The sequence below is a fragment of the Lactobacillus sp. ESL0700 genome, from assembly GCF_029392095.1.
Lineage (GTDB): Bacteria > Bacillota > Bacilli > Lactobacillales > Lactobacillaceae > Lactobacillus.
Window position 1 is genome coordinate 1,778,701 of the sequence record NZ_CP113930.1, and the last position, 204,311, is coordinate 1,983,011.

At 38.1% G+C, this 204,311-nt stretch carries 176 protein-coding genes, 1 tRNA gene, 1 pseudogene, 2 CRISPR repeat arrays, 1 riboswitch and 2 other annotated features (1 of these 183 running past the window's edge); of the genes and pseudogenes, 60 read left to right on the forward strand and 118 right to left on the reverse strand.

Features of this window, described 5'->3' with window-relative positions; all coding sequences use genetic code 11:
• A protein-coding gene (locus OZX63_RS08515) for a PAS domain-containing protein (protein ID WP_277143187.1) crosses the window boundary here: on the reverse strand, positions 1-678 show its 5' portion. 78 nt of this gene lie to the left of the window's left edge; the window shows 678 of its 756 coding nt (coding positions 1-678); it begins with the start codon at positions 676-678; the stop codon falls past the left edge of the window.
• Positions 679-1,191: 513 nt separating this feature from the next.
• Here OZX63_RS08515 and OZX63_RS08520 point away from each other — a divergent pair.
• Positions 1,192-2,106 (forward strand): prolyl aminopeptidase, encoded by a 915-nt coding sequence (locus OZX63_RS08520; RefSeq protein ID WP_277143189.1) that lies wholly within the window; start codon positions 1,192-1,194, stop codon positions 2,104-2,106.
• Between the two features lie 41 nt (positions 2,107-2,147).
• On the opposite strand, the gene OZX63_RS08525 is transcribed toward OZX63_RS08520, so the two are convergent.
• A complete protein-coding gene (locus OZX63_RS08525) occupies positions 2,148-2,813 on the reverse strand; it encodes a type 1 glutamine amidotransferase (protein WP_277143191.1) in 666 nt (221 codons plus the stop codon).
• Positions 2,814-2,999: 186 nt separating this feature from the next.
• Between OZX63_RS08525 and OZX63_RS08530 the strand changes: the two genes are divergently transcribed.
• From OZX63_RS08530 to OZX63_RS08540, 3 genes are all read left to right on the forward strand, one after another.
• Positions 3,000-3,848 carry a hypothetical protein gene (locus tag OZX63_RS08530; RefSeq protein ID WP_277143193.1) on the forward strand — a complete coding sequence of 283 codons (849 nt, stop codon included), beginning with the start codon at positions 3,000-3,002 and terminating at the stop codon, positions 3,846-3,848.
• A gap of 212 nt (positions 3,849-4,060) precedes the next feature.
• A complete protein-coding gene (locus OZX63_RS08535) occupies positions 4,061-4,483 on the forward strand; it encodes a hypothetical protein (RefSeq protein WP_277143195.1) in 423 nt (140 codons plus the stop codon).
• Positions 4,484-4,601: 118 nt separating this feature from the next.
• Positions 4,602-6,629, forward strand: a complete 2,028-nt coding sequence (locus OZX63_RS08540) for a KUP/HAK/KT family potassium transporter (protein WP_277143197.1) — start codon at positions 4,602-4,604, stop codon at positions 6,627-6,629.
• 98 nt (positions 6,630-6,727) lie between these two features.
• Here the strand turns inward: OZX63_RS08540 and OZX63_RS08545 are convergent, their stop codons facing one another.
• From OZX63_RS08545 to OZX63_RS08575, 7 genes are all read right to left on the reverse strand, one after another.
• Positions 6,728-8,677 (reverse strand): M13 family metallopeptidase, encoded by a 1,950-nt coding sequence (locus tag OZX63_RS08545; protein WP_277143199.1) that lies wholly within the window; start codon positions 8,675-8,677, stop codon positions 6,728-6,730.
• Between the two features lie 89 nt (positions 8,678-8,766).
• Positions 8,767-9,987: an MFS transporter gene (locus tag OZX63_RS08550; protein WP_277143201.1), complete on the reverse strand. Its 1,221-nt coding sequence runs from the start codon at positions 9,985-9,987 to the stop codon at positions 8,767-8,769.
• Between the two features lie 108 nt (positions 9,988-10,095).
• On the reverse strand, positions 10,096-11,370 hold the full coding sequence (locus OZX63_RS08555; RefSeq protein WP_277143203.1) for a carboxylate--amine ligase: 1,275 nt from the start codon (positions 11,368-11,370) through the stop codon (positions 10,096-10,098).
• 13 nt (positions 11,371-11,383) lie between these two features.
• Positions 11,384-13,333, reverse strand: a complete 1,950-nt coding sequence (gene asnB / locus OZX63_RS08560) for an asparagine synthase (glutamine-hydrolyzing) (RefSeq protein ID WP_277143205.1) — start codon at positions 13,331-13,333, stop codon at positions 11,384-11,386.
• A 108-nt stretch (positions 13,334-13,441) separates the two neighbouring features.
• Positions 13,442-14,839: a metallophosphoesterase gene (locus tag OZX63_RS08565; RefSeq protein WP_277143208.1), complete on the reverse strand. Its 1,398-nt coding sequence runs from the start codon at positions 14,837-14,839 to the stop codon at positions 13,442-13,444.
• A 52-nt stretch (positions 14,840-14,891) separates the two neighbouring features.
• Entirely contained in the window at positions 14,892-15,377 is a 486-nt protein-coding gene (locus OZX63_RS08570) for a hypothetical protein (RefSeq protein WP_277143210.1), read from the reverse strand.
• A 351-nt stretch (positions 15,378-15,728) separates the two neighbouring features.
• Positions 15,729-16,775, reverse strand: coding sequence for an aldose epimerase family protein (locus tag OZX63_RS08575; protein WP_277143212.1), 1,047 nt, complete (start codon positions 16,773-16,775; stop codon positions 15,729-15,731).
• Positions 16,776-16,944: 169 nt separating this feature from the next.
• Here OZX63_RS08575 and OZX63_RS08580 point away from each other — a divergent pair, with 169 nt between their 5' ends.
• Positions 16,945-17,511, forward strand: coding sequence for a DNA-3-methyladenine glycosylase I (locus OZX63_RS08580; RefSeq protein WP_277143215.1), 567 nt, complete (start codon positions 16,945-16,947; stop codon positions 17,509-17,511).
• 504 nt (positions 17,512-18,015) lie between these two features.
• On the opposite strand, the gene OZX63_RS08585 is transcribed toward OZX63_RS08580, so the two are convergent.
• The 14 genes from OZX63_RS08585 to OZX63_RS08650 form a co-directional block, all read right to left on the reverse strand.
• Positions 18,016-18,789, reverse strand: coding sequence for a DUF4097 family beta strand repeat-containing protein (locus tag OZX63_RS08585; protein ID WP_277143216.1), 774 nt, complete (start codon positions 18,787-18,789; stop codon positions 18,016-18,018).
• Between the two features lie 314 nt (positions 18,790-19,103).
• Positions 19,104-19,259, reverse strand: coding sequence for a hypothetical protein (locus OZX63_RS08590; RefSeq protein WP_277143218.1), 156 nt, complete (start codon positions 19,257-19,259; stop codon positions 19,104-19,106).
• Positions 19,260-19,573: 314 nt separating this feature from the next.
• Entirely contained in the window at positions 19,574-19,729 is a 156-nt protein-coding gene (locus tag OZX63_RS08595) for a hypothetical protein (RefSeq protein ID WP_277143220.1), read from the reverse strand.
• A gap of 315 nt (positions 19,730-20,044) precedes the next feature.
• A complete protein-coding gene (locus OZX63_RS08600) occupies positions 20,045-20,200 on the reverse strand; it encodes a hypothetical protein (protein ID WP_277143222.1) in 156 nt (51 codons plus the stop codon).
• A 317-nt stretch (positions 20,201-20,517) separates the two neighbouring features.
• Positions 20,518-20,673, reverse strand: coding sequence for a hypothetical protein (locus OZX63_RS08605; protein ID WP_277143224.1), 156 nt, complete (start codon positions 20,671-20,673; stop codon positions 20,518-20,520).
• Positions 20,674-20,900: 227 nt separating this feature from the next.
• Positions 20,901-21,713: a phosphonate ABC transporter, permease protein PhnE gene (gene phnE / locus OZX63_RS08610; protein WP_277143226.1), complete on the reverse strand. Its 813-nt coding sequence runs from the start codon at positions 21,711-21,713 to the stop codon at positions 20,901-20,903.
• Positions 21,713-22,516: a phosphonate ABC transporter, permease protein PhnE gene (phnE, locus tag OZX63_RS08615; protein ID WP_277143228.1), complete on the reverse strand. Its 804-nt coding sequence runs from the start codon at positions 22,514-22,516 to the stop codon at positions 21,713-21,715. Before phnE (OZX63_RS08615) ends, phnE (OZX63_RS08610) begins: the two co-directional genes overlap by 1 nt.
• A complete protein-coding gene (gene phnC / locus OZX63_RS08620) occupies positions 22,509-23,282 on the reverse strand; it encodes a phosphonate ABC transporter ATP-binding protein (protein WP_277143230.1) in 774 nt (257 codons plus the stop codon). The genes phnE (OZX63_RS08615) and phnC overlap by 8 nt, the downstream gene beginning before the upstream one ends.
• Before the next feature lie 21 nt (positions 23,283-23,303).
• The gene (locus OZX63_RS08625) at positions 23,304-24,230 is read right to left on the reverse strand and encodes a phosphate/phosphite/phosphonate ABC transporter substrate-binding protein (protein WP_277143232.1); all 927 of its coding nucleotides are present in this window, start codon (positions 24,228-24,230) and stop codon (positions 23,304-23,306) included.
• A 16-nt stretch (positions 24,231-24,246) separates the two neighbouring features.
• On the reverse strand, positions 24,247-24,405 hold the full coding sequence (locus OZX63_RS08630; RefSeq protein ID WP_277143234.1) for a hypothetical protein: 159 nt from the start codon (positions 24,403-24,405) through the stop codon (positions 24,247-24,249).
• A 144-nt stretch (positions 24,406-24,549) separates the two neighbouring features.
• Positions 24,550-25,470: a phosphate/phosphite/phosphonate ABC transporter substrate-binding protein gene (locus OZX63_RS08635; RefSeq protein WP_277143236.1), complete on the reverse strand. Its 921-nt coding sequence runs from the start codon at positions 25,468-25,470 to the stop codon at positions 24,550-24,552.
• A 218-nt stretch (positions 25,471-25,688) separates the two neighbouring features.
• Positions 25,689-26,624, reverse strand: a complete 936-nt coding sequence (locus tag OZX63_RS08640) for a phosphate/phosphite/phosphonate ABC transporter substrate-binding protein (RefSeq protein WP_277143238.1) — start codon at positions 26,622-26,624, stop codon at positions 25,689-25,691.
• A 256-nt stretch (positions 26,625-26,880) separates the two neighbouring features.
• Positions 26,881-27,807, reverse strand: coding sequence for a phosphate/phosphite/phosphonate ABC transporter substrate-binding protein (locus OZX63_RS08645; RefSeq protein ID WP_277143240.1), 927 nt, complete (start codon positions 27,805-27,807; stop codon positions 26,881-26,883).
• Between the two features lie 273 nt (positions 27,808-28,080).
• The gene (locus tag OZX63_RS08650; protein WP_277132214.1) at positions 28,081-28,560 is read right to left on the reverse strand and encodes a universal stress protein; all 480 of its coding nucleotides are present in this window, start codon (positions 28,558-28,560) and stop codon (positions 28,081-28,083) included.
• Between the two features lie 143 nt (positions 28,561-28,703).
• Here OZX63_RS08650 and OZX63_RS08655 point away from each other — a divergent pair, with 143 nt between their 5' ends.
• Both OZX63_RS08655 and OZX63_RS08660 read left to right on the forward strand, forming a co-directional pair.
• On the forward strand, positions 28,704-29,504 hold the full coding sequence (locus OZX63_RS08655) for a tyrosine-protein phosphatase (protein ID WP_277143243.1): 801 nt from the start codon (positions 28,704-28,706) through the stop codon (positions 29,502-29,504).
• Positions 29,505-29,523: 19 nt separating this feature from the next.
• Entirely contained in the window at positions 29,524-30,000 is a 477-nt protein-coding gene (locus OZX63_RS08660; RefSeq protein WP_277143245.1) for a nucleoside 2-deoxyribosyltransferase, read from the forward strand.
• Between the two features lie 59 nt (positions 30,001-30,059).
• Here the strand turns inward: OZX63_RS08660 and nagA are convergent, their stop codons facing one another.
• Positions 30,060-31,214, reverse strand: coding sequence for an N-acetylglucosamine-6-phosphate deacetylase (gene nagA / locus OZX63_RS08665; RefSeq protein ID WP_277143246.1), 1,155 nt, complete (start codon positions 31,212-31,214; stop codon positions 30,060-30,062).
• Between the two features lie 154 nt (positions 31,215-31,368).
• On the opposite strand from nagA, the gene OZX63_RS08670 reads away from it, so the two are divergent.
• Together OZX63_RS08670 and OZX63_RS08675 are read left to right on the forward strand one after the other, a co-directional pair.
• A complete protein-coding gene (locus OZX63_RS08670) occupies positions 31,369-34,359 on the forward strand; it encodes a TIM-barrel domain-containing protein (RefSeq protein ID WP_277143248.1) in 2,991 nt (996 codons plus the stop codon).
• Positions 34,360-34,464: 105 nt separating this feature from the next.
• A complete protein-coding gene (locus tag OZX63_RS08675; protein ID WP_277143250.1) occupies positions 34,465-35,619 on the forward strand; it encodes a CPBP family intramembrane glutamic endopeptidase in 1,155 nt (384 codons plus the stop codon).
• Positions 35,620-35,627: 8 nt separating this feature from the next.
• On the opposite strand, the gene OZX63_RS08680 is transcribed toward OZX63_RS08675, so the two are convergent.
• Positions 35,628-36,473 (reverse strand): hypothetical protein, encoded by an 846-nt coding sequence (locus tag OZX63_RS08680; RefSeq protein WP_277143252.1) that lies wholly within the window; start codon positions 36,471-36,473, stop codon positions 35,628-35,630.
• A gap of 101 nt (positions 36,474-36,574) precedes the next feature.
• On the opposite strand from OZX63_RS08680, the gene OZX63_RS08685 reads away from it, so the two are divergent.
• The 3 genes from OZX63_RS08685 (at position 36,575) to OZX63_RS08700 (ending at position 41,367) form a co-directional block, all read left to right on the forward strand.
• Complete coding sequence (locus tag OZX63_RS08685; RefSeq protein ID WP_277143254.1) at positions 36,575-37,834, forward strand: MFS transporter; 1,260 nt, start codon at positions 36,575-36,577, stop codon at positions 37,832-37,834.
• 682 nt (positions 37,835-38,516) lie between these two features.
• Positions 38,517-38,750 carry a helix-turn-helix transcriptional regulator gene (locus OZX63_RS08695; protein ID WP_277143256.1) on the forward strand — a complete coding sequence of 78 codons (234 nt, stop codon included), beginning with the start codon at positions 38,517-38,519 and terminating at the stop codon, positions 38,748-38,750.
• A 607-nt stretch (positions 38,751-39,357) separates the two neighbouring features.
• Complete coding sequence (locus tag OZX63_RS08700; RefSeq protein ID WP_277143258.1) at positions 39,358-41,367, forward strand: DNA topoisomerase; 2,010 nt, start codon at positions 39,358-39,360, stop codon at positions 41,365-41,367.
• Positions 41,368-41,375: 8 nt separating this feature from the next.
• Here the strand turns inward: OZX63_RS08700 and OZX63_RS08705 are convergent, their stop codons facing one another.
• Positions 41,376-42,218, reverse strand: a complete 843-nt coding sequence (locus OZX63_RS08705; protein WP_277143260.1) for an Rgg/GadR/MutR family transcriptional regulator — start codon at positions 42,216-42,218, stop codon at positions 41,376-41,378.
• Between the two features lie 129 nt (positions 42,219-42,347).
• Between OZX63_RS08705 and OZX63_RS08710 the strand changes: the two genes are divergently transcribed.
• Entirely contained in the window at positions 42,348-43,604 is a 1,257-nt protein-coding gene (locus OZX63_RS08710) for an MFS transporter (protein WP_277143261.1), read from the forward strand.
• Between the two features lie 45 nt (positions 43,605-43,649).
• Here the strand turns inward: OZX63_RS08710 and OZX63_RS08715 are convergent, their stop codons facing one another.
• Together OZX63_RS08715 and OZX63_RS08720 are read right to left on the reverse strand one after the other, a co-directional pair.
• The gene (locus tag OZX63_RS08715) at positions 43,650-43,934 is read right to left on the reverse strand and encodes a hypothetical protein (protein WP_277143263.1); all 285 of its coding nucleotides are present in this window, start codon (positions 43,932-43,934) and stop codon (positions 43,650-43,652) included.
• Between the two features lie 34 nt (positions 43,935-43,968).
• Entirely contained in the window at positions 43,969-44,901 is a 933-nt protein-coding gene (locus tag OZX63_RS08720; protein ID WP_277143265.1) for a cytochrome C5, read from the reverse strand.
• 126 nt (positions 44,902-45,027) lie between these two features.
• Here OZX63_RS08720 and OZX63_RS08725 point away from each other — a divergent pair, with 126 nt between their 5' ends.
• A complete protein-coding gene (locus OZX63_RS08725; protein ID WP_277143267.1) occupies positions 45,028-46,272 on the forward strand; it encodes an MFS transporter in 1,245 nt (414 codons plus the stop codon).
• An 82-nt stretch (positions 46,273-46,354) separates the two neighbouring features.
• On the opposite strand, the gene OZX63_RS08730 is transcribed toward OZX63_RS08725, so the two are convergent.
• The 4 genes from OZX63_RS08730 to OZX63_RS08745 all read right to left on the reverse strand — a co-directional run bounded on the left by OZX63_RS08730 (position 46,355) and on the right by OZX63_RS08745 (position 51,672).
• Positions 46,355-47,185 carry a histidine phosphatase family protein gene (locus OZX63_RS08730; protein ID WP_277143269.1) on the reverse strand — a complete coding sequence of 277 codons (831 nt, stop codon included), beginning with the start codon at positions 47,183-47,185 and terminating at the stop codon, positions 46,355-46,357.
• Positions 47,186-47,198: 13 nt separating this feature from the next.
• Complete coding sequence (locus OZX63_RS08735) at positions 47,199-48,644, reverse strand: 6-phospho-beta-glucosidase (RefSeq protein ID WP_277143271.1); 1,446 nt, start codon at positions 48,642-48,644, stop codon at positions 47,199-47,201.
• A 24-nt stretch (positions 48,645-48,668) separates the two neighbouring features.
• Entirely contained in the window at positions 48,669-50,651 is a 1,983-nt protein-coding gene (locus tag OZX63_RS08740; protein ID WP_277143273.1) for a beta-glucoside-specific PTS transporter subunit IIABC, read from the reverse strand.
• Between the two features lie 130 nt (positions 50,652-50,781).
• A complete protein-coding gene (locus OZX63_RS08745) occupies positions 50,782-51,672 on the reverse strand; it encodes a PRD domain-containing protein (protein ID WP_277143274.1) in 891 nt (296 codons plus the stop codon).
• Positions 51,673-51,937: 265 nt separating this feature from the next.
• Here OZX63_RS08745 and OZX63_RS08750 point away from each other — a divergent pair, with 265 nt between their 5' ends.
• Positions 51,938-53,011: a P1 family peptidase gene (locus OZX63_RS08750; RefSeq protein WP_277143277.1), complete on the forward strand. Its 1,074-nt coding sequence runs from the start codon at positions 51,938-51,940 to the stop codon at positions 53,009-53,011.
• Positions 53,012-53,168: 157 nt separating this feature from the next.
• Positions 53,169-54,785, forward strand: a complete 1,617-nt coding sequence (locus tag OZX63_RS08755) for an alpha-glucosidase (RefSeq protein ID WP_277143279.1) — start codon at positions 53,169-53,171, stop codon at positions 54,783-54,785.
• Positions 54,786-55,005: 220 nt separating this feature from the next.
• On the opposite strand, the gene OZX63_RS08760 is transcribed toward OZX63_RS08755, so the two are convergent.
• The 12 genes from OZX63_RS08760 to glpK form a co-directional block, all read right to left on the reverse strand.
• Positions 55,006-55,506 carry an O-acetyl-ADP-ribose deacetylase gene (locus OZX63_RS08760; RefSeq protein WP_277143280.1) on the reverse strand — a complete coding sequence of 167 codons (501 nt, stop codon included), beginning with the start codon at positions 55,504-55,506 and terminating at the stop codon, positions 55,006-55,008.
• Positions 55,507-55,602: 96 nt separating this feature from the next.
• Positions 55,603-56,460 carry a sugar ABC transporter permease gene (locus OZX63_RS08765; RefSeq protein ID WP_277143282.1) on the reverse strand — a complete coding sequence of 286 codons (858 nt, stop codon included), beginning with the start codon at positions 56,458-56,460 and terminating at the stop codon, positions 55,603-55,605.
• Between the two features lie 2 nt (positions 56,461-56,462).
• Positions 56,463-57,821 (reverse strand): sugar ABC transporter permease, encoded by a 1,359-nt coding sequence (locus tag OZX63_RS08770; RefSeq protein ID WP_277143284.1) that lies wholly within the window; start codon positions 57,819-57,821, stop codon positions 56,463-56,465.
• A gap of 67 nt (positions 57,822-57,888) precedes the next feature.
• Positions 57,889-59,109, reverse strand: a complete 1,221-nt coding sequence (locus OZX63_RS08775) for an extracellular solute-binding protein (RefSeq protein WP_277143286.1) — start codon at positions 59,107-59,109, stop codon at positions 57,889-57,891.
• 71 nt (positions 59,110-59,180) lie between these two features.
• Complete coding sequence (gene ugpC, locus OZX63_RS08780; protein ID WP_277143288.1) at positions 59,181-60,287, reverse strand: sn-glycerol-3-phosphate ABC transporter ATP-binding protein UgpC; 1,107 nt, start codon at positions 60,285-60,287, stop codon at positions 59,181-59,183.
• 4 nt (positions 60,288-60,291) lie between these two features.
• The gene (pgmB, locus tag OZX63_RS08785; protein WP_277143290.1) at positions 60,292-60,969 is read right to left on the reverse strand and encodes a beta-phosphoglucomutase; all 678 of its coding nucleotides are present in this window, start codon (positions 60,967-60,969) and stop codon (positions 60,292-60,294) included.
• Positions 60,954-63,227, reverse strand: coding sequence for a glycoside hydrolase family 65 protein (locus tag OZX63_RS08790; RefSeq protein ID WP_277143293.1), 2,274 nt, complete (start codon positions 63,225-63,227; stop codon positions 60,954-60,956). The genes pgmB and OZX63_RS08790 overlap by 16 nt, the downstream gene beginning before the upstream one ends.
• Before the next feature lie 152 nt (positions 63,228-63,379).
• Positions 63,380-65,101, reverse strand: a complete 1,722-nt coding sequence (locus OZX63_RS08795; protein ID WP_277143295.1) for a glycoside hydrolase family 13 protein — start codon at positions 65,099-65,101, stop codon at positions 63,380-63,382.
• A complete protein-coding gene (locus tag OZX63_RS08800) occupies positions 65,076-66,767 on the reverse strand; it encodes an alpha-glucosidase (protein ID WP_277143297.1) in 1,692 nt (563 codons plus the stop codon). The genes OZX63_RS08795 and OZX63_RS08800 overlap by 26 nt, the downstream gene beginning before the upstream one ends.
• A 120-nt stretch (positions 66,768-66,887) precedes the next feature.
• On the reverse strand, positions 66,888-67,838 hold the full coding sequence (locus OZX63_RS08805) for a LacI family DNA-binding transcriptional regulator (RefSeq protein ID WP_277143299.1): 951 nt from the start codon (positions 67,836-67,838) through the stop codon (positions 66,888-66,890).
• A gap of 9 nt (positions 67,839-67,847) precedes the next feature.
• Complete coding sequence (locus OZX63_RS08810; protein WP_277143301.1) at positions 67,848-68,621, reverse strand: tyrosine-protein phosphatase; 774 nt, start codon at positions 68,619-68,621, stop codon at positions 67,848-67,850.
• Positions 68,622-68,654: 33 nt separating this feature from the next.
• On the reverse strand, positions 68,655-70,157 hold the full coding sequence (gene glpK, locus OZX63_RS08815; RefSeq protein WP_277143303.1) for a glycerol kinase GlpK: 1,503 nt from the start codon (positions 70,155-70,157) through the stop codon (positions 68,655-68,657).
• Between the two features lie 135 nt (positions 70,158-70,292).
• Here glpK and thiD (OZX63_RS08820) point away from each other — a divergent pair, with 135 nt between their 5' ends.
• Both thiD (OZX63_RS08820) and OZX63_RS08825 read left to right on the forward strand, forming a co-directional pair.
• Positions 70,293-71,108: a bifunctional hydroxymethylpyrimidine kinase/phosphomethylpyrimidine kinase gene (thiD, locus tag OZX63_RS08820; protein ID WP_277145118.1), complete on the forward strand. Its 816-nt coding sequence runs from the start codon at positions 70,293-70,295 to the stop codon at positions 71,106-71,108.
• 585 nt (positions 71,109-71,693) lie between these two features.
• Positions 71,694-72,359 carry a cobalamin biosynthesis protein CobQ gene (locus tag OZX63_RS08825; protein WP_277143305.1) on the forward strand — a complete coding sequence of 222 codons (666 nt, stop codon included), beginning with the start codon at positions 71,694-71,696 and terminating at the stop codon, positions 72,357-72,359.
• 63 nt (positions 72,360-72,422) lie between these two features.
• Here OZX63_RS08825 and OZX63_RS08830 read toward each other — a convergent pair whose 3' ends face one another.
• The 3 genes from OZX63_RS08830 to cas7e (OZX63_RS08840) form a co-directional block, all read right to left on the reverse strand.
• Positions 72,423-74,183: a thiamine pyrophosphate-binding protein gene (locus OZX63_RS08830; protein ID WP_277143307.1), complete on the reverse strand. Its 1,761-nt coding sequence runs from the start codon at positions 74,181-74,183 to the stop codon at positions 72,423-72,425.
• 168 nt (positions 74,184-74,351) lie between these two features.
• Positions 74,352-74,975, reverse strand: a complete 624-nt coding sequence (gene cas6e / locus OZX63_RS08835) for a type I-E CRISPR-associated protein Cas6/Cse3/CasE (RefSeq protein ID WP_277143309.1) — start codon at positions 74,973-74,975, stop codon at positions 74,352-74,354.
• Positions 74,976-75,022: 47 nt separating this feature from the next.
• Positions 75,023-76,123, reverse strand: a complete 1,101-nt coding sequence (gene cas7e / locus OZX63_RS08840) for a type I-E CRISPR-associated protein Cas7/Cse4/CasC (RefSeq protein WP_277143311.1) — start codon at positions 76,121-76,123, stop codon at positions 75,023-75,025.
• Between the two features lie 1,179 nt (positions 76,124-77,302).
• Here cas7e (OZX63_RS08840) and OZX63_RS08845 point away from each other — a divergent pair.
• Positions 77,303-77,398, forward strand: a complete 96-nt coding sequence (locus tag OZX63_RS08845) for a putative holin-like toxin (protein WP_277163668.1) — start codon at positions 77,303-77,305, stop codon at positions 77,396-77,398.
• Between the two features lie 357 nt (positions 77,399-77,755).
• Here OZX63_RS08845 and OZX63_RS08850 read toward each other — a convergent pair whose 3' ends face one another.
• The 10 genes from OZX63_RS08850 to cas3 all read right to left on the reverse strand — a co-directional run bounded on the left by OZX63_RS08850 (position 77,756) and on the right by cas3 (position 89,205).
• Entirely contained in the window at positions 77,756-78,157 is a 402-nt protein-coding gene (locus OZX63_RS08850; protein ID WP_277143313.1) for a HicB family protein, read from the reverse strand.
• A gap of 212 nt (positions 78,158-78,369) precedes the next feature.
• Entirely contained in the window at positions 78,370-78,660 is a 291-nt protein-coding gene (locus tag OZX63_RS08855; RefSeq protein WP_277143315.1) for a hypothetical protein, read from the reverse strand.
• 146 nt (positions 78,661-78,806) lie between these two features.
• A CRISPR array of direct repeats spans positions 78,807-79,811; the repeat unit is 28 nt; unit sequence GGATCACCCCCACGCATGTGGGGAATAC.
• A gap of 29 nt (positions 79,812-79,840) precedes the next feature.
• Positions 79,841-80,737 (reverse strand): type I-E CRISPR-associated endoribonuclease Cas2e, encoded by an 897-nt coding sequence (gene cas2e, locus OZX63_RS08860; protein ID WP_277143317.1) that lies wholly within the window; start codon positions 80,735-80,737, stop codon positions 79,841-79,843.
• A complete protein-coding gene (cas1e, locus tag OZX63_RS08865) occupies positions 80,737-81,684 on the reverse strand; it encodes a type I-E CRISPR-associated endonuclease Cas1e (protein WP_277143319.1) in 948 nt (315 codons plus the stop codon). Before cas1e ends, cas2e begins: the two co-directional genes overlap by 1 nt.
• Positions 81,684-82,322, reverse strand: coding sequence for a type I-E CRISPR-associated protein Cas6/Cse3/CasE (gene cas6e / locus OZX63_RS08870; RefSeq protein ID WP_277143321.1), 639 nt, complete (start codon positions 82,320-82,322; stop codon positions 81,684-81,686). The genes cas1e and cas6e (OZX63_RS08870) overlap by 1 nt, the downstream gene beginning before the upstream one ends.
• A gap of 12 nt (positions 82,323-82,334) precedes the next feature.
• Positions 82,335-83,036 (reverse strand): type I-E CRISPR-associated protein Cas5/CasD, encoded by a 702-nt coding sequence (cas5e, locus tag OZX63_RS08875; protein WP_277143323.1) that lies wholly within the window; start codon positions 83,034-83,036, stop codon positions 82,335-82,337.
• Entirely contained in the window at positions 83,017-84,117 is a 1,101-nt protein-coding gene (gene cas7e, locus OZX63_RS08880; RefSeq protein WP_277143325.1) for a type I-E CRISPR-associated protein Cas7/Cse4/CasC, read from the reverse strand. The genes cas5e and cas7e (OZX63_RS08880) overlap by 20 nt, the downstream gene beginning before the upstream one ends.
• Positions 84,110-84,736, reverse strand: a complete 627-nt coding sequence (casB, locus tag OZX63_RS08885; protein WP_277143327.1) for a type I-E CRISPR-associated protein Cse2/CasB — start codon at positions 84,734-84,736, stop codon at positions 84,110-84,112. Before casB ends, cas7e (OZX63_RS08880) begins: the two co-directional genes overlap by 8 nt.
• A gap of 7 nt (positions 84,737-84,743) precedes the next feature.
• Positions 84,744-86,444, reverse strand: coding sequence for a type I-E CRISPR-associated protein Cse1/CasA (locus tag OZX63_RS08890; RefSeq protein WP_277143329.1), 1,701 nt, complete (start codon positions 86,442-86,444; stop codon positions 84,744-84,746).
• Positions 86,437-89,205, reverse strand: coding sequence for a CRISPR-associated helicase Cas3' (cas3, locus tag OZX63_RS08895; protein ID WP_277143331.1), 2,769 nt, complete (start codon positions 89,203-89,205; stop codon positions 86,437-86,439). The genes OZX63_RS08890 and cas3 overlap by 8 nt, the downstream gene beginning before the upstream one ends.
• A gap of 230 nt (positions 89,206-89,435) precedes the next feature.
• Here cas3 and OZX63_RS08900 point away from each other — a divergent pair, with 230 nt between their 5' ends.
• On the forward strand, positions 89,436-89,678 hold the full coding sequence (locus OZX63_RS08900) for a hypothetical protein (RefSeq protein ID WP_277143332.1): 243 nt from the start codon (positions 89,436-89,438) through the stop codon (positions 89,676-89,678).
• A gap of 34 nt (positions 89,679-89,712) precedes the next feature.
• A complete protein-coding gene (locus OZX63_RS08905) occupies positions 89,713-89,988 on the forward strand; it encodes a hypothetical protein (protein ID WP_277143334.1) in 276 nt (91 codons plus the stop codon).
• A 229-nt stretch (positions 89,989-90,217) separates the two neighbouring features.
• Positions 90,218-91,527: a CRISPR direct-repeat array (repeat unit 28 nt; unit sequence GGATCACCCTCACGTCTGTGGGGAATAC).
• 117 nt (positions 91,528-91,644) lie between these two features.
• Here the strand turns inward: OZX63_RS08905 and OZX63_RS08910 are convergent.
• The 3 genes from OZX63_RS08910 to OZX63_RS08920 all read right to left on the reverse strand — a co-directional run bounded on the left by OZX63_RS08910 (position 91,645) and on the right by OZX63_RS08920 (position 94,221).
• The gene (locus tag OZX63_RS08910; protein ID WP_277143336.1) at positions 91,645-92,556 is read right to left on the reverse strand and encodes an EamA family transporter; all 912 of its coding nucleotides are present in this window, start codon (positions 92,554-92,556) and stop codon (positions 91,645-91,647) included.
• Between the two features lie 98 nt (positions 92,557-92,654).
• Entirely contained in the window at positions 92,655-93,317 is a 663-nt protein-coding gene (tenA, locus tag OZX63_RS08915; protein ID WP_277143338.1) for a thiaminase II, read from the reverse strand.
• A 10-nt stretch (positions 93,318-93,327) separates the two neighbouring features.
• Positions 93,328-94,221 (reverse strand): LysR family transcriptional regulator, encoded by an 894-nt coding sequence (locus OZX63_RS08920; protein ID WP_277143340.1) that lies wholly within the window; start codon positions 94,219-94,221, stop codon positions 93,328-93,330.
• Positions 94,222-94,363: 142 nt separating this feature from the next.
• Here OZX63_RS08920 and OZX63_RS08925 point away from each other — a divergent pair, with 142 nt between their 5' ends.
• From OZX63_RS08925 to thiE, 5 genes are all read left to right on the forward strand, one after another.
• Positions 94,364-95,989, forward strand: coding sequence for a malolactic enzyme (locus OZX63_RS08925; protein WP_277143342.1), 1,626 nt, complete (start codon positions 94,364-94,366; stop codon positions 95,987-95,989).
• 26 nt (positions 95,990-96,015) lie between these two features.
• Entirely contained in the window at positions 96,016-96,981 is a 966-nt protein-coding gene (locus OZX63_RS08930) for an AEC family transporter (RefSeq protein WP_277143344.1), read from the forward strand.
• 114 nt (positions 96,982-97,095) lie between these two features.
• Positions 97,096-97,197, forward strand: a riboswitch (TPP riboswitch).
• Positions 97,198-97,284: 87 nt separating this feature from the next.
• Positions 97,285-98,073 (forward strand): hydroxyethylthiazole kinase, encoded by a 789-nt coding sequence (thiM, locus tag OZX63_RS08935; protein ID WP_277143346.1) that lies wholly within the window; start codon positions 97,285-97,287, stop codon positions 98,071-98,073.
• An 11-nt stretch (positions 98,074-98,084) separates the two neighbouring features.
• Complete coding sequence (thiD, locus tag OZX63_RS08940) at positions 98,085-98,888, forward strand: bifunctional hydroxymethylpyrimidine kinase/phosphomethylpyrimidine kinase (protein ID WP_277143348.1); 804 nt, start codon at positions 98,085-98,087, stop codon at positions 98,886-98,888.
• A gap of 13 nt (positions 98,889-98,901) precedes the next feature.
• A complete protein-coding gene (gene thiE / locus OZX63_RS08945; RefSeq protein ID WP_277143350.1) occupies positions 98,902-99,558 on the forward strand; it encodes a thiamine phosphate synthase in 657 nt (218 codons plus the stop codon).
• 82 nt (positions 99,559-99,640) lie between these two features.
• On the opposite strand, the gene OZX63_RS08950 is transcribed toward thiE, so the two are convergent.
• From OZX63_RS08950 to OZX63_RS08975, 6 genes are all read right to left on the reverse strand, one after another.
• The gene (locus OZX63_RS08950; RefSeq protein WP_277143352.1) at positions 99,641-100,063 is read right to left on the reverse strand and encodes a hypothetical protein; all 423 of its coding nucleotides are present in this window, start codon (positions 100,061-100,063) and stop codon (positions 99,641-99,643) included.
• Complete coding sequence (locus OZX63_RS08955; RefSeq protein WP_277132299.1) at positions 100,063-100,272, reverse strand: helix-turn-helix transcriptional regulator; 210 nt, start codon at positions 100,270-100,272, stop codon at positions 100,063-100,065. Before OZX63_RS08955 ends, OZX63_RS08950 begins: the two co-directional genes overlap by 1 nt.
• A gap of 135 nt (positions 100,273-100,407) precedes the next feature.
• The gene (locus tag OZX63_RS08960; RefSeq protein ID WP_277143354.1) at positions 100,408-101,169 is read right to left on the reverse strand and encodes a LiaF domain-containing protein; all 762 of its coding nucleotides are present in this window, start codon (positions 101,167-101,169) and stop codon (positions 100,408-100,410) included.
• Positions 101,169-101,624, reverse strand: coding sequence for a LytTR family DNA-binding domain-containing protein (locus OZX63_RS08965; protein ID WP_277143356.1), 456 nt, complete (start codon positions 101,622-101,624; stop codon positions 101,169-101,171). Before OZX63_RS08965 ends, OZX63_RS08960 begins: the two co-directional genes overlap by 1 nt.
• A 148-nt stretch (positions 101,625-101,772) precedes the next feature.
• Complete coding sequence (purB, locus tag OZX63_RS08970) at positions 101,773-103,068, reverse strand: adenylosuccinate lyase (RefSeq protein ID WP_277143358.1); 1,296 nt, start codon at positions 103,066-103,068, stop codon at positions 101,773-101,775.
• Positions 103,069-103,071: 3 nt separating this feature from the next.
• A complete protein-coding gene (locus OZX63_RS08975) occupies positions 103,072-104,361 on the reverse strand; it encodes an adenylosuccinate synthase (protein WP_277132303.1) in 1,290 nt (429 codons plus the stop codon).
• Positions 104,362-104,556: 195 nt separating this feature from the next.
• On the opposite strand from OZX63_RS08975, the gene OZX63_RS08980 reads away from it, so the two are divergent.
• The 3 genes from OZX63_RS08980 to OZX63_RS08990 all read left to right on the forward strand — a co-directional run bounded on the left by OZX63_RS08980 (position 104,557) and on the right by OZX63_RS08990 (position 106,259).
• On the forward strand, positions 104,557-105,549 hold the full coding sequence (locus OZX63_RS08980; RefSeq protein ID WP_277143360.1) for a GMP reductase: 993 nt from the start codon (positions 104,557-104,559) through the stop codon (positions 105,547-105,549).
• Between the two features lie 157 nt (positions 105,550-105,706).
• Positions 105,707-105,780: transfer RNA gene (locus tag OZX63_RS08985), tRNA-Arg, on the forward strand.
• A gap of 125 nt (positions 105,781-105,905) precedes the next feature.
• Entirely contained in the window at positions 105,906-106,259 is a 354-nt protein-coding gene (locus tag OZX63_RS08990) for a type II toxin-antitoxin system HicB family antitoxin (RefSeq protein ID WP_277143362.1), read from the forward strand.
• Between the two features lie 132 nt (positions 106,260-106,391).
• Here the strand turns inward: OZX63_RS08990 and OZX63_RS08995 are convergent, their stop codons facing one another.
• Both OZX63_RS08995 and OZX63_RS09000 read right to left on the reverse strand, forming a co-directional pair.
• Complete coding sequence (locus OZX63_RS08995) at positions 106,392-107,018, reverse strand: histidine phosphatase family protein (RefSeq protein ID WP_277143364.1); 627 nt, start codon at positions 107,016-107,018, stop codon at positions 106,392-106,394.
• Positions 107,019-107,037: 19 nt separating this feature from the next.
• Entirely contained in the window at positions 107,038-108,012 is a 975-nt protein-coding gene (locus OZX63_RS09000) for an ElyC/SanA/YdcF family protein (RefSeq protein WP_277143366.1), read from the reverse strand.
• 95 nt (positions 108,013-108,107) lie between these two features.
• Here OZX63_RS09000 and OZX63_RS09005 point away from each other — a divergent pair, with 95 nt between their 5' ends.
• A complete protein-coding gene (locus tag OZX63_RS09005) occupies positions 108,108-109,040 on the forward strand; it encodes a LacI family DNA-binding transcriptional regulator (protein ID WP_277143368.1) in 933 nt (310 codons plus the stop codon).
• Positions 109,041-109,498: 458 nt separating this feature from the next.
• Positions 109,499-109,594, forward strand: a complete 96-nt coding sequence (locus OZX63_RS09010) for a putative holin-like toxin (protein ID WP_277163669.1) — start codon at positions 109,499-109,501, stop codon at positions 109,592-109,594.
• 395 nt (positions 109,595-109,989) lie between these two features.
• On the opposite strand, the gene OZX63_RS09015 is transcribed toward OZX63_RS09010, so the two are convergent.
• Positions 109,990-110,271, reverse strand: coding sequence for a bacteriocin immunity protein (locus OZX63_RS09015; protein ID WP_277143370.1), 282 nt, complete (start codon positions 110,269-110,271; stop codon positions 109,990-109,992).
• Between the two features lie 136 nt (positions 110,272-110,407).
• Between OZX63_RS09015 and OZX63_RS09020 the strand changes: the two genes are divergently transcribed.
• On the forward strand, positions 110,408-111,952 hold the full coding sequence (locus OZX63_RS09020; protein WP_277163670.1) for a BspA family leucine-rich repeat surface protein: 1,545 nt from the start codon (positions 110,408-110,410) through the stop codon (positions 111,950-111,952).
• A 108-nt stretch (positions 111,953-112,060) separates the two neighbouring features.
• Here the strand turns inward: OZX63_RS09020 and OZX63_RS09025 are convergent, their stop codons facing one another.
• The 15 genes from OZX63_RS09025 to OZX63_RS09095 form a co-directional block, all read right to left on the reverse strand.
• Positions 112,061-113,455 (reverse strand): APC family permease, encoded by a 1,395-nt coding sequence (locus OZX63_RS09025; protein ID WP_277143373.1) that lies wholly within the window; start codon positions 113,453-113,455, stop codon positions 112,061-112,063.
• Between the two features lie 114 nt (positions 113,456-113,569).
• Positions 113,570-114,964 carry an APC family permease gene (locus OZX63_RS09030; protein WP_277143375.1) on the reverse strand — a complete coding sequence of 465 codons (1,395 nt, stop codon included), beginning with the start codon at positions 114,962-114,964 and terminating at the stop codon, positions 113,570-113,572.
• A 203-nt stretch (positions 114,965-115,167) separates the two neighbouring features.
• Positions 115,168-116,124: a beta-galactosidase small subunit gene (locus OZX63_RS09035; protein ID WP_277143377.1), complete on the reverse strand. Its 957-nt coding sequence runs from the start codon at positions 116,122-116,124 to the stop codon at positions 115,168-115,170.
• The gene (locus tag OZX63_RS09040) at positions 116,111-117,982 is read right to left on the reverse strand and encodes a glycoside hydrolase family 2 TIM barrel-domain containing protein (RefSeq protein ID WP_277143379.1); all 1,872 of its coding nucleotides are present in this window, start codon (positions 117,980-117,982) and stop codon (positions 116,111-116,113) included. Before OZX63_RS09040 ends, OZX63_RS09035 begins: the two co-directional genes overlap by 14 nt.
• 86 nt (positions 117,983-118,068) lie before the next feature.
• The gene (locus tag OZX63_RS09045) at positions 118,069-121,194 is read right to left on the reverse strand and encodes an alpha-mannosidase (RefSeq protein WP_277143382.1); all 3,126 of its coding nucleotides are present in this window, start codon (positions 121,192-121,194) and stop codon (positions 118,069-118,071) included.
• A gap of 27 nt (positions 121,195-121,221) precedes the next feature.
• Positions 121,222-122,742 (reverse strand): MFS transporter, encoded by a 1,521-nt coding sequence (locus tag OZX63_RS09050; protein ID WP_277143384.1) that lies wholly within the window; start codon positions 122,740-122,742, stop codon positions 121,222-121,224.
• Positions 122,743-122,762: 20 nt separating this feature from the next.
• Entirely contained in the window at positions 122,763-125,390 is a 2,628-nt protein-coding gene (locus OZX63_RS09055; RefSeq protein WP_277143386.1) for a family 78 glycoside hydrolase catalytic domain, read from the reverse strand.
• Between the two features lie 17 nt (positions 125,391-125,407).
• On the reverse strand, positions 125,408-126,820 hold the full coding sequence (gene uxaC / locus OZX63_RS09060) for a glucuronate isomerase (protein ID WP_277143388.1): 1,413 nt from the start codon (positions 126,818-126,820) through the stop codon (positions 125,408-125,410).
• Between the two features lie 276 nt (positions 126,821-127,096).
• The gene (locus tag OZX63_RS09065) at positions 127,097-128,332 is read right to left on the reverse strand and encodes a condensation domain-containing protein (RefSeq protein ID WP_277143390.1); all 1,236 of its coding nucleotides are present in this window, start codon (positions 128,330-128,332) and stop codon (positions 127,097-127,099) included.
• A gap of 21 nt (positions 128,333-128,353) precedes the next feature.
• The gene (locus OZX63_RS09070; RefSeq protein WP_277143392.1) at positions 128,354-129,754 is read right to left on the reverse strand and encodes a glycoside hydrolase family 28 protein; all 1,401 of its coding nucleotides are present in this window, start codon (positions 129,752-129,754) and stop codon (positions 128,354-128,356) included.
• 23 nt (positions 129,755-129,777) lie between these two features.
• Positions 129,778-130,815 carry a LacI family DNA-binding transcriptional regulator gene (locus OZX63_RS09075; RefSeq protein WP_277143394.1) on the reverse strand — a complete coding sequence of 346 codons (1,038 nt, stop codon included), beginning with the start codon at positions 130,813-130,815 and terminating at the stop codon, positions 129,778-129,780.
• 183 nt (positions 130,816-130,998) lie between these two features.
• Positions 130,999-132,411: a glucuronate isomerase gene (uxaC, locus tag OZX63_RS09080; RefSeq protein ID WP_277143396.1), complete on the reverse strand. Its 1,413-nt coding sequence runs from the start codon at positions 132,409-132,411 to the stop codon at positions 130,999-131,001.
• Between the two features lie 35 nt (positions 132,412-132,446).
• Positions 132,447-134,042 carry a tagaturonate epimerase family protein gene (locus tag OZX63_RS09085; RefSeq protein ID WP_277143397.1) on the reverse strand — a complete coding sequence of 532 codons (1,596 nt, stop codon included), beginning with the start codon at positions 134,040-134,042 and terminating at the stop codon, positions 132,447-132,449.
• A 44-nt stretch (positions 134,043-134,086) separates the two neighbouring features.
• On the reverse strand, positions 134,087-135,535 hold the full coding sequence (locus OZX63_RS09090) for a glycoside-pentoside-hexuronide (GPH):cation symporter (RefSeq protein ID WP_277143399.1): 1,449 nt from the start codon (positions 135,533-135,535) through the stop codon (positions 134,087-134,089).
• Positions 135,536-135,901: 366 nt separating this feature from the next.
• Positions 135,902-136,570 carry a GntR family transcriptional regulator gene (locus OZX63_RS09095; RefSeq protein WP_277143401.1) on the reverse strand — a complete coding sequence of 223 codons (669 nt, stop codon included), beginning with the start codon at positions 136,568-136,570 and terminating at the stop codon, positions 135,902-135,904.
• Between the two features lie 193 nt (positions 136,571-136,763).
• Between OZX63_RS09095 and OZX63_RS09100 the strand changes: the two genes are divergently transcribed.
• Both OZX63_RS09100 and uxuA read left to right on the forward strand, forming a co-directional pair.
• Positions 136,764-138,401 (forward strand): mannitol dehydrogenase family protein, encoded by a 1,638-nt coding sequence (locus OZX63_RS09100; RefSeq protein WP_277143402.1) that lies wholly within the window; start codon positions 136,764-136,766, stop codon positions 138,399-138,401.
• A gap of 22 nt (positions 138,402-138,423) precedes the next feature.
• Positions 138,424-139,500, forward strand: coding sequence for a mannonate dehydratase (gene uxuA / locus OZX63_RS09105; protein WP_277143404.1), 1,077 nt, complete (start codon positions 138,424-138,426; stop codon positions 139,498-139,500).
• A gap of 179 nt (positions 139,501-139,679) precedes the next feature.
• Here uxuA and OZX63_RS09110 read toward each other — a convergent pair whose 3' ends face one another.
• Both OZX63_RS09110 and OZX63_RS09115 read right to left on the reverse strand, forming a co-directional pair.
• A complete protein-coding gene (locus OZX63_RS09110) occupies positions 139,680-141,164 on the reverse strand; it encodes an FAD-dependent oxidoreductase (protein ID WP_277143407.1) in 1,485 nt (494 codons plus the stop codon).
• Between the two features lie 17 nt (positions 141,165-141,181).
• A complete protein-coding gene (locus tag OZX63_RS09115) occupies positions 141,182-142,462 on the reverse strand; it encodes an SLC13 family permease (protein ID WP_277143409.1) in 1,281 nt (426 codons plus the stop codon).
• Between the two features lie 183 nt (positions 142,463-142,645).
• On the opposite strand from OZX63_RS09115, the gene OZX63_RS09120 reads away from it, so the two are divergent.
• Positions 142,646-143,563, forward strand: coding sequence for a LysR family transcriptional regulator (locus OZX63_RS09120; RefSeq protein WP_277143410.1), 918 nt, complete (start codon positions 142,646-142,648; stop codon positions 143,561-143,563).
• 139 nt (positions 143,564-143,702) lie between these two features.
• Here OZX63_RS09120 and OZX63_RS09125 read toward each other — a convergent pair whose 3' ends face one another.
• The 6 genes from OZX63_RS09125 to OZX63_RS09150 form a co-directional block, all read right to left on the reverse strand.
• On the reverse strand, positions 143,703-144,521 hold the full coding sequence (locus OZX63_RS09125; protein ID WP_277143411.1) for a MurR/RpiR family transcriptional regulator: 819 nt from the start codon (positions 144,519-144,521) through the stop codon (positions 143,703-143,705).
• A 39-nt stretch (positions 144,522-144,560) separates the two neighbouring features.
• Complete coding sequence (locus OZX63_RS09130) at positions 144,561-145,739, reverse strand: glucose PTS transporter subunit IIA (protein ID WP_348535265.1); 1,179 nt, start codon at positions 145,737-145,739, stop codon at positions 144,561-144,563.
• Positions 145,736-146,452 carry a PTS transporter subunit EIIC gene (locus OZX63_RS09135; protein ID WP_277143413.1) on the reverse strand — a complete coding sequence of 239 codons (717 nt, stop codon included), beginning with the start codon at positions 146,450-146,452 and terminating at the stop codon, positions 145,736-145,738. The genes OZX63_RS09130 and OZX63_RS09135 overlap by 4 nt, the downstream gene beginning before the upstream one ends.
• 17 nt (positions 146,453-146,469) lie before the next feature.
• Positions 146,470-147,681: an enolase C-terminal domain-like protein gene (locus OZX63_RS09140; RefSeq protein ID WP_277143414.1), complete on the reverse strand. Its 1,212-nt coding sequence runs from the start codon at positions 147,679-147,681 to the stop codon at positions 146,470-146,472.
• A gap of 185 nt (positions 147,682-147,866) precedes the next feature.
• Entirely contained in the window at positions 147,867-148,892 is a 1,026-nt protein-coding gene (locus OZX63_RS09145; RefSeq protein ID WP_277143416.1) for a sugar kinase, read from the reverse strand.
• A gap of 9 nt (positions 148,893-148,901) precedes the next feature.
• A complete protein-coding gene (locus OZX63_RS09150) occupies positions 148,902-149,549 on the reverse strand; it encodes a bifunctional 4-hydroxy-2-oxoglutarate aldolase/2-dehydro-3-deoxy-phosphogluconate aldolase (protein WP_277143417.1) in 648 nt (215 codons plus the stop codon).
• A 152-nt stretch (positions 149,550-149,701) separates the two neighbouring features.
• Here OZX63_RS09150 and OZX63_RS09155 point away from each other — a divergent pair, with 152 nt between their 5' ends.
• A complete protein-coding gene (locus OZX63_RS09155) occupies positions 149,702-150,682 on the forward strand; it encodes a LacI family DNA-binding transcriptional regulator (protein ID WP_277143419.1) in 981 nt (326 codons plus the stop codon).
• 18 nt (positions 150,683-150,700) lie between these two features.
• On the opposite strand, the gene OZX63_RS09160 is transcribed toward OZX63_RS09155, so the two are convergent.
• The 6 genes from OZX63_RS09160 to OZX63_RS09185 form a co-directional block, all read right to left on the reverse strand.
• The gene (locus OZX63_RS09160) at positions 150,701-151,447 is read right to left on the reverse strand and encodes a DUF4097 family beta strand repeat-containing protein (RefSeq protein ID WP_277143420.1); all 747 of its coding nucleotides are present in this window, start codon (positions 151,445-151,447) and stop codon (positions 150,701-150,703) included.
• 221 nt (positions 151,448-151,668) lie between these two features.
• Positions 151,669-152,694, reverse strand: coding sequence for a branched-chain amino acid aminotransferase (locus OZX63_RS09165; protein ID WP_277145120.1), 1,026 nt, complete (start codon positions 152,692-152,694; stop codon positions 151,669-151,671).
• A gap of 181 nt (positions 152,695-152,875) precedes the next feature.
• Complete coding sequence (locus OZX63_RS09170; protein WP_277143422.1) at positions 152,876-154,984, reverse strand: ATP-dependent Clp protease ATP-binding subunit; 2,109 nt, start codon at positions 154,982-154,984, stop codon at positions 152,876-152,878.
• A 190-nt stretch (positions 154,985-155,174) separates the two neighbouring features.
• Positions 155,175-157,715 carry an ATP-binding cassette domain-containing protein gene (locus OZX63_RS09175; protein ID WP_277143424.1) on the reverse strand — a complete coding sequence of 847 codons (2,541 nt, stop codon included), beginning with the start codon at positions 157,713-157,715 and terminating at the stop codon, positions 155,175-155,177.
• Between the two features lie 14 nt (positions 157,716-157,729).
• Positions 157,730-158,578 carry an alpha/beta hydrolase gene (locus tag OZX63_RS09180; protein WP_277143426.1) on the reverse strand — a complete coding sequence of 283 codons (849 nt, stop codon included), beginning with the start codon at positions 158,576-158,578 and terminating at the stop codon, positions 157,730-157,732.
• Positions 158,565-159,878: a PTS sugar transporter subunit IIC gene (locus tag OZX63_RS09185; RefSeq protein ID WP_277143428.1), complete on the reverse strand. Its 1,314-nt coding sequence runs from the start codon at positions 159,876-159,878 to the stop codon at positions 158,565-158,567. Before OZX63_RS09185 ends, OZX63_RS09180 begins: the two co-directional genes overlap by 14 nt.
• A 139-nt stretch (positions 159,879-160,017) precedes the next feature.
• Here OZX63_RS09185 and OZX63_RS09190 point away from each other — a divergent pair, with 139 nt between their 5' ends.
• The gene (locus OZX63_RS09190) at positions 160,018-160,260 is read left to right on the forward strand and encodes a hypothetical protein (protein ID WP_277143430.1); all 243 of its coding nucleotides are present in this window, start codon (positions 160,018-160,020) and stop codon (positions 160,258-160,260) included.
• A 44-nt stretch (positions 160,261-160,304) separates the two neighbouring features.
• Here OZX63_RS09190 and OZX63_RS09195 read toward each other — a convergent pair whose 3' ends face one another.
• From OZX63_RS09195 to OZX63_RS09230, 8 genes are all read right to left on the reverse strand, one after another.
• Entirely contained in the window at positions 160,305-161,060 is a 756-nt protein-coding gene (locus tag OZX63_RS09195; protein WP_277143432.1) for a DUF975 family protein, read from the reverse strand.
• Positions 161,061-161,303: 243 nt separating this feature from the next.
• Complete coding sequence (locus OZX63_RS09200) at positions 161,304-162,278, reverse strand: serine hydrolase domain-containing protein (RefSeq protein WP_277143434.1); 975 nt, start codon at positions 162,276-162,278, stop codon at positions 161,304-161,306.
• Positions 162,278-163,585, reverse strand: coding sequence for a D-alanyl-lipoteichoic acid biosynthesis protein DltD (gene dltD / locus OZX63_RS09205; protein WP_277143436.1), 1,308 nt, complete (start codon positions 163,583-163,585; stop codon positions 162,278-162,280). Before dltD ends, OZX63_RS09200 begins: the two co-directional genes overlap by 1 nt.
• Positions 163,578-163,817 carry a D-alanine--poly(phosphoribitol) ligase subunit DltC gene (dltC, locus tag OZX63_RS09210; protein WP_277143438.1) on the reverse strand — a complete coding sequence of 80 codons (240 nt, stop codon included), beginning with the start codon at positions 163,815-163,817 and terminating at the stop codon, positions 163,578-163,580. The genes dltD and dltC overlap by 8 nt, the downstream gene beginning before the upstream one ends.
• Before the next feature lie 39 nt (positions 163,818-163,856).
• Positions 163,857-165,089: a D-alanyl-lipoteichoic acid biosynthesis protein DltB gene (gene dltB / locus OZX63_RS09215; RefSeq protein WP_277143440.1), complete on the reverse strand. Its 1,233-nt coding sequence runs from the start codon at positions 165,087-165,089 to the stop codon at positions 163,857-163,859.
• The gene (gene dltA / locus OZX63_RS09220) at positions 165,089-166,603 is read right to left on the reverse strand and encodes a D-alanine--poly(phosphoribitol) ligase subunit DltA (protein WP_277143443.1); all 1,515 of its coding nucleotides are present in this window, start codon (positions 166,601-166,603) and stop codon (positions 165,089-165,091) included. Before dltA ends, dltB begins: the two co-directional genes overlap by 1 nt.
• A gap of 15 nt (positions 166,604-166,618) precedes the next feature.
• Positions 166,619-166,771 carry a teichoic acid D-Ala incorporation-associated protein DltX gene (locus OZX63_RS09225; protein ID WP_277132355.1) on the reverse strand — a complete coding sequence of 51 codons (153 nt, stop codon included), beginning with the start codon at positions 166,769-166,771 and terminating at the stop codon, positions 166,619-166,621.
• Positions 166,772-166,886: 115 nt separating this feature from the next.
• On the reverse strand, positions 166,887-167,210 hold the full coding sequence (locus tag OZX63_RS09230) for a hypothetical protein (protein WP_277143445.1): 324 nt from the start codon (positions 167,208-167,210) through the stop codon (positions 166,887-166,889).
• Between the two features lie 547 nt (positions 167,211-167,757).
• On the opposite strand from OZX63_RS09230, the gene cbpB reads away from it, so the two are divergent.
• The 4 genes from cbpB (at position 167,758) to OZX63_RS09250 (ending at position 172,370) form a co-directional block, all read left to right on the forward strand.
• A complete protein-coding gene (gene cbpB / locus OZX63_RS09235) occupies positions 167,758-168,240 on the forward strand; it encodes a cyclic-di-AMP-binding protein CbpB (RefSeq protein WP_277145121.1) in 483 nt (160 codons plus the stop codon).
• 251 nt (positions 168,241-168,491) lie between these two features.
• Positions 168,492-169,058 (forward strand): hypothetical protein, encoded by a 567-nt coding sequence (locus tag OZX63_RS09240; RefSeq protein WP_277143447.1) that lies wholly within the window; start codon positions 168,492-168,494, stop codon positions 169,056-169,058.
• 154 nt (positions 169,059-169,212) lie between these two features.
• Positions 169,213-171,081: a heavy metal translocating P-type ATPase gene (locus tag OZX63_RS09245; protein ID WP_277143450.1), complete on the forward strand. Its 1,869-nt coding sequence runs from the start codon at positions 169,213-169,215 to the stop codon at positions 171,079-171,081.
• 40 nt (positions 171,082-171,121) lie between these two features.
• Positions 171,122-171,181: a sequence feature (sodium ion sensor (DUF1646 type); this cis-regulatory element may regulate processes involved in with the transportation of sodium ions), on the forward strand.
• Between the two features lie 40 nt (positions 171,182-171,221).
• Entirely contained in the window at positions 171,222-172,370 is a 1,149-nt protein-coding gene (locus OZX63_RS09250; RefSeq protein ID WP_277143453.1) for a cation:proton antiporter, read from the forward strand.
• Here OZX63_RS09250 and OZX63_RS09255 read toward each other — a convergent pair.
• Positions 172,326-173,042 carry a type II CAAX endopeptidase family protein gene (locus OZX63_RS09255; protein WP_277143456.1) on the reverse strand — a complete coding sequence of 239 codons (717 nt, stop codon included), beginning with the start codon at positions 173,040-173,042 and terminating at the stop codon, positions 172,326-172,328. The genes OZX63_RS09250 and OZX63_RS09255 overlap by 45 nt on opposite strands.
• Positions 173,043-173,128: 86 nt before the next feature.
• On the opposite strand from OZX63_RS09255, the gene OZX63_RS09260 reads away from it, so the two are divergent.
• The 11 genes and pseudogenes from OZX63_RS09260 (at position 173,129) to OZX63_RS09310 (ending at position 182,227) form a co-directional block, all read left to right on the forward strand.
• Positions 173,129-174,211, forward strand: a complete 1,083-nt coding sequence (locus OZX63_RS09260; RefSeq protein ID WP_277143459.1) for an ElyC/SanA/YdcF family protein — start codon at positions 173,129-173,131, stop codon at positions 174,209-174,211.
• A gap of 135 nt (positions 174,212-174,346) precedes the next feature.
• A complete protein-coding gene (locus tag OZX63_RS09265; RefSeq protein WP_277143462.1) occupies positions 174,347-176,683 on the forward strand; it encodes an ABC transporter ATP-binding protein/permease in 2,337 nt (778 codons plus the stop codon).
• 82 nt (positions 176,684-176,765) lie between these two features.
• Complete coding sequence (locus OZX63_RS09270; protein ID WP_277143464.1) at positions 176,766-177,038, forward strand: DUF2087 domain-containing protein; 273 nt, start codon at positions 176,766-176,768, stop codon at positions 177,036-177,038.
• Positions 177,039-177,121: 83 nt separating this feature from the next.
• Positions 177,122-177,835, forward strand: a complete 714-nt coding sequence (locus OZX63_RS09275; protein WP_277143466.1) for a glucosamine-6-phosphate deaminase — start codon at positions 177,122-177,124, stop codon at positions 177,833-177,835.
• A gap of 143 nt (positions 177,836-177,978) precedes the next feature.
• Positions 177,979-178,533, forward strand: a complete 555-nt coding sequence (gene amaP, locus OZX63_RS09280) for an alkaline shock response membrane anchor protein AmaP (RefSeq protein WP_277143468.1) — start codon at positions 177,979-177,981, stop codon at positions 178,531-178,533.
• Between the two features lie 11 nt (positions 178,534-178,544).
• Entirely contained in the window at positions 178,545-178,724 is a 180-nt protein-coding gene (locus tag OZX63_RS09285) for a DUF2273 domain-containing protein (protein WP_277143470.1), read from the forward strand.
• A gap of 20 nt (positions 178,725-178,744) precedes the next feature.
• The gene (locus OZX63_RS09290) at positions 178,745-179,230 is read left to right on the forward strand and encodes an Asp23/Gls24 family envelope stress response protein (RefSeq protein ID WP_277143472.1); all 486 of its coding nucleotides are present in this window, start codon (positions 178,745-178,747) and stop codon (positions 179,228-179,230) included.
• A gap of 153 nt (positions 179,231-179,383) precedes the next feature.
• A pseudogene (locus OZX63_RS09295) lies at positions 179,384-179,605 on the forward strand (helix-turn-helix transcriptional regulator); the annotation flags it as partial.
• 423 nt (positions 179,606-180,028) lie between these two features.
• Positions 180,029-181,228 carry a CPBP family intramembrane glutamic endopeptidase gene (locus tag OZX63_RS09300; RefSeq protein WP_277143474.1) on the forward strand — a complete coding sequence of 400 codons (1,200 nt, stop codon included), beginning with the start codon at positions 180,029-180,031 and terminating at the stop codon, positions 181,226-181,228.
• Between the two features lie 12 nt (positions 181,229-181,240).
• Positions 181,241-181,912: a helix-turn-helix transcriptional regulator gene (locus OZX63_RS09305; RefSeq protein ID WP_277143476.1), complete on the forward strand. Its 672-nt coding sequence runs from the start codon at positions 181,241-181,243 to the stop codon at positions 181,910-181,912.
• 75 nt (positions 181,913-181,987) lie between these two features.
• On the forward strand, positions 181,988-182,227 hold the full coding sequence (locus tag OZX63_RS09310; RefSeq protein WP_277143480.1) for a hypothetical protein: 240 nt from the start codon (positions 181,988-181,990) through the stop codon (positions 182,225-182,227).
• Positions 182,228-182,284: 57 nt separating this feature from the next.
• On the opposite strand, the gene OZX63_RS09315 is transcribed toward OZX63_RS09310, so the two are convergent.
• The gene (locus OZX63_RS09315) at positions 182,285-182,809 is read right to left on the reverse strand and encodes an adenylylsulfate kinase (protein WP_277143482.1); all 525 of its coding nucleotides are present in this window, start codon (positions 182,807-182,809) and stop codon (positions 182,285-182,287) included.
• Between the two features lie 147 nt (positions 182,810-182,956).
• Between OZX63_RS09315 and OZX63_RS09320 the strand changes: the two genes are divergently transcribed.
• The 6 genes from OZX63_RS09320 to OZX63_RS09345 all read left to right on the forward strand — a co-directional run bounded on the left by OZX63_RS09320 (position 182,957) and on the right by OZX63_RS09345 (position 187,869).
• Positions 182,957-183,616: a hypothetical protein gene (locus tag OZX63_RS09320; protein ID WP_277143484.1), complete on the forward strand. Its 660-nt coding sequence runs from the start codon at positions 182,957-182,959 to the stop codon at positions 183,614-183,616.
• Positions 183,617-183,866: 250 nt separating this feature from the next.
• Positions 183,867-184,517, forward strand: a complete 651-nt coding sequence (locus OZX63_RS09325; RefSeq protein ID WP_277145122.1) for a deoxynucleoside kinase — start codon at positions 183,867-183,869, stop codon at positions 184,515-184,517.
• A 12-nt stretch (positions 184,518-184,529) separates the two neighbouring features.
• The gene (locus OZX63_RS09330) at positions 184,530-185,216 is read left to right on the forward strand and encodes a deoxynucleoside kinase (RefSeq protein WP_277143486.1); all 687 of its coding nucleotides are present in this window, start codon (positions 184,530-184,532) and stop codon (positions 185,214-185,216) included.
• Between the two features lie 56 nt (positions 185,217-185,272).
• Positions 185,273-185,503 (forward strand) — a binding site (T-box leader).
• Between the two features lie 207 nt (positions 185,504-185,710).
• Positions 185,711-186,352: an amino acid ABC transporter permease gene (locus OZX63_RS09335; RefSeq protein ID WP_277143488.1), complete on the forward strand. Its 642-nt coding sequence runs from the start codon at positions 185,711-185,713 to the stop codon at positions 186,350-186,352.
• Between the two features lie 14 nt (positions 186,353-186,366).
• On the forward strand, positions 186,367-187,020 hold the full coding sequence (locus OZX63_RS09340; protein WP_277143489.1) for an amino acid ABC transporter ATP-binding protein: 654 nt from the start codon (positions 186,367-186,369) through the stop codon (positions 187,018-187,020).
• Positions 187,021-187,869, forward strand: a complete 849-nt coding sequence (locus OZX63_RS09345; protein WP_277143491.1) for an amino acid ABC transporter substrate-binding protein — start codon at positions 187,021-187,023, stop codon at positions 187,867-187,869.
• On the opposite strand, the gene OZX63_RS09350 is transcribed toward OZX63_RS09345, so the two are convergent.
• The gene (locus tag OZX63_RS09350) at positions 187,866-188,663 is read right to left on the reverse strand and encodes a Cof-type HAD-IIB family hydrolase (RefSeq protein ID WP_277145123.1); all 798 of its coding nucleotides are present in this window, start codon (positions 188,661-188,663) and stop codon (positions 187,866-187,868) included. The genes OZX63_RS09345 and OZX63_RS09350 overlap by 4 nt on opposite strands.
• Before the next feature lie 212 nt (positions 188,664-188,875).
• Between OZX63_RS09350 and OZX63_RS09355 the strand changes: the two genes are divergently transcribed.
• Positions 188,876-190,183 (forward strand): NCS2 family permease, encoded by a 1,308-nt coding sequence (locus tag OZX63_RS09355; RefSeq protein WP_277143494.1) that lies wholly within the window; start codon positions 188,876-188,878, stop codon positions 190,181-190,183.
• 156 nt (positions 190,184-190,339) lie between these two features.
• Positions 190,340-191,650: an NCS2 family permease gene (locus OZX63_RS09360; protein ID WP_277132384.1), complete on the forward strand. Its 1,311-nt coding sequence runs from the start codon at positions 190,340-190,342 to the stop codon at positions 191,648-191,650.
• 52 nt (positions 191,651-191,702) lie between these two features.
• Here OZX63_RS09360 and OZX63_RS09365 read toward each other — a convergent pair whose 3' ends face one another.
• The 9 genes from OZX63_RS09365 to rpmH form a co-directional block, all read right to left on the reverse strand.
• The gene (locus tag OZX63_RS09365; RefSeq protein ID WP_277143496.1) at positions 191,703-193,250 is read right to left on the reverse strand and encodes a ClC family H(+)/Cl(-) exchange transporter; all 1,548 of its coding nucleotides are present in this window, start codon (positions 193,248-193,250) and stop codon (positions 191,703-191,705) included.
• 94 nt (positions 193,251-193,344) lie between these two features.
• The gene (gene gndA, locus OZX63_RS09370) at positions 193,345-194,730 is read right to left on the reverse strand and encodes an NADP-dependent phosphogluconate dehydrogenase (RefSeq protein WP_277143498.1); all 1,386 of its coding nucleotides are present in this window, start codon (positions 194,728-194,730) and stop codon (positions 193,345-193,347) included.
• Positions 194,731-194,846: 116 nt separating this feature from the next.
• Positions 194,847-196,625, reverse strand: a complete 1,779-nt coding sequence (spxB, locus tag OZX63_RS09375) for a pyruvate oxidase (protein WP_277143500.1) — start codon at positions 196,623-196,625, stop codon at positions 194,847-194,849.
• A 319-nt stretch (positions 196,626-196,944) separates the two neighbouring features.
• A complete protein-coding gene (gene spxB / locus OZX63_RS09380; RefSeq protein WP_277132388.1) occupies positions 196,945-198,753 on the reverse strand; it encodes a pyruvate oxidase in 1,809 nt (602 codons plus the stop codon).
• Positions 198,754-198,999: 246 nt separating this feature from the next.
• Positions 199,000-200,898: a tRNA uridine-5-carboxymethylaminomethyl(34) synthesis enzyme MnmG gene (gene mnmG, locus OZX63_RS09385; protein WP_277143502.1), complete on the reverse strand. Its 1,899-nt coding sequence runs from the start codon at positions 200,896-200,898 to the stop codon at positions 199,000-199,002.
• Positions 200,899-200,912: 14 nt separating this feature from the next.
• Positions 200,913-202,298 (reverse strand): tRNA uridine-5-carboxymethylaminomethyl(34) synthesis GTPase MnmE, encoded by a 1,386-nt coding sequence (mnmE, locus tag OZX63_RS09390; RefSeq protein ID WP_277143504.1) that lies wholly within the window; start codon positions 202,296-202,298, stop codon positions 200,913-200,915.
• A 116-nt stretch (positions 202,299-202,414) separates the two neighbouring features.
• A complete protein-coding gene (gene yidC, locus OZX63_RS09395) occupies positions 202,415-203,284 on the reverse strand; it encodes a membrane protein insertase YidC (protein WP_277143506.1) in 870 nt (289 codons plus the stop codon).
• Between the two features lies 1 nt (position 203,285).
• Positions 203,286-203,654, reverse strand: coding sequence for a ribonuclease P protein component (gene rnpA, locus OZX63_RS09400; RefSeq protein WP_277132391.1), 369 nt, complete (start codon positions 203,652-203,654; stop codon positions 203,286-203,288).
• Positions 203,655-203,705: 51 nt separating this feature from the next.
• Positions 203,706-203,846, reverse strand: coding sequence for a 50S ribosomal protein L34 (gene rpmH / locus OZX63_RS09405; protein WP_003549412.1), 141 nt, complete (start codon positions 203,844-203,846; stop codon positions 203,706-203,708).
• Positions 203,847-204,311 lie beyond the last annotated feature (465 nt).

A 204,311-nucleotide genomic window follows, 5' to 3' on the forward strand; every position in this document is an offset into this window, starting at 1 on the left:
TGCCTTAGTAGAAGCACCGGTTTTGGCATCTGGATCGGAATTGCGTCTGAAGGTTGCACCAGTTGTTGCATCTTCATCGATTACCAGCTTTTGACCAGTAGTTTCGCAGAAGTATTTTACCAATGGATACAAGTCTTGAACCCATTCATAAATGCCGGCATAGTTGCCTTCATCATCAACTACCCGCTTGTAGTAATGAAGCACCATTTCCTTCAAGTTACCAGTAGGAACTGGCATGTAAACATCATCGTGGCCAGCTTGTCTTGTGCGCAGTGCATGAACAACTTTCTTGGTCTCCTGAATGACATCGGCAACATGCGGGTGAACATCATTCATTGTGTTACCAACTTGTTCTGGAACACGCTTAGCCTTCATCTTGGCATTCGGGTCAACTGGACGGTTGTACCACAAGAATTGGTTATTCTCATCGACAAATGACAATTCACCAATCGTGTCGCGCAACATCCAGTTAATTTGATTAACTGTTAACAAACCACTGTCAAGTTTAACGTAATCGTCGCCTTCAGCAGCATGGACCTTCTTAGCAGCTTGATCTAGCCAGTCGGGATCTTCCTTATTAATTCCCGTAACTGTATAGCGGCTCTTGCCTGTAGCATCAAAGTCTTCTTGCATATATTCGTCAGGATTCATGTCCTTCAGCCATTGTGGTTCTGCCATTTGTATTCTCCTTGTTCAATAAATAACTTACTAATAGTACAATTGTATTATAAAAGCGCTTAATTTGCACTAGCTATCAAAAAAATATTTTTTATCGCGTTGACAATATAAAAAAGCAGTTAAACCATGATGGCTTAACTGCTTCACTAAATGTCAAATCCGTGCTATTATTACCTTGATGGTAAAGATAGTAATAGTGAGACGAAGCTATTAGATTAGACTTCGGCACTGCGTCTCAAGGTACATGCCAGTGTACCCCATAGCCAGTGCCAAACACCAAAAGGTTTGTCAAAATAAGACTTCCTTTCATTGTAAACCAGGGGTACATGATTTCTCATGTACCTTTTTTATTATATCAGAAGTAAGCGATATCTTTTAACTAAAATTGCTACTAAGCTAGTGATCTTCGCAATCTCAATAAACAAAAAAATATTTTTTATCGCGTTTGTAATTTTTCTTTCATATAGATATGAGCTAAAATGAGAGTGTAATCATTACATTAAAGGAGAAAATATGAAAACTGGTACTAAAATTATCACTTTAGACAACGGTTACCATTTATGGACCAACACCCAAGGCCACGGCGACATTCACCTTTTGGCTTTGCACGGCGGTCCTGGAGGCAACCACGAATATTGGGAAGATACTGCTGAACAATTGAAGAAGCAAGGCTTGGACGTTCAAGTAACAATGTACGACCAACTTGGGTCCCTTTATTCTGACCAACCTGATTATTCTGACCCCGAAATTGCTAAAAAGTATTTGACTTACGAATACTTCTTAGATGAAGTTGACGAAGTTCGGGCTAAGTTAGGTCTAGACAACATTTATTTAATCGGTCAAAGTTGGGGCGGTCTCTTGGTCCAAGAATATGCCGTTAAATATGGCCAACACTTGAAGGGAGCCATCATTTCTTCAATGGTTGACGAAATTGACGAATATGTTGCGTCCGTTAACCGTCGCCGGCAAGAAGTCCTTCCACAAACTGAGATTGACTTCATGCACGAATGTGAAGCCAATAACGATTACGACAACGACCGCTACCAAGCTGACGTTAACATCTTAAACATCAACTTTGTCGACCGTAAGCAACCATCTAAGCTGTATCATCTAAAAGACATTGGCGGCACTGCTGTTTACAATGCTTTCCAAGGTGATAACGAGTTCGTAATCACTGGTAAGTTGAAGGATTGGCACTTTAGGGATCAACTCAAGAACATTAAGGTACCAACGCTGTTGACTTTTGGCGAGAACGAAACAATGCCAATTGCCACCGCAAAGACAATGCAAAAGGAAATCCCTAACTCACGTCTTGTTACAACGCCAGATGGCGGTCACCACCACATGGTTGACAACCCTGCCGTTTACTACAAGCACTTGGCTGATTTCATCAAGCAAGTTGAAGCTGGCACTTTCAAAGGTGAATAAAATAAAAGAGCAACTCGAATACGAGCTGCTCTTTTTGTTTACTATTCGGTAATGTAATCTAATAATTTGAACATGACTTTTTTGTTCTCCTGCGGAACCGATTGGCGTAAAATGTCGTCTGCCGATTGCTTTAAGATTGACCCTTCAATATAAGGAAAATCATTAACGACCATCTCGCGAACATTATTAGCCTTGGGCTCAAAGTGAAACTGCAGACCAAGCACACGGTGACCGATGACAAAGCCCTGATTTTGGTGGTATTTACTTGAAAATAATAATTGGCTACCTTGCGGTAATTCAAACATTTCTTCGTGCCAGTGCAAGGCAAGTAATTCAGTTGGTAAATCAGGAATTGCAGTTGTTTCCAAATTAACAGGGGCCCAGCCCACTTCTTTAACTGCCGCTTTTTTAATAGTTGCACCCAGTGTTTTAGCAATTTGTTGAGCGCCAAAGCAGGCACCAAAAATCGGCTTATCTTGCGCGAGCAGTGTTTTAATTAACTGTCGCTCTTGCTTAATCCACGGCAAGTCATCGTTGGGACTCATTGGTCCGCCCAGAATAATCAACATCTCTGTCTCGTCTGCGGTTGGCAAATAACCAAACTGATAGGGATGATACGTATAAACTTCATGATGGCGACTCTCAGCCCAGTCGATGATTGAACCCGGTCCCTCATTAGGTGTATGTTGCAAAATATTAACGCGCATAATATGGCCTTCTTTCAAAATGCTTTACTAATTTAAATCATACATTAATCTTACACTTTTTGTATTTAAATAAATTGAATAATCAAATTAGAGAGTTATTTTTTATTTAAGAAAGCACCAAAAGTAGTCAAATATGCCCTAAGCAATTATAATTAGAGTAAGTTAATAAGGAGGATTTTTCCTATTATGAAAAAAACTACGATTTGGACAATTGTGGCAGTTGTCATTATTGTACTTGGCGGGGGCACCATTTATGGCACCCAAAAGGCCAGCAGTAATCAGGTCAACGCCGCATATACTGAAGCGATGGACAATGGTAAGGACGCGGTAATGGACAAGGACTACGTCCGTGCCAGCAGCAATTTTGCTAAAGCCAGCAAACTCAAGAATACTGCGGCAGCTAAGGCATATAAAGAGCAAGCTGACAAGATGCTGACTGCCATTTCCGCCACTAAAGACGGCGAATATACTAACGCGTTGAACAATGTCAATAGCGTAATTAATGCAAATAACGGCTATGCACTACTTGTTAAGCAAGGGCAAAAGCTGCAGGCAACAATTAAAGATGTTAAAGACAATTATGAGCACGAATTGAAGCCGCTCTTTGACCAAGCTAAAAAGGCCGAGCAAGACAAGCAATACCAGCAGGCTGTTGACCATTACCAAAAAATTCTTGACCTGCCTTACATTGAAGACAAATATTATGCTAAATATAAGGAACAAGCTCAAAAAGGCATTGCCAACAACAAAGACGCCGCTAAAGAAAAAGGCACTAGTGTAACTACTGCCAAAAAACCTGCTGGTGACACTGGCAATGCTGGTAAAACAGGTGAAGGTGCAATGGGCGACCATAAGGTTAATGGTAAGACCGTTGGTGCCAGCCAAATTTCACAATTACGCAAAAAATTACAAAGTTTGGGCTTTGACTCAATGTCATGGAGTCCGCAGGACTTAATCGACATGTACAGAAGTACTGGGCACACTAGCCCAAGCCAAATTACCAAGCAAGATGTACAAAAATACTTAAAGCCATAGCTTTTAAGATAACTAATTCTCGGCTCGTCCTTATTAATAAGGACGAGCTTTATCTTGCAGGTCTAATTTAATAGTAAAAACATGATATAATTTAATAGATAATATCAACTATATTTAACGTAAATTACCGCAATAGTTGCTTTTACCGCTTAAACTCGGTAAAATGACTATTGACTTTCACGTTTCCTATTTTTATTAAAGGAGTGTCCGCATTGACTGAACAAGAAAATAACACTAAAGATACTGAACAAGAAAATGATGAACTTAAAGTTGTCATGCCAGATGCCGATTGGTCTACCATGACACAAGAAGAATTTGCTGAGCAGCCTGACTACTTGCAAGTCTTCACCGACTTCTACATTTCTCAATTCAATCAACGTGATTTGGAAATTATGGACAGATATGACACCAACGCAAACATGGTTGACATTAACCACTACTTGCTTGATAACATCAAATTTTCACGTAAAGAATTAATCAGACACGCTTTACAATATCACGCAGCCAACTTCCAAAGTTTGATTGACGAAATTGCCAAGAAGGACGAAGTTGACCCAAGTAAAATGACAACTTATATTGACTGGGACAATTGGTATGAAGACCGTCGCAGTAAAATCGAAAATTCTTTGTCATAATTTACTTGTACTACCAACAAAAAAAGAACAAAATAGATACTTAAAGAGAATGCCTTGTTGGACATTCTTTTTTACTTAAAAGTAAATATTATTTTAGTCTATGGGAGTATTCATAACTATGGATCAAAAGAAAAAGCGCATTTCAGCCGCTGGAATGCTGATTACAATTGGGATTGTTTACGGTGATATTGGGACGAGTCCTCTTTACGTAATGAAATCAATCCTAACCGGTAATGGCGGACTAGCAAGTGCTAATCGCGAATTAATTTTGGGTTCAATCTCGTTGATTTTCTGGACGGTTACTTTACTAACCACTGTTAAATACGTAATCGTGGCACTTAACGCAACTAACCGCGGCGAAGGTGGTATCTTCGCCCTTTACGCGCTAGTACGCAAGCGTGCCAAGTGGCTGGTCATTCCTGCCCTAGTTGGTGGCGCGGCGCTTTTGGCAGATGGGACACTAACGCCAGCCGTAACAGTTACCACCTCAATTGAGGGGTTAAAAAACATGCGGTTTGGCTCTAGCATCCCCGTCCCCAGCCAAACAATGGTCATCATCATTACCATCGTAATTTTGCTGCTGCTATTTTCAATTCAGATGCTCGGCACCAGCAGTATTGGTAAGGCGTTTGGCCCCATTATGCTTGTCTGGTTCACCTTCTTAGGTGCAATCGGTGTGCTAAACATGGCGCACGACTGGTCGATTTTAGCAGCTCTTAATCCATTTTGGGCAATTAAAATTTTGTTCAGTCCTGCCAACAAGGTCGGTATTTTTATCCTTGGGTCAATCTTCCTTGCAACTACTGGTGCTGAAGCCCTATATTCAGATGTTGGGCACGTTGGTAAGGGCAACATTCGTGGCTCTTGGCCGTACGTCTTCATTTGTTTATCACTTAATTACTTGGGACAAGGCGTATGGATTTTACAAAATCCTAATTACCAAACTCACGGAACCGAATTAAACCCCTTCTTTGAAGCTGTGCCAGCCAATTTACGACTATTTGCTATTATTTTGGCAACTATTGCCGCTATCATTGCTTCGCAGGCCTTGATAACTGGGTCCTTTACCCTAGTTTCTGAAGCCAGCGGGTTAAAATTCCTGCCGCGAATGAATATTGACTATCCAACTACTGAACACGGACAGATTTATATTCCATCAGTGAACAAAATGCTCTGTGTGGCAACCATTGCCATTGTTATGTTCTTCCAGACTTCTGAACACATGGAAGCTGCCTACGGTCTGTCAATCACGGTGACAATGCTAATGACTACATTGTTGTTATTTGAATACTTAGGCACTAAAAAACGGCCGCTGATTTTACGATTGAGCTTTTTGTTAGTCTTCGGCTTTATCGAAAGCATGTTTTTGATTTCCAGTTTAACCAAATTCATGCGCGGTGGTTATGTAACTGTCTTAATCGCCGGCTTCATCGGCGTTGTCATGTTCATCTGGTACTTCGGTAACAAGGTGCGCGACAAGCACGAAGGTGCCAACACCTATGTGCGGCTTGACGAATTTACCGATATGTTAACTGACTTGAGCCATGACGATGACTTCCCGGTCTACGCCACTAACCTAGTTTATATGGCAAAAGTTAAATATAATAAATTTATCAAGCGCGAAATTTTGTACTCAATTCTGGATAAGCGTCCTAAGCGAGCACATGCTTACTGGTTCGTTTCCGTTAACATTACTAATGAGCCGTTCACGGCTAAGTACGCCGTTAATACTTACGATACTAAGAATGTGATTAACGTCCAGTTGTTCCTCGGCTTTAAAAAGCAGACTAGCGTTAACGTTTACTTGCGGCAAATCGTCCATGATTTAATCAAAGATGGAACGATTGAAGCCCAACCACAAGAATACACTACAATGCCCGGACGCGAAGTTGGTGACTTCTCCTTCGTTATTGTTAACGACGTCGTCAGTCCACTAACTAAACTTAAGGGCTTTGAAAAATGGATTGTCCAAGCTCGGGTTTGGCTACAAAACTTGTCATCTAACCCGGCAACATGGTTCGGCCTTGAATACACAGACACTGTTGTCGAACGTGTACCGTTGATCTTAGGTAAACCTGAACGTAACTTGCATATTAAGCGAGTAGCAGCACGCGATTATTCTAATTTAAAGAACGAAGAAAATTAAAAATAGACATCAAAAGAGCGTTCGGATTATAATCCGAACGCTCTTTATTTAGGAGTTGTGCAGCAGTACTACTCCTTTTTTATTGCGTAAATTCACAATTACCAAATATGAACTCGCTTGTCTGGATCAAGCCACATCCCATCAGTAGGCTTGACGTCAAAGACATCATAGAAGTCATCTTGACATTGAATTTGGACATTTGCCCGCTCAGGACCCGGCGCATGAACATCAACAGCAGTTTGCGTCTTGATTGATTCAGTCAATTGCTTGTTAGCCCAAATTCGAGCAAAGTTTTCAAACAGTTTTCTTAAATCATCGCCCTCATTCTTAGCGGCTTCAACTGCAGCAGTCAAACCACCTTGATCGGCAATATTTTCGGAAACAATCTGCTTACCGTTCAATTTAACTGGACCGTATTCAATCCCGTCAAAAATGTCAATTTCATCTTGTGTCCGCTTCTTGAATTCGGCGTAATCTGCATCAGTCCACCAATTGGTCATGTTACCAAACTCGTCAAATTGCGCACCGTTGTTGTCAAAGGCATGAGAAACCTCGTGGGCAATTACTGAACCAATCCCGCCAAAGTTAGTTGCGCGGTCCTGCTTCAAATCATAAAATGGTGCCTGCAAAATGGCAGCTGGGAATGTCAAATCGTTTCTTTGTGGGTCATAACATGCATTGACCAAGTTACCTGGCATTGCCCAGATTGTCCGGTCAACTTCCTTGTGCAATTGTTCAATGTTGTACTTTTGTTCTTCAACAGCAAAGGCGCGACCATTTGAATACAGACTGCCACCTTGGCTAGCTGGGATAACTTGCAAACGATTGTAAATCTCTTCAATCTTATCTGGATAACCAATCTTTAATTCCAAAGCTTCCAGCTTAACAATTGCCTTCTTCTTAGTTGCTTCTGACAGCCAAGTATTATTTTGCAAACGTTCCTCATAAACATCTAGCATCCGGTGAATCATGTCTTCAACGTCTTTTTTAGCATCAGCGCCAAAGTAAGTCTGACCATAGTAAACGCCGACAACTTCACTAAAAGCACCGTTAGCAATGTGGTATGCCTGCTTTTCACCTGATTGCAATTCTGGCTGACCTGACAAAGCTTGACTAAACGGAAAGGCAGCTTCCCGAAATTCTTGCGATAAGTCTGAGGCTGCATCATTGATAAAGTTAACAATCATCCAACCCTTGATCTCATCAAAGTTAGCTTCATTGATGATTTCGTTAATGTGGTCAAGGTAGCGTGGTTCCTCAACGATAATTCGATCAGGTTCCTCGCCAATGACTTCCTTTAAGTAGTATGCAATCTTAAAGTCTTTGAATTTAGCTTCAAAGTCTGCAATCTTCATTGGGTTGTAACAAGCTGGATAATCAGCCCATTCTTCAGCTGACTTAACTACTTTAGCAAGCTTAGCATCAAACTTAATTGCATCTGCAGCATACTTTTCAGCTTCAGCAGTTGCAATTCCTGCCATTTCCAATAGCTTAACTGACTGCTTTTGCAAGATTGCCAATAACTTGGCAGCATCCGGAGTCTCATAGGTTGTTGTATCTGGTAAGAAAGTTCCTGGTCCAGCAAAGTTCAGCACATTAACCTTGGTGTTCTTCATATCTGGTTCAACACTCAAGCCGAATGGAATTGAAGCAAAAGTAGCTAGGTCTGGAGCGTTTAAATTATAATCAGAAAAGTCTCTGATGCCAGTTAACAGCTCTAAGTCTGGCTTAATTGGCGCAGCACCATCCTCGTTACGCTTGGTAAAGTCCTTAGCCAATTTATATAATTCGACAGCCTTAGCCATGTTCGGTACATCAGGAATATCCTTTTTACCCGCCGCAAAGTCCGCAAAGTCAGCCATTAAGTGCTTCTCAACGTTAACATCAATGCCATCAAACGATGCCATCCGCGAACGATCAGATGGAATTTCAGTTTTTTCTAACCATTCAGAGTTAACAGCTAAATACATATTGTCCTGTGGTCTAGTGCCCACTTTAGGCTCAATAATATTACCGCTGCCGCCTCGAACCGCAATAAGTTTTTTCATTAAAATCCTCCTCTAGTATTAGATTAAAATAAGTTAAATTAATCATATCATTTTCATTAAATGACTATTATTAAAAAATATTTACAAAATTACTTGTACAGTGTTAGATGCTTGCGCATTTTGGCATGCAGTGGGATTAGCAAAACTACCATTAAGAAAATTCCGATAGCCGCAACAATAAAAAACGGAATATAACCGGAACGGTCAATAATTAAGCCGCCAAACAGTGGGCCAAATGCCTGCCCAATCCCGCGAGCCATATTGATTAATCCCTGATACTTGCCCTTGCTCGATAATGGCGATAAATCATTAATGTAAGCTGGTACAGCCGGAAAAGCTGTGGCTTCGCCAAAAGTCAAAATTAACATTGACAAGGCAAAGTGAGCAAAATCGCGAGCAAAAATTAGTGTCACAAAGGAAATGGCAAACATCAAGGTGCCAAAGATAATCTGGTGAAACAGGTTTTTAAACAAGTGCGGATAGCGCGCTAAGATTACTTGGATAATCACGATTACCGCGCCATTCAGTGTCCAGAGCAAACTGTACATATGGAATGGAATGCCTAACGAAACCATATAAACGGACAGGTTGGACTCCCAGTTCATATACATTAACCAAGTCACAGCTAGTGATGTTAAAAAGCCAACGGTGAGCATCATATTGTATTTCGGCATCGGTTGTGCCTTTGGCTGCTCACCAGTTGCCACCGTTTTCGCCTGGCGCTTCTTATGAAAGTTAATAATTGGCCGGTAATTAATTGCGGCGTTGATTGCAGCAATCGCAAACAAGCTAGCAGCTAAAATAAACAGGAATTCAATTGAGAAGTCATACAGATAACCAACTAATAATGTACCTGTAACTGTCCCCACATTTTGAGCAAAATAAATCAAATTAAAAACGTAGCGTCCCGGATATTTACGCAGGCTAGTCGCAATCGAATTAATCATCGTACCATTCCAGCCGCTAATCAATCCCGTTAACGTTAGCCAAATCCAGTAAGCTGGCCAGCCATGGAAAAAGGCCATCAAGAATAAGATAATTGCATCAAGAGCTAGTCCCGTCACAATTAAGGGATAAGGATTATAGCGGTCATAAAAGCGACCAGCCACAAGCGATCCCAAAACGTTGCTTGCACAATTACAAAATAAGACAACCCCAATCATTGAGAGGCTGATGTGCAATTGCTTGTTTAAATAGACAGACGTCAATGGCCAAACAAAGCTTGACCCAATCCACGTGGCCAATTCACCTAGCAGCAACCAACGTAATTTAATTTCTGTTTCATTATTAGATCCATGTGTAAGTTTCATTTATTCAGTCCTTCCTATTTAAGTTCCAATTACCAGTGTAGCAAGAAGTACCAAAAAAGAACACCCCTTAGCAAAGTGGTGTTCCAAAAAGTTTACTTATAATAATTTTTATTTTTGTGGTTTCTTCTCAAAGAATTGACCCTTGTTTACCTGATAAAACTTTTTATAACGGTCATAATAATTATGGAACATGTACTTCATTAACAGCCAACGTTTAAAATTACGGTCCTTATCATAAAAGACAGTGGTGCCATAGCGACCCTCATGAATTAATTCTTCGGCAGCCTCTTTAGCTTCATTGTCATAAGCATATTCCTTAAAAATCTTGACGGGAACACCCAGCCACAGAACATGCTTGGACTTTAACTTATTACCGTAAACCGTCGACTTTTCCTTCAAATCATCATTAACGTAATCGTCAACATACCACTTAGCCAAGTTATAGCCATTCAAAGTCACATAAAAACTCGACCGGCCCTGACGCAGATTAATTTCAAAGAATTTGTATTGGCCATCACGCTCATCATACTTAATGTCAAAGTTAGCCATCCCAGTATAATTGAGTTTTTCCAAGAAAGCTTCAACTTGCTCGTATAACTTTTCATTATATTCCGGCAAAATCGCCATGTAATTACCAATCGACTGCGGCGTTGGGTCTTCTAACAAAGGATGCCCCATGCACATCATCTTAACGTGGTGATCCTTATCAACATAAGCATTTAGCACCCGCATGTTAGAGTCATCGCCGGGAATGAAGTCCTGCAGAATTAGGTCGGCTTCATAGCCATTACCATAGATTTTACCAACAATATCTGTTAATTCAGCTTCATCATGAATCGTGAAGGCTTTTTTGCGACCTTCAAAGTGAACATCGAGCCAAGAAACAGGATCTTCCGGCTTTAATTCAACTGGATAGTCAAACGGTAGTTGCAAATAATCTTCAGCTTGAAAGGCAGCCTTAGTAATAATCTTGGTCTTAGGATATGGCAAACCATATTCTTCAGCAATTTGATAGAAGCCTTCCTTAGAAATCAGCTTTTCGAGCAAGTCATAATCAATATACGGAACAACAAATACATCTTGCAATTCATCCTTATGTTTAGCAAGCAGTTCTGCATAACCGTCGCCACAGGCAATCAAAATCACTGGCTCCTGATGGTCTTGATAAATCTTCATTTGCTCACGCATCACGGTCATAAAAGTGGGATCTTCACTAAAGCCCTGGTGTAACTCAACTTCGATTATTTTTGAATAACGCGTTGCTGCAAGCTGACTATCAGCCAGCGCCTTAACCTTAATACCATAAGCTTGATTAAACGAGCGTGCCATACCATAGACATTAATATCGCTACCCAATAAAATTGGCGTAAAATCTTGATTCATTATCTTGCTCCTATTAAACTAGCTTGCCTTGTTCAATCAAGCTAGCTACTTCCGGCTGCACGTGTTGGTACTTGGCAACGGTGCCCTCATAATCAACAAAGAATAATTTGTACCAAACAAGGAAGGTATAGATTGTCCAAATTTGACGGCGGTGAGAACCATCGCCATTGAAGTTTTCATCAAGTAATTGCAAAATTTTGTCTTGCTCAAAAATATCGCTGACAAAGTCTTCGCTAAACATTTCTCGTACTTGCTTGTCAAAGCGCGGCTCTTGGAGCCATTCTTTAATTGGCGTTGGGAAGCCTAATTTTGGCCTTTTAGCCCATTCATCCGGCAAGACTCTTTCCGAAGCCTTACGCAGAGCATACTTAGTGTCATGCTTATTAACCAAATATTCGGTTGGAATCGCGTTTGCGCGCTCAGCAATCTTGCGGTCAAGATATGGTACCCGTAATTCCAATGAGTGGGCCATTGAGATCTTGTCTGCCTTTTGCTCAATATCATTCAGCATAAAGTGGTGCAAGTCAATGTATTGCATTTGACGAACATTATCAAGGTCCTTGACCTTCTTAAAGTCGGACTGGTAAATACTGTTAACTGTCAACTTATTGCGGTATGACGGCTTCAAAATACCGTTAGCATCTTCGGAAGTGAAGATTGTCGGGTAATCCATGTCATAAATAACGGATTGACCAACGTAAAATTCACTTGGTTCGGCCAAATTAGTGTACAAGTGTACTTTACCTGGGAAGTTTGGCATCTTCTTAATTGTGTGTGCCAACTTAACCTTGGTCTTCTTCGGCAATTTAGTTAATTGTGATGTAAAGACCTTAATAATGTTGTTGTGCGTGTGCATCCCGTAATTGACATAGCCGGCAAACAACTCATCGGCACCTTCACCTGATAAAGCAACTGTTACGTGTTTGCGCGCCATTTTACACAAATACCAGAGTGGGATAATTGATGGGTTCGCATCCGGCTCATCCATGTGGTACTGCATCTCGGGGAAGTCATGCATTGCCTCATCCGACTTTACTTTATCGGAGAAGAACTTCCACCCCTTAATGTCAGCCAAGGCCTTTGCCTTCGATGCTTCATCATAAGTTGCATCATCAAATGAAATCGAAAAGACATCGTCGGGATCCAAGATACTGGTAATGTAACTAGAATCTACACCTTCTGACAAGAAAGCACCAACTGGCACATCAGCGATTCTGTATAAGTCAACCGTTTCTTTAAGATCATCATCAATCTTTTTAACGGTTTCTTCAAAGCTCAAATTGTTAGCCTTGTATTCGGCATCCCAATATTGATGGGTCTTCATCTTGCCGTCTTTGTATTCAAACCAGTGACCTGCTGGGAAACGGTGAACTCCCTTGAAGAAAGTTTCTTCGAGATCATTATATTGATTCATCAAATATGGCTTAACTGCTTCCGTGTTTAACCGGCGTTTAAAGCCTGGGAAAGCAAAGAAACTCTTCAGTTCTGAACCCATGAGCAAATGCCCATTTTCGTCACTATAATAGAGCGGCTTAATGCCGAAAAAGTCCCGTGCACCATACATTGTCTGGGTATTGTCATCCCAGATAATGAAGGCGAACATTCCGCGCACGCGCTTAAGTAGGCCATCCATTCCCCACTCTTCAAAACCGTGCAGTAAGACTTCTGTATCAGTTTCAGTGGTGAAGGTGTGTCCAGCATCAATCAGTTCTTTTCTTAATGGTTGGAAATTGTAAATTTCCCCGTTAAAAATAATTGCCCGCGTATTATCTTCATTAAAAATTGGCTGACTACCACCGCGTAAATCAATAATTGATAATCTTCTAAAGCCCAGTGCAACCTTGTCATTGGTATACATGCCGTCAGAATCTGGACCTCTGTGTTTAATCGTTGCCATCATTTTACCAATGGCTTTTTGTTTGTCATTTATTTCTGGATCATAAAATGCGACAATTCCGCACATAGTTTATCTTCCCTTAATTAGTTTTCTTAATCTATTAAATTCTTTATTTTAACTGTTTTATTATATGCTAAAAGCCGGACGATTACCAAGATGTCCGGCTTAATTTTACTAAATATAAAAGATTCTGCGTTTAGATGCCGCACCATAACCAAATACTTGGATAGCATGGCGGTACAAGTCAATATTTACAATATAACCAGCAAACTCAGTATGGTGGTCAATCTGGCGATTCCAATTCTTGTTGTACTTGGTCGTCAGCACGTGGTTAGGCCCCATCAAAGCCGAGCAGTTAAACAAAATATACTGAATGCCGTTGATGCGATATTGGTCTTCACGGTGGCGGTGACCACAAAAGTAGGCAATAATTCGTGCATTCTTAATATTGGTAAAGTCAAAATCATTTGCCAAGCGAAATTCAGGTGGTATTCCGCGACTAGAATGCATCTGCCCTTTTTCACATTGGTTAAACGCAACAAGAAGCTCATGCAGCGAGCGACCATTGTACTTTAAGGCATTAGATCCCTTACGGTTAATCGGGTTGGCATGACTCATCAAAACTATTTTTTTATTTGATGATTGCTCTAAAATTTCAATAATTTCTTCAATTTGGTCTTCTCTGACCGCTAGCGTGATTTTAGTATCGTACTTCTTTTGTCCCTGGGCATCGAGCTCATACGGAACATCCGAGGTATTAACGGAAATAAAGCGCAAGTCGTCAACATCGTAGTAACAAACGCCATGCTGGTACGAAATAAAATGAATGTCCTGTTGGGCATACATTTTAGGCCACATAATGCTTTCAAATTCATTTTCGGGGAATGATGCCTTTAAATCATGATGCTCATCATACTTATCGTTTTCGTCATGATTGCCCTTGATCATAATTGACGGAACTTTCTTAGACATAAAGGAATCACGCAGCTTAATCAGCTCACTCTCGCTTAAAAAGCCTGTGTCTGAACCATCAATCCAATCACCTAAATGGACTTTAAGGTCAAGCATACCAGAATCGTCAAGATAAGAAAATTCATTGACGTGGGTTAACCCATTCCAACCATAAAAATCACTGCTATTGCGGTCCTTATAGTGAGTATCAGTAATCACACTAACATTAACGGAGTTTTCACCCTGACGCACGTGATCATGAACGCGATTAATAAATTCGTCAAGATACTGCTCTGTCACATAACGCCGACCAGTCTTACGGTTGGCAAACGCACGGTAGCGACCTAGCTCTTGGTTAAACTCGCGCACATATTCCGGCGCCAGTTTTTCCGTACTCTCTAAGCTGAGTGCCTGATGTAAAACGCCGTTTTCATCCTTATAAACGGTCAAATTATACGGCTGACCTTCCGGCGTCCCTTGCTCACCATCAACAAGATATTCGCCAACCGTCATATACTCTTGCATTGGGTCGAGCTCTGTACTCTTATTCTTAAAAGCGGCCCGCTTTTTAATACCAATTAAACGATCAAATAATCCTTCTGCATGCCTAAACACATTCATGATTTTGGCCCCTAACAAAAAAAGCTGAACCAATAATAGTCCAGCTTAAAAATTATGCATTTTCTGCTAAAGCATGTGCTGCCAAGCCAATTGACAAGACTGCATCCTTTGACAATACCCCTTGTAAGTCCTTAAAGGCGATTGCTTGAACCGCACTAATTACCTTAAGGCTATATGCAACAACATGATAATCAACTGTACTGTTATAAAAATCATCCTCATAAGGATCTTCATGATTATAAGTCAGATTAATTTCATCTTTATCCACAAAACCATCCACATGATTAGTTAAAACCCGATCATGTAAGTCTGTTAGCTTCTCTGACAATTTAATCAAGGTCAACTTATGATCACTTTCAGTCTCGTAATATTGCTCTTGCGTCATATCAAAGTAGTCTTCAACTGGCTTGTTTAAAATGTGCAAGCTATCAACTGCACGGTAAACAGCATCTGCATCAAACGCTATTTCCTTATTCAAAATTTTTTCTTGGTTCGCGGCCAAGTCATCGGCCAAAGTCATTGTCTCTAACTTATCCATGGTATCCTCCTAAAGTTCAACTTATATTATACCAAAAATAGTTATTAAACTAGCCCCTTTATCACTTCTCAACGATAAATTCTTTAATTTTATTTCAAACTGGTAAATATTTATTAAGCAGCAATTTTGGTTAAAAAATTTATCATGGTAAGAAGCCTGCTTTTGCTTGTTTTGACAAATATAAATTCTAATTTTAGCAATCAACAGTTTATCACATTGCAATAATTTTTTAGCAATATTTTTAACTTATTTTGACTTGGCCAAAAGCACCCTCAAAATTTCAATACTTTGGCTTCAGCTGGCAGCTTGCATTGTTCTTATTAACAGCCTACGTGTTGTGCATAAATAGCGCTATTTTTCATAACTCAAATGATACTTAATTGTGTATGACTTCTCCTCGCCCTTTTTCAATTCGATTACGGAAAAGTCTTGCGCACTCCCAGCTTTAGACAAAGTTTCTGGCTCAAGTGCAATTCCCTCATATGGTTGGCCCACGCCATTAGTTCTAATCAAGTTCATCTCATCTTTAGTAAACGAATTAGCAGTAAACATTACCAATCCGTTTCTATCGGATTCAATACCCACGCTAGTGTTAGTTTCTGGGTCTACTAGCTTGGCAATCAGATTGTCAGCGTCTGGCTGAACTGCAAAAATGTCATCAAAACCTTTTTCAGCGGTATCGCTCATCCCTGCAATTGCTTTACCTAGACTTGTCGGTTGCTGAAAATCAAACGGAGTATGTTGAACTGGAATTTGCTTACCTGTTGGAATCTTATTATTGTCTAACTCTTGAATTTGCGCCGCATTTACCTTTAGTACCTGCTTGGCAATCGTATCATCAGTACCTAAATTGAAGTAAACATGCTGCGTTGGGTTAAAGACAGTGTCGGCTGTGCTCGTGGCAGTATACTTGATGCCAACAACATCATCAGATGACAGGGTGTAAACAATCTTAACCTGCAATTCCCCTGGGTAACCATCATCTTTTTGCAAATGACTCATTTCAATTGCATTACCTTCGGCAGTTGAAATAATTTTCCCCTGCCAAATCTGACTATTAAAGCCAGTTGGTCCACCATGCAAGGTCGTTGTCCCCTCATTTTGCGGTAATTGCGTTGTCTGACCATCAAGGACAATCTGCCCATTCATAATTCGCCCAGCTGTGCGACCAATCGCCATGCAAACATAAAATGGGTTAGCAAGATAGTCTTGACTGTGATAATAATTTAAAACTATATTGTGGGCGCCGTTTTTACCAGGTACCGTGATTTCATAAATTGTTGAACCAAGAGTTAGCAGTGATACTGTCACTCCATTAGCATTTGTCAAACTCAACTTTTGAATTTTGTGACCCTGATATTCGTCAAATTCACTAATTGTTCCATGTACGTTTTTCATTTTTTATCCTCCTAAAGTTTACTTACTGTATTCGCTTACATTAATATATTACTTTTATTACCTAATAGCAAATTAATTATTAGTACCATAAAATCTGCATTATTATTTCCACCATTTTTTGCGTACTTAATATTAAGCAAGTAAAATAAAGTTCAAAGGAGCTATTAATATGGAAGAACATTTACGCTGTCCATGGGGCGACAGTCAAGACAATTTAATGCAGCAATATCACGACCATGAGTGGGGTAAACTCAATCTAGACGAGCAATATCTCTATGAAATGCTGGTTTTGGAACTGTTTCAATCTGGACTTAACTGGTCTGTTGTCTTGCACAAACGGGAAAATTTTCGGCATGCCTTTAAAAATTTTGTTCCTGAAGAAGTTGCCCAAATGACCGACGAGGACATCGCAACTCTGATGCAAGATAAGTCTATTATTCGTAACCGCCAGAAAATCACCGCTGCCATTAAAAATGCCAAGGCAATTCTGATTATCGAAGCAAAATATGGCAGCTTTGGCCGCTATTTACAGGAGTTTATCAAGACGCCGCTAATCCACCACCCACAAGCAATGACCGATGTACCAACAACTAACGACGTTGCTAAGCAACTGGCCAAACAATTAAAAAAGGACGGCTTTTCCTTTGTTGGACCTGTTGTAATTTATTCTTACTTACAAGGTATTGGCCTGATTAATGACCATTTAGAAACCTGTCCGTTTAAATATCACGGGTAAAATCGACATTCCAGTTATAGATAAATACCTGTTACCTTAAAATAGTTAATATTACATATTATATGGAGCTAAATTATGTATAGCACTGTCATATACTTATTGTTAATCATCTCAATATCAACTTGGACATATCACAAACACATATCTGATAATAAATTTAATTACCTCGAAATAATCAGCAATATTTTATTAACTATCGCAATTATTATTCAACTTATATTTTTAATATTTTTCAAAAAGTCATTTTTGATAAGCAATAACATTAGCAAGGTTATTTTGGCTATAATTTTACTAATATCAGCATGCATTTTTAAGGCTGTTAACAGTAAAGGTAAATACCACAAGTTTTTAAAAGAGTTGTCTAGTCAATTCCTTATCCTCGCAATCATGCTTTTTATTGATGGCAATGTAGTCCCTTTATTAAATTAGACCAATTATAAAAAGACGCGGCTTACCCGTGTCTTTTCTTGTTTCTAACGATGAATATTTTTGAAAAAAGTAATCTTACTGGGCAATAACAATTTTTCCAGTAATCACATTTAAAGTCCAAACTGGGACACCAGGAAGATTTTGTACTAGACTGTTGTTTAGTTTCTGCCCTTGATATTTGAGCAGGCCAGTAGTAACGGCCGCATTATAACTGGCGTTAGTGACATTATTGATAAAAATACCGCCATTCATCACGTTAAGTGAACTGTCACCAGTTAACGTGCTGTCTGTAATCTCGGCACTACCTGCTTTCAGTTGAGCTGTCAAAGCTTGTCGACAATTTTTAATGGCTAAATTACCCGACCATAAATTAACATTAAAGTTTGCGAGTGTAGCATTAGCTGCTCTGACGATACCCGCTTTTAAGGCCACAGTGGCATTTGGAATAGTTAGATTGTTAATGTCAATTGTACCTGCTTGTCCAGTAACGACAAGTTTGGTTAAGTCAGACTTCCCTGGAACAGTAAGGTAAATTTTAGGAGAATAATAAATCTTTTTTGTTTTAACCTTCTTTTCGGTAATTAACAATTTGTCTTTACTATTTTGAACAGAAATTGGATTCTTTTTCGTATATTTAATCTCAGCTTGAAACTTTTTTCCTGTTTTTATATGAAGACTAGCTGCTTTTAGTTTGGCATTAACTTGATTAAAGTGATTAACAGCAACTTTTTTAGTGTGCACATTAACATGGCTGCTAGCTTCAACCGGCGTTGCCTGATTTGAAGCAAGAAGCGGACTAGCTATTCCTAATGCTAAAATAGTCACGCATAATTTAGTGATTTTTTTCATGAATAAACCTCTTTTACTATTAAAACAAGTTTATCTTAGAACAAATCAAAACAGATGCCAGATAGTATTTTGGTAAAGTTTAGCTAACCTAAATATTAATCTTACTAAGTTAATAGTAAGAAATAGTGAATTTTTCTTGCTTTATAATTTTCTATTTTCATGTTAAACTATTTATGTAATAAAAAAGGAGCTGTGCTCTAACACAACCCCTTGACGTAGTTCCACTAAAAGTGGTTTACTACCTGAAAAATTATTTGTTGACAAGCAACCGTCCTTTTCCTAGATAGATCGAGACGGTTTTCGTTTGCCCAAAATTATTTGAGCAAACTTCTTAGCAGTTCAACTACTAGTGGCAATAGATTTATTATCACTACCGCTACTAGCTGGTACTGCTTCATTTTAGCGAGCTTAAATGCTAATTCTACTAAACTAATAGCAAGAAGTAACATTAGTACCAAAATGATTTCCAACTACCTGCCCTCCTTTCTTACAATAGATTGGAGTATGAATCCACTCATGCTCATAGGCATCAGTCCTTTCACTCACAGGTAGTAAACCGTCTTTTAACTTTTCTACGTCTTGGATATTATAGCAAACTGATTGTTCGGTTGTCTTTATAATTTTACACTTTCGTGTTAAACTAATTCTGTAATGAAAAAGGAGCTGTGCTGTAACACAACTCCTTGACGTAGATCACTTAAAAGCGATTTACTACCAGAAATTTAAAATTTTTCAAAACCGTCAAGTTCCAGTAGAAAATCTGACGGTATTTGTTTGCTCAAAATTAATTGAGCAAACTTCTTAGCAGTTCAACTACTAGTGGCAGTAGATTTATTATCACTACCGCTACTAGTTGGTACTGCTTCATTTTAGCGAGCTTAAATGCTAATTCTACTAAACTAATAGCAAAAATTAGTACCAGAGCCAAAATGATTTCCAACTACCTGCCCTCCTTTCTTTTAATCGATTGGAGTATGAATCCACTCATGCTCATAGGCATCAGTCCTTTCATGCACAGGTAGTAAACCGTCTTTTAACTTTTTCTACGTCTTGAATATTATAACAAACTGGTTTATCGCTTGTCTTTATAATTTTGCACTTTCGTGTTAAACTAATTTTGTAACAAAAAGGAGCTGTGCTGTAACACAACTCCTTGACGTAGTTCCACTAAAAGTGGTTTACTACCTGAAAAATCAGTTTTTTTGACAAACCGTCTTTTCCTAGATAGAGCAAGACGGTATTTGTTTGCTCAAAATTATTTGAGCAAACTTCTTAGCAGTTCAACTACTAGTGGCAGTAGATTTATTATCACTACCGCTAACAATTGATACTGCCTCATTTTAGCAAGCTTAAATGCTAATTCTACTAAACTAATAGCAAAAATTAGTACCAGAGCCAAAATGATTTCCAACTACCTGCCCTCCTTTCTTTTAATCGATTGGAGTATGAATCCACTCATGCTCATAGGCATCAGTCCTTTCATGCACAGGTAGTAAACCGTCTTTTAACTTTTTCTACGTCTTGAATATTATAGCAAAACGATTTATCGCTTGTCTTTATAATTTTCTATTTTCGTGTTAAACTATTTTTGTAATAAAAAAGGAGCTGTGCGCCAACACAACTCCTTGACATAGATCATTTAGAAGTGATTTACTACCAGAATAAAATCAGATTACATTAACCGTCTTTTTTTCTTAGCAGATCGAGACGGTTTTGTTTTGCCCAAAATTATTTGAGCAAACTTCTTAGCAGTTCAACTACTAGTGGCAATAGATTTATTATCACTACCGCTAGTAGCTGGTACTGCCTCATTTTAGCAAGCTTAAATGCTAATCCTACTAAACTAATAGCAAGAACTAACATTAGCGCTAAAATAATTTCCAACTACCTGTCCTCCTTTCTTTTAATCGATTGGAGTATGAATCCACTCATGCTCATAGGCATCAGTCCTTTCACTCACAGGTAGTAAACCGTCTTTTAACTTTTCTACGTCCTAAATATTATACAAAAAAGATTCTAACAAAGGTACTACTTTTCAAAGAATTATCATTTATACAAAACAACAAAAAGCAGTGAATATATTTATTCACTGCTCTTTTAGTATCTTTTTATTAAACTAGCTTCTTGCGAATCATCCCAGAAATCCAGTCAATCACAATTACCATGATAATAATTCCAAGTAAGATAATCCCAACGCGGTTCCATTGCCGATATTGCAATGCAATAATTAACGGATAACCGATACCACCGGCACCAACCAAACCAAGGATTGAAGCCGACCGAATTGAAACATCAAACCGATACAAAGTGTTTGAAATCAAAGCTGGCATCAAGTTAGGCAAAGTTGAAAACATCGTAATATTAGTTTTCGAACCACCAACAGCCGTTACAGCTTCGTTAGGACCATCGTCTAAGTTCTCAATTGCTTCTGAGAACAATTTAGCAAGCATCCCAACTGAGTGAAATCCTAACGCCAAAACACCGGCGGCAGAGCCTGGGCCAACTGCCTTAATGAACATCAAGGCCAAGACAATTTCAGGGAATGACCGAATGATTGCCAAGACAATCTTTCCAGTCCGTGAAATGTACCACTTTTTATATTTGGTGTGAGCTGCCCAAAAAGCAAACGGCAATGAAATAATTGCAGAAATAAACGTACCTAAGAAGGCAATACATACAGTTTGCCATAACTGCGATACTAAGTCTTCACCGCTGCCGTTATAGACATACGACCAATCTGGATGGAAAATCCCGTTGAAAATCGCACCGGCAATCTGACCAGCGGTTGCTTTAATACCGCCAAAGTCCATTCCCGTACATGACCAAGCAATAAGAACGATAGTAATGATGGCTAAACCCCAATGCAAAATTCGCTTTTGCATATCAACTGGGCGAGGAGGTAATTTTTTCATATTAGTATCCATTATTTCATCAACGCCTCCCGTGATTTAGACGAAACATAGTCGATTAAAACTACGACCACAATGATAACTAAGATAATCGTCCCCGTCTTAGCATAATCGAAGACTTGCAAAGTCTGTTGCAGGTAAAGTCCGATACCACCGGCACCGATATACCCCAAGACAGTTGAAGCCCGGACGTTAATTTCAAATGCATACAGGCAATAAGAAATAAAGTAAGTAATGACTTGTGGTAAAACAGCAAAAACAATGATTTGCAGTTTATTAGCACCCACAGCAGTCAGAGCCTCGATTGGACCCGGATCAATTGTTTCGATTGCTTCATAAAAGAGCTTAACAACAATCCCAAAAGTACAAATAGCTAAGGCCAAGATACCAGCAACAGGACCAATTCCGACAATCGCAACAAAGATTGCCCCTAATAATAGGTCTGGCACTGTTCTGACAATATTCATAATTACCCGCAAAATACCGGTAACGGCCTTGTTCTTAACAATATTACGCGCAATTAATAGCGAATAGATGAAGGCTAAAATAGAACCAATTACCGTTCCCAAGATTGCCATCTTAATTGTTTCAAGCAATAATGGCATAATCGGCCCAAGGTATGCCCAATCTGGATGCAACATTTGCAAAAAGATGTCAGTAAATTGACTAAAGTTTGCAAACAAAGCCCCAAGGTCAGTATGAGTAACATCTGTTGAAATAAATAATCCAGCAATAAAGACAATCAACCAAATCAAGTTCCAAAACTTAAACTTTTTCTTGGGTAAAGTCATGAGTGCTTCCTTATCAGTGTTACTCATCTTGTTCACCACCGTTGTAGATCTTGGTAAAGGTTGACTCCGGCGTTTCGCTCATCTTACCATCATAGATAATTTCACCAGCACGAACACCAATAACTCGCTTACCAAATTCTTTGGCTAATTCCACACTGTGCAGGTTAATTACAACTGTCATACCATGCTTTTCGTTTAGCATCTTGAGGTCTTGCATTACCCGACGTGAAGTCTGCGGGTCAAGTGAGGCGGTTGGCTCATCAGCCAAAATAATGTCTGGATTTTGAGTCAAAACTCGCGCAATCGCTACCCGCTGCTGCTGGCCACCTGATAGTTCATCAGCCCGTGAATAAACCTTATCAGCGAGGTCAACTTGTTGCAAAGCATCGTAAGCACGTTGCTTATCTTCTTTAGTAAATAGATTAAGTGTGCTCTTCCAAGTAGGATAATAGCCTACGCGCCCTGTTAAAACATTGCGCAAAACACTAGAACGCTTAACCAAATTAAAACTCTGGAAAATCATCCCAATATTGCGCCGCAGAGTCCGCAGCTCTTTGCCTCTAGCCTTGGTAATTGACTCACCATTGATTAAAATATCACCATCAGTAATGTCAATCAGGCGGTTAATGGAGCGCAAAAGTGTCGACTTCCCAGCACCAGATAGACCAACAATAACGACAAATTCGCCCTTATTGATAGTTAAATTGACATCCTTTAAACCAACAACGTCTTTGCCATAAATTTTTTTAACGTTTTTTAATTCAATAACTGGCTTAACTGAAGAATCTGCCATTATATACTTCCTTTATATATCTTACTTTTTAGTTGACTCAATAATCTTTTCATATTTACGGACGACGGCAAAGTCACTGTCTTTGGCAGGAACGTAACCTTCGTGAGTGTAAATACTTTCGATAATCTTCTTACCCTTCTTAGATTTACCAATATCAATGAAAGCATTAGCTAACTTTTTACGGAATGCCTTTGGCATGCTTGGAACTACAGAAATCGTGTCATTAGGAATATTTTTAGTAAAGTAAATTGGCACAACTTGGCTCATAATCTTTGGGTTGTCTTTTTGAACGATTGTCCGTGCATCTTCAAAGACAAAGGCAGCATCAGTATCATCGTTTAAAACGTTTAGGACTGCTTGGTCTTGACCAGTAACAGTAACTAACTTACAACTCTTAGGTACGTCTAAGCCCTTTTCCTTTAATTCAGCAATTGGGAAAACGTATCCTGCTGAAGAAGTTGGACTTTGGATTGAAATTGACTTACCCTTTAAATCTTTCCAACTCTTAATCTTTGAGTCTTTTCTAACTAAAATTTCTGCCCGGTAAAAGTCAACAAGATCCTTAGTTGGTTTTCCGCCCGGTTGCTTAACACCATATCTTTGGGCTTGCAATAAAACATCAGCAGCACCTTGCTTGTGTGCCAAAATATAACCATTTGGTGGCAAAAAGCCAACATCAACCTTCTTAGACTTCATGGCTTCAACAACCGTGTTATAGTCTGTTGACATTGAAACATGAACCGGAATGCCTAAACGGTCAGAAAGCATCTTTTCTAACGGCTTAGCCCGAGCTTGCAGCTTAGTCGCAGCTTGACTGGGGACAAATTGAACGTTCAAAGACTTCGGGGTGGAACTTTCTTGACTCTTACTCTTACCTGAGCAAGCAGTCGCCATCAACGCTACTAAAAAAACGGCAGCACCAGCTAGCACTTTCTTAAATTTCTTCATTATGTCCTCCTAGACATCAAAAAAGACTTAATGTAACAGCACAAACGGGAATTATATTAAGTCTTTCAATAACTTTTTTGGTTAAAAAACGAACAATGCGACTATTTACAAGGAAGCAAAAAGTCTTAACTGCAAAAACACCAATGAACGCTACGCGTCGTTCATCTTTTTGCATGACTTTCACTCCCCTTTCAACCGTATTGCATTCATTCTATTAAATGATAGCAGAAATTGGTTGTTTAGAAAAGAAAATTATTTTAAAAAACTATTTTTAACCTAAAAAGTACTAGCTAATTCCTCAATGAATGGATTATTTTTACTACTTAGTTGACGCTATAACCTTATTATATTGCCGGATAATGTCGTAATCACTATCTTTAGCTGGGGCATAACCCTCATGATTGTAGACACTTTCGATAATCTTTTTACCTTCCTTAGACTTGCTAATTGCAATAAATGCCTTAGATAACTTCTCTTGGAATGACTTAGGTAAACTTGGAATAACCGAAATTGTGTCGTTAGGAATCCGCTTAGTAAAGTAAATTGGCACTACCTTACTCATAATCTGCGGTTCGTCTTTTAGCACATCATTACGTGCATCTTCAAAAACAAAGGCAGCATCTGTATCGCCATTTAGAACATCAAGAACAGCTTGATCTGACCCAGTAACAGTAACTAATTTACATTTCTTAGTAACATCTAATCCCTTTTGCTTTAATTCAGCTACAGGAAAGACATAACCAGAGTCAGAAGTTGGATTTTGAACTGAAATTGATTTTCCTTTTAGATCTTTCCAACTCTTAATTGCAGAATTTTTCTTAACAACAATCTCACCGCGATAAGACTTAACTAACTGCTTAGTCTGCTTACCATTCGGCTGCTTAATACCGTAACGTTCTGCCTGAAGTAACAGGTTAGCGGCCTTTTGTTTATGCGCCATGATATAAGCATCAGATGGTAAAAAGCCAACTTGCACTTTTTTAGACTTCATGGCTTCAACCAAACCATTATAGTCAGTTGACATTGAAACATGAACGGGAATTCCTAATTGCTTCGATAGCAGCTTTTCCATTGGTTTTGCGCGCGCTTCTAGTTTATTAGCAGCAACACTTGGAACAAATTGCACGTTAATTGATTTAGGTTCCTCGCTTTTGCTCGTACTCTTATTTGAGCAGGCTGTTAACCCCACTGCCAAGACCATTAATACTAAACCCATCAACACTTGCTTCAGTTTCTTCATCAGTACCTCCCAAAAATACAAAAGGGCATAGTATGACTCAGTCATAATATGCCCTTGAATATTGTTAATAAAACGCAGCGATCACGGCGCCTAAATAAAATCATGATCGTTATGTAAGAATAATAACACAAATATTCGGATTATTGCAAGAGATTAGATAACTTTTTATTAACAAAAAAAGCCAAGTATAATTAATCTTACTTGACTTTAATTAATAACTATTTTTGCATATCTTTAACGATCTTTTCGTACTTACGCACTGTATCAAAGTCGCTATCTTTAGCGGGAACATAGCCTTCGTGAGCATAAACCTTTTCGATTAAAGCGTGCCCCTTCTTTGTCTTACTAATCTCAATAAATGCATTGGCAAGTTTCTTGCGAAACTTCTTTGACATGTTTGGAACCACTGACACAGTATCGTTCGGAATTCTGGCCTTAGTAAAGTAAATCGGCACAACTTGGCTCATGATCTTGGGATAGTCCTTTAAGACCTTGTTACGCGCATCTTCAAAGACAAATGCCGCATCTGTATCACCGTTTAACACATTCAAAACAGCTTGGTCATGACCAGTAACAGTGACTAGCTTGCAGCTCTTAGGAACGTCTAAACCTTTTTCCTTTAATTCAGCAATTGGATAAATATAACCCGAAGTTGAAGTCGGACTTTGAATCGAAATTGACTTACCCTTTAAATCTTTCCAGCTTTTAATCTTCGAATCCTTCTTAGCAACAATTTCCGCTCTAAATGACTTAGTCAGAGTTTTAGCCCAGCGGCCACCAGGTTGCTTAATATCAAAGCGTTCAGATTGAAGCAATACATCAGCTGCTCCCTGCTTATGAGCAACTACATAACCATCTGGTGGTAAAAAGCCAACATCGACCTTCTTAGACTTCATTGCCTCCATTAAAGCATTGTCACTGGTTGACACTAACACGTGAACTGGAATGCCCAGTTTGGCCGACAGCAATTTTTCCAGTGGTTTAGCGCGACCTTCCAGCTTGTTGGCTGCAATACTTGGTACAAATTCAACCGTTAATGATTTGGGCGTATAGTCCTTGCTATTAGCCCCTGTACTCTTATTCGAACAAGCCGTCGCTACCACTGCAACTAGCATTACGGCTATACCCAACAACACCCGTTTTAATTTCTTCATCTTGCCCTCCACGGCTAAAACTAACTGAATATAAAAGGGCATAATGTGTCCATCTCACATCATGCCCTTGTTAATATTCTTGAATAAAAGCGAACAGTCATCATCTACTGTGTTCGTTATATGAAAGCATAGCACAGAAAAACGCGTTCTGCCAAGAAAATTTTGATAATATTTTTATGAGAATGTCATTAAATTATCGGCTGATTATATTGAATAAAAAAGCACCCAGAGTTGTGGGTGCCTTAATCGTAAACTTTTACTTCTTAAGTGATTGTGCAATCTTATTGTATTTACGAACAATATTGTAGTCACTGTCTTTAGCTGAGTGATAGCCATATTGGTCATACATCTTTTGAATCAACTTTTGTCCGTCTTTAGTCTTACTAATGTCCATAAAGGCTTTAGCTAACTTCTTCCGAAATGCTTGTGGAATATCAGGGCGGACTGAAATCGTATCGTTAGGAATTGGTGTTGTAAAGTAAATTGGCACTACCTTTTCCTTGATATTTGGTACATCATGCAGCACCTTGTTTCTTGCATCTTCAAACACAAAGGCAGCATCAGTATCGCCACTTAAAACATTTAACACGGCAGCATCATGACCGTTAACGGTTACTAACTTACACTCTCTAGTAACGTCTAAGCCCTTTTGCTTCAATTCTGCAACTGGGGTAATGTAGCCCAATGTTGAAGTTGGACTTTGAATCGAAATTGACTTACCCTTTAAATCTTTCCATGATTTAATGTTGGACTTTTTACGGACAACAATCTCAGCACGCAAAGTGTGAACCAGCTTCTTGGTCCAAGTACCACCTGGCTCTTTAATCCCGTAACGTTCTGATTGCAAAATAACGTCGGCAGCTTTTTGTTGGTGAGCTTGAACATAAGCACCAGCTGCCAAGAAGCCAACATCAACCTTCTTAGACTTCATCGCCTCAATTTCAGCGTTATTGTCAGTTGAAGTTGTTACGTGGACAGGAATTCCCAGTCTCTTAGAGAGCATCTTTTCAAGTGGCTTGCCTTCACCGCCCATCCGGCCAGAGGCATCACTAGGAACAAACTGCACATTCAGTGATTTCGGCATATTGCTGCTCTTAGTTTCTTTTTTATTTGAACAAGCAGTCAACGCAAACATCCCCATCACGGCTAGTGCACCAACTAATACTTTTTTAAATTTCTTCATGATTACCTCCTATAAGTGTCATGAATAAAAAAGACTTAACGTTAATTACAAACGTAACTAACGTTAAGCCTCATAAGCATACTATGTAAATGAATGAATTTCCCCTGTAAAAGAACTCCCGCAAACACAAATAACGCTAAACTAATCCGTCTTGTCATAGAATCGCCTTGCATCATGTGTCGCCCTCTTTCACCTAAAATTAATTCATAAAAATAATAGCAGAAATTTAAGCAAAATAAAAGCGTAATCATTAAAAGATTATCTAACAACCCGTTATTTTTGCCTAATTGGGTTGTTGTCAATATCCGTGCGAACAATTAACACATCAGCCAGCGCATGCTGGTTAACATATTCGGTAACTGACCCCATCAACATTCTCTCAACTGCATTCAGGCCGGTTGCACCCATAATGATTAAATTATCGTGGTGATCCTTGATAAAGTCATAGGAAATAACTGCCTTCGGACTACCATAACGAATGTGATAATCAATATCATCAAAGTCAAAGTTATCATGTGCCCATTGCTTCAAACTCTTTAAATATTTACCAGTGTCTTGCGTCATCTGGTAAACAGTATCGCCTGAAATTAGCGTATCCTGCATCTCACCCAAAAACTGCCTAGTGTCAATCACGTTCAAAACATCAATATGAGCATTTTCCGTCATTGCAATCTTAACTGCTTTATCAAAAGATCTTTCAGCTGATTCTGAACCATCAACTGGAACTAAAATACTGTCTTTTTTCGTACTCATGTACTCACCTTCTAGAAATATATTATTTTATTTAACACTAATTTTAACATATTTTCGATAGTAATTACTTTTTTTATAATTGTTTACGCCCTAGTTTATTGCTAAAATAGAACGTAAATGTCAAAAGATAAAGGGTGGAATTTATGACAGAAAATTTAACTAATCAATTAATCGGCGTTAAAAGCGGCCGCAACTTCCGTGAACTTGGCGGCTACAAAACTACCGACGGCAAAACCGTTAAAATGCACAAGTTATTGAGAACTGCTAACTTGGGTACTTTAGATGCAACTGACCTTAAGTTCTTACACGACTACGGCGTTAAATACATCGTTGACTTCAGAAGTCAAGCTGAAGTTGACCATGAACCTGACCGCATCCCTGAAGGTGCAGAATATGATTATGATCCTGTCTTCAGCGAGGACTTAACCAATGCTTCGAGAAGTATTGAAGATGTCATGAAGCAAGGCCAAAAGAATCCTCATGCAGGATTTGAACACATGTTATTTGCTTACGACGACATGATTACCAGTGAGGCTGCTCAAAAAGCTTACCGCCGCTTCTTTGACTTATTACTAGCAAACGATGAAGACGGCAATAGCTTAATCTTCCACTGTACTGCCGGTAAGGACAGAACCGGAGTTGGCGCGCTGCTTATTTTAACTGCTCTTGGTGTTCCGCTTGATACAATTAAGCAGGATTATTTATTAACTAACGTTGCCACAGCAGACTTTGTTAAGAGAATGTTAGAGCAGGCTAAGGAAGATGGCGCCGACGATGCAACATTAAATATTTTAAAAGACTTCCAAACCGTGCACGTAGAGTACATTGAACATGTCTTGACAACTATTAATGAAAAATACGGTAGCGTGAATAACTATTTACGTGATATTATGAAATTAACTGATGCGGAAATCAGTAAGTTACGTAAAATTTACTTAAAATAATAGTTAAAGGAGACCTTTTATGACTAAAACAAAGACCGTTTACTTTGGTGCAGGCTGGTTTAACGAAAAGCAAAACAACGCTTATCAGGCAGCAATGAAAGCTTTAGCTGCCAACCCAACCATTGACCTTGAAAACAGTTATGTTCCATTGGACCACCAATACAAAGGCATCAATGTTGAAGAACATCCAGAATATCTGCATGATCGCGAATGGGCAACTGCAACTTATCATGGTGACTTAATTGGTATTAAATCCAGTGACGTCATGATTGGTGTTTACTTGCCAGAAGAAGAAGACGTTGGCTTAGGTATGGAACTAGGCTACGCTTTGAGTCAAGGCAAATATATTTTATTGGTTATTCCTGATGAAGATTACGGTAAGCCAATCAACTTAATGAGCTGGGGTGTTTGCGACAACGCCATTAAGCTCAGCGAATTAGAAAATTACGACTTTAATAAACCACGCTTCAACTTTTATGACGGTGCTGTTTACTAAAACGCACATTACTAAAAAAGGATTCTCGACTGAGAATCCTTTTTATTTTGTCATTTAAATTAAGCCTTGTAACGTGACTTACCACTTAAGTAGGTTTCGCTTAAAGTCATGTCTGGATTAAGCACGATAAAGTCTGCATCCTTATCCGGTGCAATCGAACCACATTTATCCAAAATATGAGCACTCTTAGCTGGAACATAAGAAGCCATCATAATTGCTTCTTCAGGAGTTGCCACGTTCCAGTCAACAACGTTTTTAACGGCTGTCTTCAATTGCAGAATACTGCCGGCTAAGTTATCGTTGCTCTTTAGCCGAGCCATTCCATCTTGAACATAAACCGGTAATTCACCTAACATGTAGTCACCATCGGGCATCATCCCAGCTTCCATACAGTCAGTAATCAAAGCAATATGTTCAGCACCCTTTAATTGAACTAAAGCGCGCACCATTTCCTTTTTAACATGGTGCCCATCACAAATTAGCTCATCAGTTACATTGTGCATTGCCATTGCCGCGTTAGAAATTGATGGCGCGTGGTGCGACGGGTCTGGCATCCCGTTAAATGTATGAGTGAACATGGTTGCGCCGTCTTCAATTCCAGCCGCAGCTTGCTCAAAGTTAGCACTTGAGTGTCCTAAAGAAACGACAACACCCTCTTTGACCGCACTGCGAATAAATTCTCTAGTACCCTTACGTTCAGGAGCAAGAGAAATTTTGTTAAGCATGCCATGTGACTCATCCCGCCACTTATTAAACTGGTCAATATCTGGATCGAGTAAATATTTCGGATTTTCAGCACCAGCATGCTCAGCAGTAAAGTAAGGCCCTTCAAAGTGCAAACCTTGAATTTTAGCACCCGTTTCTTCACCCTGATGGTCGCCAAACATCCGACAAATGCGACTTAAGGTATCAGCACCAGCAGTATAAGTTGTTGGCAGCCAACTGGTAACACCAGATTGCAAAAAGCCTTCAGACAAGCGATTAATTCCTGCCCAGTCACTCTTCATCACGTCTTCTTTAAGTGAGCCGTGAACGTGAGTGTCAACTAATCCCGGAGCAATCCACTTGCCGGAATAATCAACAATCTTGCCCTCCGGCTTTTCTTGTTCTGAATAATAATAGCCAAACTGCCCGTTATCTTGGATTTCAAGATAGCCTCCTTGGGTAGTTATATTTTCCATAAAAAATTTATCAGCGTGAATATAATAAGTCATTATTTCCTCCTTCTTTACCAAAATTCACTTCATCATAATAAGTTTATTTTAAACCATTAAATTGGTATTAACCAGTTTAATCACAAATACTACAGAAAAACTTGTTTTTTTAGTTATAATAGGTATTAAGCAAATTAAATAGGAAGCAAAAATTATGACAGATGATATGCAAACAGGCAAACACCAACTAGGTGCATTAACTGGCGCCAATAGATGTGAAAATTATTATGAATTGCATTACGCAACCGGCGAAGTTGCGCAATTTTATGTTTTAGCTGACGGTATTTTTCGCTTTGTGCTTAATCCAGATATTGATTCCGCAGCAGAGCAAACGTCAGCGCTTCAGCTTAATTTTAGTAATGAATCTTTTGAACATTCACAAGTACGCGCAACCAGCGACTCATTAATTATCCAAGCAGGCAATTACCAAGTTATTTTTGCGCAAAAACCTGCTGTGATGAGTATCTTTGATGAAACGCTGCATCGCACCCGAATGAAGCAGGCACAACCACTTGAATTAGCAGCTAACCAAACCCGTGAATTTTTAAAGCAAAACAAAAACGAGTTTTACTTTGGTGGTGGTCTGCAAAATGGTTACTTTAGTCACAAAGGACGTAAAATCGCCATCAAGAGTGATCACATTACCGGCAAGGGCGGCGTTATTACTCAAGTGCCGTTCTTCTGGTCTAATGCTGGCTACGGGGAATTGCGCAACACTCACTCAAGCGGCAGCTACGACTTTGGCGTGAACAATAGTGGCTTAACCACAATCAGTCACCAAGATCGTGTTTTTGATAATTTTTATATTATTGGCGACACGCCGCAAGCTATTTTAGCTAAATATTATGCGTTAACCGGTAAACCAATGATGTTACCTAAATATACGTTGGGCTTGGGGCACATTGGCAATTTCTGCACAACCTTATGGCAGCCTAGTGAAACCAAAGAACGTAATGCCAGCAAGTTCGGCAACAATTATTACACCCGAACAAGCGACACGGAGAAAGCTGCCGGCAAGGCTTCACTTAATGGCGAGGAAGACTACCATTTTTCAGCACGGGCCATGCTTGACCGGTACAAGACATTGCACTTTCCACTAAGCTGGTTTGTGCCGAATTATGGCGTGACCAATCCACCAGTTGATGCTCTCAATTACTTTAACGAGTATGCACAAAACCAAGATATTGCGCCCGGATTTTGGCATGATGAAAGCTTGTCAATATTGCCAGAGCATGCTGCTTTTACTCTAACTGCCAGTCACGCAACTAACGACCGTGCTCTCTTAAGTAATGCTTTACAACGCAAAAAACCGCTGGTTATGCAAAACACTGGTTGCCAAGGGATGCAAAAAGCAGCAGCCTTAGCCTTTGGTGCAATTGGTGGTAATTGGGAAAACATCGCCACGCAAGTTGCCGGCTTTATCGGCAGTAACCTTTCTGGTCAGCCACTTGTTGGTGCTGCTGTTGACGGTACCACTGGCGGTGGCAATGCTCAGATTAGCGTCCGCGACTTCGAGTGGAAGAGTTTTACGCCACTATTATTTAGTCTTGACGATCAAGGTAATTTTAGTAAAACGCCGTTTGCTTATAATAAAAAAATAACGGAAATCAATCGTTCCTATTCAATTCTGCGAGCACAATTGCAAAGCTACCTCTATACCCTTAATCATCAGGCGCAGGCTGGCAATCCGATTGTGCAGCCTCTATTTATCGCCTTCCCTGATGAGCGCAGTAATTATACTGAGCAATTTAGCAGCGAATTTATGCTGGGCAGCAATCTGTTAATTGCCCCAATTACTAATGGTCGTGAGGATGAAAATGGCGACTCACGTAAAGACAACCTTTACTTACCAGATAGTCGAACAATGTGGCTTGACCTGTTTACTGGCGAAAAGTACGCTGGCGGCCGCGTCTACAATAACCTGTCTTATCCAGTTTGGCACCTGCCCGTCTTTGTTCGCGGCGGCAGTGTATTTGATCTTGGAAAACGTGACTACGTTCTGTATCCACAAGGACAAAGCAGAACAATTGTTTACGATGACGATGATTTGACAGATTTTAACCATAATTATTGTGAAACCAGCATTGATACCAATCAAACTGCCGGGAATTTAACAATTACTATTAATCCGGTCAAGGGCAATTATCCAGGATTTGATGTTGAGCAGCCAACTAACTTAGCAATCATGTGCGATGCCTACCCTGACCAAACTGAAGTTAAAATCAATGATCAAATAATTAAGCTGCAAGAATACGGCACCATTGATGCCTTTAACCACGCTCGCGAAGGGATTTTCTTCAATACGAATTACAATCCTGTGCCCGAATTTAATCAGTATCACGATGCTAAGCAAACAGCATTGCAAATTAAGTTGGCAGATCGCGATGTTACTAACAGTAAGATTAAAATTACGATTCACAATTATACTTATGGTGAAAATGTGTTAGTCCATGCCATTACCGATGGATTACTGCCTTCACCTAAATTACCGGCTGTTGACCCAAGTAAAATCTCAGCGCATTCGTTTGAACTTGCTTGGTCCAAACAAGGTGCCGTCCAAATTGAAATCAATGGTCTCTTGTATGAAGGGATTACTGGCAATTGCTTTACTTTCCATGAGTTATTACCTAATACTCGCTACATTATTCGCATGCGTTATGCGGCAGGGAATAAGGTTTCCGAATGGTCAGACCCGTTTGGCGTGATTACTAAGCACGCGGCAATTGATTACGCCGTTAGCGACATTCACGTTACCAGCAATTATCCTAGTAATCCCGCACAGCCGCTCACTTACCTAACTGACTTGAAGCTGGCAAGTGAATGGCAAACAGCGCAGGCATTAACTCCAGACAAACCGCTGGAATTGACCTTTACCTTTAATCAGGTTGAAAAGTTAAGCCGGATGTCATTTGTACCTCATAATATCGACCATTATTGCGATCCGATTGACATCAGTGTCGCCGTATCAACTGACGGCTATAATTATGTTACTTATGCCGACCACCTCAAGTGGAAAGCTGATAGCAAAAACAAGGTCATCGGTTTGCGCGATGTCTGTGCAAAGGCAATTCGACTAACAATCTATCAAGCTTCAGGACCACTAGTTGCCTCTCGTGAAGTAATCTTTTTTAGGGCGAAGAAGTAATTCATCAAATTTTAAAAGTTATAAAATAACTCAAGTTTCATCCAAAGAAGCTTGAGTTATTTTATTATTTTAGAATAATATTATATAAAAAGAGGGTACACATCAATGACAAATAAAACTATTAAACTTTGGCACTTTTTACAAACTCTAGCTCAAATCATACTTTTTACTATTTCGTGTCTAATTTATGATTACGATTATGCTTATTTAATTAGCATATTTTTGCTTTGTATTTGTGAGTTCACCTTATTGTTGCCTGCTAACAAGAGGCTATTAAAATTACAACATTTTAATTATTACTTTGAAGTATTAGCCATCTGTTACACACTGCCTCATGTCCTTAACGAAACGCTATATTTAATTCAGGACAACAATATCTCCAATCTAAATTTCTATATAATACTAGCCATACTCTACTCACTTGTGATGTTTATTCCCATGGCTAAGTTAGCGTTAAATCAAATAACAAATCTATATGGCAAATTATTACTGCTACCACTAATCTTTCTAGCTACAGTATTTTCGCCTAGGCAGATCACTGCTGGACTTAAATACACTGGGGTACTAAAGGTAATCCTAAATTCAGAAATAACTGGTGCACTTGCTTTTATCATCATCACCTACATCGCAATGAAAAAAGCAAATACCTTCTTCTTGCATTTTAAGCTAAGCAATAAAATGTCGGTGGCTCCTATTTTAGTGATCATTCTTGCATTTATCTTAAAACTGCTGTCTGATATTATGCCGGCTCTGCTAATCTGGCCTAATATCATTGACGGCTTCGATTATTACATTTCCCAAATAAATTATTCAATGTTACTAACAGCATTAAGAGCTGGTACTGCTGAAGAATGGCTTCTAAGATTCTGCATTCTAAGCATTCTGATAAGTATTTTAAAAAATGCGCGCCAACAATTACTTTGGGTGACGTTAATCGATGGTCTGCTCTTTTCAATCTTCCATATCTGTAATCTTGGTTCTCAATCGCTCAACACAACACTAGGTCAAATGTTGTCGACACTTAGCTTTGGAATATTTATTACTGCAGTATACCTTTATACTAATTCAATCTTAATCCCAATTACTTTTCACTTTTTGCATGACCTGATTGCGCTTGTCTTGGTTAATGCACCCGTAATGAGCCCTAACCATTTACAACCTTGGCAGTCATTGGTCTTAGAATTCATCATTGCTCTTCTCATAGCCGGATTCCTAACCTCGAAGCAACGAAAAGAAACTATCTATCATAACCTCGCGTAATACTTTCTTTAGTTATTTGCAAGCTCTTCAAGCTCCTTACCATACTCTGGCATTCCAGCAATTTTGATAGTTTTTGCTATTCCTTTTACTTCATCAAGATACTGCTCATTCTGATCGAAATGATACTTAATAATGTCTTCAAATGCTGGAGCAATAGCTTTATAAAAGAATATATTTGGTTTAGTTTTTATTTGTTGTTCACTATTAATAAAAAATTCTGTTTCATCAAATCTTTTATTACGAATACATAAAATCATCATATTAATAATTATAGCTAAAACCAATTTTTGAACTCTTATACTACTTGATCCAATAAATTGCTTTACTAGTCTTTTTGAAATTACCAAGTTACTATCTAAATCATAGAAGCTCATAAGATTGCAATACATATTTAAATTGTCAGAACTAAAATGCGAAATATTAAAAGTTTTTTCTTTCATTCTATCTATAATGTTTTTATCTATACTAGAAAGATCTTTATTAAGCATTGCAATTAAAATATCGATTGTATTTAACTTATTTTCTTTATCTGGAAATTTGCTTTCGGCAACAAAACTCCGTACTTGTTGTAAATCATGGACAGAATCTTGAAAATAGGCTTCGTCAATCATTTTATCAATTTCTTGATTTTCATCGTGGACAGATTGATCCTGATAATTTAATTTGCCAAAAAAATCAATTAATGGAACTTTATTAGCATGCAATAAATCAACCAAATCTTCCGCCGAGATTCTGCTTATTTTTTTTTCGACTTTAGCATAAAATGATGGGCTTATTACGGCTCCAGCCCATTCCCTTTGCGTTTTTCTTTGTTCAATTCGATAATCCTTGAGCAATTCACCAATAGTCAACATTATTCCTCCTTTATTTTAGATTTTGTCAAATATGACACTTTTATCTACTTTTATTATAGCCAAAATATAATGAATACAAGATTAAATAAAGGAGAAAAATTATGGACATTTTTTTAAAGAACAAAAATTATCGTAAATTCACAATTGCAAGTTGGCTATCTAGTGCTGGCAACATTCTTTTCTACTTAGCATTAATGACCTACGCTAGTAAACTGAAAAATTACGCTTTAGCTTTGTCATTAATTTCAATTACTGAAGCAGTTCCTGATTTACTTCAAAGTATCGGCGGCTACTTCGCTGACCGCACTAAAAATAAATTTCAAGTTATTATTCGTTTAGCAATCATCCGCTTTATTCTATATATGATTGTGGGTGCATTATTCGTCACTAACATTGCTGGTTGGAATTTAGTATTACTGGTGATTGCTATTAACTTCATTTCTGATGTTTCTGGCATGTATTCCAGTGGCTTGCAAACTCCATTAATTGTTGGTTTAGTTGGGGAAAAAGAAGTATCTGTAGCCGAAGGGTTCACAGGTGGTATCTCCCAATTAATTTCAATGGGTGCACAATTTGTTGGCTCAGCCTTGCTGTTATTCATGTCATATTCCTCTCTAGCAATTCTTAACGCTCTAACCTTCTTAGTAGCTGGTTTAATCTACGCTAATATTGCTAAAAATATTGCCAAGACACCTGCTAAAGATGAACTACAAACCGTTAACGATCAAAATTTCTTGGCAACTTTTAAATCTTCATTTAATCAGGCTAAGCAAGCGCACGGTTTGCTAACAATCGTTATAGTAGTTGCATTACTAAATGGTATTTTGTCTGCACTAGAACCATTAATTTCAATTTCTTTTGCGGCTAATAAAAACATGTTAATTGGTACTTTCAGTTTTACCATTGCAATTTTCGGAGCTGTCGTTTCTATTGGTACAGCACTGGGGAGCGCAATCGGTACTAAGCTACTAAAGGACACATCATTATTTATTATCATCTTACTTGATACGATTTCAGGTATCCTTATGCTCGGATCAATGCTTATGCAAAATTCGATTGCTTGCTTCATCTTCGGTGCTATTCTTGGCTTTTTTGCCGGGACTGCTAGTCCAAAATTATATCAATGGTTAGTACAGTCAGTTGATCGAAAGATTTTAGCGTCTACTATGGGAGCACTGAGTACTATTCTTGTCATCGCTGGTCCTTTAACAAATGCAATCTTTTCAAGTATTGCTGGTACAGCTGGTCTCAATTATGCATTAATAGGTTTAATAGCACTCAGTGCTGTAACATTTTTAATTACATTAATTGTTATGTTTAAAACTAGAAATAACAAACAAGTTGAGGTAACGGCAGAATAAATTAAATAAATTGTCCATAAATAGCACTCATTAAAAAATAATTATAAAGCTACTTGATTTTAATATTGCAAATGCTAATATATTTATATCCAAAAGAAAGTAGTACCTAATGTATTGAAGAAGTGCCTAACAAATGGCAACTTCTAGAGATGTCTATTAATAAAATGAAAAAACCAATCAAAAAGCCAATGAAATTATACAAAAAAATAACTGGTGAAAAAATCTTTTTAGTCATATGTGCTATATACACAATAGTAATGTGGCTTTCACTAGTTTTTAATTTTTATGCATTTGTTATTGAACTTAAAATAGCTGTATTGATAGCATTAGCATTTTACCTTATAAATTGGCTTTTTATAAAATAAAAACAGTTTGTGCTTTGAAGTGTCCCATAATAGTTAGATATAAAACTAGTTACGGGGCATTTTTCAATTAGCCAGTTAAAATTACTGCAAGCTTTAGGACCTGGTATTAGACCACCACAATCTAAGGTTCTTAAGGGCTATAAATATCCCATTATGGAGTTGCGTCCTTTGCCGGATAGAGTTTTTTATGCGAGTTACGATGTAAATAAATTTATCTTGTTAACCCCACTATACAAAAAAGCAGAATAAAACTGATAAGAAGCAAGTTGAACGAGCAATTAGTCTTTTAGAAAATTGGCTAGAAAGGCAGTGATTAGATGAAACTTAATGATATTGAGAGTAGTTTTTCGTCTATTTCAGAAGATGAAAAAGTAATTATTGACACGTTGGCTAAGCTTTGTGCTGAAAGGATTAAGCGTAATATTCCACAAACAGTATTTGCGAAAAGAATTGGCATGAAGCAGCCACAATTAGCTAAATTGGAAATGTTAGATTCTGTACCAACATTGGCAACATTAAATCGGTATGCAAATGGATTGGGTTCAGTTTAATCAATCGAAAAAAGCAGACTAAAATTCAAAAACAAAAATAGCCCAGGAACACCTGAGCTATTTTGTTTGTTTTACCTGAAAATCCGTAGAATTTCTTTGAGTAAATCAGCTATTTTGTCGAGCAAATTCGCTAATTTATCCAAATCCGTACCTAAAGCCCGCAAAGCAGGCGTTAGCTCCGTTAGTAGTAAACAAATAAGAATTATAGAAAGCACGTTTTTTATCATGTTTTCACCTCCTTTCAAGGAGGATCAAAAACGTACAAATTAATTTTAACATATCTCAATTAGTGTTATACTTAATTTAAGAATTATAGAAGTACATATTTATCATGTACAAAAACGTGCTCTGCAAGTTAATTACTTGCAAGCCGGCTGAGCGGTCCCAACGGATCGCTTTTTTTGTTTTTAATAATCTAAAGTGTTCAACTTCATTCTACAATCTGCTCAAATTTTTCTTCAACAATTTATTCTCACTATTAGTTAACCGTGTTTTTGCAATTTTCTTATTATAAAATAAATTTGTTCATTTGCTAAATACAAGATATACTAATTAAGCCAAACAAGAGTTTGCCCACAATTTTATCTTTAGCAAGGAACTGATTAATTTGAAACTTTTACTTTTAACAGAAAAAGCTAGTGCGGCGAAGAATTTTGCCAAGGCATTAGGCGGTCTAAGTGGCAGCTTCAATCATGACAGCTACCAAATTGTCCACGCTCACGGTCATCTTTTACAATTCAAGGAACCACACGAAATGGTTGCTCAGGATAAGGCCGCCAAATACAGTGACTGGCACGACTTGAGCAACTATCCGTGGAACTTGCTCGACTTCACTTGGGAAAAAGAGGTTATCCCTGGTATGCAAAAGACCTTGGCTAATATTAAGCATGCAGCACAAAAGTGTGATGCGATTGTAATTGCAACTGATGATGATCCGACGGGCGAAGGTGACCTGCTCGGCTGGGAAATTGTCAACGCTATTAACTGGCACAAGCAAGTTTTTCGTATTCGTTTTGCCGATGAAACAAAAGCTAACATCAAAAAGGCCTTGTTGCAAAAAGTCGACGTCACTAATCAATACCAACAAGGCGAGTTCTTAGAAGCAACTGGGCGCGAACGTTTCGACTTTGCCTCAATGCAGCTGTCGCGCATTGCCTTGATTATCGCCAGACAAGCTGGATTTCAACCCAAGACTTTGCGATTAGGACGCCTCAAGTCAACCATTGTTAATCAGGTTTACCAGCAAGAGACAGCTCGACAAAATTACGTAAAAAAATCCTATTACGAAGTGCGCTTTCATGATGCCAACCAGAATACTTTTACCCAAGTTAAAAATGCCAAATTCATGACACCAGACCAAGCTAAACTAGAATTATTAAACTTCCACGATTCCGCAATTGTTGTTGATGATAAAATCGCCAAACACCAAGCACCGCCAGACCTGCTTGACCTAAGTCACCTTGCAATTTTAGTTGGTAAAAAAGGCTATGCTTCCAAAGAAGTGCTTGCAACTTATCAAAAAATGTACGAGGCCGGTATTTTATCCTATCCCCGAACAGAAGATACTAAAATCACGCAGGAACAGTTCGCAGAATTATTGCCGCTAGTTAAGCAAATCGCTCGAGTTACCCACATTGACCCCAAGCTACTTACGCACACAACAATTCGGCGGAAGTTTTTAGCTAAAAATGCCACTCACGGCGCTAACCGACCAGGTCTGAATGTGCCGCAAAGCTTAACGGAAATCGAGCAAAAATTCGGTAACTGTGGTCGGGCAATTTATGTAGCAGTTGCCAAAAGTTTTTTGGCGATTTTAGCCGAAGATTATCTTTACGACCAAGAACGAGCTCACCTTGCCGACTATCCCAAATTCACCTGCACAATTAATTTACCTCGCAAGTTGAATTACAAGCTGATTTTTGATGAAAACGACCTCAATGATACACATGCTAAGCAAGTTTTACCATTTGGTCCAACTGCGCAGCCCTTTGTCTACGAAGGCCACAACCCCAAGCCTAAGGCACCAACACACCGATTTATTATTGATTTTCTTAAAAAAGACAAAATTGGTACTGGGGCAACTCAAGAACAAACTTTAGCCAACATCTCAACTGGTAAAGGTGCGCTAATTAAAAATACTAAAGAAAAATATTCGCTCACCTTTCCCGGCCTAATCCAATCAATCTTGTGCGACCAAACTTATATTGCCTCTCCCCAAGTTACCGAGCAATTACAAAACACGATGAAAATGGTCAAACTAGGCAAATTTGACTATCGCAATGTGCCGTTTTTGATTAATCAAATTGTTAAGCATGACTTATTAATCGAGCAAAAGAATGCGGACAATTTAAAGAAAAATCCCCAGCTAGCTAAACTGCAACCAGCTAACAAGCATGCGTTTACGCCTAAAACTAAAGTTACGGGAACTTGGCGTGGCAAAGATGTCGCAATCAATCAAACTTGGGGCAAACATACTTTTAACGAGCGCGAACTTCGACAGCTTTTTGCCAGCAAGTCAATTACATTCGTCTTAAATAAGCGGACAATCACTGGTAAGTTGGCTAAGCAAACTTACCGCGGCCATCAATTCATAGGATTTAGGGCAGACTTTAACTAGCAGAACGCTTATTTATACTTTACATAAAATTTCTGCAGTTCCTCACTATATTCTGTCATCCCCGTAAATGCCAAATTGGCAATAACGGCCTTACACTGCTCCAGCAGTTTTTCATCACCAGTTCGGTGATACATAATTATATTTACCATGAATTGCAAGATGTTTTTAAAGAAAAATGTCTCTGGGATTACTGCAACTTGGCCTGCATGTTCAATAAAGAAGTCTGCCTCATCCTCACGCTGATTTTCAATGCACTGAATGACTAAATTAGTAATCAGTCCCAGAGTAATTGCCTGCAACTTTACCTTTGGAGAATGAATGAACTGCTTAACTACCCTCTTAGAAATAATTAAATTACTATCAATATCAAATAAACCCATGTAATTGCAGTACAAAGTCAGACTTGTTTCATCAAAATCTGCAACCTTAAAAATCAATTGTTTTAAGGCTTGTTGTTCTTCTGCTGGCAGCTTTTCATCCGTTATTTCCGCAATTTCTGCATCAATGTAGACCAGATCATCTTCCTTATCCGCAAAATTGCTTTCTTTAAACATTCGTCTGATTTTACGTAAGTCTTCAACTGAATTTTTATAATTTGCTTCCGCTGCTAAATTAAACAGCTGGTTTTCTCGTTCCTTGTCCGTTTCTTGATCCTGATTAAGTTGCTTAAAAAATTTATCCGGTGAAATATTATTGTGGTTCAATAGCAATAGTAGGTCTTCCGCCGTAATCCGATGAACATTCTTTTCAACTTTAGAATAATAAGAAGGACTGACAATATCGCCAACCCACTCCTTTTGTGTTTTTAAGCTCTCTAAGCGGTACTTTTTTAATAGCTCTCCAATAGTCACTGTCAGATACTCCCTGAATTGATTAACTTGCGAATACGACATTTTGTATCAAATACGACACTTTTACTTTCTCCTATTTTAACTCAAATATACTAAATATATGTTAAATGAAAAAAGGAGTTATCAATCATGGGCGTTTTCTTAAAGAACAAAAATTACCGTAAATTATCATTTGCTAGCTGGCTATCAACTGCTGGCGATATTCTCTTCTACTTAGCACTGATGACCTATGCTAGCAAATTGCATAATTATACGTTAGCCATCTCATTAATCTCAATTACCGAAGCTATTCCGCGATTGATTGAAAGTTTAAGTGGTTATTACGCTGACAGAACTAAGAACAAGTTCAAAATGATTGTTTGGCTAGCCATCATTCGCTTTATTCTTTATCTAATTGTTGGCTTACTGTTTGTCACTAACATTGCTGGCTGGAATCTCATTCTGCTTGTTATTGGCATCAACTTTATCTCTGATATTTCCGGAATGTATTCTGGTGGTCTAACAACCCCGCTAATTGTCAATCTTGTTGGGCAAAATGAGGTAGCTGAAGCCACAGGTTTTACTAACGGTATTTCACAAATTATTTCAACAGTTGCCCGATTCGTTGGCTCCGTCTTACTGCTATACTTGTCATATTCCAACTTAGCAATCGTCAACGCACTAACCTTTCTGTTTGCTGGTCTGCTCTATGCCAGTGTAGGTCATAATTACCTTAAAAGTCATCCTCAAGAAGACGTTGCAGTTAATCAACAAGGCTTCTTTACCACCCTTAAGTCATCATTTAGTCAAATCAAAAAGGCCAACGGTCTGCTAACTGTCATCTCAGTTATTGCCTTACTAAACGGTATCTTGATGACCCTTGAGCCACTAATTTCAATTGTTGTTGCTGGGAATAAGAGTATGTTAATTGGTACTTATACCTTTACTATCGCTCTAATTGGGGCTGTAGAATCAATCGGCTTTGCTCTTGGCAGCGCTATTGGAACCACCATTTTTAAGAAAACATCATTATTTGTCAATGCATTGATTGACACGATAATTAGTGCAGGGACCACATTGGCCATTATCAACAAAAACATCATTGCTACTTTAATTTTTATTACCTTGCTTAGTTTCTTTGCTGGTGTTGCCAGTCCTAAGATGATGCAATGGCTTGTTTCATCAGTTGACCGCACGATTTTATCTTCGTCAGTTGGCGCTTTAAATACAATTTTACAAATTGCTGGCCCATTAATGACCGCCATTTTCACCAGTATTGCCAGTGCAATTGGCATCAACTACGCACTATTTGCTTTAATCATTGTTAGTGTAATTGTCTTCGCCATTATTCTTTACGTGATGAATAAGACAAAAAAGACAGTGGCAAATGTGCAACCAGCAGAATAACTCATTAATCTAAAAAGACGAGACTTCATCAAACCTCGTCTTTTTTTAGTTTTGTAAATCTTCTTGAGAAATTTCAATTGATGGATAATGACCCATATCTGGCAAATAGGTATCTACTGGGCAACTATAAATCATGTAAAATTCGTCATCGTTTTTATGCCCATTTAATTGCGTAAACTTTTGCTTGGCTAATTGAACATCACTTGTCACATAAACTACACTAACAACACCAATTGGTTTATTTTCCTTTTGTTCCACATTTCCTTTAAGAATTAACTTCAAATTACCATCTGGCTTTAATGCCATCTCTACCATTTCATCAAAGCTCATTTACTAACCTCCTATTCATTAATAGCGAACAATTTTATTCAAACTGATCTTTTTTAATCACGCGATAAATTGAAATTACTAAAACTAGCAACGCGCAGCCCATTGCCACATAAGCCATTGGTCCCACGCTTACCGCCGCTTGTGCCTGTGCATTTGACATTTGGTTTTCCACTGCGTAAGCCACAATCCACTTACGCATTAAAGTTGGCGTTAAGACAAAGCTAATCGTGGTCACGGCCGATGCAATCAACATTGTATTTCGAGAATATGGTTCTCTAAAAAATTGGGCCAATACGCAAAATGCTGGTGCAATCATCAACAGCAATACCCAAATCACAATCCAGCGGCCAGCACTGCTGTTCATCATCTGTGCGCTATTAGTCGCGTACCGATAAGTTCCCCATAGCTGTCCACCGGTCAATGTGTTAAGCAAATTCAAAAAATACGACCCCTGTTGACCATAGACACCGCCGCGATCAGACAATAACCCCTGCACAATTTGAAAGCCATCGGTTGACCCAGCAGACGAAAAATCAACATTGACTACTTTTTTCATATAAGTTGCCAAAAAGATAATGATTGCCCCACCAAACTGCAGAGCCCGCAACATACTTAATTTACGCGATGCCTTTAATTTAAATTCCAGACTTAAAACGCGATCTGGATGGTGACTGCGTCCAATAAAGTAAATGCCGATCACTACCAGCACCATTAATAGAAGCAGCAACCACCACAATTTTGCCATAATGAAGAAAATTGCCAGGACAATAATTGCAACAGCAAGATACGGACGATCAGAGAAAATCTCCCAGAAATTCAACTTTAAATGGCGATAATTTGTCCGCGTTGGCACACGCAGCTGGCGCGACTGCACGTCAGAATTTTGCACAACTTTGTTCTTATCTGCCTTACTTTTTACATATTGTTTACGATATTCACGCCTTGTTATGCGCGGATCTTTCCCCATAATGTCCTCATCCTTTCAGAAACACTATCCTAACATGTTTGCTAACCAAATTTCTTGTTTTTAGGAAATTCTTAGCAATTTTTATGTGCTAAAATAGAAAAGATTAATATTTTTTCATATAGAAGGATGATCATTTTGACAAAATCTTACAAGTTACCAGCTGGGTGGCATAAATCTTTCTATACCCTCTGGCTCGGCTGCTTTATTACAGGTATGGGCTACTCAATGACGATGCCCTTTATTTCTTTATTCATTGCTGACCTTGGTCATTATAGCAAGCTACAAATCAACCTATATTCTGGGTTAGCATTTGCCATGACCTTCATTGCCCAAGCAATCGTTTCCCCTTATTGGGGCAACCTTGCTGACCGCAAGGGGCGCAAATTAATGTGTATGCGCGCCAGTGGCGTCATGGCATTAACAATTACCTCTATTGGCTTCGCGCCCAACGCAATTTATATTATTGTTATGCGGTTTATTCAAGGAGCATTTTCCGGCTACATTAACAATGCCACGGCTTTAATTGCCGGCGAAACTCCGCGCCAACGCAGCGGTTGGGTTATGAGTCAAATGATGACTGCCGGAACCGCCGGTAACTTAGTCGGACCACTTCTTGGTGGTGCCTTATCTAGTTTCTTTGGTAATTGGTTAGGTGGTGTCTGGGGCTACCGAATTCCGTTTTTCATTACGGGATTTCTAATGTTCTTGGTTTTCCTCGGTTCTACATTCCTCGTCCATGAAGAATTCACACCTATCTCTCGTGAAGAAATGAAGCCAATGAGCGAAATCATGCACACCTTGCCCAACTTAAAGTTGATTGTCGTAATGTTCATTACCACTTTACTGGTTCAAGCTGCCAACATGTCAATTGACCCAATTGTTTCGCTTTATGTCAAATCAATGATGCCTAACAGTAAGAACATTGCCTTTGTTGCTGGGGTTGTTGCTGCAACACCTGGTCTTGGGACGCTACTTGCTGCATCAAGTGTGGGCCACAAAATGGACGAAATTGGCCCCTTGAAGATTTTGCGTTTAGGTTTAATTGTTGGTGCTGTTCTCTTTGCCCCAATGGCCTTGACCCATTCACCGTGGGTCTTAGCTGGATTAAGATTCTTACTTGGAATTGCCAGCGCCGCAATGCTACCAGCAGCCCAAACAGTCTTAACTCTTAACACACCAACGGAAAGCTTTGGCCGGATCTTTAGTTACAATCAATCGTTCCAAGCAGTTGGTTCTGTCTTTGGTTCCATGATGGGATCAATTATTTCCGGTGTCTTCAATTATGCGACTGTCTTTTGGACAACTGGCTTTACCCTATTAATCAATTTCATTCTGATTATTTTCTTCAGTTTAAAAAAACAAAGTAAATAACATTTAATGGCATTTAAAAAGTCTGGTCACAATATCTGTGATCAGACTTTTTTACTTTCTGAAAGGGTAGTTAATAAGTTGATTACTTATCTGCTGCTTTTTTACCAGCGTTGAAATACTTCAAATCGCCAACAGGTCCTGCTAATTTAAATTTACCATTTTTGTAAACTAATTTAGTAACAGCATCATTAGCTATACCAACGCCTTGGTATTCTGGGTAGTCTTGAGCTGACAAGAACATATTAATCGCCATCCCTGAACTAACTACAAGAACATTGCCGCCCTTCTTTTGTTGTTTCTTAGCAATTGCAGTCAATACGGCTGTCATTCGCTTTTGAACAGTTGTTGATTGCTCAGCGCGATATTGTTCTGGCAAAGTCGTGTTCAATTTATTAGCCTTGTCTAAAGCATAATAACCATCTTGCATCTTGTTTTGGAACAATTTGCCTGTTTTTGCTTGGAAGTCAGCTACATCCTTATAACCATAGTACTCTGCGATTTCTGGGACATTCTTGCCAATATCCTGTCTACCTTCATAACTACCATAGTTACATTCGCGCAAACGTGGATCAATCTGTAATTTAATCTTCTTATTGCCAGAATAATCCAAAGCACCTTGTGCCGTCTTTTCTTGACGAGTTAAATCACCAGAATATGCTGCTCTAAATTTAACTCCTTTTAAGCCTAAGCCAAGGTATTGTGCACCTTTAACACCATTATCAGTCAAAGTGAAATCACTCCAGCCTTGAGCAAGGTGCATTACATTAGCCGTGGTTTCTCCATGCCGTGCCAAATAGATTGTTACTGGCTTATTAGCTGCTTTATTGCTTTTAGCTTCGGTCACATTTGCACCAACTAAAAACAAAGTAATTACGCTAACAAATGAAATAAGTGTTTTGAGCCATTTTTTCATAATTATTTACCATTTATCCCAAATCTTGACCGTTAGTCGCAATTACCTGCTTATACCAGTCAAATGACTTCTTCTTGTAACGCTTAAGAGTACCTTCACAATGGTCATCTTCATCAACATAGATAAAGCCATAACGCTTAGACATTTCACCAGTTGAAGCACTGACTAAGTCAATACAACCCCATGGTGTATAGCCCATAACATCAACACCATCATCAATTGCACCAGAAATTGCTTCAATATGTTCGCGCAAATAATCAATGCGATAATCATCAGCAACATAATGATTTTCATCTGGCTTATCAATTGCACCAAGACCATTCTCAACAATGAATAATGGCTTTTGGTAACGGTCAGCCAACTGATTCAAGGCAATTCTTAAGCCAACTGGGTCAATTTGCCAGCCCCAATCGCTACTCTTTAAGAACGGATTCTTAACTCCGCCCATCATATTACCATTAGCTGATTCTTGATTATCATGAGTAACATCAATTACAGATGACATGTAGTAGCTAAAGCCAATGTAATCAACAGGATACTTAGCCAGCAGATCTAATTCTTCTTGCGTGTAATCAATGTCACTCAACTTAACGCCATTACGAGCTAACAGGCTCTTAGTATAAGTTGGGTAGTGACCACGTACTTGCACATCAGCACAGAAGAAGTTGTTAGCTTGGTTTTCTTGTAATGAAGCCAATTGGTTCTTTGGATCACAGTCATAACTGTAAGTAGTTGCATATAAAATCATGCAGCCAATTTGTAAATCAGGGTCTAATTCATGGCCAATCTTAACTGCTTTACTACTTGCGACAAATTGGTTATGCCATGCTTGGTAAACGTTCTTCTTGTCGTTAGCACCATTAGAAGCTACCAATCCTTGACCCATTATTGGGAAGTGGGCAGCACTGTTAATTTCGTTAAAAGTCATCCAGTACTTAACTTTGTCGTGGTAACGAGTCAAGACAGTCTTAGCAAACCGCTCATAAAAGTCAATTAATTGCTTGTTCTTCCAAGCACCGTACTTCGTAATTAAATTCAATGGCAGTTCATAGTGTGAAATCGTAATTACGGGCTCAATCTTGTACTTCAAACATTCGTCAATTAAGGCATCGTAAAACTTCAAGCCTTCTTCATTTGGTTCAGTTTCATCCCCATTAGGAAAAATTCTGGACCAAGCAATTGAAAAGCGATAGCACTTAAAGCCCATTTCTGCAAACAGTGCAATATCTTCTTTGAAGTGGTGGTAGTGGTCAATCCCAATATGGTTTGGATAAAACTTATTAGGGTCAATCGTAAAATCAAAATCAGGTTCGTTAGCAAGCCACATCCGCTTTTTACCGCCTGGTAAAACATCAGGTAGTGACAAACCCTTGCCGCCTTCTTGATATGCACCTTCTAATTGGTTGGCGGCAGTAGCGCCACCCCACAAAAAGCCTTTAGGGAAATTATTTGTAGTCATTCTCTTAGCAACCTTTCTTTAATATTATTTTAAAGCCAACAGTTTATCGGCAATCTTGACTTGACCGTCTGCAATTACCTTAACTTCATTATAATCCTTTGAGTTGGTTACGATCACAGGTGTGGTAACAACATAACCTGCCTTTTTAATTGCATCAATATCAAATTCAATTAATGGCTCGCCAGCTTTAACAGTTTGGTTCTTTTTGACTAAGGTCTTAAAACCTTTACCATCAAGTTCAACTGTATCCATCCCAATATGAATCATCACTTCGGCACCATTATCAGACTTAAGTCCAATAGCATGTCCCGTTGGGAAGACCATTGCAACTGTCCCATCAACTGGCGAACAAACTTTGCCATCACTTGGTTCAATTGCGACTCCTTGACCCATCGCACCACTTGAAAATACTTGGTCTTTAATATCTTTTAAATCAACAACTTCACCAGCTAATGGTGCAACAACATCTTCTGGAGTTACATCAACTTTAGGAGCTTCATCTTTAGCTTCTACATCTGCAGCAATTGTTTTAACTTCACTATTAGCATTGTTTTCAGCAGTAGCAACACCTGCAGGAACAGGTTCACCATCAAGTGGAGCATCAACGCTCTTTTTACCAAATAACATTTGTAAAACAAAACCTAAAACTGTGGCAATGGCCATCGCCATCATCAGGCCGTAAACTGTACCGTCAACTCCATTTTTACCGATTGCGTCAGGAATTGAGAATACACCCATTCCGGCCATGATAAAGCACTTAGCACCAACGCCACCGATGATACCACCACCGATTGCGGCAGCAATACAACTGATAATAAACGGCTTTTTACGTGGTAAAGTCACACCGTAAATAGCTGGTTCAGTAACACCGAAGATTCCTGAAACAAAGGCAGGAATTGCCAAACTACGAGTTTTTTCATTCTTAGTTTGGAAAATAATTGCACCAACTACCCCGGTTTGAGCAAATGAAGCAGCTAATGAAAGAACAAGAATTGGGTCATAACCTAATGCGGCAATGTTGGTCATCATTGTCGCAACAAAGCCCCAGTGAACACCGAAGATAACAAATACTTGCCAGAATGCACCCATCAAGATACCTGCAAGAATTGGACTAAATGTGTAAACAGCATTCATCAAGGTAGCAATGGCATCACCAAGCCAAGTAGCAACTGGTCCAATGACAATAAAGGTAATTGGAATAGTAATTAATAATACCGCAAATGGTACCAAGAACGTTTTAACTACATCAGGAATTACCTTTTTAGCCACCTTTTGGACTTTTGAAGCAAACCAAACGGCGATAATAATTGGAATAACTGATGAAGTATAGTTCATCGAAATTACCGGAATCCCCAAGAAAGTCATGTGGACTGGCGATTGAATGAACGTTCCCTTAAATAAGGTATATAGCGCGGTCTTGCTGCTAGCCATAGCAACAATGGTTGGGTAACATAGGGCAGCACCAATTGTCGCACCCATGTATTCACCTACGCCAAATTTCTTACCGGCAGTAATCCCCAGGATAACTGGCAAGAAGTAGAATAAACAGTCACCAATTGCATTTAAAACAATGTATGTACCTGAAGTTTGTGCTACCCAGCCAAATGCCAAAAACATGGCATTGAAGCCTTTAATCATTCCGGCCGCACACATCGGTCCAAGCATTGGCGTGAAGATACTGGAAATCATGTCGATAAACTTATCGGCAAGACTCATATTGCTGGTATCAACATAATCATCAGCAACTGTGCCACCATCTGAAAAGCCACCAACTTTAATCAGTGTGTCGTAAACAGCAGCAACGTTATTTCCGATAACTACTTGATATTGACCGCCCGACTTAACTAATGAGATAACCCCATCAGTAGCCTTCATTGCGGCATCATTAGCCTTCTTTTCATCCTTCAACTTAAAACGTAACCGTGTCGTACAGTGAACAACGCTAGCAACATTGTCTTTACCGCCGACATTGGCAATAATCTTTTGACTTAAATCTTCGTAAGCCATATTTCCTCCTAAACTAGGCAAAATAAAAACCCGTGAACATAAAGAGCCTGCCCTTGCTATTAACAAGTTTGCTCTTTTATTGTTCTCGGGTTAATGCCTGCCTTACCAGTAACACACCAGATAAACTATGTTATTTGTCAGTTGTCAGCTCAGTCTCGTCATCAGAATTTGAACTATTCTGTCTGTGCGTTACCCGCCAGACATGCAGAGTCAGATAAACCTGATCATCGGGCTGCAACTGCCAACCAGCTTGCTTTTGTAAATAAGTACCAATCTTTAAGACTGTTTCATAAGCTGTCTGATACTTTGCCTTCATTAATTCCAATAGCGACCGATCAAGCTCACTGCCACTTTCATCATCATTAATGCCGCAAATATGGCGAACCATAAAGGCCCTTAAGTGGGTCATGAAGCGGTTAAAATTAAATGATTCCGTGTCAAGCTGCATCCCATATTGATATTCAATAATGGCAATCACACCACGGATTAATTTAGTAATCTTAATCGTATCCTGCAGCTTAGTTTGATCAGAGCCAGCATTAATAAAGTGATATGTCAGATAAACAGCTTCACTGCGTGGTAAAGTCATGTCTGTCTTACTTTCAATCAACTTAATCGCCGATAGAGCAACATCATACTCTTTAGGAAATAATTTACGAATCTCCCACCGGACCGTTTCTTGTCCTAAGTCAATGCCTTCATCAGCTCTTTTAAGCAAAAAGTCGATATGATCAGCCAGCGCAAAATATTGATAATCAGAAAACTTGGTCTGCAGTTTCTCCGAAGCAATCTGAATGACCTCAGTTGTCAGTGCTAATGTACGCGTATCAATATCACTAATACTATTGGCCAACTCAATATTCTTCTCAACTGCGACAAACCGGCGGCTAATCTTGCTCTCGTCAATTTCAGCGCCAGCTTTTTTACCAAAGCCGATCCCGTTGCCGATTACCACCCAGTCAACACCGGACTTATCAGACACTAAAGCAGCATTGTTATTAAAATTCTTGACAAATTTCACTTTGCTAACCTCTTTTTAATAAAAAAACCTACAAATAACCAATAGCAGATCATGAGTTATTGTTTATTTATAGGTTTATGCCTGATCGAATCAGTAACACGCTTATTTACTCTTAAAATTATAAATCAGTATTAAAGCGATTTCAATAGTTATTTACATATTTTTTATCAGCGTTACTACAATTGATCAGTATTTCTCATTTTTATAATTACGGTTTAAAATATAGGTTAAAGACATTTTATTACAGAACTTATTGGAGATTATAATGGGACTTAATAAACCACTTTTAAATGCACTTAGCGACGCCAAGAGAGGTCCGCAAAATTTAATTACCGATGTTGCTGGTATTACTGTAGGTCACAAGACACTAAAGACTGACCGGTTGAACACGGGGGTAACAGTAATTAAACCTTGCCAAGACAATATTTTTAGGAAAAAAATGCCTGCAGCTGTACACGTGATTAATGGCTTTGGCAAAAGTACTGGTATTGTGCAAATCAATGAGCTAGGGACATTAGAAACACCAATTGTTTTAACTAATACTCTCAGTGTTGGGACTGCCTACACTGCTCTAGTTAAGCACATGCTTAAGGAAAATCCTGAAATCGGTACTACCACTGGTAGTGTTAATCCAGTAGTCATGGAATGTAACGATAGTAGCATTAATCATATTCGTGATTTAGGTGTGACAGAAGATGACGTTAACGATGCCTTTGCGGCAGCCGACACAACTTTTGCAGAAGGACCCGTTGGCAGCGGTACTGGCATGCGTTGCTATCAATTAAAAGGCGGCATTGGCTCGGCTTCAAGACAAGTGACAATTGATGGGCATTTATTCACAATGGGTGCATTGGTAATGTCAAACTTTGGTTCACTTAAAGATTTAACGATTTATGGTAAAAATATTGGTCAAAAATTTGACCAAAAACGCGAGTCGAAGGAAAAAGGCAGTATTATCACAATTATCGCTACCGACATTCCGTTTAATTCTCGGCAGTTAAAGCGAATTGCACGCCGTTCAAGCGTAGGTATTACCCGCAGTGGCTCCTTCACCGGTAACGGTAGCGGCGAAATCACTCTTGCCTTTTCAACAGCCAATCGTGTGAGTCACTTCCCAGAAACAGAGTTAAGCTCGATTCAAGCAATCACCGATGACAAGATTGACCGCTACTTCCGAATTACTGTTGACATTGTTAACGAAGCCATTCTTAGTTCGTTAGCCCACGGCAGAACTTTCATTAATTGCGATGGCAAACCTGTTTACGGCTTACCAGATGCGTTAAACGAGTTGGGCAATGACCCAGATGCAATCAAGTTGAAGCAGCAATTGGGACTTTAATTAATCTCACCTAACACAATAAGTCATGAAGCTTAACTACTTCATGACTTATTTTTCTTAGCGGCGTTCCTGTTACCGGTAACGACAATTTTACCCTCTAGTTAAATGCTATAATGGTTACCAATAATAGCGATTACATTTTATAGGAGAAAATATTATGACACCGTGGTGGAAAAAAGCAGTTATCTATCAAATTTATCCCAAATCTTTCCAAGACAGTAATGGCGACGGCATTGGTGACCTGCGCGGAATCATCTCGCGCCTCAATTACTTACAAAAGTTAGGGATTGATGCCATCTGGCTATCTCCTATTTACCTATCGCCGGGTGTTGACAACGGTTATGATATTGCGGACTACGAAAAAATCGACCCGCAATACGGCACAATGGCTGAGATAGAACAATTAATTGCTGAGGCAAAGAAGCGGAACATTCGAATCATTATGGATCTCGTCGTTAACCATACTTCAGATAAACATCCGTGGTTTATTGAAGCACGAAAAAGCAAGACTAATCCTTACCGCGATTTTTATATTTGGCGTGATCCAGTTGATAATCACGAACCTAATGATTTGAAGTCGGACTTTTCTGGATCAGCTTGGCAGTATGACCAGCAGACTAAGCAATATTATCTTCACTTTTTTGCGGCCCAACAACCCGACTTAAATTGGCAAAATCCTAAGTTGCGCCAAAAAATCTACGACATGATGAATTTTTGGTTAGATAAGGGCATCGGCGGTTTTCGCATGGATGTTATTGAGTTAATTGGGAAAGAACCGGATAAGAAAATCCGTGAAAATGGCCCTAAGCTGCACACTTACATTCAAGAAATGCACGAGCACACGTTAGCTCATCGCGACGTTATGACTGTTGGCGAAACTTGGAGTGCTGACATTAAAGGCGCTACGCAATATTCCGATCCTGACAGGCATGAACTATCAATGGTCTTTCAATTTGAAGATCAAGGGATTGACCAGCAAGTTGGCAAGTCAAAGTGGGACTTGCGTCCTTTTAACGTCAGTGAACTCAAGAAAATCCTCATTAAATGGCAAACTGAACTTGATTATAACCATGCTTGGAACAGTCTTTTTTGGGAAAATCACGATATTCCGCGAGTTATTTCTCGCTGGGGTAATGACAACAAGTACCGCGTGCAATCAGCTAAAATGTTTGCGATTGCCCTACACCTAATGCACGGCACACCATATATTTTTAATGGCGAAGAAATCGGCATGACTAATTGTCCTATCCAAGACATCAGTGAAGTCGAAGACCTAGAGAGCATCAATATGTATCATGAGCGGCTTAAGACAGGTTACACTAAAGAAGAATTAATTCACGCAATTAATGTCAAAGGGCGCGACAATGCCCGCAGACCAATGCAGTGGTCGAATGAGGAGAATGCTGGCTTTTCTAGCGCTAAGCCGTGGCTTGCAACTAACCCTAATTACCGTGAGATTAACGTCAAGCAGGCTTTGGCTGACCCTAATTCAATCTTTTATACTTACCAGAAGTTAATTAAACTGCGACATGAACATGAGATTGTCATTAACGGCAGCTTTGAGCCCATCACTACTAATGACAACGTCTTAGCTTACTACCGCCAACTAAATAAAAAACGCTGGCTGATAGTTGCTAATTTTAGTGACAAAGAAATCGCGTTTTCATCTGCCGATACAATTCAAGAAATGTTAGTTTCTAATTATCCTGAGCGCCAAACTCTTCAAAACATTACGCTGCAGCCCTATGAGGCCTTTGCTGTTAGTGTTAAGTAATAAAAATAAGCCATGAGATTTCATGGCTTATTTTTACATTCATAATTATTACCATTCCTTTGTGTTATACTTTTTATGGAATTAATATGATGTTTTGTCTAACACGAAACATTGAATGTGTAACAAGTTAGTCACTTGTTATGTACATAGGGCGATCTCAGTTGATCGCTTTTTTTGTTGCATTCAAAAAAACTCTCAGTATTTACTGAGGGGCTTATTTTTATATTTGCGTTTGATAAAGTGCAGCCGTTTTTTCATCGAATGCACACATTATCACTTCAATATTATATGATGCATTCTTTTGCAGCCAACTGTTTACCGTTCTAAAAGCAATCATCGCCGCTCGCCGCGCTGGAAAGCCGTAAGCACCCGTTGAAATTGCTGGGAAAGCAATACTGTGCAAATGATATTCTTTAGCTAAATCAAGACAATTAATATAACAGGCGCGCAAAAACGAATCATCACTTGCCCGTCCCGAGTAAATCGGGCCAACTGTATGAATCACAAATTTAGCTGGTAAATGATAACCCTTAGTTATTTTAGCCTGACCCGTTTCGCAGCCATGCAAAGTACGACATTCTTCAAGTAATTCCGGTCCAGCAGCCTTGTGAATTGCACCATCAACACCTAATCCACCTAGTAAAGTCTTGTTGGCTGCATTAACAATCGCATCAACTTTTAACGTAGTAATGTCAGCTTGAATAATTTTAATTGTTGCCATTATTTACCTCCCCTTTCTCTATATTTTAACCCAACTTAATCTCTAGCCATGCAAAAAAGTGCAGCCATATTAGCTGCACTTTTAATGAATAGATATTTATCCTTTTTCTGCACCAGCGGTAATCCCGTTGACGTAGAATTTTTGCATAAAGATAAATAAAATTGTAATCGGAATTGCAATAATTACACATCCTGCCACAAATTCCGCAAAGTATGCTGTGGCATTACCCTTAGAATTATGTACCATATTGTACAAACCATAGGCAATAGTGTAATTCTTCGGGTTACCTGAGGTTGATAAGATGATACCTGAGAAAATGAAGTCAGTCCACGGACCGATAAAAGCGGTCAAAGCTGTATAAACAATCATCGGTTTAGCTAATGGCAAATCAATATGAGTAAAAATTTGCCATTTGGTTGCACCATCAATTTCCGCAGCTTCATCAATCGAAAACGGTATGGTATCAAAGAAACCTTTAGCAACGTAGAAGCCCAAGCCGGCACCACCGACATAGACCAGCAGCAGGCCGCCCAAGTTTAACATGTTCAAGCCCTTCAAAATATAGTAGAGAGCAATCATTGACATGAAGCCTGGGAACATCCCTAATACCAAAGCGATCTGCATGAATGGCTTTCTAAATGAAAAGCGTAGACGTGACAAAACGTAAGCTACAGAAATTGTCAAGAATGTGGAAATAATCATCGAAAAAATGGAAATAACCAGCGTATTAATAATCCAATTAACTAACGGATATTGTGGATTATTAAAGATGCCAATGTAATTTTGCAATGTAAATTGCTCTGGCCAAAAAGTTGAAACAAATCCGGTATCATTGTATGAAAAGCTAGCCAAAATAATCCAAACAATCGGCAAAATCCACACAACAGCTAAAATTGTTAATAGTAAATAACGGAAAATTAGCGAAAGGCGTCTTTGATTTTGATAAGATTTCATTTTTAGCCCTCCTTGTAAGCATTAGTATGCCGATACGCAATCAATGAGAAGACCGCACTGATAATAAAGATTAGGATACCTAAAACTGCAGATGCGTTGTACTTTTGCTCTTGACCAAAGGTCAAATTGTAAAGCCAGGTAACCAGCAAGTCAGTTGACCCAGCACCATTGTAATTATTATTCATTGGTGCACCACCAGTTAACAAGAAGATAACGTTAAAGTTGTTGATGTTACCAATGAACTGTTGGATTAATGATGGCGCCATCACAAACAAAATCTGTGGGAATGTGATTGACTTGAAGACCTGAATTGCATTCGCACCGTCAATCTTAGCAGCTTCAATTTGGTCAGTTGGCAAGTTCTGAATAATTGCAGTTGAAATGAGCATTGATACGGGAATACCAATCCACATATTAACCACAATAACAGTAATTCGTGCAACTAACGGTGAAGCCTGATTATCAATAAAATGAATTGGATGCGCAATCCAACCAATATTCATCAAAATACCATTGAGTGCACCTTGATAATCCAAAAACTGCGCCATCATCAATAAAGAAACAAATTGTGGTACTGCCCAAACAATTACAAAAATTGTTCGCCAGACTCCTTTAAATTTAATTCCTTTAGATTCAATTAACAAAGCTAGCAAAACACCAAAAAAGAAAGTGGTAAAAGTTGCAGCTACTGCCCAAACTAACGTCCAACCTAATACTGGGAAAAATGTCCCTGATAAATCCCCACTGATAACATTGCCAAATGCTTGGAAACCAGTCCAAGAAAAAGCAATCGGATGTTGACGATCATAATTAGTAAAAGCCATTGAAATCATAAACACAGTAGGAAGCACTGTAAAACTCAAAATACCAATAATCGGAAAAGCCATCAAGGTATCATGCAAGCGCGAATCAAGCAGGTTAGCTAGCTCTTCTTTATTAGTTAAAATGTGTTCATTATCTCTTTTTAAAACATAGTTTTTCCTAGTTGAGCGCAAGTTAACTATATATAAATAAATCATCCCAACACAAATAAAAATTGACAATAGTCCAAACAATAAAATTAAGACTGAATTTGAAGGTTGTTTAGTAATATACACTCCCTGTGCTTTATCAAAGACAACCTTTTTAGTCTTATCTGGACCCAAACTTGTTAAAATACTCATTGCTGAGATTCCACCAAAGATTAGCCAAATGAAAAAGGCTATTTCAGAAATCAATAACGATATTCCTTTGACCCATTGCTTATTTTCCAAGGCATTGGAACCCATAAGGAAAAACGAAAGCTTAGTAGCAATGCTACCTTTCGACCACACTTCGTGAAAAGTTGCTGCAGGAGCCAGATGTTTTTTCTTTTTAAACATAATTTCCCCGATTCTTGAATAAAAAGGCTGGACTATCATAGCCCAACCTTTTTACTTATAAGATTAACTATTTCTTGGATGCAGCTTTATCTAACTTAGCAAGTTGTGCCTTATATTGAGCAGGCTTTACCTTGCCATCATAAGCTCCACTAATTAATGGCGTTGCACTATTCCAAAATTCTGCCATTTGTGGCAATTTTGGCATTAAGACTGAATTACCAGGTTTAGCCATAGCAATAACAGCATCTGCCACTGCATCATTAGTTATCTCAGGATCACTAACTGCAGACTTCAAAACTGGAATTTGACCAGCTTGTTTATGACTAATTAATTGTGCCTTCTTATTGGTAATGAATGCAGCAAGTTCGGCAGCTGCCTTTGGATACTTGGTATGTGCACTAACTGCAAAACCTTCAATTCCTAAGAATGCTTCCATTTGAACATCTTTGCCACCAACATTAATCATTGGATATTTAGCAACTGCAAAATTCTTACCTAAAATTTTCTTAATATTAGCAGCATCCCAAGGACCGTCTAAAATTGCTTGTGCATTACCCTTCTTTAATTGGTTTAATGCATTAGAAGTTTGCATTACGCCTTTATTATTCTTTTGTTCAGCGTACCATTTCAGAGCGTTAACACCAGCGGCTGAATTAAAGGTTGAACCTTTCAAATCTTCACCATTGTTACCATATAACTTAGTTCCTGCTGAAAAGAATACTGGCCACATTGAATACGGTACAGCGAAGTCAACTGCAATCACACCCTTAGATGTCAATGTCTTCCAATTCTTAACATCACTAGTAGAAAGCTTGGACTTGTTGTAATACAGTGTTTGTGCTTGTTGAGCATATGGATAAGCATAAATCTTACCTTTCCAAGTTACTCCCTTAGCAGCAGTAGGAATATAATTAGCCTTAATATTCTTAGTGTCAGCTGGTGACAGTGGATTAATGTAGCCAGCATCAGCCATTTGTCCTAATTGATCATTTGGTACTTCAAAAACGTCACCAGCTTTTGAAGCATCTTTACCTACATCTGTTTTCGCATTAGCTGAACCTGATGGACTTTGCGTTACGCGAACTTTAATATCCTTATGCTCTTTGGTAAAATCTTTAACGATTTGCTTGTAATATGGCACTTGCTGAGTGTCAACCCACAATGTTAAATTACCGCTGTCGCTTCCCTTACTACTTGATGAACTTGAGCCGCCATTAGAACATGCAGCTAGTGTCATTGCAGCCAAGATAGCTGTACTACTTAAAGCAACTTTCTTCCAAATTTTCATGTTAGTTACCTCCTAAATAAAAATAACATGTTTTTTAAAGCCAATGATTACCGAATCATTGATTGATTAACTTAATTAACAATTGCCAAGGTCGTATCCTTATCAAAGAAGTGTGCCTTATTAACATCAAAGCCCATTCTGACCTTTTCACCTGGTTGGTAAAGGTCACGAGCATTAATGTTAGCTACAAATTCAGTTTCATCTACCTTTTGGTATAACTGAATTGTGGCCCCGAGCAACTCTGAAACAACTACTGTTGAATCAACTGCTGAATCTGGCCATGTTTCCAAGAATGCCTGTTCAGCATGGATATCTTCTGGACGAATACCGAAAACAACATCGCGGTCGTTGTAGCCATTTTCTTCAAGCAATTTTGCCTTACCTTCCGGAACGGCAATCTTTAAGCCCTTGCCATCCGAAATCCAGCCATCATGATAATGAACATTAAAGAAGTTCATTTGTGGTGAGCCGATAAAGCCAGCAACGAACTGGTTAATTGGGTGATTATAAACTTCTTGCGGCGTCCCAATTTGTTCGATTTTACCAACCGACATTACAACCACGCGATCTGCCAATGTCATGGCTTCTGTTTGATCGTGAGTAACATAGATTGTTGTTGTGCCTAAATCTTGGTGCAGTTTAGCAATTTCTGCCCGCATCGACACCCGCAATTTAGCATCCAAGTTAGATAAGGGCTCATCCATTAAGAAAATCGGTGCATCACGCACAATCGCTCTTCCTAATGCCACTCTTTGCCGTTGACCACCGGACAATTCTGCAGGCTTTTTATCCAAGTATTCCTGCAAGTTCAAGATTTCTGCAGCATGGTGAACTCGTTGATCAATCTCGGATTTTTTATAATGACGTAATTTAAGACCAAAGGCCATGTTGTCATAGATTGACATGTGGGGATACAGCGCGTAGTTTTGGAAAACCATCGCAATATGCCGGTCTTTGGGAGCAACATCATTCATTACCTGATGATCAACTTCCATCGTTCCCTTGCTAATGTCTTCTAGCCCAGCAATCATTCTCAAAGTAGTCGATTTACCACACCCTGATGGGCCAACAAAAACGATAAATTCTTTATCTTTAATGTGTAAATCAAAATCATTAACAGAATATTGATCATTACCCTCATATTTTTTGTACATATGGTTTAAATCAACTTCAACCATTCTTTTACCTACTTTCTTCTGACCCTTTAGCAAAAACGGCCATTATTTCATCCAACTTCAATTCTTTTGTGGTTGTCACGATATAATCAGCTTGCTTAAGTAGCTGCTGATTGCCAATGCCAACAGCAAATTGGCCTGCCGCCTTAATTGCTTCTACACCCGCTGCAGCATCCTCAAAGCTGATCACTTCATCTGTTGCTAATCCCAAAAGTTCCTGTGCTTTGACGTAAATTTCAGGATCAGGCTTACCACGATGTAACGTCGCCGGATCAACAATGTCATCGAACTGATCTGCAATCCCTAACTTATTAAGAATTTTAGGGGCATTCTTAGAAGCCGAAGCAATACACATTTTTAATCCTGCATCATGGGCATCCCTTAATAACTCGGAAATCCCAGGCAAAATATCTTGCGGCGTCATTGTTTGCACTTGCTGTAAAAATTTTTCGTTCTTTTGTTCAGCGAACTTGTCTTTTTGCTCAGAAGTGTACTTATCCTCTTGATTACCATAATGCAAAATCAGATTAAGTGAATCCATTCGTGAAATTCCACGCAGCGAATCCAGCTGTGCTGAAGTAAGATTAATCCCCAATTCTTGCGCTAAATTATTCCAAGCTGCTAAGTGAAACTTGGCGGAATCTGTTAACACACCATCTAAATCAAAAATTAGTCCTTTAAGCACTTAGCTTCACCCTCTTTTAATTCAACTTTATGTCCGCTAACTAAAACTGTTAAGTCTTCACCCTGAAGCAAAGTCAGTTTTGTTTCATCATGATTAACCTGAACCTTTATTAAGCGGTTTCGATAATTAATTATAAAACTATAACCATCCCAATTGTTAGGTACAAAAGGATTAAATTTTAATTGATCATGATCGTAACGCATCCCGGCAAAGCCTTGAACAATTGCCAGCCATGAACCACTCATTGACGTAATGTGCAGCCCATCATCTGTATCATTATTGTAGTTATCAAGGTCTAGTCGCGCCGTACGCTCATAAAACTCAACTGACTGTTGTTTTTTACCTAATTCAGCTGCCAAAATCGAATGCACACAAGCTGAAAGTGAACTTTCATGAACTGTTAATGGCTCATAGAAGTCAAAGTTCCGTTCTTTTTGTTCTTTGGTATAGCGATCATTTAAAAAGTAAATTCCTTGCAGAACGTCAGCCTGCTTGATAAACGGCGAGCGCAAAATCTTATCCCAAGACCAATGTTGATTGATTGGTCGCTGCGTATCGGGAATTTCCGTAGCTGGCCTGATGTCTTTGTCTAAGAAGTCATCCTGCTGCAAGAAAATTCCGCGTTCTTGATCTTCAGGTAAATAGATATTATCAACTATGTCCTGCCACTTGCGCTTTTCTTCTTCGGTTACATTGAGCCGCTCTTGAGCTGCTTGATCAGCTAATGGCAAGCGTTCAAGCGTGTATTGCAACAACCACCGTGCCATTGAGCTGGTAAACCAGTTGTTGTTAACGTTATTTTCATACTCATTAGGACCAGTAACACCGTGCATGACATACTTCTTGCGCCACTTAGAATAGTGAACTCGACCAGCCCAAAAGCGAGCTGTCCCAACTAAGACATCCATGCCCGCGTTCTTAACGTAAGACTCATCGCCGGTATACTTGGTGTATTGATAAATCGCAAACGGAATATCGCTGTTGCGGTGGATTTCCTCAAACGTAATTTCCCACTCATTGTGGCATTCAATTCCGTTAAAAGTAACCATTGGAAAGAGTGCGCCATTTAGGCCCTGCTCTTGAGCATTATGATATGCACCTGGTAATTGGTCATGCCGGTACTGCAATAACGCCCGCGTCACGTTGGGTTGCGCCACGCAGAGATACATTGGGAAGATAAAGGCTTCTGTGTCCCAATAAGTTGCGCCGCCGTATTTTTCACCAGTAAAGCCCTTAGGGCCGACATTTAATCTCTTATCCTCGCCATAGTAAGTCATGAAGAGCTGTAAAATATTAAATCTAATTCCCTGTTGAGCAGCGTCGTCACCGGCAATAACTACATCACTTTTAGCCCAGCGCTTTTGCCAGACAGCTGTATGCTCTGCCAGATTTTGCGTAAATGTTTTAGATTGCAGCTGCTTCATTAATTCGTCAGCTCGCTGAGCCTGCCTTTCGGGTTCAACATCACGACTAGTAACGACGATAACATCCTTTTCTAAGTCGTAGCTTTCACCTGCCTGCAAATTGACAGTCACGCATTCACTTAATTGTGCAGTAGAAGTTGTCACTTCTCCTGTTACTAGTTGGTCAGCGTGTCTCAAACTTGCCTTCAATAGAACCGTAAATTGAGGAACTTGATAAGGATTAGGCTTGGTCTTAACTTGGATTGTGCGATCAGCCTGACTTTCGCTAATCGCAAGCCAAAACTGCTCATCATAATTACTATCTTCATTAACAACTGTTCCATCTAAGGTCGAATTAAACGCAATTTGTGCTGTGCCTTCTAAAACCGTCGCCTTAACTTTAATCAAAGCCGCTTCTTTTAAACTAATATGTAAAAAGCGCTCAAATTCAAATTTTACTTTAACGTTTTGTCCTTCATAGATAAAACTACGTGATAGCAATCCCTGATGCATATCAAGTGCTAAGTGAAAATCACTGAATTTATTCTTAGCTAAGTCCAGCTGCTCGCCGTTAATCGTAATGCCAATCCCCAGAAAACTCGGAGCATTGATACTTTTACCAAAATACTTTGGATAGCCGTTCTTCCACCAGCCAACTCGCGTTTTATCAGGGAACCATACCCCAGCTAAGTAACTGCCCTGCAGACTATCGCCAGAGTATCCTTCCTCAAAGTTGCCACGTACCCCCATATAATCATTGCCAATTGCCGTGATACTTTCCTGTAGTCGTTTATCGGCTGGAGAAAAGTCTGTCGTAGCAACTTGCCATGGATTAACCTCAAAAATTCGTTTCATTAAATTCGCTCCCTCTTTTGTGAGGTATTTTTTGTTTACGCTTTCATTATTACTGAAATAATTAGTATTGACAATGCCAAAAACGCTGTTACCGGTATCAAAATAACTACTAAAAAAAGATGACCTTATATTTTGATCATCTCTTTTATTAACTATTTAACTGTAATAACAAAGCCTTTTGGTGCAAGTACGTCGTTAGCATAATTTTGACTTAAAGCTGCTGAAGCTGTCAGCGATGCAGCCTGATCCGTTGTATTGAAATAGGCTGTTAACTGCTCATTACCAGTCCGCGTTACCTTGATTAAGCCGTCCTCTGTTACTGTCAAGGAAGTTTGACCACTACTCAAGACTGCTTTGTGCTGCAACCGGAACTTAATTAACGCATGAACCTGCTGCCAAATTGGCGAATCAGCTTGTTGCCAATCCATTGGCTTACGACAATCGGGATCTTCACCGCCAGTCATTCCCATTTCAGTACCATAATAGATACATGGACTGCCAGGCTGCATAAACATAAATGTCAAAGCTTGCATCCCTAACTGTTGATCATCGCCCGCTACTGTAAATAACCGCGCTGTATCATGAGAATCAAGCATATTAAGCATCGCCCGATTATTATTGTCGCGATACATCATCAATTGGTCTGTTAATGCCTGCGTCAATTCAATGGCGGACTTATTATGCTTAAAGAAATGATCCTCTATTTGCAGTGTGTAAGGATAATTCATCACACCGGAAAATTCATCCCCATTCAGCCACGGCCGTGCATTATGCCAAATTTCACCAACAATATAAAAATCAGGTTTAATCGCTGTTACTGCATCATGGAATCTTCGCCAAAAATGGTGGTCAACCTCGTTAGCAACATCTAACCGCCAAGCATCAATATCAAAGTACTTGACCCAGTAAGTTGCGATTTCTAACAAGAAATCCTGAACTTCCGGATTGGCCGTGTTGAGTTTTGGCATATGTTCCTCAAAGGCAAAGGTATCATAATTTGGCTCACCCTCACCCTTGGTTGGATTTTGGTAAGGACTAACTGGAAAACTATTAATATGAAACCAATCTGCGAAGCGAGACTTGGCGCCATTCTTAACAACATCCTGCCACTGCATTGATTGACTTCCCAAGTGATTAAAGACCGCATCCAGCATCACTCTTATTCCCCGGCGATGGGCTTCATTAACTACTTTGGCAAACAAATCCTTATCGCCAAAGTCAGGGTCAATCTGCAAATAGTCAATCGTATCATACTTATGATTCGAACTTGCTTTAAATACTGGGCACAGGTAAAGGCCATTGATCCCTAATTCTTGTAAGTAATCTAACTTATCTAAAATTCCTTGCAAGTCGCCGCCGTAATAATCATCACGACCAGGATGATCACTAGAATTCCACGGCTTAGTCCCTTGCGGATCATTGCTCTTATCGCCATTGGCAAATCGTTCCGGAAAAATCTGATACCAAACTGTATCTTTAACCCAATCAGGTGTTATATCCATGTCGATTTGATGTAAATAAGGCAACTTAAAGTAGCTGCTATCTGCAAGCAAATTTTGCTCATTATAAGTGCTAATCCCCCGATCACCAACAATCTTGTGTTCACCGTCTTGACCAATTACTTCAAACGTATATTTCAAGCGGCGATATGGTGCTGTCAGAGTTGCACCCCAGTGATCACTAACTTGCCCTTGACCTATCTTGGTCATTGCGATTGTTCGATCGGTCTTCGTGTCTAAATAATTATCTGTGTAGTGCACAATGACTTGTTTAACATCATCCTTAGCACTGTGAAACCTCACACGCACATGGTGTGGACTAATTACAAAACAATCTTCACTTTCTGTTCTATGCTTTAAAGCTGCTAATTGCATTTTTTCCTCCATTATTACTTAAGACAACACCTGAATACGGCATTAACAAAAGCTCGTTGCCTGTCAGGTGGTATTGTCCAGCGACCAATTTTTCCTCGTAATTGCCCTCAGGCAACGTAATTTTGATTTTTTCACTACTCAATGAAACGGCCACAATTGCCTGTTCATTCTTCAATTTGCGTTGATATACATAACTATCCTGACCAGTGGAATACAGATTAAAGTTGCCATCTTGAAACAGTGATGTCTTTTTCAGTGCAATCAGCCGGCGATAAAAGTTAAACGTACTATTTAGATCAGCAATTTCTCCACTAACACTTGCATGATCCAACTTTTTGCCCGTGAGCCACGGCTTAACTGTTGAAAAGCCGCCTGACTTTTCGTCAGTCCACGGCATTGGACAGCGTGCCGGCATCTTATGCGTTTGACTAACTAGCGCTAAAGCTTCTTCTTCACTTTTACCCGCTTGTTCAGCTTGCTTGATAAATTCGTTAACCGAATCATCAGCAAACGTCGCAGGATCAGTAAATTCGTAATTTTTAAGGCCCAATTCTTCACCATAATAAATTATTGGAATGCCGCGCTCTAAGTACATTAGCATTGCCAGACTGCAAATTTGAGTTGGCGTTTTAGCAATTCGCGTAGCGACACGCGGCATGTCATGATTATTCCAATACAGAATTGGCTGCGCAATATTCCCTAGGGTCTGCTGCCATACTGCCTGCGTCTGTTTAAAATTCAACCAATCAAGGGGCTTAGGTTGATATTGTGCCGGCAAATTAGGATCGAGCTGACTTTCATCATCTGTAAAGTAACGAAAAGTAATTACGTTATCCATCAATTGCCGATCTTTAGCCGTATAATCAACCGCCAAATTGACATTAGCACTGGCTGCCTCACCCAAGAGCAAGGTTTCTGGATAGTCATGCTTGATTTGCTGGCAAAATGGGCGCAGCCATTCTTGAACCTGTGGTAAATTGGCAAAAAATGGTTCTGCAACTACTGTGTCATCTTCAGAACTGTCTAATGGAAAATCCTGGTTCAAATCAGCCTTGGCAATATGAATAAACGCGTCTAATCGCAGCCCATCTATTCCCTTATCAAGCCAATATTCCGCAATTTTAAGCATTTCCTCGCGAACTTGCGGGTTCCGCCAATTAAGATCTGGCATGTGCTTATCAAACAAATGAAAGTATGACTCACCGGTTTGCGCTGGGTCTAGTTCCCACACACTGCCGCCAAAGAAGCTACCCCAATTATTCGGTCGCTCATTGTTTTTTCCAGCAAAAATATAATAATCACGATATGAACTATCAGGATGCTTGATCGCTTGCTGGAACCAGTAATTTTGGTCAGATGTATGATTCAGGACAAAATCCATAATTACATGGATTCCAGCCTGGTGAAATGCCGCTATTAAGTCCGTCATTTCGGCCATTGTTCCCATCTGCGGGTCAATCGCCAAATAATCAGCAACATCATAGCCGTTATCAACTTGTGGCGAAACAAAAATCGGATTAAGCCAAACCGCATTAATTCCCAACTTTTGCAAATAAGGGATGCGCTTTTTAATCCCATTCAAATCGCCAATACCATCACCATTACTATCCTGAAAAGACTTAGGATATATCTGGTAAATTACTGCATGTTCATACCAATGCTTCATAGTAATCTCCTCCAAGCTCTAGTTTAACGAATAATAGAAATCGGTTTCAACAAAATAATTATTGTTACCGTTACCAAATTTTTGCTCAAAAAAATACTGGTGCTGTTCGCACCAGTATTATTATCTCGTTGATTCTCGTCTTACTAAAGTCGGCTCAAGCATTGCCTCACCTTGTGGTGAGCCTTGCTGCATAATCTTTTGTAGCAGCATCTTGGCAAGCAGCTCGCCCATTTCAAAAATCGGCTGTTTAATTGTTGTCAGCTTCAAGTTAGAAACTTGATCCAAAAAGACACCATCATAACCGATTACACCAAAGTCATCAGGTACACGTGCCTTTTCATTGAGCAATTGCCTAACAACTCCTGTTGCAATCCGGTCACTAGCACAAATAAAGCAGGTATCCTTTTTGAACTGCTGAAAATTATCCTGAATCACTTTTTGGGCCGCGTGGCTATGGTTAGCAATCCGAAAAATTTGTGGAATTAGCTTATTTTTTTGTAATGTATTGATATAACCCGTTTCTCGTGAATATTCAAAAGGCTCCTGCACGTCGATACCAATAAACACAATATGGCTATATAAGCGCGATAATGCATATTCGGTCGCAATTTTGCCGCCAAGTTGATTATTATTATCAACAAAATCATAGCCGCGGTGATTCTCACCAAAGAGAATAAATGGCTTTTGCAAGCTGTCAAACAAGGCATAGTCATGCGAACGAGCACCTGTAATCAAGTACCCATCAAAATTACCATCCTTAATCTGCTTACGATCAGTCACCAACTGAATTGCATACTGCTTTTTAGACAGACCGCGAGCAATCCCAAATAATAAGTTCATATAATATGGTTCAGTTGTATCAATATCTTCTAACGTAACAAATTTGACCACATTGGTTCGATTATTAACTAACGCCTGGGCAACGTAATTCGGATGATAATCTAGTTCTGCCATTGCATCATCTACCAACTTACGCAATTCTGCCGTTACTTGCTCGGGATGATTGATCACCCGCGAAACCGTCATTTTTGATACATTAGCTTTTTTAGCGACATCAAGTAAAGTTACCATTATCTGCCTCTATTCTAAATACATCTGCCTTAATTGAGCCAAGTCATCTGCAGTAAAGCCCAATTGTTTTTTGAAGAAGTTAGCAAAGTCGCCCCAGCCGCCACGGATGGTCTCTGTAATGCCGCGAATTGCAATCCCCTCACCCTTAGTAACGTTCATTTTCGCAACCATTTGTGAAATATCATCATTACTTGGCAATTGCTTAGAGATGGCAAAGTCGTACAGTTCGTTGGTCAATAAATAATCGCGAGCAATGGTATCGTCGCCGACACCTAAAGCCATTAAAATCAGGGCAGACACCATGCCCGTCCTATCTTTACCTGCACTGCAATGATAGACAAGTGCCTCATCTTGTGGTAATTCCAGTAATTGCGCAAAAACGCGGGCAAAAATATCCTGACTATGCGGACTAAGAAGGGTCTGCTGGTATATGCGCCCGATAAAATTATCCTTCATATCGGGAATATGATGCAAAAAGCGGTATACCTTATGGTCATTTTGTTGATCGGCAATATCTTCAGAATAAACGGGAACATCAATAAATTCTCGTTTAGACCATGTCTTATCAGGAGAAGACTCTTTTTCATACGCCGAACGCAAATCACAATCAACGGTTACGTGCATTGCAGCCAGTTTTTGCTGGTCGTGCGGCGTAAGTGAACTCAGTGAATCCGAGCGATAAATTTTATTCCATTTAACTGTTTGACCATTTTCAGTTTGATAACCACCGACATCCCTAAAATTAAGTGGGCCATCAAGAGCTACAATTCGTTCGTGTGCCATTAGTTCTCACTTCTTTTCACTTAGGCCAACTCATTATTCGCCATGGGCATAAACTTGGGTTGCCTTAACTGCGCGCTTCCAACCAGCATACAAGCGGTCACGTTCTTCTTCAGACATTTGGGCGTCGAAAGTCTTACCAACCACAAAAATATTCTTCAATTCATCGACATCTTTCCAGTAACCAACTGCTAATCCTGCCAAAAACGCGGCTCCCATTGACGTTGTCTCCAGCGTCTTAGAGCGATCAATCTTAGTTCCTAGAATATCGGCTTGGAATTGCAAAAGATAATCGTTATTTGAGGCACCACCATCGACACGCAAAGTCGGAATCTTAATGCCTGAATCAAGCTGCATTGTGTCCACAACATCCCGTGTTTGGTAAGCAAGCGACTGCAAGGTTGCCTTGATAAAGTCATTCTTACTTGTTCCACGTGTAATACCAAAGACTGAACCCCGTGCTTCAGAATCCCAATACGGTGCACCCAAACCGGTAAATGCTGGTACAACGTAGACTTCATTTTCAGACTTAGATGCTCGTGCTGCTTTCTCCGATTCTTCCGCCGTCTTAATCATCTTCATCGAATCGCGCAGCCACTGGACAGCACTCCCAGAAACAAAGACTGAGCCTTCAAGGGCATAAGAAATCTTACCATTAATGCCATAAGCAATCGTGGTCAGTAAATTGTTATCAGACTCTGTTGGCTCCTCACCGGTATTCATCACAATAAATGAACCTGTACCATAGGTGTTCTTAACCATACCCTTCTTCAGAGCAAGTTGGCCTACAAGTGCTGCTTGCTGGTCACCAACCATTCCACAAATCGGCACTTTACCACCAAAGAAGGTGTAAGACTTGGTGTAACCATAAATTTCTGAATTTGACTTAACTTCTGGCAGCATCTTTTTAGGGATATTTAGCAGCTTAAGAATGTCGTCATCCCACTTCAAGTCATGGATGTTAAAGAGCATTGTTCTGGAGGCATTGGTGTAATCCGTTACGTGTACTTCACCATCAGTTAGCTTCCATAATAACCATGTGTCAATCGTGCCAAATAATAAGTCGCCGTTTTCGGCCTTTTCCTGCGCACCCTCAACATGATCCAAAATCCAGCGGATTTTGGTTGCACTAAAGTACGGGTCAATAATCAGCCCCGTCTTTTTATGGATCATCTCACTGTAACCATCTTTTTTTAGCTTTTCAGCTAAATCCGTCGTCTGGCGTGATTGCCACACAATCGCATTATAAATTGGTTTACCCGTCTTTTTATCCCAAATAACAGTTGTTTCGCGTTGATTAGTAATTCCGATACCAGCAATTTGTTCTGGCCGTAATCCCGAATTAATAATTGCATTGGCAATCGTTGTTTGCACAGCATGCCAAATTTCTTCGGCCTTGTGCTCAACCCAACCTGGTTGGGGGAAATACTGCGGAAATTCCTTTTGTGAAGACGCGACTTTCTTGCCTTGATGATCAATAATCATCGCTCTGGTTGAAGTCGTCCCCTCATCAATTGCCATAACGTACTTTTTTGACATAATCAATTCCTTTCTCAAGAAAGCGGTTTTAATATAATTTTACTTATCTAGCTGCGGTTTTACAAGAAATAATTATATCATTGGTCCCCTTTTAAGTTATACTATGAAGTAAAGTTTTAACTGAAAGAAGGTAGTATATTGAAGAAAGAAATTATTGCGTTAACAATCGCAGGCAACGACAGTGATGGCAGTGCTGGGATGACAGCTGACTTGCACTCATTTTATGCCCGCGGTGTGTACGGCATGGGACTATTAACTGCCGCGGTTGCTGGCAATACTACCGGTATTTACGCACAGGAAATTATGCCACTTACATTCATTCAAAAGCAGTTCACGGTTTTGAATGAAGATTTTAAGATTGACGCATTAAAGACCGGTATGCTGGCTAATAAGGAAGTTATCAGCTGTGTTGCCGCTAATTTGCGCAAATACGACATGGGGAAAATTGTTCTTGATCCCGTTATCATGACCAAGCATGGCAATACTCTACTCGACGATGACGCGTATCAAGCCTTTTTAGATGAATTATTACCAATGGCTGACATCATCACTCCCAATTTCTATGAGCAACAAAAGTTGACTGGCCTCGACCTTAATAATATAGAAGAAATTAAGCAAGGTGCACGTAAATTACAACAAATGGGCGCTAAAAATGTCCTCATGAAGGGCCGTCATGATAATAATACTCAAAAAGCAGTTACCGATATTTTATTAACTGCTGATGGCAAATTTTATGAATTCACCAAGCCTTTTATTGATACTGATCGGATTAACGGTACTGGTGACACTTTATCCGCTGTTATTGCAGCCGAGCTAGCCAAAGGCAAGTCTGTTATCGATAGTGTTAAAATCGCTAAAGACTTTACTTATGAAGCAATTGCTCACCCAATCGCTGTTGGTTCCAAATATGGACCAATCAATCATTTTGCGGCACAGCAAGATACAAAGTAATAACCAAATTCTATTCGATTTTTGCTATAATTAAGAAACGTAGAAAAGTTAAAAAGGGCGGTGGCTACCGTTTGAAAGAAGATGATGCTTATGGCATTTACTGGACTAATACTCCAATCTCTTAATAGAAAGGTCAGTCACTTGTAAGTGGTTACGAAGTAGCAACAATCGTGTTGCTATCAGTTACGTTTCTTGTTGATGTGTTGACGTATATCGACAATCGCAAGAAATAACTGCAAACAAAAACGCCCTGACTAATAACTTGACAGTTACAGGGCGTATTTTTAAAAAATACAATCCAGTAGCCACCGTCCTTTGAAGACGGCTCTACGTAGAGAAGTCCTATACCAGTAGGGCTTCTTTTTATTTATACCGACATTGTAACATGATTAAAATTGGTGTGCAATTTTGCGACGAATTAAGTTGGCAATTTTTCAATATATTATAATCTATCAAAGTTCAGAATTTATAAGCACAATCGCAACATCTTAAAAAATAGTTAATTCGAATAATAATTACTATCTTCCTTTGCCGGACACAAGCTATTTAAGCTATACTAAGAGCAAGATGAAAGGTTGAGACGTGATGGCTGACAAGACAATTAAAATTGCATACTTATATGAAGACTTAATGAACACCTATGGTGATTCAGGCGATGTTAAAATTATTCGTTACCTATTAAAAAAGCAGAATTACACCACTCAGGTTGATAATGTTTCCTTAGGTGACCCCTTCAATGCCTTTGATTATGATTTTGTCTTCTTCGGTGGTGGCCAAGACTTTGAGCAAACCGTTGTTGCTAAAGACTTACCGCGGCACAAAGAAACATTAACCGATTATATTAATGCCGGTCATCCAATGCTTGGCGTTTGTGGTGGTTACCAGCTTGTTGGCACATACTACAAAACAATTGGCGGCACCACGATTAAAGGGTTAGATATTTTACCATTTCACACCGTTTTTAAGGCTGATAAGCGCATGATTGGCGACACTCACTACACTACTCAATGGGGCGAAGTTAAGGCATTTGAAAATCATTCAGGCCAAACTTATTTTGACAGTCAGAAGCTGCGGCCATTGGGTAAAATGATCACTGGCTATGGTAACAATCCCCAAGATGGGCTTGAGGGTTTACATTATCACAACTTCATTGGAACATACTCTCACGGTCCAATTTTGCGTAACTTAAATGTTGCTAACGCGATTGTTAAGATGGTGCTTGATTGGCACCAAGAACGTGTGGCTGATTAAATTATTACAATCAAAAACCTCCTCAGTTAAATCTGAAGAGGTTTTTATGTTCACCTGATATTTTTATTGATTATCTACTGCGTCAGCTAATAGTTGGCTAAATGTAGGTTGTTCTGTTACTGATAACTCGTAGGTCTTACGGTAATCGGCTACTGCCTCTATACCAAAAACATTTTCGTCAGTCATAACAACATTAGTATCAATTGGATCAATATCTAAAATTTTAGCATCCAAGACAATTGGCAAATTATTACCACTAGCCTGCAGCTGCTCAATCTTGGTCATTGCTGCCTTTAATTCTACTAAATTAGTTGCGGTTAAGCCAATTGCACCCATACTCTCAGCTGCTTTGGCCCAATCTGCACCAACTAGATCAATACCATAAGGCGCCTGATTAGCTTGCAATTTTTCATGTCCAATAAAGCCGAAGGACTTATTCTCTAAAACAACATTAACTACAGGTAAATGATACTTAACTTCTGTTAATAAATCCGGCATTACCATTGCATAACCACCATCCCCAGAAATTGTCCAAACTTGTCGCCTAGCAAACGATAATTTGGCTGCAAGACCAGCTGGTAAGCCAAAACCCATTGTGCCATACCAAGCTGACATTGCATATTTCTGATCCTGATCAAATGGCAATTGCCGTAAAGCCCATTCAGTATTATTGCCGACATCAAGGCCGAAGATTGCATCCTTTGTTGAATTTTCCTTAATTGCCTGAATCACACTTTCGGCACGCAAACCAGCATGATCATCAGCAGCTAACTTCTCCAGCCACTTTACCCATAAAACGCGGTCTTTCTGGGCTGCTTTTAAGAATGCAGTTGGCTCTGCTTGATAATCAACTGCAGCTAACTTTTCTAAAAAGTCTTTGGCATCAGCCAAAACAGTAATGTCAGCATCGTGTTGCTTACCCAAATCGGCTAAATTGTTGTTAACTTGAATAATTGTCTTGTCATTTGGCAAAAAGCGAGCAAACGGATAGTTAGTTCCAATATATAAAATTAAGTCGCTGTCTTGAGAAACATCAAAAGCAGGTTTAGTTCCTAAACGTCCACGTGCGCCCATGTAGTTGGGATGGTCGGTAGGAAAAACATCGGCAGCTGGTGCAGTAGTCAAAACTGGTAAGCCAAACTTATCAGCAACTGCCACTGCAGCAACGCGATTACCACGTGCACCTTGTCCTAACCACATAATTGGCTTATTTGCATTCTTAATTGCAGCAAAAACGGCAGCAACATCGCTTTCTTTAGCAGCAATTTCATTATCAGTAGCACTCAAAGCAGCTGTTTTAGTTGCCACATACTCAATTTCTTGTCCAGAAAGATCATCCGGCAATACAACAACTGAAACTGACTTAGTTGCATATGCAGACCGAATTGCTTCATCAATCAAGCTAGGTATCTGCTCCGCATTAGCTGCCAATTTATGAAATTGTGCTACATCAGCATAAATTGGATCTTGATTCATTTCTTGGAAGAAATTAGTATTCATAAATGCTGTTGAAGTCTGTCCAACTAAGGCTAAAACTGGTACGTGGTCCATTTTGGCATCATAAAGTCCATTTAACATATGTACTGAGCCTGGACCTGCAGAACCAAAAGCAACACCAATTTTACCAGTTAACTTAGCGTCAGCTGCTGCGGCTAAGGCTCCGACTTCCTCATGTCTTACCTGAATATATCTGATGTGATCACGCTCTTGGTACAACCCATCAACCGTATTATTAATTGAATCGGCGGTAATACCATAAACATGATCGACGTCCCATTTTTCTAATACCTTTGCAAGTGCTTGACCTGCCATCATCTTCGTCATTATAAAAACTCCATTCTTCAAAGTTATTCTTAAAGCTTACTTTTTGTAAGTGCATTTCACATAATACCACTTACTTTTTGTAAGTCAATAAAAAACAATAATTTTGACAGAGTTTTTAAAGCATACTAAAAAAGCGACCCTCAAAGGATCGCCTTTTTTATTCAAATATTATTCAGCTAAAGGAATAGCTGTCATGAGGCCCATGCCAAAGGTCTTCTCTAGACCTATGCCACTAGTTAAAGCCTGCTTAAACAAGTTAGCATCCTTAACTCGCAGCTTACCCATAAACGTTACTCTGCTGAGACGCACTCTCCGGCCATCTCGATGCAGTACAACTGGCCACTCACGACTAGTAATTTTAAATTCAGAACGTTTTAACTGGAAGCCAGCTTTTTCTGCTTGCTCAATAAGCCATTGCGCCTGATCTTTCACAGTAATCAATGGTGTTACCTTCCCTTCAGCCGACTTAAACGACGGATTAGCAGTTAGCTGAAAGTTCATCAGTTGACCAGGTTCAATATTATCTAAAAACTTGTCATAGTTTTTAGTAACTACAGTACCAACAACGCCAAAACGTGAAAGCAGAATACTATCTGGCTTATTTTGACTAACGATTAACAAATAATTTTTGTTCACCAAACGGTCAAGCCGCCATAGGTGGAGCATTTGCTCTTTTGAATCAATCTCATCAGGAAAGCTTTGCTCTACCCAATTGTGAAACGCAGAAAGTTGTGTTAATTTCTTAGCATTGCGCCAATTATTAACATCAATTTCAACTCTTGATAGATACATTTTCGCTCCCTTCAATAACTTTAATGCCTGCTTAAAAAGCAGCCAATTTAGTCATTAACATCTTCGCTTTGCATTGCTTTAGTCAATGCATCAGTAACTTGCTTCAGTAAATCTGATAAGTTACCAGCTTGATTGTTAATTCTTGAAGGATGGTTTGTGAGTATTACGTTCATCAACGGTTCTTCTACAAATCTCTTAGTTGCCATGTATTCGTCTTCTAGTCTTGTAATTGACTTAGAAATGCATTCCTTTTTGGAGATAATTGGTTCTTCAAAAGCAGAAGCCAAATTAATTGGTGTGCCCTCTCTTAAAGTAATCATGATGTAATTTGGCAAAGTCTTATTAGCAAATGTCATACGTGTACTTGCAGGCATTGAAAGAATAAAGGCCTTAACAAATTCTGCAACACTCTTAACAATATCGCCACCATTAAGGTTGTTTGCCAAAGTATTAACACTTACATTAGCATAACGATACAAAATTGCTGAATCATATTCAACTGCACCAAGCATGTCAACATCAGTTGCTTTATCTGGGTGTGAATCATCAAATGCTGTAAAGTAATCGTACTCTGATTTAATCTCATGCGTTGAAATTGCATGTGCTACTTGAGCTGCTGCACTAACATTCAATCTTGGATTATCTGCAACAATACGACCAAATAAAGCCAAGTCTAAAGAATTATTAGTTTGCAAAATCCGTGTAACATCATTTTTAGCATTTCGATCAGTAAAATTATCATGAGTTAAGGCATACTGTGCCAATTTTTCAATTTGATCAGGACTAATCATCAAATAAGTATCTGTCAAAACTCTACCAGTACTTTGGTCCCGCTTAAATTTAAGTCCAGCTGCACCCAAAGTAGCAATTGACTTGTCGATTGCTGAATTAGCGTCTAAAGATCCATCTAAGGCAGTTAGCTTGTAAGCCAATAACTCGGCAACTTCTTTAGTCTTTGTTGCAACTGCAGCATTTTCAGCTTTAAAGAAATCATGTACAGCCTTTTGCCAGTTTTGTGCAGAAACTCGTGCACGTGTTACCCCACCATAAAACGCGGTCTTTGCTGCACCCGTAGAATCTTGATTAATATTAGAAGAAGGTACTTTCTGTAATATATTCAGATCAAGATATAAATTCGTATTACTCATTCCAATTACTCCTTTTCAGTATTGTTGACCATGTATTTTAAACATTGTCCAGCCTTCATATAATTGCATGCTGGATACTTACAAACTGCTAAGATTTACCTAATTTACTGATATGCTAGCTTTCAACGCACCTAAACATAACCTAATACTTTAACAAAAGTATTGTGGTTAGGTTAAAAGTACTTTTTAAATAATTGAGGAATTGAATATAAGCCCCAATTCATTCGTTAACACACTCTTTATAAATACATATTATGTAATAAAAGCGATTTTTTTGCAAGCTATTTTACAAAAGCTAAATATAGTATAAAAATAATATTTTATTTAACAAGTTAGCCAAAAATAAGCTGCTATTTACAAAATGTAAGGGCTATTCATAATTCATGACTAATTATGTAATATTAATAATAATTTGATATATAGATAATATTTTTGTTATGTATGCTAAACATTATAGTCTTCTGGTTATTTCTGCTCTACTCATCAAGCATGTTATGTACCATTATTCATAAATTAATCCTGATAGCCATTATTAATGTAGGAAATTTAATAAAATTGCATAAACAAAAAGCACTGATACTATATCAGTGCCCGTGATTTAATATCTTTCACGCATTTTCTTATCTCGGTAGTAGTCTATTATGCAAATTATGTAAAAAATATATAGGGAAAGTAGACCGCTAAATGTTAAAATTCCCGAAAATAGTTTTTTCATTAAGAAAATTCTAGCCACATCACTGCTAGCTTTACATTAAGACTAAAATTACCAGTTAAAGAAGTTTGTGAAATTTTCATGTTTCACGCCTAAGAGCCTTGATTTAGCAAGGCTCTTATACTTATGCTTTTCATAATTTCACAATTAGATCAATTGAAAAAAGCCTAGGATAATCTAGACTTTCAACAGCTGAACTATTTACGTAGTTTGTTAATGATTTCTTTGACATCATCTAACACATCTTAAGCTTTTGCAAACACAAGATACAGTATGAGTAAAAATTAGTATTTTGTACGAGATACTTAATGTGCATGAAAGCAACTGAACTTGCACTGTCAACCATTATCAAGATATAATTGATAGTGAAACATAAGGTAAAGTTTTAAAGGGCAGTGGCTGTTTAATTCCAAGGAGATGATTATCTATGGGAACATGGAGCAAATTATTGAAAGGATTAGCAGTTAATGAGCGTCCACGATGCAATTTCTTTAATGTTGCAGTTTGGTTTAGTGCTGTTGGCACTGTTGACTTATATCGACAGCAACCATCACAACAAATAAGCGCAACAAAAAAAGACCGTCCCACATATAAACTTTGGCAAGTTATGGGATAGCCTTTAGCTAAACTATAATTTTCGGCCACCGCTCTTTGAAGGCGGAAGCTTGTGTTTAAGAAGTTCTATTAGTAGTAGGACTTCTTTTTATTTACAATTGTATTGTAGCATGTTTAAAATTGGTATGCAATTTTGACGGAAATTTCAAACGTTCTTAAACGTTGACTGAAAATAAAATTTGTTTAGCTTATGAAACATAAAAATTTCACAAACTTTTTTGGCAATTTTGGCTTTGATATAAAGCCGAATTTTACTACTTCGGATAAAATGTTGATTATGTAAAGTTAGCAGTGGTATAGCTAAATTATTCGATTCGTTCTAATTTTTCTTCTAGTGCTTCCGTTAGTAATTGCGAAAAATTGATTTTTGCTTCTTTGCCTTTTTCAGCCAATCGTAATGGTATCCTAGTATTTTTATTAACCATTCTATCTTTTATGCACTTCTTAGCCTGTAACATATCGGCAACAATATAACTAACAATTTTATCTGGATTTTTTCGTTGTATATCAGATAGAGAACTAGCTTTATATTCTTTACCTGATACTAACAAAAATCCTTCTAGACATTCTTCAGCTCGTTTGATTGAAGCTGGTATACCAACTCCTTCAGTAATTGCACCTGGAATATCTGGAAAGGTTACCGTGTAGTTACCCGCTTCATTTTTTGAGTCATCAAAAACAGCTGGATATGCATAATATTTTTTCATTTATTTATCTCCCTTAACTTATATATTTATTATACGCCCAAGCAATCATAAGCAAATATTTATTTTAAAATAAATAAAAAGTAGGTACTTTTAGTAACTACCTTTTTTGCAAAATTTTAAGTTTAAGTTATTGTTGTTAAAAATCTTTGTCAGAAAAAAATTTTAGCATTAAAATCTTTATCTAAATGCTTTCTTGGCGTCTTTTCTTTTGACTAAGATTGAGCCTGGTTAGTTGCTGAACTTTCAGTTGCTTCTTGATCGATCTGATTACTAAGAGCTAACCTTACAAATTTTGATTTTGAAATTGTTGGATTTGCTTTAAATAATTCAATAGCTTTATTATCAATAATCTTTTCAGTATTTACAAGTTTGGTAATGTTATCTTGCTTATTCTTTGAAAAGCGGTAAGACCATTGCTTTTTAGCGTTTTCTGCGCGTAATTCACGCTCAAGCTGGAACTCACTCACATGGCCATTAATCCTGCCGGCAATCATTTCATACAAGTCATCAATACCAGTGATTGGTACTGCTCAATTCAAGGTTAAGCACCGTATCAATCAAAATAGTACCGCCGCCAATATCAACTATAACAACTTTTTCATCTTGCATATCTTCATTGGTCAAGTAGCCTTCATTGTCCAGTAGCTCAGGATCGCCCTCACGCTTGTGGGGAATACGTTTTAACCAACTTTGACTTAGAAATATACGGAGGATCACCCCCACGCATGTGGGGGAATACTAAATGGTGTTGCATCAGATGATAATAAAAACAGGATCACCCCCACCTATGTGGGGAATACTGATAGTCTGCATCGCTATATTGAATGCCACCAGGATCACCCCCACCTATGTGGGGAATACTTAGAAAAAGCTGAGTTTCAAGAAGCAACGATGGGATCACCCCCACGCATGTGGGGAATACTATTTTTATCAAAGACTCCGAGCGAAACAAAAAGGATCACCCCCACGCATGTGGGGAATACTTTGTGATGGTGTGATAACTAATACCAAATTTAGGATCACCCCCACGCATGTGGGGAATACTATTTTCCTCCAAACAAAAAACCAAGCTTGCGAGGATCACCCCCACGCATGTGGGGAATACGGTTTATGAAGCTATTCAAGAAGCATTTAGAGAGGATCACCCCCACGCATGTGGGGAATACTAAATAATCATGACTGATGAACAACTAACCAAGGGAGCACCCCCACGCATGTGGGGAATACTAGCTGATGTAGCTAATCACATGGGTGCAATCCGGATCACCCCCACGCATGTGGGGAATACAACCTGATGCGGACCAAATTCAAGAAAATCTAAGGATCACCCCCACGCATGTGGGGAATACTTTTTAGCTTGATTACTTGAATTAGTTAGATTAGGATCACCCCCACGCATGTGGGGAATACCTTTAGCTTTCTTCACAGCTTGACGGGCAATCGGGATCACCCCCACGCATGTGGGGAATACGTGGAGTTCACTCTGGAAAATGGTGACCGGCAGGGATCACCCCCACGCATGTGGGGAATACATATTTTGCCAGAGAAATACCGGATCCAACTAAGGATCACCCCCACGCATGTGGGGAATACTCGGATGTTCTGGAATATCCGGCACGTCATCTAGGATCACCCCCACGCATGTGGGGAATACAGTAAAAGATCCCTATGATACCAACATTCCTAAAATTTAATCCTACCGTTTTTTATTAGTTTGTTTGCTAATTCCATTGTAGCCTGAGCATCAGATAATGCATTATGTGGCTGCAAATTTTCAATATTATAAAACTTTAATACTGTCGCCAACTGGTAGTTATCGAGAAACTTTTCGGTTTTCTTAACTATCGCCATTAAATCAATTGTTTTATTATCTAATTCTGCTAAGTTACAAGTAACTAGACCACTAGACAAAAACGTTTCATCAAAATGAAAATTATAACCCATTAAAATAGAAGACTTGATAAAATCTTTTAGCTGAACAAGAGCTAAACTAAGTGGTATCCCATTATCTGCCAGCATCTTTTCAGTTATACCCGTAAGCTCAGTTATTGGTTTAGGTATTTTTTGATCGATTTTAATTAATTGATCAAATTTTTGATAACTACCATCTTTTAGCTTTTTAATAGCACCTATTGCAATAATTTGATCACGACCAGCTTTTAATCCTGTTGTTTCAAGATCCAACACAGTAATTTCCGGCTGTGAAATTTTAGTGTGAACCTTTTTCTGATTATGTGCCATCACTTTTGCACGATGAAATTTAGCTGCATTACTAAAACCATACTTTGTAGCTTGCGGCATATTATCAACATTCAGCCGCATCACTAGCGGAATACCATCATAATCAACAACATCATAATTTCGTCGTGTCGTTTTAATCTCGTAACCCAACTCAGTATTGGTACTATAAACCATGGTCGCTTCACCACTACCAATATTTTTCTCTACTCGTTGCCACAATAAATCACGTATCCTTGCACTAACATTGCCCACATAGACACCTGTTTGTACTTCTTGATACCACTTAGTAAGGTCGCCTCGCAATGACTGTGGCACTTTAGTTAAAGTAACTACAATCATCAGTCACTGCCCTCTTCAATTTCGTGATATTGTACACCAAATTTTTGCAAGCCTAATTTGTCATCCCACAAGTTAATCACATTAGCTTCTTTTGCCTCTGTCACACCAAGTAAATTTTGCAAATCAGTTACCATTCGCGTTAATAATTTACCACTAGCAAATATATCCCGCATGGCTAGCCTTGTCTTAGTAGCGATATCTTTATCATTACCGTACTTGGCCGTAATTTCAAAAGCAACAGGTATTGAAATCTCTGCTTTATATAAATCCGCAAAGTCATAAACAAATGCCAAATCATGTCCTGTATGGACAAAGCCTAAGCCTGCAGAAGCACCCATCGCAACAATAACGCTATAACTTAGGCCATATAAAGCTTGATGAGCTTCAGTCAACGCCTTATTAATTGGCGTTTGTGCTTCAAAATCATCAGGATTATATTCGCGCCGCGTCCACAAGACGCCTGTTCTTTTAGATTGCTCACGATATATTCGCCTAACACGACTACCTTCCTTGCCACGCAATTCCTGCATTGAAAGTTGCGAAACGTCTTCATCAGGAAACCGCATTTGGTACATTTTTCTAGCAATTGCAACTCGAGAGCGTTTATTAGACACCAATTTTGCCTGAGCCTCAAGTAAACGTGAAGAATGATTGAGTGAGCGCCCATGAGCATATTGCCGCACGCCGTATTCACCAACCCAAACTACACTCATACCAGCCTCACCAATTAGTTCCATCGCTCGATGAGTAACATCAACACCTGGACCTAACATCAGTACACTTACAATTGCCGCTGGAACAAAAACAGTACCACGACTATCAGAAACCATTAGGGCACTATCTTGCCTGTTCAACTTAGCATGTTCAAAATAAAGAAATGTTATTCGATCACTAATTCTAGCCAGTTCTGATAGCTCTGGCTTCTTAGCGCCAAAGTTTTTCACCATTATTTTGACCTCGGAATAACCGTCATCAATCCCATGCCAAAGGCCTTTTCACGACCCAATCCATTAATCAATGTCTCTTTAAACAGTTCGACATCGGTAACCTGCAAGATACCCTCAAACGTAACCCGACTAAGACGCACTCTGCGATTACCGCGATATGATAACAGCGGCCAATCACGACTAACAATGTTAAACGATTGTTCATTTTCAGAATATTTAACCTGAAAGCCAGATTTTTCTGCTCGATCAGCCAACCACTGCATTTGTTGCGCCACAGTAACATGAGGGTATACCTTATTTTGATCTTTTGGCCTGTAAGATGGGTTGGCAGTCAGCCTAAACTGCATAACTTCGCCTTGTTTGATTTGACTTAAAAAATTATCGTAATTTTTGATAATAACTGTTCTGGCAACACCATATCGCAACAGTCCTTCTGGATTAGGCTTGGCCTCACTAAGAATCAATAAGTATAACTTTCCTGATAAACGATCAAGCCGCCACAAGTGACGCAATCTCTTACCAGCTCTAATTTCATCTGGGAAGCTTTGCTCTACCCAATTATGAAAAGCCGAAAGTTGCGTCAAATCTTTAATTTTTTGTCGATTATTTACATCGATCTCAACTCTTGATAAATACATTTGCGCTCCTTTTTATAAAGCTGACAAAGCATCATGCTCAGTATCTGATTTAAAAACAGGATTGGTAAGTTCAACTACTGTGGTTTTAACCTCGCGAAAGCCATACTGACGTGCTTTTGAATCAAATGATATAGCTTCATCTTTTACTTCCATACTCGATTTATTAACATCCGGCAATAAATCCGCATCCGCAATGATTTCCGCTCTAAATGTGGCACTGCGCCTTTGCCGTTTTTGATACCAATCAGAGGCTCTCCACGGCAATTGTTTTAACACAGAAACTGGATCGCCATCTTTAATATCCATTTGTAAAACGCCAGCAGGAACATTTGCACGTCTGCCTAAAAATAAGGCATAATGCGGGTGCTTTAATGCAAAATGGATTTTTTCAATGGTAGTCTCGTCACCACCAACAGCTACAACAAAAACAGCATCTTGCAAGTAGTCACGATAGGTGATCTTTCGTGTATCTTTTTTCCATTCAACCGTCTGAAAATCGGTTAAAGTTATCCCATGTTGGTCAATTCGAACAGCAAATTGTAAATCATTTAACTGCTTAATCCGTTGATCATCACGACCATATCCCAATGCTGCGGCAATTATCCCTATTATTGCACTTTTTGCTGGATAATCGCCTGTTGTCCGCCGTTCAAATGATGCTTCATTGCCATAAGACTGCAAAGGCGCAGTCAACCTAATCGTTAGTGTCTTCATCTTGCATAACCTTTGTCAAAGCTGCAGATATCTGATCTAGTAATTCAGAAAGTTTTGTGACTTTTTCAAGTTGCCCACTACCATCTCGCGAAAGCACAACATTAAGAAGAGGCTCTTCAAGCATGCTATTAGTAGATTGATATTCATCTTCTAACTTCTGAATAGAATTTTTAACAAAACCACCTTTGGTCACAACTGGTTCTTCAAATGCTGAAACCAAATTAACTGGAGTATCTGGACGCAGTGTAACCATAATATAATTTGGCAAAGTCTTATTTGCAAACGTGTTTTGTTTACCTGTTGGCATTGACAAAGTAAAGGCTTTAATAAAGGCAATTATACTTTGAATAGCATCTTGATTGCCTAAATTTTTAGCCAAATCTTTAACATTAATATTTGCATAGCGGTATAAAGTTGCAGAATCATATTCAATCGTTCCCAGCATTGCTGCACCATTAGCATCATCTGATTGCAAATCATCGAGTGCTGTGAAGTAGTCATATTCTGGAATAATTTCATGTGTCGAAATTGCATGGGCAACTTGAGCCGACGCATCAACATTTAATTCTGGATTATCAGCAACCATCCGGCCAAACAAAGCTAAGTCTAAGGAATTATCCTCCTTCAAGATTTGCTTAATTTCCTTCTTAATATCTTTATCATCAAATTTATCATGGTTAAGTGCATACTGGGCTAATTTATCAACTTGTCCAGGACTAACTAATAAAAGCGCGCCTGTTAAAGTCTTGCCTGACTTCTTATCCTTTTTAACCTTAATTCCTGCAGCAGTCAAAATTGCTGTTGCCTTTTCCATAGCAGCTTCTTCGTCCAAAGAATTATCCAAAGATTGCACTTTTTTTGCCAAAAATTCGGCAACTTCTTTAGTCCTTGTTCCAACCGAGGCACTTTCGTCTCTAAAGTAATCACGCATCGCTTTTTTCCAGCTTTGTGAAGAAACACGCGCCCGTGTAACACCACCATACAATGCCGTTTTAGGTGCACCAGTATCATCACGGTTAATGTTTGACGATGGCACTGTTTGTAATACATTAAGATCTAAATATAAGTTTTTGTTAGTCATTTTCTTCTCCTTTAATACTATCTGAGTTAGTTACTCTAAAATATTGTTGACCCCACGATAAGCGAACATTACCCGCACGATGATAATTTGTCTGAAAATCATATAAATCTTGTGCTAGTAGTGGATAGTCAATTTTTACTGCCTGATTAGTAGCTTTTTGGATTTCTACTAGATGCGTTAGCGAATTGATAACACTAGCAATATTATTTGTTGCTAGTAATGGTTGAATACGCCGATCTAGTGCTACTCTCACATCTTCATTTGCTCTTAACTTAGAAAGAGCAGTGAACAAGCTTACCCCATCAGCTTCTGCATTATCTTTAGCTTTTTTCTTTGTTGAATCGCCACAAACTAATTCATCTTTACCTTGCTGCTGAATTGCATAAAGGCGTATTGCAGCAAATACAGCAATTTCACCAATTGTCGGCTCACCATTTTTACTTAAAAATTGTTCTGGTAAATACTTCATTAATAATGGCCAAACGTTTTGTGCACGCTGACTAGTAATTGTCGCGGCACTTCTTAAGCTTGCTAAAGCGGCTTTATCCAAATTGCCATTATCATAAAGTCGGTCAATGATTTTAGCCGTTATTTTTCTGATTGCATAATCATATTCCATCAAGTCATCACTCCTTCTTCAATTCAGAATTAACACGATATTTAAAATAGTTATTAATCGTGAAAATATTTCTAAGGCCTTTATCGGTAAGAACCCCTTTTACATCACGTGATGAACTAGTATCCATTACCTTTTTAGCTTCTGCAAAAGCATGCTGTTTAAGCTGCTTTTCCCAAAGTAATACCTTTTCACCACGTTCATCATGATTAGTTAAGCCTGCGAGCCAATCTTTAAACGGTTGATTTAATCCATAATAAAACTTGGCGCTTAAGCGATTAGCAAACTCCTTAAGCGAATTGTCTTTAAATCCGCGAATTTCGCCAACATCACGTGCAAATTGCCAAAAGTATGACCCAACTGTCTGCGTCTTTTCAATCACTGCTTCAATTTGCGCTGGCCAATAATCTGCATCATTTTCATCAAAAAGAACATCGGCATTAATAGTCATATCATCAGTAACTTCAGCAACCGGAGATTGTGATGTCGCATTATCATCATCAATCAAGTCCACGGACGCCAATGTCAATAATTTATTGTGCGGAATTGCCTGTTTTTCTTTAAGTAATCGCAGCCAAACAACAATTCCTGGCTCCCTGTTATCATGAACCTTATTGGCATTAACGTAATTACCGAAACTGCGCCACATTGCTTTGCCTAATGACTGCAATCTTCTAACTGCTGGCCTATAAGTCGCTGTCTTTTTATCATATTTCCAGACTGTCATCGGTTCAATCATTGCATTATCACTGACAATTTTGGGCAATCCTGCACTAAAGATAGTTGGCTCCCCAGTATTATTCCATTCAATATGCAAAATCCGTGACCAACTTGTATACAGCTCTGCAATATTATTCGGTAAAAGATTTTTTTGGCGTTCACTCACGTACTCTTTTGCGCTTACATATTCCCAGACTGGTCTTTGCCGTGCTGGCTCTTGACTAAATAAAACTAGGTTTAACATCAAAGTTTCAAAAAGAGTTTTACCCTGAGCAAAAACAGGATTTAATTTATACAGCCAACCAGGTGAAACTGAGAATTTTTCATCTGCTTTAATCTTAGTTTTATCAGTTACCCCAGTAAAGCTTTGGTAAGTAATTATCCATCTAGCCAATTCATCGACTGCAATTTGGTTTTTACCTTCACCAGCTTTCGGTGCAAAGAGCGCTGGAGTATTGTTACTTTCAGAAATGCGTCTATTAATTTGCTTAACTGATACTGTTCCTGTACCCTTGGCAACAGCCTTATTATCTGGAACTAGCTCATCATATTCAGCTTTTGTTACCTGATAAAAAGGATGGTCACCAAAGAAAGCAAATTTATCAGCGTAATGCTCTAAATATTTAGTAACAATCTCTGTAAAATGTCCTTTTTGGTATAAACTTTGCCAAGTTGCTAATAAGTCATCATCAATTTCGTCTTCATCATAATCATCAGAAATTACCGCACCAGCTTTAAACGAATCCTTTTCATCTTCTAACCATTCATAAGATTGACCAGCTGCATCAAAACGAGAATAGACTGTCGTTAAGATTGCTAATAAAAGTCGCATAATCGCTAAATCTTGTGCTCGCATGTCACCAGCTAATTGCCGATAATTTTGCGCATTTTTAAATAATTCAATTAAAGAAACTCGTTGCTCTTGACCGGTTTGCCTATCGATTACTTTAAGCCAAGAATCCGTAGTTAAATTAAAATCTTTTTCAATCATCATCATCATCCTTTGTATAACTCAAACCAAATTGTTCCGAATACTGCAATTTCCACTTACCAAGAGTAGTTGTTAAATTCTCATCTAAAGGAAGAGCTAAGGCTCCCTTGAGCCAAACGCTATTTTGCCAGTCTGCATAATACTTACTAGTAATCTTTTCTAAGGATTTAATTACATCATCAATTGCAGTTACATACTGTGTCATTGCTGTTGGTAGTCTGATTACTTGCTCTGAAATATCATAATCTGAAACCTGAGCCAAATCTTGACCATTAATTAAAAAGTCACCCTTAGCTGTATGCTTAAGCAAAATAACTTCAATTGTTTCTTGAATATCCCGAACAGCCCTACTTGCCTTTTCTTCATCCTTATCAACACCTGATTGCTCATAATTCAGCCAGCCATGAATTGGTTCCTTAAGTTGCGGATTTTTAATTTGAAATTTTTTAGCTTTTTCTTTTTCTTCATTAATGTACAAGTCAAATTCTTCTTTTGCCTTTTCAATTCCAGCAACTTTAGAATCAGTTTCAGGATTATAAACTTGCTGGACAAGATTAGAAATATCATCAGGTAACGTAATAGTATCTGGCAAAAAATGATCCGTCTTCATCAACAAATATTTATGATAAATACTCTCATTAGCTGCACCATAATCGCCCAAGTCATTAATTCCCATCACATAAAGTTGTGGCTGCTCTAAACTTTTTGGTCTAACAATTTCATGACGATGCAACCGCCCCGCTCGCTGCAAAATCAAATCAATTGGTGCAATATCTGTATAAAGAACATCAAAGTCAATATCCAAAGATTGCTCTAAAACCTGTGTCCCAATTACAACTAATTTTTCGGGTCGCTTGTCTTTTTTGTTTTTCTTATCTTTTTTACCAATTGCATTTTGCAATTTGGTTTCCTGTGCTGTTCGTTCTGGTGCTAAAAAAGCAGAGTGTAAAACCATGAATTCCACATCGGTTTGCGCAACTAATTTAGCCAATGCTTGTGCACGCTTAACTGTATTTACAATAACTCCAGCAATTCCACCAGCCTTTATCTTGTCTAAAATGGCAGCTACTAATTCATCATCAGGTAAATTAATTCTTTCAACCTGCAACTTTTGTACTTTCTGGTCGCTTTGACCAGGAAATTCTGAAATTTGCTTTAACTGACAGCCATCCAGAATACTTACTAATGGATATGCTTGGTTATTTTCCCAATCAGCAGGTGCTTTAAATTGTTTACGTTCTTTTCGGTTATATTTACCTTTCAAATAGGCTTTAATCAGAGCTTGCCTTTTTTCTATTGGCAATGTTGCTGACAAAATTACAATAGGAACATGGTATGTACCTAGCCATGTGATTGCTTTATACAAATATTGACTCATGTATGCATCATAAGCATGGACCTCATCAATCACGACTATTTTGCCGCTCAATCCTAAATGCTTTAAAAACAAATGCTTTTGCTTTAATCCCATTGAAAGTAGATTATCGATCGTACCAATCGTGAACTTAGTCAGGATAGTCTTTTTCCCAGAAAACCAACTATTAACTGTAACAGCCCCAGTATCTGTATCATCTGCCACATTTTCCGCATCAGGTAGCCTTTTGTATTCGCTATTAAACGCTTTTTTACTGTGCATTAATTCAATTGAAAAATCACTTTGTTGCTCAGCAGATAGTTTTTGCAACCAATACTCAACTCGTTTAAACATGGCATTACTAGTTGCTTGTGTTGGCAATCCCATAAACAACCCATCTGCACCGGTAATATAAGCTAACTGTTCAGCAGCAACCAGTGCAATCTCTGTTTTACCTAAACCCATTGGTGCTTCGACAATAATCATTCCCGGATCAGTTGTTTCACCAATTGCTTTAGTTATTGTCTTTTGAACGGGTCTTGCTTTAAACTGCCATCTCTTTTCATATGGGTCAGTTGTTTCAGAAACTTTTTGCGGCTCCCATTCATCGCCAAGATACCAATTATGCATCGCTTGCTCAAAACGTTCTTCCATATTTAAATCATGCCAAGTTTGATCTAGTCTAATTAATGGAAAGAGCTCTTCACCATTATGTGTACGCTCACTTGAAGCTAGCCAATCAGCCATAATTATTAGGCCTTCCAATATCACAGCTTGCGGTTGAGTAATGTCCGGAATATCTGCAACACTTTGATAACCTGCAATTGCTAAACCATATTCAAATAATTCTTTTTGGACTTGCTGCCAAGGTGTTTTCAGGGTTTCATTTTGATCACTTTGATAATAATTTGCTGTATGATTCCTAATTTCATCATAAGGAGTAGTAGACTCAGGCTTACCATGATGGCCGCCAATCAATGCGGCCACATTTTCTGGCACACCAAATTTTAGTAATAAAGCTTCTCCTGCTCGGTTATGAGGGGATTCTCTTCGCAACGGTAATTCCAAATTATCAAGATCATAGAACCCTTGCCTGATTAGCTTTTCAATCAAAGCATTATCTAAATCATCATCATGAATATATGCTTTTTTAGTTTGAAAAGCTGGTGTAGCCTTACCGAGGTCATGAATAAAGCCCAAGAACTTGACTAATTTATGAATTTCGTCATCAGAAAAATTTCCTTTTAAAAATTGACGCTGATTATTAGACAGCCAATGATTATATAAAAAATTAATTACATTTTTAGTATCTGTTAAGTGAGCAATCAATGGTAACCATTTTTGTTGACCGTCTTCTGTATTTTTCTTTGCCCACAATGCTAAAGTTTTACTTGATAAAGCTGGCATTACTTTCAACCTTCTTTTATTTTAATAATCATAATCAAATTAAATATATACCGGAATAAAATTTATTGCAAGCGTTTTTAAAAATAATTTTAAATAAATAGGTTATAACACCATGCTATAACCTATAAATTAGCCCCACAAATGTGGGGAATACCATATTAATAATTATCATCAATGGATGACCCTCATTATTATGAGGAATACATCTTTAATTATACCATCTTCAAATAATGTTGCTTTCTTACTACCAAATTGACCCAGACAATCTCTCTAAGCAGGATTCATACATCCCTGGTATTATCCCTGGTGAAGACACGGCAATTTACATTTCTGACTTGCTTTACAATCTGGCATTACCTGGTGCTTTATTCTTAACCATCATTTCAGTTGTGCCATTAATGGCTGCTAATACGATTTCGCCAAGCTTGCAGTTAGGTCTTAGTATTAACCGAAAATGGGTACCCGGTAATTAACGTTAATCCTTCCAAAAAAGCTCGAGATAAATACATGATGGCATTGGCCACAGCAGAAGCGCCAGAAAATGATCCTCAACCATTTAGAGAACTAATCGCTGATTACGTTGAAAAAGAATTAGGCAGCAGAATTAAAACTCTGCAGTTAAATGAAAAGTATACTCAAGAAGCAGAAGAATCATTTAATCGTAGTGGACTAGACTGGAACAAATTAGAAAAAGAAAGTAAAGAAAGACTTGCGCAAGCCGAATTAGCAGCACAATATGAAACACAAAAAGTGCTTAAACAAGATGGCCCGAAATTAGAATGAAATTCTATAAATTATTGAATAGCAAAAATAGCTCAGGAAAGCCTGAGCTATTTTGTTACTCTATTTAAACAAATACTTGATAAGACAAGGTAGCATAAAACTGAAGTGATGTGCATCACCTGCCGGTAGCAGTCGTAATCGACGGCTTTTTATGCAAATAAATACTTCTCAGATTAGTTTTTGAGAGGTTATTTTTATTCTGTATTAATCACAATTTAATAGGATTAATTTTCAACCCTCACCATTGTGGGGAATACCAGTATTTTGCCCATATTGATAATCCGGAAAATGGATCACTCCCACCTCTGTGGGGGAATACATACCTTGACCCAAGCGCTGTGGAACAACATTAGGAGCACCCCCACGCTTGTGGGGAATACGAAGGCGGATTCGGCAAGGATAAAAAAGCAATGGGATTACCCCCACGCTTGTGGGGAATACTCGCCTTCTTTAACCGTAACCTTGCGGTCGCCAGGATCACCCCCACGTCTGTGGGGAATACTTATAGGCTTTTTCGTCTGGGTAATGGTTATAAGGGATCACCCTCACGTCTGTGGGGAATACTCTAGTAAGGAGGTGATAAGCGTGCGAAGTATAGGATCACCCTCACGTCTGTGGGGAATACGCTTGGGTTATTACTACTGTTTGGTAGCAGCAGGGATCACCCTCACGTCTGTGGGGAATACCCCTTCAGCTTTTTTAATCTTAGCTTCCAAAGGGATCACCCTCACGTCTGTGGGGAATACAGCAGCGGAATTCGAGGAGCATGACGTTGACTAGGATCACCCTCACGTCTGTGGGGAATACCAGCCGATCCCTACTATGTTTATCCGAAAGACAGGATCACCCTCACGTCTGTGGGGAATACTTGATGTAAATGGGACTGTTAACGCGCCGAAAAGGATCACCCTCACGTCTGTGGGGAATACTAAGCAAGCGAAGCTAACAGGTTATCATACCCAGGATCACCCTCACGTCTGTGGGGAATACTTGCTGTCGGTAATCATGCTGTTAATGCGATTAGGATCACCCTCACGTCTGTGGGGAATACTAAATCTGGCAGTAATCGTGTCGCCACCGGTCAGGATCACCCTCACGTCTGTGGGGAATACCAATTTATCGCCCGCAAACAGGCGAAATTGGCGGGATCACCCTCACGTCTGTGGGGAATACTTGGCAGCAAACCAGCGCATCTTTTATACGTTAGGATCACCCTCACGTCTGTGGGGAATACTAAGCAATCATATTGGTAGTGTTATAAAAGATAGGATCACCCTCACGTCTGTGGGGAATAAACAACACGGAAGTAACAGTTGGCGAAAGTAATAGGATCACCCTCACGTCTGTGGGGAATACAAATCATGAACCGTCTTACATACATAACGGTCAGGATCACCCTCACGTCTGTGGGGAATACTTGTGTGGTTGCTCTTACCTTACTTACTTTTTGGGATCACCCTCACGTCTGTGGGGAATACTTTGTTGCAAGGTAAAATTATCACTCTGTTCGAGGATCACCCTCACGTCTGTGGGGAATACTGTAAAAGATCCCAGCTATATCAGTATCCTTCAAATGGAGAATACACTTTTTTCATTAGTTTGTAAATTTTAATTTATGATTACTTATCTTTAATACTTTATCTATTATCTAATGTTCTAGGCGTTTTTCCTCCTCTTCTTAGGTGTGACATTCAGCGCCATCGCTGCAGTAACTACCAAAAGTGCGCCAAGCCAATCAAGTGGCGACATAATTAAGCCGAAGCACAAAACGGATCCAATTGTTGCGGATAATGGCTCAAAAGCGTCAAGCAAACTAGCCGTTGATGCCTTGATAAATCGCAATGAGTTAGTCATTAATTGAAACGGAATAAGCGTACCAATCACAATTACTACGGCAACGGACAGCCAGACTTGTCCTGTTAAATGTGTGTGCGGCCAGGCTGGATGAATAATTGTCAAACAAATTCCAGCAGAGAGTAGTCCCCAGCCTGTGACCACCAAACTAGAAACGCGGTGCAATAAATTAATCGGAATTAAAGTGTTGGTTGCCACGCCAACTGCGGCTAATAGCCCCCACATGAGTACTTCGGGCGTAATCGCCAAATGACTAAAATTACCATGCGTTGCCAGCAAAATAACACCAATAAATGCCGTGATTGCAGCTAACATATCTAACACACGTAAAGTCTGCTGGTGGCGAATAACTAAGTAAGCGATCACAAAAAACGGCCCAATAAATTGCAGGATTGTTGCAATCGCCGGATTGGCTTTTTGCACGGTAATAAAATAAAACAACTGCACTGGTAGCAAGCCAAAAATACCGTACGCGATAATCACCCACGCGTCATGCTTATTTTTCATCGTTGCTATCGGCTTTTGATTAACTGCTCCAGCAATTATTAATAAAACAACACCAGAAACTACCATCCGCATTTGTGTAAGCCAAATCGGCGTAATTTCTGGACTTACGTTAAATAATGACTTGGCAAATAGCCCCGAAATCCCCCACATAACACAGGCTAAGCCCGCAAGAAAGGCCCATAAATGTCTCTTCTTAGCTGATACCATTTTTAACTCTCCTTTTTTATTTTTAACTTACCTATAATAACAAAAATCCCGATTAAGCTAAACCAGCAACCCAAAAAAGCATGACCACTCATGCTTTTTTAGACCCAATTCTCTTGTTCATATGCCATCTGCCAAAACTGCAATTCATAATAACTGCTGCGAACAAATGCCAGTTGCATCTTTTCACGTTCACTTGTAGAACTGGAATTAGCCAACGAGTTGGTTAGGCGCAAAATTCGCTTCACATTAGTTGCATACCAATCACCATCATAAGTATCAATCCATTCTTGATAATAGAAAACAGGCGACCCAGAATCTGCTAATTTTTGGCCAATTTCTTGATACAACCAGTAGCACGGTACAAGGGAGGCAACTGCTGGACCAATTCCATCCCTCGCCAAAGTCATCTCCAAATGATTAACGTAAGCATATGCTGTTGGTGCAATCGGTGTTTGCGCAATTTCATCCGGCGTAATTTTCAATTGCTCAAAAAAACGCTCACGTACCGCTATTTCACTATCCTTTAAGTCCTGGGCCCCAGCAAGCAAAAATTCTTTAGTCTGCTGATCAGCAGTTTTGGCCGCAATTGCGCAATGAAATTTACTAAATTCATTCAAATAATACCTGTCTTGCAATAAATAAAAGCGGAATTTAGTCATCGGCAATTCCCCGCTTTTTAATTCCTGCACAAATGGGTGTACCATACTCTTTTGCCATAAACTACTTGCCGCTTGGTGCAACTGGTCTGTAAATTCTGTCATATTCTTCTCCTTAACTACATAAATTTTGTCGTAAAATTGCTAACAACTGCTGCTCGGCATCTGTTAATCGGTGAGTTTTGCGGTAAGCCACTGACATATAAAAGTGGGGCTGCTTAGGGTCTGTTAGGTTAACCGTACACAGTTGATCCGCCTTGCTTAACGCGGTTTGCGTTAAAAAGCCGATGCCTAAATTTTGCCGGACCATTGCCTTTAATATTTGAATATCATTAGCTTTATAAATAATGTGTGGCTTAACTTGTGCTCTCTTGCATAGTTGTTTAAACGCCTGCTCGTGAACAAAAACATTGCTTAGCGTGATAAACGGCTGCTTTTTTAAGTCCGCAAAAGATACTGACTCTTGTGTGGCCAATGGGTTTTCAGGTGCGACCACAATCTTAAACTGAGTCTTGGCAAACAAATCAACATGTAGCTGGTCATTAATTGTGGGCTCAATTGAGCCTAGCAGTGCAATCTCCAAGTCGCCTGATTCCAAGAGCTCCTGCAAATGTGATGAGCCCGCCTCAATCGTTTCTAGTGAATTGGTTAAGCCCGCCTTAAACAATTCCGGAAAAATCTGCGGAAAATAATAATTACCAATAATTGGCGGTAGTCCCAGTCTAATCACCTGACGCTCAATCTGCGCAATCTCGCGCTTAGTCAAATCGAGCTCCGCTAAAATTGACCGCGCATGCAGCGCCAATTGTTGACCTGTTGATGTCGGCCGCAACTGCTGGTGTGAATGATCTCGCACCAGCAAGCTAGTCTGAAAGTCACTCTCAAGTCGCTTAATTGCCAGCGTTAACGTTGGTTGCGACACACCACATGCCTTGGCTGCTTGCGAGAAGCTGCGCTTTTCTAAAATTGTTAAAAAATACATCAAGTCTTTAACGTTTAATGCATCCAAATTACTCTCACCCCTTAATTAATTTGCTCATATAACATTTTATTATAAGTTGAGCAAAGTTTGACAATAAATTTATTACCCGCGTAAAGTACAGAATTGTTGCTATTAAAAATACTTATTGTATTATATTTGGAGGGCAATTATGGAACAAGGACAAAATATTTTAAATAATCCTTTTTTAAACAAGGGAACTGGTTTTACTAAGCAAGAGCGTGAACAATACGGCTTAACCGGACTATTGCCAGCACGTGTGCAAACATTAGCTGAGCAAGCAAGTCAAGCTTACAACCAATTTCAAAGTAAAACATCTGCTCTTGAGAAGCGTCTATTCTTAATGAATATCTTCAACGAGAACCGGACATTGTTCTTTTACTTGATGGGGCAACATATTGTTGAATTTATGCCAATCGTTTACGATCCCACTGTTGCCGACTCAATTGAACAATATGGTCAATTGTTTACTAACCCGCAAAATGCGGCCTTTTTATCAATTGACGATGCGGCAAATATCACAGCATCCCTAACTAATGCTGCTGCAGGTCGCGATATTCGTTTAATTGTCGCAACCGATGCTCAAGGCATCTTGGGCATTGGCGACTGGGGCGTTAACGGCGTTGACATCGCTATTGGTAAGCTGATGGTTTATACCGCAGCTGCCGGCGTTGATCCCAGCCAAGTTTTGCCCGTTGTATTAGACGTTGGTACTGATAACCAAACCTTGCTTGATGATCCAGAATATCTGGGTAACCGTCATCACCGCATTCAAGGTGAACAGTACATGACTTTTGTCGACGAAGTTGTCCAAAATATCGAAACTGTCTTCCCGCATGTTTTGTTACACTTTGAAGATTTTGGTCGCGAAAATGCCGCAACCATTCTAAATAAATACAGAAACGATATTTTTACTTTCAACGACGATATTCAAGGAACAGGAATTGTTTCTTTAGCCGCAGTTCTTGGTGCGTTAAATATTTCTAAGAAAAAGTTAACAGACCAAGTCTTTTTAACCTTTGGTGCCGGAACTGCTGGTATCGGAATTGCAAATATGATGCGGGACGAATTAGTCCGTGCAGGCTTAAGTCCAGAAGAAGCTCGCAAGCACTTTTACCTTGTCGATAAGCAAGGTTTGTTGTTTGATGATACCCCCGAGCTGACTGCTGGCCAAAAAGACTTCACTAGAACACGCAGTGAATTTGCTAATGCCGATGAACTAACTAACCTTGAAGCCGTGGTTAAAGCTGTCCACCCTACGATTATGATTGGGACCTCGACACAGCCCGGTGCTTTTACTAAAGCTATCGTTCAAGAAATGGCAGCACATACAGCTAGACCAATTATCTTTCCGTTATCTAATCCAACTAAATTAGCCGAGGCCAAAGCTGAAGACTTAATTAAGTGGACTGATGGCCGGGCTCTTGTTGCAACTGGGATTCCTGCTGATGCAGTCGAATACCAAGGTGTAACTTATGAAATTGGCCAAGCCAATAATGCTCTGGTATACCCAGGGCTCGGTCTTGGAGCAATATCCGTGAAGTCTAAGCTAATGAGCGATAAAATGGTCGCAACCGCCAGCCATGCTTTAGGTGGGATTGTTGATCCAACTATTGCTGGTGCTGCGGTTCTGCCGCCAGTTGCAAAACTAACCAGTTTCTCAGCCACAATTGCCGAAAAGGTAGCTCAAACTGCAATTGATCAAGGTTTAGCAGGTGAAGGAATTACTGACGCCAAAAAAGCCGTTCAAGAAACAAAGTGGATGCCTAAATATTAATTAACTACAGAAAGAGGAAACTTTTTATGCAAGTCTTTTTGACATCTGTATCAAGCGTTGTCGTGATTATCTTAATCATGGCTCTCGGCTTTTTACTAAAACAATTTAATTGGATTGACGATAAATTTGGTAGTGAAATTTCTAGTATTATTACTAAAATCGCCCTGCCAGCTTCGATTTTTACAGCTGTTATGAAAAACCTTAGCCGCGGCAGCCTGCTGCAATTATCAACCGAATTATTGTTCCCAGCATTGGGCGTAATTATCGGCTATATCATTGCTTGGCTCTGCGTCAAAGTCTTTAAAATCCGTCCTGGCCGCCGTGGTATCTTTATGAACGCCGTGGTTAATGCCAACACAATTTTCATCGGAATGCCGCTAAACATGGCACTTTTTGGTGATAAAGCCATGTCTTACTTCCTGGTATATTACATTATCAACACCGTTTCTACTTGGGCATTTGGCGTTTTCTTAATTCAAAACGACGACCCAACTGCTAACGGTAAAAAGACTAGCCACAAAATTAATTGGAAGAAGCTTTTACCAATGCCACTTGTTGGTTTCATTGTCGCTTTAGTCTGGATGCTATTAGGAATTCCTGTACCTACCTTCTTAAACTCTACATTAACTTACGTTGGGAACTTAGTAACGCCACTTTCACTTGTTTATATCGGGATTGTCCTGCATGACGCCGGAATTAAGAACGTCAAGTTCGATCGCGACTCAATTTTGGCCTTAATTGGTCGGTTCATTCTTTCACCAATCGTTTTAATTATTTTAATTAAAATCGGAATGAATGCTGGCTTCAACTTGCCAAGTTTGATGCGGCAAACTCTAGTTGTGCAATCAGCAACGCCAATGTTAGCTGTTTTACCAATTTTGGCTAACGAATCACACGGCGATGTTAAATACGCAACTAACATTGTTGTCGAAAGTACAATTCTCTTTATTATTGTAGTGCCAATTTTGATGACGATTTTACAATTTATCTAACAATAAAAAAATAAAGACCAAGCTGTCATTACTAGCTTGGTCTTTATTTTTTAACTTTAATCTCGCCGCTAACTTATCATTGTATTCTTCATTAAAAATCGCTATAATTGGAAGCGATAACACGAGGGGGGCCTTTTAGGCTGAGATGAAACACCGTTTCAGACCCTTTGAACCTGTAAGCTAATACTTGCGCGAGGAACGTGTCAACTACCTATTGCTTTGACACAACTATGTGCCAAAGCTTTTTTATTAGCTTAAAGTTATGGCTCTGAGGACTTCTTCAACTATTTTTAGGAGAAAAATATGCAGTTAGAATTATTAGATAAATTGCGCAAGCAGAACCCCGTTGTTCTTAATGCCGCTAACTTCGTTACCGTTCAAGATGTCGCCAACGGATTAAATGCAATTGGTGCTTCGCCCATTATGAGTAACGAAATTGATGAAACCAGCGAAATGGTCAATATGGCCTCGGCTGTTGCCATTAACATGGGTAGTTTAACTAAATTACAGATTGCACACATGAAGGCAATGGGCGATTTAGCTCGAGAATACAAAAAGCCAATCGTACTAGATCCTGTTGCTGTTGGTGCTGTTCAATATCGACTTGATGTTGCCCAAGACTTATTATGGAACTTTCATGTGAGTGTGATTCGTGGTAATGCGGGAGAAATCGCTGCTTTAGGCGAATTTGCATGGAATGCTAAGGGTATCGATGCTGGATCTGGCACGGGCGACCTTGATGAAATTACTAAGGAAGTAGCTAAAAAGTATCATTGTACTGTTATTGCTAGTGGTGCAACTGATACAATTAGTGATGGCAATAATGTGGTTCACGTTCATAATGGTACCCCTCTGTTTCAAGCTCATGTAGGCTCTGGCGACATGTTAACCAGTATTGTCGCTGCCTTTTGTGCAGTAACCGATAGTCGCTTCGAGGCGGCTCAAGCTGCAACGCTTGTGTTTGGCTCAATCGGACAATTGGTCGTCCAAGATCATCCCGATGTTGGCCCCGGCAGTTTTGGGATGTACCTCATGGACTACTTAGCCAAGGTGCAAGTTGCCGATATTAAAAAGATTGCTGATTATGATTAAGGAAGTATTTTATGGCAGAAGAAATTAATTCATTCCCTCAAGTTCTGACAATTGCTGGAACAGATTCTGGCGGTGGTGCTGGTATTATGGCAGACCTCAAGACTTTTCAAATGCAAGGCGTCTTTGGCACTGCCGTTGTGGTCGCCGTTACTGCTCAAAATACGTTGGGCGTCCAAGCATCGCACTTGCTCCCACTTGAAATGATTGATGAGCAGTGTGCATCTTTAGCTGCTGATTTTAAAATTCGGGCAACCAAAACCGGCATGCTCGGTGATGCTGCTCACGTTCACCAAGTTGCCTTAAATTTGCAAAAATATGACTTCGGTCCAGTTACAGTTGATCCCGTCATGGTAGCTAAAGGTGGCGCTCACTTGCTAAGTGAAGATGCAGTTACAACCGTAAAGAAGGAGTTATTGCCATTAGCCAACTTAGTAACTCCCAACTTGCCAGAGGCGCAGGTGTTAACGGGCATGACGGTTACTTCGCAGCAGCAGTATCCCGACCTTGCCTACTCGCTGCAAGATATGGGTGTTAAAAACGTGCTAATCAAGGGCGGACATTCCACTACTGAAGAAGTCCGCGACTTTGCCCTTCTTGAAGACGGCTCCAGCTTCTGGGTTAGCAGTCCGCGCACGCATACTAACCGCACGCATGGCACTGGTGATACTTTAGCTGCCGCAATTACTGCTCAACTTGCCCTAGGACATGACTTAGCCGCGGCTATTAAACTCGCTAAAAAGTACGTTACAAAGACAATTGAACAAACAATCCAGGTGGGTCATGGTCACGGACCACTCAACCACTGGGCAAAATAGATAGGAAAAACTAATGCAAAAGTTTAACGCAAACATTCTTCAGTCTTATTTTATTTGTGGTACTCAAGATTTACCTGCGGGTAAAACTTTGCCGGAAATCGTCGAAGAGGCACTAGAAGCTGGGATTACGGCTTTTCAATTTCGTGATAAGGGACCTAATTCAACTTTAAATGATAATGAGCGACTGCCAATGGCTCGCAAGTTGCACGAGCTTTGCCAACAATATCAAGTGCCCTTCTTTATCGATGATGATGTAGAGTTAGCCAAAGCAGTTAACGCCGAGGGAATTCACGTTGGTCAAAGTGACGAAGCGATCCAACAAGTAATTGACGAAGTTAGCAGTCAAATGATTGTGGGCTACTCCTGCTCGACTTTAGCAGAAATTGAAGCTGGCAACCAAATTGCCGGGATTGATTATTATGGTAGTGGTCCGATTTTCACGACACAATCCAAGGCTGACGCTGACCCTGTAATTGGTCTCAATGGTCTTAACGAATTGGTAACCAGCAGTGAGCATCCCATCGTTGCTATCGGCGGCATCACGGTAAAAGACTTATCTGATATTGCTCATACTGGAGCTGCTGGTGCAGCAGTAATTTCAATGATTGCTCAAAGTAGCGATATTAATGAAACTGTTCAGGCAATGCTTGATGCTCCGTGGCATAATTAAAGTATATATATTTAAAATCACGCCATTAGACGTGATTTTTTGCTAGCAAAAAAGGCCGCTATGATTACTGGCGACCCTATATTTAATTTTTTCGTTCCTCAATAATCGTGAAGATAATTTTTAGGATTAAACTAATGTTCCAATAGAATATTGAAAGCCCAACAATTATTATTAAATCATCTTGCCTGTAAATACCATATAAGCATGTGGAAATCACGATGACACCAAACATCAACCAATTCAACCATTTAGCTACTCGTGCACCAGCTGCACGATCAATATAATGGTCACGTTCATCATCATCACAAATGTCTCGCTTACCCTTTTTAATGTCTTGCCAATTAACCAGGTAGCCTGAAGCACAAATTAACAGTAATATTGCCCAAATAATATGTTTAATTCTATATGCCACATCTTTATCATGAAAAACGATCACTATTTCAAGTAAACTCATTACTAAAAAGAACAATCCATAAACAGCGGAACGCAGCAGCTTTTTCTTCATTATTGGTTCTCCAAATATTCTTTTAAACAAAATAAATCTTCAATACTTATGCCAAAAAAGCACGCCAACTTATATGCTAGTAATAGCGATGGCTTGTACTTGCCCTTTTCTACAGAAATAATTGTTCGTTGTGTAACCCCAACTTTGTCAGCCAGTTCTTCCTGAGTTAATTTATGCTCTAGTCGCAATTTTTTCACTAAATTCGGCATTATTTTCATCTCTACATTCAATATTCAATATGAAGCTCACTTCATATGAAACTAACTTCATATTATTACATTTAGTAATAAAAATCAATCATAAATAAAAAATATCTGTTCCTAATCAGGAACAGATATTTCAATTTAAACGTAATTAATTTCTACATCGCCAAACTTACTATTGCCAGTTAACACTAGCGTTGGCCCACCGCCATTAGAGCTGCCATTAATTTCAACATCGCCGAAAATTGACGACATCTGGTCATCAACATGCCACGATAACGGAATATAAAGTGAGACATCACTCATTGATGAATTAATATCTACAATTACCGTATCAGTTGCCGGCTTAGCTGCATCAAGATAAACCTTGGCATCCCCCATTAACGAATTGATGGTAACACTGCGCAAACTCTGCGAGCGAACATACCGCGAAACATCAGACAGCTTTTGATTAACCACAATATCTTGCTCGTCTACATCCTGACTGCTACTGTCAAAAACATGATCGGCGTGAAATGACTTTTCTGTACCAAACTTTGACCAACCACCATTGACATTATGTCCGTTAATATACACATGCGTATGGTGCCGTTTGTGCGGAAAAATCATGTGCAGGCCACCAGTGATTAAACATGCCGCCAGTAAGACAGTCCACGGGACAATCTTAGTGATTTTTAGTGGCTGGGCATACACAATTAACAAAAAGGCAATTGAAAAAATCGTGCCGCCAATACTGCGATTAGTCAGGCCTTCAATCAAGCACGCACCAAAAATAATTGTCCAAAAAATCGTCCAAAAATTTAGCCGAAACGAAAACAAATTTAACTGATTCATGATTAAAAAGATTGCTGCTCCAAGTAATGCTATTCCCCAAAACAGTTCTCTAATCTTTTGCTTTTTCATTATAATGGCCTTCTCTCGTTTAATCGATCACTCAAGCTGTGGTAATAGTGGCGTGAAACATAGACAGTTTTGTAAGTATCATGAAAGTGTACCTGACAGTTAGTAATAGACCTAGTCAATGAATATACTTGCTTCAAATTCAAAATCGTGGATTTGGAAACGCGCATAAACTGACTGCTCAATAAGTTCTCTAATTCGTATAATTTATAGTTAACGCTGAACGAATCACGTCCCGTATGTGCAACCACTTGCCGATCTTCTGTTTCAAAAAACAAAATGTCATTTAAATCCAAATAATATGAAACGTCATCTTTATAACATTCAAGCTGGTCAGGCCTTTGACTGACTTCCTGCAACTGCCGATAGATCCGCTCAATTTCTGGCGATAATTCTTTTGCTTGAATTGTTACCACTGGTTCGGTCACATCAGGGTCAAGGTCAATTTTTACTTTCATGATTCTCACCTGCCTTTCATGATGATTATTAAACGCTAATTTAAAGTTAAAATCTACCCTCTTTGCATAAGTGGTCGTTTTAAGTGCGTAAGTTGCAATTAAAACGACTCTAATTAAAAAAGCAGACTTGATTAAGTCTGCATTTTTGTTATTCAAGTCCTACTTGATGGAAGATTTCATCGACATGACGCAAATGATAATGGTAATCAAAGGCGTCAGCCACATCATCCTCGGACAAGTAATTCATAATTTGACTATCTTCAACTAGCTTTCTAAATGAAATACCATCTTGCCATGACTTAGTCGTTAACTTTTGCACCATATCATAAGCTGCCTCACGAGATAAGCCCGCCTCATCAATCAGCTTCAACAATAGACGCTGGGAATAAATCAGACCATAGGTCTTGTCCATGTTCTTAAGCATTGTTTCAGGGAAAACATCTAGGTTAGTCAAAATCCGGTTAAAGCGGTCAAGCATGTAATCAATCCCGATCGTGGTATCAGGTAAAATTACCCGCTCAGCACTTGAATGCGAAATGTCCCGTTCATGCCATAAAGTTACATCTTCATAGGCCGTCACAATATTACCACGTAAAACCCGCGCCATACCACATAAGTTCTCTGAGCCAATCGGGTTACGCTTGTGTGGCATCGCCGATGAACCCTTTTGACCAGCACGAAAATGTTCTTCAACTTCATGAATTTCCGAACGTTGTAAACCGCGAACTTCCGTTGCCCAGTTTTCAATGCTTGTAGCAATCAGTGCCAAAGTGGCAATATATTCGGCATGCAAGTCGCGCGGCAAGATTTGACTGGTAATTGGTTGGCGCGTTAAGCCCAGTTGCTTCATTACACTGGCTTCAACAGCCGGCGGCACATTGGCAAAAGTCCCAACAGCACCAGAAATTTTCCCAGATTCAACACCTTTAGCCGCATGTTCAAAACGGTCAATGTCCCGATTAATTTCGGCATACCAACGAGCAAGCTTCAAACCAAAAGTAGTTGGTTCTGCTTGGACGCCATGTGTCCGGCCCATCTCAACAGTATCCTTATATTTAAGAGCCTTTGCTGCAATCGTTTCTTTTAGTGCAAGTAAATCCTGCCGAATAATTGCATCAGCTTGCTTCAAGATATAGCCTTGAGCGGTATCAACCACGTCGGTTGAGGTCAAACCAAAGTGAACCCACTTTTTTTCTGGGCCAAGGCTCTCCGAAACAGTTCTGGTAAAGGCTACTACATCATGATGCGTTACCTGCTCAAGTTCTGCAACACGCTGCGCAGTAAAACTAGCATTTTTAGCAATTTTGGCTGCATCAGCTGCCGGAACTTCTCCTAGTTCACTCCAAGCATTGGTTGCCGCAATCTCGACCTTTAGCCATGCCGCATATTTATTTTCATCTGTCCAAATTTCACCCATTTTCGGGCGTGTGTAGCGTTCAAGCATCGGTTACATTTCCCATGGATTTTGTAAAACAATCGTTTGCTCACGATCGGGACCAACAGAAACTGTAACTAACGGAATGCCGACAATTTCTTCAACCCGCTTTAAGAATTTTTGGGCATTTTCTGGTAAATCTGACCAAGTCTTAGCCTTGGTAATGTCTTCTTGCCAAGCTGGTAATTCTTCATAGACTGGCTTGCAACGGTAAAGTTCCTTCAGACTAGCTGGATAATAGTCAATTTTCTTACCATCTAATTCATAAGCAGTTGCAATCTTAACAGTGTCAAAGCCGCTAAAAATGTCGAGTAGGTTCAAACTTAAAGCATTAATTCCAGCAACCCGCTTAGCATGACGCAAAGCAACAGAATCAAACCAACCAACACGACGTGGACGACCGGTGACTGTTCCGTATTCATGAGCAGTATCGCGAATGCGGTCACCAGTTGCGTCAAGCAATTCTGTTGGGAATGGACCAGCACCAACACGGGTAGTATAAGCCTTGCAGACACCGATAACCGTATGTAACCGGTTGGCGCCCATCCCAATACCACTAGCAATTCCGCCAGAAATTGTATTAGATGATGTGACAAATGGATAAGTTCCTTCATCAATATCGAGCATTACACCCTGGGCACCTTCGAAAAGTACCTTTTCTTGATTATCAAGTGCATCGTTAACTAAGACTGACGTGTCCGTAACGTACTTCTTAATCTTTTGGCCATATTCGTAATATTTATCAAAAATGTCTTCAAACTTAAGTGCTGGCTTACCATAAACCTTGGTGAACAAAGCATTCTTTTCTGCTAAATTAGCACGCAGTTTTTCTTCAAATGTATCTTTTTCTAGTAAATCACAAACGCGAATGCCAATTCTAGAAGCTTTATCCATGTAAGTTGGTCCAATACCATTCTTGGTAGTACCGATCTTATTAGCTCCCTTGGCTTCCTCTTGATATTCATCCTGCTTGATGTTGTACGGCATAATGATGTGTGCCCGATTGGAAATTCGTAATTTACTGGTATCAATTCCGTTCTTTTCCAGATTTTCCAATTCACCTAGTAAAACTTCGGGATTAATCACGACCCCGTTGCCGATTACAGCAGCCTTATCTGCCGCAAAAATACCGGAAGGAATTAACCGCATCTTAAATGTTTTACCGTCAATTTCAATCGTATGACCGGCATTGTTACCACCATTTGAGCGGACTGCATACGCTGCATCCTTACTCAAAAAATCAGTAATCTTACCTTTACCTTCGTCGCCCCATTGACTACCAACAACTGCAACTGCTGTCATTTTGTTCACCTCATAAAAAATATACAAATATCACAAAAATTAGTCTAACAATTTATAAGCTGTTAGTCAAATTAAAATGCGAATTATTTCAGCGATTGAATTTTTAATAGTTCGATTTTTATATTGACAAATTAAAATAAATTGATTATAGTTACTCTCGTTCAAACAGATAAGGAATTAGGAGTCGATTGAATTATGAGTAACTACTTTAGTATGGAAGCCTTTGACTACGATGACATTCAGCTTGTACCTAACAAAGGAATTATTAAAAGCCGCCATGACGCTGATACTAGCGTTAAGTTTGGAAGCCGAACATTTAAGATACCAGTCGTTCCTGCTAATATGGAAAGTGTAATTAACGAAGATTTAGCCGTTTGGCTTGCTAAAAATGGCTACTACTATGTCATGCACCGCTTTCAACCCGAGAAGCGACTTGACTTCATCAAAATGATGCATGAACAAGGACTTTTTGCCTCAATTTCTGTTGGTATTAAAGATAGTGAGTACGCTTTTATCGATTTGCTCGTTAAAGAAAATATCATCCCCGAATACATTACAATTGATGTCGCTCACGGTCATTCCGTGTACGTCATTAAGATGATTAAGTACATTAAAGATAAAATGCCGGATACATTTTTGACAGCTGGTAACATCGCCACCCCTGAAGCCGTTCGCGAATTAGAAGGTGCTGGCGCTGATGCGACAAAAGTTGGTGTTGGTCCCGGCCGTGCCTGCATTACTAAACTTAAGACCGGTTTTGGTACTGGTGGTTGGCAGCTAGCTGCTCTCAGAATGTGCAGTAAGGTTGCAAGTAAGCCAATCATCGCTGACGGTGGTATTCGCCACAATGGTGATATTGCCAAGTCTGTTCGCTTTGGTGCAACCATGGTAATGATTGGCTCAATGCTGGCTGGCCACCAAGAATCTCCAGGTAACGTGATTAAAATTGATGGCAAGACTTACAAGCAATATTGGGGTTCTGCTTCAGAAGTTCAAAAAGGTGCCTACCGCAACGTTGAAGGTAAACAAATGCTGGTACCATTCCGCGGTCCAATCGCTAACACGTTAACCGAAATGCAGGAAGACTTGCAATCCGCCATTTCTTATGCCGGTGGTAAAAATCTCAGTTCCATTAAGCTGGTTGATTACGTAATCGTTAAAAACACCATCTTAAATGGCGACAAATAGCCAATAAATCAACTTTCTAAGTGAAATAACATTTTAAAGTAGCAATGAAATGCCATTTCCGATAAAATGATAATTGTCTCAGCTCTGTTAGGTAGTCAGTGCTGAGATTTTTTATTTCCTAATAGTGATAACTCTATGCTATACTTAGAAAGTTGTCGCGCCCTTAGCGCAACTGGATAGAGTGTCTGACTACGAATCAGAAGGTTGAAGGTTCAAATCCTTCAGGGCGCATAAATAAAAAGCTAGAAGTTATGCAATAAAATTGCGACTTCTAGCTTTTTTCGTAACCTCGAAAACTGATTATGTTTTTGATAGAATTAATTAAAATTAATTTCATATAGTATTGAGGTAACAAAATGAGTGATAAACAATCAGATTTACTATACTATCCAATCGTTTTACATCACGAAGATGAAGGTGGATATAGTGTAGAAGTTTATGACAATCGCCATGATTATACACAAGGAGAAGATGTTGAGGAATGCATGTATATGGCACGCGATCTAATTCAATGTGTCTATTCTTGTCATTTTGATAAAAATACAGCTAGTATGACATTAGAAGATGTATCACCTGATGGCACTAAATTTGAAGACATCAAGGTTAAAGACAAAGATATAAAGTTAATGGTTGTCATGTCGCCTAAAGAATTGAAGGAAGACAATGACTACTATAAGCAAATAAAGAAAAGTGACCTAATAAACGAATAAACGAACAGCTTGAACAATAATTCTTGTCTGCTCAATAATAGTAAACAAGAACGCTAGGATTTATAAAAATAAAAAGCTAGAAGTTATGCAATAAGATTGCGACTTCTAGCTTTTTTGTTATTCACATATATTTTACCTAGTAATTAAAAATTCACTTGGCGTAATGCGATTATAATAATTTAGAAAAATATTTTTACTGTTATCGTCAATAGAAAAGCTGCTAACACTTGCATTCTTAACCTCTCCAATTGGAGAAGCGGCCGGAAAAGAAAATGCAACTTGGGTTAGTGAACGAATGACAAAGCCATGCGTAACCAACAAAATATTTTCATTCTCATGATTTTGCACTAGTTCTCGCCAAAAGCCCATCACACGCTCTTTTAAATGTTGAAAGCTTTCGCCAGTGCAGTAATTGCTATAATTTTCTTTTAAATGACCTAGTTCGTCAAAGGCCTGGGGGTACTTGGCGTAAATATCCTTATCTAATTTCCCATCCCAATTACCAAAATTAATCTCTTTTAAACGGTCATCCTGAAGAATTTCGTGCTGCCCCTGATTAAGTATTTCTGCAGTCTGATAGGCACGAAGTAGCGGACTAGTATAAATGCAGTCAATTTGCTTAGTATCAAAATTAGCTTGCAAAGCTTCAACCTGTTTAATTCCCACTTCATTCAACGGCAAGTTAGTTAACGATCCATTAAGTAAGTGCGTTTTATTAGTTTCCGTTTGCCCATGACGCACAAGATATACGTTTAGCATTCGTCTTTCCTTTCATTACCTATCTTACTAAATTCGGGTACAACCATATACCATTTATCCGCAGCACATCGCGATACATCACTATCTGTTCTTCTTTGCTGGAATGATTTACTAGTTCAGGCACATCTGGTGTGCCGACAGCATCCATCGTTTGCTCTGCCCCATTAATCTTTCTGCTAGCAATCATAAACAAGATTTGGACTCTGCGAAGATGACTAACTGAACTAATCAAGGTTATCTTTTTGTTAAAAGCAATCTGATGAGCACAACGCAATGAAAATTCAGCATTTTCAATCGTATTAATTGATTTACTTTCTGTAAAAATGCGCTCGGAAGCCACACCATGATTAATTAACCAGTTTTTCATTAGATAGGCTTCTGTATGCCCATTTTCGGGGATACCACCAGTAACAATAACAGAAGAATGTGGATTCTTGATTAATAATTGCAATGCCAAACTCAAACGTTGATGCAATATTGGGGGAATACTGCCGTCTTTTCGCAAATCATAGCCAAGCAGGATAAACAAGTGCCCATCTTCATAGCTGTTAATTTCTGTAGCTATCTTGGTTTGCCGGATTTTTTCTAAATTAGCAAAATCTTGCATAAACATTGCAGTACGCTTGCTATCCAAAGATGTTAATCGCTTAAGAAGACTAGCGGAAAAGTCACCTTTAACTATTCCTGAATAGACATAGTATGACATTAATGCATCGTAATTATTCGGTGCCTTCTGCAAGATGTTTTGCAATAACTTTACCGCTTGTTCAATCTGATTATCAGTAATTAAAGTTGCCGCAAGGTCTTGTTGATAATCAAAATTAGTTGGATCGAGTTGGATTAATTCTTTAAAAATTGCTTCTAAAGCATCTTGGTCGCCATTAATACTGACTCCTTTAAAGAAAGTTTTCTCATTTTTCTCTGTCGAATTGCCGTACAAATAATAGTTTTTGGCTCTTGCAAGTAGCTTAGCTATCTGGTCTTCCTTATTCATTCTTAAATCAAGTTCCCTCTATTTAATAATTTTTGACATGGTATCGATTCCATATAGTATTATTGAGTTAAAAGCACAAAATAAAAGGCAAAACAATGACAACCATTAAAGAAATAGCTAAACTATCCGGATGTTCTGTTTCAACAGTATCGCGGGTAATCAATCATCATCCCTATGTCTCTGTAGAAAAGCGGCAGCGAATCCAAGCCGTCATTCAAGAAACTTCTTACCATCCTAATCGAATAGCTCAAGACTTAAATAAGAAAAAGACCCATAATTTAGGCGTAATTGTTCCCTATCTTGACGAGCCTTATTTTGAAAAAGTGACGGCCGGGATTTGTCGCGCTGCTGTCAAACATAATTACAAAATATCCATCTTGCCAACTTACTATAATCGTAAAATCGAGATGAATTATTTTGAAGAATTTGCTTCCAAATTATATGATGGCCTGATTGTCACTTCTAAGGCTAATAAAATAAGCGACATTTTGCCTTACATCAAATATGGCTCCGTGATTTTTTGCGAAAAAATTGCTTTTAATAATATTTCTTGTATCTACATTAATCGCAGTCAGGCTTTCAAAGACCTGTTCACGTATTTTACCCAAAAAGAAATTAGCCACATTGGTCTGACGAGTGCGCAAAATAAAGACAAAAGCAGCAGCACTAAACTATTATTTCACATTGTCAAACAATATTTTCCTAACTTTAAACTGAATCATCTTGTTGAAAACTGTGCAACCTACCAAGATGGTATTAATGCAGGGAAGTATTTTATGAACTTTCCGCAAATTGACGGCATCTTCGCCAATGGTGATGAAATTGCGGCTGGAATCATTCACGCTTATCAAGAAAAAGGACTTCAGCCACCGTTAGTCATTGGTCAGGACAATACTCTGATCAGTAAAATTATGAATTTTCCTTCAATTGATACTTATCCAGAAAAATATGGTGAGGAAATATTTCAGCACTTTATTGAGAAAAAAACGGAGCATGTTAGCATTGATGCCACATTCATTAAACGATAAAGTTTAGCATGATCACGCAAAAACCTCTGCCAGACATCAGTATTATAAATCATGAAACCAATCTCAGAGCAAACACTTTTTATATAAGTTATTACTGTTGTAAAGGTAGTGAACATAATTGACGAAAAATAGAATTGATCTTTGGAATAGCCATATTACATTGATTATATAGTGGCGCACGACATACTGGTCATTCATCCTTGGTTAAAAGCTGCACGTAAGCAATTAAGAGAATTTATTGATTGCTCTAAGAATTAATCGCTGCATTCAATTAAACAAGTAGTAAAACACAGAAAAAATTAACAAATATTATAAATTAATATTGCAATAACTTCTATTATCAAGATATAATCAATAGCGAACACGAGATAAAGTTTTAAAGGGCGGTGGCTGTTTAATTCCAAGGAGATGATTGTCTATGGAAACATGGAGCAAATTATTGAAAGGTATAACAGTTAATGAGCGTCTACGATGCAATTTCTTTAATGTTGCAATTTGGTTTAGTGCTGTTGGCACTGTTGTCTTACATCAACAGCAACAACCACGACAAATAAGAGCAGCAAAAAAGGCCGTCCCACTTAATAACTTTGGACAGTTATGGGATAGCCTTTAGCTACTCTATAATTAAGCCACCGTTCTTTATACGGAAACTTGTGTTTAAGAAGTCCTATTAGCAGTAGGACTTCTTTTTATTCACAGCTATATTTTAGCATGTTCACTATTGATATTCAATTTATTACATAAATATAGCAACTTATTATCAATATTATATTTTCAAAAATTTTAACAACCCCTAAACCAAAACATCGCAAATGGCAGTACAAGCAAGATACCGACCACTATCAAAAATACTGCACCATATTTATTTTTTCTAGGACCAACAAGCATGATACCTGCGATTAAAAACATGATACATGCAAAAATTAAAATTATAAGTTTTTACCAACTTCTAATGAAAAATCTGGGTAATGCCATAACCCAATTGGTGATCACTAAACTCCGGTGATAACAGTTCGCGATACAATTTGCGCCCAGCTGGCGATAATTGTTGTTTGATAGCCAGTGGCGTTAAACTGCTCTTCATACTATTAGCAATACTTGGTAAATATTCTTGCTTTTCTAGTCGCTTTTTAGCAAGTAGAATTATATTATATTCATCAATGCTTAAATTACTATCCAAACTAGTATTAACTATATTTAGCAAATTAGCTGCTGCTTTTTTAGTGCTCATGTTTAAATCACCACTTTCATTCACCTAAATAAATTATTATCACTATTCTAAATAAGTTAGGCTGTTTTTCAAGTAACTTTCTTCAAACCTGATTCATGATTTTATACTCATAGCGTTATACAATGACAATAATCAAATGAAGGGAATCCTAATCATGAATATCAAGTTCAATCACAACAAGTCATTAGTAGCCATTGCTACATTTACCACTCTGCTTTGCTTAAATAGCTTGCAGCATTATCCAGTGCAAGCTAGCACTGCACCTAGCGTTAACAATATTACAGTGAACGATAATTTATTCGGCACAGATGGAACTTGTAAATGGAACTATGATTCTAGTTCGCAAACATTGATATATGCTCCCGAAACTTCTAACGCAACTTTGTCATCAACCGAAATTCTTAAACTCAATCCCCAGTTCAAAAATGTTGAACACATTATTTTCACTAAGCCAGTTAACTTGGCCTCGGATTCACATAATAAATTTAAAAATTTAACCAAACTCCAAAGTATTCAGGGGCTAAATAAAGTTGACACTAGTAACGTCACTAATATGCAGGGACTATTTGAATATGACCGCTCGCTGACTCAGCTTGATCTGAGTAATTTCAACACTGCTCGAGTAACAAATATGAATGCAATGTTTGCTACCATGGACCAGCTAACTTCCTTAGATGTCAGTACTTTCGACACCAAAAATGTCACTAATATGGATTACTTATTCGAAGGCGAACCTCAGATTAAGCAGTTAGATTTGAGTAACTTTAATACAAGCAAGGTTAGTTCAATGAGCGGCATGTTTGCGCGTGACACTAACTTGCAAGACATTGATTTACGCAGTTTTAACACAATTAATGTTCATCATATGGATTACATGTTTAGTGATTTGTCCAAAATTGCTTCATTAAATTTGGCTAATTTTAATACCGCTAATGCCACTGACCTAAGTTACATGTTCCTTGACGACACTAATTTGGCTAGTTTAGATTTAAGTAATTTCACTACTAAGCGCGCAAACAAGCACGAAGACGGAACCCTCGGCATGCTTGCAAATTGTGGCAATCCTGATGGCTTCATTTTGAAATTAGGCCGAGCAAAACTTAAACAAGTTACATTTATCGGTAATAACATGACTAAAGTTACGACAGTTGGCCACGGCACCATTCTTAATCCTCTGGGAAAAACTTACTCTCTGAAGCAATTCAAAAAATTAACTAGTCACAACAATAAAAAATCTGCAGTTTATCTAATGTTTCGTGGAGCTAGACCACACCTAACAAGCCTTTCGCCCGTAGCAATTGATCGCCAACTTAAGCATAATGCATATTTTTACAATAAGTCAGGCTCTGCTATCCCTAACATCAAACTTACAAGCGGTGCAACAATTGGAACTTATGAGCTAACGACAATTAATCACCGACAATTTTATGATGTTGGCAATGGCCTTTACCTTGCCGCCAATAACTTTGGTAATCATTCAACAGGCAACGGTCACTTGCTGGTTAACGGTCACCAAGTTAATCTAGCAACACTTCCAGCAGATACTAATTCACCAAGAATTGCCATCTTCAAAAATCATGGTTCATTTAAGACGGCAACGCTGGTTAACAAAAATAAGCACAGTTATTATGAGATTGATAGCGCGCATATATTACCCGCTAAATATTTAACATCTAAATAGTATAAGTTAACATATAAATACTATGTTAAAAATAAAAACTGATCATAAAGCAGGCCGATTGCGCATAAAAAATAAACCTAGTCACTATCGATTAGGTTTATCTTTTGCTTATTTATTCCCCGGTTCTTTTCTTGAAAGCCAAAACATGATTAACGGTAAAACAATAAAACCAAAAATCATCATGCTAATTGCATACCAATTAATGCCAATGACTTTGCCGTTTTGGATAATGCCAAATTGTTCCCGCCAATTATATTCAACCAGTAGTAAAATCACGATAATGATTGCCAACAGTGGTATTACAATGTCCGTTGTGAAATTCTTCTTGCTGGGCAATATTTGCTGCTTATTTTTCCCACGATAAAACTGAATTACAGCCAGTGGTACAACAATAAAGCCTAGGAACCTAACCATTGCACTTAAAGTAATCAAGTTTGTCATATTATATTGAAAAGAAAGAGGAATCAAAACCGCTAATATTTCAGAAATTAAGAAAGCTCGTATTGGAAAGTTGTTCTTAGTTCTCTTAGTTAATGCGGCGGTCAACTGATGCTGGCGAGCCATTGCTTCTAAAATTCTAGGGGCATTAAAGCTAGCGGCAATATTAACGCCCAGCATCGAAATCAAAGCACCCACTAGGATTACCTCCCGCAAAATCTGATTATCAAAAATTGCACTGATTGCCACTACCTGCTTGGTCGTCACCAATGCCAACGGATTTAGCAACATCGCAACGGCAACAACACCAATATAGATGACGGCAATTACCAAAATTGCCAGTGGGATTGCTCGCGGCAGATTTTTATCTGGATCCTGCATATCTTCGGAACCAGATGCGACTGTCTCAAAACCGGTAAAAGTATAGAAAGCAGAAACTAGCGCCATGACGAAACCAGTAGACGTCAATTGCGGCACGATTGGCCTATCATTTTGCTTAAGTTGATCAATTGTTGCCAAGTTGGGAGTTTTGCCATTAAGCAATAACAAAATGACACCAGCCACAATAATTAAAACTAGCGCACTTAATTTTCCTATCGTCGCAATATTCATCACGTACTTCAGTATTCTTTGACCAAACAAATTAATAATGGCAAGGAGCACCATCAAGATTACGAAGCCAGTTGTGACCATTACCAAATTATCAGGTTCGCCACCAAAAATCGAAATAGTAGTTTTAATCACGCCGACGGCCATTACGCCCCAAGCCACACTAGCAGAAAAATACCGCAAAATGCCGATATAAAAGCCAACTTTATTGCCAAATGCGGCTCTAGAATAAGCATACGAAGCTCCTGATTTAGCAACATATTTTGCAGCTGCAGCAAAGGAAATGGCCAAAATGGCGGCAAGAATGGCAGCGATAAAATACACCAATAATGCTTTACTACCAACCTGACTGACCACACTGCCGGGAGTTAGAAAAATTCCCGATCCAATAATTGAGTCTATCGCCAAAAGAACAATCGACCAAAAGCCAAACTTATCATTCTTGCTTTTCTTCATTAGTACGCTCCCTTATGGCTAGTTTTTAGTCATATTATAATCGGAAGTTCCACTATGGGTACGTTATTTGTTTATTAAAAAAGGACTGGGCAATTACCCAATCCTCAATAATATTTAGTCTTGTTGGCGCGGCCGCGAAATCAAATACATAATTAGCGGTAAAATACAAAAGCCAAAAATCATGGCAATAATTGCCAGCCAATTAATGCCGATAACACGGCTATTTACGACAATGCCAAATTGCTCCCGCCAGTTGTATTCAACTAGCAAAAAGATAACTAGTAGAACCCCAATCACCGGTATGATTAGGTCAGTCCACACATTTTTATTAGGCGTCAAAATCTGCTCCTTGCTTTTACCAAAATAAAAACGAATGACAGATAGCGGTACAACTGTAAATTCCAAAAACCGGACAATCGCACTCAGCGTGATTAAGTTCGTCATGTTGTACTGAAAAGCAAAAGGAATCAAAATTGCCAAAACAACAGAAATAGAATACGTTCTAATTGGAAAATTCCTTTTAGTCCGCTGTGTTAACTTTTCTGACACCTGATGCTCGCGGGCCATTGCTTCCAGAATCCGTGGCGTACTGAAGCTGTAGGCAAAATTAAGTCCTAGCATTGAAACTAACGCACCTACTAAAATTATATCGCGCAAAATTTCATTATTAAAAATCGCGGCTAGGGCAATCACTTGGTTGGTCTTAATCAAGGCTGTAGGATTTAGCTTCAAAGCAACCGTCAAGACACCAATATACACAATGGCAACTGCTAAGATTGCTAGTGGAATTGCCCGCGGGAGATTTTTTTCAGGATTCTCCATATCTTCTGCACCGGAAGCAACAGACTCAAAACCAGTGAAGGCATAAAACGCGGAAACTACCGCCATGACCATGCCACTTGTTGTCAAAGTCGGAATAACAACTTGCCCATGAACGGTCACTTGGTCAACTTCATTCAACCGGTGCGATACACCCGTTGTCAGCAACACAACAACGCCAGCAGCAATTATCAAGACCAGCGTCATTAACTTACCAATTGTTGCTAAATTCATCACGCGCTTAATAATTTTTTGGCCAAATAAGTTAACAATTGTAACTAGCAGCAATAAAGCAAGTAGTCCAGCTGTCACGTTACTTACTTTGTTGGGATCACCACCACAGATTGAAATCGTTGACTTAGTAATTCCAACAGAAGCAACGCCCCACACAGCACTGGTTGCAAAATAGCATGTCGTTCCAATATAAAAGCCAAACTTGGAACCAAACGCGGCTTTGCTATAAGCATAAGAAGCTCCAGCCTTATTAACATATTTAGCTGCTGCAGCAAACGACATCGCTAGGATTGTAGCAACTACAGCTGCCGCCAAGTATACCAGTAGTGTTTTGCTTCCAGCCTGCTTAACCACACTTCCTGGTGTTAAAAAAATGCCGGAACCAATCATCATATTAATTGCAAGGAAAACCATGGCGCTAAAGCCTAACTTATCGCCTGCTTTTTTATTTTTCATTTCTAACCTATCTTCCATACGTGGTTTGTAAAATTAAACAACTCTACTATTATATGAAAGAAACGTACCAAACTCCATATTGTATATTGCTAGATAAGCAAATTACGCCAAAACTTACTCACTAAAAAAGCACCTCAAGCTTTAAAACTTGAGGTGCTTCAAACTAAATTATTCAATTATTCCCAGTTATATTTTCTAAAAAGTTACTTGATATTTCCACTAATAACAAATTTAAATTCTATATCTTTATCACTTAATATACGATATTTAGAATCCACTTCTGCTCCCCAACTATTAATTCCACCTACACCACGAACAGCACCTAAAATTGAAACTACAGTTCTTCTTTTAACAGGTAATTCTTCAATATGAGTTGCATTTTCAATTTCTTCAGCAGTATATGGCAAGCAACTAAATGCAAATGGTTTATCTAATTGCAAAAAATCCAGTTTGAACAAATTATCTTCATGATCTGCATTGTTAAGCGTGTGTTGACGCAATATTTCTAATCTCTCAGTTTGCATACGCACTTGACAATCTTGTGGTACCAAATACTTAGTTAACGGTAAACCCTCAATCAAATACTTACCTGTAGCTGCACCTTCCATTCTATCCGGATATATTTCACCAGATAAACCTTCATATTCATATCCAACTGCTTCAGTTGGCATTACAAATTGTAAACCAAAAACTGGCAATTCGGGTAATCCCTTTTTCCCATAAAATTTACTATCAATTTCTATTGCCCCAGAAGAATTAACCAAATAATTAATTCTGACTTCAGTTTTAGGATTAGTAGGTGTTTGAAAAAGATACGACAATTCCACTTGCCTTGCTTCAAGCGGATAATCATTAAATCTACCTTGATATGGGACTGGAATATTTTCTTCATCGACTTTTATTTTGCATTTAATACATTTAGTAAATAAATCTGCTCCCAGCCATTGAGCAGATTTTATTGAAAATTCATTTCCTCGATCATTATCCGTTGTTGCTCGCCAAAATATAGGTTTGGGTATACGATAAAGCCACTCTTTATTGTCAAAAACTAAAGAATCCGGTCCACCTTTTTCGATATTAAATTGATAAGAAAAATTTTCACCATTAATTCCAATATGGGCAGCAGTATAAACAATATTTAACAATTTAGTATTTCCCATAAAAATATTTCACCTCTTGTAAAGCTGGTTTTGGCTCTTTGTCAGCAAAGAACAATCCATCGCCACTAAATTCATAATTCGTTGGTCGATCATCAAAATCACCACCATAGCGCATAACTTCTTGTTTAGTCAAACGATCTTCAACTCTGATAGCTTGATCAGCAAAGTCCCACAAAAAACCTCCTTGAAACATTGGATACTTTTCTAATAAATCCATATAATCCTTAATGCCACCTACAGAATTACCCATTGAATGCATATACTCACATAATATAAACGGCTTTTGTGGATTGTCAGTTAAATACTCTTTTATTTTTTGAGGTTCTGTATACATTCCACTCTCTACATCTGAAACTACAGATTTATACTGGGGATCATGTGAAACTCCTTCATAATGTATTAATCGATTAGGGTCCACTTTTTTAAAATAATTATTCATTTCAACTATATTAGATCCACCATAAGATTCATTACCCAATGACCAGAATAAAATGCTCACGTGATTTTTCAATAATTCATAATTGTTTTTTGCTCTATCCAGACATGCATTTCTCCAGTTAGAATGCGAGCCTGGAACAGCATCGTTACCATTTACTAGCCAAGTACCATGAGATTCCATATTTGTTTCTGCCATAACATAAATCCCATTTTCATCGCACAATTCATACCAATAGATTTGATTTGGATAATGACTTGTCCGAACTGAATTAATATTATTATCCAAAATCAGTTTCATATCTTGTTCCATGTCTTTTTTAGAAATTGCACGGCCTTTATCACAATTCCATTCATGTCTATTTACACCTTTAATAATCATTCTTTGATTATTCAGCTCAATAATTTTATCTTTTATTTTTATTTTTCTAAAGCCAAAACTCAAAGGAACTATTTCTATTAAATTTTCACTATTATCTCTAATTTCTAGAGTTAAATAATATAAATTAGGTCTTTTATATTCCCATAATTTTACATTTGAAATATCATCCACTTTAAAGTTGACAATATTATTTATATTTTTACAGCTAGAATACAGAGCTTTTTTATTAGGTGAGTAAATATTTAGCTTTACTTTCCCTGAATCCAGCTTTGAATTTAATTTCACAGATACACTGATTTCACCTTTATCAAGATTTTCATTTAATTTAGGTCGTACATCTACATCAACTACATTAATTGCTGGCTGATAAATTAAAGTTACATCGCGGAAAATACCAAAAAATCTAAAGAAATCTTGGTCTTCAAGATAAGAAGCTGTACTAAATTTAAAAACCTCAACAACCAAAGCATTATCATTAGGTTTAACATATTTTGTTAAATCAAACTCTGCTGGAGTAAAGCTATCTTCAGAGTAGCCAACAAAATGACCATTAAGCCAAACATACATTGCTGTTGCCACTCCGTCAAAACGAATATGTACTGCATCAGCTAAGTAATCAGAATTCAAATCAAATTTTTTAAAATATATACCAACCTCATTTAGTTTTGATTCACTAAAATTTACTCCAACTTGTTCTTGAGTTGAATCTTCATACTTTGGTATTCGATTCTCTTTTCCTTCCCATGGAAAAGCCATGTTCGTATAATGAATTTGACTATATCCTGCTAATTCAATATGTTGTGGAACTTTAATTTTGCCCATATTTTCAAAATTGAACTTGCTCTTATAAAAATCTCTTGGTCGCTCTTCAGGGTCCTTCGCGTAACAAAATTTCCATATTCCATTTAAACTTTGCTCAAGTGAACTTTTATTTCTTTTAAGTTCATCAAAATCACGATAAATATGATGATCACTATGTGCATCGACTTTCCCTACTCGAAAAACTTCTGGATTATCTAACCATTCTAATTTCGGTTCCATAAAAACTCCTTATGCCAAAAATGATTTTTCTACATAACTAAAACCCTTACCTAATAATAATTAAAATAGGTAAGGGCTTTAAAAGACTATAACTTAATTTTCACTGTTTTTATTTCATATGGAGAAAAATCAAGTTTAATTGTTTCACCATCTAAATTAATATTATTACTATCACATTCTCTTTCTCTTAAATCAACTTCTTTTATTTCTTTAAATTTAAAGTTTAATTTCAGCGATACTCTATTAGTTTCCCCAGAATAGTCATGTAATCTTACAATAACAGCATTACTATCTTCGGCTTTCTTAACAGTATCAACAAAAATTTTATCCGGCTTAGATACCTCCAATAATGAATTATTAATTGCCAACTTACCTGTATTAATACTCAATGGAGAATTTAATTCCCATGCTGCTTGCTCAACGTGTCCACTGACAAAATCTCCTTGATGTGGCAACAAACTATACGTAAATTCATGATGGCCAATATCTGCCGTCTTATCAGGACTGATGCTTCCAGTAAGTAGCGACAGGCTTAATTTATTATCAAAGATGTCATAGCCATACTTAGAATCATTAAGTAATGCAACACCATAATTATGTTCTGACAAATCAGCCCATTGATGACCAACAGTTTCAAATTTCGCCATATTCCAACTGTTATTCCAATTAGTTGGCCGTTTAACATTACCATATTGAATCTGATAAGTAGCCTGCGTTGATCTAATATTTGTATAGAATGATGCTTTAAGAATTTGCTGACGCTCGTGCCAATCAACCTTAGTTTTAAAGTCAATTCTACGTTTCTTATTATATAAAATCATATCCTGTACAAGTTTTGATTGGTTAAATTCATAAGTAAACCGCACAATCGTACAAATTTTTCCACTTGCTACAATTTCAATCTTGTTTGCAGATAGTTCCTTTTTCTTTTGCTTATAGGAAATATCAAGATTCCATGCATCATATTCTCTAGGCTTGTCTTCAAAGATTTCTAAAACATTGCCAAAACTATTTTCACCTAAAACATTTCTTTGATTTTGAATATCAAAGATTTCTGTTAATTGCCCTTTATTATTCCATGTTATACGATAAAAATCATTTTGGATAGAATTTTTAAGTTCAGCATTATTGGCTTTTGGCCCTTGTTTAGTATCATCAAATTTAATTCCAAGAGTACCAAATGAAGGTACATTATCGACATATACTAATGTTCCATCTTTAACAACCTGACTATCAAGCTTATTACCAAATTCATCATAATATTGACCATTATCAGTCTGATCTAATTTAATAACATCATTTCTCTTCCAACTCAAGTCATTTGTTATAGTATATTCTTTTTCATTTTTAGCAAATTTATTATTTATTTCTTGTAAACATTGATTCAAGTTTTTATAAATCTGGTTAAAATCAGTTTGACTATCTTCATAAACCTGATGAATGGCAGAACCTGGAAGAATATCATGAAATTGATTCTTCAATAATAGTTTCCACGATTTTTCAATTATATTAGTTGGATATTTCCAGTTAGCATCTTGTAACATAGCTTGAACTTCTAGAAATTCAACTTTACGCAATAAAATCTCTATCTTTCTATTGTTCCGCTTATTTGCTGCATGGCCAGTATAAGTAGCACGGTGATATTCAAAGTATAATTCTCCATCCCAAGTGTGAACATACTTACCAGTTGCCTGTGCTTCATCAATATTTTTATGTAACTTTTCAAAATATTTAGCTGTTTTGGTAGTGGTTATTTTCGGTAAAGCAGATATTTGATTAATAGCTCTTATATTTTCAAGCATATCTCTATTGGCACCGCCACCGCCATCACCATAACCATACGCTAGCAATAAATCTGAGTTAATATTTTTATCTTGATAGCTCTTATAAATACCCGTAACTGTTTCTGGAGTTATTACTCCATTGTAAGTATAGTAAAATGGACCTTTGCTATCATTAGGATCAGGAGTTGTAATAAAATGAGTTAATATTTTAGAGCCATCCATCCCCTTCCAATAAAAGGTATCATGTGGCATTCTATTAAATTCATTCCAACTAAGTTTAGTGGTCATAAACGTAGTTATACCTGATTTTTTCAAAATTTGTGGTAATGCCCATGAATATCCAAATACATCTGGTAACCACAAAGTGTGAGTTTTTTGACCAAATTCTTTTTCAAAAAATCTTGTACCGTATAAAATCTGTCTGACAATTGATTCACCAGAAGGTATATTACAATCAGCTTCAACCCACATAGCGCCATCAGTTTCCCAACGACCTTCAGCTACTCTTTTCTTTATTTGCTCAAATATATCAGGATAGTTTTCTTTTACATATTCATACAGTTGCGGAGTAGAATGCAAAAACGTATATTCAGGATATTTATCCATTAATCGTAATACAGTACTAAATGATCTTGCAGCTTTTTCCTTGGTATTCTTAACCCGCCAAAGCCAAGCTAAATCAATATGAGTATGTCCTATTCCGTTAATAGTTACTTCAGGTTTCTTATCCTTATGTGATTGCAAACTATCAGTTAAAAACACATTTGCTGCGTGGCAAGATTCATAAAATGTCTTTGATCCAGGTAATGACCAATCTATTTTATTAAATGTTGCGTCCAATTCATTAACTAATTCAACTCTTCTAGGGTCATTATTATCCAGCAAGCCGACAGTTTCAATTGCGTTTTTACTTAGATAATATAAATTATCTACCTGATTTTCAATTTCTGCTAAGTCAGCCATCTTAAACATATGCATCATTGGATCTGAACTATCACCTTTTCTACCAGGTCTACCTGTCCAAATTCTCAATGCAAGTCTAATCGTGGTCCCTTGATATTTTTTATCTAGAAAAACTTCTTTATGGTTGCAGTCCACACCCTGATACGGTTTTTCATTAATGTAAAGCAAGGCTTCAATCCCAGTATGCTTTAAATTTCCAATTAGTCCTAGGTCAAACAACATTACTTGAGCATTTTCACTTACAGGGACATCTAAAGTTGTTTTAAGCCAAAAGAATTTATTTATTCCTTTCCAAATATGACCTACTTCAATTTTTTCCCAACCTTCATTATCTTCTGGAACAGTTCTACATTCTTTAGTTGTATCTTCTTGATTAATCCAGCCAGTTATGTTTGTTCTATTAATATAGCGATATTGCTCTAATTCATTAACTCGCTTACTTATTTTTTCTTCAGTAAAAAACACTTATCAGTTCTCCTAATTCTTAATATTCTATTTATCGTTATCTTCACCTAATTTTATATCGTCATATGAAGTTCCCGTTAATTCCTTAACGACTTTCTTCACCTCATCAGTAGCATCAGCTTTAGAGCCACCATTTCTCAAACGTGAAATTTCATCTACAATAATTTTATGATTTTGCTTATTCAACTTAAAAGTAAGTGATGTTATTAAGGCAATTAATATTAAAGTACCAGCTCCAAAAACAAGAGCATTTAAAATAGAATGTTGTGTAGCTGCTGATTGCGATGCTGCATTCTTTACAAATCCATGTGCATCTAAAAACATACCTACAAAGACTGTTGCCAATGAAGCAGTTAGATTTCTTAACAAAGTTATTACAGATGCAAACACACCCGCTCTATTTTCACCAGTAACAATTTCATCCGTATCTGGAATAAATGGATATACGTTCCATGGTGTAAATTCAAGCATTGAACGTCCAATTTGATAAATAAAGGAAATAATAAACAACCACATTACTATATTAGATGGTTTGGTTTGACTAATAGAATAGTATCCGCCAAGCATAGCTAACATTAATAAGTACGCACCAACGTACATCCAACGAGGCCCAATTTTAATAATTAATAATCCACCAATTAATGAAGTAATTAAGCCAACGATTGACAAAGATAGCATATTAGCAGCAACTGTTGCAGTAACTCCCAATACGTATACACAAAAGTATGTAAAAATAGTATTATATACATCTTTACCAGTGAAAGAAAATAGGTAAATTACTAAATGTTTACGGAAGCTCTTATTTCTAAAAGTAGAAAAGTAAGATTTAATAGCTTGCCATAAAACTTTTATAGAATGATCTTCTTCATCTGAAACAGCGTTTAAAGTAATTTCATCAACAGGTTTTTCCCAAGTATTAAACGCTGTAATATAAATAAATGAAATGAAAATAATTGTAAATACTAAACCATTAATAAAGAATGGCATTGGGCTCTTTTGACCCAAGATTTTAAATAATTGTCCTGGAATCCAAGTAGCTAGAAAAGTGGCACTTGCCGAACAAAACATTCTTACAGTAGACAGTTTCGTACGTTCATTAAAGTCCGTTGTCATTTCTGTAGGTAATGTTTCATATGGAATCGTAATAGTAGTAACAACATCAAACAAACAAAATGTTATTAGATAGTACCAGAAATTTAATCCTCCTACCCACATTAGCGCAAATACAGCTAAAAATGGTGCGCCGAAAAACAAGAAAAAGTGTCGTCTACCGAATCTTTTACCTAACTTAGTTCTGTAAAAGTTATCTGAAACACCACCGATTATAAAACCAAAAGTGGCTGAGACAATTTTACCAATGGCTACAATTAATGCCCCTTGTGTGGCACTCAAATTACAAAAGGATGTATAGAAATATAGAAGCCATGCGCCAATAATTGTTTGGCCACCGCCACCAACAAAGTCAGATACACCATATGCAATAGCTGTCTTAGTTGTTATTTTTCTTTTTGTATAAACTCTTTTTGAAATTCGATCTAATAAATTCATTTTTACCTCCTTGTATAAGTTTATTTATCAAATTTAATGGTTGAAGCACCGGGATATATTAATAAGTAATTATCTTTATTACATGCTTTTCCTGAAATTTCTTTGATAGGTGATTTAAAAGCAAGATTTATTTTGCCAATAGTATTATTCGGGGCTTTTATCTTTAATACTTTATATTTATCCGTTAATTTATAATCAAAAACTAATTCACCTTGGATTGTTGGAACTTTGGCTGAAATTTCATGTAAATCACCTACATGAAAATCAACTGAATATTCCTTAAATCCTGGTTTAATAGGTTCAATACCTAATATGCCTTGGATTATTACTAGTCCGGGAGAAGCTCCCCATGGATGTGACATTGTTAGGTTGGGCTTATAATAATTACTCCAAGCCTCGGGAGCAATTGTTGCATGAAGATTATTAAGAATAGCTGCAAATGTTTTTTTATCTTTTCCACAATTTGTATTAGTTAATAATTTCAATGCCAATTCTGCATGATGCCCGTTAATTAGACCTTTTAAAATAAAGTAAATGAAATAAATACTACCTACAAATTCACCATTATTAGCAACAAACGTACATAATTTATCTGCCATCGCCTGATCTTTAAATACTTGATAACTTAAAGCATAAGCTGAAGCGTGATGCGAACAATGCTTGTTTACATTTCCATCCTCATCCATTGAGTCATAAAATATACCTTCTTGTTTATTAAATAGTTTAGTAAGCAATGTATTTTTAATTATTGCTGCTCGTTTTAAATAAAATTTGCTATCTTGCTCACAATGAAGTTCATTGGCAATTTTAGCCATTATTTGATAGTCGCCTACATAAACAGAGTTAAACGGTGTATTATATTTAGATTCAATAAATCCATCTCGTTCTCTTATCGGCCAATCTACCAGACCATTTCCACTAACTAAGCCAACTTTTTCATCAAAGTTATCAGAATCATTTGGTCCTCTTAAAAATTTCTTCTTTAAGATTCCATATCGCGTCTTTAATAATGAAATATCACCTGTGTATAAATAGTCATACCAAGCCATTTCAACATTAAATAATTTATAATCCTCCGGCCAAGTTGGATTATCAAGCAGCCAATCGATTGAATGTCTTGCTAATGAGTAATTAGACGAAATACTATAACTGGTATTTGCATTGACTAGCAAATCCCCTTCATACGGGCGTCGTTCTCTTGCTTGTGAGTCAACATAAATATCCTGATTTGTAGCTTCGATAGTATATTTAGACATTTCATATTCAGCATTTAACAATTTGTCATCTGAATAAAAAGAACCTTCATTGTCATCAAATGGCTGTCTCATTGCCCATCCAGTAATATCACCAATATGAATTTCACCAACGAATCCTTTTAGTTCTACATATCTAAAATTCTTCATTTGTAAAGTTGAGAAAATATTCTTACCCTGCACTAAGGTCCATTTTTCAACATAATCAGGTCCACAAGCTAGGTGATGTCTTACCGTACCATCATCATTCAATTGCTCGCCTGAATAAATAATAGTTTCTTGATCGCAAGTACTATTAATATTTACTGCTAAACTACCAATAACCTCTTTACCTAAATCTATTAAAATGTCATTTTCAGCAATTACCTTAATTGTTTGTAATTTAGTAGATAATTTATATCGATATGTATTTTCAGACGGATAAGCCGAAACAAATTCGTCATCACCAATTAATGAATATTTTTTTACTAAAGCCTGATTCCAATTATGATCGTCATAACTGTTTTTCATCCAACCCTGCGGATAATATCGCATATCAACATTTTCTTCAGGCATTTCAAAATACAGACTTCGTATTTTTGAATCAAAATCACCGTAAGCAGCTGTTGCATCCAATGCTTTCCAATCAGATGAAGTTACTATAACTTGTTGTTGTAGCCCATTTTCTAAATACACGGTTAAAAAAGCGTAAAAAGCACGCTTTTTGTCAACACCAGTTGCCTTAACAGCAATTAAATTATTTTCCTTAATTAATTCAGTTACATCATAAGAATTATAAAAAATTTGTGTCTTTTTAGTTTCATGATAATTTGGATGAGATCTTGCAGATCCTACACCTATACTTTGGCCATTAAAGAAAAGATCACAAGATTGGGATAACGTCGGTTCATTACCCTTTATAACTGCTGTTAAAATAGCTTTATCAACATTTTCAGTTATTACTTTAAATTGAGGACTTCTAAAAAAGACAGTCGTACCTAAATCTGGTAATTGCTCTTTTCCAGTTTTATTTAATGACCATATACCCTTAAGTTGATCAAATTTTTCCTGAGAAAATTCTGTTATAAAACAGCTAGGTTTAGAAAATTCACTCTCGTTTCCATTCTGATCTTTAATACATACACTCCAATAATATAAGGTTCCTGTATCTAATAAATCAGATATTTCTTTGATACATACAGCAGTATTATTATTCGAATTAACCCACTTTGAATCAAATAAAAGCTTATTTTTCAAAAGTAAGTCTTTGCTCTTAGCAATTATTATTCTAAATTCTTTTTGAAAACATCCATTTTCATTTTTAATTTGCCAACTAAACGTAGGTAGTTGTCTAACGCTATAGGAAAAAGATTTTAAATTGACTTTTAGATTTTCAACTTTTAATTCATTACCCATATAAAACATCACCTTAATCAAAATCCAAAATAATTTTTGGCGTTGTTATATGAAATATCTTCAACAATTTGGCCTAAATAATCATAATCTTCAGGTAATTGGCCACGTTCGACCCATTCACCAATTAAGTTACACAAAACTCGTCTAAAATATTCATGTCTTGGATAAGATAAAAAGCTGCGTGAGTCCGTCAGCATCCCAACAAAATTAGCTAATAAACTTTGTTGCGCCATTGTTCTAAGCTGTCTTTCCATACCTTCACGGGTATCGTTGAACCACCAAGCACAACCAAGCTGTAATTTTTGGGCACTGCCTTCATAAAAGTCTCCCATGCCAGTTGCTAATTGCATCCAGTCATTAGGATTAAGGGAATACAGGATAGTCTTGGGAATATTGTCCTCATTTTGCATGTCAGATAGCAGACGCATCATATTGTCTGCAATATCAGCTTGTGTTCCCATTGAGTCGAAGCCTGTATCAGCGCCAATTTTGGTAAACATTGGTTTGTTGGCATTGCGTAATGCATTAATATGAAATTGCATTGTCCAGCCAAATTTATTATTCAGACGCATTAAAGCTTCTACCAGACCGGTCACGTAAGCATCTACTTCAAAAATTCTCAGTTCTTGTTTATTAATTGCCTTAGCAACAATCTTATCTAGTTCTTCAGGTGTAACCTTAACAAAATGGAAAGTATTCAAGCCATGATCGGATAGCTTACCACCATGAGCTTGGAAAAATTCAAACCGCTTTTCCAAGGCTTTAACTAAACTCTTAAAGTCGGTAATCGAAACTTGAGCTGCATTACCTAATTCTTGTAAGTACTCTGCATACGTTGGCGCTGTTATAGCAAAAGCTTTATCAGGCCGCATTGCTGGTAGAACTTTAAAACCATTCTTCTGCTCTTCTTTTTGCAATAATTCGTGATAATGCAAATCAGAAGCAGGATCATCCGTCGTACAAACAACTTTGACATTTGAATTCTTAATCAGATTACGGGGTTTAAAGTCTTCTGTGGCCAGCATTTTATTAGCTTTATCCCAAATCTCCTTAACGTTCTTTTCGTTAAAAGTATCATCAATGCCGAAAAATCTTTTTAGTTCAAGATGAGTCCATTCAAATAGCGGATTACCAATTGCTTTTTCAATGGTCTTAGCCCAAGCAACCATTTTTTCATAATCGTCGCCGTCGCCCGTGATTAATTCTTCGGGAACACCATTTGCTCGCATTAGTCGCCATTTATAATGATCACCAAACAAGCCATCATTAATCCATATCCGGGTTAAATTGGGATAATTTTTATTCTCATAAATCTCTTTAGGATCTAAATGGCAATGAAAATCAATGATTGGCATCTTAGCTGCGTGCTCATGGAACAATCTTTTGGCAGGTTCATTAGTTAGTAAGAAGTCTTTATTTAATAATGTCATTTTTTACTGCCTTTCTAATTTTAATTCTAATATATTAGTATACGTGAAATCGATTACATAGTATTATTAAAATAAATTTTTGTCAACCAAAAATTTATGCCGATATACTATACTGAAGAATAAAAAGTCAGATTTCCATAAATAAAAAAAGAAGAAATAGCCTATCAATTCAACGAATTAATACTCTTTCAAAAATAATAAAATTCGTTTTTTGACTATTTCTTCTTTTATTTTTTACCGAATAATTTTTATCAAGTAAATTTTATATTTTTCCATTTAATGATTAATAATTGCATTAAGTGAAAAATTATTTATCATATCACGCATGTTAGCTGCAATCGCCATCCCGCAATCGTATTCTGCTTGTGTGCCACTCATGTTAAATGCCAAATTTAGGCATCCCCCATATGTTGCCACCGCTATTTGATACATTGGTGCAGTTCTAAAACCACCAGTTAATATTACCCGCTTTATTTCAGTAGCACCAAAGGCCAGCTTTTCCTCGTCAACAATGCCAAAATTAGTATACGCAATATCGCGAACGTGGTAGTTATCTTGCACAACTTGTTGGAGTTTAGTTAACGGTTCTGTATGATACTGCAGCAGCAAATCCTTAATGGAATCAAAACATTGAAAATTATTTTTCAGCGTTAACATTTCATCATGAACTCGAAGCACTAAATCGCTAAAGTTCTCACTTAACGACGTCGTAATTGTGATATTGTATCTTGAAGTTAAGTTTGCAACCTGAACACCATTAACTTTCGGACCAAATTTACGCATATCTGTTGGACAGGCCAGCGAAATATCCGGCACCCCAGCAAAACGTTGAATAGTACGCCCAAAAGCCGTCATTACAACATCATTAACAGTTACTCCTTTTAGATGAGCCGCCTCAATCAACTGAGTAGTTTCTGTTTTAGTTAGACTAAGACTGCCAACATAGCGGGCTTTCTGACCGTTACTAGCAATAGCCGGCAGTAAAAGCGGATTAACAGGATGGTCAGTTTGTTTTGCCGGGACTTTTTGATAATTACTTATTAATTGCTCTAGCCAAGCAATTTTTTGGTAATTATGAATATTGGTTAATGCTCGTGGTCCCTCCGAATACGCTTTTGCTAGCAAATACAGTAATTGCTTACTGCCAGCACCATCTGTCAAAATATGACTTAAGTAAATAACCAACTTGGTTTGCCTGTGATAATCACACCAGTAAATCTTAATTTGCGGTTCACGCATTAAGTTCCAATTTTTGATATCTTCATCAGGATAAGTAACATTGTACTTAATTACTTGTTCAGCGCTGTCTGCTATTTGAACAAAACTATTTGTAGCAAGGTCATAGCAACACAGTAATTCGGGAACTACTTGTATTGTAGCAGCTAAAGCAGCAGTAAATCGCTGGCGATTTAGTTGTGAAGTAAAATCAAGTTCGCATCTAATAATGGGATACATTGTATCTAAGTCAACTGTATGAAGAATATTTAATGGTTCACCTACATATTTACGCATTAATAAACATCTTCTTTCGGATTAATTCTTCCAATTCAAATCTTGATTATTCACATTATGAACAAACTTTTCAGTGGTTATCCCCTTAATTGACACGTTATTCAGATGAACATTAGTCGTATTTTCAAACCAAAAGCCAGAATCCGCATATTTTTGTGCATGATCAATCATTTCTGGCTCCTGAGCAACTGCATTGGGTGCCATCGTTACAGAATAGTTCGAAAGTGTTACCCCATCAACTGGAGATTCTGGTATGCCATAAATAAATCCAGCTACAGAAGAAACATCAGTTGCAGTAATATTAGTCAGACTAATGTTACTAATAGCTGGGGTACCCGAAGTAATTGGCTGCTTGGTATTAGATAAATAATTGTTCGCAGTTGCACCACTTTTACCATAAAATTCATTAATTGCTAATGGCGTGATGACACCCTGCATAATAATATTAGAAACAGTAACATTACTAATCTGACCGCCGCGACCGCGTCTTGTTTTCATTCTGATGCCACGATCTGTATGATCAAAAATATTATTACTGATAATGACATTATGAATGCCGCCACTCATTTCACTACCAAAAACAACACCACCATGCCCGTGCTGCATTAAATTATTGCTGATAATAATGTTATGACTGGAGCTTTTAGGATTGGTAGTTTCAATTCCTGACTTAATTGCAATACAGTCATCCCCATCACTAATTGTATTATTTAAAATTTTGACATTGTTCGAAGACTCGGGATCAATTCCATCAGTATTAGGTGAAGTCAAGGGATTATCAATTGTGATCCCCTGGATTAATACGTTCTCACTTTCTAATGGGTGAATTGTCCATGCAGGTGAATTAACTAGTTTAATACCCTGAATTTTAATTTGTGAACTATGGTCAAAAGCTAACAAAAATGGTCTGGTATATTTAAAAGACGTTGTTGGTGCATTTTTCAGTGGTCCCTGCTTAGCCTTTTTGTACATTTTCCACCAAGCTTGACCATTACCATCCAAAGTACCACTGCCAGTGATAGCGGCATTATAAATATTATTGCCGTAGATATCTGGATGCCGCATCTTAATAGCGGCGCCCTCATATCTGGTATTAACTGCTGGAAAGGCAGAAAACTTATCTGAAAAGACAAGCTTAGCACCGCGATCTAGGTGTAAATTGACATTACTCTTTAAATTTAAATATTTTAAGTAATATGTGCCGGGAGCGATAATTACCTTGCCGCCACCAACTTTGGCAATATGATTAATGGCTGACTGAATTTGTTGCGTCGTGTCTTTTTTACTTACATGCTTTTGTTTAATTGCAACAGTTTCTTTAGCCGCTTTAGCTTCTGCACGCAAAGTAAAACTTGCACCACTAAGTATGATTCCCATTGCAATCAGTCCATTAACAAAAATTCTTTTGAAGATATGCTTCACTTTTACCTCCCATCTTTATAAAACTAACTATCTCGCTTGATATTTAAAACCGAATTACGGACAATAATTTCTGGGTTAATTATTTTTTGCTCAATTGCTTCTTGCTGATCGCCAGCCATAATTTTCATCAGCTGCGAAATACCAAGTTGAACAATGACAGACGTGGGTTTGCGAACAGTAGTCAATGCTGGAACCAAATATTTAGAATAGCTCATATCATCAAAGCCGATAAAAGAGATATCCTCTGGAATTTTATAGCCCAATTCAATACATGCATTAATTGCGCCAACTGCCATATCGTCATTTTCACAAATAACACAAGTTGGGATATTGCTGCTGGACAAAATCTGCCGCATTAAAACATTGCCACTCTTTGGCCGATAATCGCCTTGCTTGATTAATGTAGGATCAAGTTTAATATTATTAGCACGAATTGCGGACATAAAACCTTTAGTTCTTAGTTTAGCTGACTCAAATGTACTTAGTCCTTTGATTAATGCAAATTTACGATGGCCCATCCTAATAGCATATTCAGTCGCAATTTTGCCGCCAAGTTCATCACCAATCGCATAGTTATTAATATCCTTGCGTCTAATTACCCTATTCAAAATAACTAGCGGAACACCAATTTTGTGCAAATATTCAATAAATTGATCATCAGAAGCAGATTGGCTCAGTAAGATAATGCCATCAAAGTTGCTAACCGAGACACTGTGGTCTGCCATTGCATTATCAATGCTATTAATTGACAAAGAATAGCCAGTCGGCAATATTTTTTGTGTTTGTTCAATTACATCTGTCAAAAAGCTAGCAGATGTTCCCGTATTTAAATCTGTAAAGAAAATCCCAATCATATATGAGCGATTGGTTACCAAACTTTTAGCATTAATATTAGGAACATAACCTACTTCTTGAGCAATTTTAACTATTTTTTCCCGTGTTTGTGGCTTAACTAATGAACTGCCATTTAAAGCTCGAGAAACTGTTGTGTGTGAAACATTGGCCAATTTAGCAATCGTTCTGATTGTTACAACATTGCCACCTTTATTAATATCTTTCATCACTGCCACTTCCCTTTACATAATGTGTTAGTTTTAGTAAAAATTATTATGGCTGTAACAAAAGAAATGGTCAAGCCTAGAAAAGGCACCTAGAATTATTTGTATTTCTAAGTGCCTTTTTTGCCGTTTGATTTTTTACGAAATTGAAATTAGTTTTTTAAAGATTATTTATGTATTTATTTTTTAGAAATTAAAGTAATTTTTAGCATTATTATATGAAATATCTTGTACTATCTTACCTAATTTCTTAGTATCATCTGGTACTCGTCCTTGTTCTGCCAACTTACCGTAAAAGTTGCACAATACTCGTCTGAAGTATTCGTGTCTTGGGTAAGAAAGAAAACTACGTGAATCTGTCAGCATCCCAACAAAGTTAGGTAATAAACTTTCTTGAGCGAAAATCCGCAACTGGTTTTCAATGCCTTCAGCGGTGTCATTGAACCACCAACCAGCACCTAATTGCAGCTTTTGAACCATTCCCCCTTGGAAACAACCCATCATAGTTGCTAGTTCCATCCAATCATTATTGTTTAACGAATAGAAAATTGTTCTTGGAACTTGATTCTTACTTTGCATTGCCGTGTACAGTTTAGTAATGTGGGTGACAATATCTGGTTGGGTACCAACAGCGTCATATCCAGTATCAGGACCTAACTGGTCAAACATTGGCCGATTCAGATCACGATTAGAGTTTATATGGAATTGCATTGTCCAATCAAATTCATTGTTCAAAGCCATTAGCTTTTCTAGCAACATTGTCAAATATTGATCAATTTCTGTTTGACTAAGAGGCTTATTTTCAATCCCCTTTTTGACAATTTGATCTAATTCGTCTTTAGTAGCTTCTTTAAAGTGATAAGTTAATAAAGAATGATCTGATAGACGACCGCCCATTTCACTAAAGAATTCAAATCTTTGATGAAGAGCCTTAACAATGTCATCAAAACTATTAATTGTCACACCAGAAATCTTGCCTAATTCTTCCAGATATTCGCCGTAACCATCACGATCGATTTGAATTAATTTGTCTGGACGCATTGCTGGCAAGGTCTTAAACCCGTTTTGTTGTTCTTCTTTTTTAAGTAGCTTGTGATACTTTAAATCCGAAGCAGGATCATCAGTCGTACATACAACTTTTACATTTGAGTTCTTAATTAAGTTGCGCGGCTTAAAATCTTCAGTTTGCAGCAGTTCATTAGCTTTTTGCCAAATTCTTGGAGCTGATTCTTGGGTAAATTCTTCATCAATATGGAAAAAGCGCCGTAATTCTAGGTGTGTCCACTCATAAAGTGGATTACCATAAGACTTTTCAATGGTTTTTGCCCATTCCATAAACTTTTTATATTCATCACCATCACCGGTGATGTATTTTTCATCTACACCATTTGCCCGCATCAAACGCCATTTATAGTGGTCACCATAATGTCCTTCGTTGAGCCAAATTCTAGTAATGTTTGGGTAATTCTTGTTCTCGTAAATTTCTTCTGGATTCAAGTGGCAGTGAAAATCGATAATTGGCATCTTAGCTGCATAGTCATGAAACAGCGTCTTCGCTGTATCATTTTCCAGCAAAAAATCTTGATTTAATAAACTCATACTAGATTAAAACCTCCTTAGGTTAATCTTGTTAACTAAATTTCTTTAGAAATATCAGTCTTAGGTTCATTCTTATCTAAGGCTTCTTGCTTAGTCTTAACAACACCTTGAAGCAAGTCTAAGTGTTCAGCAATATGGATATTCAAGTACTTGTCGTATAAAGCTTGGTTCTTAAGCAGAATGTTCCAGAACTTATCACGGTATACATAGTGATAGTTGTGCTTCAAGTTCATAATTGGGCCAAACATTGTGTGTAAAATTTGCCGTGAATCATTGTCATCTAACAATGTATTTACATTAGCTGGTGTAATTGTTTCAGGTTTAGGAGCATTGCCATCAGTTTGAGCATCAAAGACGTAGTAATCCTTAACGTCATCAAGATTTTCGTAAGCAAACTTGTACAACTCAACCATAAATTCTGGATCTTTATGAGCAATTACTCGTAATGCTTCAAGCCAGTTAGTACCAGCAGTCTTGACATGCCAACCATTCTTCTTAGAAATCCGGCCAATAATTTCATAAACTGATAATTTATCAGAACCTGAGTGAATACTTAATCTATAGCCAAAATGTTCAGCAATTGCTTCATGAACGATAAAGTCCTTTTCAAATTCCTTAGGGTCACCAATGTAATCAATTGCCTTTTGGAATTCACCAACAAATCTTGGTGCTACTGAAGTTGGTGTAATGCCACGACGCTTCAATTCATTAGCAAAGAAGTAGTGGTTAGGATTAGTTGTCCGGTATGGTGTCTCGTCCATTGAAATTTCAAGATCCAAGTTATAAGGGACAATGTATTTTTGATAAACATTAATTGAAAAGAGAAGTGCATCATAGTAAGTCAATACAGATTCTTCAACATCATGCTTAGTAAACTTAACTGAGTAGCCATTGCCAATATCAAAAGTTTTGTTCAAATAAGTATCGTTAAAGTATTTGATTTGTTCTGGATCAAGAGCATTAAATTGTTTATCTAATTCTTCATCACTCAAGTTAACAGCATCATTATTAACTACTTCTGTTAAATCCAGCGTAATGATTGAACAACCAATCTTAACAGCATAATCAACTTCATAAGGTGTCTTAACGTGGTCACCATCAGCACCCCAGCCATAGGTAAAGCCTTCTTCAAAGACTGACCATGAAGCATCTTGGAATACATCGGTATTAGTCCGGTTCATCAAAACCAATTCTCGAATTGATTGTTGGGCTAACACTGGCATTACACCGCGGCCCTTGAACAATCTAATATGAGCATTTGATGCATTACCCAACCGGTCACCTAAACCAAAGGAGTATTTGTAATTACGCCGTGAGGTTGGACGAATCCAGTGAAAGCGTTTAGCTAAAGCATTATTGTTATGTTCGTTTAATTCAGCAACTAACAAAGTTGAGTCAACATCCGTTAAAGATTCCACTGCTTCAAAATCTGTAGCAGTTAGACGGTTTTCATAAACTACCAACTTCTTTTGCATAATGCCATCAGTACCCATTTGATGAAGGATAAAGTATACATTGCGCCGATCTACTTGAATTGAGGGCTTATAAATGTGCTCATTAGTCAAACTATCATAGTTGCCATCGGCAGCTAAAATCTCTTTAACATTACATAATAATTTATTTAAATCCATAATATTTCTCCTATCTACAAAATTACATTTTTAAATAATTAATCTTAGTTATCGCCAATTCGGCCACCTTCCCAGAGGCCGTGGTCTAAATCGTCAACAATCTTAGCAAAGCGATCATCATCTAACTTATATAAAAAGCCGATAATAATTGCGGCTAAAATCAAGCAAACACCTGGATACAATGTCATTGCCGCTTTAATTCCTCTAAGAGCGCCTGGTGTCTGATGAGCGTTGGCAACGTAACCAGTCATTGCCAATACACCTGCAGAAACTAACGCTGCTAAAGATTGCGCGATTTTTCTTGAAAAGTTGAATGCTGCGTAAGTGATACCTTCTTTACGAGTGCCTGAACGCCATTCGCCATAATCAATTGCATTGGAAACCATTGCCCAGGTAATCCCATTTGGAATTGCCAGAGCAGTATAGCCAATCGTTACTAAAACAATGAAGGTAACAACATTGTTAGGCAAAACAAAGTTTAAAATGTTAGCTATTGCACCAATAACAAAACTCCACATTGCAGTTTTCTTTTGGCCAAAGTGTTTAGTAAGAGTTGGAATCATAAATACCCCAACAATTGAACAGCCCATCATAATTGCGTTAATGACTGGCTGCAAGCCAATATTGCCCAGATTATATTCCGCATAAAACACCATCATTTGGTTATTGGTATTCATTGCAGAAATGGTAAACAAAGTCATTAAAATAATTGCTCCCAGTGGGCCATTTTTAAAAATAACCTTGAAGTAATCTTTAAAGCCTTCTTTTTGCGCAGATTTGTTTCTGTTAACGTGAACATTTTCTTTCGTGCCAAAGTAACAAATCGCAAACATCACAACACCTAATACAGCAAAAATTGATGCAGCTAAGAAATAGCCACGACGTTGGTTACTACCACCAAGCATTACAGTTAACGGGATAAATGCCACACCAGCAATAAATTGGGCCCCTACTGAACCAATTTGTCTTGTTGTTGCCATGAAGCTACGGTCTTGCGTATTTCTGGACATTACCGAAGCTAGTGAACCGTAAGGATCATTAGTGAACGAATAAGTTAAACCCCAGATCATGTAAGCAGCATATGCATAAATAATTTTTTGATTTGTTGATAAACCATTCGGCATTGTGAAGGTAACAATCGTCAAAATTCCTAGAATTATCGCTGAAACCATCATAAACGGTCGAAATTTACCGCGTTTACCAATGTTTTTTCGATTATCAACTACTGAACCTGCTATCGGATCCATAAAAGCATCAAAAATCTTAGTAAACGCAAAGATTCCAGCGACAACTCCTGCACCAATACCAACACCATCAATCCAAAACTTAGTCAAATAAGATTGGCCAAGGTCGAACATGAAGCCATTACCAAAATCACCAAAGCCATAGGCAATTTTTTGGTGAAGTGGTATGTGCTTAGACGAATCATTTACCAGCGTAGCATCACAGTCTTTTGCCTTTTTATCAATAATATTCGCATCTATGCTCTCCATTACACACCTCCATATTAAAAATATTTGAATAAATTTATTTTACTTAGCCAAAAATGCACACGTTAACATTTTTCTGTAAAAATATAACTTCGATAACTGTCTCTCTCATTTTTAATGATTAGTGCTTAACGAAATCGGTAATTGAGAGAATTTGGTACCCAAGCATTAGTTGAACTAATTTGTATCGGTAATTCGATAAATCCATAAATTCATTTCTTCAAATATAAATCTTCTTAATATATTAGTATATCTGAAATCGATTACATAATATTCTTAAAAGATATTTTTGTCAACAAAAAATTTAAAATAAAAAAATAGTTTTCGATCTAAAATCGAAAACTACTATAATTAGTGAGTTTAAAAATATTATTCAAAATAATCAGCATAATCGCGGCGTAAAGTTGGCTCCTCATCAAGCATCCGGTGCAAGTGACCTGAAAGCAACTTAACTGCTACTGCCGGCTGCTTTTCTTTAACAGCTTCTAAAATTTGCTCATGTTCCTTAACCAATGAGTCCCACGACAAACTCTTACTACGCAGCCTTAGTACACGGAACCGATTTAGCTGCATATTAACCATTTGCAACCATAACCAGACTTGCTCACGACCTGATGCTTGGTAAAAATAATGGTGGAAATTTTCATCCTGCTCAAAAAAGCGCATATCATTATGAGTTGTCTTAACTTCAAGCTTCTGGCGTTCAATAATTTGGCGCAAAATCATAAAGTCATAATCAGATAACTTTTCAACCGCTTCTTCAATAACCTTCGTTTCAACACTTTCACGCATAAAACGAGCATCCTTTGCCTTTTGCAAATTAATCTTCGAAACGTAAGTCCCTGATTGCGGCACAGCAACGATTAACCCAACTTCACGCAATTGAAGAATTGCCTCCCTAATTGGCGTTCTCCCAATTTGCAGTTCCTCACATAAATCTTTTTCAGAAATTTTTTGACCGGGTAAATATTGTAGACTAATAATCCGCTTTAGAATTGTATTGTAAACTTGCTCTTTCATGGTTGAAATCATTGCCATTGTCAGTGACCTCTCTTATTTTATTATCTTCTTTATTACATCATACTCCTATTTACTTGCAAAAAAATTCTAAATGAATAAAAATCTCTCAATAGATATTGACATTTACAAATAATGCGTTTACATTAGTAATATATTAGTATATTGAAATCGCAATTAATACTATCTTGTTTATACCTAAGGGGGTATTACAGTGCTTAAGTTAAGTGACAATTATTTAGAAAAAGGCGCTGACTTTGCAGCTCAAGGAATTACTGTTCCTCAATATGATCAAGCTAAAATAACAGCCGAAACTAAAGAAAATCCTGTTTGGGTGCATTTCGGAGGCGGTAACCTTTTCCGTTGCTTCCATGCTAAAATCGCTCAAGACTTATTAAATCAAAACGAACTTTCAAGCGGAGTAGTAGTCGCTGAAACTTACGATGATGAAGTTATTGATAAGATTTACCATGGCTACCAAAACAGAATGTTAAGTGTCGTCATGAACAGTGACGGTTCATTAGAAAAAGAATTATTAGCAAGTGTTGGCGAGTCACTCTACTTCAACCATACAAATCCTAGTGGTTGGAACAGATTAACCGAAATCTTCACTAAGCCATCATTGCAATTCGCTACTTTTTCAATTACCGAAAAAGGTTACGCTTTAACTGACGTCAACGGCAATCTAATTGATGCAGCACAAGCTGATATTGAAAATGGTCCTGATAAGCCACAAACAAATATGGGGGCAATTGCTCATTTGTTATATGCTCGTTATCAAGCTGGCAAGCTGCCAATCGCAATGGTCAGCACTGATAACTTTTCACAAAATGGTCTCAAACTGGAAACAGAAGTTCTTAGAATTGCCGAAGGTTGGGCTAACAATGGTCTTGTCGACAGCGGCTTTATTGATTACCTGAAAGATCCGAAGCAAGTTTCATTCCCATGGACAATGATTGACCGGATTACACCTAACCCAGCTCAAAGTGTTGCTGATGAACTCAAAGCAAGTGGCTTCGCAGATACTGAAATTGTTCACACGACTAAGCACACTAATATTGCTCCGTTTGGTAACACTGAAAAGATTCATTATCTAGTAATTGAAGACAGTTTCCCTAACGGTCGTCCAGCATTAGAAAAGGCTGGCGTCATGTTAGCTAGTCGCGACACTGTTAATGATGCCGATCAAATGAAAGTTACAGCTTGTTTGAATCCTTTGCATACAGCTCTTGCCATCTATGGTAATTTGCTGGGATACACTTCAATTGCAGCTGAACTTGCCGATGAAGACTTGCTTGGTTTAATCAAAAACTTAGGTTACGGCGAAGATTTACCAGTTGTTAAAGATCCAAAGATTATTAACCCGAAGAAGTTTATTGACGAATTGATTAACCTTCGTTTACCAAATAAGAATATTCCTGACACGCCACAAAGAATTGCCAGTGATACTTCACAAAAGATTCCTGTACGTTACGGTGTAACCTTGCAACACTACATCGATGACCCGAAGCTTGACCCGACTAAGCTTGAATTTATCCCGTTAGTTCTTGCCGGTTGGTGCCGCTACTTAATGGGTATCGATGACAATGGTGCAGAATTTACACAAAGTCGTGATCCATTATTAGCCGACTTAAAGCCTTATGTTGCTGACATTAAACTCGGTGATACCAATACCGATATTCACAAGGCATTAAAGCCAATTTTAACTAACGATAGTATTTTTGGTAACGATCTTTACCAAGTAGGAATTGCTGACAAAGTAGAAAACTACTTCAAACAATTGATTGCTGGTAAAGGAGCTGTTCGCTCTACTTTACATGAAACTATTAAAGCGAAGAGCTATCAATTTTAATTAAAAAGGAAGATTTATATTTATGAAAAACATGGGATTTCGATGGTACGGTGATAACAACGACTCCATCACATTATCAGATATTCGGCAAATTCCGGGTGTATCACAAGTAGTTGGTACCCTGTTTGATATTCCAGCTGGAGAAGTTTGGCCAAAATACCAAATTAAGCACCTAAAGGATGAGGTCGAAGCTGCTGGTTTAAAGCTCGAAGTTATCGAGTCAGTTAATGTTCACGATGATATTAAAATCGGCTTGCCAAGTAGAGACAAATATATCGAAAACTACATTCAAACAATTCGCAATTTAGCAGAATATGGCGTTAAGGTTATTTGTTATAATTTCATGCCTGTTTTTGACTGGGTTAGAACCGACTTGCATTACCCATTAGCTGATGGCTCAACTGCAATGGCTTTTGAACAAAAGTACTTGACCGATGACCCACAAAGTATTGCCGATGCAATGCAAAAGAACTCTAACGGTTACGTTCAAGCTGGTTGGGAACCAGAAAGAATGGCTGAAATCAAGCGGTTAATGGAAGCATATAAGGATGTAGATACTGAAAAGTTAACTGCTAACCTGAAATACTTCCTTGATGCAATTATTCCAGTCTGCGAGGAATGCGATGTCCGTATGGCAATGCACCCAGATGACCCACCACGTGAATTATTCGGTTTGCCACGGATTTACAAGAACCGTGACGACATGCTTAAGATTGAACAATTGCACGAATCACCATACAATGGCTTCACCATTTGCTGTGGTAGTTTAGGTGAAAATCCAGAAAATGATGTTCCAGCAATTATTCGCGAATTTGCAGCTAAGGACCGTGTTTTCTTTATTCATGGCCGTAACATCAAATTCTTAAATAAAGATGGTGACTTCCACGAATCAGCTGCACTTTCATCCGAAGGTTCACTTGATATGTATGAAATCATCAAAGCTTTGCACGACAATAATTATCAAGGCTACATTCGTCCAGATCACGGACGCGATATCTGGAACGAAAATGGTCGTCCTGGATATGGCCTCTACGACCGTGCTTTAAGTATTACCTACTTGAATGGTCTATGGGAAGCTATTGATAAGGACCGTAAATAATTAATCAACAAAAAATATCCAGCACAATGCTGGATATTTTTTATGCCTTATTTTTCACGAAAAGTATAAAGATACATTTTCAAATATAAAACACTCGCAAAAATAAAGTAGGGATCTTTGACAGATAGGTACTGGCCGTCTGTAACTTTTAATTCGACTGGATCAACAAAAATATTTATTTAATTACCACTAGCTGCATATTGGCCAGCCAGTCTTCCAAATGTTTGCGCATGACTACACGTCAAACCGGGCACTCTATCTTCATAAGAACCCCAAAAGAACCCACCAGAACAATTTCCTGCAGCATACAAACCAAAGATAGGATTACAATCATGATCCAATACTTGCATGCGATCATTGATATGAAGGCCATCTAACGTAGACAGTAAAACCCCACTAAACCAGGCACCATAATATGGTGGCTTTTCTATCGAAACCAAACGGAACTTTTCTTTACCAAAATCAATATCATTACCTTCATCAGCTAATTTATTATAGCGATTTACTGTTTTCATCAGTGTATCTTTAGGTAAATCTAGTTTACTTGCTAATTCTTCAATCGAATTAGCTTTTTTGACTAATCCTTTTTTTATCCTTTCATCGTTCTGCGCGATTCTTTCGGGAACTGCTTTATTTCCTGGCCATCCAACTCTTGAGCAACCTAATGTGTGTAATTCCTTTAAATTTTCCATTAACTCTTGATTCCAAATTAATATTTCCATGTGTCCCGGCTGATGCATTAATGCATTCATATCAAATTGATATGGAGCACTTTCGTTAAAGAAGCGTTCTCCTTTAAGATTTACTTTTAAAAATGGAAATGAGCCTAAATTATATTGATGATTCCGCCAATCTATAATATAGGTGTCTTTTGATTTAGTTCCTACTGGAACTAAACCTCTATCAAATATTATAGATGCAGCTTCTTGGTCTTTTGCAGCACCGATTTCGAGTGCAGCAATAATACCAGAACCATCATCACGAGGACTTTGAGTATAGCAACATTTATCTAGAACAGTAGGATTCCACTTCTTAAGGAGTTCTTTATTAGCACCGTATCCTCCAGTACATAATATTACAGCTTTACTATAAATTTTATAATGCTCATTGGTTGTAACATCTAAAACTTTAGCACCTATTACTCTACCAGAATCATCAGTAATCAGGTGTTCTAATTTAGTATTATATCTATACTCTGCACCCTTATTTTTAGCATATTCTATAACATATAATCCATAATTTTTATCATCAGACTTATCATCAATACTTACGTGATGTTCGGTAGGAAAAGCTCTATTAATCATGGTTTCCCAATAAGCATCTGGTTCATTATAAAGATGCTCACCCCTAGGCCTTAATATCTTTTCTTCCAACCAATCTAAAGTTTCTCCCGACTTATTTATCCAAGTCCAAATAAGTTTTTGATCAACATTGTCTTGAGTAAAGGCCGTTAAATATTGAGCAAGGTCTTTTTTATTTATTTCTACACCTGCTTTTTTCTGTGCTTTAGTATTAACACCACCTAACCAATGTCGATATAAATGTTCGGTAGTACTACTTTTATCAATAACCAACACATGCTGACCTTTTTCAGCTGCTGCTGCTGCAGCAAAGCCACCAGCGTTTGAACCACCAACAACAATAACATCAAATTTATTATTCATTTTATTTCCTTTCAGCACTAAAGTGGATACATTACTTGCATAACAAAACTACTTAAAATACATAAAATAATTGCTAACGGTCCACCACATTTAAAAAAGTCTTTTAATGTATAGCCTCCGATTCCCATAATCAACGGTAAACTATGACAACCAACTGGTGTTAAAAAATTAAAAGCACTGGCCGTTGAAGCAGCAAGTACAGCCCCTCTGGGATCAAGCCCTAATTTTAAACACGTTAGTGTCCAAAGTGGAACCAAGATAGATATAGCAGCTAGTCCTCCAAGTAAGTTTGCAATAATAAAAGATACTGTAAAAAATAACCCCATCATTAAAAATGGATTACTAATATTCTTAGCTATATTAGCCATTGCTGTACCAATTAAGTTACCTGCACCACTAGCTTGTAAAGCATCAGCTAGACCTAACATACTGGCTATTAACAAAATTATATTTATATTTAAAGCTCCTAAAGCTTCTTTATTGCTTAAAACACCTGTAATAACAAGCATTAATGCTCCTGCAATTGCAATAATATAAGATTGTAATTTTAAGTATGAAGAAAGAATCATCAAAATAATGGTTACTGAGATAATAAAAATAGCAATAGCATTTTGGACTTTTGATAACTTATTTTTATTCGAATTAGCTGTATCTTTTGACGACTCAGCAGCTAAATCTTTATTACTTATATTTGGTAATAACTTACTACTAAAAAATGTCATGTAAAGTATAATTACTATCAAAAAAGGTATTCTAGAAATAAGAAAATCATTAATATTTATGGCTGTATGCGCACCAAGCTTTATCATAACGTTTGACCAAGACATATTTAGTGCTCCTATACCTAAAAACCAAGCACCTGCTGCTGATACAGCAACTACCTGAAAAGGATATAATAATTTGCTTTTCGACATACCAATATCGTCACAAATACCACAAAGAATCGGTAACATGATTACTAGTGCAATAGTCCCATTAGATACGATTGCCAAAAGAGCCGCAATTATACAAGTAAAAAATGTTAATAATTTCGGCTTATTTTTAAAACGTTTAACTAAGCTAGCTGCACCAGACACAATGGTTGTCTTTTGAATTCCTTTACCAATTACAAACATTGCCGCAAATAAAATCACCGATGTATTAGTTATTCCACCAAAAGCTTTTTCAACAGGTAAGATATTAAATATAACCAAGGCAAACATAACAGCTACCCCAATTAACGAAATAGGTACCTTGCCAGAAACAAACGCTATAATTACCGCTAAAAGTATGAGCACCGTTATCATCATTGCATTCATAATTAACAACTCCTTTCATTCAAAATATTTTGCTTTTTCACAGTTTGAACATGCATAAATTTATATCCTCCTATAATGCATATAAAAAAACAAACTTTTATTTACATGGTTGAGTTTAACAGTGCAAGTGGTTTATGATTAGCCTTAAAAGTAATAAGAATATGATAAATCGGAATATTTAATATGAATTCAACACAAATAAAATGCCTAATATCTTTAGGAAAAACACTAAGTTTTACAAAATCTGCTAAAGACTTATATTTATCACAGTCCACTGTTTCTAAAAATATTCATGGATTAGAAAAAGAATTAGATGTGAAGTTAATTTCAAATGTACATAAGAAGCTAGAACTTACTAACGAAGGTAAATGCTTTTATAGAGCAGCTGTCAAAGTTGATAATGAATTAAGCAATACTATTTTAAAAATAAAGCAATCAAGTAAAATCAACAATAATAGAGTAATTATCGGCTTTTCAAATATACCTTTTGAACAAAAATATTTACCTTTATTTATTAAAAAAATGAACAAAACTAAACAGTGGGGCATTCAATTAAAATCTACTAATGTTGCCAAGTTGGACGACATTGAAATGAAATTACGAAAAAGAGATTTGAATTTTATGCTTTATCAAGAGGATTTTTTTAATAAAAATGAATTTGATTTTTCACCTTTAATTTCAGCAGGCTTTTCGGTAATTGTTAGAAAAAATAGTGCACTAGCTCAACTTAATAGAATACCTATCTCAAAATTAGCTAAGCATAAAATATATTTATGGAACGGCAAAGTACCGCTAAAATCAGTAAGTCTTTTATATCAAAAAATTCAAATGTATTTAGGCGATGAGGCCTCACAAATTGAAATAATTAATAAAGCATCCTTTGCCAAAATCTTAGTTTCATCAGAATCCGGCATTGCTATTGTTCCCTCTTTTGTATATGATCACGATAATTCAGATCTTTGTTATAAATATTTAGATTGTGACATAACTATTAATTACGGTATTGGGTATTTAAAATCAGAAAAAAAGCAAAAATATTTTAAAAACATAACGTCTAAATTAAAAGAAGCAATTTTAATGGCCAAAAATGAATGGAATTAAATTCTATATATTAAATTTGAGTGTAAAAATATTTAAATAAAATCTAAATACCAAAAAAGTCCGTTAGAACTTTCAAGCTCTAACGGACTCTTTATGTATAAAATTATTGTAAACTCGATCATAATAAAATTTTTATGCCTTATTTTTCACGAAAAGTATAAAGATACATTTTCAAATACAAAACACTCGCAAAAATAAAGTAGGGATCTTTGACAGATAGGTACTGGCCGTCTGTAACTTTTAATTCGACTGGATCAACAAAAATATTGTAATTACTCAGGCGCGAAATTTCATTATCAACGCGTTCAACCACAGAGATGAATGGCACCCCGCTCGTTCGCAACTGTCTAGCAAACAATCTTGCGTTATCAGAAGTTCCCTTTAGCGTAATTAAAATCACAATGTCATCTTTAGTTAGCGACTTAGGTAATGACGACAACTCATCAACACCTTCAATGAAGAAAATGGTGATATTAATCGTTAAGAATAACCGTCTAATTTCTTGAGCAATATTTCGCTGCAGCGTTCCTGTACCATAGACAAAAACTTTTTTGCTTTTTAATAGTGCTCGACAAATATCCGTAAAGTCCTTGTTAATTATTTGTTCAACAAATTCATTAATTTGTACCTGATATTGATGAAAAATATCCTCATCAATTCTAGGAACAATATTTTCCTGCTTGAGCAAATAGCGCATTTCTGAAAATCCTTGTAAAGAAATTCTTTTAGAAAAACGAACGATTGCTGACGGCGATACGTTACATTTGGATGCTAGTTGTGTCAAATTTAATGATAAAACCGATTTTTTAGAAGATTTTATGACCTGCCAAATATGTTTATCAGTATCTGTAAGCCGCTCAAAGTTTTTAATTACTAGATCGTCAATCACCAGCACTACCTCCATTAAATGAACCATCATTAATAAAATAATTCGTTGACTAATTGCATTGTCTGTCATTATTCTATCTATTTCAAGTACATTAAACAAAGAACCTGATTATGCTAGGTACAACAAGTTTTCACTCGCATCTATTTGCTTTAGATTATCTTCCGGCTTTTCAACTTGATGGCCATTATTATCTGTAATAATCATGACTACTATCGGATCATAGCCAGCCTGTTTAATATTAGCTAAATCCATTTTAATTAGCGGCTGGCCTTGTGTGACTTCTTCGCCCTGCTCAACCTCAGCAGTAAAGCCCTCGCCGTGCAGGTCAACTGTATCAATTCCTAAATGCAGCAAAATCTCACAGCCAGTCCGAGCATCTTTAAGTCCGATTGCATGCTTGGTCTTGGCTAGCATCACTACCTGACCCGTAACAGGTGAAGTTACTTCACCAGTTGTCGGTTCAATCGCTATTGTTTTACCTAAAATCTCTTGAGCAAAAGTTTCATCTTTAATATCTTTAGCTGGCACAATTTGTCCTGTAACTGGAGCAACTATTTCACCAGAATTACTGTTTGTTGTTGCAACCGGCTCATCATTAGCAACATCCTTACCAGCTTTAGCTTGTTCCCACTCTTGAATCTTCTTATTAGGATCAAAGAAGAAGTAAACTAGTGAACCAGAAACTAACATCGCTGTAATATGAATAATAAAATAGTTAATCAATGCTTGTTTACTGTACAAATATGTAACTAAACCCGGAATAGCAGCTACGCCCATGCCAGAACTTGCGGCATGCAGTAAACCAGCTACCATCCCTGAAACAGCACCACCACATAGAGCGAAGATAAATGGCATCCCGAATTGTAAGTTAACACCAAAGATAGCAGGTTCAGTAATTCCCAAAAATGCTGGCAATGATGAAGAAGTGTATAGACTGCGCTTCTTAGCATCCTTAACTTTCAATCCAGTTACTAGAGCTGCGGTTGCTTGGGCGATAATCCCACCAGTAATCATTGCGTTAAATTGGTTGAAACCAGTCGTAGCAAGCAGGCTAGATTCTAGGGCTAAGAAGATATGGTGCATCCCCGTAACCACAATTGCCTGTTGGGTACCACCAATAATTAATCCACCTAAACCAAATGGCAGATTAATTACAGCCTTGGCAACAAACAAGATACCGTGTTCAATTTCCTGGCAAACTGGCCCAATAACTAACAGACCAAGTAATCCTGAAATCAGCAGTGTAACAAACGGTGTAATTATTAAGTCTAAACTATCTGGAACTATCTTTTCAGCTTTTTCTCAATATATGCAGCTAGCATAACTACTACTAAGGCAGGTAAGACTGAACCGGCATAGCTAACAACATTGTCTTGAATGCCAAAGATATTAATCGTCAGTGCCTTTGCCGTCCCCTTAATAATATCGTTAGGGTTAGGCAAGAGCGGGTTAACTAACATCAAACCGAGGATTAAGCCCAATACTGGTGACCCACCAAATTGGCGCATTCCCGACCATGCAATTAAAACTGGTAGGAAAGTGAATGCTGTTTTCATCAAAACTGTGGCAATAGTCAATGCAGCTGGACTCATGTGAACATTAAATGCCGTCAAGCAGTTAATAATCCCACTGAATAATCCAGTTGCAACTAAAGCAGGAATTACAGGGATAAAAATATCTCCCAAAATTCGGGACACTTTTTGTGGTAAGGACATGCCCTCATATTGACTAGCTTGCCCGCCATCTTGGTTATCGTTATTAGATACCAAATTGTAAATTCGGTCTACTAGCCCAGTACCCAAGATAACTTGGAACTGATCACCAGAATAAAATTCACCCTTAACGCCAGCAATTGAACTAATGCCGTCTTCATTAATCTTACTTTTATCAAACGGCGTAATTCTAAGTCTAGTTGAACAATGTGACACGTTCTTGATATTATTTTTTCCGCCTATGTTTGCCAAAATTTCTTTAGCAATATTACGATCATTGGTTTTCAACGTTCTTACCTCCTTATTTATGGTCTAACGCAAGTGCCATCTGGCAATCGGCTAATTGTCCAATCACTGGTCCAATCATCCTTAAATGAAATTTCCGGATATTCTTTAGCCGCTTCTTCATCAATATCGACGCCGATACCAGGGCGGTCATTAACATAAATATAACCATCACGAACAGTAGGTGTCCCCGGAAATACCCGATAAGTATTTTCCTTAATGCTATTGCTCCACTCCTGAACACCACAATTGTGTGAAGATAAACTCAATTGGGCATTGACAGCATGACCAATAGCTGACAAGTCTCCCGGGCCATGCCATGAAGTCTGGATGCCATACAAATCGGCAAAAGCAATTAACTTCCTGATTGGAGTAATACCACCAATCTGACTAATATGGCATCTGATAAAGTCAATGTCACGATCCTGAATTACCTTCATCCATTCGCGTGGATTATTAAACAATTCACCCATCGATAGAGGAACACTTGTCTGCTCCCTAACTCTACCTAACCAATCCATTTGTTCTAGTGGAACAACATCTTCCATGAATAGCGGCGAGAACTTCTCCATTTTTCTTAAAAAAGTAATTGCCTGATTAGGCGTCAATCTCTCATGAACATCATGAATTAGCCTTATCTTGTCGCCGAACACATCATGAACCTTAGTAAAAGCTCGTAAAACTGTATCCATGTACAAGTACGGATCATAATAAACACCATCATTGGGCCCAGTCACTGGACCGTAATCTGAACCACCATAACCGTTAACTTGAACCCGAATATTAGTCCAGCCCTGGTCGACCTTACCTTGAACCTGCTTAACGGCATCATCTACCGAAGAAGCATCAACATGAGTATATGCAGGAATGGCATCGCGACATTTACCACCAAACAATTCATATAGCGGCATGTCAGCCAACTTACCCTTAATATCCCACAAGGCCATGTCAATTCCTGCTACTGCATTATTGAGAACTGGACCATTGCGCCAGTAGGAGTTAGCTGTGCAGGCCTGCCAAATATCTTCAATATTGTTTGGGGATTTCCCAATCAACATCGGCTTAAGATAGCTGTCAATTGCCTTCTTAACGACCTTGATTCTTTGAGTAAATGTTGCACACCCGACACCATAAATGCTTGGGTCATTTGTCAACACTTTGACGACCAATAAATTTATTCCTTCCGGAGCAGTGATAATGGTTTTAACATCTGTTATTACCAATTTCTTCATGAATCACTTCACCTCTCGCTTTCTAAAACAATTTTTATTGTAAGGGCTTCCTCGAAAAATAGATATACTTCTTGACCATTTGAATTTTTACTTCGCAAGTTGAATAATTTTTTATTTCTTAAAAAATTTTTTAAACAAAAAAAGAGCCTTACAACCGTAAGACTCTTACTCTTTTATAAAAATTTTTATCTTAACACACGCATATTGCTCTGCTTATCCATTACCGCACGAATCTCCGCATCAGTAACCAAATTAAGATCGCCGCTAATTGTCAGCTTCAAAACGCTGGCAGCAATCGCATAATCAAGTCTATCTTGGGCACTGAAATCATGCAATAAACCATGCATTAACCCCGCACCAAAGGCATCGCCGGCAGCAACGCCTTCCCACACGTGCATCTTATAAATCGGTGTTTCATAAACTTGCCCGTGATCAATCATCAGCGCCATCCATTCCGAATCCTCAACAGAATGAATGTTGCGTAAGACGCTAGCAACTGTTTGACACTTAGGGTACTTAGCAGTGATGGCTTGCATCCCCTTGATAAAAGCATCTTTTTGTTCAATGCCGCGACTCATATCACCATCAAAAGCCTTGATACCCAGTGTTGCTTCAAAATCTTCATCATTTGCCAAACAAACATCGACATACGGCATCAATTGTGCCATTGCCTGTTGCGCTTTTTCTGGAGACCACATTTTACCGCGATAATTCAGATCGCACACGACTTGAATATCATGGTCAAGACAATATTGACAGGCTGCTAATACCGCCTGAAACATTTCAGTGGAAACAGCGGGCGTAATTCCTGAGAAGTAGAAATAACTGGCATCCTGCAAAATTTCGGCCCAGTTATATTCGGCCGCCTTTGAAACTGCAAATGAACTACCAGCACGATCATAAACCACACTGGTGTTGCGAACACTCGCACCTTTTTCAAAGAAATAAATACCTAGTCTTGGGCCACCAATCCGCATTTCAGCTGTGTCGACACCATAGCGGCGCAAAGTTCCTAAGGCTGCTTGACCAACCGCATTTTGCGGTACTTTAGAAACAAACTGCGCATGATCGCCAAGTAATGACAAAGAAGTTGCGACATTAGCTTCCGCACCACCGTAAAGACCCGAAAAAGTATCAGTTTGGATAATCCGTTGGTTCTCTGCTGGCTTAAGCCGCAGCATCATTTCGCCAAAAGTTACTACCTTCTGCATTCGTCTCACCTATTTTCCTTGGATTCTTAAAATTTCCTTATGGTAGGCTTCTGCTTGTTTAGTCACTGCATCGTAGTCACCTTTAGCAGCTGCTGCAGTTAAATTGCTGCCGGCACCAACGACAACAACACCGGCTTCAAACCATTCGTGCATGTTCTCAAGGTTAACGCCACCAGTTGGCATAATGTTAACTTGAGGTAGTGGTGCCTTAACTGCCTTGATAAAGCCGCGACCCAAGACACTGCCCGGAAATACTTTGACAATTTCTGCACCATAACGCATTGCCGTTTGAATTTCAGTAACTGTCATGCAGCCCGGCATGTAAGGAATTTGGTATTCATTACACAATAATGCAACTTCCTTATCAAAGGATGGCGCAACGATAAATTTAGCACCCGCCATAATGGCAATTCTTGCAGTGACAGCATCTAATACTGTGCCGGCACCAACAACAACTTCTGGGTCAGCGCTATATTCATCGTGAAGCTCGCGAATAATTTCATCTGCTTGTGGTGCAGTGAATGTTAATTCGATTGCCTTAACGCCGCCTTTAATACAAGCAACTGCTGTCTTGTAAGCTTCTTCTTTTGACTTACCGCGAACAACAGCAACCACACCCGCATTCTGCACTGCAAGCAATGTTTCAGTCTTTTGCATAATATTTCCTCCGATTTTTATCACTAATTATAACTTTATGGTAAACCTTTACCTTATTTTTTTCAATCATTATCTTGGAAGTGATGATAATTCATCCCTCCCGATTAGTTGTTTGCTATAATAGCGATATAAACATTGAATTTGAGGCTTTTATGAAAAGAAAAACAGCTAGTATTAAAGATGTCGCTAACCTAGCGGGCGTATCAATCGCAACCGTGTCACGATTTTTGCACGGAAAATATAATCGAATGTCACAAACGACTGCCCAAAAGGTTGCGAGTGCAATTGAACAACTAAATTACGTACCTAATGCAGCAGCCCAACAATTGATTACCAATAAAAGTAAAACAATTGCGATTATTGTAGCCAATATTGCCGACTCATTTTCAACCGAATTATTTAAAGGAGCCAGCTCAGTTCTAGAGCCTGTCGGTTATACAACAGTGATGCTAGACACCGACTCGCAGCAACAAAAGGAAGAACATTTAATCAATGCCGTTGGTTTAAACACTTATGATGGCCTGATTTTACAGCCTTTAAGTAGCGACGTTGCCACGATTAAAGATGAGGTGCGCCGCAAAATTCCCATCGTTATCCTTGATCGTAAATTAGCCTACTCTCCCTGGCCGCAAGTTTTAAGTGATAATCGCAGTGCTAGCTATCGCGCAGCTAAATATTTCTCTCAGCACAACTGTACCGATGCAATTGTCTTATCTTCACCAATTTCTGTCGCTTCCACAAGACAGGAACGCTTAGCAGGAATTAAAGAAGTCTACCCTCAGGCAACAATTCTAGAATTTAACGATGAGAGCAATCAAGATGCTGTCTATCAAAAAATAGGTAAAGCTTTAACCGATAATCGAAAAACCGTTCTCTTCTTCCTTGAAGAGCGGTGGCTACTTGCCCTGTTGCCGCGGCTAATCAATGATAAGCTGCTTAACGAAAAGAAACTACAAATTTCAGGCTTTGCCGACACCGATTTAATTTCAACGATTTGGCCCACTGCTAAAATGATTATTCAAAATCCTTACCAAATGGGTAAAAGCGCTGGTCAAATCATGCTTAAGTTACTAAACGAAAATCAAAATATTCCCGAAGTCACAACCATTAAAACGGAATTTAAGCCCAAATAGGCACTAGCAAATTTTTGTTTAGCTAACCGTAATACCACCAGTAATGGTAGTGATTTTTACATGATTATCGCTAGTGAAGTTTCTGCCTGTCTGGTTGGCAAAGCAGCGCACATGCCCGGCTACTGTTGATAATTGATAGTCACTGGTTGGATCAGCTTGAGTAATGCGCACGCCGCCGTTAGTTAACTTCAGGATATTCTGTCCCAATAATTGACTGGCATCAATTTTGGCACCACCATTTTTTAATCGAGCATCAAGAGTCAATTGGCTGTGATTAATTTTAATACTGCCATTGGCAATGCGCAGTATTGTCTGCGGCAAACTAGATTGTGCAATTGTTACAGAACCATTGGCCGTTTTAAGTGTCACTTGCCTAGTAACTTTCAGTCCATCTAATTTACTAGCGCCATTTTTAAGTTCCAATACTAAATGATTGCAAGTTATAGCGGCAAGATTGATGCTGCCATTACAATCATTAATCTCAATCATGTCTAAAGCTGCCTCATTAGGAATGGTAATCTCAATTCGAGGCTGCTCTAGGTATAAGTGAAGTAAATTAAGCTGAACAATATCGGCATCACTTTCAGTAACAATTAAGTCATTGCCCCTAACTTCAGCGTGTAAAGTCTGCTTCTTAGTATCTGTAAGTGTAACCTGGTAAGCTGCTGCGGCGGTAATCGTAACGGCCGCATTTTTAACATTAATTTTGATATTGGTAAAAGCGGCAGCGGGAATTGTGTGTGTCATTTGATTAGTAAAAGTCATCGTTGTTCTCCTTGTAAGTTGTTTTGTTATACTCACCATTAAAGACTATTTATTAATAAAAACAACCAAAATTCAGTAAGTGGTCGCTTACCTTGCCTAAGAGGCAGTAATAAGAAACTGAAAATATTGCTGCCTACTTTAAGACCAAGGTCATAATAAAACCCCGAAATTAGGAAAATCTAACTTCGGGGTTTTGTTTCATTCAGTATTTCTATCAAATTTTAATCGATTGTTTGTACCCAACCTTCAGGGCCCTCTTTATCACCATATTGGATAGCAATCAATTCATTGTACAACTTGGTTGTGACAGGACCAGTCTTGTCTTCACTGTAAATGACATGCTTTTGTCCCTTGTAAGTGATTGAACCGACTGGTGAAATTACGGCAGCCGTACCCATTGCGCCGGCTTCCTTCATCTTGAAGGCTTCTTCCAAAGTGATTTGACGTTCAACTGGGTTCAAGCCTTGACGCTTAGCAACTTCAAGCAAGGATCTCTTAGTGATTGAAACCAAAATTGATTCGGATTTTGGTGTAACAAATTGACCTTCTTGAGTAATGCCGAAGAAGTTGGCACCACCAAATTCATCAACATACTTGTGCTCGCGTGGGTCAAGGTACAAGCAGTCGGCAAAGCCTTCTTTATGTGCTTCAACTGATGGCAACAAGCTGCTGGCGTAGTTTCCAGAAGTCTTAGCTTGACCTGTCCCAGCATAAGCAGCACGGTCATACGGACTAACTTTGTAAGCTGCTGGATTCAAGCCCTTAATATATGCACCAACCGGTGTAGCGAAAATCCGCAGAGTATATTCTGTCGCTGCAGCAACACCCAAAGCTTGCGAGGTGCCAATCATAAACGGCCGAACATAAAGCGTTGCGCCACTGTCATATGGTGGCACATATTCCTTATTAGCCAGCACAACTTGCTTAACTGCCTCAACGAATTTATCTTCTGGATATGGTGGCATTGCTAAACGTTCAGCTGATAAAGTAAACCGGTGGGCATTTTGATCAGGCCGGAACAGATTAATCTTACCGTCTTTTCTACGATAAGCCTTCAGGCCTTCGAAAATTTCCTGGCCATAGTGCAACACTTCTGCACCTTCGGAAAGAGTCACAGTCGAATCTTCAACTAATTTTCCTTCTTGCCATTCACCATCTTTATATTTAGCTTCATAACGATATGGCAGATCGCGATATGAAAAGCCCAGATTATTCCAATCAAGATCTTCTAGCTTCTGTTTCATCAGAGTACCTCCACTTATTAATTTCTAGGATAGATATGAAAATTTATGTCATGTTATTTTCATAATTATTTAATTGCTACCTAATTTAACTCATAAAGATACAGATGTCAATAGCAGATGATAGTTTTTCTACCTATATATAACAAAAACGCCACTTCCAAAAAGTGATGTTTTTAAAATTAAATTATTTCTCTTCTTTTCCGACTTTTTCGGCGTCGGCTTCTACCTTAGGATTAATATCCAATATTGCCTCACCGTTTAAGTAAACATGCTTATCATCAGCAGTAAACTTAACTTCCTTAGTGTCCGGCTCTTTCATTAGCAGTTTAGCAATTGGCGTTTCCAAATCTTGCTCAACTACCCGACGCAATGGCCGTGCACCAAACTTCTTGTCATAACCCTTCTCTGCAATATAGGCCTTAGTTTCATGTGAAACATCAACCTTAACTTTTCTCTTGGCAAGAACTTGGTCCATCTTCTTGAGGTAAATATCGATAATCTTGGTCATATCTTCTTCACTCAAGGAGTTAAACGGCACAATCGCATCCAGCCGGTTCAAGAATTCAGGTCTAAAGTAAGCTTCTAGAGCCTTAATCATTTTATCATGGTCAACTTTACCATCCTTAAGTAAATTGTCAGAAAAGCCGGCATTAGAAGTCATAATTAAGATTGTATCCTTGAAGGAAACTGTCCTGCCTTGGGCATCTGTTAAGCGACCATCATCCATAATCTGCAGCAATGCATTGAAGACTTGTGGGTTAGCTTTTTCAATTTCATCAAACAAAATCAAACTATACGGCTGGTGACGAACTTTTTCAGTTAATTGACCACCTTCACCATAGCCAACGTAACCCGGAGCAGAACCGATTAATTTGTTAACTGCCATCTGGTCCTGATATTCTGACATATCGAGGCGAATTAAGTGATTTTCACCACCGAACAATTGAATTGCTAATTGCTTGGCCAATTCTGTCTTACCAACCCCAGTTGGACCAGTGAGCAAAAATGAACCAGTTGGGCGATCGTTGTCTTTGAAGACTTGCTTACGTGCAATTGCATCGGTAATAATATCAATCGCACTATCTTGATCAATTACCGCCTTCTTTAGTCGTTTAGCTAAGTCAAGATTATGTTGTCCTTCACTTGCATGCAATTCACTCATCGGAATCTTGGTTCTTGCCTCAATTAAGGCATAAATATCTTGATCCGTAACTCGCGGCGTTGCAACATCATGAACGTGATCTTTTTTATCGGTCAATTCCTTGATTTGCTTCTTTAAATCACTAGCTCTAGTGTAGTCTTCCTTTGCAGCAGCCTCTTTCTTCTCGTGTTCAAGGTGCTCAATTCGCTTCTGCAGACTAGCTTCATCTTCGGGAACAGTATCCAAGCCTTTTTTGGCACCAGCCTCATCCATTAAGTCAATTGCCTTATCTGGTAAATACCGGCCTTGAATGTAACGCTGTGATAATTCAACTGCCAGGCGCAAAGCACTATCATCGTATTTAACGTGGTGATATTCTTCGTACTTCTTCTTTAAGCCTTCCAGAATTTTAACGGTTACATCGGCCGATGGTTCTGGTACTTGTACTGGTTGGAAACGCCGAGCCAAAGCCGCATCATTTTCAATTCTACGGTATTCGCTGGTGGTCGTTGCCCCAATTAAATTCAAATCGCCACTGGCTAAAGCTGGCTTCAAAATGTTGGCAGCATCCCCACTATTATTTTCAGAGTCAGTTGAACCAGCACCGACAATGTTGTGCAATTCATCAATGAACAAGATAATGTTCGGGTCTTTTTTAGCTTGGTCAATGACCTTCTTCAAGCGTTCTTCAAAACTGCCCCGCAAGCTAGAACCCGCAACCATATCATTAATATTCACATCAATAATATGCTTGTCCTTCATCTTGTCCGGAACATCGCCGCTCGCAATCTTCTGTGCCAAGCCTTCAACAATCGCTGTCTTACCAACACCAGCAGGTCCAACCAAGACAGGATTATTCTTTTTCCGCCGACTTAAAATCTCGATTACTTCCTGAATTTGCTCATCACGACCAATTACAGGATCATATTTATGCTTCTTAGCCTGCTCAACTAAGTCAACACCAATTGGCTTGTCCTGCTTAGGGTCTGGACCAGCAACTGGACCTTGACCATTAAAATTTTGTGGCGACAAGTGCATATCACCTGAATAATGGATTGGAATTGAGCCGTTGTCAGAATCCTTCATATTACCAAAGAAAGAATTGTTTAATTCGTTAAATAAATTATCAAAATCGTTATCAAAGTATGCCATTTATTAACACCCCTTATTATAGTTTTGCGTCTTCAATTAGCACTCTATGAATTAGAGTGCTAATCTGTTTACATCCTAAATTATAACAGGTTATCCACAAATAGCAAATTATTTGTCTTACTTTTCCACAACGTATAGCTTTATTCTTAGGTAAACAAAAAAATGCCGATAAATCAGCATTTTGTATAGTCTATTTATTATTTTTTTGATATAAATCGTAGTGTTTACGCAGATATTTTGCAGTCAAACTTGTGGAATTTTCAGAAATATCCACAGGTATGCCACTAGCAACTATCTTACCTCCCTGCTGGCCACCACGCGGTCCCATATCAATCATATAATCACTGTTAGCTATCACATCTAAGTCGTGAGTAATTGTAATAATTGTTGCCTGCTGAGCTAACAATTTTTGCAAAACTGCTAGCAATGTCCGCACATCATACGGATGCAGCCCAACCGTCGGCTCATCAAAGACAAACAGACTGCCCTTTTGTTTACGGTGCAAGTGACTGGTTAGTTTCATCCGCTGCGCTTCACCACCTGATAAAGCCGGCGTTGACTCGCCTAAATGCAGGTAGCCCAATCCCATATCGTGCAAGGTGGTGACAGTTTTTTGAATTGCTGGCACTTTTGCAAACACTCCTTGATTGAGTACATCATCAACTGAGAGAGCTAAAACATCCGCAATACTCAGTCCCTGCCATTTAACTTGCAAAACTTTGGAGTTATAGCGTCGCCCGCCACACACAGAACAAGTTTCCACCATATCAGGCAAATATTGAATATCAAGTGCAATTACCCCCGTCCCACCACAGGCTGGACAAGCACCTTCTTTATTATTATAAGAAAAATGTGTGGCCTTATATTTTAACTGCTTTGCCAGCGGCTGGTTGGCGAATAATTTGCGCAAATTCGTCATAATGTCAGTATACGTCGCAACTGTCGACCGCTGGTTTTTACCAACTGGCGCAGAATCTACACTAACCACATTCGTAATTCCGCTGGCTGCTAAATCCTTGACCCAGGCTGGTCCAGGCTCGTGCTTTTTTTGCGCCTTAAGAGCTGGTAAAAGCGAATCAAGAATCATCGTTGTCTTGCCAGCACCGGAAAAGCCAGTAATTGAGGTCAAGCGACCAACGGGAATTTGCGCGTGAACATCGTGTAGATTAAAACGATCAGTAACTGTAAAAGTAATCTTCCCCTTGGCAAACAACGTGGCTTCTTTAGCCTGCGGCCTAACTTGTAAAGGTGCGTTACCTGTTAGATAAGGGCCAATGTGTGAACTTTCATTTTGCTTAATCTGATCGGGCGTGCCCTGAGCAATAATTTGGCCACCTTGACTGCCAGATCCCGGGCCAATCTCAATAATCCAATCGGCCGCGTTAATAATTGACGTTTCATGGTCAACAACCACCAAGGAATTCCCCTGATTAACCAGTTCATGAAAAACATCAATTAATCCGGCCACATTATCCGGGTGCAGACCAACAGACGGCTCATCTAAAACGTACAATACGCCAGTCGTTTCCGTTCTAAGCGTCCGGCCCAACTGTATTCGTTGCAATTCTCCCGTTGATAAGGTGCTAGCTTGCCGCGCCAAACTTAGATAATCTAAGCCTAACTTTAATAGTGGCTTAACTTGATGCATCAATTCACCAGTTAAATTTTGAGCCAATGCCTGCATATTTTCTGGTAATTCAGCCAAAATCGCCTGCATATAATCATTTAACTCACCCAGAGTTAGTTGTTCTGCCGCCACAATATTTTTACCGGCAACTAACTGTGTCCAGCGACTAGGATCAATCCGCGAGCCATGACAGCGTGGACAGGTGCTAAACCGGTAAAAGGCATTAATTCGCTCTAAACCGCGTTCTGACTTGGTTGTTTTACGCGAATTAGCAACAGCATTATAGGCATTTTCATATAAAGCGTCTAAATGATAGACGCGCCCAGTTGAGGTTGGCAGATCAATTGGAATTTTTCGTTCTTCACCATGTAAAACAATTTGCTTTTCCTTAGCTGTTAGTTCCTTATACGGAATATCGGTACGGACGCCGAGCTCACGTGCAATCCGCCACATCCAGTTACGTCCCGGAATCTGCCATGTAGCCACAGCACCTTGCTCAAGCGATAGATTTTCATCGGCAATAATCTTGTCGTCATCAATCTGCTCAACTGTGCCAAGACCCTGACATTGTGTACAGGCACCATCAGAGTTAAAGGCAAAGTCTTCTGCACTAAACGCATAAAATTGAACGCCGCAAGTTGGACAGGTTATTTGCCCCATCGCATCCCCCGATAAGTCCATTGCTTGAGCAATTTTAATTGTCGGTGCCACCCGATGCCCATTAGGACAAACCGGCGAGCCCAACCGTGAAAAAATCAGCCGTAAAATATTAAAAATTTCGGTTACCGTGCCAACCGTCGACCGCACGCCAGGAATTGTCGGCCTTTGCCGTAATGCCAAAGCTGACGGAATATGCTTTACTTCATCAACGGCGGCCCGACCAACTTGACTAATTCGACGTCTGGTATAAGTCGCCAGCGAATCAAGGTAACGCCGCGCACCTTCAGAATATAAAATTCCCATCGCCAAGCTTGATTTTCCCGATCCGCTAAGACCAGAAATAGCAACAAACTTATGCAGTGGAATATCGACATTTATATTTTTTAAATTATTTACGCGGCCACCACGCACTTGAATTTGAGTTGGCTGCTCTTGATATTTCATGTTTATTGCCCCTTTTATTTATTTGGCTTTGGTTGTCTTTCCGACTTCAGCAAATATTGTCTAATCAATTGAACAACCTGCTTATTCTGTGGCAAATCCGAATGGTCGGCTTCTTTACCCGTGACCGTCATTGCCGTATACGATTTAACCTGATTTTGAAAAATAAACTTGCCTGCCGCAACACTAGATTCAGGAACAATGCCATCTGACTCATAATTTTTGCCGCCGGATAATGAATACACCCGCAAATTCTTAGGTAATTTGGAGCGACTTTTAATAAAATCAGCCAGCATTTGCGTGTGATTAGCCATATTATTTTCCGTAAAATTATACGGCGTCCCTAAGGTCATCAGGCACTTCATTTTCGTCTCACTGGAATAGTCTGCATAATAATGTTCGAGCCAGTAAGTCCAAATTAAACCGCCGTTAGAATGACCAAACGCCTTAAAATTATTGAATTTATAATTACTCATTAGCGAGTCAAAGGCAATATCGAGCCACTGTGCCTGCTTTTTAATATTGGCATAACCATCCTTGTTATTATCAAAGCCGATAATAATGAACGGTTCCATGTCATTTTTACCAATTGAGCCGGTGTAAGAGAGTTTTGATTCACGTGAAACATTAATTTTTAAAACGCTATGATGATGCAGTGTTGTCTTATTCAACTGGTCGATTAACTGGTTAAACCGCTCAGTTGTCGCACTCGACCCCGGAACCATAATCACCGGCGACAATAATGATTTACTACGTTCGGCACGAGCATTGTTGGACTTTTTCATCCAGTTATATCCTGGAATTGCCAGCAAAAGTAGTATGACTACCAGTAAGCAGATCCACTTAAAATTCTTATTTTTGCGCATTAATCGCACCTTCTTGCTCAGAATTAAGTCGGGGCTCAATCTTTTCACCAATTTTAATAATCGGTAATAATAGACAAGCATCCAATATTAACAAAATTATTGGGAAAACTAACGCTACCCAATCACCGTTAGTACCGAAAAACGGGATTAAAATTCCCGGTGTACCTTTTAAAATTGGGTAGACAGACACGGGTAAAATATGAAGGCTAATCGCACAGGCAGCAAGCAGCATATTTATCAGCGGCAATACTAATACCGGCAAAATAAACAACGGGTTTAAAATTAGCGGCATCCCCACAGCAAAACCCAACGTTGAACTAAACGCTACTGGTAATAAGCTGAGCAGTGCCAGTGCCTCAATCTCATGATTTTTTTGTCTAAGCAAAAGTACCACAATAACTGCCAGCACAATACTTGTACCACCCATCGTCCCATAATTATTAATTAGTGAACTACCTAAGAACTTGTACGGTACATTCCATGAATTACCGTGATGCAGCGCATAGGTCAAATTCTCTGCTGTGTAAGCATTGTTAATCGTCCCCGACATTGAACGAAGCGGATAACCGATGCCGAGCCAGCCGAGCAGCGTGATTACTGCCGATAGTAGCATGCCCTCAGCCAAATTATTGGTCGTTTGCATGCGGCTGACAATTTCATTAAAACTCGCAGAATTTAACATTTTTAGTTGGAGTTCATAAATAATGACCCCGAGAATAATACCTAAAATCAGCGATACGACCATTGGCAGTACACTCGCCCACGCCCGATGACGAATCCACTTTGTGTTCTCACTTTTAACAAAAACGTACCGCTTCCCCAGAAGATGAAAGACCTGCCCCACGCAGTAACCGACAATTAACGCAATAAACACACCGTCAACCTGCAATAAGCTAGCCGTAAACGGCATGCGACTATCGCGGCCGCTGCTTGAAGCATACGAGCAAAAAAGAATGACTAACACAGCCGCCATGCCAGCCATTGTCGAATCACGCTGATATATTCGAGCAGTATAGCGCGCCATAAAATAGGCGGCATAAACGCCAAAGACGCCAAAAGTCACCTGCACCATGCCGCGACTTACAAAGGAACCCGCATACCATAAATGATCTGACAAAATTTTATCCAAACCAAAAATATTGTAAATTAACCCGTTAGGCGAAAATACAAGATCGAATAAAAGTTGAAAATATGAACCCAAAACAGCGATGGGCATTAACATTACTAGTGTTCTTTGTGTTGCTCGAAAAAATGAGCGCTGCCGCAACCACACTACAGTCTTTGCAGAAAAATCAATCATTAATTTACGCCTTTACTTTATTAACTTAAATAATAATACTCAACCCTCTTAAGTCTATCAGCTCTAAACAATTAGTGGTTTTTTAACAGCAGATTTTAAAAAAATGCTATAATGAGTGTAGTTTGTGAAAGGTGAGAAAATGAGTAAGAAGAGAATTGAGTTAAACGAAAAAACAGAAAAATTGGTAGAAAAATATCTTGATGTAAATGAATCTGGTATTAACGAATTGACCAATAAGGCGCTGCAGTCGTTTCTTATTAATCATCTCAGTGCTAGCCAAGTCAAAGACGCATTACAAGAAATAGATGGCGTCAGCGGGGCAAGTACTAAATATTCAGAACACTTATTTAAAAATAGCATTGACGACTTAAACAGATTCTAAAATCTGTTACTAACTAAAAAAGCAGGAGCTTACTCCTGCTTTTTTTATTCCCTAAATTGGTTGCCCGCCAAATTTCGGTAAAATTCTGCCTTAGTCGCTTGAATATACGGTGTCAGTACTAATGACCCAATACCAACACACAAGCCAACTATTGCCGCGTGAGCAAATACTTGAGAAAGACTTGTAACGCTGACCAATGCGGTTAAGCCAAAACTAATTAAGCCGCCCACTACATACAGCAAAATATACCAGCCCATAAAACTCAAATCGAGGACAAACAATTCCCACTTGTGTCCAGCCATTAAGTCTTTGCTGGCCGTTACCCCAGCAGTAAAGCTAACATGCTGACCACTATCTACCATGTCTTTCACGATATAAGGCGTCATCGCGTAAGAATACGACTTAATTAACCCAGGGATAACCAGCAGTAACAACCACAAAATTTCAAAAACATTTTGCATCAAATAATTGAGCAGTTCTGGAATAAAGAGATTATCATAAAAGGCCGAAAAAGCCGACTTAACAATGTTATCCTTGCGGCCATCACATAAATTTAAAAAGGTGACGGCGTAACTTAATGCAAAAAAACTAATAAAAATTGATAAGCCAATTTGCAATAACCATTGCAGCTGAACCTTGTAATCCATTCCCGCAATGTTACCACGCACAGCAAATTGCATGTAACTAGGACTAGAAACAATTAAATTAATCACAGAAATAATCAATGCTACGCCAATAGCCCAGCGCCAATTACCACGTAATTTTTCTTTTGCTTCTGCCTTTAATTCTGCTCTGGTCATAGTCAAGCTCCTTTTTATTAGTAAATATAATTTGTATTATACACTATTTTTATAAAAATAATAGCAGAAGTTAGGGTATCAAAAAAAGCCTAGTTCCACCAACATCGGAACTAAGCTCACACAGTGTTGTGCCGTTATTACTGACCACATATAGAAGTTAGCATTTTCGCTACCGGAGAAAATGAATACTTTCCTATAACGACACAACAAAATTTTAGCATGCAATTTGACAAAAGACAAGGTTTAACCTGTTATATTTTCACTACCAGACTTTAAGCCAATCAGTCGACCCATAATTTGATTAATCTCTGCCTTCAAAATGACAAACTGACCTGCCCTAGTCTGGTTAGACTGGATGATCATCATTGTCTTGCCGTTATCAGTAGTGCGCATAAAGGTATAGTAACCTTCACCAGCACCATTAGCGGTTTTAACATTGTACTTAATGTTATTGTACAAACCACCATTATAATATACTGGCGGACCAGCTTCATACAGCAACTTGCGACTCGCGGTTGTTAAAATCTTGCCAGCTAAAATATAGTGCATTACTTTAGCAATATCTTCATTTGACATGACAACAGAACCAGCACCAAGCTCATTATGAGCATCGCGTAAAGCCGCCTTGTGCTTAACAGCAATATAGCGACCACGACGATAAATCATCCCTGGAACTAAACCACTGCCAATAATTTTTTCGGATTTCGACCACAAAAATGCGGTGTGCTTCAATTGCAGCGGTTTAATGTAGCTTTCTCGGAACAATTGTTCATAACTTTTGCCAGTAATTTGCGACATTATGCCACATAAATAAATATAATTAAGTGAACTGTAATGCCATTGCCCTAGCAATTTTGAGGTAAATATCGTTCTGGCAGCATCGTAATTAATGTTGTCATCGTCGGATATAAAATGCTTGCGGCCCAGCTGGGCCCCAGGCTTTAAATCCAAACCAGCTGTCATTGTCAGCAGATTTTTAATCGTTATCTTTTTAGCTCCCGGAATTTCCGGATAAAACTTACTTAGATGATCGTGCAGACTTAATTTTCCTTTTTGCACTTCGTGCATCACCATTGCGGCCGTCATCGACTTTTGGACAGAATTAATTAAATAACTAGTGTCAGTCGTGTTTTCTGTAGCATAGTCCAGCAAAGTTTTACCATTTTTAATTACTAAAACAGAACCTTTTATTCCCAGAGCATCAATTTTCTGGCGCACTAATTGTCTTTTAAACTTTCCTTCTGACTTGTATCTGCAGGCGTTTTATCAGTTACACTAATCGCATACGGCTTATTTTGCCATTTTTTAGTGTAAAAATAATTATGAATATTATAGTTATAAGGCAAGTTAGTTTTCGCCATGAACGGTTTAACCGCTTGATCAACTGCAACCCAGCCGCGCCAACCAAGGTGAATCGTATCTTCCATAAAGTACTGCTGTCCGCCACGTTTTGACAAGTCTTCAACGTTAGCAAAACCTTGACTGGCAAGCTGGTACTTAATTTTAGAAACTGACCTTTGGTACATCTTTTGTGACAAGCCAGTATAGCTTGCCCACTTATGATTAATTGGCGGTATGATAAACAAAACATTGGTATGTTGCTTAGCAAACTGCTGCAGCATTAATTCAAAATCACTATATTCAGCTGACTTAGTATAATCAAACTTGCGTTGACTATTCTTCAGCTTACGTAAATTCTTTTTGTCCAACCTCGTTCTGTAGAAGCTGTTATTAATCCCAAACGTGTTGGAATTAGTATGCCTAGCTGCTTGTTCATCAGCAACTTGTTCAAGCCCAGCAACTGAATATTGCTTAGGCAGTAACTTGGCACGATCACGAATTTTCTGAATCCGATCACGCAGCTGGAACGTACTAAAGAACTTATCTTCCGTGTTCAACATGCGGCGTTGATTTTCCAAGATAAATCTTTGCGTCGAACTTAATCGCTGACCTTGAGCAACTTTACGCATCCCCGACTTAATTTCACCTTTTACTTCTGGCATCTGCAAGAAGCGCTTAGCTGCATACCGGTTAGTTACGGTACTCTTTTTGATTCCTAATAAGAAATTGCAGGCTTGCAGCGGTGAATAATACAAGGTAAACGCATTCGGGTCTTGGCCCTTTTTCGTAAACCATTGCGGTGAAATAATAACTACCGCTTTTTTACTCTTCAATTGCTGCGCTGTGCCCTGCATCCCTAAGAACTGGGCTAACGATTGACTACCAGGTCCACCAAGCAAAAATGGCCGATAATTGCGGTGATACTTTTCAGCTAAAACACTTGGGTGTAGCGGGTCCATTCGCGACAATTCACTTGAGCCGTAAAACGGCACATAACCCTCATCAAAGGCATTTTGCTTCATTCGCGAGCCCTTAAAAATGGTCGTCGTCTGTGAATTGGCTGCCTGATAAATCGAATCTTTCGAAAAAGTTCGCTCCCATGGCAGTAACAAAATCACCAAAAGCAGGATTATAGCGCAGAGAACCGGGCCAAAAATCTGCCACAGTCGGCGTTTGTTATTCATTTTCTAAGCTTTCCACCTTTGCCACAATCTTAGCTGGCGTGTCCCATTCTGTTCTTTCAAATTCTGAAACGGGAACATCAATATCGAATTTTTCTTGCAAGCTAAGTAGCATCTGCACACTTGCCATTGAATCCATCAATCCGTTAGAAAAAATGTTTTCGTCCATGTTATCTGACAAATCTTCACCAGTTAAATCTTGTAAAATTGCTAAAACTTCTTTTTTGGTATCCATTCTTAAAACCTCTTAAATCCTTTTAAATAAAATTTCCCGTTACTTCCAGCCAAACCATAATTGACTAAGGAAGCCGGAGAAAATTAAGAAACTAAAACAAACAACGTTAAATGTTAGAAAAATTGCAAACCATTTTGTAAATTTGTTCGACGGAATTTGGTCTTTGTGTTTCTTTTTAAATCTAATCCAATAATCATTGATAATAATTGCGGTTGCATGAAATGCGCCGTAAACGATGTAGTACCACGTTAATCCGTGCCAAAATCCCATAATTAAAAACAACAGGAAGTATGACACTTGCGATAATCTAATGCGGTTTTTAAACAGCTTTTTCTTCATTGCAAAGAAGGTAAACCGCATATAAATGTAATCGCGGAACCAGAATGATAGCGTCATGTGCCAGCGATTCCAGAATTCCTTAATATTTTGGGAAATAAACGGTTTGTTAAAGTTCATTGGTGTATGAATGCCCATAAAATAGGAAATCGATACAGCAAACAATGAATACCCGGCAAAGTCAAAGAACAAATACATACTGTAGCAGTACATATAAGCAACAACCCACCAGGAAAGTTTTAACCCACCGACAGCAGTCCCAGCAATTAACGCTGACTTGCTAATAATCGGGAGCCAATAAGTCCCAAAGAACCAACCTAAAACAAACTTATAAAGAAAACCCTGGAACAAATAGCGCACAGCATGTGCCAAATCATCGACGTATTGCTCGCGTTTAGGTGCACTATCGCATTCTTTCGCAAACCTACGGTAACGATCAATTGGGCCTGACGAAATTGTCGGGAAGAACAATAGAAAACGCAGGTATGTGCCAAGATTGACTTCTTTAATTGCACCATCACGAATTTCCATGATGACTTGCACCGTCTTAAAGGTAATATAGGAAATACCTAAGAAAGCAAGTACACCGGGGATTTTTGCCTTAGGAAATGCCGTCTGAATTTTTACCAGTGCCAGTGGAATAATTGCCACAATTACCGCTAGATAAAAGACCCACGTCTTATTTTTGCCAACCTTGCGATAATGCAAATAGCCATAGGTTAGCAGCAGCTCAATTGCAAGGTAGATTAACAGACTAACACCCTGTTGCCACTTAGTACCATCAAAGATTAAAAACAGAAAGACTAACGAGAAGATAACCTCATAAGTTTTCAATCGGTGACCATAATACAAGCTAACAATCATCGGTAATAAACCAATAATCAGATAAATAAAATACTGCGGATTCCCATAAGGCTGCAAGTTAATGAAGTTCACTACTCATTAACCTCCTTAATTACAGCTTTAATATCTACCTTACCATTTTGCGAAACCGGTAATTTTTCACGGTAAACAAAACGTTGGGGAATCATATAAGGCATTAGACCATCAGCTAAATCAGCTCTAATTGCCTTAGTGATTTCAGCTTCTGAATACTGGTCCTTAACACCATCTTTTAGTTCGATTTCAGCAATAATCTGCTTAACCGTGTGATCTTTATTGTATTTTGGCGCAGCAACCCCATGATCAACAAACTTGTTTTTGCCAAGATAATGGTTGATTTCTTCAAGCTCGATTCTGTAACCATTAAATTTAATTTGAAAATCAATGCGGCCACGATAAAACAGCATGTCGCCATCAAAGAAACCTTCGTCTCCCGAGCGGTGACTCATGTATTTATCAGCAGGATCTTTAAAGAAGCCCTTCGCCGTTTTTTCAGGATTATTCATATAACCTTTAGAAACACTTGGCCCCTCAATAATGATTTCGCCCTCATTCGGTTGATCGCCCTTAGACTTATCAATCGTGATGCGTGTGTCTGCCTTAACTTTACCAATTGGTAAACGATCATATTTAGCTAAGACATCATCGGTAATTTCAACTTGAGTAACAGCAACCGTTGTTTCGGTTGGACCATAAGTATTGAAGATTTTACTGCTTGGGAACTTCTTCCGCAGCATTGCCACTTCCGTGTGCGGTAATTCTTCACCGCAGAACAGGAAGTGGGTTAAATCTGGATGGTGTTCACCATCAAAAGTCTTATCCAAGAAGCACATTTGTGCAAATGACGGTGTTGAAACCCAAACGTTAAATTGTAGTTTAGGCATTGTCATAAATAATTGGGCAAAGTTCTGAGTAACATCATGTGGCAAAACAACCAGCTTACCAGCACCAACTAGCGCTGGATAAAGACTCATTACAGAAAGGTCAAATGAGTATGGTGCTTGAACCAAAAAACTTGGATGCTCAGGTAGAGCAAAGTCTGTCATTTCCCAATTAACAAAGCTTAACAAATTATCATGACTAATTTGTACGCCCTTTGGCTTGCCACTAGTTCCAGAAGTAAAGATAATGTAGAAATTATCAGCTCCCGTAACAAAGTTAGCAGGATCAACTGCAAAATCGCCATCTTCAACCTCAGCTGGATGAACAATTTGCAATTGAGACAAATCAATTTCAGGCAAATCATCAATTGCTAGTACAACTTGTGCTTCTGAAACTTCCTGAATCATTACTAGCCGTTCTGCATTGGAATAGCTGGCAATTGGAATATACGCATGGCCTGACTTGACACAGCCTAAAAAGCTAGCAACCATTTCAAAAGTTTGCCCGCCCCAGATCATAATTGGACTATGATCTGGAATATTTAAGCTGCTAATTTTATGCGCCCAAGCATTCGAGCGCCGTTCAAGATCGCCATAGGTATTAGTTTGACCAAGATAGTCGTAAGCAATTCGGTCTGGATCAGCTTTAGCAATCTCGTCAATTTTCTTAATTATATTTTTAATCATATTAGTAACACCACCTTAGAATTCGTCGTAAATAAAGTGAACCGAAGTAAGGCCGCTATATTGATACAAATAGATTAGTGCCAGTAAAATGACACAATAAATAATTGTTGTCAGAACAAACTTCCCTATTCGTTTGCCCCGAGAATCAATTTTCTCTTTTTTATCCATATATCTCCCTCAATAACAATAAATATACTAACGACTATATTACTACAATTAGCAAGCAACCCAATATTCGCCTAATAGATTTTACTAAATTTAAATATTTTTGTTTGTATACCAATCAGTCGTTCAACTTGCGGCAATTGCGATAAGCAAAATACAGCGGAATTACAATAATTATGGAGATAAATAGCAGGGCAAATACTAGAAGCAACAATACGTTACGCACTTTTTCCCATTTTGCACTGTTTGCTGTTGTTAACAAAAATACCGCAAACAAAACAATAATGGTTAATTCCGTTAAAAACAGGTAAGAATAACCTGCAAAACCCAAGCCGCTAGTAAATTGCCATAGATATAGCCACGCTGAAGCCGGCAATAAACATAGCCACCCAGCAAACCGCAGCCAAAAAACAATTTTTTTATGATAAATTTCTTGTTTCATTTCTTTCCTCAATGCCTCTTGGGCAGTAACCTAACACAAAAATCAGTCTAATTATAACAAGCAAAAAGTTAACAAACAATTTTTTAATTATTGAAAAATCATTCTATTTTTCAAATTCGTCACACTTTTTTCATATTTACCAGTTATACTAAAGGAGTAATAAACAAGGAATGGAAGCCTCGTATATTACAACTCAACTTTTTTGTTTTTCATTCATACTCCTCCAAGTATAAATAATGAACAAACCGAAATGACTTATAAGTCAATTTCATATCTATCCCTTTCGACTCACGTGTGTTGCGTGAGTTTTTCTTTTGTCTTTAAAAGTTCTAAAGAAATTCTTTACTATTTCATAAGAAAATTGCCACGCTAACTTCATAATTTACGTTTAATATTTAAATTGTAGCAAGGAGGTAAGAAAACTTGCTACATACTCCCACTTTTTTATTTCATTCATTCTTACTCCTTCAAAGTAGATGAAAACTAACAGGCTCGCATTTTGCGAGCCTTTTCCCTTATATGGAATATTTTAATGAAAGGTTTATTTATGTTCTCACCCGCAATTAAGCATTTAATTCAAGAAAAATCAGGCTCATTCCTCATTCCAGCAACAAGAATTGCATTTGTTTTAGATGATAATCCGCTTTACCACGCATTTTTGATTTTAACACGCGTTAAATATTCGAAAATTCCGGTTTTAGACAGTCAAAATCACGTTGTTGGCCTTCTTAGCTTAGCAATGATTACCGATAAAATGATGAAAACTGACGAAATCTCTCTTGACCCACTGTCCGAATTAAAGGTTCGTGATGTAATGCAAACTAATTTTGATAAAATAAATTTTGCACAAACTACCCTAGAGGTTCAATTGCACTTATTAGTTGATAATGCATTCTTACCTGTTGTTGACGATCATAACGTTTTTCAAGGGCTGTTAACCCGGCGCGAATGGATTAAGGCATTTAATTACGTTGTTCACAATTTTGAGGAAAAATATAACGTAACTAAAAAAATAAGTTGCTACAATTAATCATTATTTTTAAATAACTGATGTTATCGACCTTTTTATATTATCTTTTAAACATTTTGTACTATAATAAATTCTAATAGTAGAAATTCGTGTTATTAGCTTCATTAAGCAATTTTTGTCAGTTTACTATTCATTAATTATCATCATATAGCTATGAATAACTAATGCGATTATTCAACGGATATTTATCATCTAAGTAGGCTAAATAATTAAATAACAATTATGCAAAACAAGATAGGATGATGTTTACGATGCCAAATAAGACAGATACAGACGATCTAACTAGTTTAGTCAATACAATTATTAGGGAAAATTCATATCCTCGTGACAATGAATTGTCAGCAAAAGAAAAAAAAGCTTTAATTATCAAGCTCAAGAAATTGAATAAAAATTCTGGTAATTTGAACGAGATTTTGCGGATTGTCAATGCCTTTTATAAGGATAAGATTGCACGGCAATTAAAATCGATTGATATCAATTCCTCTTTGATTTTTGAAATGCTGCAACACGAAGTGGTTTCAGCAACTAGACTTCACACCTTTTTATTAGATTTAGCTGAACAAGAAGGCTTTTCAACTGAAGGTATTGAAAAAATCAACCACTACTTTATCGAAACTAACGATTATGGTGATAACACTGATTTTATGACGATGTCTTCATTCGATGTAATTGATGCAATCAGACGTACGAAGTCAGATTATTTAGATCAAGCTCCGCAAATCTTTAAGCGCCAGTGCAGTCAACATGTTGACTGCACTCTAAAGTCTACCAATGGAAAGAAAAAAAGCAACAACATTATCAAGTTAAGCGATTATTAATTTTAGCAAGAGATAACATCTCTTGCTTTTTTATTTCCCAGGAAATAATTTTTGCTTAACAGTAATTTATTTAGAACAAGTCTAATTAAATTGACCGAATTAGTGTTAAAATGAAATTCATAAACATAATTTAAGTAGCGGAGGCACAATAGTAATGAGCTTAAGACGACAATGGAAATTTATCCTTGTATTAATTGCTGGTGTAATTGGTCTTATCTGTCAATTTGTTTTAAAAACCAAAAGTTTATTTCAAATTGGCAGTTTGCAATTTCCCATTCAAACAATTTTAATCGATATTATCGGTGTCATGATGGTGATTTCCTTATTAATGGAAATTGTCGACGACTTTAAGACTGGGCGCTACGGCGTTGACATTCTCGCCGTAATTGCTGTTGTTTCGACCATTTTAATTGGTGATCAATGGGCCGAGTGGATGATTTTAGTCATGATGACTGGTGGCGAAACACTGGAAGATTACGCAACGGGACAAGCTGACAAAGAACTACGCTCGCTGTTAAGCAACTCGCCAAGTATTGCTAACAAGATTGTTAATGACAAACTTGTTTCTGTCGATGTTGAACAACTAAAACCTGGTGATCATGTTTTAATCAAGCCTGGTGAACAAGTTCCCGTTGACGGTACGGTGGTTAAGGGCTCGTCCAGCTTTGATCAATCCTCATTGACTGGTGAATCTGTTCCCGTTGATAAACAACTCGGTGACGAGTTAATGTCGGGATCAATTAATGGTAGTGATGCTGTCGAGATGAGTGTTACTAAGAAGGCGAGCGATTCTGAATACCAAACGATTGTCTCTTTAGTCAAGTCTTCGCAAGCGCAACCTGCAAAATTTGTCAAAATGGCTGACCGCTATGCTGTTCCATTTACTATTATTTCCTTAGTAATCGGGATTGGCGCTTGGATCCATTCAGGAAATCCTGTCAACTTTGCGGAAGTTATGGTTGTAGCTTCCCCATGTCCGTTATTAATCGCAGCGCCCGTTGCCCTAGTTTCCGGCATGAGTTCAATGTCCAAGCACCATATCATTGTCAAATCAGGCCCAACTTTAGAAAAATTGGCTACAGCCAAGACTTTTGCCTTCGATAAAACCGGTACTTTAACAGAAAATCAATTAGTTATTGACGCAATTGTTCCTTCTCCTGATAGTAATTTTGACGAAAAAACTTTACAAAGTTATGCAGCTAGTGTCGAACAACAATCAAGCCATATCATTGCTAATTCATTAGTTAACGTAACAAACAAGCAGCTCATTAAACCTGCAACTGATATTAAGGAAACAACTAGTGAAGGAATCAGCGGCAACGTTGAAGATCACATTGTTAAAGTTGGTAAATTATGTTATGTTGCTCCTGATAAAAAAATTAGTGCGGTTAATTCTACTGCCGTTTACGTTTCAATTGATAATCAATATGCAGGTTATATCACTTTTAAAGATCAATTACGACCAGAAAGTGCAACAACAGTTGCCCGTCTAAAGCGGCAAGGTGGCGAGCACATTATGATGCTTACTGGCGACCATAAAGACGTTGCCGACAAGATTGGTAAAGAAGTCGGCGTAGACGATATTCGTTCCGAACTTTTGCCCGCACAAAAAATCCAGGCAATTAAAGAAGTCCCACAAGCAAATCGGCCTGTTGTCATGACTGGCGATGGCGTTAATGATGCTCCGAGCTTAACCGCGGCTGATGTTGGTATTGCAATGGGCGCTAAAGGTGCCTCTGCTGCTAGTGAGAGTGCTGATGCCGTCATTATGGTTAACGACTTATCCAAAGTTAACGATGCCGTTGCAATTTCTAAGCATACAATGAAAGTAGCTAATGTTGACGTTTTAACAGCGATTAGTATTGTGATCATTATTGAACTAATTGCCTTCACCGGTGTTATTCCAGCATTCTGGGGCGCCATTCTGCAGGAATGCGTTGACATGATTTCAATTAGTTTAGCTTTATTGGCCAAAACCCAGCCTAAAAATCCTAAGCAAACAGGTTTAGTTGCAGATAAATAATTTTTAAGATACACTTTTATTTAATTAAATATTTTTTAGTGGTTGGAGTTTTATTACCAAAATAAAAACTTTCAAGATTTGCTCTTTTGGGTCAAAGAGCTGCTTGAAAGTTTTTTTGTTTACTCAAAGAAAGGGATATTATGACTTTTTTAGGAGAATTAATTTTAATCTTATTTAGTTCCATTATTTTGGGACAAATATTTACACGATTAAAGATGCCTACAGTGATTGGACAATTACTTTCGGGGATTTTACTTGGGCCAGCCTTACTTAATTGGATCAAACCAGACAATTTAATCAGTCTTTTTTCACAATTCGGGATAATTTTATTAATGTTTTTAGCCGGATTAGAAAGTAATCTTGAACTACTTAAAAAATATTTCAAATTAAGTTTCACTATCGCTACGACTGGAGTAATTTTGCCAATCACATTTATTGGACTTGCTAGTTATCTATTCGGAATGTCCATACTAGAAGCTACTTTTATTGGCATTGTTTTCTCTGCTACCAGCGTCTCGATCTCTGTAGTTGTCCTACAAGAACAAGGTCAGCTGCACAGTCGTGCTGGGACAGCTATTTTAGGTGCAGCTATTTTTGACGATATTTTAGCAGTAGTTGTGCTTAGTCTTTTTACCGCATTCAGCCATTCAGGAGAAAATAGTGGTCCTACTACTAATATTTTCCTGAATTTTGCTTTGGAAATTGGATACTTTGGCTTCATCTGGTTAATTTATCGGCTAACACCAAAATTAATGCAACTCACTAGCAAAATGACAGTGAATCATGCAAGCGATATTGCGGCATTAAGTCTTGTTCTAATGCTTGCTTGGACTGCCGATTATGTAGGATTATCAGATGTAATTGGTGCTTTCTTTGGCGGACTTGCTCTTAGACAAACCCCGCAACACCAAAAAATCCAACGATCAATTGATACCATTGGTTATGCCATTTTTATTCCCGTCTTTTTCACTAATATTGGATTGGCAATTACTTTTGCAAGTTTTAAGCAGGACTTAGTTTTTATTAGTGTGCTAACTATTTTAGCAATTATTTCTAAATTTTGGGCGGGAAAATATAGCAGCAAGTTATTCGGCTTTAGCAAAAATGAAGGCAATATTGTAGGTGCAGGAATGATCTCTCGAGGCGAAGTAGCTTTGATTGTAGCCCAACTTGGTCAGAGTATTCATTTAATATCGCAAGATATATATTCCAGTATAATTGTTGTCATCATTATCACAACAATTTTATCGCCATTTATTTTGAATTACTTTATCCAAAATAACCAATAAATAAGGTAGCGAATTGTAAAACATATGCGTCAAAATAGAGTAGCGTAGGTCCTTAGTGCTCGTATAAACCCACGCTAAAATGCATCCCAAAGCCCAATAGATAACGATAAATTTGGTGATGCTGGGATCATGCATGTAACCAAATACGAACCCGCTGCAAATTATCCCTACCCATTTGCTTACTTTACTTTCTTTCATGAAAAAAGTGTTGAAAAACAAACCGCGAAAAATCGTTTCTTCACAGATTGGCGCAATTATACAAACCATTGGGATAAATAAGCCCCCTGCTTGTAGCGAAATTTTATCTAGCGTTGCTTGATTAGTCGAAGTGTTCTGCGCTGTTACGCCCAATAAAATTTGTAACACATAACTGCAAACAACAATTAAAACAAAGCCAGATAACATGATTAATAGTCGATGGCCATCCCAATGTGGTGATTGATTAAAGTCCCAATCATTTTCTGTTTTTAACTGTCTTTGATATAAATATAAAATGAACGCCAACACTAAAATTGTTGCAAGCGCGGTCAAAATAATAAGCATTGCATAATCAATATGCAACATTTTTTCCAATTGACGCGGGAAAAAGTAAAAACACTCCAAAATTTGGTAACTAGCAAATGCTAAAATAATACCTGCAATATTTCCTAGCCAATTAAACAGTTTTTTCATAATAATCAACCTTTATTCTCTATGACTTTTCTAAATGCATTCATTATAATAGATTTAACTCATAAAACCTAAAATGGAGATACAGGATGCACTTTTTTCAAATTTTTAGTTCAAATCAGCCATTTACCTACCTAACGATTCTATTATTCCTTACATTTATCGTGTTTTTAACTACTTGGTTAAAAGAACCGCGGCGCCTTTTAAATGGAATTTTATTTACAATCTTCATTTTAATACTTGGAATTTGGTTTACCGTGTTAATTATTGCCACTAATTTGCAGATTCTAGTCAATATTTACATTGTCGTGCTGGCGCTTTTTGTAACTGTTATTGTTTTGATGGCTGCTTTTTCCTGGCTCTTCTTTTTGTGGAACGCTTATTTTGTTTGGCAGCGCGAAAGCCACACATTGCCTAATTTGCTAACCCTTTTTATTGGTCTGGCTTTAATTATTGTTTGGGCAATTGCATTAATCGGCCCATTTAAAGCTGCACCAAATTGGCTAAAAGCCTTGCTTTATGCTACACCAGCTGTCGTTTTGTACTTATTACTGGTCGCTTACAACTTTCTGGTTAACTTAGCACTCTACCAACTAGTCCCACGGCAATATAACCAAGACTACCTAATCGTTTTAGGCGCTGGACTATATAATGGCGAGACTGTGACACCTCTACTTGCCAGCCGCATTAATCGAGCAATTCAATTTGCGCAGAAACAGGTTGCGAAGGGCCGAAAAATGCCTAAATTAATTATGTCTGGTGGCCAAGGCAAAGACGAAAAAATCTCTGAAGCCCAAGCGATGACAGAATATGCTTTGGCCCGCGGGATTGCACCTGACAACATTCTGCGCGAGGATAAATCCCAGAATACGTATCAGAATATGCTCTTTTCAGCAAAAGTAGCGACCAAAGACTACGGCAGTGATAATTATCGGGCTAAATTTTTTAGTAATAATTATCACATTTTTCGAGCTTCTCTTTTTGCCCGCGCTGCTGGACTGAACGCTAATGGTGTTGGCTCATACACCAGGTTTTACTTCTTGCCCAACGCCATTGTGCGCGAATTTGCCGGTGTGCTTGTGATGAATAAAAAGCGCCACTTAATAGTTATTGCATTAATATTGGTAGCATTTATTCTGTTGGCACTTTTGACTAGCTTGGGCTTGGCTTAGAACTAGAGCGACCTGTTATTTTGGAAGTCATGATTTTTAAAATCATCTTAATTTTAAGCTTTCAAGCTAGCCGCTTTTTTTCATCAATGTTAAACTGACTTTTATTATTACTTTATTAAAGAAACGGACAATTATATGCTACAATTAAAAGATTTACGCAAATCCTACCACGTAGGTGATACCGTCACACATGCACTTGATGATGTTTCGATTTCATTTCGTAATCAAGAATTTGTCGCCATTTTAGGACCGAGTGGTTCCGGAAAAACAACTATGCTAAATGTCATTGGCGGTCTTGACCGTTATGACTCCGGTGACCTAATTATCAACGGTAAATCAACCAAAAATTTTAAAGAAACTGATTGGGACGCATACCGCAACAACTCTGTTGGTTTTGTCTTCCAAAATTACAATCTAATCTCGCACCTCTCAATTATCGCCAACGTCGAATTGGGAATGAATTTATCTGGTGTCCCTGCCAGTGAACGCCATAAACGTGCAATCGAGGCCTTAACACAAGTTGGGCTGAAGGAACATATTAACAAAAAGCCCAACCAATTATCTGGCGGTCAAATGCAACGGGTGGCAATTGCGCGAGCATTAGCTAATAATCCCGATATTTTACTCTGTGACGAGCCGACTGGAGCCCTTGATACTGAAACTTCTGAGCAAATCATGCAGCTAATTAAGCAGGTTGCTAAAGACCGCTTGGTAATTATGGTGACGCACAACCCTAAATTGGCCGAGGAATATGCTTCTAGAATCGTCAACTTCCAGGATGGTAAAATTCTCAACGATTCTGACCCTTATGAGCCAAAAGATGAGCAAGATACGTTTAAGCTTAAACGCACAAAAATGTCTTATTGGAACGCAATTAAATTGAGTTTTACCAATATTATGACCAAGAAAGGCCGCACAACACTGACGGCTTTTGCATCAAGTATCGGGATCATTTCAATTGCCATCGTTTTAGCGTTATCCAACGGTTTTCAAAAGCAAATTGATACCACGATGAGCAAGGCACTAGCTAAATATCCCGTTTCAATCAGCCAAACGGCAACCAACGCATCAAGCACTAAAAACGATGATTCTGATAAAAACGTCAAAAATCGCGGCTATATTACGGCCAAAGAAAGCGAACTGCAATCTTCCACGCACCAAAATAAAATTACGCCTGCGTATATTAATTACGTGAAAAAGATTAATCCTGACTATGCTAATAATATTTCTTACCAGCGCGGTGTTAATCTCAACTTACTGGCTAAAGATGGTCATAAAATCAAACGCGTTAAATTCTCAACAATTGCTACTGGCGCTACTAGCGCACAGGAATCCGCATTAGCGGAAGTCCAAGAAAGCAGCGGTTTTGGCTCAGCCGTTTTCCCAACTACTCTTAAATCAGGGAAGACTTCATTCCTGAAAGATAATTATCAATTACTCAATGGTTCCTGGCCCAAGAAGGCTACTGACTTGATTTTGGTAACCAACAATAAGGACACTGTTAATATTAATGTCTTTAAGAACTTAGGCTTCAAAATTAAGAATGGTGAAAAACTGCCGTTCAACAAGTTGCTTGGCAAAGAATACAAAATCATTGATAACGACGATTACTACCAAAAATTGCCAACAGGAATGTTCATTCCGCAAAAAGCTGATACAGCAATGTTCAACAACAGTAAAACTACGCTGCGAGTAGTTGGCATTATTCGACCAAAGAACAAAGATTCACTCGCCCTACTTTCTCCTGGAATTACCTATAGTGATCAGCTAACGCAACACATCATTAAGTCCAACCAAAATTCTGCAATTGTGACCGCACAAAAGAAGTCCAAGCAGAATGTTATGACTGGACAAAATATGAGCACAGCTGAAAAGAAGCAGATGATGCAAGCTATCGGTGGTTCAACTTTGCCAATGGGCATCATGATTTATCCAAATGACTTTAATTCAAAGGATAAAGTTTTAGATTATCTCGATAAATGGAATAAAGGCAAGAGTAAGAAAAACAAGATTATTTATACCGATATGTCGAGTGCCGTTACGTCAATGACTGGTGGTTTGCTCAACGGAATTACCACGGTTCTTGTGGCCTTTGCCGCAATTTCATTGGTTACCTCAATGATTATGATTGGAATTTTAACTTATACTTCCGTTCTTGAGCGAACTAAAGAAATTGGTGTGCTCAAGGCTTTAGGTGCTCGGAAGAAAGATATTACCCGTGTATTTGATGCCGAGACATTTATTTTGGGCGTCTTTTCGGGAGTCTTAGGAATTATCATCGCTTACCTGTTAACCTTCCCAATTAACAGCATCTTGTACAACATCACCGATTTAACAAATGTAGCTCAACTTAATCCAATTCATGCATTAATTTTGATCATCATTTCAACAATTTTGACTCTGCTTGGCGGTCACCTACCTGCACGAATGGCAGCTAAGAAGGATGCAGCAATTGCATTAAGAAGTGAATAATTTTAACAAATTAAAGTTATGTTCCATGTGTAACAATGGTCATAACTTTTTTTGTTAGTCAATTTTAATAAAGAATAAAACAATGACCGAACAAGGAAAAACACAACGCCAACATTATTTAGATGAAAATGGCTTTATTACAGCCTGGCCCGGAAAAGCCCATAAACGTCAGCTGATTTTACAATATTTAGCCAGTAAATTTGGAACTAACAAAAAATATTCAGAACCTGAAGTTAATTTGATTTTACGCAAATATATCGATGATTACGTTACCCGCAGACGCGACTTAGTTGAAGCTCACTTATTAGAGCGGACCGATGACGGCGTTAGTTATTGGCTTAAATCCAGAAAATAAAATTATTTTTTAACTCCTTTTTAGGTTGACAAATTGGCATATACCAATTTATAATTAATCTATCAATTCTAGGAGGAGCAACTATGAAAATAATTACTACAACCAACAATGTCCAAGGCGGCGTTGAAGCTTTCAAAATTTTTAAACATGAAATCGAAAATGGCGCTAAAGTACTAGGACTTGCCACTGGCTCTACCCCGGTAACTTTGTACCAAGAACTAGCAGCAAGTAGCCTTGATACCAGTAACTTAATCAGCATTAACTTGGACGAATACGTCGGTTTAACTCCTGATAACGACCAAAGTTACCACTACTTTATGCAAAAGAATCTCTTTGCTAAGAAGCCATTTAAGAAAACTTACATTCCTGATGGTATTAAGGCAATTAATGATCCTGAAGGCGCTGCTGCTGATTATGATAAAATCATTGCTGAAAATCCAATCGATGTGCAACTTTTAGGAATTGGCCAAAATGGTCATATTGCCTTTAACGAGCCTGGAACACCTTTTGACTCAACTACTCACGAAGTAACATTAACCGAAAACACAATTAAGGCAAATTCTCGTTTCTTCAGTAACATTGACGATGTGCCAAAATCCGCTATTTGTATGGGCATTGCCAACATTATGTCAGCCAAGAAAATTGTAATTATGGCTTTTGGTGCTAACAAAGCCAAGGCAATCAAGGCGATGATTTCTGGACCTGTAACAGAAGACGTGCCAGCATCTATCTTGCAAAAGCACCCTGACGTAACAGTAATTGTTGATCCAGCTGCTGCAAGTGAACTAAATAAATAATTCAAATTTACCAAACACTGTATTAAATTACAGTGTTTTTTTATACTCAAATTAAATAAAAAATATACTTATTGGTGCATATTATTAACCAATAAAATATTCAAGGCCTATGATAAGTTTAGCTACTCAAAGGATGTGATAAATTGAAGCGAAGTAAAAAATGGCTATTAATATTGTGTGCAATACTCCTATTGCCTTTACCAGTCTATCTTTTATGGCAAAACTGTAACTTGTGGCAAAAATATTTACAGCTAAAATTACCATCAATTGGTACTCTTAACCCAATATTTACTTGGTATCTAATTGCCATTAGCGCCATTATGCTTGTTATCTTAATTATTAGTTTGTTGATTTTGCTTTTTTGGCCAGTACAAAGCAGTTTTCACCTGATTCCAAAACAAAGCGGACAGGTGAAAGTCACTAACAAAGCCGTCAACGGCTTTGTCTTAAGCTCACTAAAAGACCTCCCTTACCTAAACAACGCTAAGGTGGATTCTAAATTAACTAAGAACCATATCAAAATTAGTGTGAGCGGTGATCTTGGAGCTGGAGAAAATGTCGCTAATTTGCTTGAAGACTATCTTCAAAAAATAAAAGTTGATCTTAAGCAACTACTAGGAATTGAGCAAAAGCCAAAAATTAGAATTAAGTTTACTAACTATCACGACGGTGAAAAGCCTGAAAAGCGCGTTCAGTAAAGGAGGTTAAAATGAAAGAAATCTTGCAAAATCACCTTCCAGAAATAAGTGGCGCGATCATTGGTCTACTTTTAGCTTTTTGTTTTTTGGGATTAGGCTTTTTTAAGACAATTTTTGTAATCGTAATGTTAATTTGTGGCCTACTAGTTGGGCACTTTTGGCCAATACTCAAAAAGCTAATGAACAAGTAATTTATAGAGGAGATTTTAATATGACACAAACAAATTCAAATCAAGAAATTAAAGGCGAGCTAAAATACGACTCTAAAGTAATCCAGAAAATCATTGGCATTGCCCTATCAGACATCAAAGGGCTGTTAACCGTTGACGGCGGCTTTTTCTCTAATTTAACCGATAAAATTGTTAATAATAATGATGTTACGACCGGCGTTAATGTAGAAGTTGGCAAAACTCAAGTTGCCGTTGATATTGATATTGTTGCAGAATACGGCGTACAAATTACAAAATTATACGATCAAATCAAAGAGAAGATTTACAACAAGGTCAAAGAAATGACGGGACTCGATACTGTTGAAGTTAACGTCACTGTTGTTGACATTAAGACTCAGGAACAACATCAAAAAGATTCTGTCAGCTTGCAAGATCGCATTACAGGTGTAACCAAAGATACTAAAGAAAAAATTGATGATCAAAAAGATAGTAAACAAACAGAAGATAAAGAAGACCGCGTAAAGTAATTTGCTTCTAACTAAGAAGTGCAGTGATTATATCACTGCACTTTTTTATTTCCCGGGAAATAATTATTTAATTACAATAGTGCAATAATTCTCTGCTTGCTCTTTTAAAATAATTTCACCATAATTTATTTATAAAATATGGAGGAAAGAAAAATGAAATTTGGTGAGCATTTAAAACAGGCACGAATTACGCATCATTTAACTCAAGAAGAAGTCGCTGAAAAATTCTTCGTTAGCAGACAGACAATTTCTAGCTGGGAAAATGAAAAGACTTATCCAGATATTGTTACACTAATAAAACTAAGTGACTACTACCAAATTTCACTTGATACCCTATTGAAGGAGGATTCTGGTATGAAAGAATATTTAGAAAAAAAGAATGTTGCCCAAGAATTACGGAATATCCAAAAATATTTAAGATTGATAGAATCAATAATTTTAGTTGTTTGTTTAGCTGAGATACTTGACATTATTAAGCTTCACGGCTTTTTCCTATTGCTCATATTAATTCAAATTCCTTTAGCAAAAGCTATTAGACATATCAATAATTTTAATAAGTTAAACAATTTAGGAATTGAATCAAAGTATCACAGTTTCTTTAAAAAGCATAGTTGGCTAGGATATCTTGTTTTTTTAGTAATGGCAATGATGCAATTAGGCGCCAACCTATTACATGATCCTCAATCAATGTATCTTACAGACGTTATTGGAGAATTTATAGTAATACTAATATATTTTGGGTTTATTTATAAACTTGAAAAAAAGCATAATTATTAATATTTAGAATTGAGATCAATCATGTTTTCAGAAACAACTATTACAAAATGGCACTTTTGCCAAACGTTATTCCAATTAATTATTTTATTGGTGTTCCTTATTCTTGGGATTGCGAAATCACAGCATTCATCATCAGCTAGCGTTATTGAAATATTTTTTAACTTTTTCTTTGTTTGTTTACAATTTACTTTATTGAAAAAAGATCAAAATTCTAATAGTCGACTAGTACAATTCAATCATTATTGGGAAAGCTTTACAATTGCACTTTCATTGCCGAATACATTAAAAATTTTAGTTAAACTTTTTAATGAGTATCACATTCTAAATAGTACCTTTTGGATTGCATTATTTACCCTTTATTCGCTTATCATGTATATTCCAATGGCTGAACTTGCATTATACAAAACAAAAAACATTTGGGGCAGAATTTTTATTACCTTTATCATGTTTTTACTTTTGCGCTCTACACCGGATAAATTTATAGATGCTGAAAAGCCCGCACATTGGTTGTTAATTCTTAATCAATCCGGATTTAGTGGCGCAATCATTTTTGCAATCATTATGTTAATTATCATGCACGATTGGGGCTTTCAAGCACCACACTTGCGAATTAGTAAACGAGCTTCAAAAGCAATTATTGGAATTACCTTTTTATTCATCATTATTAGATGCTTATTTAATGGTTTCAATGTTAGTGAATCTTGGACAAGTATTTTAACTTCTTGGGATTTTTATTTAGCAAAATCTATAGCTATTCCATTTTTTAATTCCCTTGAAGCTGGACTTGCTGAAGAATGGTTAATGCGCTTCTGTGTTTTAAGTTTATTACTACAATATTTTGAAAATTCTCACAGACAAATTCTGTGGTCTGTTCTATGTGATGGGTTAATTTTTGGTTCAATACATATCACAAACTTAGGCGCACAATCTGCTTCTGCTACCCTGCAGCAAATGCTTTTTGCTTGTTGCTCTGGATTTGTTTTTGCGGCAATTTATTTATATTCCGACTCTATCTTAATTAGCATAGGCTACCATGCATTATTTGATGCGGCAGCAGCTGTTACAACAGGTGCACTAATAATGAAGTCACCTTCTGTTTTTGATTGGCAAGAAACAATTCTTCTAGCAATTATTGACATTATTTTTGCCTATTTCCTAATTTCTGGTTCTAGAAAAAGCACAATTATATACAACTTAAAACGTAGAAGATTATACCTTTAGGAGATTTAAAACATGAAATTCGGCGAGCATTTAAAGCAGGCACGAATTACGCGTCATCTAACTCAAGAAGAAGTCTCCGAAAAGTTCTTCATTAGCAGACAGACAATTTCTAGCTGGGAAAATGAAAAGACTTATCCAGATATTGTTACACTAATTAAATTAAGCGACTTCTACCAAATTTCACTTGATACCCTATTAAAGGAGGACATAGGTATGAAAGAATATTTAGAAAAAAAGAATGTTATTACGAAATTAAAGCCAATTAAGTGGTGTCTAACAGTAATTGGCCTGATATTAATTGCTTTTTGGTTAGTTAGCCTTAGTTACTCCAACATTTTTGTTCTATTAGCATTAGTAATCACGATTTTTGTCATCACAGCTTTAGCAAGACTAAATGAACTCGATCAAATAAATACTCTAAATTTAAAATATAATTGGCAAAAATACTTTGATGAGCATTCCAAAATAAATTATCTTGTTTTTACAATCATATTAATTTTAGCGATTAGCCTGATTATTTACCAACTTCAAAACATTAATTTTAATAGTGCAACTATATCAGGCACATCTAAATCAGCAGGTGAAAACTTCGGTTATATCATAGGTTATATTTTTGGCGATTTAACACATCGCCTACTATCTGTTGTACTTATTATCGAACTTTATAAACAATGTGTTGAATAAATTTATTTTAATAAATAAATGATATTTTCTGTCTAGCAGTCTATAATAAAAGCAAAAATATTAGGAGGTTACTCTATGAAATTAACTAAAAAAACGATGCTGGTAGCAACTGGTATTAGTCTTATTGCTGGTTTTGGCATTGGCAGCCTTAATCCCCTGCGTTCCACCAATGCAAACACAGAAAATAACTATCATGATAATACAACTTATTGCAACTATCATAATCGTTATAAGAACTTATCATACTGCTATAATCAGCGTGGTACACATCGCGTAAATTCCAATAATTACCGTTGCTCTAATGGTTGTTGGTAATTATAAAAAAGCTTAGCAAATTTTGCTAAGCTATTTTTGTTACATGTGAAACAACAGTTAACTAATTAGCCGCTTAACTTCGCTAATTTCTTTTTCCAAAGGTTGCGTACCATCTAGTACTAGGTCCGCACTCTTGGCAACATACTCTTGATTGTCAACATATAATGGCCGCGCCGTTGATAAATATACTTTAGCCCAAGCGATTATTTCTGCTGCAGTTTTATTTTGATCATCACGAATTATCTGCCGTGCAAAAGCAACATCCAGTGGCGTTTTAATATAGACCACCCAAGTTATATATGGCTTTAAAGTTTCATGACAATAACCGAAAGGAAAATCAAGCAAAATCAACGGTACATTATTATATATTTGCTTAAAGTCATTCATTAATTCACTAATATCGTATTGATTTATCGCTTCTTTTAAGGGCATTGTTGGTTCTGGTGCATTGGGTAATTGATCGATATCATAATCATCAAACGAAATAACCTTGCTAAATGAATATGATTTACTCAATTCACTAATCAGTGTCGTCTTTCCACTCGCGGTTACACCACTAACTACAAGGACTTTACTCTTCATGGGTTCTTCTCGACTTTCTAAATAATTAAATTCATTATAAAGCGAATTCAAAGTAACTACACTTTTTATTGTAAAGCATCTAACAAGTACGATATAATTACATTGAAAAAATAAATATTTTATTATCAAACATAGGGAGCTTATACTATGAACAAAATTGCAAAAGTTTTAGGCTTATCAGTTGCCGCATTAAGTCTTGCAGGTGGTGTTTTTACCACAAATGAAGTTAGTGCCAAAACTACTAAAACACACATTACTAACAAGAAAGCTGTTAAAAAGACCTCTAAAAAGAAAGCCAAGGGCACTAAATATGGCTTCAAAAAAGCTTTTGTCTTCTCAAAAGACTTACAAGGTAAATGGTACAGCAACAACAATTTAACCCCTGAGCCACTTGAAGTTGGCAAATCATCATTGGTTCTTCCATATACTGGTAAAAAGGCTAAAGCCGTAGTCATCGGCAAGGTTAAGGGAACCAACAAATACACATGGCAAATGAGTGGCTCATGGAAGTTAAAGCATGCCAAGGCTTTTGCTAACGTAATGCGCGGCTCATATAAGACCATTGACAAGACTAAATGGACCGTTCTTAGTCCAGTCGATGAAAAGTCAGTTACTGTTGGCTTTGCTTATACTGTTAAAGACGAAAAGATTGATGACAAGACTGGCGAAACCATCAAAGTTGTTTTTGAAGCAAGACCTGATGATGGTAAGGTAATCAACCAATACTTTACAAGTAAGGATTTGGCTAATAAGTATGCTGCAACCAAGTTCGCCGACATGACTTATTCAGACATCAACCCAAGATAAGATTATTTTTAATAAAAAAAGCGAGTAAGGAAAATTTCCTTACTCGCTTTTTTGTGTTTCACATGTAACATTTAGCGCAAAATAATATACTATACAAAAATATGTTACTAACAAACTAAATATTTTTCCTCTTCAACATACAAAATCACTTGACAATCATGTAACCATTTTAATTAACTTTTTCCTTGTTTTACCCCTACATCTCGTATTAAACTTATTAAGTATCAATATGTTGTATTTAAGAAAGAACGTGATTCAAGTTATTGTTTTAAGCGGGCCAATTGGAGCCGGTAAATCCAGTTTAACCAGTATTTTAGCTGAACATCTAGGTACTCAAGCCTTCTATGAGGGAGTTGACAGCAATCCTGTTCTTCCCCTGTACTACAAGGACATGAAGCGATATACGTTTTTGCTCAATATCTACTTGCTCAACCATCGGATAGCACAGATTAATCAAGCAGTTAAAGAGAAAAACAGTGTTTCAGACCGTTCAATCTATGAAGATGCTCTCTTTTTCAAAATGAACGCAGACAGTAATGTCGCTGATCCAACAGAATTTAAGATTTACGACGGCTTGCTCGAAAACATGATGGAAGATACTCCCGGTAATCCAAGTAAGAAGCCGGATTTACTCATTTACATTCATGTGTCGCTAGAAACAATGCTTAAACGCATTAAAAAGCGCGGTCGCTCTTATGAACAAATCAGTACAGATCCTAGTTTAAAGGACTACTATGCACGCCTGATTCGCTACTATGAGCCATGGTATGAAAATTACAATGCATCACCTAAAATAGCAATTGATGGTGATAAATTTGATTTCATTACTGATGAAAATGCTAAAAAAGAAGTTTTGCAGCAAATTGATGACAAATTGCGCGAACTAGGTAATTTAAAATAAAGAAGGAACGTGATGACAGTTATTGTTTTAAGCGGGCCAATTGGAGCCGGTAAATCCAGTTTAACCAGTATTTTAGCAGATTATTTAGGTACTAAGCCATTCTACGAAAGCGTCGATAACAACCCTGTTTTGCCGCTTTTTTACGCTGATCCTAAAAAATACGCCTTTTTATTGCAAGTATTTTTCCTAAATACACGTTTTCGCAGTATTAAAGATGCTTTAACAGAAGACAACAATGTTCTAGATCGTTCAATTTATGAAGATGCCCTTTTCTTCCAAATGAATGCTGACATTGGTCGGGCAACTCAAGAAGAAGTAGACACTTATTATGAATTATTAAACAACATGATGAGTGAGCTTACCCATATGCCAAAGAAGAATCCTGACTTGTTAGTCCACATCAACGTTTCTTATGACACGATGATCAAGCGAATTCAAAAGCGTGGTCGTCCTTACGAACAGCTTAGTTACGACGCAACGCTTGAAGACTATTACAAGCGGCTCTTGCGTTACTACAAGCCATGGTATGACAAGTACGATTATTCACCTAAGATGGAAATTGATGGTGATGCTCTTGACTTTATGACCGATGAGCAAGCTCGGGCAACAGTTTTAGACCAGATTGTTGCCAAATTAAAAGAAGTTGGCAAATTACCTGAGTCATGGGATAAGCCAACTGACATTAAGATTTCTGAATAACTTTAATTATAACTGCTTGACTTATCGAATTAAGTGATTATAATTAAAAGAAAATTAAAAAGGTTATGAGCAGACTAGTAATATTTAGGACTTACCAGAGAGTGTCAGTTGCTGTAAAGACATAAAGCGCCTAGTATGAATCACACCTGCGAACCGTTTTTCTAAAAATGTAAGAAATTCCGGCGGTGCCGTTATCACTACAGTTTTTCATTCTTGTTAAACTGACCGAGGTTATTTACGTGAGTAAATAGCAAATTAAGGTGGAATCGCGTTAAGTCGTCCTTTTAGATAGAAATTATCTAAGAGGGCGGCTTTTTTCTTACAAATTAAGAAATTCCGGTAGTCCCGTTATCACTACAGTTAAACTACTTATGCAGTATTTAACTGATTGAGACTGTTTGCGTGAGCAAACAGCAAATTGAGGTGGAACCACGATTAAACGTCCTCTTAGACCAACGTCTAAGGGGACGTTTTTATTATATAAGGAGAATACCATGAATTACATTAACGCCATCATGCCTTCCCTACTTCAGGGAGCACAAATGACTTTATCACTGTTTTGTTGGACACTTATTATTTCTATTCCCTTAGGAATTATCATTAGCTTAGGGCTCATCTCGCATATTAAGCCTTTGCAGCTCTTTTTAAAATTTTATGTTTGGATTATGCGGGGAACGCCATTATTATTACAATTAATTTTTGTTTTCTATGGCTTACCAATTATTGGCGTGATTTTTCAGCGCTATGATGCGGCATTATTTGCTTTTATCCTCAACTATGCAGCATATTTTGCAGAAATTTTTCGGGGCGGCTTTCAAGCTATTCCCGAAGGACAATATGAAAGTGCGCGAGTTTTGCGATTAACTAAGATGCAAACATTAAAGCATATTGTTATTCCTCAAGTTGTTAAGATTGTTATCCCATCCATTGGTAACGAGGTTATCAATCTGGTTAAGGATACTTCCCTAGTCTATGTTATTGGCCTTGGTGACCTCCTAAGAGCCGGCAATGTTGCCACAGCAAGAGATGTCACCCTAGTGCCACTAGTTTTGGTTGGTATCATCTACCTAGCTATGACGGGAATTGCATCTTATCTTTTGAAGAAAATTGAAAATAGTTATTCTAAATGGAAATAGTTGGAGGCGATTAGATGTTAGAACTTAAAAATATTACCAAGAAATTCGGTCAACGAACAATCTTAGATAAAGTCAACTTGACTATCCCTAGCGGGCAAATTTTAGCAATTGTCGGGCCATCTGGAGCTGGGAAAACAACTTTGTTGCGCTGCTTAAGTGGTCTTGAAACTATCGACTCCGGCAGTTTTTTATGGGATGGTCAAGAATTTAATCCCGCTAATCCAACCGATAGCAGCCAAATAATCGGCGTTGTTTTCCAAGACTATCAATTATTTCCTAATTTAACTGTATTGGAAAACATCACGTTAGCCCCAACTTTAGCACTCAAAAAAGATAAAGCAGCGGCCGAAAAGCAAGCCAAGGAACTACTTGAACGTTTAAATTTAACCGGTAAAGAACAGCTCTATCCTGCACAACTCTCTGGTGGACAGCAACAACGAGTTGCCATTGCCCGTGCTTTAGCCATGAAACCGCAAATTCTTTGTTACGACGAGCCAACTTCTGCTCTTGACCCTGCTTTACGCGGGACGGTTGCTGAAATCATTCTAAAATTAAAGCGTGAAGAGAACATGACACAAATCATTGTTACTCATGATATGGATTTTGCCAAAGAAGTTGCTGATAAAACCTTTACTGTTACCGATCTCAGCCAAAGGAGGTCGAGCTAAGTGAAACGTAAAAATTTTCTTACCCTTATAATGATTTTCTGCTGTGGGATTTTTCTAACTGGTTGTAGCGGAGTTTCGGTTGGTAAGCGAGCTAGTCAAACCGACAATTGGCAGCGGCTAGAAAAACGTGGCTACGTAACTATTGGTGTTGATGATACCTTTGTTCCAATGGGATTTCGCCAAAAAAATGGACAGTTAATTGGTTATGATGTTGATTTAGCTAAGGCTGTTTTTAAGCAATACGGCATGCGCGTTAGCTTCCAGACAATTGACTGGTCGATGAACACCACAGAACTCAAAAACGGAACTATTGACTTAATCTGGAACGGTTTTAGCAAGACTCCTGAGCGCAAAGCAAAGGTTGGCTTTAGCAAGACTTACCTGTATAGCGAGCAATTATTGGTGACTAAACGTAAAAACCACATTAATTCCTATGCTGATATGACTGGAAAAACATTAGGAGCGCAAACTGGGTCTTCTGGATATAACGACATTATCAAACAGCCAAAATTGCTTAAAAATCGCATTAAAAATCACGATCCGGTTCTGTATGACTCCTTCACTAATGCTTTTATCGACTTAAATGCCGGTCGCATTCAGGGATTGCTAATTGACAGCACTTACGCCGACTACTATATTGCACGCCAAAAACACCCAGCTGACTTTACCGTAATTCACGGGCCATTTCCTAAAGATGCCTTTGGTGTCGGCATGAGAAAAAGCGACATAACTTTGCGGGAAAAAATCAATACTGGGCTTGATAAATTAGCTAAAGATGGCACACTAGCCAAAATTAATCATAAATGGTTTGGCTCGGCTGCTGATACACCCTTGCTAAAGAAAAATTAGTCTAACTGCTCCAAAACGTCGGCAATTCCGTCATGATCATTATCCTGCGTGATTACTTTAAACTTTGCCTTTAAATCAGCAGGCGCATTAGCCATTAATACTGGATGAGCAACGGTTTCTAGCATTGCTGCATCATTATAATTATCGCCAAAAGCCCAGCAGTCAGCTAATTTAACATTAAAATCTTCTGCCAAAATTTTAATGCCATTCCCCTTAGAAACACCGTTAATCATTACTTCAAGCAAATTTGGTGCAGATTTAACGATATATAATTCTGGATAATTTGCTTTTAATTCCACTTGTTCCTCATCTAACAACTTTGGGTCACCCATAATCAATACTTTGTGAGCACCCTTAAGCTTTTTGACTTGAGTTAGTGAGCTTGGTGTTGCCTTAACTTTGACGATCTTTTCTTCTTTTTGAACTAATTCGCAATTATTTCCCGGGAAATAATACCAGTTATAGCCACTATAAACGTTCCAAACAGTTCCGTTATTCTTACGCTCAACATACTGACATATTTCTTCTGCCTGATCGGCAGTCATAAACTGCGAGTTCAATGGACGACCCATTTCATCTAAAACTAGAGCGCCATTGTAAGCAATGAGCGGACAGCTCTTCATAATTTGTCCAGCTGCTGTCATAATTCCTTGTGGCATCCGACCTGATACTGGCACAAAAATATTGCCTTTAATTACCTGTTTGCGAATTGCATCCCGCGTTCTAGGTGTTACTTGCAAGTCAGAATTGATTAATGTACCGTCAATATCTGAAAAAAGTAGTTTAACCATAATTTCTCCTCAACTATTTTCTTTAATTAGTAATAATTAAGCTTATTTTAACGATTATTACTAGTCTTGGTCAATAACCGTTAATAGACGATAGTTACTCTTCAGTCAATGATTGGTTTTAATAATTCGTGTTTGCAATTATTTTTCAGAGTGATAGACTTTAATAGTCGAAAGTTAAATTTTAAACACGAACATTAATTTGTGGGAGAGAGATAATGAATTTTATTAAGAGTTATTTTCAGCTCGATAAATATAACACTAGCATTAAAGTGGAATTTCTTGCTGGTTTAACTACTTTTATTAGTATGTCATACATCCTTTTTGTTAACCCTAGCGTTTTGGGTGCAAGTGGCATGAACTCTGGGGCCGTCTTTACCTCAACTGCCTTAGCAAGTGCATTAGGAACAGCAATTATGGGGATTGTTGCCAATTACCCAATTGGTGAAGCACCAGCCCTTGGAATTAACGCCTTCTTTGCTTACACGGTCTGTGTTGGCATGCATGTTTCATGGGAAACAGCGTTAGCTGCTGTTTTTGTTGCCTCAATCATCTTCATTTTAATCACTTTGTTTAAATTGCGGGAAAAAATCATCAATGCTATTCCAGCTGACCTGAAATTTGCCATTTCTTCAGGTATCGGCTTGTTTATCGCCTTTTTAGGAATGCAAGATGGTGGTTTAATTATCGGTAACAAGTCAACCTTAGTTGGTTTAGGATCACTTCACGATCCAGCAGTTTGGATTACCATCTTTGGCTTGTTAATAACCGTTGTGTTAATGATTTTGAATGTACCCGGTGCTATTTTTATCGGCATGGTATTAGCCGCAATCTTCGGTGTTGCTACCGGACAAATCCCGCTGCCAACTAAAGTAATTTCCATGGCGCCAAGTATTGCGCCAACCTTTGGTCAAGCAGTCTTTCACGTTAAAGACATCAATTCGTTGCAAATGTGGGTTGTTGTATTAACGTTCTTACTAGTTACCTTCTTTGATACTGCCGGTACATTAATCGGACTGGCTCAACAAGCTGGATTTATGAAAGACAACAAGATGCCGCGAGTTGGTAGAGCTTTAGCTTCTGACTCAACCGCCATGATGGTTGGTTCTGTCCTAGGGACTTCACCGATTGGTGCCTTTGTTGAATCAAGTGCCGGAATTGCTGTCGGTGGTCGAACTGGTTTAACTGCTGTCTTTGTCGCAATTTTCTTCTTAATTTCAATGATTTTCAGTCCATTACTTGGGTTATTTACCACTCATGTAACAGCACCAGCTTTAATTATTGTTGGTGTTCTAATGGCTCAAAATACGGCTCATATTCATTGGGACAAGATGGAAATTGCCGTACCTGCCTTCTTGATCTTGATTGGTATGCCCCTAACCTACTCCATTTCCGATGGGTTAGCCTTAGGATTAATCACTTATCCAATCTGCATGGTTGCTGCTAAGCGCGGCAAGGAAGTTACACCAATGATGTGGATTCTCTTCTTCGTCTTTATTTTCTTCCTTTGGGTACTCAACTTTTAATTTAATAAAAAATATTATTAAAGCCAAAATCTGACAGTAGATTTTGGCTTTTTTACTTCTTATAAAATAAATTTGGCTATATCATGGAAATATAACATGATTTAGTTATATACTAGTTACATTGGTTCTTTTTAATTTAATATTTTGGAGGAAAAAATGACGACACTAGATAAAGTCTTTCATTTAAACGATGCTCATACCACTGTTAAACGCGAGTTAATCGCTGCATTAACCACGTTTGTCAGTCTCTCCTACATCCTTTTTGTTAACCCTAACATTTTACATGCAGCTGGAATCGATAAAGGTGCGGCGTTTACCGTTACCGCGATTTCAATAGCTATTGGCTGTTTCATCATGGGCTTAGTTGCCAATTATCCAATTGCCTTAGCACCAACTCTTGGTAGTGCAGCCTTTTTCGCTTACAACGTCTGCGTTGGCATGCATATCAACTGGCAAACTGCATTAGCTGCCGTTCTAGTTGCATCCGTACTGTTTATCCTGATAACTGTTCTAAAATTACGGGAAATAGTTGTTGATGCAATTCCGCAAGACATGAAATATGCAATTTCAGCTGGAATTGGCCTCTTCATCGCTTTTATTGGCTTACAAAATGGTAAGTTGATTGTAAATAGTGATTCTAACCTTGTGACTTTAGGTAAATTTAATTCACCTGCTGTCTGGATTACCTTGTTTGGGTTAACGCTAACTGTTATCTTAATGGCAATGAACATTCCCGGTTCCATTTTTATTGGGATGGTCGTTACCGCTGTATTTGGCATTGTAATTGGTCAAATAGCTTTACCTAAAGCTATCATTTCCAGTGCACCAAGTATTGCTCCGACCTTCGGCCAAGCAGTTTTTCATTTAAAAGACATTAATACACCGCAACTGTTCATGGTTGTTCTGACCTTCTTGCTAGTTACCTTTTTTGATACTGCTGGTACCTTAATTGGAATGACTGAGCAAGCAGGAATGGTTGATAAAAACGGTAAAATTCCACGGATTGGTCGCGCATTCTTATCAGATTCTGCGGCAATGGTTGAAGGTGCTATTCTCGGGACAGCACCACTTGGAACTTCAGTTGAATCAAGTGCTGGTATCGCCATGGGCGGTCGTACCGGATTAACCGCAATCTTTGTTGGTATTTTATTTTTAATTAGTATGATTTTTAGTCCGCTATTAGCTGTTATTCCAACAACAGTTACTGCACCAGCGTTAATTATTGTTGGTGTTTTAATGGCTGGCAATTTGAAAAAAATCAATTGGGAAAAATTTGAGATTGCTTTGCCTGCATTCCTGACGGTTGTTGGCATGCCCCTAACTTACAGTATTTCTGATGGTTTAGCACTAGGCATGATTGCTTATCCGATTACAATGATCGCTTCTAAGCAATCTAAAAAAGTCTCACCAATGATGTACGTACTATTTGTAATTTTTATCATTTTCTTTTTAGTAACCAATATGTAATTAAGTAAACCAAAAGCCACCTTTTCAGGTGGCTTTTTTTGTATCGGCAATTTTAACCGTCATATTCAACAGCCTGTAGCTGTTTTATCTTTTCATAAACCTGACCACGCTGACCAGCATCAACTTCCAAAATCAAACTATCACCATTGTTGATTTTAGTTTGACCATTAGGAATCAAATCCCGACCACCGCGATGAATAATTTTAACCAATGTGTGCTGTGGCCACTTGATATCTACTATCTTTCGGTCAACCAAATCACTATTTTCATAAACCGAAATCGTCAGCTGGTCGCGCTGTCCTGTTACCTGAGCTGACTTTTTCTTACCCAGCATTGCTTGTGCCAAGCTGTCATAGATCGGCATCCCGCCGAGCAATTCATCAACTAGCAGCGCCACAAACGAAACCACAGCCAGTGGCATTAGGTGCAATAACGAGCCAACCATTTCCGTAATTAAAATTACGGCGGTAAACGGTGCCCGAATAATTGCCGCAAAGTAGCCCGCCATTGCAAAGATGATTAGATTAATCACCAACTTTTGAGGTAATAAATGCAGCTGTACCATTGTTAAGCCATAAATAGCACCTATTAGGGCGCCCATCGTCAAAATCGGTAAAAAGATGCCACTTGGCAATCCCGAATCATACGAAACAATTGAAAAAATAATTCTAACCAAATAGAAAAATAACAGTAATCCAACCATTGACCAGCCAGTTTTGGTGATCATCTTAGGCAAACTAAGGATTAAACGATTACCAGGACCAGTAATTAACGGCCAACAATATGCAATTGGAATCAATAAAGCTAGCGGGATCAGACCATACAACCAGTTAGGTAACAGCGTAATTTTCGCATATAATTTTTTGCAGCTAAATAAGCCTGTTTTATACAAATAACCTAACAATCCTAAAATAATTCCTAAAAATACCAGGTGCCAGTAAAGCAAAATTGGGAACGTATGGTTATAAGACAGTGCCAGCGCCGCATGCTGACCAAACAAATTGGAAACAACGAAGTCAGCAACCATTGCTCCAGCCAGAGCATTGAGCCACACGCGTTGCGAAAAATTATGAAACACTTCTTCTAGGACAAACAGGGCACCACTTAGCGGCGCACCAAATGCGGCGGCTAAGCCACTCGCCGCTCCCGTTGCAATTAGGACGCGGGCGTTAGTTTTAGTCTGACTGCAGCCCTCGCCGACTCCTTGACCGATAGTTGCCCCTAATTGAAGAGATGGTCCCTCAGGCCCTAGGAACAGGCCTGTACTAATTACTAAAATTCCACCAATTAATTTGCGCCACAAAATTGGTAGCCACTGGAGTGTCAGATTTCCTTGCAGTTGCAACTTAACCTCAGGAATTCCAGACCCACCAACATGAGGATATTGTTTAACAAAATAACCAGCTATCATCCCCACTAATGCCAGACCGCAGGCAATGATGGCGAGCCACCAAGCATTGCTATGTGCTAAATTAAATAATTTCAACCAAAAAGCCGTCATCTTTTCAATTTCTAAGCGAAAGATACCGACAATTATGCCTGTAAATAGTCCCACTAACAGGGCCTGGCCCAACAATTTTATTTCCGAATGATTGCGCAAAACTTATACTCCCCTATCTAAAACACTCTTTCCATTGTACAACAAAAAACAGCTAAATTAATTTAGCTGTTTTTGTGTTACACGTGTAACATGATTATTTTTCTTCATACCATTCTGTATGGAAGACACCAGGACGGTCATTTCTGTAGTAAGTGTGCGCACCGAAGTAATCACGTTGACCCTGAATTAGGTTAGCAGGTAAGCTTGGATTAAAAATTGATTCTAAGTAATTAAGAGCTGCACTCAAGGTTGGTGTTGGAATACCGGCTTTAGTTGCTAATGCAATTACTTGCCGCAAAGCACCAATGTTTTCAGCCATTAAGTCCTTGAAGTAACTATCTTCAAATAAATTATCCAGCTTTTTGCCGTTCTCATAAGCATTTTCAATATCTTTCAACATTGATGAACGAATAATACAGCCAGCTTCCCAATCTTGGGCAATTGCTGGGTAACGCAAATCCCATTTATAAGCATCTGCGGCCATCTTCAATTGTTGGAAGCCTTGAGCATAAGCAACAGCTTGACCTAATTGCAGTGCTTTACCCAAGTTAGCTACTAAATCACTTGGTACATCGCCATTCCAAGTAATTTCTTTACCAGCGCGTGTTGTTGCCTTAGACATAAACCGTGCTAAAACAGCTTCCGCAATTACACTGATTGGTGTTCCTAAGCGAATTGCGTCTTCAAGCATCCAGTTACCAGTACCCTTGTATGATGCCACATTCAAGATATGGTCGATTACATGGTCAGGAGTTAATTCATCTTTTTGCTTTAAGACTTCTGCCGTAATTTCACTTAAGTAAGCCTTAACGATTCCTTGGTTCCAATCAGTAAAGATTTGCGCCATTTCCTCATTAGTTTTACCAGCAACTTTTCGTAAAATATCATAAACTTCGGAAAATTCTTGCATAATGCCGTATTCAATTCCGTTATGAACCATTTTAACGTAGTGACCGCTGCCTTCGGGTCCAATAAAGCTGACACAAGGACGACCTTCAGTGTTCTTAGCAGCAATTGCTTCTAAGATAGGAGCAACTTGCTTGTAGGCTTCTTCATCGCCACCTGGCATCAAAGCTGGACCATTCAAAGCCCCTTCTTCACCACCGGAAACACCCATTCCAATAAAGTGAATGCCGTGTTCCTGCATTTCGTGAAACCGCCGGTTAGTATCGTTAAAATTGGAGTTACCACCGTCGATTAAAATATCACCCTTGTCTAGTAAGGGTAATAAAGTATGTAAAGTTTCATCAACCGGACGACCAGCAGCGATTTGAATTAAAATTTTGCGTGGTTTCTCTAATGAATTAACGAACTCTTCCCAAGAATAAGTAGGTTTTAATTTATCGTCTTCATATTTTGCAAAAGCATCGACTTCTGGCTTGTCGATACTGTAACCAGAAACTGAAAAGCCACTATTTCTGACATTTAAAGCAAGATTCTTACCCATTACAGATAAGCCAATTATTCCAAATTGTTGCATATTTTATCCTCCACTATTAAATTTATCCTCTATTATTATACTTATAAGTATGCAAAAAAGCGAAACCTTTTTATTAGTTCCGCTTTTTATTTTTTAATATTAACGATTAATTAACATTAAGCTTCTGAAGCACCTGAAGTTGCATCGTCTTCATCTACAGGACCGAAAGCATCATCGTTAACGCCGTATTTTTCAGCGAAGTAGCTGAATGGCTTCAAACCTTGTGCTTGGTACTTCTCAACGAATGCTGGGTCGTCCAAAGTGTTTAATTCAGTTGAGTATGGCATTTCGTGAGTAAGCTTAACGTCTACTAACATTGGCTTGTCAGAACTCTTCCATTCCTTAACTGCATCTTCAAATTCTTGCTTAGTACGTACAGTTACACCCTTAACGTTCATACCTTCAGCAACCTTTGCCCAGTCGTTATCTGGAAGGATAACACCTGATAATGGTTGGTGTGATTGGTCTTCTTGTTCAGCTTGGATGAAACCAAGAGTTTCGTTAGTGAAGACAACGTTCATGATGTGCATGTTGTAACGAGCTTGGGTCAATAATTCTTGACTCATCATTGCAAAACCACCGTCACCACCAAGGTTCCAAACTTCACGGTCTGGACAAGCAGTTGCAGCAGCTACAGCAGCTGGTGAACCAAAGCCCATAGTTGCGTACAAGCCTGAAGTTGCCCAAACTTGGTTATCGTGCAAGTTCATCAAACGTTGGAAGTCAATGTTGATGTTACCAACATCAATACCAAACATTGCATCGTCTGCAGCGTATTTGTTAATAATGTCAAAGATTGGTTCACGACGAATTGGCATTTCATCTGCATCGTCAAAGCTGTGTTGCCATTCTTCCCAGTTCTTACGGTCTTCAACACCAGCTTTGTAAAGTGGTGATTCTTCACGAGCTTCACCAGCATCAATGATTGCTTGCAAAGTCTTAGCACCGTCAGCCAAGATTGGTAGATCAACAGTGTGACGCTTACCCAATTTTTCTGAGTCAATATCAATTTGGATCATCTTAGCCTTAGGGTTAAAGAAGTAGCTTGAGAATGGTGAGTCGTTACCAACCCATACAACCAAGTCAGCGTGAGTTTGGATGTCGTCACTTGCCTTAGGAGCACAACGACCAATTGAACCCAAGTATGCTGGGAATGCATCTTCAACGATACCCTTAGCAATAACTGATGACATAAGTGGCATCTTGAACTTGTCTGAGAATGCCTTCAATACGTCACCGTGACCCTTAAGTCCCATACCAAAGTAAACTACTGGATTTGTAGCTTCTGCAATTAACTTAACTGCTTCATCAACTGATTCTTTAATTGGTGCAGCGTAGTTAGGCATAGCAGTTAATGAGTTAGCAGTAACTTGGAAGTTGTAGTTAATCTTGTCCCAACCGAAGTCTTTTGGCAAGATTAAAACTGCTGGACCCTTCTTAGCGTATGCTTGACGAAGAGCTTCATCCATCATCCGTGGAATTTGGTTAGCTGCTTTAACTTGGTGGTTCCAAACAGCAACGTTATCAAACCAAGGCTTTTCATCAAAAGCTTGGAAGAAGTTCATGTCTTGACGGCTAGTAGGTACGTTAGCAATGATAGCTACCATTGGAGTCTTGTCGTACTTAGCGTCGTATAAACCGTTCATCAAGTGAACAGCACCAGGTCCAGCTGAACCAAAACATACACCAACTTTACCGGTGAGCTTGTATTCAGCTGAAGCTGCTAAAGCGCCAGCTTCTTCGTGACGAACTTCGATAAACTTAAGTTTGTCTTTGAAATTAAGAATAGCATTCATAGTTGAGTCGAATGAACCACCTGGATAACCAAAGATGTGGTCAATATCCCAATCAACTAATACTTGAAGCATTGCATCTGAGCCATTAATTTTTGTCATTTGAGCGTATCTCCTTCAAATAAATCACTTACATACAGTATTAAAACATATAATTCCATAATTACAAGTAACTGAATTGCAAATAACTCAGGCTTTAGAAGATAACTAGCAAAATACAAAAAGTAACATAATCATAAATTTTCAGACGATCAATTTAGTGATAAGTTGACTTTAATAAACGGAAATCGCTTTATTTACAGACTATACTAGATTTCGCTAAAAACCGCCACTATTAATATATATCAGTATAAACAAAAAAACGAAACCAAAATAAATTGATTTCGTTTCTCTAAAAATAATTAAAATTATTTATTAATTATTAGTGTGCTGAAGCACCTGAAGTTGCATCTTCTTCTGGCTCTGGTTCAGGTTCAGCTTCTTCTTCTGAAGCACCTGAAGCAGTGTCTTCTACAAGACCGTATTTTTCAGCAAAGTAACTGAATGGCTTCAAACCTTGTGCTTGGTACTTCTCAACAAATGCTGGGTCGTCCAAAGTGTTCAATTCAGTTGAGTAAGGCATTTCGTGAGTGAACTTAACGTCGATTAACATTGGTCCATCCATTTGCTTGAATTCCTTAACTGCGTCTTCGAATTCCTTCTTAGTACGTACAGTTACGCCCTTAACGTTCATACCTTCAGCAACCTTTGCCCAGTCGTTGTTAGGAATGATAACACCTGATAATGGTTGGTTAGATTCATCTTCTTGTTCAGCTTGAATGTAACCTAAAGTTTCGTTAGTGAAGACAACGTTGATAACGTGCATGTTGTAACGAGCTTGTGTCAACAGTTCTTGGTTCATCATTGCGAAACCACCGTCACCACCAAGGTTCCAAACTTCACGTTCTGGATGAGTAGTAGCTGCAGCAAGTGATGCTGGAGTACCAAAGCCCATAGTTGCGTACAAGCCTGAAGTTGCCCAAGTTTGTTCATCATGTAAGTTAACTAAACGTTGGAAGTCAATGTTGATGTTACCAACATCAATAGCAAACATTGCGTTGTCTGCAGCGTATTTGTTAATGATGTCAAAGATTGGTTCACGACGAACTGGCATTTCGTCTGAGTCAACAAAGCTGTTTTCCCATTCTTCCCAGTTTTCACGGTCTGCAATAGCAGCCTTGTAAAGTGGTGATTCTTCACGAGCTTCACCAGCATCAATGATTGCTTGCAAAGTCTTAGCACCATCAGCCAAGATTGGAACATCAACAGCATGACGCTTGCCCAATTTTTCTGAGTCAACATCAATTTGGATGACCTTAGCCTTTGGATCAAAGAAGAATACTGAGAATGGTGAGTTGTTACCAACCCAAACAACCAAGTCAGCGTGAGTTTGGATATCATCACTAGGTTTTGGTGCAACACGACCAATTGAACCCATGTATGCTGGGAACTTGTCTTCAACAATACCCTTAGCAATAACTGATGACATAATTGGAGTCTTAAACTTGTCAGCAAATGCCTTTAAAACATCGCCGTGACCCTTCATACCCATACCGTAGTATACTACTGGGTTCTTTGCTTCTTTAAGAAGTTTAACAGCTGCGTCAACATCAGTCTTCTTAGGAGCTGCATAGTTAGGAATAGCTTCTAATGAGTTGTATGTTACACGGAAGTTATCGTTAATCTTGTCCCAACCAAAGTCCTTAGGAAGGATTAAAACTGCTGGACCCTTCTTAGCATATGCTTGACGAAGAGCTTCATCCATCATGCTAGGAACTTGGTCAGCTGTCTTAATTTGGTGGTTCCAAACTGCTACAGCATCAAACCAAGGCTTTTCATCAAAAGCTTGGAAGAAGTCAATATCTTGACGGCTAGTTGGTACGTTAGCAACGATAGCTACCATAGGTACCTTGTCGTATTTTGCATCGTACAAACCATTCATCAAGTGAACAGCACCAGGGCCGGCTGAACCAAAACATACACCAGCATGACCAGTGAATTTATATTCAGCAGCTGCTGCCAAAGCACCAGCTTCTTCGTGACGAACTTCAATATAGTTCATCTTGCCCTTGAAATCGTGGATAGCGTTCATTGTTGAATCGAATGAACCACCTGGGAAACCATAAATATGATCAATATGCCAGTCCAATAAAACTTGAAGCATAGCATTTGCGCCATTAATTTTTGCCATTTTAAAGTGCATCTCCTTAAATACATGTTTACTTACATAATGTATTAAAACATATAATTTCACAATTTCAAGTATGCACTAACGTTAATAAAGTACTGGGATTTCGGCTTTTAAAAAGAAATATTTTCACAATTTGGATAGCGTTATCATTGATAACGCTTTTATAGCAATCTTTATGCTTGTTATCAATTGATCATTCTTCAAATATAATCGCCAAGTTTCAAATATAAAAAATTTTTAAATTTTTTATTTCTTAATCTTTTCGTAATGACCGTTTTGAATATACACACTCAAAATAGCCAAATCTGCCGGATTAACACCCGATATTCTTTCGGCTTGAGCTATTGTCTCAGGCCGAATCTTAGCGAATTTCTGTCTTGCTTCAGTTGCCAAACCATCGATTGCATTATAGTCAATGCCTGCTGGGATTTTTTTAGCTTCTTGACGGTGGAGCCGGTCAATCTGAACTTGTTCTTTTTTAATATATCCGGCGTACTTAATATTAATTTCAACCTGTTCTTTGACATAACGATCTGATGAAATTTCCTCTCCTGTCAGCCGTTCAATGTCATCAATTGTTACTTTAGGCCGTCTTAAAAAGATATCTGCCTTAACACCAGCACCCATTGCATTTTCACCAATTCCACTCAAATATTGTTGAATTTCAAAATTTGGATGAATGGTTAAACTAGCCAATTTTGCCTTAACATTCGCAATTTGTTTTTTCTTATCTTCGAATTTAGCATAGCGTTCATCTGAAATTAAGCCCAACTTGTAGCCATAATCAGTTAACCGTAAGTCAGCGTTATCGTGGCGCAAAATCAAGCGATACTCGGCGCGAGAAGTGAGTAAGCGATATGGCTCCTCAGTACCCTTAGTTACCAAATCATCAATTAAGACACCAATGTAAGCTTCATCCCTGCCTAAAGTAAAGCTAGGCTTGCCAGCAGCACGCAAAGCAGCATTGATCCCAGCAATTAATCCTTGACCAGCTGCTTCTTCATAGCCAGAAGTACCGTTCATTTGGCCAGCAGTAAACAAGTTCTTAATGTTTTTGGTTTCCAAAGTATGCTTTAACTGCCACGGATCAACAACATCGTATTCAATTGCATAACCTGGACGCATCATTTCAGCATGTTCTAGTCCCGCAACTGAATGCAGCATTTTCAGCTGAATTTCTTCTGGCATTGAAGTTGAAAAATCACCAACATAGACTTCCTTGGTAGTCTTTCCTTCTGGCTCTAAGAAGATTTGGTGGCGCGGTTTATCAGCAAACCGGACAACCTTGGTTTCGATTGACGGACAATAACGCGGGCCAACACCCTTAATTTGACCCGAAAACATTGGCGAACGTGTCAGATTTTCATTAATAATCTTGTGCGTTTCCTGATTGGTATAAGTCATCCAGCAAGAAACTTGGTCCTTTAAGTAGTCTTCATCCCTACTGGTAAAGGAAAAGTGGCGCGGCTCTTCATCTCCGGGCTCCTCTTCGGTCTTGGAATAATCAATCGTATTACCATTAACGCGCGGCGGGGTACCAGTCTTAAAACGGCGCAGTTTAAAGCCTAATTTTTCCAAATTTTCAGATAATTTAATCGCTGGTACCGTGTTATTAGGACCTGAAGAATAATTCAGTTCCCCAATAAAAATGCGGCCACGAGCAGAGGTCCCTGTTGTGAGGACAACACTTTTAGCATGGTAACGAGCACCTGTGTTAGTGATAAGGCCTGTACATACCCCATCTTCAACAATTAACTCGTCCACTGTTGCCTGACGCAAAGTCAAATTAGGAGTGTTCTCAATGACATCCTTCATTTGCTCATGATATTGCCACTTGTCAGCTTGAGCCCGTAAAGCGCGCACTGCTGGGCCCTTACCCGTATTCAGCATCCGCATTTGGATATAGGTGGCATCAATATTTTTACCCATTTGGCCGCCCAAAGCATCAATTTCACGCACAACCGTCCCCTTAGCTGGACCACCAACGGACGGATTACACGGCATGAAGGCAACCATATCAAGGCTAATTGTCAGCAACAAAGTCTTTTGGCCCATTCTGGCACTAGCCAAAGCTGCCTCGCTGCCGGCATGACCGGCACCAACAACAATGACATCATAATCATTTGAGTCGTAACTCTTAATCATTTCCACTTCTACTCCTATTTTCCTAAACAAAATTGACTAAACAATTCATTAACTAGCTCATCAGGACTGCTTTCGCCTGTAATCTCGCCTAAGGTATCCCACGCGCCGTTAAAATCAATCTGAGCAATGTCTACCGGTACTTCATCTTTAACCGCCTGAATAACGTCTTGCAGCTGTTTTTTGGCCTTTTCTAATAAACCAACTTGGCGCTGGTTAGTGACCATCACCTGATCATTAGAATTTTCAATCCCACTAAAGAACAATTTTCTAATTGCTTCTTCTAATTCAGTAAGATTCTTTTCCTGCAAAATCGACGTAGCAATTACCTCGCTACCCGTTATTTTTTTGATTTCACTAACCGTTAACTTTTGCCCTAGGTCCGTCTTATTTAAAATTACAATTCGCTTTTTAGCATCTGTTGCGGCAATCAGAGCCTTGTCTTCCGGCGATAAATCCTGACTAGAATCAAGTAGTAATAATACTAAATCAGCTTGAGCCAGCGCCTTTTTAGACCGTTCAACACCAATTTTTTCAACTTTATTATCAGTATGCCGAATCCCAGCTGTATCGATCAGCTTCAATGGCACTCCTTTAATTGCAACGTATTCCTCTAACGTGTCTCGGGTTGTCCCCGCAACATCGGTAACAATTGCCTTATCGCTTTTAGTCAAATAATTAAGTAGCGATGACTTACCAACATTAGGCTGACCAATGATTGCCGTTGCCAAGCCATTACGCAAAGCCGTCCCTTCAGCTGCCGTATCCAGTAAGCGCGTGATTTTCTCACTTACCGACTGTGAAACAGACGCCATCTGCTTAGCGGTAATAGTGTCGGCATCATACTCAGGATAATCAATGTTAACCTCAACGTTTGCCAAAGTATCCAAAATTTCCTGCCGCATTGCGCGAATTTTTTCGAGCAGACCACCTTCAAGCTGTTTTTCAGCAACTTGGCGGGCCTTATCAGTCTTAGCACGCACAATATCCATTACACTTTCGGCTTGAGTCAGATCAATTCGACCGTTAACAAATGCCCGTTTGGTAAACTCACCGGCTTCCGCCATTCGTGCGCCTTCTTTAAGCAATAGTTGCAAAATCCGGTTAGTGACCACAATGCCGCCGTGGCAGTTAATTTCAACAATATCTTCACGTGTAAATGTTTTCGGCGCCAGCATCACTGAAACCATTGCCTCGTCAATTACCTGCTTAGTTTCTGGTTCAATTACGTGACCATAGTGAATTGTATGACTAGGTACTTTGGCTAAATTAGCTCCTTTAAAAACGCGATTAGCAATCTTAACTGCATCTTCTCCCGACATGCGGACAATCGAAATTCCACCCTCACCAATTGGCGTTGAAATAGCAGCAATTGTATCAAATTCGGTTAAAGTTTGTGCCATAATTTCTCCTTTTCAAATAAATTTCAATAAAAAAAGCGCATTATAGCACCACGAAAAATTCGTGATGTATAAAGCACTTTGACTACTTTATCTAAAAATCACTTTAGACTAAATATTTACTTTTTACGCTTTAAACGCTTATAGGTTCTTCTAAGTTGACGTTTACGCTCACGTTCGGCTTCTGCCTTAGCTTCTTGCGCCTTGCGATATTTAATCGGATTCTGCAAGATAAAGGTTTGACCAACTTGGAAGAGGTTAGAAACTACCCAGTACAAAACAATCGCTGACTGGAAGTAAATTCCCATTACACCAACCATAATTGACATCCCATAAGTCATCATCTTAGTTGATGCTGTTTGTGATTCCTTCGGCGTTGACAACTGACTAATGTAAGTTGACAGGAACGTCAAAATCATCGACAAAATCGGCATAATGAAGTAAGGATCTGGTTTACCTAAATCCATCCATAAAAAATGACCTGTCTGAAGTTGCGGTGTTTGCCAGATTGCGCCATACAAGGCATACATTACCGGCAACTGAATAATTAGTGGCAAACAACCAGCATACGGATTAATCCCAGCTTCTTTATAAAGCTTATTGGTTTCTTGGGACAATAATGTCCGCGATTCCGTATCATTACCCGGATACTTTTTGCGTAATGCATTAATTTCCGGCTGAATTGCTTGCATCTTCGTCGTGCTCTTAATGGAAATCGCACTAAGCGGATACAAAATAACCCGCACAATTACAGTAAAGACAATGATTGCCCAACCGTAACTATTGCTCATAATTTTAGCCAGCCATAGGATAAAGACCGACATATAATAAATGATCCAGCGATTCCACCAGCTACCACTAGTATGCGAAACTGGCGCCACTTTGGCGTTAGTTTGCGCTGCACAACCCGTTAAAACAACAGCGATTGCAACAACTGCTAGTAGTGTAAGCAGACGTTTGACATTTCTCTTAGTTAAAATGTCTTTCACTCTAATCTTCCTCAACTTCATCAGGTATTTCTTCAATAATATTGGCCAAAAAGAGTGCGTGCAGCAAGTTCTTTCTGACTTCAGCCATTTTAAAATTACGCGCATATGGCCTAGCAATCACTAAAAAGTCAATTTGCGCTTCAATTGCAGGCTTATTTTCAGTAAGAACCGCACGAATATAACGTTTGAGCCGGTTGCGAACAACGGCAGTATGACCCACCTTTTTGCCAACAGAAATCCCCACTCGAAAATGTTTATTTTCTGTTTTATCTATTTTATAGATGACAAAAGCACGGTTTGCCACTGAATTACCAGATTTAAAAACTCGCTGAAAATCATTTTCAGTTTTAACTCGATAAGACTTTCTCAAAACGTTTCATTCCACTCTTGTACACTAAAAAAACCACTGGGATTCAGTGGTTTAAGCAGATAAGACTTTTCTACCCTTTGCACGGCGTCTAGCTAAAACCTTGCGGCCATTAGATGTACTCATCCGTTTCATAAAGCCATGAACTCGTGAACGGTGACGCTTTTTAGGTTGGTAAGTTCTCTTAGTTGTCATTAAACTACACCTCCATTTTTATATGCTAACTGCACAATTTAATATCTAGAATAGCATGATTAAAGTAAAAAACCAAGTAAAAATGCTAATTAATTTTGAACCGATTAGATAAATTTTTAAACTAACCTGAATCTGTCTGTGTAACTTTTAGCAGATTATTTTTCCACAATTTAGTAATTCACAGCCTTGTTGCAGCAAATATCCACAATCGCCAGCCTGTTGATAAAGATATTCACACCATGTGGATATAATTCTAAAAATTCAAATTTATCTTTGCTATATCAGTAAATTTTATTAACAGCTTTATCAAAAATATCTTTTTCCACAGTCAAATAATCAGAAATATTGTTAATTACCCAAATAGTCTTATCCACAACATGTTAATTCTTAATTTCTTTTGTTCACTTGTGGAAAACATTTTGCTTAGATGGTAAAATAACTTGGGTTAAAAATTATTGGAGGAGA

Bases quoted from the DNA above. Each gene is read 5' to 3' on its own strand.
- OZX63_RS08520 (WP_277143189.1), top strand. From the start codon at position 1,192: ATGAAAACTGGTACTAAAATTATCACTTTAGACAACGGTTACCATTTA.
- OZX63_RS08890 (WP_277143329.1), bottom strand. From the start codon at position 86,444: ATGATTGAAAAAGATTTTAATTTAACTACGGATTCTTGGCTTAAAGTA.
- OZX63_RS08675 (WP_277143250.1), top strand. From the start codon at position 34,465: ATGACAAATAAAACTATTAAACTTTGGCACTTTTTACAAACTCTAGCT.
- OZX63_RS08850 (WP_277143313.1), bottom strand. From the start codon at position 78,157: ATGAAAAAATATTATGCATATCCAGCTGTTTTTGATGACTCAAAAAAT.
- OZX63_RS08750 (WP_277143277.1), top strand. From the start codon at position 51,938: ATGGGACTTAATAAACCACTTTTAAATGCACTTAGCGACGCCAAGAGA.
- OZX63_RS08770 (WP_277143284.1), bottom strand. From the start codon at position 57,821: ATGTTTAAAAAGAAAAAACATCTGGCTCCTGCAGCAACTTTTCACGAA.
- spxB (WP_277132388.1), bottom strand. From the start codon at position 198,753: ATGGCAAAAATTAATGGCGCAAATGCTATGCTTCAAGTTTTATTGGAC.
- cas6e (WP_277143309.1), bottom strand. From the start codon at position 74,975: ATGTATCTATCAAGAGTTGAAATTGATGTTAATAATTGGCGCAATGCT.
- OZX63_RS09255 (WP_277143456.1), bottom strand. From the start codon at position 173,042: ATGAAAAAACTGTTTAATTGGCTAGGAAATATTGCAGGTATTATTTTA.
- purB (WP_277143358.1), bottom strand. From the start codon at position 103,068: ATGCTTGAACGCTACACACGCCCGAAAATGGGTGAAATTTGGACAGAT.
- OZX63_RS09335 (WP_277143488.1), top strand. From the start codon at position 185,711: ATGAATTACATTAACGCCATCATGCCTTCCCTACTTCAGGGAGCACAA.
- mnmE (WP_277143504.1), bottom strand. From the start codon at position 202,298: ATGGCACAAACTTTAACCGAATTTGATACAATTGCTGCTATTTCAACG.
- OZX63_RS09315 (WP_277143482.1), bottom strand. From the start codon at position 182,809: ATGAAGAGTAAAGTCCTTGTAGTTAGTGGTGTAACCGCGAGTGGAAAG.
- OZX63_RS09175 (WP_277143424.1), bottom strand. From the start codon at position 157,715: ATGAAATATCAAGAGCAGCCAACTCAAATTCAAGTGCGTGGTGGCCGC.
- uxaC (WP_277143388.1), bottom strand. From the start codon at position 126,820: ATGACATTATTAAATAAAGACTTCTTACTAACTAATGAACCTGCCAAA.
- OZX63_RS08625 (WP_277143232.1), bottom strand. From the start codon at position 24,230: ATGAAGAAATTTAAGAAAGTGCTAGCTGGTGCTGCCGTTTTTTTAGTA.
- OZX63_RS09025 (WP_277143373.1), bottom strand. From the start codon at position 113,455: ATGAAGAAAAGCAAGAATGATAAGTTTGGCTTTTGGTCGATTGTTCTT.
- OZX63_RS08790 (WP_277143293.1), bottom strand. From the start codon at position 63,227: ATGAAACGAATTTTTGAGGTTAATCCATGGCAAGTTGCTACGACAGAC.
- OZX63_RS09310 (WP_277143480.1), top strand. From the start codon at position 181,988: ATGAAATTAACTAAAAAAACGATGCTGGTAGCAACTGGTATTAGTCTT.
- cas3 (WP_277143331.1), bottom strand. From the start codon at position 89,205: ATGCCAGCTTTATCAAGTAAAACTTTAGCATTGTGGGCAAAGAAAAAT.
- OZX63_RS09225 (WP_277132355.1), bottom strand. From the start codon at position 166,771: ATGGATAAAAAAGAGAAAATTGATTCTCGGGGCAAACGAATAGGGAAG.
- OZX63_RS08925 (WP_277143342.1), top strand. From the start codon at position 94,364: ATGGAACAAGGACAAAATATTTTAAATAATCCTTTTTTAAACAAGGGA.
- OZX63_RS08795 (WP_277143295.1), bottom strand. From the start codon at position 65,101: ATGCAATTAGCAGCTTTAAAGCATAGAACAGAAAGTGAAGATTGTTTT.
- nagA (WP_277143246.1), bottom strand. From the start codon at position 31,214: ATGACTTATTATATTCACGCTGATAAATTTTTTATGGAAAATATAACT.
- OZX63_RS09290 (WP_277143472.1), top strand. From the start codon at position 178,745: ATGACACAAACAAATTCAAATCAAGAAATTAAAGGCGAGCTAAAATAC.
- mnmG (WP_277143502.1), bottom strand. From the start codon at position 200,898: ATGATTAAGAGTTACGACTCAAATGATTATGATGTCATTGTTGTTGGT.
- OZX63_RS08640 (WP_277143238.1), bottom strand. From the start codon at position 26,624: ATGAAGAAATTAAAACGGGTGTTGTTGGGTATAGCCGTAATGCTAGTT.
- OZX63_RS09285 (WP_277143470.1), top strand. From the start codon at position 178,545: ATGAAAGAAATCTTGCAAAATCACCTTCCAGAAATAAGTGGCGCGATC.
- OZX63_RS09185 (WP_277143428.1), bottom strand. From the start codon at position 159,878: ATGATTGATTTTTCTGCAAAGACTGTAGTGTGGTTGCGGCAGCGCTCA.
- dltC (WP_277143438.1), bottom strand. From the start codon at position 163,817: ATGGATACCAAAAAAGAAGTTTTAGCAATTTTACAAGATTTAACTGGT.
- OZX63_RS09055 (WP_277143386.1), bottom strand. From the start codon at position 125,390: ATGGGTAATGAATTAAAAGTTGAAAATCTAAAAGTCAATTTAAAATCT.
- OZX63_RS09010 (WP_277163669.1), top strand. From the start codon at position 109,499: ATGAGCGTCTACGATGCAATTTCTTTAATGTTGCAATTTGGTTTAGTG.
- OZX63_RS08575 (WP_277143212.1), bottom strand. From the start codon at position 16,775: ATGAAAAACGTACATGGAACAATTAGTGAATTTGACGAATATCAGGGT.
- OZX63_RS08530 (WP_277143193.1), top strand. From the start codon at position 3,000: ATGAAAAAAACTACGATTTGGACAATTGTGGCAGTTGTCATTATTGTA.
- OZX63_RS08740 (WP_277143273.1), bottom strand. From the start codon at position 50,651: ATGGCTTACGAAGATTTAAGTCAAAAGATTATTGCCAATGTCGGCGGT.
- phnC (WP_277143230.1), bottom strand. From the start codon at position 23,282: ATGGCAGATTCTTCAGTTAAGCCAGTTATTGAATTAAAAAACGTTAAA.
- OZX63_RS09005 (WP_277143368.1), top strand. From the start codon at position 108,108: ATGACAACCATTAAAGAAATAGCTAAACTATCCGGATGTTCTGTTTCA.
- OZX63_RS09265 (WP_277143462.1), top strand. From the start codon at position 174,347: ATGCTACAATTAAAAGATTTACGCAAATCCTACCACGTAGGTGATACC.
- OZX63_RS09035 (WP_277143377.1), bottom strand. From the start codon at position 116,124: ATGGGAAATACTAAATTGTTAAATATTGTTTATACTGCTGCCCATATT.
- tenA (WP_277143338.1), bottom strand. From the start codon at position 93,317: ATGACAGAATTTACAGACCAGTTGCACCAAGCGGCAAGTAGTTTATGG.
- cas7e (WP_277143311.1), bottom strand. From the start codon at position 76,123: ATGAGTAATACGAATTTATATCTTGATCTGAATATATTACAGAAAGTA.
- OZX63_RS08635 (WP_277143236.1), bottom strand. From the start codon at position 25,470: ATGAAGAAACTGAAGCAAGTGTTGATGGGTTTAGTATTAATGGTCTTG.
- OZX63_RS08545 (WP_277143199.1), bottom strand. From the start codon at position 8,677: ATGAAAAAACTTATTGCGGTTCGAGGCGGCAGCGGTAATATTATTGAG.
- OZX63_RS09170 (WP_277143422.1), bottom strand. From the start codon at position 154,984: ATGGCATACTTTGATAACGATTTTGATAATTTATTTAACGAATTAAAC.
- OZX63_RS08800 (WP_277143297.1), bottom strand. From the start codon at position 66,767: ATGAAGCATTGGTATGAACATGCAGTAATTTACCAGATATATCCTAAG.
- OZX63_RS09125 (WP_277143411.1), bottom strand. From the start codon at position 144,521: ATGACAGACAATGCAATTAGTCAACGAATTATTTTATTAATGATGGTT.
- phnE (WP_277143226.1), bottom strand. From the start codon at position 21,713: ATGGATACTAATATGAAAAAATTACCTCCTCGCCCAGTTGATATGCAA.
- OZX63_RS08555 (WP_277143203.1), bottom strand. From the start codon at position 11,370: ATGAATCAAGATTTTACGCCAATTTTATTGGGTAGCGATATTAATGTC.
- asnB (WP_277143205.1), bottom strand. From the start codon at position 13,333: ATGTGCGGAATTGTCGCATTTTATGATCCAGAAATAAATGACAAACAA.
- glpK (WP_277143303.1), bottom strand. From the start codon at position 70,157: ATGTCAAAAAAGTACGTTATGGCAATTGATGAGGGGACGACTTCAACC.
- OZX63_RS08685 (WP_277143254.1), top strand. From the start codon at position 36,575: ATGGACATTTTTTTAAAGAACAAAAATTATCGTAAATTCACAATTGCA.
- OZX63_RS08825 (WP_277143305.1), top strand. From the start codon at position 71,694: ATGGCTGACAAGACAATTAAAATTGCATACTTATATGAAGACTTAATG.
- OZX63_RS09230 (WP_277143445.1), bottom strand. From the start codon at position 167,210: ATGAAACAAGAAATTTATCATAAAAAAATTGTTTTTTGGCTGCGGTTT.
- OZX63_RS09360 (WP_277132384.1), top strand. From the start codon at position 190,340: ATGACGACACTAGATAAAGTCTTTCATTTAAACGATGCTCATACCACT.
- thiE (WP_277143350.1), top strand. From the start codon at position 98,902: ATGCAAAAGTTTAACGCAAACATTCTTCAGTCTTATTTTATTTGTGGT.
- OZX63_RS08725 (WP_277143267.1), top strand. From the start codon at position 45,028: ATGATCATTTTGACAAAATCTTACAAGTTACCAGCTGGGTGGCATAAA.
- OZX63_RS08715 (WP_277143263.1), bottom strand. From the start codon at position 43,934: ATGAGCTTTGATGAAATGGTAGAGATGGCATTAAAGCCAGATGGTAAT.
- cas7e (WP_277143325.1), bottom strand. From the start codon at position 84,117: ATGACTAACAAAAACTTATATTTAGATCTTAATGTATTACAAACAGTG.
- phnE (WP_277143228.1), bottom strand. From the start codon at position 22,516: ATGAGTAACACTGATAAGGAAGCACTCATGACTTTACCCAAGAAAAAG.
- OZX63_RS09085 (WP_277143397.1), bottom strand. From the start codon at position 134,042: ATGGATTTAAATAAATTATTATGTAATGTTAAAGAGATTTTAGCTGCC.
- OZX63_RS09160 (WP_277143420.1), bottom strand. From the start codon at position 151,447: ATGACTTTTACTAATCAAATGACACACACAATTCCCGCTGCCGCTTTT.
- OZX63_RS08645 (WP_277143240.1), bottom strand. From the start codon at position 27,807: ATGAAGAAATTTAAAAAAGTATTAGTTGGTGCACTAGCCGTGATGGGG.
- OZX63_RS09355 (WP_277143494.1), top strand. From the start codon at position 188,876: ATGAATTTTATTAAGAGTTATTTTCAGCTCGATAAATATAACACTAGC.
- thiM (WP_277143346.1), top strand. From the start codon at position 97,285: ATGCAGTTAGAATTATTAGATAAATTGCGCAAGCAGAACCCCGTTGTT.
- OZX63_RS08760 (WP_277143280.1), bottom strand. From the start codon at position 55,506: ATGGCAACAATTAAAATTATTCAAGCTGACATTACTACGTTAAAAGTT.
- OZX63_RS08540 (WP_277143197.1), top strand. From the start codon at position 4,602: ATGGATCAAAAGAAAAAGCGCATTTCAGCCGCTGGAATGCTGATTACA.
- OZX63_RS08630 (WP_277143234.1), bottom strand. From the start codon at position 24,405: ATGCAAAAAGATGAACGACGCGTAGCGTTCATTGGTGTTTTTGCAGTT.
- OZX63_RS09245 (WP_277143450.1), top strand. From the start codon at position 169,213: ATGAGCTTAAGACGACAATGGAAATTTATCCTTGTATTAATTGCTGGT.
- OZX63_RS08830 (WP_277143307.1), bottom strand. From the start codon at position 74,183: ATGACGAAGATGATGGCAGGTCAAGCACTTGCAAAGGTATTAGAAAAA.
- OZX63_RS08660 (WP_277143245.1), top strand. From the start codon at position 29,524: ATGACTAAAACAAAGACCGTTTACTTTGGTGCAGGCTGGTTTAACGAA.
- OZX63_RS08650 (WP_277132214.1), bottom strand. From the start codon at position 28,560: ATGAGTACGAAAAAAGACAGTATTTTAGTTCCAGTTGATGGTTCAGAA.
- OZX63_RS09195 (WP_277143432.1), bottom strand. From the start codon at position 161,060: ATGACCAGAGCAGAATTAAAGGCAGAAGCAAAAGAAAAATTACGTGGT.
- dltA (WP_277143443.1), bottom strand. From the start codon at position 166,603: ATGATTAAAAATATAATTAAGAAAATTGACGAGATTGCTAAAGCTGAT.
- OZX63_RS08910 (WP_277143336.1), bottom strand. From the start codon at position 92,556: ATGGTATCAGCTAAGAAGAGACATTTATGGGCCTTTCTTGCGGGCTTA.
- rpmH (WP_003549412.1), bottom strand. From the start codon at position 203,846: ATGACAACTAAGAGAACTTACCAACCTAAAAAGCGTCACCGTTCACGA.
- OZX63_RS09275 (WP_277143466.1), top strand. From the start codon at position 177,122: ATGAAAATAATTACTACAACCAACAATGTCCAAGGCGGCGTTGAAGCT.
- OZX63_RS08975 (WP_277132303.1), bottom strand. From the start codon at position 104,361: ATGACAGCAGTTGCAGTTGTTGGTAGTCAATGGGGCGACGAAGGTAAA.
- uxaC (WP_277143396.1), bottom strand. From the start codon at position 132,411: ATGAGTTTATTAAATCAAGATTTTTTGCTGGAAAATGATACAGCGAAG.
- OZX63_RS09155 (WP_277143419.1), top strand. From the start codon at position 149,702: ATGAAAAGAAAAACAGCTAGTATTAAAGATGTCGCTAACCTAGCGGGC.
- OZX63_RS09075 (WP_277143394.1), bottom strand. From the start codon at position 130,815: ATGAAAGATATTAATAAAGGTGGCAATGTTGTAACAATCAGAACGATT.
- OZX63_RS08570 (WP_277143210.1), bottom strand. From the start codon at position 15,377: ATGGATAAGTTAGAGACAATGACTTTGGCCGATGACTTGGCCGCGAAC.
- OZX63_RS08655 (WP_277143243.1), top strand. From the start codon at position 28,704: ATGACAGAAAATTTAACTAATCAATTAATCGGCGTTAAAAGCGGCCGC.
- OZX63_RS09120 (WP_277143410.1), top strand. From the start codon at position 142,646: ATGAATTCAACACAAATAAAATGCCTAATATCTTTAGGAAAAACACTA.
- cbpB (WP_277145121.1), top strand. From the start codon at position 167,758: ATGTTCTCACCCGCAATTAAGCATTTAATTCAAGAAAAATCAGGCTCA.
- cas2e (WP_277143317.1), bottom strand. From the start codon at position 80,737: ATGATTGTAGTTACTTTAACTAAAGTGCCACAGTCATTGCGAGGCGAC.
- OZX63_RS09095 (WP_277143401.1), bottom strand. From the start codon at position 136,570: ATGGCAATGATTTCAACCATGAAAGAGCAAGTTTACAATACAATTCTA.
- OZX63_RS09180 (WP_277143426.1), bottom strand. From the start codon at position 158,578: ATGCGCAAAAATAAGAATTTTAAGTGGATCTGCTTACTGGTAGTCATA.
- OZX63_RS09270 (WP_277143464.1), top strand. From the start codon at position 176,766: ATGACCGAACAAGGAAAAACACAACGCCAACATTATTTAGATGAAAAT.
- OZX63_RS09190 (WP_277143430.1), top strand. From the start codon at position 160,018: ATGAGTAAGAAGAGAATTGAGTTAAACGAAAAAACAGAAAAATTGGTA.
- OZX63_RS08990 (WP_277143362.1), top strand. From the start codon at position 105,906: ATGAGTGATAAACAATCAGATTTACTATACTATCCAATCGTTTTACAT.
- OZX63_RS08680 (WP_277143252.1), bottom strand. From the start codon at position 36,473: ATGTTGACTATTGGTGAATTGCTCAAGGATTATCGAATTGAACAAAGA.
- OZX63_RS08525 (WP_277143191.1), bottom strand. From the start codon at position 2,813: ATGCGCGTTAATATTTTGCAACATACACCTAATGAGGGACCGGGTTCA.
- OZX63_RS09320 (WP_277143484.1), top strand. From the start codon at position 182,957: ATGAACAAAATTGCAAAAGTTTTAGGCTTATCAGTTGCCGCATTAAGT.
- OZX63_RS09110 (WP_277143407.1), bottom strand. From the start codon at position 141,164: ATGAATAATAAATTTGATGTTATTGTTGTTGGTGGTTCAAACGCTGGT.
- OZX63_RS09115 (WP_277143409.1), bottom strand. From the start codon at position 142,462: ATGAATGCAATGATGATAACGGTGCTCATACTTTTAGCGGTAATTATA.
- OZX63_RS09000 (WP_277143366.1), bottom strand. From the start codon at position 108,012: ATGAATAAGGAAGACCAGATAGCTAAGCTACTTGCAAGAGCCAAAAAC.
- spxB (WP_277143500.1), bottom strand. From the start codon at position 196,625: ATGACAAAAATTAATGGCTCAGATGCAATGCTTCAAGTATTAGTTGAT.
- OZX63_RS09330 (WP_277143486.1), top strand. From the start codon at position 184,530: ATGACAGTTATTGTTTTAAGCGGGCCAATTGGAGCCGGTAAATCCAGT.
- OZX63_RS08565 (WP_277143208.1), bottom strand. From the start codon at position 14,839: ATGAATGTGTTTAGGCATGCAGAAGGATTATTTGATCGTTTAATTGGT.
- OZX63_RS09240 (WP_277143447.1), top strand. From the start codon at position 168,492: ATGCCAAATAAGACAGATACAGACGATCTAACTAGTTTAGTCAATACA.
- OZX63_RS08810 (WP_277143301.1), bottom strand. From the start codon at position 68,621: ATGGCACACGAACGAATTGTAGCTCTTGATGGCCCACTTAATTTTAGG.
- OZX63_RS08765 (WP_277143282.1), bottom strand. From the start codon at position 56,460: ATGAAATCTTATCAAAATCAAAGACGCCTTTCGCTAATTTTCCGTTAT.
- gndA (WP_277143498.1), bottom strand. From the start codon at position 194,730: ATGCAACAATTTGGAATAATTGGCTTATCTGTAATGGGTAAGAATCTT.
- OZX63_RS08585 (WP_277143216.1), bottom strand. From the start codon at position 18,789: ATGAAAAAAATCACTAAATTATGCGTGACTATTTTAGCATTAGGAATA.
- OZX63_RS08930 (WP_277143344.1), top strand. From the start codon at position 96,016: ATGCAAGTCTTTTTGACATCTGTATCAAGCGTTGTCGTGATTATCTTA.
- OZX63_RS09140 (WP_277143414.1), bottom strand. From the start codon at position 147,681: ATGAAGAAATTGGTAATAACAGATGTTAAAACCATTATCACTGCTCCG.
- OZX63_RS09065 (WP_277143390.1), bottom strand. From the start codon at position 128,332: ATGCGTAAATATGTAGGTGAACCATTAAATATTCTTCATACAGTTGAC.
- OZX63_RS08550 (WP_277143201.1), bottom strand. From the start codon at position 9,987: ATGAAACTTACACATGGATCTAATAATGAAACAGAAATTAAATTACGT.
- uxuA (WP_277143404.1), top strand. From the start codon at position 138,424: ATGAAAAACATGGGATTTCGATGGTACGGTGATAACAACGACTCCATC.
- OZX63_RS09250 (WP_277143453.1), top strand. From the start codon at position 171,222: ATGACTTTTTTAGGAGAATTAATTTTAATCTTATTTAGTTCCATTATT.
- OZX63_RS08695 (WP_277143256.1), top strand. From the start codon at position 38,517: ATGAAACTTAATGATATTGAGAGTAGTTTTTCGTCTATTTCAGAAGAT.
- OZX63_RS08755 (WP_277143279.1), top strand. From the start codon at position 53,169: ATGACACCGTGGTGGAAAAAAGCAGTTATCTATCAAATTTATCCCAAA.
- OZX63_RS09015 (WP_277143370.1), bottom strand. From the start codon at position 110,271: ATGAGCACTAAAAAAGCAGCAGCTAATTTGCTAAATATAGTTAATACT.
- ugpC (WP_277143288.1), bottom strand. From the start codon at position 60,287: ATGGTTGAAGTTGATTTAAACCATATGTACAAAAAATATGAGGGTAAT.
- OZX63_RS09340 (WP_277143489.1), top strand. From the start codon at position 186,367: ATGTTAGAACTTAAAAATATTACCAAGAAATTCGGTCAACGAACAATC.
- OZX63_RS08900 (WP_277143332.1), top strand. From the start codon at position 89,436: ATGTTGCTTTCTTACTACCAAATTGACCCAGACAATCTCTCTAAGCAG.
- casB (WP_277143327.1), bottom strand. From the start codon at position 84,736: ATGGAATATGATTATGCAATCAGAAAAATAACGGCTAAAATCATTGAC.
- OZX63_RS09305 (WP_277143476.1), top strand. From the start codon at position 181,241: ATGAAATTCGGCGAGCATTTAAAGCAGGCACGAATTACGCGTCATCTA.
- OZX63_RS08995 (WP_277143364.1), bottom strand. From the start codon at position 107,018: ATGCTAAACGTATATCTTGTGCGTCATGGGCAAACGGAAACTAATAAA.
- thiD (WP_277143348.1), top strand. From the start codon at position 98,085: ATGGCAGAAGAAATTAATTCATTCCCTCAAGTTCTGACAATTGCTGGA.
- OZX63_RS08845 (WP_277163668.1), top strand. From the start codon at position 77,303: ATGAGCGTCCACGATGCAATTTCTTTAATGTTGCAGTTTGGTTTAGTG.
- OZX63_RS09300 (WP_277143474.1), top strand. From the start codon at position 180,029: ATGTTTTCAGAAACAACTATTACAAAATGGCACTTTTGCCAAACGTTA.
- OZX63_RS09020 (WP_277163670.1), top strand. From the start codon at position 110,408: ATGAAGGGAATCCTAATCATGAATATCAAGTTCAATCACAACAAGTCA.
- OZX63_RS08580 (WP_277143215.1), top strand. From the start codon at position 16,945: ATGGAAGAACATTTACGCTGTCCATGGGGCGACAGTCAAGACAATTTA.
- OZX63_RS09030 (WP_277143375.1), bottom strand. From the start codon at position 114,964: ATGAAAAATAAAAAAGCAGGCGATAAGTTAGGCTTTAGCGCCATGGTT.
- OZX63_RS09090 (WP_277143399.1), bottom strand. From the start codon at position 135,535: ATGGAGAGCATAGATGCGAATATTATTGATAAAAAGGCAAAAGACTGT.
- OZX63_RS08730 (WP_277143269.1), bottom strand. From the start codon at position 47,185: ATGAAAAAATGGCTCAAAACACTTATTTCATTTGTTAGCGTAATTACT.
- cas1e (WP_277143319.1), bottom strand. From the start codon at position 81,684: ATGGTGAAAAACTTTGGCGCTAAGAAGCCAGAGCTATCAGAACTGGCT.
- OZX63_RS08980 (WP_277143360.1), top strand. From the start codon at position 104,557: ATGAGTAACTACTTTAGTATGGAAGCCTTTGACTACGATGACATTCAG.
- OZX63_RS08965 (WP_277143356.1), bottom strand. From the start codon at position 101,624: ATGAAAGTAAAAATTGACCTTGACCCTGATGTGACCGAACCAGTGGTA.
- OZX63_RS08735 (WP_277143271.1), bottom strand. From the start codon at position 48,644: ATGACTACAAATAATTTCCCTAAAGGCTTTTTGTGGGGTGGCGCTACT.
- OZX63_RS08720 (WP_277143265.1), bottom strand. From the start codon at position 44,901: ATGGGGAAAGATCCGCGCATAACAAGGCGTGAATATCGTAAACAATAT.
- OZX63_RS08805 (WP_277143299.1), bottom strand. From the start codon at position 67,838: ATGGTAACTTTACTTGATGTCGCTAAAAAAGCTAATGTATCAAAAATG.
- OZX63_RS09040 (WP_277143379.1), bottom strand. From the start codon at position 117,982: ATGGAACCGAAATTAGAATGGTTAGATAATCCAGAAGTTTTTCGAGTA.
- OZX63_RS09150 (WP_277143417.1), bottom strand. From the start codon at position 149,549: ATGCAAAAGACTGAAACATTGCTTGCAGTGCAGAATGCGGGTGTGGTT.
- OZX63_RS08960 (WP_277143354.1), bottom strand. From the start codon at position 101,169: ATGAAAAAGCAAAAGATTAGAGAACTGTTTTGGGGAATAGCATTACTT.
- OZX63_RS08955 (WP_277132299.1), bottom strand. From the start codon at position 100,272: ATGCCGAATTTAGTGAAAAAATTGCGACTAGAGCATAAATTAACTCAG.
- OZX63_RS08775 (WP_277143286.1), bottom strand. From the start codon at position 59,109: ATGAAAATTTGGAAGAAAGTTGCTTTAAGTAGTACAGCTATCTTGGCT.
- cas5e (WP_277143323.1), bottom strand. From the start codon at position 83,036: ATGAAGACACTAACGATTAGGTTGACTGCGCCTTTGCAGTCTTATGGC.
- OZX63_RS08950 (WP_277143352.1), bottom strand. From the start codon at position 100,063: ATGAAGAAAAAGCTGCTGCGTTCCGCTGTTTATGGATTGTTCTTTTTA.
- OZX63_RS09050 (WP_277143384.1), bottom strand. From the start codon at position 122,742: ATGAATTTATTAGATCGAATTTCAAAAAGAGTTTATACAAAAAGAAAA.
- dltD (WP_277143436.1), bottom strand. From the start codon at position 163,585: ATGAATAACAAACGCCGACTGTGGCAGATTTTTGGCCCGGTTCTCTGC.
- OZX63_RS08905 (WP_277143334.1), top strand. From the start codon at position 89,713: ATGATGGCATTGGCCACAGCAGAAGCGCCAGAAAATGATCCTCAACCA.
- OZX63_RS08710 (WP_277143261.1), top strand. From the start codon at position 42,348: ATGGGCGTTTTCTTAAAGAACAAAAATTACCGTAAATTATCATTTGCT.
- OZX63_RS09145 (WP_277143416.1), bottom strand. From the start codon at position 148,892: ATGCAGAAGGTAGTAACTTTTGGCGAAATGATGCTGCGGCTTAAGCCA.
- OZX63_RS08670 (WP_277143248.1), top strand. From the start codon at position 31,369: ATGACAGATGATATGCAAACAGGCAAACACCAACTAGGTGCATTAACT.
- OZX63_RS09260 (WP_277143459.1), top strand. From the start codon at position 173,129: ATGCACTTTTTTCAAATTTTTAGTTCAAATCAGCCATTTACCTACCTA.
- cas6e (WP_277143321.1), bottom strand. From the start codon at position 82,322: ATGTATTTATCAAGAGTTGAGATCGATGTAAATAATCGACAAAAAATT.